Source organism: Micromonospora sp. LHW51205 (genome assembly GCF_003315815.1).
In the GTDB taxonomy this organism is placed as follows: Bacteria; Actinomycetota; Actinomycetes; order Mycobacteriales; family Micromonosporaceae; genus Micromonospora; species Micromonospora chalcea.
The window spans coordinates 1,132,706-1,356,081 of record NZ_QMEZ01000001.1 but is presented as its reverse complement, the minus strand read 5'-3'; the positions used below and the strand labels follow the sequence as shown (position 1 = coordinate 1,356,081).

Annotated in this window: 219 protein-coding genes, 1 tRNA gene, 1 pseudogene and 1 riboswitch (1 of these 222 cut by a window edge); of the genes and pseudogenes, 132 read left to right on the top strand and 89 right to left on the bottom strand. The window is 72.8% G+C overall.

Going from position 1 to position 223,376, the window contains the following annotated elements; translation table 11 throughout:
• The first annotated feature begins 43 nt into the window (after window positions 1-43).
• The 17 genes from DQE82_RS06370 (at window position 44) to DQE82_RS06290 (ending at window position 19,202) form a co-directional block, all read left to right on the top strand.
• Window positions 44-262, top strand: a complete 219-nt coding sequence (locus DQE82_RS06370; protein WP_030500769.1) for a hypothetical protein — start codon at window positions 44-46, stop codon at window positions 260-262.
• A 134-nt stretch (window positions 263-396) separates the two neighbouring features.
• A complete protein-coding gene (locus DQE82_RS06365; protein WP_043330724.1) occupies window positions 397-1,671 on the top strand; it encodes a geranylgeranyl reductase family protein in 1,275 nt (424 codons plus the stop codon).
• Window positions 1,672-1,790: 119 nt separating this feature from the next.
• Window positions 1,791-2,156, top strand: a complete 366-nt coding sequence (locus DQE82_RS06360; RefSeq protein WP_013283601.1) for an NADH-quinone oxidoreductase subunit A — start codon at window positions 1,791-1,793, stop codon at window positions 2,154-2,156.
• A gap of 11 nt (window positions 2,157-2,167) precedes the next feature.
• The gene (locus DQE82_RS06355) at window positions 2,168-2,848 is read left to right on the top strand and encodes an NADH-quinone oxidoreductase subunit B family protein (RefSeq protein ID WP_013283602.1); all 681 of its coding nucleotides are present in this window, start codon (window positions 2,168-2,170) and stop codon (window positions 2,846-2,848) included.
• Window positions 2,845-3,573: an NADH-quinone oxidoreductase subunit C gene (locus tag DQE82_RS06350; protein ID WP_043327315.1), complete on the top strand. Its 729-nt coding sequence runs from the start codon at window positions 2,845-2,847 to the stop codon at window positions 3,571-3,573. Before DQE82_RS06355 ends, DQE82_RS06350 begins: the two co-directional genes overlap by 4 nt.
• Window positions 3,570-4,895 (top strand): NADH-quinone oxidoreductase subunit D, encoded by a 1,326-nt coding sequence (locus DQE82_RS06345; RefSeq protein WP_043327313.1) that lies wholly within the window; start codon window positions 3,570-3,572, stop codon window positions 4,893-4,895. The genes DQE82_RS06350 and DQE82_RS06345 overlap by 4 nt, the downstream gene beginning before the upstream one ends.
• Window positions 4,892-6,007, top strand: a complete 1,116-nt coding sequence (nuoE, locus tag DQE82_RS06340) for an NADH-quinone oxidoreductase subunit NuoE (protein WP_113972196.1) — start codon at window positions 4,892-4,894, stop codon at window positions 6,005-6,007. Before DQE82_RS06345 ends, nuoE begins: the two co-directional genes overlap by 4 nt.
• On the top strand, window positions 6,004-7,320 hold the full coding sequence (gene nuoF / locus DQE82_RS06335; protein ID WP_043327309.1) for an NADH-quinone oxidoreductase subunit NuoF: 1,317 nt from the start codon (window positions 6,004-6,006) through the stop codon (window positions 7,318-7,320). Before nuoE ends, nuoF begins: the two co-directional genes overlap by 4 nt.
• Window positions 7,320-9,830, top strand: a complete 2,511-nt coding sequence (locus DQE82_RS06330; RefSeq protein WP_043327307.1) for an NADH-quinone oxidoreductase subunit G — start codon at window positions 7,320-7,322, stop codon at window positions 9,828-9,830. The genes nuoF and DQE82_RS06330 overlap by 1 nt, the downstream gene beginning before the upstream one ends.
• Window positions 9,831-9,891: 61 nt before the next feature.
• A complete protein-coding gene (gene nuoH, locus DQE82_RS06325) occupies window positions 9,892-11,244 on the top strand; it encodes an NADH-quinone oxidoreductase subunit NuoH (RefSeq protein ID WP_043327305.1) in 1,353 nt (450 codons plus the stop codon).
• A 1-nt stretch (window position 11,245) separates the two neighbouring features.
• Window positions 11,246-11,893, top strand: coding sequence for an NADH-quinone oxidoreductase subunit NuoI (gene nuoI / locus DQE82_RS06320; RefSeq protein ID WP_030500778.1), 648 nt, complete (start codon window positions 11,246-11,248; stop codon window positions 11,891-11,893).
• Entirely contained in the window at window positions 11,890-12,660 is a 771-nt protein-coding gene (locus DQE82_RS06315; protein ID WP_113972195.1) for an NADH-quinone oxidoreductase subunit J, read from the top strand. The genes nuoI and DQE82_RS06315 overlap by 4 nt, the downstream gene beginning before the upstream one ends.
• The gene (nuoK, locus tag DQE82_RS06310) at window positions 12,657-12,956 is read left to right on the top strand and encodes an NADH-quinone oxidoreductase subunit NuoK (RefSeq protein WP_013283611.1); all 300 of its coding nucleotides are present in this window, start codon (window positions 12,657-12,659) and stop codon (window positions 12,954-12,956) included. The genes DQE82_RS06315 and nuoK overlap by 4 nt, the downstream gene beginning before the upstream one ends.
• 7 nt (window positions 12,957-12,963) lie before the next feature.
• The gene (gene nuoL, locus DQE82_RS06305; protein WP_064448433.1) at window positions 12,964-14,925 is read left to right on the top strand and encodes an NADH-quinone oxidoreductase subunit L; all 1,962 of its coding nucleotides are present in this window, start codon (window positions 12,964-12,966) and stop codon (window positions 14,923-14,925) included.
• A 64-nt stretch (window positions 14,926-14,989) separates the two neighbouring features.
• The gene (locus DQE82_RS06300) at window positions 14,990-16,522 is read left to right on the top strand and encodes an NADH-quinone oxidoreductase subunit M (protein ID WP_064448434.1); all 1,533 of its coding nucleotides are present in this window, start codon (window positions 14,990-14,992) and stop codon (window positions 16,520-16,522) included.
• The gene (gene nuoN, locus DQE82_RS06295) at window positions 16,519-18,072 is read left to right on the top strand and encodes an NADH-quinone oxidoreductase subunit NuoN (protein ID WP_043327299.1); all 1,554 of its coding nucleotides are present in this window, start codon (window positions 16,519-16,521) and stop codon (window positions 18,070-18,072) included. The genes DQE82_RS06300 and nuoN overlap by 4 nt, the downstream gene beginning before the upstream one ends.
• A gap of 89 nt (window positions 18,073-18,161) precedes the next feature.
• Entirely contained in the window at window positions 18,162-19,202 is a 1,041-nt protein-coding gene (locus DQE82_RS06290) for a polyprenyl synthetase family protein (protein ID WP_043327297.1), read from the top strand.
• A gap of 24 nt (window positions 19,203-19,226) precedes the next feature.
• Here DQE82_RS06290 and DQE82_RS06285 read toward each other — a convergent pair whose 3' ends face one another.
• Window positions 19,227-20,417 (bottom strand): MFS transporter, encoded by a 1,191-nt coding sequence (locus DQE82_RS06285; protein WP_064448435.1) that lies wholly within the window; start codon window positions 20,415-20,417, stop codon window positions 19,227-19,229.
• Between the two features lie 153 nt (window positions 20,418-20,570).
• Here DQE82_RS06285 and DQE82_RS06280 point away from each other — a divergent pair, with 153 nt between their 5' ends.
• A complete protein-coding gene (locus tag DQE82_RS06280; protein ID WP_030503712.1) occupies window positions 20,571-21,353 on the top strand; it encodes an IclR family transcriptional regulator in 783 nt (260 codons plus the stop codon).
• 73 nt (window positions 21,354-21,426) lie between these two features.
• Here the strand turns inward: DQE82_RS06280 and DQE82_RS06275 are convergent, their stop codons facing one another.
• Window positions 21,427-23,550, bottom strand: coding sequence for a PhoX family phosphatase (locus DQE82_RS06275; RefSeq protein WP_113972194.1), 2,124 nt, complete (start codon window positions 23,548-23,550; stop codon window positions 21,427-21,429).
• A 169-nt stretch (window positions 23,551-23,719) separates the two neighbouring features.
• Here DQE82_RS06275 and DQE82_RS06270 point away from each other — a divergent pair, with 169 nt between their 5' ends.
• Together DQE82_RS06270 and DQE82_RS06265 are read left to right on the top strand one after the other, a co-directional pair.
• Entirely contained in the window at window positions 23,720-24,289 is a 570-nt protein-coding gene (locus DQE82_RS06270) for a sigma-70 family RNA polymerase sigma factor (protein WP_036343884.1), read from the top strand.
• Window positions 24,286-24,975, top strand: a complete 690-nt coding sequence (locus DQE82_RS06265; protein ID WP_069088820.1) for an anti-sigma factor — start codon at window positions 24,286-24,288, stop codon at window positions 24,973-24,975. Before DQE82_RS06270 ends, DQE82_RS06265 begins: the two co-directional genes overlap by 4 nt.
• An 84-nt stretch (window positions 24,976-25,059) precedes the next feature.
• Here the strand turns inward: DQE82_RS06265 and rarD are convergent, their stop codons facing one another.
• From rarD to eccE, 4 genes are all read right to left on the bottom strand, one after another.
• Window positions 25,060-25,989: an EamA family transporter RarD gene (rarD, locus tag DQE82_RS06260; protein WP_113972193.1), complete on the bottom strand. Its 930-nt coding sequence runs from the start codon at window positions 25,987-25,989 to the stop codon at window positions 25,060-25,062.
• Entirely contained in the window at window positions 25,986-26,474 is a 489-nt protein-coding gene (locus DQE82_RS06255; RefSeq protein WP_113972192.1) for a GNAT family N-acetyltransferase, read from the bottom strand. Before DQE82_RS06255 ends, rarD begins: the two co-directional genes overlap by 4 nt.
• A gap of 97 nt (window positions 26,475-26,571) precedes the next feature.
• Complete coding sequence (locus DQE82_RS06250) at window positions 26,572-26,958, bottom strand: phage holin family protein (RefSeq protein WP_030503717.1); 387 nt, start codon at window positions 26,956-26,958, stop codon at window positions 26,572-26,574.
• 59 nt (window positions 26,959-27,017) lie between these two features.
• The gene (gene eccE, locus DQE82_RS06245; RefSeq protein ID WP_113972191.1) at window positions 27,018-28,799 is read right to left on the bottom strand and encodes a type VII secretion protein EccE; all 1,782 of its coding nucleotides are present in this window, start codon (window positions 28,797-28,799) and stop codon (window positions 27,018-27,020) included.
• A gap of 246 nt (window positions 28,800-29,045) precedes the next feature.
• On the opposite strand from eccE, the gene DQE82_RS06240 reads away from it, so the two are divergent.
• Together DQE82_RS06240 and DQE82_RS06235 are read left to right on the top strand one after the other, a co-directional pair.
• On the top strand, window positions 29,046-29,363 hold the full coding sequence (locus tag DQE82_RS06240) for a WXG100 family type VII secretion target (RefSeq protein ID WP_113972376.1): 318 nt from the start codon (window positions 29,046-29,048) through the stop codon (window positions 29,361-29,363).
• A gap of 20 nt (window positions 29,364-29,383) precedes the next feature.
• Window positions 29,384-29,677 (top strand): WXG100 family type VII secretion target, encoded by a 294-nt coding sequence (locus DQE82_RS06235; protein WP_043327280.1) that lies wholly within the window; start codon window positions 29,384-29,386, stop codon window positions 29,675-29,677.
• A gap of 46 nt (window positions 29,678-29,723) precedes the next feature.
• Here DQE82_RS06235 and mycP (DQE82_RS06230) read toward each other — a convergent pair whose 3' ends face one another.
• Window positions 29,724-30,929, bottom strand: a complete 1,206-nt coding sequence (gene mycP, locus DQE82_RS06230; RefSeq protein WP_043327278.1) for a type VII secretion-associated serine protease mycosin — start codon at window positions 30,927-30,929, stop codon at window positions 29,724-29,726.
• Between the two features lie 152 nt (window positions 30,930-31,081).
• Here mycP (DQE82_RS06230) and DQE82_RS06225 point away from each other — a divergent pair, with 152 nt between their 5' ends.
• Together DQE82_RS06225 and DQE82_RS06220 are read left to right on the top strand one after the other, a co-directional pair.
• Complete coding sequence (locus tag DQE82_RS06225; protein WP_233514598.1) at window positions 31,082-33,985, top strand: SseB family protein; 2,904 nt, start codon at window positions 31,082-31,084, stop codon at window positions 33,983-33,985.
• Window positions 33,982-34,347 (top strand): hypothetical protein, encoded by a 366-nt coding sequence (locus DQE82_RS06220; RefSeq protein ID WP_064448441.1) that lies wholly within the window; start codon window positions 33,982-33,984, stop codon window positions 34,345-34,347. Before DQE82_RS06225 ends, DQE82_RS06220 begins: the two co-directional genes overlap by 4 nt.
• A 1-nt stretch (window position 34,348) precedes the next feature.
• Here the strand turns inward: DQE82_RS06220 and DQE82_RS06215 are convergent, their stop codons facing one another.
• From DQE82_RS06215 to acs, 5 genes are all read right to left on the bottom strand, one after another.
• Entirely contained in the window at window positions 34,349-35,281 is a 933-nt protein-coding gene (locus DQE82_RS06215) for an alpha/beta fold hydrolase (RefSeq protein WP_043327273.1), read from the bottom strand.
• Between the two features lie 104 nt (window positions 35,282-35,385).
• Entirely contained in the window at window positions 35,386-35,724 is a 339-nt protein-coding gene (locus tag DQE82_RS06210) for a hypothetical protein (RefSeq protein WP_064448442.1), read from the bottom strand.
• Between the two features lie 169 nt (window positions 35,725-35,893).
• Window positions 35,894-38,296, bottom strand: a complete 2,403-nt coding sequence (locus DQE82_RS06205; protein ID WP_043327268.1) for an immune inhibitor A domain-containing protein — start codon at window positions 38,294-38,296, stop codon at window positions 35,894-35,896.
• Between the two features lie 357 nt (window positions 38,297-38,653).
• A complete protein-coding gene (locus DQE82_RS06200; RefSeq protein ID WP_231915639.1) occupies window positions 38,654-41,437 on the bottom strand; it encodes an immune inhibitor A domain-containing protein in 2,784 nt (927 codons plus the stop codon).
• A gap of 231 nt (window positions 41,438-41,668) precedes the next feature.
• Window positions 41,669-43,657, bottom strand: a complete 1,989-nt coding sequence (gene acs / locus DQE82_RS06195) for an acetate--CoA ligase (protein WP_043327265.1) — start codon at window positions 43,655-43,657, stop codon at window positions 41,669-41,671.
• A 222-nt stretch (window positions 43,658-43,879) separates the two neighbouring features.
• On the opposite strand from acs, the gene DQE82_RS06190 reads away from it, so the two are divergent.
• Window positions 43,880-44,626, top strand: coding sequence for an oxidoreductase (locus DQE82_RS06190; protein WP_043327263.1), 747 nt, complete (start codon window positions 43,880-43,882; stop codon window positions 44,624-44,626).
• 11 nt (window positions 44,627-44,637) lie between these two features.
• Here DQE82_RS06190 and DQE82_RS06185 read toward each other — a convergent pair whose 3' ends face one another.
• The gene (locus DQE82_RS06185; protein ID WP_043327262.1) at window positions 44,638-45,444 is read right to left on the bottom strand and encodes an HAD family phosphatase; all 807 of its coding nucleotides are present in this window, start codon (window positions 45,442-45,444) and stop codon (window positions 44,638-44,640) included.
• Between the two features lie 512 nt (window positions 45,445-45,956).
• On the opposite strand from DQE82_RS06185, the gene DQE82_RS06180 reads away from it, so the two are divergent.
• Entirely contained in the window at window positions 45,957-46,688 is a 732-nt protein-coding gene (locus tag DQE82_RS06180) for a hypothetical protein (protein WP_043327259.1), read from the top strand.
• 35 nt (window positions 46,689-46,723) lie between these two features.
• On the opposite strand, the gene DQE82_RS06175 is transcribed toward DQE82_RS06180, so the two are convergent.
• From DQE82_RS06175 to DQE82_RS06165, 3 genes are all read right to left on the bottom strand, one after another.
• Window positions 46,724-47,134, bottom strand: coding sequence for a hypothetical protein (locus DQE82_RS06175; protein ID WP_140946281.1), 411 nt, complete (start codon window positions 47,132-47,134; stop codon window positions 46,724-46,726).
• Between the two features lie 115 nt (window positions 47,135-47,249).
• Window positions 47,250-48,215 (bottom strand): phosphotransferase enzyme family protein, encoded by a 966-nt coding sequence (locus DQE82_RS06170; protein WP_113972190.1) that lies wholly within the window; start codon window positions 48,213-48,215, stop codon window positions 47,250-47,252.
• A gap of 51 nt (window positions 48,216-48,266) precedes the next feature.
• Window positions 48,267-48,962 (bottom strand): hypothetical protein, encoded by a 696-nt coding sequence (locus DQE82_RS06165; RefSeq protein WP_113972189.1) that lies wholly within the window; start codon window positions 48,960-48,962, stop codon window positions 48,267-48,269.
• A gap of 257 nt (window positions 48,963-49,219) precedes the next feature.
• Here DQE82_RS06165 and ssd point away from each other — a divergent pair, with 257 nt between their 5' ends.
• The 7 genes from ssd (at window position 49,220) to DQE82_RS06130 (ending at window position 54,333) form a co-directional block, all read left to right on the top strand.
• Window positions 49,220-50,323 (top strand): septum site-determining protein Ssd, encoded by a 1,104-nt coding sequence (gene ssd, locus DQE82_RS06160; protein WP_113972188.1) that lies wholly within the window; start codon window positions 49,220-49,222, stop codon window positions 50,321-50,323.
• Window positions 50,320-51,522, top strand: a complete 1,203-nt coding sequence (locus tag DQE82_RS06155; protein ID WP_113972187.1) for a TadA family conjugal transfer-associated ATPase — start codon at window positions 50,320-50,322, stop codon at window positions 51,520-51,522. Before ssd ends, DQE82_RS06155 begins: the two co-directional genes overlap by 4 nt.
• Window positions 51,519-52,532 (top strand): hypothetical protein, encoded by a 1,014-nt coding sequence (locus DQE82_RS31045; RefSeq protein WP_233514597.1) that lies wholly within the window; start codon window positions 51,519-51,521, stop codon window positions 52,530-52,532. The genes DQE82_RS06155 and DQE82_RS31045 overlap by 4 nt, the downstream gene beginning before the upstream one ends.
• Complete coding sequence (locus tag DQE82_RS06145) at window positions 52,532-53,260, top strand: type II secretion system F family protein (RefSeq protein WP_113972185.1); 729 nt, start codon at window positions 52,532-52,534, stop codon at window positions 53,258-53,260. Before DQE82_RS31045 ends, DQE82_RS06145 begins: the two co-directional genes overlap by 1 nt.
• Before the next feature lie 22 nt (window positions 53,261-53,282).
• Window positions 53,283-53,450: a DUF4244 domain-containing protein gene (locus DQE82_RS06140; RefSeq protein WP_013283643.1), complete on the top strand. Its 168-nt coding sequence runs from the start codon at window positions 53,283-53,285 to the stop codon at window positions 53,448-53,450.
• 92 nt (window positions 53,451-53,542) lie between these two features.
• Window positions 53,543-53,953: a TadE family type IV pilus minor pilin gene (locus tag DQE82_RS06135; RefSeq protein WP_370446784.1), complete on the top strand. Its 411-nt coding sequence runs from the start codon at window positions 53,543-53,545 to the stop codon at window positions 53,951-53,953.
• Complete coding sequence (locus DQE82_RS06130) at window positions 53,950-54,333, top strand: Rv3654c family TadE-like protein (RefSeq protein ID WP_113972184.1); 384 nt, start codon at window positions 53,950-53,952, stop codon at window positions 54,331-54,333. The genes DQE82_RS06135 and DQE82_RS06130 overlap by 4 nt, the downstream gene beginning before the upstream one ends.
• A gap of 71 nt (window positions 54,334-54,404) precedes the next feature.
• Here DQE82_RS06130 and DQE82_RS06125 read toward each other — a convergent pair whose 3' ends face one another.
• The 3 genes from DQE82_RS06125 to DQE82_RS06115 form a co-directional block, all read right to left on the bottom strand.
• Complete coding sequence (locus DQE82_RS06125) at window positions 54,405-54,983, bottom strand: hypothetical protein (RefSeq protein ID WP_030503750.1); 579 nt, start codon at window positions 54,981-54,983, stop codon at window positions 54,405-54,407.
• Window positions 54,984-55,124: 141 nt separating this feature from the next.
• A complete protein-coding gene (locus DQE82_RS06120) occupies window positions 55,125-55,331 on the bottom strand; it encodes a hypothetical protein (protein WP_043327245.1) in 207 nt (68 codons plus the stop codon).
• 244 nt (window positions 55,332-55,575) lie between these two features.
• Window positions 55,576-58,071, bottom strand: coding sequence for a DEAD/DEAH box helicase (locus DQE82_RS06115; protein WP_113972373.1), 2,496 nt, complete (start codon window positions 58,069-58,071; stop codon window positions 55,576-55,578).
• Between the two features lie 133 nt (window positions 58,072-58,204).
• Here DQE82_RS06115 and DQE82_RS06110 point away from each other — a divergent pair, with 133 nt between their 5' ends.
• The 7 genes from DQE82_RS06110 (at window position 58,205) to DQE82_RS06080 (ending at window position 67,046) form a co-directional block, all read left to right on the top strand.
• Window positions 58,205-58,555: an STAS domain-containing protein gene (locus tag DQE82_RS06110; protein WP_013283649.1), complete on the top strand. Its 351-nt coding sequence runs from the start codon at window positions 58,205-58,207 to the stop codon at window positions 58,553-58,555.
• Window positions 58,555-58,992 carry an ATP-binding protein gene (locus tag DQE82_RS06105; protein WP_043327241.1) on the top strand — a complete coding sequence of 146 codons (438 nt, stop codon included), beginning with the start codon at window positions 58,555-58,557 and terminating at the stop codon, window positions 58,990-58,992. The genes DQE82_RS06110 and DQE82_RS06105 overlap by 1 nt, the downstream gene beginning before the upstream one ends.
• A 306-nt stretch (window positions 58,993-59,298) precedes the next feature.
• Window positions 59,299-61,647 (top strand): sodium-translocating pyrophosphatase, encoded by a 2,349-nt coding sequence (locus tag DQE82_RS06100; RefSeq protein WP_043327240.1) that lies wholly within the window; start codon window positions 59,299-59,301, stop codon window positions 61,645-61,647.
• A 102-nt stretch (window positions 61,648-61,749) separates the two neighbouring features.
• Window positions 61,750-62,292, top strand: a complete 543-nt coding sequence (locus DQE82_RS06095) for a hypothetical protein (protein ID WP_043327238.1) — start codon at window positions 61,750-61,752, stop codon at window positions 62,290-62,292.
• A complete protein-coding gene (locus DQE82_RS06090) occupies window positions 62,283-62,891 on the top strand; it encodes a hypothetical protein (protein WP_113972183.1) in 609 nt (202 codons plus the stop codon). Before DQE82_RS06095 ends, DQE82_RS06090 begins: the two co-directional genes overlap by 10 nt.
• A 269-nt stretch (window positions 62,892-63,160) precedes the next feature.
• A complete protein-coding gene (gene topA, locus DQE82_RS06085) occupies window positions 63,161-65,986 on the top strand; it encodes a type I DNA topoisomerase (RefSeq protein WP_113972182.1) in 2,826 nt (941 codons plus the stop codon).
• 100 nt (window positions 65,987-66,086) lie between these two features.
• Entirely contained in the window at window positions 66,087-67,046 is a 960-nt protein-coding gene (locus DQE82_RS06080; RefSeq protein ID WP_231915640.1) for a DUF559 domain-containing protein, read from the top strand.
• A 54-nt stretch (window positions 67,047-67,100) separates the two neighbouring features.
• On the opposite strand, the gene DQE82_RS06075 is transcribed toward DQE82_RS06080, so the two are convergent.
• Window positions 67,101-68,417 (bottom strand): D-arabinono-1,4-lactone oxidase, encoded by a 1,317-nt coding sequence (locus DQE82_RS06075; RefSeq protein WP_199495943.1) that lies wholly within the window; start codon window positions 68,415-68,417, stop codon window positions 67,101-67,103.
• A 219-nt stretch (window positions 68,418-68,636) separates the two neighbouring features.
• Here DQE82_RS06075 and DQE82_RS06070 point away from each other — a divergent pair, with 219 nt between their 5' ends.
• A complete protein-coding gene (locus DQE82_RS06070; protein ID WP_073826205.1) occupies window positions 68,637-69,212 on the top strand; it encodes a TetR family transcriptional regulator in 576 nt (191 codons plus the stop codon).
• A 64-nt stretch (window positions 69,213-69,276) separates the two neighbouring features.
• Here DQE82_RS06070 and DQE82_RS06065 read toward each other — a convergent pair whose 3' ends face one another.
• Entirely contained in the window at window positions 69,277-70,485 is a 1,209-nt protein-coding gene (locus DQE82_RS06065) for an amino acid deaminase/aldolase (protein WP_043327230.1), read from the bottom strand.
• A 217-nt stretch (window positions 70,486-70,702) separates the two neighbouring features.
• On the opposite strand from DQE82_RS06065, the gene tmk reads away from it, so the two are divergent.
• The 6 genes from tmk to DQE82_RS06035 all read left to right on the top strand — a co-directional run bounded on the left by tmk (window position 70,703) and on the right by DQE82_RS06035 (window position 76,696).
• Complete coding sequence (gene tmk, locus DQE82_RS06060) at window positions 70,703-72,859, top strand: dTMP kinase (RefSeq protein WP_233514596.1); 2,157 nt, start codon at window positions 70,703-70,705, stop codon at window positions 72,857-72,859.
• Window positions 72,856-74,154: a DNA polymerase III subunit delta' gene (locus DQE82_RS06055; RefSeq protein WP_113972180.1), complete on the top strand. Its 1,299-nt coding sequence runs from the start codon at window positions 72,856-72,858 to the stop codon at window positions 74,152-74,154. The genes tmk and DQE82_RS06055 overlap by 4 nt, the downstream gene beginning before the upstream one ends.
• Window positions 74,155-74,289: 135 nt before the next feature.
• Window positions 74,290-74,619 carry a YbaB/EbfC family nucleoid-associated protein gene (locus DQE82_RS06050; protein WP_013473591.1) on the top strand — a complete coding sequence of 110 codons (330 nt, stop codon included), beginning with the start codon at window positions 74,290-74,292 and terminating at the stop codon, window positions 74,617-74,619.
• 1 nt (window position 74,620) lies between these two features.
• Window positions 74,621-74,926: a hypothetical protein gene (locus DQE82_RS06045; RefSeq protein WP_113972179.1), complete on the top strand. Its 306-nt coding sequence runs from the start codon at window positions 74,621-74,623 to the stop codon at window positions 74,924-74,926.
• Window positions 74,926-75,594: a hypothetical protein gene (locus DQE82_RS06040; protein WP_064448457.1), complete on the top strand. Its 669-nt coding sequence runs from the start codon at window positions 74,926-74,928 to the stop codon at window positions 75,592-75,594. The genes DQE82_RS06045 and DQE82_RS06040 overlap by 1 nt, the downstream gene beginning before the upstream one ends.
• A 259-nt stretch (window positions 75,595-75,853) precedes the next feature.
• A complete protein-coding gene (locus DQE82_RS06035) occupies window positions 75,854-76,696 on the top strand; it encodes a regulatory iron-sulfur-containing complex subunit RicT (RefSeq protein ID WP_043327224.1) in 843 nt (280 codons plus the stop codon).
• 30 nt (window positions 76,697-76,726) lie between these two features.
• Here the strand turns inward: DQE82_RS06035 and DQE82_RS06030 are convergent, their stop codons facing one another.
• Complete coding sequence (locus tag DQE82_RS06030; RefSeq protein WP_113972178.1) at window positions 76,727-78,457, bottom strand: metallophosphoesterase; 1,731 nt, start codon at window positions 78,455-78,457, stop codon at window positions 76,727-76,729.
• A gap of 134 nt (window positions 78,458-78,591) precedes the next feature.
• Here DQE82_RS06030 and DQE82_RS06025 point away from each other — a divergent pair.
• Both DQE82_RS06025 and DQE82_RS06020 read left to right on the top strand, forming a co-directional pair.
• A tRNA-Thr gene (locus DQE82_RS06025) sits at window positions 78,592-78,665 on the top strand.
• A gap of 124 nt (window positions 78,666-78,789) precedes the next feature.
• Entirely contained in the window at window positions 78,790-79,110 is a 321-nt protein-coding gene (locus DQE82_RS06020) for a hypothetical protein (RefSeq protein ID WP_030503768.1), read from the top strand.
• Window positions 79,111-79,154: 44 nt separating this feature from the next.
• On the opposite strand, the gene DQE82_RS06015 is transcribed toward DQE82_RS06020, so the two are convergent.
• The 6 genes from DQE82_RS06015 to DQE82_RS05990 all read right to left on the bottom strand — a co-directional run bounded on the left by DQE82_RS06015 (window position 79,155) and on the right by DQE82_RS05990 (window position 84,174).
• Window positions 79,155-79,937: a hypothetical protein gene (locus DQE82_RS06015; RefSeq protein WP_069088066.1), complete on the bottom strand. Its 783-nt coding sequence runs from the start codon at window positions 79,935-79,937 to the stop codon at window positions 79,155-79,157.
• Window positions 79,934-80,503: an RNA polymerase sigma factor gene (locus DQE82_RS06010; RefSeq protein ID WP_233514595.1), complete on the bottom strand. Its 570-nt coding sequence runs from the start codon at window positions 80,501-80,503 to the stop codon at window positions 79,934-79,936. The genes DQE82_RS06015 and DQE82_RS06010 overlap by 4 nt, the downstream gene beginning before the upstream one ends.
• A 35-nt stretch (window positions 80,504-80,538) precedes the next feature.
• The gene (locus DQE82_RS06005; RefSeq protein WP_113972176.1) at window positions 80,539-81,654 is read right to left on the bottom strand and encodes an acyltransferase; all 1,116 of its coding nucleotides are present in this window, start codon (window positions 81,652-81,654) and stop codon (window positions 80,539-80,541) included.
• Window positions 81,655-81,771: 117 nt separating this feature from the next.
• Window positions 81,772-82,176, bottom strand: coding sequence for a hypothetical protein (locus DQE82_RS06000; RefSeq protein ID WP_030503772.1), 405 nt, complete (start codon window positions 82,174-82,176; stop codon window positions 81,772-81,774).
• Between the two features lie 342 nt (window positions 82,177-82,518).
• On the bottom strand, window positions 82,519-83,190 hold the full coding sequence (locus DQE82_RS05995) for a hypothetical protein (RefSeq protein ID WP_113972175.1): 672 nt from the start codon (window positions 83,188-83,190) through the stop codon (window positions 82,519-82,521).
• Window positions 83,191-83,292: 102 nt separating this feature from the next.
• The gene (locus DQE82_RS05990) at window positions 83,293-84,174 is read right to left on the bottom strand and encodes an NAD(P)-dependent oxidoreductase (RefSeq protein WP_113972174.1); all 882 of its coding nucleotides are present in this window, start codon (window positions 84,172-84,174) and stop codon (window positions 83,293-83,295) included.
• Window positions 84,175-84,271: 97 nt separating this feature from the next.
• Here DQE82_RS05990 and DQE82_RS05985 point away from each other — a divergent pair, with 97 nt between their 5' ends.
• Window positions 84,272-84,634, top strand: a complete 363-nt coding sequence (locus DQE82_RS05985) for a helix-turn-helix domain-containing protein (protein ID WP_113972173.1) — start codon at window positions 84,272-84,274, stop codon at window positions 84,632-84,634.
• A gap of 15 nt (window positions 84,635-84,649) precedes the next feature.
• Here DQE82_RS05985 and DQE82_RS05980 read toward each other — a convergent pair whose 3' ends face one another.
• A complete protein-coding gene (locus DQE82_RS05980; RefSeq protein WP_064448863.1) occupies window positions 84,650-85,474 on the bottom strand; it encodes a TrmH family RNA methyltransferase in 825 nt (274 codons plus the stop codon).
• A gap of 63 nt (window positions 85,475-85,537) precedes the next feature.
• Here DQE82_RS05980 and DQE82_RS05975 point away from each other — a divergent pair, with 63 nt between their 5' ends.
• Entirely contained in the window at window positions 85,538-86,092 is a 555-nt protein-coding gene (locus DQE82_RS05975) for a DUF3592 domain-containing protein (protein WP_233514594.1), read from the top strand.
• Between the two features lie 9 nt (window positions 86,093-86,101).
• On the opposite strand, the gene DQE82_RS05970 is transcribed toward DQE82_RS05975, so the two are convergent.
• Window positions 86,102-86,722: a pyridoxamine 5'-phosphate oxidase family protein gene (locus DQE82_RS05970; protein ID WP_030503779.1), complete on the bottom strand. Its 621-nt coding sequence runs from the start codon at window positions 86,720-86,722 to the stop codon at window positions 86,102-86,104.
• A gap of 167 nt (window positions 86,723-86,889) precedes the next feature.
• Between DQE82_RS05970 and DQE82_RS05965 the strand changes: the two genes are divergently transcribed.
• The 3 genes from DQE82_RS05965 to DQE82_RS05955 are packed head-to-tail and all read left to right on the top strand — an operon-like array spanning window position 86,890 to window position 89,097.
• Window positions 86,890-87,396, top strand: a complete 507-nt coding sequence (locus tag DQE82_RS05965) for a DUF2231 domain-containing protein (protein WP_030503780.1) — start codon at window positions 86,890-86,892, stop codon at window positions 87,394-87,396.
• Window positions 87,393-87,929 carry an Hsp20/alpha crystallin family protein gene (locus tag DQE82_RS05960; protein WP_043327210.1) on the top strand — a complete coding sequence of 179 codons (537 nt, stop codon included), beginning with the start codon at window positions 87,393-87,395 and terminating at the stop codon, window positions 87,927-87,929. The genes DQE82_RS05965 and DQE82_RS05960 overlap by 4 nt, the downstream gene beginning before the upstream one ends.
• Window positions 87,930-87,936: 7 nt before the next feature.
• Window positions 87,937-89,097: a glycosyltransferase family 9 protein gene (locus DQE82_RS05955; RefSeq protein ID WP_113972172.1), complete on the top strand. Its 1,161-nt coding sequence runs from the start codon at window positions 87,937-87,939 to the stop codon at window positions 89,095-89,097.
• Here the strand turns inward: DQE82_RS05955 and DQE82_RS05950 are convergent.
• Complete coding sequence (locus tag DQE82_RS05950; RefSeq protein WP_113972171.1) at window positions 89,072-89,944, bottom strand: glycosyltransferase family 2 protein; 873 nt, start codon at window positions 89,942-89,944, stop codon at window positions 89,072-89,074. The genes DQE82_RS05955 and DQE82_RS05950 overlap by 26 nt on opposite strands.
• Window positions 89,941-91,806 (bottom strand): D-glycero-beta-D-manno-heptose 1-phosphate adenylyltransferase, encoded by a 1,866-nt coding sequence (rfaE2, locus tag DQE82_RS05945; protein ID WP_233514593.1) that lies wholly within the window; start codon window positions 91,804-91,806, stop codon window positions 89,941-89,943. Before rfaE2 ends, DQE82_RS05950 begins: the two co-directional genes overlap by 4 nt.
• A 119-nt stretch (window positions 91,807-91,925) precedes the next feature.
• Between rfaE2 and DQE82_RS05940 the strand changes: the two genes are divergently transcribed.
• Window positions 91,926-92,480 (top strand): type 1 glutamine amidotransferase domain-containing protein, encoded by a 555-nt coding sequence (locus DQE82_RS05940; RefSeq protein WP_043327208.1) that lies wholly within the window; start codon window positions 91,926-91,928, stop codon window positions 92,478-92,480.
• A gap of 56 nt (window positions 92,481-92,536) precedes the next feature.
• A complete protein-coding gene (locus tag DQE82_RS05935) occupies window positions 92,537-94,204 on the top strand; it encodes an MDR family MFS transporter (RefSeq protein ID WP_064448866.1) in 1,668 nt (555 codons plus the stop codon).
• 7 nt (window positions 94,205-94,211) lie between these two features.
• On the opposite strand, the gene DQE82_RS05930 is transcribed toward DQE82_RS05935, so the two are convergent.
• On the bottom strand, window positions 94,212-94,703 hold the full coding sequence (locus tag DQE82_RS05930; RefSeq protein ID WP_030503787.1) for an NUDIX domain-containing protein: 492 nt from the start codon (window positions 94,701-94,703) through the stop codon (window positions 94,212-94,214).
• A gap of 100 nt (window positions 94,704-94,803) precedes the next feature.
• Here DQE82_RS05930 and DQE82_RS05925 point away from each other — a divergent pair, with 100 nt between their 5' ends.
• Window positions 94,804-96,438 carry a fatty acid--CoA ligase gene (locus tag DQE82_RS05925; RefSeq protein WP_176722787.1) on the top strand — a complete coding sequence of 545 codons (1,635 nt, stop codon included), beginning with the start codon at window positions 94,804-94,806 and terminating at the stop codon, window positions 96,436-96,438.
• A 180-nt stretch (window positions 96,439-96,618) separates the two neighbouring features.
• Here the strand turns inward: DQE82_RS05925 and DQE82_RS05920 are convergent, their stop codons facing one another.
• From DQE82_RS05920 to DQE82_RS05900, 5 genes are all read right to left on the bottom strand, one after another.
• Complete coding sequence (locus DQE82_RS05920; protein WP_113972170.1) at window positions 96,619-97,632, bottom strand: NADPH:quinone reductase; 1,014 nt, start codon at window positions 97,630-97,632, stop codon at window positions 96,619-96,621.
• A 91-nt stretch (window positions 97,633-97,723) separates the two neighbouring features.
• Window positions 97,724-98,860: a glutathione-independent formaldehyde dehydrogenase gene (locus DQE82_RS05915; RefSeq protein WP_113972169.1), complete on the bottom strand. Its 1,137-nt coding sequence runs from the start codon at window positions 98,858-98,860 to the stop codon at window positions 97,724-97,726.
• A gap of 41 nt (window positions 98,861-98,901) precedes the next feature.
• The gene (locus DQE82_RS05910; protein ID WP_113972168.1) at window positions 98,902-99,555 is read right to left on the bottom strand and encodes an HAD family phosphatase; all 654 of its coding nucleotides are present in this window, start codon (window positions 99,553-99,555) and stop codon (window positions 98,902-98,904) included.
• Between the two features lie 31 nt (window positions 99,556-99,586).
• On the bottom strand, window positions 99,587-100,435 hold the full coding sequence (locus tag DQE82_RS05905; RefSeq protein ID WP_199495966.1) for a hypothetical protein: 849 nt from the start codon (window positions 100,433-100,435) through the stop codon (window positions 99,587-99,589).
• A 139-nt stretch (window positions 100,436-100,574) separates the two neighbouring features.
• Complete coding sequence (locus DQE82_RS05900; RefSeq protein WP_043327194.1) at window positions 100,575-101,330, bottom strand: FKBP-type peptidyl-prolyl cis-trans isomerase; 756 nt, start codon at window positions 101,328-101,330, stop codon at window positions 100,575-100,577.
• A gap of 63 nt (window positions 101,331-101,393) precedes the next feature.
• Between DQE82_RS05900 and DQE82_RS05895 the strand changes: the two genes are divergently transcribed.
• Window positions 101,394-101,786 carry a PPOX class F420-dependent oxidoreductase gene (locus tag DQE82_RS05895; protein ID WP_043327192.1) on the top strand — a complete coding sequence of 131 codons (393 nt, stop codon included), beginning with the start codon at window positions 101,394-101,396 and terminating at the stop codon, window positions 101,784-101,786.
• 50 nt (window positions 101,787-101,836) lie between these two features.
• On the opposite strand, the gene DQE82_RS05890 is transcribed toward DQE82_RS05895, so the two are convergent.
• On the bottom strand, window positions 101,837-102,856 hold the full coding sequence (locus DQE82_RS05890; protein ID WP_113972166.1) for a Ku protein: 1,020 nt from the start codon (window positions 102,854-102,856) through the stop codon (window positions 101,837-101,839).
• 86 nt (window positions 102,857-102,942) lie between these two features.
• Between DQE82_RS05890 and ligD (DQE82_RS05885) the strand changes: the two genes are divergently transcribed.
• From ligD (DQE82_RS05885) to DQE82_RS05860, 6 genes are all read left to right on the top strand, one after another.
• Window positions 102,943-103,881 carry a non-homologous end-joining DNA ligase gene (gene ligD / locus DQE82_RS05885; RefSeq protein WP_113972165.1) on the top strand — a complete coding sequence of 313 codons (939 nt, stop codon included), beginning with the start codon at window positions 102,943-102,945 and terminating at the stop codon, window positions 103,879-103,881.
• Window positions 103,871-104,785: a non-homologous end-joining DNA ligase gene (ligD, locus tag DQE82_RS05880; protein WP_043327186.1), complete on the top strand. Its 915-nt coding sequence runs from the start codon at window positions 103,871-103,873 to the stop codon at window positions 104,783-104,785. Before ligD (DQE82_RS05885) ends, ligD (DQE82_RS05880) begins: the two co-directional genes overlap by 11 nt.
• 77 nt (window positions 104,786-104,862) lie before the next feature.
• Entirely contained in the window at window positions 104,863-105,582 is a 720-nt protein-coding gene (locus DQE82_RS05875; protein ID WP_113972164.1) for a TIGR03089 family protein, read from the top strand.
• Window positions 105,583-106,015: 433 nt separating this feature from the next.
• Window positions 106,016-106,873, top strand: a complete 858-nt coding sequence (locus tag DQE82_RS05870; RefSeq protein WP_113972371.1) for a GNAT family N-acetyltransferase — start codon at window positions 106,016-106,018, stop codon at window positions 106,871-106,873.
• 45 nt (window positions 106,874-106,918) lie between these two features.
• The gene (locus DQE82_RS31310; protein ID WP_255423634.1) at window positions 106,919-107,053 is read left to right on the top strand and encodes a toxin-antitoxin system HicB family antitoxin; all 135 of its coding nucleotides are present in this window, start codon (window positions 106,919-106,921) and stop codon (window positions 107,051-107,053) included.
• Between the two features lie 139 nt (window positions 107,054-107,192).
• Entirely contained in the window at window positions 107,193-108,140 is a 948-nt protein-coding gene (locus DQE82_RS05860; RefSeq protein ID WP_113972163.1) for a zinc metalloprotease, read from the top strand.
• 51 nt (window positions 108,141-108,191) lie between these two features.
• Here the strand turns inward: DQE82_RS05860 and DQE82_RS05855 are convergent, their stop codons facing one another.
• Window positions 108,192-109,871, bottom strand: coding sequence for a DNA repair helicase XPB (locus tag DQE82_RS05855; protein ID WP_043327178.1), 1,680 nt, complete (start codon window positions 109,869-109,871; stop codon window positions 108,192-108,194).
• Window positions 109,872-110,057: 186 nt separating this feature from the next.
• Here DQE82_RS05855 and DQE82_RS05850 point away from each other — a divergent pair, with 186 nt between their 5' ends.
• Window positions 110,058-110,933, top strand: coding sequence for a L,D-transpeptidase family protein (locus DQE82_RS05850; protein WP_064448815.1), 876 nt, complete (start codon window positions 110,058-110,060; stop codon window positions 110,931-110,933).
• Window positions 110,934-111,058: 125 nt separating this feature from the next.
• Window positions 111,059-111,295: a hypothetical protein gene (locus tag DQE82_RS05845; RefSeq protein ID WP_030503577.1), complete on the top strand. Its 237-nt coding sequence runs from the start codon at window positions 111,059-111,061 to the stop codon at window positions 111,293-111,295.
• A gap of 4 nt (window positions 111,296-111,299) precedes the next feature.
• Here the strand turns inward: DQE82_RS05845 and DQE82_RS05840 are convergent, their stop codons facing one another.
• Window positions 111,300-113,762, bottom strand: a complete 2,463-nt coding sequence (locus tag DQE82_RS05840; RefSeq protein WP_113972162.1) for a helicase-associated domain-containing protein — start codon at window positions 113,760-113,762, stop codon at window positions 111,300-111,302.
• Window positions 113,763-113,799: 37 nt separating this feature from the next.
• Here DQE82_RS05840 and DQE82_RS05835 point away from each other — a divergent pair, with 37 nt between their 5' ends.
• Window positions 113,800-114,423, top strand: coding sequence for an HAD family hydrolase (locus tag DQE82_RS05835; protein WP_113972161.1), 624 nt, complete (start codon window positions 113,800-113,802; stop codon window positions 114,421-114,423).
• Between the two features lie 28 nt (window positions 114,424-114,451).
• Window positions 114,452-114,838 (top strand): cold-shock protein, encoded by a 387-nt coding sequence (locus tag DQE82_RS05830; RefSeq protein ID WP_030503574.1) that lies wholly within the window; start codon window positions 114,452-114,454, stop codon window positions 114,836-114,838.
• Here DQE82_RS05830 and DQE82_RS05825 read toward each other — a convergent pair.
• Together DQE82_RS05825 and DQE82_RS05820 are read right to left on the bottom strand one after the other, a co-directional pair.
• Window positions 114,799-115,629, bottom strand: coding sequence for a 1,4-dihydroxy-6-naphthoate synthase (locus DQE82_RS05825; RefSeq protein WP_113972160.1), 831 nt, complete (start codon window positions 115,627-115,629; stop codon window positions 114,799-114,801). The two genes, DQE82_RS05830 and DQE82_RS05825, sit on opposite strands and share 40 nt — an antisense overlap.
• Before the next feature lie 34 nt (window positions 115,630-115,663).
• Entirely contained in the window at window positions 115,664-116,374 is a 711-nt protein-coding gene (locus tag DQE82_RS05820; RefSeq protein WP_104115467.1) for a TetR/AcrR family transcriptional regulator, read from the bottom strand.
• Between the two features lie 117 nt (window positions 116,375-116,491).
• Between DQE82_RS05820 and DQE82_RS05815 the strand changes: the two genes are divergently transcribed.
• Window positions 116,492-117,475 (top strand): NAD(P)-dependent alcohol dehydrogenase, encoded by a 984-nt coding sequence (locus tag DQE82_RS05815; RefSeq protein WP_113972159.1) that lies wholly within the window; start codon window positions 116,492-116,494, stop codon window positions 117,473-117,475.
• Between the two features lie 56 nt (window positions 117,476-117,531).
• On the opposite strand, the gene DQE82_RS05810 is transcribed toward DQE82_RS05815, so the two are convergent.
• Both DQE82_RS05810 and DQE82_RS05805 read right to left on the bottom strand, forming a co-directional pair.
• Window positions 117,532-118,209, bottom strand: a complete 678-nt coding sequence (locus DQE82_RS05810) for a futalosine hydrolase (RefSeq protein WP_113972158.1) — start codon at window positions 118,207-118,209, stop codon at window positions 117,532-117,534.
• Window positions 118,206-119,816: an MFS transporter gene (locus tag DQE82_RS05805; protein WP_113972157.1), complete on the bottom strand. Its 1,611-nt coding sequence runs from the start codon at window positions 119,814-119,816 to the stop codon at window positions 118,206-118,208. The genes DQE82_RS05810 and DQE82_RS05805 overlap by 4 nt, the downstream gene beginning before the upstream one ends.
• A gap of 87 nt (window positions 119,817-119,903) precedes the next feature.
• On the opposite strand from DQE82_RS05805, the gene DQE82_RS05800 reads away from it, so the two are divergent.
• A complete protein-coding gene (locus DQE82_RS05800) occupies window positions 119,904-120,743 on the top strand; it encodes a DUF3027 domain-containing protein (protein WP_043327164.1) in 840 nt (279 codons plus the stop codon).
• 4 nt (window positions 120,744-120,747) lie between these two features.
• On the opposite strand, the gene DQE82_RS05795 is transcribed toward DQE82_RS05800, so the two are convergent.
• Entirely contained in the window at window positions 120,748-121,011 is a 264-nt protein-coding gene (locus DQE82_RS05795; RefSeq protein WP_030503567.1) for a DUF2530 domain-containing protein, read from the bottom strand.
• A 92-nt stretch (window positions 121,012-121,103) separates the two neighbouring features.
• Between DQE82_RS05795 and DQE82_RS05790 the strand changes: the two genes are divergently transcribed.
• The 5 genes from DQE82_RS05790 to thpR all read left to right on the top strand — a co-directional run bounded on the left by DQE82_RS05790 (window position 121,104) and on the right by thpR (window position 125,604).
• Window positions 121,104-122,585, top strand: coding sequence for an NCS2 family permease (locus tag DQE82_RS05790; RefSeq protein ID WP_043327162.1), 1,482 nt, complete (start codon window positions 121,104-121,106; stop codon window positions 122,583-122,585).
• 61 nt (window positions 122,586-122,646) lie between these two features.
• A complete protein-coding gene (locus DQE82_RS05785) occupies window positions 122,647-123,096 on the top strand; it encodes a MarR family winged helix-turn-helix transcriptional regulator (protein WP_030503565.1) in 450 nt (149 codons plus the stop codon).
• A gap of 68 nt (window positions 123,097-123,164) precedes the next feature.
• A complete protein-coding gene (locus DQE82_RS05780; RefSeq protein ID WP_064448807.1) occupies window positions 123,165-124,451 on the top strand; it encodes an MFS transporter in 1,287 nt (428 codons plus the stop codon).
• A 75-nt stretch (window positions 124,452-124,526) separates the two neighbouring features.
• Window positions 124,527-125,036, top strand: coding sequence for a hypothetical protein (locus DQE82_RS05775; protein WP_030503563.1), 510 nt, complete (start codon window positions 124,527-124,529; stop codon window positions 125,034-125,036).
• Window positions 125,037-125,040: 4 nt separating this feature from the next.
• Window positions 125,041-125,604, top strand: coding sequence for an RNA 2',3'-cyclic phosphodiesterase (gene thpR / locus DQE82_RS05770; protein ID WP_113972156.1), 564 nt, complete (start codon window positions 125,041-125,043; stop codon window positions 125,602-125,604).
• An 80-nt stretch (window positions 125,605-125,684) separates the two neighbouring features.
• Here the strand turns inward: thpR and DQE82_RS05765 are convergent, their stop codons facing one another.
• The 4 genes from DQE82_RS05765 to DQE82_RS05750 all read right to left on the bottom strand — a co-directional run bounded on the left by DQE82_RS05765 (window position 125,685) and on the right by DQE82_RS05750 (window position 130,492).
• Window positions 125,685-126,671, bottom strand: coding sequence for an aldo/keto reductase (locus DQE82_RS05765; RefSeq protein WP_113972155.1), 987 nt, complete (start codon window positions 126,669-126,671; stop codon window positions 125,685-125,687).
• A gap of 64 nt (window positions 126,672-126,735) precedes the next feature.
• The gene (gene sepH, locus DQE82_RS05760) at window positions 126,736-127,815 is read right to left on the bottom strand and encodes a septation protein SepH (RefSeq protein ID WP_043327153.1); all 1,080 of its coding nucleotides are present in this window, start codon (window positions 127,813-127,815) and stop codon (window positions 126,736-126,738) included.
• 191 nt (window positions 127,816-128,006) lie between these two features.
• Window positions 128,007-129,134 carry a phosphoserine transaminase gene (serC, locus tag DQE82_RS05755; protein WP_113972154.1) on the bottom strand — a complete coding sequence of 376 codons (1,128 nt, stop codon included), beginning with the start codon at window positions 129,132-129,134 and terminating at the stop codon, window positions 128,007-128,009.
• Window positions 129,135-129,385: 251 nt separating this feature from the next.
• A complete protein-coding gene (locus DQE82_RS05750) occupies window positions 129,386-130,492 on the bottom strand; it encodes a citrate synthase 2 (protein ID WP_043327149.1) in 1,107 nt (368 codons plus the stop codon).
• A 273-nt stretch (window positions 130,493-130,765) separates the two neighbouring features.
• On the opposite strand from DQE82_RS05750, the gene pdxH reads away from it, so the two are divergent.
• From pdxH to DQE82_RS05715, 7 genes are all read left to right on the top strand, one after another.
• Window positions 130,766-131,395, top strand: coding sequence for a pyridoxamine 5'-phosphate oxidase (gene pdxH / locus DQE82_RS05745; RefSeq protein WP_069089568.1), 630 nt, complete (start codon window positions 130,766-130,768; stop codon window positions 131,393-131,395).
• A complete protein-coding gene (locus DQE82_RS05740; protein ID WP_069089567.1) occupies window positions 131,392-132,684 on the top strand; it encodes an MFS transporter in 1,293 nt (430 codons plus the stop codon). The genes pdxH and DQE82_RS05740 overlap by 4 nt, the downstream gene beginning before the upstream one ends.
• 16 nt (window positions 132,685-132,700) lie before the next feature.
• Complete coding sequence (locus DQE82_RS05735; protein ID WP_043327144.1) at window positions 132,701-133,627, top strand: aldose 1-epimerase family protein; 927 nt, start codon at window positions 132,701-132,703, stop codon at window positions 133,625-133,627.
• A 2-nt stretch (window positions 133,628-133,629) separates the two neighbouring features.
• On the top strand, window positions 133,630-134,232 hold the full coding sequence (locus DQE82_RS05730) for a nitroreductase family protein (RefSeq protein ID WP_043327142.1): 603 nt from the start codon (window positions 133,630-133,632) through the stop codon (window positions 134,230-134,232).
• A 54-nt stretch (window positions 134,233-134,286) separates the two neighbouring features.
• Window positions 134,287-134,592, top strand: a complete 306-nt coding sequence (locus tag DQE82_RS05725) for a type II toxin-antitoxin system VapB family antitoxin (RefSeq protein WP_013283726.1) — start codon at window positions 134,287-134,289, stop codon at window positions 134,590-134,592.
• Window positions 134,593-134,623: 31 nt separating this feature from the next.
• Entirely contained in the window at window positions 134,624-135,784 is a 1,161-nt protein-coding gene (locus DQE82_RS05720; protein ID WP_113972153.1) for an acyl-CoA dehydrogenase family protein, read from the top strand.
• Between the two features lie 99 nt (window positions 135,785-135,883).
• Complete coding sequence (locus tag DQE82_RS05715) at window positions 135,884-136,672, top strand: DUF4230 domain-containing protein (RefSeq protein WP_113972152.1); 789 nt, start codon at window positions 135,884-135,886, stop codon at window positions 136,670-136,672.
• A gap of 86 nt (window positions 136,673-136,758) precedes the next feature.
• On the opposite strand, the gene DQE82_RS05710 is transcribed toward DQE82_RS05715, so the two are convergent.
• On the bottom strand, window positions 136,759-136,962 hold the full coding sequence (locus tag DQE82_RS05710; protein ID WP_043327136.1) for a PspC domain-containing protein: 204 nt from the start codon (window positions 136,960-136,962) through the stop codon (window positions 136,759-136,761).
• A gap of 929 nt (window positions 136,963-137,891) precedes the next feature.
• On the opposite strand from DQE82_RS05710, the gene DQE82_RS05705 reads away from it, so the two are divergent.
• From DQE82_RS05705 to DQE82_RS05680, 6 genes are all read left to right on the top strand, one after another.
• A complete protein-coding gene (locus DQE82_RS05705; protein WP_113972151.1) occupies window positions 137,892-139,262 on the top strand; it encodes an L-serine ammonia-lyase in 1,371 nt (456 codons plus the stop codon).
• Between the two features lie 65 nt (window positions 139,263-139,327).
• On the top strand, window positions 139,328-140,155 hold the full coding sequence (locus DQE82_RS05700; RefSeq protein WP_113972150.1) for an ABC transporter permease: 828 nt from the start codon (window positions 139,328-139,330) through the stop codon (window positions 140,153-140,155).
• Window positions 140,156-140,899 (top strand): ABC transporter ATP-binding protein, encoded by a 744-nt coding sequence (locus DQE82_RS05695; RefSeq protein ID WP_030503547.1) that lies wholly within the window; start codon window positions 140,156-140,158, stop codon window positions 140,897-140,899.
• Entirely contained in the window at window positions 140,896-142,899 is a 2,004-nt protein-coding gene (locus tag DQE82_RS05690; protein ID WP_113972149.1) for a DUF5941 domain-containing protein, read from the top strand. The genes DQE82_RS05695 and DQE82_RS05690 overlap by 4 nt, the downstream gene beginning before the upstream one ends.
• Window positions 142,900-142,915: 16 nt before the next feature.
• Window positions 142,916-145,099 (top strand): bifunctional glycosyltransferase family 2 protein/CDP-glycerol:glycerophosphate glycerophosphotransferase, encoded by a 2,184-nt coding sequence (locus DQE82_RS05685; protein ID WP_113972148.1) that lies wholly within the window; start codon window positions 142,916-142,918, stop codon window positions 145,097-145,099.
• Window positions 145,100-145,257: 158 nt separating this feature from the next.
• A complete protein-coding gene (locus tag DQE82_RS05680) occupies window positions 145,258-146,571 on the top strand; it encodes an ABC transporter ATP-binding protein (RefSeq protein ID WP_043330711.1) in 1,314 nt (437 codons plus the stop codon).
• 47 nt (window positions 146,572-146,618) lie between these two features.
• On the opposite strand, the gene DQE82_RS05675 is transcribed toward DQE82_RS05680, so the two are convergent.
• Entirely contained in the window at window positions 146,619-146,966 is a 348-nt protein-coding gene (locus DQE82_RS05675) for a hypothetical protein (protein WP_043327125.1), read from the bottom strand.
• The gene (locus tag DQE82_RS05670; RefSeq protein ID WP_043327123.1) at window positions 146,963-147,208 is read right to left on the bottom strand and encodes a hypothetical protein; all 246 of its coding nucleotides are present in this window, start codon (window positions 147,206-147,208) and stop codon (window positions 146,963-146,965) included. The genes DQE82_RS05675 and DQE82_RS05670 overlap by 4 nt, the downstream gene beginning before the upstream one ends.
• Before the next feature lie 157 nt (window positions 147,209-147,365).
• On the opposite strand from DQE82_RS05670, the gene DQE82_RS05665 reads away from it, so the two are divergent.
• From DQE82_RS05665 to DQE82_RS05650, 3 genes are all read left to right on the top strand, one after another.
• On the top strand, window positions 147,366-148,166 hold the full coding sequence (locus DQE82_RS05665; protein WP_113972370.1) for a helix-turn-helix transcriptional regulator: 801 nt from the start codon (window positions 147,366-147,368) through the stop codon (window positions 148,164-148,166).
• Window positions 148,157-148,345, top strand: coding sequence for a DUF397 domain-containing protein (locus DQE82_RS05660; RefSeq protein WP_113972147.1), 189 nt, complete (start codon window positions 148,157-148,159; stop codon window positions 148,343-148,345). Before DQE82_RS05665 ends, DQE82_RS05660 begins: the two co-directional genes overlap by 10 nt.
• Before the next feature lie 156 nt (window positions 148,346-148,501).
• A complete protein-coding gene (locus DQE82_RS05650) occupies window positions 148,502-148,690 on the top strand; it encodes a DUF397 domain-containing protein (RefSeq protein ID WP_113972146.1) in 189 nt (62 codons plus the stop codon).
• Window positions 148,691-148,706: 16 nt separating this feature from the next.
• Here DQE82_RS05650 and DQE82_RS31035 read toward each other — a convergent pair whose 3' ends face one another.
• The gene (locus DQE82_RS31035; RefSeq protein WP_043327117.1) at window positions 148,707-149,090 is read right to left on the bottom strand and encodes a nuclear transport factor 2 family protein; all 384 of its coding nucleotides are present in this window, start codon (window positions 149,088-149,090) and stop codon (window positions 148,707-148,709) included.
• Window positions 149,091-149,117: 27 nt separating this feature from the next.
• Window positions 149,118-149,819, bottom strand: a pseudogene (locus DQE82_RS31030) (hypothetical protein); the annotation flags it as partial.
• On the opposite strand from DQE82_RS31030, the gene DQE82_RS05640 reads away from it, so the two are divergent.
• On the top strand, window positions 149,818-150,774 hold the full coding sequence (locus tag DQE82_RS05640) for a sulfotransferase (protein ID WP_233514592.1): 957 nt from the start codon (window positions 149,818-149,820) through the stop codon (window positions 150,772-150,774). The pseudogene DQE82_RS31030 and the gene DQE82_RS05640 sit on opposite strands and share 2 nt — an antisense overlap.
• 70 nt (window positions 150,775-150,844) lie before the next feature.
• On the opposite strand, the gene DQE82_RS05635 is transcribed toward DQE82_RS05640, so the two are convergent.
• Window positions 150,845-151,369: a hypothetical protein gene (locus tag DQE82_RS05635; RefSeq protein ID WP_069087827.1), complete on the bottom strand. Its 525-nt coding sequence runs from the start codon at window positions 151,367-151,369 to the stop codon at window positions 150,845-150,847.
• A 67-nt stretch (window positions 151,370-151,436) separates the two neighbouring features.
• Entirely contained in the window at window positions 151,437-152,615 is a 1,179-nt protein-coding gene (locus tag DQE82_RS05630; protein ID WP_030503535.1) for a Fic family protein, read from the bottom strand.
• 131 nt (window positions 152,616-152,746) lie between these two features.
• Here DQE82_RS05630 and DQE82_RS05625 point away from each other — a divergent pair, with 131 nt between their 5' ends.
• From DQE82_RS05625 to DQE82_RS05615, 3 genes are read left to right on the top strand one after another with little or no spacing between them, the layout of a single operon-like run.
• The gene (locus DQE82_RS05625) at window positions 152,747-153,214 is read left to right on the top strand and encodes a DUF4442 domain-containing protein (RefSeq protein WP_091414765.1); all 468 of its coding nucleotides are present in this window, start codon (window positions 152,747-152,749) and stop codon (window positions 153,212-153,214) included.
• 46 nt (window positions 153,215-153,260) lie between these two features.
• Window positions 153,261-154,013: an HAD family phosphatase gene (locus DQE82_RS05620; protein ID WP_104115972.1), complete on the top strand. Its 753-nt coding sequence runs from the start codon at window positions 153,261-153,263 to the stop codon at window positions 154,011-154,013.
• Window positions 154,010-156,379, top strand: coding sequence for a glycoside hydrolase family 65 protein (locus DQE82_RS05615; RefSeq protein ID WP_043327109.1), 2,370 nt, complete (start codon window positions 154,010-154,012; stop codon window positions 156,377-156,379). Before DQE82_RS05620 ends, DQE82_RS05615 begins: the two co-directional genes overlap by 4 nt.
• Before the next feature lie 43 nt (window positions 156,380-156,422).
• Here DQE82_RS05615 and DQE82_RS05610 read toward each other — a convergent pair whose 3' ends face one another.
• The 3 genes from DQE82_RS05610 to DQE82_RS05600 all read right to left on the bottom strand — a co-directional run bounded on the left by DQE82_RS05610 (window position 156,423) and on the right by DQE82_RS05600 (window position 157,373).
• Complete coding sequence (locus DQE82_RS05610; protein ID WP_030503531.1) at window positions 156,423-156,602, bottom strand: hypothetical protein; 180 nt, start codon at window positions 156,600-156,602, stop codon at window positions 156,423-156,425.
• A 61-nt stretch (window positions 156,603-156,663) separates the two neighbouring features.
• Window positions 156,664-157,011 (bottom strand): co-chaperone YbbN, encoded by a 348-nt coding sequence (locus tag DQE82_RS05605; protein ID WP_043327107.1) that lies wholly within the window; start codon window positions 157,009-157,011, stop codon window positions 156,664-156,666.
• Window positions 156,981-157,373, bottom strand: a complete 393-nt coding sequence (locus DQE82_RS05600; protein ID WP_030503529.1) for a MerR family transcriptional regulator — start codon at window positions 157,371-157,373, stop codon at window positions 156,981-156,983. Before DQE82_RS05600 ends, DQE82_RS05605 begins: the two co-directional genes overlap by 31 nt.
• A 421-nt stretch (window positions 157,374-157,794) precedes the next feature.
• Between DQE82_RS05600 and DQE82_RS05595 the strand changes: the two genes are divergently transcribed.
• Window positions 157,795-158,448, top strand: a complete 654-nt coding sequence (locus tag DQE82_RS05595; protein WP_043327103.1) for a dienelactone hydrolase family protein — start codon at window positions 157,795-157,797, stop codon at window positions 158,446-158,448.
• 11 nt (window positions 158,449-158,459) lie between these two features.
• Here DQE82_RS05595 and DQE82_RS05590 read toward each other — a convergent pair whose 3' ends face one another.
• Complete coding sequence (locus DQE82_RS05590; protein ID WP_113972143.1) at window positions 158,460-159,593, bottom strand: AI-2E family transporter; 1,134 nt, start codon at window positions 159,591-159,593, stop codon at window positions 158,460-158,462.
• 129 nt (window positions 159,594-159,722) lie between these two features.
• Between DQE82_RS05590 and DQE82_RS05585 the strand changes: the two genes are divergently transcribed.
• Window positions 159,723-159,905 (top strand): antitoxin, encoded by a 183-nt coding sequence (locus tag DQE82_RS05585; protein ID WP_113972142.1) that lies wholly within the window; start codon window positions 159,723-159,725, stop codon window positions 159,903-159,905.
• Between the two features lie 77 nt (window positions 159,906-159,982).
• Here DQE82_RS05585 and DQE82_RS05580 read toward each other — a convergent pair whose 3' ends face one another.
• The 8 genes from DQE82_RS05580 to eccB form a co-directional block, all read right to left on the bottom strand.
• Window positions 159,983-160,591 carry a C39 family peptidase gene (locus DQE82_RS05580; RefSeq protein WP_064448614.1) on the bottom strand — a complete coding sequence of 203 codons (609 nt, stop codon included), beginning with the start codon at window positions 160,589-160,591 and terminating at the stop codon, window positions 159,983-159,985.
• Between the two features lie 146 nt (window positions 160,592-160,737).
• Window positions 160,738-161,151 (bottom strand): pyridoxamine 5'-phosphate oxidase family protein, encoded by a 414-nt coding sequence (locus tag DQE82_RS05575; RefSeq protein WP_069087830.1) that lies wholly within the window; start codon window positions 161,149-161,151, stop codon window positions 160,738-160,740.
• Between the two features lie 22 nt (window positions 161,152-161,173).
• On the bottom strand, window positions 161,174-161,512 hold the full coding sequence (locus DQE82_RS05570) for a YkvA family protein (RefSeq protein WP_043327093.1): 339 nt from the start codon (window positions 161,510-161,512) through the stop codon (window positions 161,174-161,176).
• Window positions 161,513-161,589: 77 nt separating this feature from the next.
• Complete coding sequence (locus tag DQE82_RS05565) at window positions 161,590-162,423, bottom strand: hypothetical protein (RefSeq protein ID WP_064448627.1); 834 nt, start codon at window positions 162,421-162,423, stop codon at window positions 161,590-161,592.
• Window positions 162,424-162,569: 146 nt separating this feature from the next.
• Window positions 162,570-162,965, bottom strand: coding sequence for a hypothetical protein (locus DQE82_RS05560; RefSeq protein WP_064448612.1), 396 nt, complete (start codon window positions 162,963-162,965; stop codon window positions 162,570-162,572).
• 107 nt (window positions 162,966-163,072) lie between these two features.
• Window positions 163,073-164,350, bottom strand: a complete 1,278-nt coding sequence (locus DQE82_RS05555; protein ID WP_113972141.1) for a WXG100 family type VII secretion target — start codon at window positions 164,348-164,350, stop codon at window positions 163,073-163,075.
• Window positions 164,343-164,714 (bottom strand): hypothetical protein, encoded by a 372-nt coding sequence (locus tag DQE82_RS05550; RefSeq protein ID WP_030503518.1) that lies wholly within the window; start codon window positions 164,712-164,714, stop codon window positions 164,343-164,345. Before DQE82_RS05550 ends, DQE82_RS05555 begins: the two co-directional genes overlap by 8 nt.
• Window positions 164,715-164,829: 115 nt before the next feature.
• Window positions 164,830-166,299, bottom strand: a complete 1,470-nt coding sequence (eccB, locus tag DQE82_RS05545; protein ID WP_069087832.1) for a type VII secretion protein EccB — start codon at window positions 166,297-166,299, stop codon at window positions 164,830-164,832.
• Between the two features lie 161 nt (window positions 166,300-166,460).
• On the opposite strand from eccB, the gene DQE82_RS05540 reads away from it, so the two are divergent.
• Entirely contained in the window at window positions 166,461-167,633 is a 1,173-nt protein-coding gene (locus tag DQE82_RS05540) for a type VII secretion protein EccE (RefSeq protein ID WP_064448609.1), read from the top strand.
• Here the strand turns inward: DQE82_RS05540 and eccD are convergent.
• Entirely contained in the window at window positions 167,617-169,014 is a 1,398-nt protein-coding gene (gene eccD / locus DQE82_RS05535; protein ID WP_064448608.1) for a type VII secretion integral membrane protein EccD, read from the bottom strand. The two genes, DQE82_RS05540 and eccD, sit on opposite strands and share 17 nt — an antisense overlap.
• Before the next feature lie 170 nt (window positions 169,015-169,184).
• Between eccD and eccCa the strand changes: the two genes are divergently transcribed.
• The 7 genes from eccCa to DQE82_RS05500 all read left to right on the top strand — a co-directional run bounded on the left by eccCa (window position 169,185) and on the right by DQE82_RS05500 (window position 175,817).
• Window positions 169,185-173,150, top strand: coding sequence for a type VII secretion protein EccCa (gene eccCa, locus DQE82_RS05530; protein WP_064448607.1), 3,966 nt, complete (start codon window positions 169,185-169,187; stop codon window positions 173,148-173,150).
• A gap of 73 nt (window positions 173,151-173,223) precedes the next feature.
• Entirely contained in the window at window positions 173,224-173,634 is a 411-nt protein-coding gene (locus tag DQE82_RS05525; RefSeq protein ID WP_113972140.1) for a YbaB/EbfC family nucleoid-associated protein, read from the top strand.
• A gap of 16 nt (window positions 173,635-173,650) precedes the next feature.
• Entirely contained in the window at window positions 173,651-173,944 is a 294-nt protein-coding gene (locus tag DQE82_RS05520) for a hypothetical protein (protein WP_043327083.1), read from the top strand.
• Window positions 173,945-173,975: 31 nt separating this feature from the next.
• Window positions 173,976-174,704, top strand: a complete 729-nt coding sequence (locus DQE82_RS05515) for a hypothetical protein (protein ID WP_043327081.1) — start codon at window positions 173,976-173,978, stop codon at window positions 174,702-174,704.
• Between the two features lie 12 nt (window positions 174,705-174,716).
• Window positions 174,717-174,986, top strand: coding sequence for a hypothetical protein (locus DQE82_RS05510; protein ID WP_043327079.1), 270 nt, complete (start codon window positions 174,717-174,719; stop codon window positions 174,984-174,986).
• A 212-nt stretch (window positions 174,987-175,198) separates the two neighbouring features.
• The gene (locus tag DQE82_RS05505; RefSeq protein WP_043327078.1) at window positions 175,199-175,507 is read left to right on the top strand and encodes a WXG100 family type VII secretion target; all 309 of its coding nucleotides are present in this window, start codon (window positions 175,199-175,201) and stop codon (window positions 175,505-175,507) included.
• Between the two features lie 28 nt (window positions 175,508-175,535).
• Complete coding sequence (locus DQE82_RS05500) at window positions 175,536-175,817, top strand: WXG100 family type VII secretion target (protein WP_043327076.1); 282 nt, start codon at window positions 175,536-175,538, stop codon at window positions 175,815-175,817.
• A 112-nt stretch (window positions 175,818-175,929) separates the two neighbouring features.
• Here the strand turns inward: DQE82_RS05500 and mycP (DQE82_RS05495) are convergent, their stop codons facing one another.
• On the bottom strand, window positions 175,930-177,168 hold the full coding sequence (gene mycP, locus DQE82_RS05495; RefSeq protein ID WP_233514591.1) for a type VII secretion-associated serine protease mycosin: 1,239 nt from the start codon (window positions 177,166-177,168) through the stop codon (window positions 175,930-175,932).
• Window positions 177,169-177,224: 56 nt separating this feature from the next.
• Window positions 177,225-177,566, bottom strand: coding sequence for a MarR family winged helix-turn-helix transcriptional regulator (locus tag DQE82_RS05490; protein WP_043327074.1), 342 nt, complete (start codon window positions 177,564-177,566; stop codon window positions 177,225-177,227).
• Window positions 177,567-177,725: 159 nt separating this feature from the next.
• Between DQE82_RS05490 and DQE82_RS05485 the strand changes: the two genes are divergently transcribed.
• Complete coding sequence (locus DQE82_RS05485; RefSeq protein WP_113972139.1) at window positions 177,726-178,385, top strand: carbonic anhydrase; 660 nt, start codon at window positions 177,726-177,728, stop codon at window positions 178,383-178,385.
• Window positions 178,386-178,446: 61 nt separating this feature from the next.
• Here the strand turns inward: DQE82_RS05485 and DQE82_RS05480 are convergent, their stop codons facing one another.
• The 4 genes from DQE82_RS05480 to DQE82_RS05465 form a co-directional block, all read right to left on the bottom strand.
• Window positions 178,447-179,472: a hypothetical protein gene (locus tag DQE82_RS05480; protein ID WP_043327069.1), complete on the bottom strand. Its 1,026-nt coding sequence runs from the start codon at window positions 179,470-179,472 to the stop codon at window positions 178,447-178,449.
• Between the two features lie 3 nt (window positions 179,473-179,475).
• Window positions 179,476-179,607: riboswitch (cyclic di-AMP (ydaO/yuaA leader) on the bottom strand.
• Window positions 179,608-179,761: 154 nt separating this feature from the next.
• Complete coding sequence (locus DQE82_RS05475; RefSeq protein ID WP_113972138.1) at window positions 179,762-181,045, bottom strand: YibE/F family protein; 1,284 nt, start codon at window positions 181,043-181,045, stop codon at window positions 179,762-179,764.
• 164 nt (window positions 181,046-181,209) lie between these two features.
• Window positions 181,210-181,419 (bottom strand): SHOCT domain-containing protein, encoded by a 210-nt coding sequence (locus tag DQE82_RS05470; protein ID WP_043327065.1) that lies wholly within the window; start codon window positions 181,417-181,419, stop codon window positions 181,210-181,212.
• Between the two features lie 125 nt (window positions 181,420-181,544).
• Window positions 181,545-181,844 carry a metal-sensitive transcriptional regulator gene (locus DQE82_RS05465; RefSeq protein ID WP_013283780.1) on the bottom strand — a complete coding sequence of 100 codons (300 nt, stop codon included), beginning with the start codon at window positions 181,842-181,844 and terminating at the stop codon, window positions 181,545-181,547.
• Between the two features lie 80 nt (window positions 181,845-181,924).
• On the opposite strand from DQE82_RS05465, the gene DQE82_RS05460 reads away from it, so the two are divergent.
• The 4 genes from DQE82_RS05460 to DQE82_RS05445 all read left to right on the top strand — a co-directional run bounded on the left by DQE82_RS05460 (window position 181,925) and on the right by DQE82_RS05445 (window position 185,634).
• The gene (locus tag DQE82_RS05460; protein WP_064448625.1) at window positions 181,925-182,131 is read left to right on the top strand and encodes a heavy-metal-associated domain-containing protein; all 207 of its coding nucleotides are present in this window, start codon (window positions 181,925-181,927) and stop codon (window positions 182,129-182,131) included.
• Window positions 182,132-182,166: 35 nt separating this feature from the next.
• Window positions 182,167-183,123 (top strand): hypothetical protein, encoded by a 957-nt coding sequence (locus tag DQE82_RS05455; protein ID WP_113972137.1) that lies wholly within the window; start codon window positions 182,167-182,169, stop codon window positions 183,121-183,123.
• 17 nt (window positions 183,124-183,140) lie between these two features.
• Window positions 183,141-185,393: a cation-translocating P-type ATPase gene (locus DQE82_RS05450; protein ID WP_113972136.1), complete on the top strand. Its 2,253-nt coding sequence runs from the start codon at window positions 183,141-183,143 to the stop codon at window positions 185,391-185,393.
• Between the two features lie 67 nt (window positions 185,394-185,460).
• The gene (locus tag DQE82_RS05445; protein ID WP_043330702.1) at window positions 185,461-185,634 is read left to right on the top strand and encodes a CsbD family protein; all 174 of its coding nucleotides are present in this window, start codon (window positions 185,461-185,463) and stop codon (window positions 185,632-185,634) included.
• A gap of 64 nt (window positions 185,635-185,698) precedes the next feature.
• Here DQE82_RS05445 and DQE82_RS05440 read toward each other — a convergent pair whose 3' ends face one another.
• The 3 genes from DQE82_RS05440 to DQE82_RS05430 form a co-directional block, all read right to left on the bottom strand.
• Window positions 185,699-186,946, bottom strand: coding sequence for an RNA polymerase sigma factor (locus tag DQE82_RS05440; protein ID WP_113972135.1), 1,248 nt, complete (start codon window positions 186,944-186,946; stop codon window positions 185,699-185,701).
• Window positions 186,943-187,305 (bottom strand): YciI family protein, encoded by a 363-nt coding sequence (locus DQE82_RS05435; RefSeq protein ID WP_205796229.1) that lies wholly within the window; start codon window positions 187,303-187,305, stop codon window positions 186,943-186,945. Before DQE82_RS05435 ends, DQE82_RS05440 begins: the two co-directional genes overlap by 4 nt.
• 99 nt (window positions 187,306-187,404) lie before the next feature.
• Entirely contained in the window at window positions 187,405-188,595 is a 1,191-nt protein-coding gene (locus tag DQE82_RS05430) for a DUF2786 domain-containing protein (RefSeq protein WP_113972134.1), read from the bottom strand.
• A 138-nt stretch (window positions 188,596-188,733) separates the two neighbouring features.
• Here DQE82_RS05430 and DQE82_RS05425 point away from each other — a divergent pair, with 138 nt between their 5' ends.
• Window positions 188,734-189,576 (top strand): DUF3152 domain-containing protein, encoded by an 843-nt coding sequence (locus tag DQE82_RS05425; RefSeq protein ID WP_113972133.1) that lies wholly within the window; start codon window positions 188,734-188,736, stop codon window positions 189,574-189,576.
• A gap of 15 nt (window positions 189,577-189,591) precedes the next feature.
• On the opposite strand, the gene DQE82_RS05420 is transcribed toward DQE82_RS05425, so the two are convergent.
• On the bottom strand, window positions 189,592-190,017 hold the full coding sequence (locus tag DQE82_RS05420) for an ATP-binding protein (protein ID WP_043327055.1): 426 nt from the start codon (window positions 190,015-190,017) through the stop codon (window positions 189,592-189,594).
• Between the two features lie 38 nt (window positions 190,018-190,055).
• Entirely contained in the window at window positions 190,056-190,811 is a 756-nt protein-coding gene (locus DQE82_RS05415) for a cyclopropane-fatty-acyl-phospholipid synthase family protein (protein ID WP_113972132.1), read from the bottom strand.
• An 84-nt stretch (window positions 190,812-190,895) separates the two neighbouring features.
• On the opposite strand from DQE82_RS05415, the gene DQE82_RS05410 reads away from it, so the two are divergent.
• The 3 genes from DQE82_RS05410 (at window position 190,896) to DQE82_RS05400 (ending at window position 192,973) form a co-directional block, all read left to right on the top strand.
• Complete coding sequence (locus DQE82_RS05410; protein ID WP_030503492.1) at window positions 190,896-191,114, top strand: hypothetical protein; 219 nt, start codon at window positions 190,896-190,898, stop codon at window positions 191,112-191,114.
• A 108-nt stretch (window positions 191,115-191,222) separates the two neighbouring features.
• Window positions 191,223-192,182 carry an ATP-binding cassette domain-containing protein gene (locus tag DQE82_RS05405; RefSeq protein ID WP_113972131.1) on the top strand — a complete coding sequence of 320 codons (960 nt, stop codon included), beginning with the start codon at window positions 191,223-191,225 and terminating at the stop codon, window positions 192,180-192,182.
• Window positions 192,179-192,973, top strand: coding sequence for an ABC transporter permease (locus tag DQE82_RS05400; protein ID WP_104115864.1), 795 nt, complete (start codon window positions 192,179-192,181; stop codon window positions 192,971-192,973). Before DQE82_RS05405 ends, DQE82_RS05400 begins: the two co-directional genes overlap by 4 nt.
• Here the strand turns inward: DQE82_RS05400 and DQE82_RS05395 are convergent.
• Window positions 192,928-196,143, bottom strand: coding sequence for a BTAD domain-containing putative transcriptional regulator (locus DQE82_RS05395; protein ID WP_199495942.1), 3,216 nt, complete (start codon window positions 196,141-196,143; stop codon window positions 192,928-192,930). The genes DQE82_RS05400 and DQE82_RS05395 overlap by 46 nt on opposite strands.
• Window positions 196,144-196,315: 172 nt before the next feature.
• Here DQE82_RS05395 and DQE82_RS31025 point away from each other — a divergent pair, with 172 nt between their 5' ends.
• The 10 genes from DQE82_RS31025 to DQE82_RS05345 all read left to right on the top strand — a co-directional run bounded on the left by DQE82_RS31025 (window position 196,316) and on the right by DQE82_RS05345 (window position 207,648).
• On the top strand, window positions 196,316-196,735 hold the full coding sequence (locus DQE82_RS31025) for a hypothetical protein (protein ID WP_233514590.1): 420 nt from the start codon (window positions 196,316-196,318) through the stop codon (window positions 196,733-196,735).
• A 184-nt stretch (window positions 196,736-196,919) separates the two neighbouring features.
• A complete protein-coding gene (kdpF, locus tag DQE82_RS05385; protein ID WP_113972130.1) occupies window positions 196,920-197,009 on the top strand; it encodes a K(+)-transporting ATPase subunit F in 90 nt (29 codons plus the stop codon).
• Entirely contained in the window at window positions 197,009-198,664 is a 1,656-nt protein-coding gene (gene kdpA / locus DQE82_RS05380) for a potassium-transporting ATPase subunit KdpA (RefSeq protein WP_064448599.1), read from the top strand. The genes kdpF and kdpA overlap by 1 nt, the downstream gene beginning before the upstream one ends.
• A gap of 20 nt (window positions 198,665-198,684) precedes the next feature.
• Window positions 198,685-200,859, top strand: coding sequence for a potassium-transporting ATPase subunit KdpB (gene kdpB, locus DQE82_RS05375; RefSeq protein ID WP_113972129.1), 2,175 nt, complete (start codon window positions 198,685-198,687; stop codon window positions 200,857-200,859).
• Window positions 200,859-201,740, top strand: coding sequence for a potassium-transporting ATPase subunit C (locus tag DQE82_RS05370; RefSeq protein ID WP_113972128.1), 882 nt, complete (start codon window positions 200,859-200,861; stop codon window positions 201,738-201,740). The genes kdpB and DQE82_RS05370 overlap by 1 nt, the downstream gene beginning before the upstream one ends.
• Window positions 201,741-201,820: 80 nt before the next feature.
• Complete coding sequence (locus DQE82_RS05365; protein ID WP_113972127.1) at window positions 201,821-204,367, top strand: DUF4118 domain-containing protein; 2,547 nt, start codon at window positions 201,821-201,823, stop codon at window positions 204,365-204,367.
• Window positions 204,364-205,044 (top strand): response regulator, encoded by a 681-nt coding sequence (locus tag DQE82_RS05360; protein WP_043327043.1) that lies wholly within the window; start codon window positions 204,364-204,366, stop codon window positions 205,042-205,044. Before DQE82_RS05365 ends, DQE82_RS05360 begins: the two co-directional genes overlap by 4 nt.
• 58 nt (window positions 205,045-205,102) lie before the next feature.
• On the top strand, window positions 205,103-206,209 hold the full coding sequence (locus DQE82_RS05355; protein ID WP_043327041.1) for a magnesium and cobalt transport protein CorA: 1,107 nt from the start codon (window positions 205,103-205,105) through the stop codon (window positions 206,207-206,209).
• A gap of 132 nt (window positions 206,210-206,341) precedes the next feature.
• The gene (locus tag DQE82_RS05350; RefSeq protein WP_255423587.1) at window positions 206,342-207,268 is read left to right on the top strand and encodes an ion transporter; all 927 of its coding nucleotides are present in this window, start codon (window positions 206,342-206,344) and stop codon (window positions 207,266-207,268) included.
• A 110-nt stretch (window positions 207,269-207,378) separates the two neighbouring features.
• Window positions 207,379-207,648 (top strand): GlsB/YeaQ/YmgE family stress response membrane protein, encoded by a 270-nt coding sequence (locus tag DQE82_RS05345; RefSeq protein ID WP_043327037.1) that lies wholly within the window; start codon window positions 207,379-207,381, stop codon window positions 207,646-207,648.
• Window positions 207,649-207,720: 72 nt separating this feature from the next.
• Here DQE82_RS05345 and DQE82_RS05340 read toward each other — a convergent pair whose 3' ends face one another.
• The 4 genes from DQE82_RS05340 to DQE82_RS05325 all read right to left on the bottom strand — a co-directional run bounded on the left by DQE82_RS05340 (window position 207,721) and on the right by DQE82_RS05325 (window position 212,201).
• Entirely contained in the window at window positions 207,721-209,313 is a 1,593-nt protein-coding gene (locus DQE82_RS05340) for a DUF4139 domain-containing protein (protein WP_113972125.1), read from the bottom strand.
• Between the two features lie 36 nt (window positions 209,314-209,349).
• Window positions 209,350-210,189, bottom strand: a complete 840-nt coding sequence (locus DQE82_RS05335; protein ID WP_064448593.1) for a hypothetical protein — start codon at window positions 210,187-210,189, stop codon at window positions 209,350-209,352.
• On the bottom strand, window positions 210,186-210,695 hold the full coding sequence (locus DQE82_RS05330; RefSeq protein WP_043327033.1) for a SigE family RNA polymerase sigma factor: 510 nt from the start codon (window positions 210,693-210,695) through the stop codon (window positions 210,186-210,188). The genes DQE82_RS05335 and DQE82_RS05330 overlap by 4 nt, the downstream gene beginning before the upstream one ends.
• Window positions 210,696-210,782: 87 nt before the next feature.
• Window positions 210,783-212,201, bottom strand: a complete 1,419-nt coding sequence (locus DQE82_RS05325) for a PLP-dependent aminotransferase family protein (protein ID WP_113972124.1) — start codon at window positions 212,199-212,201, stop codon at window positions 210,783-210,785.
• Window positions 212,202-212,309: 108 nt separating this feature from the next.
• Between DQE82_RS05325 and DQE82_RS05320 the strand changes: the two genes are divergently transcribed.
• Both DQE82_RS05320 and DQE82_RS05315 read left to right on the top strand, forming a co-directional pair.
• Window positions 212,310-213,590, top strand: coding sequence for an MFS transporter (locus tag DQE82_RS05320; protein ID WP_113972123.1), 1,281 nt, complete (start codon window positions 212,310-212,312; stop codon window positions 213,588-213,590).
• Window positions 213,591-213,694: 104 nt separating this feature from the next.
• Window positions 213,695-214,036, top strand: coding sequence for an STAS domain-containing protein (locus tag DQE82_RS05315; RefSeq protein ID WP_231915651.1), 342 nt, complete (start codon window positions 213,695-213,697; stop codon window positions 214,034-214,036).
• On the opposite strand, the gene DQE82_RS05310 is transcribed toward DQE82_RS05315, so the two are convergent.
• Entirely contained in the window at window positions 214,016-215,284 is a 1,269-nt protein-coding gene (locus tag DQE82_RS05310; protein ID WP_199495941.1) for a PP2C family protein-serine/threonine phosphatase, read from the bottom strand. The genes DQE82_RS05315 and DQE82_RS05310 overlap by 21 nt on opposite strands.
• Window positions 215,285-215,489: 205 nt before the next feature.
• Here DQE82_RS05310 and DQE82_RS05305 point away from each other — a divergent pair, with 205 nt between their 5' ends.
• The 5 genes from DQE82_RS05305 to DQE82_RS05285 are packed head-to-tail and all read left to right on the top strand — an operon-like array spanning window position 215,490 to window position 220,608.
• The gene (locus tag DQE82_RS05305; RefSeq protein WP_113972367.1) at window positions 215,490-217,088 is read left to right on the top strand and encodes an ABC transporter substrate-binding protein; all 1,599 of its coding nucleotides are present in this window, start codon (window positions 215,490-215,492) and stop codon (window positions 217,086-217,088) included.
• Window positions 217,085-218,077, top strand: coding sequence for an ABC transporter permease (locus DQE82_RS05300; protein ID WP_043327026.1), 993 nt, complete (start codon window positions 217,085-217,087; stop codon window positions 218,075-218,077). The genes DQE82_RS05305 and DQE82_RS05300 overlap by 4 nt, the downstream gene beginning before the upstream one ends.
• The gene (locus tag DQE82_RS05295; RefSeq protein WP_113972122.1) at window positions 218,070-218,936 is read left to right on the top strand and encodes an ABC transporter permease; all 867 of its coding nucleotides are present in this window, start codon (window positions 218,070-218,072) and stop codon (window positions 218,934-218,936) included. The genes DQE82_RS05300 and DQE82_RS05295 overlap by 8 nt, the downstream gene beginning before the upstream one ends.
• Entirely contained in the window at window positions 218,933-219,901 is a 969-nt protein-coding gene (locus DQE82_RS05290; RefSeq protein ID WP_064448589.1) for an ABC transporter ATP-binding protein, read from the top strand. The genes DQE82_RS05295 and DQE82_RS05290 overlap by 4 nt, the downstream gene beginning before the upstream one ends.
• Window positions 219,898-220,608: an ABC transporter ATP-binding protein gene (locus DQE82_RS05285; RefSeq protein ID WP_064448588.1), complete on the top strand. Its 711-nt coding sequence runs from the start codon at window positions 219,898-219,900 to the stop codon at window positions 220,606-220,608. Before DQE82_RS05290 ends, DQE82_RS05285 begins: the two co-directional genes overlap by 4 nt.
• 7 nt (window positions 220,609-220,615) lie before the next feature.
• Here DQE82_RS05285 and DQE82_RS05280 read toward each other — a convergent pair whose 3' ends face one another.
• Together DQE82_RS05280 and DQE82_RS05275 are read right to left on the bottom strand one after the other, a co-directional pair.
• Window positions 220,616-221,056: a hypothetical protein gene (locus DQE82_RS05280; protein ID WP_113972121.1), complete on the bottom strand. Its 441-nt coding sequence runs from the start codon at window positions 221,054-221,056 to the stop codon at window positions 220,616-220,618.
• A 39-nt stretch (window positions 221,057-221,095) separates the two neighbouring features.
• Window positions 221,096-222,256: a peptidoglycan DD-metalloendopeptidase family protein gene (locus DQE82_RS05275; RefSeq protein ID WP_113972120.1), complete on the bottom strand. Its 1,161-nt coding sequence runs from the start codon at window positions 222,254-222,256 to the stop codon at window positions 221,096-221,098.
• Between the two features lie 493 nt (window positions 222,257-222,749).
• Between DQE82_RS05275 and DQE82_RS31365 the strand changes: the two genes are divergently transcribed.
• On the top strand, window positions 222,750-223,376 hold the 5' end (the start) of the coding sequence (locus DQE82_RS31365) for a LuxR family transcriptional regulator (protein WP_113972119.1). Its footprint extends 2,238 nt past the window's final position; 627 of the gene's 2,865 nt are visible here — the first part of the coding sequence; the start codon lies at window positions 222,750-222,752; the stop codon falls past the right edge of the window.

Here is a 223,376-nt window from a genome sequence, read left to right as displayed (position 1 = left end):
AATATCCGGTTCTGGTCTACTTTGTCCCCGTAGGCTCGCCTGCATGACGGGACCAGACCAGGCCGCCACCGACGACGACGCCGCCGAGCTGATCGCCCAGCTCCGCGAGTTGGCCGGCGCGGATCCCGCTGATGTCCGGCAGGTCGTCGCCGAGGTGCTGGCGGCGCTCGACCGTGCGGCAGGTGGCGCGTTGCGTGACCACCTGCCCGAGGCGATCCGGCTCGACGCCGGGCTCGGACCGGCCGCGCCGGCTCGCCCCTGACCGGTTTCGGCCCGCCTACCGGCCCGTTTCCGCGAAGTTAGGCCCCCCTCAACGCGTCCTGGTGTAACAGCGGTCATAGACTCCATCCGGATGGGCTTGTGAAGCATTTCACGAGCATGCGGGAGGAGGCGCGGATGACCGCGGTGGAGAACGACGCCGACGTCATCGTCGTGGGCGCCGGTCCCGGAGGATCGGCCACGGCGTACCACCTGGCGCGGCACGGCGTACGCGTGCTGCTGCTGGAGAAGACGGAGTTTCCCCGGGAGAAGGTCTGCGGCGACGGGCTCACGCCCCGGGCCGTGCGCCAGCTCATCCGGATGGGCGTGGACACCTCGCCCGAGGCTGGCTGGCTGCACAACAAGGGCCTGCGGGTGATCGGCGGCGGGGTGCGCCTGGAGCTGGACTGGCCCGACCTGGCGAGCTTCCCCAACTACGGCCTCGTGCGGACCCGGCTCGACTTCGACGACCTGCTCGCGCAGCGGGCCGTCGCCGCCGGGGCGAAGTTGCGCACCAGCGTCAACGTCCTCGGCCCGGTGCTCGGCGCCGACGACCGGGTGATCGGCGTGCAGGCCGAGGTCGGCCCGGACAAGGAGCCCGCCACCTTCCACGCGCCGCTCGTGGTCGCCGCCGACGGCGTCTCCGGCCGCTTCCCGCTCGCCCTCGGGCTGGCCAAGCGGGAGGACCGCCCGATCGGCGTGGCGGTCCGCCGCTACTACCGCTCGCCCGCCAAGCACGACGACGACTACCTGGAGTCGTGGCTGGAGCTGCGGGCCAAGGGCAGCGACGCGCTGCTGCCCGGCTACGGCTGGATCTTCGGCCTCGGCGACGGCCGGGTGAACGTCGGCCTCGGCGTGCTGAACTCGTCCTCCGCGTTCGGCAAGACGAACTACCGCAAGCTGCTCACCGACTGGCTCGCGAACACCCCCGAGGAGTGGGGGATGACCGACGAGTCCAACGCGGAGGGTCCGACCCTCGGGGCCGCGCTGCCGATGGGCTTCAACCGGGTCCCGCACTACACCCGCGGGGTCCTGCTGGTCGGCGACTCCGGCGGCATGGTCAACCCGTTCAACGGCGAGGGCATCGCGTACGCGATGGAGTCCGGCGAGATGGCCGCGGAGGTCATGGTGCAGGCGCTGGCCCGCCCGGCCGGCGCGGAACGGGAGCGGGCGCTGATGGCGTACCCGCAGGAGCTGAAGGCCCGCTTCGGCGGCTACTACCGGCTCGGCGGCGTGTTCGTGAAGCTCATCGGCCGCCCCGAGATCATGCGGATGGCGACCAAGCACGGCATGCCGCACCCGATGCTCATGCGCTTCGTGCTCAAGCTGCTGGCCAACCTGACCGACCCGCGCGGCGGGGACGCGATGGACCGGGTCATCAACGCGATGACGAAGGTGGCTCCGGCCGTGTAGAAGACGACCGACCACGAGCCGGACAGAGATCGACCCCCCGACGACCGAGGTCTCAGGGACGTGAATAGTGTGATTTTGGCCAACCACCGAGGTCAGGGAAGGACGAGCAGGGGACAACGATGACGCTCTCTCCTTACGCACCCATCATCGGGCTGTTCGCCCTCGCTGCGGCGTTCGCGCTGTTCTCCGTGGCCGCTGCCCGACTCGCCGGCCCGCGGCGTCTGAACAAGGCCAAGCTCGAGGCGTACGAGTGTGGCATCGAGCCGAGCCCGCAGCCCGTCGGCGGCGGCCGGTTCCCGATCAAGTTCTACCTGACGGCGATGCTCTTCATCGTCTTCGACATCGAGATCATCTTCCTCTACCCCTGGGCGGTCTCCTTCGACGCTCTGCCGATCTTCGGCTTCGTGGAGATGGTCCTGTTCATCGTCGCGGTCTTCGTCGCCTACGCCTATGTCTGGCGTCGCGGCGGCCTGGACTGGGACTGAGGAGGTAGCAGATGGGCATCGAGGAGAAACTCCCCTCCGGCGTCCTGCTCACCAGCGTCGAGAAGCTGGTCAACTGGACGCGGAAGACCTCGGTCTGGGGCGCGACGTTCGGTCTGGCCTGCTGCGCCATCGAGATGATGGCGGCGGGCGGCCCGCACTACGACATGGGCCGCTGGGGCATGGAGGTCTTCCGGGCCTCGCCCCGCCAGGCGGACCTGATGATCGTGGCCGGCCGGGTGAGCCAGAAGATGGCCCCGGTGCTGCGCCAGATCTACGACCAGATGGCCGAGCCCCGCTGGGTCATCTCGATGGGCGTCTGCGCCAGCAGCGGCGGCATGTTCAACAACTACGCCATCGTGCAGGGCGTCGACCACGTCGTCCCGGTCGACATGTACCTGCCCGGCTGCCCGCCCCGGCCCGAGATGCTCATCGACGCCGTGCTCAAGCTGCGCGAGAAGATCATGCACGAGCCGCTGGGCCCGAACGGCCGCAAGATGCTGGAGGCCCGCCAGGCGCGCGGTGACGTGCCGGTCGTGCCGTACGGCTCGATGCCCTCGTCGTACCGCAGTGACAAGGCCCGCCGTGCCGAGTGGACGAAGGCCGTCCGCGAGGGGCGCGAGGAGCAGCTGCGGATCGAGAACTGGATGAAGGCGCAGAACCACCTTCAGGCGTCGCATAGGGGCCCGAAATGAGCAACGACAAGACCAACGACGGCGGGGTGCCGGTGCCGACCACCCCGGTCGGGGCCAGCTCCACCGCTCCGGCCGAGTACCCGCCGGCCAGCCCGGCCGGCCGGGGGATGTTCGGCAACCAGGGCACCGGTGACGTCTCCGGCTACGGCGGGCTGGTCCGCCAGCGCAAGCCGATCGAGGAGGCGACCCGCCCGTACGGGAGCTACTTCGACGAGGTGCGGGACGCGCTGGAGGAGGCGTACCCGGACTTCAACGACGCGATCGAGAAGGTCGTGGTCGACCGGGGCGAACTGACGCTGCACGTACGCCCGGAGCGCATCGCCGAGGTCTGCCAGGTGATGCGCGACGACCTGTCGCTGCGCTTCGAGCTGCTCTCGTCGCTGTCCGGCGTGGACTACCTGGGCGCGGAACGGCGCCTGCACGTGGTCTACCAGCTGACCTCGATGACCTACCGCCGCATCGTCCGGCTGGAGGTGGCGGTCTCCGCCGAGCAGCCGCACGTACCGAGCGTCACCGCCGTCTACCCGACCGCCGACTGGCAGGAGCGGGAGACGTACGACATGTTCGGCGTCGTCTTCGACGGCCACCCCGCCCTGACCCGGATCCTCATGCCGGACGACTGGGAGGGTCACCCGCAGCGTAAGGACTACCCGCTCGGCGGCGTACCGGTCGAGTACAAGGGTGCGGAAATCCCGCCGCCGGACCGTAGGAGGTCGTACCAGTGACCACGTCTAACTACGCGACCGAGCGCGAGACCACCGAGGGTAAGGTCTTCACCGTCACCGGCGGGGACTGGGACGAGGTCGTCTCCGGCACGGACCCGATCAACGACGAGCGGATCGTCGTCAACATGGGCCCGCAGCACCCGTCCACCCACGGCGTGCTCCGGCTGGTCCTGGAGCTGGAGGGCGAGACGGTCCGCGAGGCCCGCTCGGTCGTCGGCTACCTGCACACCGGCATCGAGAAGAACCTGGAGTACCGCAACTGGGTCCAGGGCTCGACGTTTGTGACCCGGATGGACTACCTCTCCCCGCTGTTCAACGAGACGGCGTACGCGCTCGCGGTGGAGAAGCTGCTCGGGATCACCGACGACATCACCGAGCGCGCGAACACCATCCGCGTGCTGATGATGGAGCTGAACCGGATCTCGTCGCACCTGGTCTGGCTGGCGACCACCGCCATGGAGCTGGGCGCGATCAACATGATGCTGTACGGCTTCCGCGAGCGGGAGTACGTCCTCGACATCTTCGAGACCATCACCGGCCTGCGGATGAACCACGCGTACGTGCGGCCGGGCGGCGTGGCGCAGGACGTGCCGGACGACGCGATCCGCAAGATCCGCGACTTCCTCCAGCTGATGCCGAAGCGGCTCAAGGAGTACGAGAACCTGCTCTCCGGTCAGCCGATCTGGCTGGAGCGGACGCAGAACGTGGCGGTGCTCGACGTGACCGGCTGCATGGCGCTCGGCGTCACCGGCCCGGTGCTGCGCTCCGCCGGCCTCGCCTGGGACCTGCGCAAGACCATGCCGTACTGCGGCTACGAGACGTACGAGTTCGACGTGCCGACCCACACCGACGGTGACGTGTGGGGCCGCTACCTGGTCCGGGTCGCGGAGATCCGGGAGTCGCTGAAGCTCGTCGAGCAGGCGCTGGACCGCTTGAAGCCGGGCCCGGTGATGGTCTCCGACAAGAAGATCGCCTGGCCGGCGCAGCTCGCCATCGGCGTCGACGGCATGGGCAACTCCCTGGAGCACGTCGCGAAGATCATGGGTCAGTCGATGGAGTCGCTGATCCACCACTTCAAGCTCGTCACCGAGGGCTTCCGGGTCCCGCCGGGCCAGGTGTACGTCGCCGTCGAGTCGCCCCGTGGCGAACTCGGCGTGCACGCGGTGTCCGACGGCGGCACCCGGCCCTACCGGGTGCACTACCGGGAGCCGAGCTTCGTCAACCTCCAGGCCCTCCCGGCGATGGCCGAGGGCGGCCTGATCGCCGACGTGATCGCCGGCGGCGCCTCGCTGGACCCCGTGATGGGTGGTTGTGACCGATGAGCACGTTCACTGAAGAGACCCGGCTCCGGGCGCGGGAGATCATCGCCCGGTACCCGGCCGACCGGTCCCGCTCGGCGCTGCTGCCGCTGCTGCACCTGGTCCAGTCCGAGGAGGGGTACGTCTCCCCGGCCGGTGTCGAGTTCTGCGCCGAGGTTCTCGGGCTGAACAAGGCCCAGGTCGGCGCCGTCGCCACCTTCTACACCATGTACAAGCGCAAGCCCACCGGTGAATACCTGGTCAGCGTCTGCACCAACACCATGTGCGACGTGCTCGGCGGGCAGAAGGTCTACGACGCCCTGGCCGAGCACCTCGGCGTCGGGCACGAGGAGACCACCGCCGACGGGAAGATCACCCTGGAGCACGCCGAGTGCCTGGCGGCGTGCGACTACGGCCCGGTCATGACCGTGAACTACGACTTTTTTGACAACGTGGAGCCGCAGGGCGCGCTCGACGTGGTCGAGGAGCTGCGGGCCGGCGGCCAGCCGATGCCGACCCGGGGCGCGCGCCTGTGCACGCTCAAGGAGATGGCGGTCCAGCTCGCCGGTTTCGCCGACGAGCGCGACGGCGCGGTGGCCGACGGCGGGCCGGGCGAGCCCAGTCTGCGCGGCCTGCGCCTGGCCGAGCAGCACGGCGTCTCGGTGCCGGGCTTCGACCCGAAGACCCCGATCCGCAGCAAGGCCGAGGCCGACCGGGCCGCCGCCGAGGCGAAGGCGAAGGCCGAGGCCGCGAAGCCGGCCCCCGCGCCCGAGCCGGCCAAGGCCGCCGAGCAGGCCTTGCCGGAGGCGGCCACCGGCAGCACCGCGCCGGACGTGAAGGCGCCGGACGCCAAGTCGCCGCAGGTGCGTACCGCCGAGACCCGGCAGCCGGACGCGGCCACCGCCGTACCGGACGCGCCGGGCACCAAGATCCCGGTGGACGGCCCGCCGCCGGTGCCGCGCGACGCGCAGGCGGCGGAGGCGGCCGGCACGGCGGCGAACCCGCCGGCCGGCGACGGCAAGCCCGCCGGCGACGCGGCCGGCGCGCAGGAGCGCAACCTCAAGGAAGCGGAGGCCGGTACGGGCGCGGACGGCGCCGACCCGGCGGACGCCAACGGATCGGGGGTCCGCAAGTGACCACGCCTCGGCCGGAGACGCTGGCCAAGCTCACGCCGGTGCTCACCAAGCGCTGGCTGTCGCCGGACGCCTGGCGGATCGGCACCTACGAGAACCTGGACGGCTACGCCGCCCTGCGCAAGGCGCTCAAGGCGCACCCGGACGACCTGATCCAGCTGGTCAAGGACTCCGGGCTGCGCGGCCGTGGCGGCGCGGGCTTCCCGACCGGCCTGAAGTGGGGCTTCATCCCGCAGGGCGACGGCAAGCCGCACTACCTGGTGGTGAACGCCGACGAGGGCGAGCCGGGCACCTGCAAGGACCTGCCGCTGATGACCTACGACCCGCACTCGCTGGTCGAGGGCGTCATCATCGCCTCGTACGCGATCCGGGCCAACCGGGCGTACATCTACATCCGCGGTGAGGCCGTGCACGCCGCGCGGCGGCTGCGCAGCGCGGTCGCCGAGGCGTACGCCAAGGGCTACCTCGGCCGGAACATCCTCGGCTCCGGGTTCGACCTGGACCTGGTGGTGCACTCCGGCGCCGGGGCGTACATCTGCGGTGAGGAGACCGCGCTGCTGGACTCGCTGGAGGGCTTCCGCGGCCAGCCCCGGCTGCGCCCGCCGTTCCCGGCGACCCACGGCCTGTACGCCAGCCCGACCGTGGTCAACAACGTCGGCACCATCGCCAGCGTGCCGTACATCGTGCTCGGTGGCGCGGACTGGTGGAAGACGATGGGCACGGAGAAGTCGTCCGGCCCGATGATCTACTCGCTGTCCGGCCGGATCGCGAACCCGGGCCAGTACGAGTGCTCGATGGGCATCACGCTGCGCGAGCTGATCGAGCTGGCCGGCGGGATGAAGCCGGGGCACAACCTGAAGTTCTGGACCCCGGGTGGCTCGTCGACGCCGCTGCTGACCGCCGAGCACCTGGACGTGCCGCTGGACTTCGAGGGGGTGGCGGGGGCCGGCTCGATCCTGGGCACCACCGCCACGCAGATCTTCTCCGACCAGGACTGCCCGGTGTACGCGACCTACCGGTGGCTGGAGTTCTACCACCACGAGTCGTGCGGCAAGTGCACCCCGTGCCGGGAGGGCAACTACTGGATGGTCCGGGTCTACCGGCGCATCCTGTCCGGCCAGGGCACCCACGAGGACCTGGACACCCTGCTCGACACCTGCGACAACATCCTCGGCCGCTCGTTCTGCGGTCTGGGTGACGGCGCGACCAGCTCGGTCACCTCGTCGCTGAAGTACTTCAAGCAGGACTACCTCGACTACATCGAGGGACGTACCGCTCCGAAGCTGTCGGAGAAGACCCTGGTAGGGGCGCACTGATGACCGACGTAGCCAAGCAGACCGAGACCGTCACGCTGACCATCGACGGCGTCGAGGTCACCGCCCCCAAGGGGGCGCTGCTGATCCGGGTCGCCGAGCAGCTGGGCACCGAGATCCCCCGCTTCTGCGACCACCCGCTGCTGGCCCCGGCCGGCGCCTGCCGGCAGTGCCTGGTGGAGGTGGAGGGCCAGCGCAAGCCGGTCGCCTCCTGCACCCAGACCGTCGCCGACGGCATGGTGGTGCGGACCCAGCTCACCTCCCCGGTCGCCAAGAAGGCCCAGGAGGGGGTGATGGAGCTGCTGCTCCTCAACCACCCCCTGGACTGCCCGATGTGTGACAAGGGCGGCGAGTGCCCGCTGCAGAACCAGGCGATGTCCACCGGCCGGACGGACTCGCGGTTCCACGAGCACAAGCGGGAGTACCCGAAGCCGCTGCCGATCAGCACCCAGGTGCTGCTCGACCGCGAGCGCTGCGTGCTCTGCCAGCGGTGCACCCGGTTCTCCGAGGAGATCGCCGGGGACAAGTTCATCGACCTGATGGGCCGCTCCTCGCACGAGGAGATCAACATCTACCGGGACGAGGAGTACGGCGAGGAGGGCGACGAGGGGGACGTCCCGTTCAACTCGTACTTCTCCGGCAACACCGTGCAGATCTGCCCGGTGGGCGCGCTGACCGGCGCGCAGTACCGGTTCCGGGCCCGCCCGTTCGACCTGGTCTCCACGCCGAGCGTCTGCGAGCACTGCTCGGCCGGTTGCGCCCAGCGCACCGACTGGCGGCGCGGCAAGGTGCTGCGCCGGCTGGCCGGCGACGACCCGGCGGTGAACGAGGAGTGGAACTGCGACAAGGGCCGCTGGGGCTTCCAGTACACCCGCGCGTTCGACCGGATCAGCACCCCGATGGTGCGCGACGAGAAGACCGGTGAGCTGCGCGAGGCGTCCTGGAGCGAGGCGCTGACCCGGGCCGCCGAGGGGCTGCGCGAGGCCCGTGACGGCGCGACCGGCACGGCGGTGCTGACCGGCGGCCGGCTCACCGTCGAGGACGCCTACGCGTACGCGAAGTTCGCCCGGATCGCACTGCACACGAACGACATCGACTTCCGGGCCCGCCCGGTCTCCCGCGAGGAGGCCGACTTCCTGGCCAGCAGCGTCGCCGGGGTCACCGACGTGACCTACACGGACGTGGAGAACGCGCCCGCCGTGGTGCTGGTCGGCTTGGAGCCGGAGGAGGAGTGCCCGATCCTCTTCCTGCGGCTGCGCAAGGCGTACCTGAAGAAGAAGCTCACGGTGTACGCGATCGCGCCGTTCGCGACGCGCGGCCTGGAGAAGCTCGGGGCGAAGCTCGCCCGGGTGGTGCCGGGCGAGGAGGCCGGCGTGCTGGCCGAGCACGCCACCGTGGCGGAGGCGCTGGGTAAGCCCGGCGCGATCCTGATCGTCGGCGAGCGGCTGGCCGAGGTGCCGGGCGGGCTGTCGGCGGCGGCGGACGTCGCCCGGCGTACCGGTGCCCGGCTGGTCTGGGTGCCGCGGCGCGCGGGTGACCGCGGCGCTGTCGACGCGGGCTGCCTGCCCAACCTGCTCCCCGGCGGCCGTGTGGTCACCGAGCCGGCCGCCCGCGCGGAGCTCGGCGAGGCGTGGGACATCCCGGCCGGGGTGATCCCGAGCCAGGCCGGCCGCGACACCGACGGCATCCTCACCGCCGCCGCGAACGGTCAGCTCGGTGCCCTGGTGGTGGCCGGTGTCGACCCGGCCGACCTGGCCGACCCGCGCCTGGCCGAGAAGGCCCTGGACGCGGTGCCGTTCCTGGTCAGCCTGGAACTGCGGATGAGCGCTGTGTCGCGCCGGGCCGACGTGGTCCTGCCGGTCGCGCCGGTGGTCGAGAAGGCCGGCAGCTTCCTGGACTGGGAGGGCCGGCTGCGCACGTTCGAGAAGGTGCTGGACACCGGCGCGATGACCGACGCCCGGATCCTGGACGCGATCGCCGCGCAGCTCGACGTGCGGCTGGGCACCGGCGACGTGCCGAGCATCCGCCGCGAGCTTGGCACGCTGCCGCGTACCCGGGTCGAGCGGCCGTCGGCGCCCTCGGTCGAGCCGGCCGCCGTCCGGCAGCCGGGCGCGGGCGAGGCCGTGCTGTCCACCTGGCACCAGCTCATCGACCTGGGCAGCCTCACCGACGGCGACGAGCACCTCGCCGGCACCGCCCGCCCGCCGGTGGTCCGGCTGGGCAAGGGCACCGCCGAGTCCCTCGGCGTGGCCGACGGCGACGCGGTCACCGTCGGCACCGACCGGGGCGCGGTCACGCTGCCGGCGGCGATCACCGAGATGCCGGACGGCGTCGTCTGGCTGCCGACCAACTCGCCCGGCTCCACCGTGCGGCGCAGCCTCGGCGCGACGTCCGGTTCGCTGGTGAAGGTCTCCGTCGGCGCCGCCGGCGGTTCGGCCGTCCCGGCGGGGCGGGTCGCGGCGGACGCCGCGGACCGGCCGGGCCCGCTGCTGAACACCGGGAGTGCACAGTGAGCGCGCGCAGGCAACGAGCGGAGCGAGTACGCCTCGCGGTCGCGAACGAAAGGTCGGTGCAGTGAATCTCTACCTCGCGGCGCAGGACCCGACGCTTGCCGACTTCGGCAAGGACCCGTGGTGGCTGGTCCTCGGCAAGATCCTCTTCGCGTTCGTCGTCGCCGTGGCGGCCACGCTGCTGGGCGTCTGGTTCGAGCGCCGGGTCGTGGGCCGGATGGCGGTGCGGCCCGGCCCCAACCAGGCCGGACCGTTCGGTCTGCTCCAGACGCTCGCCGACGGCGTGAAGCTGGCCTTCAAGGAGGACATCCTCCCGCGCAAGGCCGACAAGGTGGTCTACTTCTTCGCCCCGGTGATCTCCGTGGTCTGCGCGGTCACCGCGCTGTCGGTGATCCCGTTCGGGCCGATGGTGAGCATCTTCGGGCACCGCACGCCGCTGCAGGTCACCGACGTGTCGGTGGCGGTGCTGGTGGTGCTGGCCTTCTCCTCGCTGGCCGTGTACGGCATCGTGCTCGGCGGCTGGGCCAGCGGCTCCACCTACCCGCTGCTCGGTGGTCTGCGCTCCGCCGCCCAGTTGGTGTCCTACGAGGTCACCATGGGCCTGAGCGTGGTCGCGGTCTTCATGACCGCCGGCACCATGTCGACCAGCGGGATCGTCGCCGCGCAGGGCGACGGCACCCGGCTGAGCATCGGCGGCTTCGACCTCGCCGCGCCCGGCTGGTACGCGATCCTGCTGCTGCCCAGCTTCATCATGTTCTTCATCGCCATCGTCGGTGAGACCAACCGGGCGCCGTTCGACCTGCCCGAGGCGGAGTCGGAGCTGGTGGCCGGCTTCCAGACCGAGTACAGCTCGCTGAAGTTCGCGCTGTTCATGCTCAGCGAGTACGTCGCGATGGTCACCATGTCGGCGTTCACCGTGACGCTGTTCCTCGGCGGCTGGCACGCGCCGTGGCCGATCACGATCTGGTCGGGCGCCAACGAGGGCTGGTGGCCGATGCTGTGGTTCTTCGGCAAGGTCATCCTGCTGGTGTTCGTCTTCGTCTGGCTGCGCGGCACGCTGCCCCGGCTCCGCTACGACCAGTTCATGCGCTTCGGCTGGAAGGTGCTGCTGCCGCTGAACCTGGTCTGGATCATGGTGCTCGCCGGGCTGCGCTCGATCGAGGACTGGCAGGCCCGGGACCGGCTGCTCGTCACCGCCGTCGGCGCGGGCGTGCTGCTGCTGGTCACGCTCTTCTGGCCGAGCCGGAAGAAGGAGCTGAAGCAGTCGCCCCAGGAGCAGGCGGACAGCCGGCCGTACGGCAGCTTCCCGCTGCCGCCGATGGATCTTCAGGTTCCGCCGAGCCCGCGTACCAAGCGCGTGCTCGCCGAGCGGGAGCCGGCCAACGTGGTCGCCGGCCCGGACTCCAGGGAGGTGTGACGTGGGCGCGATCACCGGAACGTTCAAGGGCTTCGGTGTCACCTTCTCGCACATGTTCAAGAAGGTCGTCACCACCGACTACCCGTTCAAGCCGCCGGTCTCGGCGCCGCGCTACCACGGGCGGCACATCCTCAACCGGCACCCGGACGGGCTGGAGAAGTGCATCGGCTGCGAGCTGTGCGCCTGGGCCTGCCCGGCCGACGCGATCTACGTGGAGGGTGGCGACAACACCGAGGAGCAGCGCTTCTCCCCGGGTGAGCGGTACGCCAGCATCTACCAGATCAACTACGCCCGGTGCATCTTCTGCGGGCTCTGCATCGAGGCCTGCCCGACCCGTTCGCTCACCATGAGCAACGAGTACGAGCTGGCCCGGGACAACCGGCAGGACCTGATCTTCACCAAGGAGCAGCTGCTCGCGCCGCTGCTCGAAGGCATGGAGCAGCCGCCGCACCCGATGCGGCTGGGCGACAGCGAGAAGGACTACTACGTCGGCGCGCTGACCAACCCGGGCACCTCGGCCGGTGCCGAGCGCTCGCCGATGGGCCCCGGCCGGTACCAGGTGGAGGAGCACCCCGGCGTGACCTTCCCCGGCGCCGAGCAGGCCGAGCAGCGGTCCGCCGCCGCGGCGGGCAAGGGAGGCAAGGCATGACCTCGGCAACGGTGCTCGCCGCTGCGGGCCAGGTGTCCGGGGGTGAGGAGGTCACCTTCTGGATCCTCGCCCCGCTGGCCCTGCTCGGGGCGGTCGGCATGGTGTGGGCCCGCAACGCGGTGCACTCCGCGCTCTGGCTCGTGCTGACCATGCTCTGCCTGGGCGTGTTCTACGTGCTCCAGGCGGGGCCGTTCATCGGCATGGTGCAGATCATCGTCTACACCGGCGCGATCATGATGCTGTTCCTGTTCGTGCTGATGCTCGTCGGCCGGGACGCCTCCGACTCGCTCATCGAGACGCTGCGCGGCCAGCGGGTCGCCGCCGTCGTCCTCGGGCTCGGCTTCGCCGGCCTGGTGGGCAGCGGCCTGTACCGCGCGCTCGACGGCGTGCCGGTGGCCGGGCTCGACGAGGCGAACGCCGAGGGCAACGTGCAGGGCATCGCCCGGCTGCTGTTCACCAAGTACGTCTTCGCCTTCGAGCTGACCTCGGCGCTGCTGATCACCGCCGCGGTGGGCGCGATGGTGCTGGCGCACGTCGAGCGGCGCAAGGCGGACCGGATGGACCAGATCGCCACCATGAAGGCGCGGTTCCGCCCCGGCAACTACCCCGGCCCGAAGCCCGGCCCGGGTGTCTACGCCACCTCCTCCTCGGTGGCCACCCCGGCCCGCCTGCCCGACGGCCGGCTGACCGACCGCAGCATCCCGGAGATCCTGCCGGTGCGCGAGCTGACGGCCGAGGAGACCGCACCGAAGGGGACGGACAAATGACCCCGGACTACTACCTGATCCTCGCGGCGGTGCTGTTCACCATCGGCGCCGTCGGCGTGCTGGTCCGGCGCAACGCGATCGTGCTGTTCATGTGCATCGAGCTGATGCTCAACGCGGCCAACCTGACCCTGGTCACGTTCAGCCGGATCAACGGCGACCTGAACGGCCAGATCATGGCGTTCTTCGTGATGGTGGTCGCGGCGGCCGAGGTCGTGGTCGGTCTCGCGATCATCATGGCGATCTTCCGTACCCGGCGCTCGGCGAGCGTCGACGACGCCAACCTGCTGAAGTACTGAGGGGCTCGTGGTGGAACAGATTCTGACGATCGCCCAGTCTGAGCCAGCCGAGGCCGTCACCTTCGCCACGGCGGACGGGATGCTGGGCTCGGTCTGGCTGCTGGTGGCGATCCCGCTGGTCAGCGCGGCGATCCTGCTGCTGCTCGGCAAGCGGGCCGACCGCTGGGGCCACTGGCTCGGCGTGGGCGCCATCGGCGCCGCCTTCCTGCTCGGTCTCACCTACTTCTTCCAGCTTCGCGGCCTGGAGAACAAGCAGGTCGAGCTGAGCCTCTGGGACTTCATGGCGGTCGGCAACCTGAGGGTGGACTTCGGTCTGCTCTTCGACCCGCTGGCCGCGGTCTTCGTCCTGCTGATCACCGGGGTGGGTTTCCTGATCCACCTCTACGCCGTGGAGTACATGGCGCACGACGCGGGCCGGCGACTGTTCTTCGCGTACTTCAACCTGTTCGTCGCCGCGATGTTGCTGCTGGTGCTCGGCAACAACTACGTGATGCTCTACTTCGGCTGGGAGGGCGTCGGTCTGGCGTCGTACCTGCTGATCTCCTTCTGGTACGGCCGGCCGAGCGCGGCCACCGCCGGCAAGAAGGCGTTCCTGATGAACCGGGTCGGCGACGCCGGCCTGGCCATCGGCATCTTCATCATGTTCGCCATGCTCGGCACCACCCAGTACGACGAGGTGTTCAACGGGGTCGGCTCGATGACCTCGACCACCGTGCTGGTGCTCGGTCTGCTCCTGCTGCTCGGCGCGGCCGGCAAGTCCGGCCAGTTCCCGCTTCAGGCGTGGTTGCCGGACGCGATGGAGGGCCCGACCCCGGTGTCCGCGCTCATCCACGCGGCCACCATGGTCACCGCGGGCGTCTACCTGATCGCCCGCTCCAACGCGATCTTCTCGGCCAACGAGACGCTCCAGCTCGTGGTGGTCAGCGTCGGCGCGCTCACGCTGCTGATGGGCTGCATCATCGGCGCGGCCAAGGACGACATCAAGCGGGTGCTGGCCTGGTCGACGGTCAGCCAGATCGGCTACATGTTCCTCGGCGTCGGGCTCGGCGGCGGCGCGTACGCGCTGGCCATCGTGCACCTGCTGGCGCACGGCTTCTTCAAGGCCAACATGTTCCTCGGCGCCGGCTCGGTCATGCACGGCATGAACGACCAGGTGGACATCCGCCGCTTCGGCGGGCTGTCGAAGTACATGAAGGTCACCTGGCTGACGTTCATGATGGGCTGGCTCGCCATCATCGGCATGTTCCCGTTCTCCGGCTACTTCTCCAAGGAGCCGATCATCGTGGCCGCGTTCGAGCGGGAGGGCTGGACGGCCTGGCTGTTCGGCATGGCCGCGCTGCTCGGCGCCGGGCTCACCGCGTTCTACATGACGCGGCTGTTCGTGCTCACGTTCCACGGCCCGAAGCGCTGGACCGAGGACATCGAGCACCCGCACGAGTCGCCGAAGCTGATGACGATCCCGCTGATCCTGCTGGCGATCGGCTCGGTCGGCGCGGGCTTCCTGCTCGCCACCTCCGTGCCGGACTGGCTCACCGCCACCAACGGGCTCGGCGGCGAGAGCGGGGAGCACGCGCCGGTGCTGGCGCACTGGCTGCTCACCGCGCTGTCGCTGCTGGTCACCGTGCTGGGCGCCGGGCTGGCCTGGTTCCTGTTCCGGGGCGGTACGGCCACCGAGCCGCAGCCGGCCGGCGTGGTGGTCACCGCCGCGCGCCGGAACCTCTACACGGACGCCTTCAACGAGGCGGTCTTCGAGAAGCCGGGCATCTTCCTCACCCGGGCGCTGGTGTTCCTCGACAACCGGGGCGTGGACGGGCTGGTCAACGGCCTGGCCGCCGCCGTGGGCGGGGGCTCGGGCCGGCTCCGGCGGCTGCAGACCGGCTTCGTGCGGTCGTACGCGACCTCGATCCTGACCGGCGCGCTCCTCGTGGTCGCGGCGTTCCTGGCGGTGCAGGCGGGGTGGCTGGCGTGATCGACCTCAACGCGGCCGCCCCCGCCGGCGGGCCACGCAGTCACGACGGAGGTAAGGCCGAATAATGTCCAACTTCCCGTTCCTCTCGGTGCTGACCGTGGCGCCGCTGGTCGGCGCCCTGGTGGTGGCGCTGCTGCCACGCAGCCGTCCGGACCTGGCCAAGCTGGTGGCGTTCGGCTGGTCGCTGCTGGTGCTGGTGCTCTCGGTGGTGATGTGGTTCGCCTTCTCCGCCGGTGGTGACCGGTTCCAGTTCCGCGAGTCGTACCCGTGGATCCCGAACTGGGGCGTGAGCTTCACCTTCGAGGTGGACGGCATCGCGCTGGTCATGCTGATGCTGATCGCGATCCTGGTGCCGCTGGTGATCCTGGCGTCCTGGCACGACGCCGAGGCGTCGAAGCGCTCGGTGCCCGCCTACTTCGCGCTGCTGCTCGTCCTCGAGTGCACGATGATCGGCGTCTTCGCCGCCGCCGACGTCTTCCTGTTCTACGTGTTCTTCGAGGTCATGCTGGTGCCGATGTACTTCCTGATCGGCAGCTACGGCGGCCACCAGCGGCAGTACGCGGCGGTGAAGTTCTTCCTCTACTCGCTGGTCGGCGGTCTGTTCATGCTGGCCGCGGTGATCGGCCTCTGGGTGGTCGGCGGGAAGACCTTCGACTGGCAGGCGCTGAGCCAGGCGGAGTTCGCCACCGACACGGCCCGCTGGCTGTTCCTCGGCTTCTTCGTCGCCTTCGCGATCAAGGCGCCGTTCTTCCCGTTCCACACCTGGCTGCCGGACGCCGGTGGCGCGGCCCCGGCCGGTGCCGCCGCGCTGCTGGTCGGCGTGCTGGACAAGGTCGGAACGTTCGGCATCCTGCGCTACTGCCTCCCGCTGTTCCCGGAGGCGTCGCGGTGGTTCGCGCCGTGGGCGCTGGCGCTGGGTGTCATCGGCATCATCTACGCCGCGCTGCTGGCGGTCGGCCAGAACGACCTGAAGCGGCTGGTGTCGTACACCTCGATCGCGCACTTCGGGTTCATCGGCATCGGCATCTTCGCCTTCACCACCCAGGCCGGCACCGGCGCGGTGCTCTACATGCTCAACCACGGCCTGGCCACCGGCCTGCTGTTCCTGGTGGTCGGCATGCTGATCGCCCGGCGCGGCTCGGCCCTGATCAGCGACTTCGGCGGCGCGGGCAAGCTCGTGCCGGTGCTGGCCGGCGTGCTGTTCTTCGCCGGTCTGGCCTCGCTGGCGCTGCCCGGCACGGCGCCGTTCGTCTCCGAGTTCCTGGTGCTGATCGGCACGTTCACCGTCAACAAGCCGGTCGCGGTGATCGCCACGCTCGGCATCATCCTGGCGGCGGCGTACGTGCTGTGGATGGTGCAGCGCACCACGCAGGGCACGCTGAACCCGGCGCTGACCGAGGTCGAGGGCATGCGCCGGGACCTCACGCTGCGCGAGAAGGTCGTCGTCGCGCCGCTGATCGCGCTGATCGTGCTGCTCGGCTTCTACCCGAAGCCGGTCACCGATGTCATCAACCCCGCCGTCCAGGCGACCATGCAGGACGTCGGCAAGTCCGATCCCGCCCCTGAGGTCGGCAGCGTCCAGGAGGCCGCGAAGTGAGTGAACTGAAGCTGCCGTCGATCGACTACGCGGCGCTCGCTCCGATCCTGATCATGCTGGGCGCGGCCCTGGTCGGGATCCTGGTCGAGGCGTTCGTGCCGCGTCGGCTGCGCAACGCGGTGCAGCTCGGGCTCGCCCTGGTGGCGATGCTCGCGGCGATCGTGATGGTGATCCTGAACGCGGACGCCCGGCTGATCACCATCGGCGGGGCCATCGCGGTCGACGGGCCCACGCTGTTCCTCCAGGGCGCGATCCTGGTCCTGGCCGTCATGGCGCTGCTGCTCGTCGGCGAGCGCACGGTGGAGCGGGGCGGCGCGTTCGTGGCGCACGCCGCGGTCACCGCCGAGTCGGCCGAGGACCGCCGGCAGGCCGAGGGCGTCGGTGGCGCCACCGAGGTCTACCCGCTGATGTCGTTCGCGATCGCCGGCATGCTGATCTTCGTGGCGGCGAACGACCTGCTGACCATGTTCATCGCGCTCGAGGTCTTCTCGCTGCCGCTCTACCTGCTCTGCGCGCTGGCCCGCCGCCGGCGTCTGCTGAGCCAGGAGGCGGCGTTGAAGTACTTCATGCTCGGCGCGTACGCCTCGGCGTTCTTCCTGTTCGGTGTCGCCCTGATCTACGGCTTCACCTCCGGCATCCCGGGCCGTGGGGCCGGCGTCGACTTCGCCACCGTGCACGCGGCGGTCACCGACTCCTCGTCCAGCCCGGTGCTGCTCTTCGCCGGCATGGCGCTGCTCGCCATCGGCCTGCTGTTCAAGGCCGCCGCCGCGCCGTTCCACGTCTGGACGCCGGACGTCTACCAGGGCGCGCCGACCCCGGTCACCGGCTTCATGGCCGCCTGCACCAAGGTCGCCGCGTTCGGCGCGCTGCTGCGCGTCTTCCACGTGGCGTTCGCCGGGGCGTCCTGGGACTTCACCCCGGTGCTCGGCGCGATCGCGGTGCTGACCATGCTGGTCGGCGCGGTGCTCGCGGTCACCCAGACCGACATCAAGCGCCTGCTGGCGTACTCGTCCATCGCGAACGCCGGCTACCTGCTGGTCGGTGTGCTGGCGCCGAGCCGCGAAGGGCTCTCCGGCACGATGTTCTACCTGGCCGCGTACGGCTTCTCGGTGCTCGCCGCGTTCGCCGTGGTGACGCTGGTGCGCGACGCCGACGGGGAGGCCACCCACCTGTCCCGCTGGGCCGGGCTGGGCCGCCGCTCGCCGTTCTTCGCGGCGATCTTCACGTTCATCCTGCTGGCCTTCGCCGGCATCCCGCTGACCAGCGGCTTCACCAGCAAGTTCGCGGTCTTCGGCCCGGCCCTGGAGGCGAACCAGGCGTGGCTGGTGATCGCCGGTGTGCTGACCAGCATGGTGCTGGCCTTCCCGTACCTGCGGGTCGTGGTGATGATGTGGCTGTCCGAGCCGGGCGAGTCCACCCCGACGGTGACCGTGCCGGGCGCGCTCACCTCGGCGGCGCTGGTCATCGGCGTGGTGGCCACGCTGGCGCTGGGTGTGGTCCCCGGTCCGCTGCTCGACCTGACCACCGGTGCTGCCGAATTCGTCAGATGACCGACGTGATCCCACCGGGGGCCGGTACGCCGTGGCGTGCCGGCCCCCGGCCCGTATCCCCCTCGACGAGCAGGTCGAACGGGTGTGGCATGGTTGAGGACGTGGCGAATCCGGCTGGCGAGCGTTCAGGTCAGTTCGGCGCGCTCGGCCTGCACCTCGCGGACCCGCGCGTCGAAGCCTCGGTGCTGGGCGTGCTCGACCGGGTCGAGACGAGCCTGCGGGCGAGCGTGGCGAGCGCTGACCCGCTGGTGACCGAGGCGTCCCGGCACCTGGTCGAGGCCGGCGGCAAGCGGTTCCGCCCGCTGCTGGTGGCGCTGAGCGCCCAGTTCGGCGACCCGGAGGCCGCGCAGGTCGTCCCGGCCGCCGTGGTGATGGAACTCACCCACCTGGCGACGCTCTACCACGACGACGTGATGGACGAGGCCGCCGTGCGGCGGGGCGCGCCGAGCGCCAACTCCCGCTGGACCAACTCGGTGGCCATCCTGGTCGGCGACTACCTCTTCGCCCGGGCCGCGGACATCGCCGCCGAACTGGGCACGGAGGCGGTACGCCTGCAGGCGCGCACGTTCGCTCGGCTGGTGCACGGCCAGATCGCCGAGACGGTCGGCCCGCGCGACGACGACCCGGTCGCGCACTACCTGCACGTGATCGCCGAGAAGACCGGTTCGCTGATCGCCACGTCGGCCCGCTTCGGCGGCATGTTCGGCGGCGCGTCGCCCGAGCACATCGAGGCGCTCGCCGGGTACGGCGAGATCATCGGCGTCGCGTTCCAGCTCTCCGACGACCTGCTGGACATCTCCAGCGAGTCGATCCAGTCCGGCAAGACGCCCGGCACCGACCTGCGCGAGGGCGTGCCCACCCTGCCGGTGCTCTACGCGCTGGCCTCGGACGACGCGGACGCGGCGAGCGTACGGCTGCGGGAGATCCTGGCCACCGGCCCGCTGGTGGACGACGCGCTGCACGCCGAGGCGCTCGGCCTGCTGCGGGAGTCCCCGGCGCTCAAGCGGGCCCGGGAGACGGTACGCAGCTACGCCGAGGACGCGCGGGCCCGGCTGGCCCCGCTGCCCGAGAGCCCGGCGCGCCGCGCGCTGGAGTCCCTCTGCGACTACATCGCCGACCGCACCAGCTGACCCCCGCACCCAGGGCGAGGGCGGTCAGCCGAGCGCGGGGGCGCGGCGGAGCAGGCGGGCGCCGAGCAGCATCAGTACGGCGGCCACGAGCATGGCTGCCGCCGCCGTCAGCCACATCGCCGGGTAGCCGGCCGCGCCGGCCAGCGCGCCCAGGCCGAGCGGGCCCAGGCAGCCGCCCGCGTACACGCCGGTCTGGGTGATCGAGGTGGCGGCGGCCGGGGCCTGCGGGTGCAGCCGGACCACCGCGAAGTTCATCAGCCCGGGCCAGGCCCAGCCGAGCCCGAAGCCGAGCACCACGCCCGCGACCAGCGGCGCGGAGCCGGCCACCGCGAGCAGGATCAGGCCGACCGACCCGGTCAGCAGCATCCCGGCGATCAGCCCGACGTGCCCGTCGGCCCGCCGGTCGGCGAGCCAGCCGACGCCCACCCGGGCCAGCACGCACACCGCGCTGCCGAGCGTGAGCGTCAGGCCGGCCAGGCCGGGGGAGAGACCCCGCGTCGCCGCCGAGTCGACCAGGAACGTGCCCAGCGCGTTCGCCGCGGCTGCCGCCAGCGTCGCGGCCAGCCCGATGACCACGAGCGGGGCGGTGCCGCCGTAGCGGCCCCCGGAGGCGGCCCGGGCGTGCCGGTCCCGTCCGGTCCGGGGTACGGCCGGCAGCGCGGCCAGCGCCGCCCCGGCGGCGACCACGAAGGCCCAGCGCCAGCCGGCGGTGAGCGCGACGGTGGGGACCGCCACGCCGGCCAGCAGCGTCGCGACCGGGATGGCGGCCTGCTTCACGCCGAACGAGAGCCCCTGCCGGTGGGCGGGCACGTGCTCGGCGAGCGCGGCGTTGCTGGCGAGCTGTCCGAGGGCGTTGGCGGCGGCGCTGAGCGCCAGCAGCGTCACCAGCATCGGGTACGACCGGGCCAGCCCGGCCACGGCCAGCAGGGAGGCGGCGGAGAGCAGGATGCCGGCGCGGGCGACGGTGGCCGGGCCGTACCGCTCGACCAGGGCCCCGGATGGCACCGAGGCGAGCGCGCTCACGCCGAAGTAGATCGAGACGGCCAGGCCCAGGCCGGCCGGGCTGAACCGGAGTTCGTCGCCGAGCTGCACGGCGAGCCCGCCGACGAGGAAGACGGGCAGGACGCACACGATCGTGGTGACGGTGGCGCCGGCGCCCGCCCGGACCGCCCGCCGGGCCGACGCGGGCGCGTCTTGCGAAACTGTTTCAGTCATTGCGAGCACACCCTACGCCCGCACGTTTTGGCTGCTCATCGTGTCCGTAGACCTACCGTCTGTGTCCGGTGATCTGGCATCCTCCATCCGAACAGGCATTTCGCACTCGGCCGGTTTTTCATATGGTGTAAGTCCCCGGCGGCGGAGGTGGTTGTGCGCGACCCCTTGGCGGAACCCTCGGACCTGATCCGCAGCGTGTCCCGCGCGCTTCGAGTGCTCGAGTCGGTCGGCCGTGCGCCGAGAGGGCTCACCGTGAAGCAGATCGCCCGGCGTTGCGAGTTGACAGTCGCCACGACCTACCACCTGGTGCGCACGCTCGCGTACGAGGGCTACGTGATCCGGCGCGAGGACGGGACGTACATCGTGGGGTTGGAGGTCGCCGACCGCTACCGCGAGCTGGTCACCGCGTTCCGCGGGCCGCCCGCGGTCGGCGAGGCGCTGCGCCGCGCGGCGTCGGACACCGGCTGGAGCCACTACCTCGGCCGTTTCATCGGCGGGCAGGTGGCGGTGACCGCCTCCGCCGAGGGGCCGCGCTCGCCCTTCCTGGAAGACCTGGTGCCGGGCTTCGACGAGGGCGCCCACGCCACCGCGCTCGGCAAGAGCCTGCTCGCCACGCTCACCACCGAACAGCGCTTCCGCTACCTGCGCGAGTACGGCATGCGCCCGTTCACCACCGCCACCCTCACCACCGTGGAGGCGTTCGAGGCCGACCTGGCCGCCGGTGACCGGCGCGGCATGCAACTGGAACTCGGGCAGTTCCGGCAGGGCGTGGCGTGCGCGGCGGTGCTCGTCGCCCCGGACAAGGACATCGAGCGCCGGGTGGTGCTGGCGTGCGCGCTGCCGGCCGGCGAGATGATGACGTCGGCCCGGGTGGTCCGCGCGAAGCTGCTCACCGCCGCCAGGTCGATCGCCGACGGCATCGCCTCCGAGAACTGACGAAGGGCCGCCGACCTGGTGGGTCGACGGCCCCTCGCGGAGCGGACCAGCGCCGGACCGCTCCCGGGGTGGGTCAGCTGCCGACCGGGCCGCCGTCGAGGCGCCAGGTGACCACCACGCCGGGCTTGGCGAAGTCGCCGTCCGGCCAGGTGGAGGCCGGGTTCTCCACCGACGCGCCGGTCACCTCGCCCGGGTGCTGCACCGCCACGAAGACCGAGCGGTTGTCACCGGTGATGAACGGGCCGCAGGTCTCCGCGCCGAGCGGCACGGTGAGGAACTGCTTCAGGTGACCCCGCTCCGGGCCCTCCACGGCGGTGGCGAACAGGCCGTCGTTGCTGCCCAGCGCGTTGCCGTCGGTCGAGATCCACAGGTTGCCGGTGGTGTCGAAGGCGACGTTGTCCGGGCAGGAGATCGGCGAGACCCTGGTCTTGTCGTACCCGGCGAAGTACGTCGAGGCGTCGGCCGGGTCGCCGCAGACGATCGGCAGCGACCAGGCGAAGGTCTCGGCCGTGTTGTCGCCGCGGTCCTCGACCAGCTCCAGGATCTGCCCGTGCCGGTTGCTGTTGCGCGGGTTCGCCTCGTCAGCCGGGGCCTTGCCCGCCTTGCCGCGGTCGCTGTTGTTCGTCAGCGCCACGTACACCTTGCCGGTGAGCAGGCTCGGCTCGACGTCCTCGGGGCGGTCCATCTTCGTCGCGCCGACCTTGTCCCCGGCCAGCCGGGTGAACGTGAGCACGTCGGCGGCGGTCATGCCGTCGACGTACGAGCGGTTGCCGCTGACCAGCTTGATCCAGCGCCCCCGGCCGCCGAAACCGCCGTCGGCCGGGAGCTTGCCGGAACCGTCGATCTCGGCGGCCGGGCTGTCCCCCTCGATCCTGGCGACGTAGAGCGTGCCCGACTCCAGCAGCGTCAGGTTGTGCCGCCGGGCCACCGAGGACTTGCCCGGCATGAACTTCTTGTCCGACACGAACTTGTAGAGGTAGTCGAAGCGCTCGTCGTCGCCCATGTACGCGACCACGCGGCCGTCGCGCGCCACGATGACGTTCGCGCCCTCGTGCTTGAACCGGCCCAGCGCGGTGTGCTTGCGCGGCTTGGACTGCGGGTCGAACGGGTCGATCTCGACGACCCAGCCGAACCGGTTCGCCTCGTTGGGGTGCCGGGCCAGGTCGAAGCGCTCGTCCGCCCGGTCCCACTTGCGGCTGCCGCTCGGGTAGCGCACGTCGGTCGGGATGCCGTAGCGGGTCAACTTCGCCTTCTGCTCCTCGGCCACCGCGTCGCCGCCGACGAAGTACTGGTTGAAGTTCTCCTCGCCGGAGAGCACAGTGCCCCACGGGGTGACGCCGCCGGCGCAGTTGTTGAGCGTGCCGACGACGGTCCGGCCCTTCGGGTCGGCGGCGGTACGCAGCCACGCCGACCCGGCCGCCGGGCCGGTCATCTCGAACTTCGTCGCCAGCGCCGTGACCCGGCGGTTGTACTCGCGCCGACCGCGCCGGACCGGCTGCCACTGCCCGGTGTTCTCCACCCGCTCCAGCTCGACCACTGACATGCCGTGCGCGGCCATCGCCACCCGCACCTGCTCCACGGTCAGCGCGTCCTGGCTGGTGAAGCCGGGGAACATGAGGTCCTCGTTTGTGTACTCGTGGTTCACCACGAGCAGCGCGCGCCGACGGTCGATCGGCAGCACGCCGACGAAGTCGTTGTTGTAGCCGAACTGCTTAGACTGGGCGGCGGCGGTCTGCCGGCCCAGGTTGAACGCGGGCGCGCCGGGCACGACCTCGTCACCCCAGCGGATCACCACCGAGTGGTCGTACCCGTTCGGCACGACGAGCGTGTCGAGCTTGTTCGGCGGGATCGGCTTGAACGTCAGCGCGCCGCTGCCGGGACGACCCGCGCCGGTGGCGGCCACCCCGCCCTCGCCGGGCACCGGCGGAGCGGCGGGGGCGGCGGCCGCCGGGGACCCGGCCAGCGCGCCCGCCGCGGCGCCGCCGAAGCCGAGCACCAGCGCGCCGACCGCGCCGGCCCGGACCACGTCGCGCCGGGAGATCTCGGTGTCGACCACGTCCCCGAAGTACGGGTTGTCGGTCGGGTTGGGCACCGGGTGGTCGCAGGCGTTGCCGCACCGGTACAGACAGGTCATCGCGGCGCGGCTGCCGTGGCGGGTGCCACCGAGCAGCGGAAGCAGGCGAGGCCGGTCGCTCATGAGGTGGAGCCTCCAGATCGGACGAGGGGGAAGGCGCACGGGCGAGGGAGCCCGCGCTCACCCGCCGGACGCTGCCAGGGCGCCGTGAGCGGCGGTCGGCCCGCAGCTGAACCGGACGTGAACAGCTCCGTCGTGACCTGCGGCTGAACCGTTCGGCGACACGGCACGTATGGAAGGGCGTACACATCGCCGGTCTCCCCGCCGCCGGAAGCGAGGTACCGCCATCAGCGACCACGACGCCCAACTGCTGCGCGCGCTGCACGACGAGCATGCCGACGCGCTGTACGCGCACGCCCTGCGGCTGGTCAACGGCGATCGGCCCCGCGCCGAGGACCTGGTGCAGGAGACGCTGCTGCGCGCCTGGCGGCACCCCGAGTCGCTGGACCCGCGACGCGGCTCGGTACGCGCCTGGCTGTTCACCACGGCGCGGAACCTGGCCATCGACGCCTGGCGGCGGCGTTCGGCCCGGGTCGGCGAGGTGTACACGGACGAACTGCCGGAGACCGCCGAGACGGTCGACGAGACGGAGCGCGCGGTGGAGGCGTGGACCGTGGCCGAGGCGCTCAACCGGCTCAGCCCGACCCATCGGGAAGTGCTCGTCGAGTGCTTCTACCAGGGGCGTTCGGTGGCGGAGGCGGCGGCGCGGCTGGGCGTACCGCCCGGCACGGTGAAGTCGCGTACCCACTACGCGCTGCGCTCACTACGGTTGGCGCTGGCCGAGATGGGGGTGACCGGATGACACGCTGCGAGTTCGCGCACGACGACGGGGCGTACGTGCTTGGTGCCCTCGCCCCGGCGGACCGGGTCGCCTACGAGCGGCACCTGGCCGGCTGCGCCCAGTGCCGGGAGGCGGTGGCCGAGATCGCCGTGCTGCCCGGCCTGCTGGGCCGGCTCGACCCGGCCGGCCTGGAGCAGTTCCTGGAGGTCGGGCCGGAGACGTCGCGGGTGCCCGCGCTGCTCGACGCCGCGCGGGAGCGCAAGCGCCGCGAGCGGTCCCGCTCCCGCCGCCGGTACGCGCTGACCGCGCTCGCCGCCGCCGCGCTCGCGGTGCTGGCCGGCGTCGGGGTGGCGCTGGTCCAGCCGCCGGCCGAGCCGTCCACGCCGCAGGTGGCGTTGACCTCCATGCGGCCGGTGGCCGGGACGGTGCCGGTGCACGCCGAGGTGGGGCTGACCGAGACGCCGTGGGGCACCGAGGTCACCATGCACTGCGGCTACGACAGGCGGGCCGGGCACCGGGAGGCGTACACGTTCCGGCTGGTGGCGCACGGCCCGGACGGCGCGACGGAGCAAATCGGCTCCTGGCTCGCCGCCCCCGGCGACGACCTGCGGTTCTCCGGGGTAACCCGGTTCACCAGGGGTGAACTGGTCCGCCTGGAACTCCTCCGAGGCGCCAATTCCCCAGTCCTGGCTTACGACTTCCGCTGACCGCCGTCCCCTCCCCGTTGATCTTGCAGTTGCGGCCCTCGGCGCGGGTGATTGGTCCCTTTCGCCGGGGCGGTAAGTGCAAGATCAACGGGACGGGGTGGGTGCGGCGGCCGGGGTGGGGGTGCGGGTGGCCTGGCGGGTGCGGTGGGAGTGGCGCAGGGCGTCGGCGGTGAAGACCATCAGGGCCAGCCACACCAGCGCGAAGCCGGCCAGCCGGACCGCGGGCATCGGCTCGTGGAAGATCAGCACGCCGCAGCCGAGCTGGAGGATCGGGGCCAGATATTGCAGCATGCCGACAGTGGACAGCGGCAGCCGGTTCGCCGCCCCGGCGAACAGCAGCAGCGGGATCGCGGTGGCGGCGCCGGCCAGCACCAGCAGCGCGGTGTGCCCGGCCGAGACGTGCCCGAACGTCGAGTCGCCGCGCGCCGACAGCCAGCCCAGGTACGCCAGCGCGGGCAGCGCCAGCACCGCCGACTCCACGAACAGCCCCTCCGTGGCGGGCAGCGCGAGGCGCTTCTTGACCAGGCCGTACCCGGCGAAGCTGAACGCCAGCGTGAGCGCCAGCCAGGGCAGCCGGCCGTAGTCGATGGCGAGCACCGCCACCGCGAGCCCGCCGACGCCGAGCGCCGCCCACTGCGCCGGTCGCAGCCGTTCGCGCAGCAGGAAGACGCCGAACAGCACCGACACCAGCGGGTTGATGAAGTACCCGAGCGCCGTCTCCACCACCCGGTCGGAGTTCACGCCGTAGATGTACGTGCCCCAGTTGACGGCGATCAGCGCGGCGGCGAGCCCGATGCCGGCGAGCGCCCGCGGCCGCCCGGCCAGCCTGCGCAGAAAACCGGCGTGCCGCGTGGCGGCCAGCAGCAACGCCACGAACGCCACCGACCAGAGGATCCGGTGCGCGAGGATCTCCATCGGCCCGGCCGGGCGCAGCAGCTTCAGGTAGATCGGGAAGAAACCCCAGATCAGGTACGCGCCGACGCCGTACAGGTAGCCGAGCCGGAGCTGGTTCACCGCTCCACCGTAAGTGGTGGATCTGTCTGCTGATCCTTATCGGTGACCGGCGTCACCCGCTGATCCAGCTCCATCCACCGATCCGGCGCGACCGGGCGGAAGCCGAGCTTCGCGTAGACCCCGTGCGCGTCGAGCGTCGCCAGCAGGATCCGGCGTACGCCCAGCTCGGCCAGGTGGTCGCGGACCGCGCCGGCCAGCCAGGTGCCCAGTCCGCGACCACGCTCGGCCGGGTCGACGTAGACGTCGCAGAGCCAGGCGAACGTGGCCCGGTCGGTGACCACCCGGGCGACAGCGACCTGCCGCCCGTCACTGGCGCGGTAGACGCCGAAGCCGATCGAGCCGGCGAACGAGCGCGCGACCGTCTCCCGCTCCCGCCCCCGCGCCCAGTAGGCGTCGCCGGCGAGCCAGGCGTGCACCCGGTCCAGGTCGATCCGGTCCGGGTCGGTACTGATCTGGTAGCCGTCCGCGCGGGTCACAGTGAACACCCGCCGACGCTAGCGCCGACACAGGGGCCGCTCGCCAGCCAATTCCCTCCTGGTGGACCCGGCCGGTCGCCGTCGCGCCCGGCCGGGACCGGGGGTGTCAGTCGCGGTCGAGGACGGCGCCCAGGATCCAGGTGACGATGCCGACGAACAGCGCGCCCAGCACCGCCTCCGGCCAGAACCCGTCCACGTGGAAGGGCAACCCGGCCTCACCGGCGATCCAACTGGTGAGCAGGAAGAGCAGGCCGTTCACCACGAGCGCGATCAAACCGAGGGTGAGCAGGTAGAAGCCGCAACCCACGGTCTTGATGATCGGCTGGAGCACCGCGTTGACCACTCCGAAGATCACCGCGACGAGAACCAGCGTGATCACCGTCTCGGTGGCCGACCCGGAGTCCAGCGAGATGCCGGGGATGAGCAGCGTGGCGAGCCAGAACGCCACTGCCGTCGAGCCCACACGAATCAGAAGACCCTTCAGGAAATCCATGGCCGGGATCGTGCCACGGACGTACCACCAGGGAAAGCAGCATGACGCCCCCGCGCGCCTCAGCGTCGCGGGTGACCGACCAGTTGCGACTCCACAGGCGTCGGTGAGAGCAGCGCCCACCGCAGGGCCCGCCGGTTGACCACCGCCACCATGTCGTCGCGGATGCGGGTCAACCAGTCGGCGGATCCGCCGAGCCCGAGTGCCGCTCCGGCCAGCGCCGCCTCGTCCGGGTCGAGTGGCTGAAGGATCGCCAGGTCGGCGCGGGCCAGCGTCGCCGTGTCGGCCGCGGTCAGCTCGTCGCGGACCACGAGCACGGACTGCCAGGCCGCGTCCGGCCCGGCCTCCGGCGGCACCGGGCCGACGTCGACCACCACCAGCAGCGGGCACAGCGGTGAGGCGGGCGCGCCGCCGGGCGGACGCCCCGGCGGAAGCAGCGGTACGCCGCCACCGAGCGTCCCGACGCCGCGGACGAACGGCTCCCAGGCCCGGGGACGGCCGGTCTGCACCGCCACCCGGGCGCCCAGCGCCAGCGCCCGCAGCACGAGCAGTTGAGCGGCCGGCACACCGCCGATCAGCAGCACCCGTGTCGGGGCGGGCCGGAACAGGCGCACGGTGAGCGCGGCGCCGTGGCGGTTGGCGCCCACCATCAGGCCGGCGGTGGCCGGGGGCAGTTCCAGTGCGGGCGGCGGCGACCCGGACCCACCGGTCACCCCGAGCGGCAGCGTGGCGGCGAGCCCGGCCAGGTGCTCCCCGTCGAGCCGGCGCAGCTCCCCGCCGACGTCACCGGCGACGCGCCGAAGCGTCCGATCCACCGCCGACAACTCGTCCGCGCTGCCGGCGGCGACCCGCACCGCCAACTCGGCCGGGGCCGGATTCGTCCCGGCGCGGGGTCCGACCGTCAGCGCGACGGTGGTGGCGGTGGCGGGCACCGCGAGCAGCCGGGTGACCAGCCCCGGGGAGGGCTCGCCCCGCGGATCGGGCCACCGGCGCAGTCGCCAGGTGGCCTGCGCCAGCCCGCCCACGGTGAGCAGCGGCCACGTCTCCCGGACCGGGGCGCCGGGCTCGTGATGGGCCAGCTCGGCGATCACCCGCAGCGCCGCGTCCCCGCCGAGCGGCCGGGCGGTGAGCGGCCCGAGCCGGCGGACGATCCGCCGCAGCGTGCCGGAGAGCGCCCGCAGCAACTCCTCGTCCGGCCAGCCGTCCGCCCGCAACACCTGGACGGCCAGGACCGCGCGCGTCCGCCCCGGCACCCGGCCGTCGGTGAGCTGCCGGTAGGACGTCCCGGCGGGACCGCCCGCGACGGCCGGCACGGGCGCGGGGGAGGACGAGAAGACGAGCTGCAACCGGACCGCTGGGGCGTCCGGGCCGCTCGGCGGGAGCAGGTCGGACGGTACGGGCAGCCGGCGCGCGTGGTCACCGAGCAGGTCGTCCGGGTCGCCGAGTTCCAGCAGCGCGGTCAGGCCGGCGGCGTCGTGCAGCACGGCGGCCGGACCGCCGGCCAGCTCGGTGGAGCCGGCCACCGCCCCCGGCCGGACCAGTTCCAGCAGCGCCGCCGGATCGGCGGCCGACGGCAGGGCGCGGCGCCGGGTCAGGTACGCGACGGCGGTGACGAGCCATTCGTGCAGCCAGCGGCCGCGTACCCGGATCCACGCGGCCGGCAGCATCAGCGCGGCGGTGAGCAGCGCGGCGGCGGTCGCCACGAAACCCCGCCCGGCGGCGGCCACCAGCACGGCCGCCGCGACCTGTGTCGCCACGACCTGACCGGCCCGCTGCCGCGCGCCCGGCCGCCGTGTCCACAGTGGGGCGGACGCGGCCGGCCGGGTCGTTGTCGTCGCGGCCACCGCACCTCCTCGCCCGGGTCCCGCTGTGACGTCACCGTGGCACATCGTAGTGGCCGAGTTGTCCACAGGGGAGCCCGAGGGGGTAGCAGAACCGGAGTGGGGCGGCTACCGTCAGCGACGAAATCGTCGAGTCGCGTGTCCGCCGCCGCCTGGTCTTCCCCTCCACCGGCCCCGGGCGCCCCCGGCGAGTCCACGGTGGTCACCGGGGTGACCAGCCACGACCGAGGAGACGAGGTGACGTCCGGGATGTCCCAGACCCATGCAGAAGCCGCGGTGATGCAGCAGACCGCCGCGAAGTTCGAGCAGGTCGACCAGTCGCTGCAGACCATGCTCAGCGGCCTGATGGCCGAGCTGGAGGTGCTGCAGCAGGCCTGGCGGGGCGCCGGAGGGCGCTCGTTCGCGCAGGTCAAGCAGCAGTGGGCGCAGGACCAGGCGGCCCTGCAGCGGGCGCTGCGGGAGACCGCCACCGCGATCCGCACCGCCGGCCGGCAGTACGACCTGTCCGACACCGAGGCCGCCGGCCGGGTGGCGGGCACCAACCGCGGCATCCAGCTGCCGCTCTGACAACCGGAAGGATCGAACTCATGGAGCACGGTGTGCTGGTCGTCAACTTCGCCGCCCTGCAACAGGCCGGCGCCGACATCCAACGGGCGCTGTCCACCCTGGAGAGCCAGCTCGGCCAGTTGGAACGCGACGCCGCCCCGCTGGTGGCGAGCTGGAACGGCGCCGCCCGCGAGGCGTACGAGGTGCGGCAGTCCCGGTGGCGGGCCGCCTCGCAGGACCTGCAGGCGATGCTGCGCGACATCAAGCTCGCGGTGGAGGATTCCGCGGCCGACTACCTCGACACCGAGAAGCGCAACACCAACCTGTTCCAGTGAAGCGTCCCGTGCGGCCCGGGTCTGCCGATCCGGGCCGCACGGCGGTTCAGGCCGGGTCGGCCGCCCGCCAGCGGCGCCGTGCTCCGCGCGGCAGCACCAGGGCGAGCGCCGCCACGAGTGCCACGGTCCCGCCCACGACGGCGGCGGTCAGCAGCGCCCGGTCCCGGGCCGTCCCGCGGCGAGCCTCGCGGGCCAGCGCGGCCGGATCCGGCCGGTCGGCGGGCAGCGCGGCGCCCGGCCGGGGCCGGGAGTCCACCACGCCCGCCGACTCGGTCACCGCCCGGTACGGGTTGAGCACCCCCGCGCCGTAGCCGGTCTCCCGTCCCGGGGCCGGGTCGGCGGCGGCCACGATCCGGGCGGCCACCTCGTCCGCGCTCAGCCGGGGCCGGTACTGACGCAGCAGCGCCGCGGTGCCGGCCACGAACGGAGTGGCGTAGCTGGTGCCCTCCGCCCGGTGGTGTCCCTGGCGGGGCGCCGCCATCAGCACCTCGCTGCCCGGGGCGACCACGTCGACGTACGGGCCGGTCTGGGAGAACGCCGAGCGGGTGCCGTCCGGGCCGATCGCGCCCACCCCCAGCACGCCGTCGTACGCGGCCGGGTAGGGCCGGGGATCGCCGTTGTCGTGCAGGTTCCCGGCGGCGGCCACCACCACCACGTCCTGTCGCAGCGCGTACGCGACGGCGGCGCGCACGTCGGGGTCGTCCGCGTACAGCACGACCGACAGGTTGAGCACGTCGGCGTCGTGGTCCACCGCCCACCGGATCGCCCGGGCGAAACCGGCCGCGTCGACGGTACGCCCCGACTCCCGCCCCTCGACCACCTGCTGCTCGCTCACCCGTACCGGGAGGATGCGCGCGTCCGGCGCGAGGCCGCGGAACGCGACGCCGGGCTGCGGGGCGGCGGCGACGATGCTCGCGACACCGGTGCCGTGCCCGGCGCAGTCCCGGGTGCCGTCCCCGCCCGGGTCGAGGAAGTCGGCGCCGGACAGGACGCGCCCGGCGAGCTGCGGATGGGACCGGTCCACGCCCGAGTCGATCACCGCGACCACGACTCCGGCGCCGGTGGCGAGCGGGGCGAGCCGGTCCGGGGCGTACCGTTGCTGCGGCCACGGCTGTTGCGCGACCGGCCGCGCCGGGGCGGGTGGCGAGGCACAGCCGGCCGGCGCGCGAGCCGCCGCGGGGGCGACCGGAGACCCGACGGCGAGGAGCGTCGCCAGGGCGGCCACGGCCGGGTGCGCGACAGGCCGATACATCGACGACCTCCGTAACGTGTCGGCTCCGGGACGGGATGTTATCGCCTCGTGGACATCGGGGCGGACCGTCGATGGCCAGAAGTCCTGATCTTGCTGCCACCTTGTAGGTTGTAGGCGATGCCTGTGGCCTGTTCGCGGAAGGAGAGGTGGCCGTGACCGGATGGGAGCCGGCCACCGAGGCCGAGGTGGCGATGCGGGACGCGCTGCGCGCCCAGGACCAGCAGCAGTACTTTCGGGTGCTGACGCGCGTCGATCTGTTCCTGCCGGTCACGGGCGGCCCGGCCGGCGGATGGGGCACCTGGACCTCCGGCGGCCGCACGCACGTGCTCGCCTTCACCTCCGCCGCCGCGCTGCGGGCCAGCCTGGGGGAGAACGCCGGCACGGCCCGCCGTGTCCCCTACCCGGACCTGGCGGACGGCTGGCCCAACCCGGAGTGGTGGCTGGCGGTCAACCCCGGGCTGCCGATCGAGGGCTACCTGCCCGCCTGGTACGTCGCTCAGCTCTCCCGGGGCGACGTCCGGCTGCCCGGGCGGACCATGGGCGCTCGGGCCCGGCTGGAGCGGGTGGAGGGCGCGGCCCGGAGCGCGCGCAACGGCGTACCCGATTCCGCGCCCCGCCCGTCCGCCGTACCCGTCCCGCCGGCCGCCGTCCCGCCCCCTGTCGTTCCGGCTCCCGCGGTTCCACCCGCAGCCGTTCCGCCTCCCGCGGTGCCGCCTCCGGCGGTGCCGGGCGACCGGGGCGGACGGCGGACTGCGGACGACGAGCCGCCGACGGTGCCGGTACGCGGCGGTTCGGTGCTGGGGCGGCGGCTGCCGACCGTGCCGCCCCGCCGCCGGGAGCCGGACCGGGACAGCCCGGGCCGCGCCGACCCGGGCGACGAACCGGGTACGGACGCCCTGGACGGCTGGCTCACCGACCTGCGCCGCCGCCCCGACGAGCCGGACCCCTTCGCCGCCGAGCCCGCGTCGACCGACGAGCCGCCGCCGACCCCCACGCCACCGCCACCGTCGCGGTCCTTCTTCGAGCCCGCCTCCGGTCGCTCGGCCCGGCGCCCGTCACCGCTGGACGCGCCACGGCGGGCCGCCGACCGGGCCACCCCGCCGACCCGGTTCGCCGGTGGCCAGCCGTTTCCGCGTCGCCGTCCGCTGAACGAGCCGGTACGGGAGGACCCCACCCAGGCGTTCGCGGCGCAGGCGGACGAGCCGCCTCCGGCGCTCCGGACCGACGAGGCGACCCAGGCGTTCCGGCCGAGCCGCCCACCCGAGGACGCCATCGGGACGCTGCCCCGGCGTCACTCCGGCCCTGCCACCCCCGCGACGGACACGTGGGCCGACCCGGTCGGCCCCGACCGGGAGGCCCCGCCCTGGAACGCTGCCGAGGACCCGACGGAGGCGCTGTCGCCCTCGATGGCCGAGCCGGTGTCGAGCCCGCCCGCGCCGCGCCGGGACTTCACCCCCATCGTCATCGAGGGCACGGTCATCGAGGCCCGCGACCTGACCGAGCCCGATCAGCCCTGGTCCGCGCAGTACGCCGACCCGGTGCGTGCCGTGCCGGCCGATCACGCGGCGGCACCCTGGGCCGGTGACCCGACCGCGCCGCTCCCGGCCGACCCGCTGCTGACGACCGGCGACGAGACGATGAACCTCACCGAGGCCGCCCACACCGTTGCGCCGGCCGAGACGGCGCCGTTCGACCGGGCCGGGCGGCTCGACGATCCGACGGTGTCGTTCACCTCGACGGCCGAACCCACGGTTTCCCTGTTCGAGGCGCACACGCCGGCTGCCGAGCCGACCACCTCGCTGTTCGCGCCGACGCCGCCCGAGCAGACGGCGGCCCTGTTCGCGCCGGCCACCGCCGGGGAACAGGCCACCGTGTCGCTCTTCGAGCCGGCCGCCGACGCCGAGCCGGCCACGCAGCCGGCCACCGAGGCCGAACCGGCGGCCTTCGACGACTCCGTCACCACGTCGCTGTTCGCGCCGGGTGAGCCGACCGTCGCGCTGTCCACCCCGCACGAGACGCCGGACACCTCGGCGCCGCCCGCGCCCGTGGCGGAGCCGGCGCCGATCGACGGCGACCCGGTGAGCGCCGCCGCTCCGGCCGACTTCGTGCCGGCGAACAACGTGGAGGAGGAGTTGCTGGCCGCCGCGGGCAGCGGGAGCACCGACGGCTTCCTCACCACCCTGCTGCTGGCCCGGGTGCTGCTGCCGGCCGCGCCCGACTCGGCCGCGGGCAGCCGGCCGGGTGAGCCGGGGTTCGTCTGGCACACCGAGTCGGTGGACGGCGAGACGTCCGTCTCGGTCTACACCTCCCCGGAACGCCTCGCCGAGCACGCCGGAGACGCGGTCGAGACGGTACGGGTCAAGTTCGTCCAGCTCATTCGCAAGTGGCCGGACGTGTCCTGGTCGTTCCGGGTGAACCCGGACAGCCCGGTCGGCGCGACGTACCCGGGGGAGCAGGTTCTCGCGCTCGCCAACTGGGCGGCCGAGGTGGGCCTCGGCGACGACCCGGAGCCGGCCGCCGCGCAGCAGCCGGCGGAACGACAGCGCCCGGAGGCGCCGACGATCGCCGCGAACCAGCCGGTGACCATGCAGAAGGCGATCGCGCCGAGCCAGCTCGCGTACTACCTGGAGCGTGGCTACGACCGGGTCTCCGGCTTCGTGCACCGGGCCGGGGAACTGGCGCACCTGAACAGCCCGGCGGAGCTGTACCGGGCGCTCGGGCTCGGCCACCCGGGTTCGCCGTTCTCCCCGGACGACGAGGAGATCTACCTGCTGCGCTGGCCGGCCTACCGGCCGAGCCTCTACCGGATCCCCTACGGCGGGCCGAACGAGGCCGCGATGCGGGCGATGGAGGGCTGGGTGATCGAGCGGCCGCCGTTCCGCGGCAACGGCTTCGCTCCCGGGGAGAGCAGCGACGTGATCGCCGAGTTCAAGGTGGACAGCGCCCGCCTGCCGCACGGCGCCGAGCTGTGGCGGCTCGGCGCGGACGGCGCCACGCGGCTGGTCGCGGTCCTGGACACCGACGCGCTGGTCTGGCGGAAGGCGGACGAGGCGTGACCCGCGACGGCTACGTGGCCCGCTGGCGGGGGCGGGAGTACCAGGCCAGCCCCGACTGCGACGACATCCGCCTCTACCAGCCCGGCCCGGAGGAGGGGTTCACCGAGGTACGCCCCGGCCGGTACGTCCGGGTGGTGCCGGCGGCCGAGGTCGACGATCTCGCGTACGTGCGGACCACCTGCACCTGGCAGGGACAGCCGTTCATCGTGCTGGCCGAGCACGAGGGCTGGCTGCGGCTGGAGTACACGGGTGGGCGCTGGCCGGTGGCCGAGGCGATGGGGCTGGAGGCGTTCGACTTCGGCGTCTACCAGGGCTGGGCGCCCGCGACCGAGGTGGCCGACCTGGGCGAGCAGCGGGTCTGAGTCAGGACTTCGCCCAGCGCAGGACCTCGCCGAGCACCAGGTCACGGGCCTCCACGTGGGGGAAGTGCCCCACGTCGTCGAGCAGCCGCCACTCGTACGGCGCGCTGACGTAGCGGCCGGAGCCCTGGGCGGTACGGGGAAGCGACGCGCGGTCCAGCGCGCCGTGCAGTTGCAGGGTCGGCGTGACGAGCGGCTTCTGCATCAGCTTCACGAAGCGGTAGCCGTGCAGCCGCAGCACCGAGCGGAACGCCCAGCGGTAGCCCTCCATCGCGCAGAACGCGGCCTGCGGGATCTGCATCGCGACCCGGCAGCAGTGGGCGTAGGCGGCGAAGTCGGGGCTGTCCGCCCAGCGCGGGCCGCCCCACCGGCGCAGGATCTCCTCCACCTCGGCGGCGTCGTCCCGGGTCAGGACGTGCTCGTAGCGGGGAAGCTGGAACTTCAGCGTGGCGGTGGCCGAGGCGAACTGGCCGCGCGGGTCGGCGAAGATGGCGGCCCGCAGCCGCAGCGGGTGCGGCGCGCCGAGCACCACGAGCCGCCGGACCAGGGTCGGGTGGAAGGAGGCGGCGGTCCAGGCGATGAGCCCGCCCGCGCCGGTGCCGACCACCGTGGCCGATCGCTCGCCGAGTGCGCGGATCAGGCCGGCGACGTCGGCGGCGAGCGTGTAGCCGTCGTACCCCCGGGGTGGTTTGTCGCTCGCGCCGTAGCCGCGCAGGTCGACGGCGACCGCCCGGAAGCCCGCGTCCGCGACCGCCGGCAGCATCTCGTGCCAGGCGTACCAGTACTCGGGGAAGCCGTGGAGGAAGAGCACCATCGGACCGGCGCCCGCCTCGACGACGTGGAACCGGCTGCCGTTGGCACCGACGAACCGGTGCGTCCACGGCCCCTCGGGCAGGACGCAGGACTCGTCGACGGGTCCGCCGCGCTGGTCGGTCATGGGGCACAGCCTAGGGCCGCCGATCGCGCATCGGGCTCGCAGGTGACCAGGATCAGGGATTTCTCCGGGAGGTGACCCATGTGGCCCGGCGACCGCTTGCGGGGTCAGGATTCGGCGACGCGCATGGGGATGCCGGGCCCGCAGTCCACCGAGCGGTCCCGCGCGGTGAGCCGCAGTGAGACGAAGTCGCCCTTGCGCAACTCCCCGGCGTCCGGGCCGTACACGGCGTACTCCGTGCCGTTTTCGTCCATCAGGCCGTAGCAGGGTCCGGCGCCGCCCCGGGTGATCCATCCGGCGACGACGCCGGCCGGGCGGTTGTCGGTCGGCTTCCTCGGCGGGCCGGCGGGACGCCGCAGCGTCGGCAGTTCGGTGGCGGACAGTGGCGTGGGCCGGTCGGCGGGCGTGCCGGCGCCGCTCGCGGCCGGCTGGTGGTCGTCGGACACGGATCCTCCGTCTCGGCCGCGCCGTCGATCAGCGCCATCGTGGGGCGGCCGGCAGCGTGGGGCGGGTGTCGAACGGATGGGACGCGGGCGGGGTACGCCGGGTTCCCGGAAAGGGCGATGCCCGGGCGGTGAGCCCGCCCGGGCATCGCGTGGCGCGTCGATCAGTGGATCAGGAGAAGCGGACCTTCAGCGAGGTGCCGTTCTGCTCCAGGACCTTGATCTTGGTGCCGGTGGCCGGGAGCTTGACGCCGTGGTTCGGCAGCTCCGGGTACCAGTACTGCTTGGTGTCGTCGAACAGCGGCTGCGCGTCCTGACCGCGGATGTACTGCGGCTGGCTGTTGATGTGCAGCGTGAACGAGTCGGCCTTCTTCAGGCTGAACGGCGCGTCGTAGACCTGGACACGGGCCCGCCAGGGCTGGCCGGTCAGGTTGTAGATCGGCCGCGGGTGCGCGTCGATGATCATGTTCCGACCCTCACCCGGGTGCGCGAACGTGTCGTTGTCCGCGAACCGCAGGTTCCAGTAGGAGATCAGCAGACCCTCCTGGTACGCGTAGTGGTCCACGTAGTCCGGGCGGGTGTTCGCGTAGCCGAAGAAGTACGGGCCGGTCTTGAGGTACTTGTCGTACGAGACGTACGACCGGTGACCGGCGATGTAGTAGTTGTCGAACTTACGGGTGTAGGTCTCCTCGACGATGCTGAAGCCGCTGAGGGTCCAGCCGTTGGCACCGGCCTCGGCGCCGTCGGTGAGGAGGGTCTGACCGTCGGCGGTCACGGTGATCGCGTCACCGTAGAAGCCGCCCTCGGACACACCGCCGTCCGTCTGGTAGCGGAGCCGGAACTGCACGACCTTGCCGGCGACCGCGTCCATCGGGATGTTGACGTCGACCCACTGGTCGTTGCTGGAGCCGTCCAGGGCGTAGCGCCCGGGGGAGATCTCCTTCAGCGGGGTGCCGTTGGCCGTACCGGGCAGCGAGGTCCAGGTCTGGCCACCGTCGGTGGACGCCTCGAAGAACAGGTAGTCGTAGTCCGCCTCGATGCTGTAGCGACCCTTCATCGACAGCGCGGCGCTGGTCTTCCCGGTGAGGTCGACAGTGCGCGTCATCGTGTTGTTCAGGTCGTCGTCGTTGCCCGAGAAGAACTGCTTCGTACCCTCGAACGGCTTGCCGTTCTGGAAGGTGTACTCCCGCTGCGGCAGCACCACCACGGCGCCCTGGGCCTTGTTGGAGTTGTACTCCTGCGGCCCGAGTTCCAGGGTGCGCTTCTGGCCGGCCACGATCACCTCGTAGTCGAGCCAGCCGAGCTGGAGCTTGTTCCAGGCGCCGAGGTCGCCACCGCGCTCGCCGATGCCGCCGTCGTTCTTGGCGCCGAGCCGGCTCTGGGCCATCAGGGTCCAGTGCTCGTTGTTGTTGTCCCCACCGCTGACCACGTTGTAGTCGTCCGGCAGACCGAGGTCGTGGCCGTACTCGTGGTAGAAGACGCTCCGGCCACCGTTCTCCGGCTGGATCGTGTAGTCACCGATCCAGACGCCGGTGTTGCCGATCTGGGTGCCGCCGGCCGGGAAGTTCTCCGGGCCGGTGTTGCCCTGGTCGCTGGCGAAGGCGTACCACCGGTGGCTCCAGATGGCGTCCTCACCCTGGTACGGGTCACCGTCGGCCTCGTCGCCGCCGGCGTGGACGATCTGGAAGTGGTCGATGTAGCCGTCCGGCTCGTTGAAGTCGCCGTCGCCGTCGAAGTCGTACCGGTCCCACTGGTCCATCGCCTTGACGTCCGCGGCGATCTCCGCGTCGGAGCGGCCCTGCGCCTTCTGGTCGGCGACCCACTGGTTGGCGGCGTCGCGGACCAGGGCCCAGGTGTTGGTGCAGACGTTCGAGGCACACGGGTAGCCGCCGGAGCGGCCGTAGCGAGCCTCGTTGTACCGCACCTTCACCCAGTTGGTGACCTCGCCGTCGACGCTGTACCGACCCGAGGACTGGGCCTCGTAGTACTGCTTCAGCGACTCGTCGCCCGGGTTGGTGCCGAAGTACAGCTGCCGGTAGTAGTCGGCGCTGTAGTCCGCCTGCCAGACCGTGGAGTTGTCCACCGCGCGGTTGGGCTGGGGGATCTGGTTGCGGAGCGGACCGTCGAACCGGGTCGGGCCCGGGGTGTCCGGGTCGGTGTCCTGGTCCGGGTAGTTCGGGTGCCGCTCGTCGCCGAACTCCGCGAGGATGACGAAGATCCTGTCGGTCCGCTCGCGGGAGAGTTCGACGTACTGGTCCTTGGTCGGGCCCTTGCCGGCCTTGGTGCTCTTGGCTGCCTTGCCCGCCGCGGGACCGGCGGCGGCCCGCTCGCCGACCTTGACGACCGTGCTGCCGTTGATCTTCTGGGCCTTCGCCCTGCCGGACAGGACCTCGCTGAGGCCTTCCTGGCGCAGCGCGCGCCGCTTCTCCTCGAGCGGGTTGGGCAGGTCGTGCTCAGCCTGCGCAGGCTCGGCCACCGACGGAGCGGCGGCCGGCAGCTTCGGCGTCGGCGCGGCGCTGGCGGCCGTGCCTGCCACCAGCCCCGTCGCGGTCAGCGAAAGCCCGAGCAGACCCACTGCGACTTTGCGCACGTGGTACCTCCGGTGTGAGGGAACCGGCCCAACTGGGGGTACGGGCCGGTGGAACGGTCCACTGGTGGGACCAAGGGTGAACATAGACACTGCTGCGACTGGTGGGAAGACGCGTGCGTCGATTTGTTGCAACTTTTTGTTGAGAACGCTTTTCACCGTCACACACCTGCCCGTCACCGAGTCGTTGACCAGCGACGATGCGCGGAGCCGCGATTGCAGAGACATGCATGGATTAATGGGTTAGCGGAAGGGCCGGGAGCGCTCACGCTCCCGGCCCTTCCCCCATCGAGCTAGATCAGATCATTTTTCGGTCATTCCGGTTCCGCTTTGACCGCGCCCGTTTCAGGGACGCGGCGGGACCACGTACACCTGGGCGTACGAGTTGTCCTTGGCGGCCCGCTTGATGATGATCGAGACGCCGTACTGGACGCCCGCGTCACCCGGGTTGCCGGTGCCGAGCACGATCGCCCCGCCACCCAGCGTCGAACCGTAGTAGTCGGTGGCCGGAGTGCCGTCCGGGTTCACCACCCGGGTCGTGTACTGCTGGTTGCCCCGCGACGGGACGACCACCGATGCGTCGTTGTCCCGCGCGTACGCGGCGCCGTCACGGATCTCGATGCCCGGGTACCAGCCCTTGGCGTCGGTGAAGCCCTTCACCGGCGCCTGCGGGCCGAACTTCGTGCAGTACTCGCTGTACGGCTCGTCCGCCGCCTCCAGGCACTCCTTGAACGGGTACGTGGGCTTGAGGCCGAACGCGGCGTTGGAGGACTGCGGCCGGCTGGGCAGGTTCTTCAGCACCGACGGGTCCTTCTCGGCCGCGGTGCCCTTGCGGCGCAGCGGGTCGTTGTGCGAGTCGACGATCAGCAGACCGCCCTTGGCGCCGTAGCTGGGCAGCGCGGTCATCTGCGCGGTGACGTGGTTGACGTCGCCGAGCTGGGTGTCCCGGTACCAGACCAGCATGCCCGGCGCGTTGTACGCGATCCGGTCGACCTTCCACGCCTCGTGCGAGTAGACGGTGTCGTAGGTGTACTTCAGGCCGTTGTCGAAGCCGTCGAAGTTACGCCACTCGGCCAGGTAGTAGTGCGACTTGACCTGGGTGCCCGAGTCGATGTACCAACCCGCGCCGCTGGTGTCGGTGAAGGTGCCGCCGGTCTGGGTCCAGCCCGCCGCGCCGCTCTCCACGTCGTCGCTCCAGGTGGTGGCGCCGCCGCCGGTCACCGAGAAGTCGTCGGCGAACCAGCCGCGCTCGACGAACGCCTCGTCGGTGGCGTACCGCAGCCGCACCTGCACGGTCTGCCCGGCGAACGACGACAGGTCGACGTAGTCGTGCCGCCAGCCGCCGGTGCTGCCGCTCAGGCCGTACTTCTTGTTGCCGAAGTCGACCATCCGGCCGTTCGGGTCGGCGTAGCCGTCGTTTGTGGAGACCAGCGCGCCGCCCTCGGCGTACACCTTCTGCTCGTTCCAGGTGGCGCCGCCGTCGGTGGAGACCTCGACGAAGCCGAAGTCCCAGTCCGCCTCGATGACGTAGTTGTTCCACATCCAGAACTTCGCGTCGGCGGCGTTCGGGACGGTCACCGTGCGGCTGAGCTTGACGTCGGCCCAGTTCTGGTCCGCGCCGGAGTACCACATGTTGCCGCCGCTGTGCGGCGTCGCCAGTGAGATCACCTTGTCCGGCAGGTCGATCTTGATGCCGTCCTCGGTGCCGACCGGCGTACGCGACGTCTGCCCGAGCTTGACCAGTTTGGACCGGTCACCCGGCCCGAACGTCTTCGGCTCGGCCCAGCCCAGCACCCACTTGTCCCACAGGCCCATGTGGGTGGGCAGCGCCTGGAAGATCTCGCCGGAGTGCGAGCCGGACGCCATCAGGTCCCAGAAGTCCACGTCCGAGTCGGCGTTGCCGGAGGTGTCGTAGAGGTCCGGCAGGCCCAGGTCGTGGCCGAACTCGTGGGCGAAGACGCCGACGCCGGCGTCCTCCGGCTGCACGATGTAGTTCGACACCTTCAGGTTGGTGCCGGGGATCGTGTAGCCGCCGGCCACCGTCGAGGAGTGCGCCCAGACCGAGTAGATGCCGATGTCGCCGCCGCCACGGGACTTGCCCTGGTTGGCGTGCACCAGCACCAGGTGGTCGATCACGCCGTCCGGCTCGTGGTAGTTGCCGTCGCCGTCGCGGTCGCTCTGGTCCTCGATGTCGTAGTCGGCCCAGGGGAAGTTCGGGTCGGCCGCGGCCAGCGCGTCGATCGCGTCGGTGGCGAGGCGGCCGGCGCCCTGCGGGTTGTCCGGGTGGCCGTTCATCGACTGCTCACGCCCGGCGACCCAGTTGCCGTTCTCGTCCTGGAAACAGCGCGACGCGGCGTACCAGCCCTCCGAGTGCGGCACCGTGATCCACGGGGTGGCCTGCCCGTCCACCGTGTACGCGCCCTTGGACATCTCCAGGTACATGTTGTGCATGGTCCGCCCGGCGAGGCTGATGCCCGGCTTGCCGTCCGGCCCCTTGAGGTCCTTGCGGACCCGCTCGGTGATGCCCTTCTTGCTGTAGAGCATCTTGTCGTAGTGGGCCGGCGAGAAGTCCGGCACCCACATCGAGTTGTTGTCCTTGTGCGGCAGCGTGGCCGGGTTCGGGATGGTGTTGTGCCGCGGCCCGTTCTGCACCGTGCCGGGAACGCAGGTGCGGTCCTCGAACACCGTCTTCGGGACCATCACGCCTGTGAAGTCGTCGTTGGCGTTGTCGTTGAACTCGACGAGCAGCGTCAGCAGCTTGGCGGTCTGCGTACTCTTTGCCTGCTTGATCTTGCGAGGGCTCTTGCCGGTCCGGATGGACTTGGCCTCCAGCTTGGCCAGCTCACGGGCCGCGATCGGGTTGCCCCCGGCGTACTTGCGGTCGTAGGCGCGGGCCTCGTCCGCGGGCGAGGTGAAGACGCCGTCACGGCCCTTGATCTCCTTGCCGCCGGTGTCCGGCTGCACCTCGGGCTCGGCGTAGTTGATGTAGTGCTCGTCCGCCCCGATCGTGACCGGTGCGGACCGGGACGGCTGGGCCGCCGCGCTGCCCGTCACGGTCAGCGACGTGGCCGCGAGCGCGATGACGGGCAGCGCGACGAGTAAGCGTCGCCGTGCCCTGTGCTGCGACATGGGGAGCATGCCACTCCGTTCGTAGGGAATGGTGGGGAACCGGCCGTCTCACTGACGCTCGTCGAAATCCGCCGGTGCGGCTGAACGTAACCGACAACAAGCGACATCGACAGTGGTGGAAAAGTGCTCTGGCCGATCAGGTCAGATCGGGTCCCCCGATCGACCGGCGCGGATCCCGGATACGACGAAGGGGGCGGACCGCGCCGCGGTCCGCCCCCTGGTCGGCTGTCGTCAGTCCTCGTCGGACTTGCCGCCACTCATCCCCGACGAGATCAACTCCATCACCGAGGAGTCCTGGAGCGTGGTCACGTCGCCGAGCGACCGGTTCTCCGCCACGTCCCGCAGCAACCGGCGCATGATCTTGCCGGAGCGGGTCTTCGGCAGCTCCGGCACCAGCATGATCTGCCGCGGCTTCGCGATCGGGCCGAGCGTCTTCGCCACGTGGTTGCGCAGCTCGGCGATGAGCTGCTCGCCCGCGTCGCCGGCGGTCTCCGCGGTGCCGCGCGGGATGGCGAACGCGACGATCGCCTGCCCGGTGGTCGGGTCGGTCGCGCCGACCACCGCCGCCTCCGCCACCGACGGGTGGCTGACCAGCGCCGACTCCACCTCCGTGGTGGAGATGTTGTGGCCGGACACCAGCATCACGTCGTCCACCCGGCCGAGCAGCCAGATGTGCCCGTCGTCGTCCTTCTTCGCGCCGTCACCGGCGAAGTAGACCCACTCGTCGCCGATGTTGGCGCCCGCGCCGAACCGCGACCAGTACGTCTCCAGGAAGCGGTTGTCGTCGCCCCACACCGTCCGCAGCATCGACGGCCACGGCTCCTTCAGCACCAGGTAACCGCCGCCGCCGTTCGGCACCGACTCACCCTGGTCGTCCACCACGTCGGCGACGATGCCGGGCAGCGGGCCCATCGCCGAGCCGGGCTTCGCCTCGGTCACACCGGGCAGCGGCGAGATCATGATGGCGCCGGTCTCGGTCTGCCACCAGGTGTCCACCACCGGCAGTTCGCCGCGGCCGACGTGCTGCCGGTACCAGATCCACGCCTCCGGGTTGATCGGCTCGCCGACGCTGCCGAGCAGACGCAGCGACGACAGGTCGTACCCGGCCGGGATGTCCTCGCCCCACTTCATCATGGTGCGGATCAGCGTCGGCGCCGTGTACAGGATGGTCACCTTGTACTTGTCGACGATCTCCCAGAACCGGCCCTTGTGCGGGGTGTCCGGCGTGCCCTCGTACATGACCTGGGTGGCGCCGTTGGAGAGCGGGCCGTACACGATGTAGGAGTGCCCGGTCACCCAGCCGATGTCGGCCGTGCACCAGTAGACGTCCGACTCCGGCTTCAGGTCGAACACCGCGTGCGTGGTGTACGACGCCTGGGTCAGGTAGCCGCCGGTGGTGTGCAGGATGCCCTTCGGCCGGGCCGTCGTGCCGCTGGTGTAGAGGATGAACAGCGGGTGCTCGGCGTCGAACGGCTGCGCCTCGTGCTCCGGCGCCGCCGTCTCCACCGTCTCGTGCCACCAGTGGTCCCTGCCCGACCAGGCGACCTCCTCACCGGTACGCCGCACCACCAGCACGTGCTCCACCGACGGGCACTTCGCCACCGCCTCGTCCACGGTCGGCTTGAGCGCCGACGGCTTGCCCCGCCGGTACCCGCCGTCCGCGGTGATCACCACCTTGGCGCTGGCGTCCTGGATCCGGTTGGTGAGCGCGTCCGCGGAGAAGCCGCCGAACACCACGCTGTGCGTGGCGCCGATCCGGGCGCAGGCGAGCATCGCCACCGCGGCCTCCGGGATCATCGGCATGTAGATCGCCACCCGGTCACCGGCGGTCACGCCCAGCTCGGTCAGCGCGTTCGCCGCCTGGCAGGTGAGCCGGTGCAGGTCGGCGTAGGTGACGGTGCGGGTGTCGCCGGGCTCGCCCTCCCAGTGGATCGCCACCTTGTCGCCGAGGCCCGCCTCGACGTGCCGGTCCAGGCAGTTGTACGCCACGTTCAGCGTGCCCCCGGTGAACCACTTCGCGAACGGGGCGTTCGACCAGTCGAGCACCTGCTCCCACGGCTGGGCCCAGGCCAGCCGGCCGGCCTGACGCGCCCAGAAGGCCAGCCGGTCACCGGCCGCCTCCTCGTACGCCTCGGCGGTCACGTTGGCGTTCGCGGCGAGTTCAGCCGGCGGCGGGAACTGGCGCGTCTCGTTCAGCAAGTTGGCCAATGCCTCGCTCATGCGGTGACTCCTTCGTCGCGTGACCTGCGTCTCCTACTCCGGGGAAGGTTAGTCCCGCCGTACCCCGGTCGCGACCGCCCGGCCCCGCACCGCGCGCCCAGCGGCCCTCCCCTCGCGCCGAGGTGTAAGGAAGGGCCCCTTGTTAACGCCTCCGGTAGAGGAAGGGACCCTTATTAACAACCCCGGGCATGGGGGGAGCCCGGCGGTCGCTAGCGTGACGGGGTGACCACCGATCCGCTCGCCCCGCTGCTCGCGCTCGCCGACGTCGCCCCCGCCGTCGAGCAGGCCCGCGAGCGGGTCGACCTGGCCCACCGGCACCGCGCGCTGCGCCGCCAGGGCGGCCAGGTCGCCGCCGAGGTCAGCCTCCGCTCCGCCGTGGCCAGCGCCGCGCTGGAGGGCCGCGTCCACGACCGCGAGGAGGTACGCGCCGGCACCGTCACCGACCCGGTGATGCAGGGCGCGCTACGGGTGGCCGGAGCGCTGCCCGGGCTCAGCGACCTCTGGCCCAAGGCGCCCCGGCAGGTGCTGGCCCGGCTGCACGTGCTCGCCGCCCGCGACGTGGTGACCGAGGAGGAGCTGGGCCGGCCGGTCGCCGACCCGGTGGTCGCGGCCCGCCTCGACGGCCTGGCCGCCCTGGTCGCCGGCGGCACCAAGGTGCCACCGCTGGTGCTGGCCGCCGTCGTACACGGCGAGCTGCTGAACCTGCGCCCGTTCCCCGGCCCGTCCGGGGTGGTGGCCCGCGCCGCCGCCCGGCTGGTGCTGATCTCCACCGGGTTCGACCCCCGTGGGCTGGTCGCTGTCGACGTCGGTCACCGCGAGCGCGAACCGGAGTACGTGGGCGCGGCCGGCGCGTTCGCCACCGGCACGCCCGACGGCCTGCGCTCCTGGCTGCGGCACTACATGACGGCTGTCGAGGTCGGCGCCGACCAGATCACGCTCATCGGCGACGAGATCCTCGCCGCGTCCTGAGGTCGCGGGTGTCAGGCGGTCGGCGCGGCGGCGCGGGTGCGGCGGTGCCGGCCGTACCAGGCGATGCCGATGGCCACGCCGACTCCGACACCGAGCGCCGCGGCCGCGACCGGCACGGCCGGCCGCTCACGCAGGCGGCGGCCCAGCGGAATCGGGTGCCGGAACTCCAGCACCGGCCACGAGTTCTCCACCGCCAGCTTGCGCAGCGCCCGGTCCGGGTTGACCACCGTCGGGTGCCCCACGCACTCCAGCAGCGGCCGATCCGAGTACGAGTCGGAGTACGCGTACGAGTCGCTGAGGTCGTAGTCGCGTTCCAGAGCCAGCTCGCTGACCGCCTCGACCTTGCTCGGACCGGCGGCGTAGAACTCGACCTCACCGCTGTAGCGGCCGTCCACCACACCCATCCGGGTGGCGATCACGTCGGTGATCCCGAGCAGCTCACCGATCGGCCGGACCATCTCGTCACCCGACGCGGAAACCAGCACCACATCCCGGCCGGCGGCCTGGTGCTCCTCGATGAGGGCGGCCGCCTCGGCGTACACATAGGGGTTGATCAGCTCGTGCAGCGTCTCCGCGACGATCTGGCGGACCTGTTCCACCGGCCAGCCCTTGCAGAGGGTGGCCAGGTAGTCCCGCGTGCGGGCCATGGTCTGCTCGTCGGTGCCGCCCAGCCGGAACATCAACTGCGCGTACGCCGACTTGACCACGTCACGCCGAGTGATCAGCCCGTCCCGGTAGAACGGCCGACCGAATGCCAGTGCGCTTGACTTGGCGATGACGGTCTTGTCGAGATCGAAGAAAGCGGCGCTGCGGCCCACGGCGCGAAAGTCTAGCCCGACAGCGGCGCGGAGGCGTCCGCCCAGGGTCATGGAAGTGGATGAGCACCCGCAGGAGTGACGGCGGTCACATCTGATGTGCAAGAAATTAGCTTTGCGTGGACTGAACACCACTCGACGTATAAGGGTCGGCTGCGGCATGCTTGTCCTCGCGACGGGAGTTCACATTCCCGACGCCGCAGGCCTCGGCGGTTGCACCCCCCGTAACCGCTGAGTCGGTTCGGCTCGACCCCCCCGGAGCCGAACCACAAGACGACCCCCGTCTCCCCCCGACGGGGGTCGTCCCTTTGCGCCGTGAGCGTTCCGCCGCAGGTCACAGCCCCTCCCCGTCGCCTACGGGTGGCGTCCCCGGCATCGGGCGGGCTGAAACCGTACGGCTTCCCGCGATGCCCGGACTCCGGCCTGGTTGCAGATCGGTCTCAAGGCCCTGTCGCAGAACCAGCAGGCCGACATGATCGTCCGAGGTGGCTTTCTGCGGTACGGGGAGGAACGGCGTGGGCGCGAAGACGGCACTGCTGGCGTTTACTGACGGCGACATTCGTCCGGCGCTGCGTGGCGCCGGGCGATCGGCGCGAGCCGAAGTCGAGGCGTTGATACGTCGAGTCCACCCCGGCCACGTCGTCGAACCAGCCGACGACGACACCCTGCTCGACGGCGTCTACCCGCCGGACGGTGTCACGTACGCCACCGTGCTGGCCGGGGCGGAGCTGTACTGCGACCGACGGGTCATGCTCGACCGCCCGTCCGAGCTGCCGGAGCACCTTCGCCTGGCCGGAGCAGGCCGGCGAATCATCATGCACGGGATGCACTCTGCCGTGGACTGGCTCGGCTTCGCGGAGTGGGAGGACGGCGTACTGGTCAGATCGCTGAGCCTGTCGCCCGGCGGCAGCATCCAGGAGAACATCGGCGAGCCGTACGACTTCGAGCTGCCGTACTGGGCCGGTGAGCATCGCGTCGAGCCGGGCCCGTACCCGTTGCCGTTTCATCCCCTCGACCTCGGCGAGGAAGCGTTGCGTGCGCTGTTCGGCTTCGTCGTCGAGGGCCGTCCGTCCCCCGACGACATCGACCCCGACGATGTTCATCTGCACGGCTTCCGCGTGAGCGACCCGTCCGGCGAGGAACAGGCCGCCCGTCAGGCCGCATATGCGGAGGCACTGCGAGCCATGGGACCGCCGCGGAGGTACCGCATGGGACCGGACGGAACGATGCACGAGATCAGCTCCTGACCCGCCGACGGGCGGACCAGCAGGCGCGTGCCCGGTCAGGTGGGGCCGAGCGCCGTGAGGAGTTGCGTGAACCTGGGCGCCACCAGCCGCCAGGAGCATCGGGTGGGGTCGGTCCAGAAGTCACTGGCGACGACCCTCGGGTCGGCGACGTCGGTGCGGTAGTCGAGCGCGAGGGCTACATCGTCTCCAGGGTCCCGGTTGACCGCGATGAACACCGCGCGATCGGCATCGAGCCACGGCAGGGCGACCGGACGATTCATGCGGCTGCCGCGGGTCACTCGAAACAGCTGCGACAACGGGGCGTCGTCGGCGAAGAGGTCCAGGGCATTGTTCTCGAACCGCATTCCGTCAAGACTGGTGGGGAACATCAGTGGGTATTCGAACCACGGCATGACGCTCCGGAGCACGTGGTCTCCGGGGTGCCGCCAACGGTCCTGTTCCAGCAAGGTGGCCAGCGTGGTGGGCAGGGGGAGACCTCGGACCGTCCAATCCTGTGGACGAGGGCTCTTGTGCACGTCACCTCGCAACGTCAGATGTCGGCAGGGCGGCCAGAGTAGCTGTTCACGGCGCGTAGGCGGGGTCGGCGACGGCCTCGGCGATGCGGGTGAGCCAATGCAGGTCGTTGGCCCGGGACTCCGGACTGGCCCCGGGCCTCAGGATGCTGCGAAGGAACTCGGCGGCATCGTCGAGGTGTCGCTCGCCGCGGTAGTAACTCAGCAACCTCTGATCCGGCTCGACCGGGCCGTAGCCCCGCCGGAAGAGCTCGGCCCGGCGCGCGTCGGCCGGGTGGTCGCCGAAGTCCCGGCTGTAGACGAACATCAGGTCCCGCTCGCGCGGCGCGAGCATCGGCGCGTCCCAGTCCACGACGTGTAGCGGACCGTCGCCGTCGGCGATCAGGTTGCCCGGGTGGATGTCGGCGTGGGCGATGACGTGCCGAGCGCGCGTGACACCGGACGCAAGCTCATCCACCGTGTCCGCCAATCGGTGCAGCGCGGTGCCGTACCGTTTCCAGAACGCGCCGAGGGCGTCGCTCGCCGCGGCCTGATCGCCGAGCGTTCGCAGCCGGTCGCCCGCGGTCGACCGGTAGGTCTCCACCGGCAGGACGGCGGCGAGTTCGGCGCTCGGCGTGACCTGGTGCAGCCGGCCCAGGAACTCGCCGTACCCGATCCACTGGCGGTCGGTTAGACCGCGAGCCCACAGACTGCCGCCCTCATGGAACGGGTAGAGCAGCAGCCGGTAGCCCTCGAAGCCGTGTACGGCGCCGCCGTCCGGCAGGTCGATCGGCGCGACGACCTGCCGGAGGCCTCGCGCGCGGAGGAATCCTGGCAGCGCGACGGCGGCCCCTGTGAACTCGCCGCGGCGCAGCTTCAGGAAGTACCGCGCACCGCCGGTCGTGTCCACCCGGTACGCCCAGGCGTTCCCGTCGAGCCCCACCGGCAGGAACACGAGGTCGGCGACGCTCAGGGCCCAGGCGGCGGCCACCTCGGCGGCCAGCAGCGGCTCGTCGACGCCAGGTCTGTCGATCACGGCCGGAGCGTCGCAGCCGGGGTCCCGGCCGGCAAGCGAGTTGTGGTCGGGTCAGCGAATCACCGCGCGCGAGGTGTGCCTGGCCGGCTCGAAACACACCAGCGCTCCGCCGCGCTCGTCGGTGACCACCCAGGGATGACCGACGTACGTCTGCTGCCGGTAGGACTGCCCAGGCTCGAGCAGCGCGTACCGCTGACGCCGCCCCTCGTAGTTGAGCCAGTAGACGGCTACGCGCTCCCGCCGGGCGTTGACGAAGTCGATGAACGTCTCCGGTCCGCCGCCGTGTGAACGCAGCCTCCGTTCGCGTGACGGCGACAGCGGTCTGAGCTCGTCGGGCCCGATGACAGGCGGCTTCGGCCGGGAACGCGAGGGCTTCGGCGACGCCGGCCGGCTGGTCGGAGCGGCGGACCGGCTCGGCTCGGCCGTCCGGGTGGGCAGGACGGAGCGGCTGGAGAGCGACACCGGCGGCGGCGACCAGGACGCCTCCGGTGGTTCCGCGGCCCCCTTGGACAGCGCCGGGGATGCCAGGATCGCCTGCCCCTCGATCGGCGGTGGAAGGTCGGGGCGGCGGGGCGTCGCGAAGGCGCTGACGATGCTGGCGAGCACCACTACCACGAGCCCGACCGCGATCGCGGCGAGCGCTGCCGGTGACGGATCGCGCAGCCAGGCCTCGCCGCCGGTCGGTCCGTCGGGCAGCGCGTGGCGCGGAGGTGGGGGAATCGCGAGGGGATGCGATGAATCGGTCATGGCCTCGAATCCGCAAAGCCGGTGCCGTCCATGGAGCGGCGAGGGGTCCCCGATTATCCGTTACTGATCATCCCCGTAGTCAATGGCTGACCGTGCGTTCGCTGCTCAACCCTCGCGCCACATAGCAGATCCACTCCTCCGCCGAGGTCTGTCCACATCGCATTCCGCCGTCCACAGGGGAGTCCACATCTCCCGCATTCGGCTCATCGGCCGGGCAGGCTGCCGGGCACGTCCGAGTCCGACCGAGGGAGACAGCCATGCCGCCCCGCACTCCGCTCCCGCCGTACCGTCGCCTGCCTCTGCTCGTCACCTCCGACGGCGACCTTCTCGACGAGCTGTTGCGACTCGCGGCCGCCGGTGGCACCGAGGTCGAACTGGCCGCCGACCCGGCGGCCGCCCGGGCCCGCTGGGCGCCGGCGCCGCTGGTCCTCGTCGGCGCCGACCAGGCGGCGGCCTGCCTGCGGGCACGCCTTCCCCGCCGCGCCCGCACGGTCCTGGTCGGTCGCTCCGGAGAACTCGATCCGGGTACGGAGTTGGCCGAGCTGATCGGCGCTGAGCACGTCGCGACACTGCCGGCGGCCGAGCCCTGGCTGATCGACCGGTTCGCCGAATGCGGGGCCGGCCCGGCGGGTCCGCCGTCGGGGCGGGTGGTGGCGGTGCTCGGCGGGCGGGGCGGCGCCGGGGCCAGCGTGCTCGCCGGCGGGCTCGCCGTCACCGCGGCCCGGTCACGCCTGCGCACCCTGCTTGTGGACGCCGACCCGCTCGGCGGAGGCCTCGATCTCGTACTCGGGTGGGAGCAGCTCGACGGGTTGCGCTGGCCCGAGTTGGCCGGCACGGACGGGCGCGTCGACCCGCCGTCGCTGGTCCGCGCGCTGCCCAGCCGAGGCGACCTGGTGGTGCTCTCCTGGGATCGCGGGGACCTGCGGCACCTGCCGGCCGAGGCGATGGCCGCCACTGTCGACGCCGGCCGTCGCGGGCGGGACCTGGTCGTGCTAGACCTGCCTCGGCACCTCGACGACGCGGCGGTGATCGCGCTCCAGGCCGCCGACCGCGCGCTGCTCGTCGTACCGGCCGAGCTGCGGGCGGCAGCCGCGGCGGCCCGGGTCGCCGCCCTCGCCGCGCCGCACTGCATCGACCTGTCGGTGATCGTGCGCGGCCCGGCGCCCGGCCGGCTCCGCGCGGCCGAGGTGTCCCGGGCGCTGGGCCTGCCGCTCGCCGGCACGCTGCGGCCCGAGCCGGGGCTGTGCCGAGGACTAGAGCGGGGCGAGGCGCCGGGCGCGAGCGGCAAGGGCCCACTCGCCGTCCTGTGTCAGCGGCTCGTGGACGAGCTGGTCGGGTCGTCGGCGGCGGGTGCGGCATGACCGGGCCGGCCGACCCCGGGGAACTGGCCGTCCGGGTCCGGCACCGGTTCGCCGCCGAGGCGACGCCGGTCACCCCGGCGGCGATCGTCTCGGCCGTACGCGCCGAACCGGCGACCGCGGTGCTCGGCGACACCACGTTGCTGCGGATCGCCGACCGGGTCCACGACGACCTGATCGGCGCCGGTCCACTCGCGCCGCTGCTCGCCGACCCGCAGGTCACCGACGTGCTGGTGAACGGGGTACGGGTCTGGGTCGACAGGGGGCAGGGGCTGCGTCAGGTGGCGGTGCCGCTGGGCACGCTCGACGACGTACGCCGGTTGGCGCAGCGCCTCACCGCCGCTGCCGGACGCAGGCTGGACGACGCCGCGCCGTACGCCGACGCGCGGCTGCCCGACGGCACCCGGTTGCACGCCGTGCTGCCGCCGGTGGCGACCGACGGGCCGTACCTGTCGCTGCGTACCTTCCGGCAGCGGCCGTTCACCCTCGACGAGCTGGTGGATCGGGGCACGGTTGCCCGGCCGGTCGCGCCGCTGCTCGCCGCAGTGGTGGCCGGCCGCCTCGCGTACCTGGTCAGCGGCGGCACCGGCTCCGGCAAGACGACGCTGCTCAACACGCTGCTCGGGCTGGTGCCCGGCACCGAGCGGATCGTGCTGGTGGAGGACGCCGCCGAGCTGCGCCCGGTGCACCCGCACGTGATCGGGTTGCAGGCGCGCACCGCGAACGTCGAGGGCGCCGGGGCGGTAGGGCTCGGTGACCTGGTCCGGCAGGCACTGCGGATGCGGCCGGACCGGCTGGTCGTGGGCGAGTGCCGGGGCGCCGAGGTGATGGACCTGCTCGCCGCGTTGAACACCGGCCACGACGGCGGGGCGGGGACGCTGCACGCGAACGCTCCGGCCGACGTCCCGGCCCGGCTGGAAGCGCTCGGGATGCTCGGCGGTCTGCCGCGCCTCGCACTGCACGCGCAGGTCGCCGCCGCGCTGCAGGTCGTCCTCCAGCTCCGCCGGACCGGCGAGGGACGGGTGCTGGACTCCATCGGCCTGCTGCTGCCCGACGGCCCCGACCGCGTGGTGACAGTGGTTCCGGCCTGGGTACGAGGACGGGGTCCCGGTCCGGCGGCCCGTGCGCTCGGCGCCCTGCTGCGGCAGCGGGGTGTGCCGGTGCCGCCGGTCCTCCAGGTGCCCGGGGCGGAACCGTCGTGACCGCGCAGCTCGGGCTGGTGGCGCTGCTTCTCGCGGTCGCGGCAGCGGCCGTCGCCTGGCCGGTACGCGCGGGTCGCGCCCGGCGACTGGCGGTCCTGGGCGGCGGTCCGGCCCAGCGGGCAGGCGGTTCGCGCCGTCCGCTCGACGCCGGGCCGCAGTCGTCCGGCCAGCCACCGGGCCGCGCTCGGGAACCACGTCGGCCCGGAGCCGGGCACCCGGCACATCAGTGGATCAGCCCCGGCCCTGCCGCCGACCGGGCAGGGCAGTGGACCGGCGTCGGGCCTGCTCCCGAGCCGGCGCAACGGGCAGGGAAGCGGGCCGGCCTCGGGCCTGCGTCCGCGCTGGCGCATCGGGCACGGCGGTGGGTCGGCCTCGGCCCGGGGACGCTCGCGGCGGACGGCGACCGGGCCGCCGGTCCGCCGGTCCTGTTCACGCCTCGACGCGCGCTACCCGTGGCGGCGCTGCTCGGCGCCGTGTCCGGGGCGCTGCTCGGCGGTCCGGTGGCGGCCCTGGCGCTGGCCACCTACGGCGTCCTCGCGGCCCGGGCGGTGCTGCGTCGGCGTACCCGAAGGGCGGCCGCGCTCGCGCATCGCCGCGACCTCGACCGGCTCGCCGCCGTCGCCGCCGACCTGCGGGCCGGGCTGCCGGCCGACCTGGACGACGGGCCGGGCCGGGTCGCGCGCCTGGCCCGGGCCGCCGGGAAGCTGGCCGACCGCACCGGAGCGCCCCTGGCCGACCTGCTGGAACGGATCGAGGCCGACGCCCGCGCCGCCGACCGGGGGCTCGCCGCTGCCGCCGCCCAGGCCGCCGGGGCCCGGGCGACCGCCTGGCTGCTTGCCGCGCTGCCCCTGGGCGGGATCGGCCTGGGCTACGGCATCGGGGTGGACCCGGTGACGGTGCTCCTGCACACGCCGGTAGGTGGCGGCAGCGCGCTGGCGGCCGTCGCGTTGCAGGTCGGCGGGCTGCTCTGGGCGGAGCGGCTCGGCGTCACACCCGGGCGGGCCGTCTGATGTCCCGCCAGGTGCTGGCCGCCGTGTGCCTCGGTGGCGCCGCGTCGCTCCTGGTCGTCGCCGTTCCGGCGGCCCGCCCGGCCCGGCGGTTGCGCCGGCTCGCCCCGGCTCCCCGGCGGCCCCGCCCGGCGTGGTGGCCGGATCGGGTACGGCTGGGCGCGGCGCTGGCCGGGCTGGCCGTGCCGGTGGTGGTCGGCGGCTGGACCGGTCTGTTCCTCGGGCTGCTGGCCGGTGTCGCCGCCGATCGCCTGCTCCGGCGGATCGAGCCGCGCGCCGTCCGGGACCGACGGCTGCGGGAGACGGCCGATCTGCCGCTGGCCGCGGACCTGCTGGCCGCCGCGCTGCGGGCGGGCGCGCCGGTCGACCGTTCGGCGCTGGCGGTCGCCGAGGCGCTCGGCGGTCCGCTCGCTGACCGGCTCGGCCGGGTGGGCCGCACGCTGGGCCTGGGCGGTACGGCAACCGAGGCATGGGCGCACCTGAGCTGCGTGGCCGGGGCCGAACCCGTGGTCGCGGCGGCGGTCCGGTCGTCGAACAGTGGTGCCGCGTTGGCTCGCGCGTTGACCCGGCTCGCCGACGACCTCCGCGCCGAACGGTCGACCGCCGCGGAGGCGGCCGCCCGGCGCGCGGGTGTGCTCATCGTGCTGCCGCTCGGGCTCTGCTTCCTGCCCGCCTTCATTCTCGCCGGTCTGGTGCCGGTGATCGTCGCTGTTCTCGGCGACGTGCTGTGAACCATCGAGAAGGGACTACGACATGCGCAAACTCCTCACCCGCCTGCGGGGTGACGCCGGCATGAACACCGCCGAGTACGCCGTGGGCACGCTCGCCGCGGTCGCCTTCGCCGGCATCCTGTTGAAGGTGCTGACCTCCGGCAACGTGCAGTCCGCGCTGACCGCCGTCATCGACCGGGCCCTGAAGTGATCCGGCGCCGGTGGGCCGGCCGCTGGTTTCCCGCTCCGGCGCACCCGCTGGGCGTCCCGGCCGAAGCGGGCCCGATCCGCGGCGCTGCCGGCATCCGGGCCGGGGCGGTCGGGCGTGCCCTCGTCCGCCTGCTCCGCCGGGGACGTTCGTGGGCAGCGTGCGAGCGGGGCTCCTTCACCGCCGAACTGGCGGCCGGCCTGCCGGCGCTCATGCTGCTGCTCGTCGCGGGGCTGACGGCGGTGAACGCGGTCGGTACCCGGGTCGGCTGCGTCGACGCAGCCCGGGAGGCGGCGCTCGCTGCGGCCCGGGGCGAGTCCGGCGAGGTCGCCGGCCAGCGGTACGCCCCCGAGGGCGCCGAGGTGTCGGTGTCTGTGGCAGGCGACCGGGTCACGGCGACGGTTCGGGCGCCGGTCCGGACGTTCGGCGCGCTGCTGCCGCGACTGAGCGTGTCGGGGCAGGCGGCAGCGGCTGTGGAACCCGGCGCGCCGGGGCCGGTGCCGTGACGGCCGTCCGGGCGTCGCGCCGAACCGCCGCCGAGCGGGGCGGTGCCACTGTGTGCCTGCTCGCGATCGGGCTGGTGTTCGTGCTGGTCGGGATGTTCGGCGCGGCGCTCGGGGCCGCCCGCTGTGCTCGGCACCAGGCCCGCAACGCGGCGGACTTCGGGGCGCTCGCCGGTGCCGGGCGGGTGCTCGACGGCGTCGAGGGCGCGTGCGCTCGCGCGGCCGAGCTGGTGGCGGCCAACGGCGGCCGGATGACCGGCTGCCGGATCGACGGGCTCGATCTGATCGTCACGGCGCGGGTACGTGTCGAGCCGCTGCCCGGGCTGACCCGGGACGCCACCGCGACGTCCCGGGCCGGGCCGGCCCGAGACACCGACGGTTGAGGCGGCCGAGCCGGGGGCGTCGATCGCTGGCGCTCCGGGCTCGGCCGGCGGGTGGAAAAGGTGGCGCGGGGTCAGCGGGACTGGAGCGCGTCCAACCCGACGGCCATCGCGATGACCAGGCGACGGTCGATCTGCGGGTGGTGGATGTCGACGACGTACCGGTCGCGCAGGCCCCACTTCTTGTCGACCGAGAACACCGGCTGGCCACCGGCCACGAAGTCGAAGTGGTACGGCAGCCAGGAGAGCGAGTCGACGAACCGGCGCAGCAGCGCGACCGGCAGGCTGCGCTCCTGCCCGGTGGCCGGCGGCAGCCCGGGCTGCTCGACGTGCCACGTCGAGCGCAGCAGCGACTGCGCGAAGTCCTTGCGGAACAGCCCGATCGGGTTGCCGGCGTGGTCGGTCACGTCGTATGTGGCGCCGAGGTCGAGCCGCTGCCGGGCCTTGAACCCGAGAAGGGGGTACTGCTTGGAGTCGTCGGTGTAGATGGTCACCTGCTCCTTGAAGGCGAGCCGCTTCTGCTGCGCGAACGCGAGCAGCCCGGCCTCGGAGCCGTCGGGTGCCGCGGCGTGCACCTCGTACTGGTTGACCATCATCCGGATCCGCTGTCGGACGATGAACCGGTTATGGGCCTGCAGGTTGTCGAGCGACATCAGATCTCCTTCGAGGGGTCGCCGGAGTCTCGCACAGCAGGCCCGCCGCCGCTTGCCCCCGCTCGCGCCAGGATCACCGCTCGCGAGGGCCTCCGGCTTCCGGGCACCCACCCACCCCACAAGGCGAACGACGACGAAAGGTCAACGGCCGCCGTCGACCGTGGCCTTCATCGCCCAACTGTTCAGCACCTGGTGAATGCCGCGCAGGCGCTCGTTGATCTGCTCCAGCCGCTCCGCCTGGGCGAGCGTGGCCAGCGCGGTGCCCAGCGCGATCTGCTGGTCGGGGGTTAGGTTTTCCTGGTCGATGGTGTAGAGCAACTCGACGGTCTCGGCGATCGTGTCGGCCACGGCGGCACCTCCGGCGGGACGGGTCTGGGGTCACCTGCGCTACCGGAAATGATGCATGGAAGCGCTCCCATACATCAATGCCCCGAGGGCCCTGCCCTCATGCACCCGTCCCACCAACCAGACTCCCGGGGCCACGGCCCACCTTGATCGACACCAGTTCGGCGAAGTGGCGGGGTCCAGCACCCGCCGATACAGCAACCTCCCCGAACTGGCGGGAGGCCCCACCCGACGGGCGCGGACCAGGTCAGGCGGGTGGGCCACCGGCCGTCTGAGCTGGGCGGGCCACCCGGTCGCCTTGCCGGGGCAACACCTCGCCGCTCCCCGGGCCGCCCGCCTCCGGGCCGGCACCCGCCTCCGGGCCGTCCGCCTCCGGGCCAGAGGTGGGCGGGTCCGGGTCAGACACCGCGTCCGGGCCGCCGACCGTGGCGAGATTCGCCAGCACCACGTCGAGGACCTTCACCGCCTCTGCCTTCGCCAGCGGATTGTTGCCGTTTCCGCACTTCGGGGACTGGACGCAGGACGGGCACCCGGTCTCGCACCCGCACTCGGCGATCGCGTCCCGGGTGGCGCGCAGCCAGGCGGCGGCGGTGCCGTACGCCCGCTCGGCGAAACCCGCCCCGCCGGGATGCCCGTCGTAGACGAAGACCGTGGGCGCCTCGGTGTCCGGGTGCAGGGCGGTGGACAGCCCACCGATGTCCCAGCGATCGCAGGTCGCCATCAGCGGCAGCAGGCCGATGGCGGCGTGCTCGGCGGCGTGCAGCGCGCCCGGCACGTCGGCCGCCTCGACACCGGCGGCGGTCAGCGACTCGGGGGAGAGCGTGAACCACACCGCGACGGTGCGCAGCTCCCGGGCCGGCAGGTCGAGCGGGCGGGTGTCGATCACCTCGCCGGTGGCGATGCGCCGCCGCTGGTACGACACCACCTGGCTGGTCACGTCCACCTCGCCGAGGAAGAGACCGACCGGGCCGGCGTCCACGTACGAGCGGACCGACACCACCGACAGTGAGGTGACGTCGCGGGCGTGGGTGGACCAGTCCGGCTCCTCGGCGTGCACGAGCGCGCACCCGTCGGCCAGGTCGAGTGAGTCGACCACGTACGAGACGCCCTGGTGCAGGTAGACCGCGCCGGTGTGCAGCAGGAAGTGCGACGATCCGCCGTCGACGGTGCCGAGCAGCCGGCCGGTGGACTCCTCCACCACGCAGACCGGGGCGCCGCCCTCGCCGCGCAGGTCGACCTCGGGGCGTTCCCGGTGCCGCCAGTACCAGCCGGTGGGCCGCTGCCGCAGCGCCCCCGCCTCGACCAGCGAGTCCACCGCTTCCTTCGCGCCCTCACCGAACAGGTCAAGGTCGGCGGGGGTGAGCGGGGACTCGTGGGCGGCGCAGGCGAGCTGCGGCGCGAGGACGTACGGGTTGGCGGGGTCGAGCACCGTCGCCTCGACCGGCCGCCCGAACAGCGCCTCCGGGTGGTGCACCAGGTAGGTGTCGAGCGGGTCGTCCCGGGCCACCAGCACGGCGAGCGCCTCGTCGCCGGAACGCCCGGCCCGCCCGGCCTGCTGCCACAGCGACGCGCGGGTGCCGGGCCAGCCGCAGATCAGCACCGCGTCCAGCCCGACCAGGTCGACGCCGAGTTCGAGCGCGTTCGTGGAGGCGAGCCCGAGCAGGTCGCCGTGCAGCAGCGCCCGTTCCAGCTCGCGGCGTTCCTCGCGCAGGTAGCCGGCCCGGTAGGCGGCCACCCGCTCGCCCAGCCCTGGTACCGCCTCGTCCAGCGACCGCCGGGCGTTTGCGGCGACCACCTCGGCGCCCCGGCGGGACCGCACGAACGCGAGCGTGCGTACCCCCTCGACGACGCTGTCGGCGAGCAGGTCGGCGGTCTCCCGCAGCGCGGAGCGCCGGACCTGGACGAGGTCGGCGTCGGGAGCCGAGTCGGAGGGCGGCAGCAGCGGCGGCTCCCAGAGCGCGAACGTCACGCCGCCGCGCGGCGACGTGTCCTCGGTGACGGCGGTGACTGCTAGACCGGTGAGCCGCCCGGCCGCCGTCGCCGGGTCACCCGACGTGGCCGAGGCCAGCAGAAACACGGGGGTACGCCCGAAGCGCGCGCACTGCCGCCGCAACCGCCGCAGTACGTGCGCGACGTGTGAGCCGAAGACGCCCCGGTAGGTGTGGCACTCGTCGACCACCACGTACGCGAGGCGGCGCAGGAACCCGGACCAGTGGGCGTGGCCGGGCAGGATGCCGTGGTGCAGCATGTCCGGGTTGGTCAGCACGAACCGGGAGTGCCGCCGGATCCACTCCCGTTCGGCGCGCGGAGTGTCCCCGTCGTAGGTGGCGGGGCGTACCCCGTCGAGGTCGAGACCGGCGACGGCGCGGAGCTGGTCGGCGGCGAGCGCCTTGGTCGGCGCCAGGTAGAGCACAGTGGCGCGCGGGTCGGCGAGCAGCGTGCTCAGCGCGGGCAGCTGGTACGCCAGGGACTTGCCGGACGCCGTGCCGGTGGCCACCACGACGTGATTGCCGGCGTACGCCAGCTCGGCGGCCTCGGCCTGGTGCCGCCACGGGGCGGTGACGCCGCGCCGCGCGAACGCCGCCCGCAGTTCCTCCGGCGCCCAGCCGGGCCACCCGACCGGCTCGCCGGCCCGCGCCGGGACGCGCTCGACGTGGGTGACCGGGTCGGTGGGGTGCCGCAGCCGCAGCCGGCGCAGCAGCTCACCCGGAGCACGCCGCGGGCCGGGGCTGTGGTCGGTCACGTCCTGCACTCTCGCACTGGTGTTCGGAATTGGGAACCGCAGGGTGGGGGTAAGGGAGGGGCGTGGCCGGTGATCCGAGAGGGCCGCACGGGGGATGGTTAGATGCCCTGGAGAGTTTACCGAGGAGGGGCCGATGGAGCTGTCGCTGGCGACCCGCGCCGTGGGGGAGCACACGGTGCTCGAGGTCGGTGGTGAGGTGGACGTCTACACCGCCCCCCGCCTGCGGGAACGGCTTCTTGAGCTGATCGACGGCGGGGCCCGCCACGTGGTGGTCGACCTGGGCCGGGTGGACTTCCTCGACTCGACCGGACTGGGCGTGCTGGTCGGCGCGCTCAAGCGGCTGCGCTCGGCCGGCGGCTCGTTCGCCCTGGTCTGCGACAAGGAGCCGCTGCTCAAGATTTTCCGGATCACCGCCCTGGACCAGGTCTTCCCGCTGCATCCGACGGTCGACGCGGCCATCGCCGCCGACTCCACCGGCGCGTGATGGCCACCGTCAAGCTTTCCTTCTCTCCGGCCCCGGTGCACGTGCGTACCGCACGCCTGGTCGGCGTCGCGGTGGCCCGGCGGGCCGGCGTACGCGAGGACCTGCTGGACGAGGTGCGCCTGGCCATCGGTGAGGCGTGCACGCGGGCGGTCGCGCTGCACCGGCAGTACGGCCTGGCGGATCCGGTGTACGTGGAGATGTCCGACACCGGTGGCTACACGGTCCGGGTGGTGGACCGGGCGCCGATCGAGGCGGGCCTCGGCCTGGCCGCGCTCGGGCCGGACGAGCTGGCCAAGGAGTCGCTGAGCGAGGACGCGCTCACCACCGGGGTGGGCTTCGCGCTGCTCGCCGGTTTCGTGGAGGACCTCCAGGTCCGCCCGGTCGACGAGGGCGTCGGCACCGAGGTCCGGATGACCTGGCCGGCTGGACGCGCCTGACCTTCCCGTTCACGTAGGCCGCGTTCCCCGCACGGGGAGCGCGGCCTCGTCGTGTTGACCGGGCCATATATCAGATTTCTTCGTATAACACAGTTACGAAGATCATCGAGACACGGTGCCCCCTGCCTGTGACCCTCGCCACGCCGGAGGGCTACAGTACCCGGGTTGTCAGCAAGTGATCCCGTCCCGTAGCCAGCGGGAACGGTCCGCCGGAGTGGGTTGGCGCGCGCTTGCGAGTCCGCATCCAGGCGTCGGCCCGTGCGTCTCCACCGGCCGGCGCGAGTTGTTCGGTACAGGAGGACATAGATGTCCGGGACCTTGGCCGCTGACGGCGGCGCACTGTCCCTTACCGGAGCCAACGTGACGTACGTCGTCATCGCCGCGGTCATCGCGCTGGTGGCGCTCGTCTTCGCGGCCGCCCTCACCAGGGCGGTCCTGGCGGCCGGTAAGGGAACCACAAACATGCAGGAGATCTCCGGCGCGGTGCAGGAGGGCGCGTCGGCGTACCTGCTGCGGCAGTTCCGCACGCTGGCGATCTTCGTCGTGATCGCCGTCGTGCTGCTGTTCCTGCTGCCGGTGCACGACACCGACGGCAACGAAACGCTGGTGAAGCTCGGCCGCTCGGCGTTCTTCGTGGTGGGTGCGCTGTTCAGCGCGTTCATCGGCGGCGCCGGCATGTGGCTGGCCACCCGCGCCAACCTGCGGGTGGCAGCGGCCGCGCGGGAGCGCGAAGGCGGACGCGAAGGCGCCATGAAGATCGCCTTCCGCACCGGCGGCGTGGTCGGCTTCCTCACCGTCGGCCTCGGTCTGTTCGGCGCGGCGCTCGTCGTGCTGATCTACCGGGGTGACGCCCCGACCGTGCTGGAGGGCTTCGGTTTCGGCGCCGCGCTGCTCGCCATGTTCATGCGGGTCGGCGGCGGCATCTTCACCAAGGCCGCCGACGTCGGCGCCGACCTGGTCGGCAAGGTCGAGCAGGGCATCCCGGAGGACGACCCGCGCAACGCCGCCACCATCGCCGACAACGTGGGCGACAACGTCGGCGACTGCGCCGGCATGGCCGCGGACCTGTTCGAGTCGTACGCGGTCACGCTCGTCGCGGCGCTGATCCTGGGCCGGGCCGCGTTCGGTGAGACCGGCCTGGTCTTCCCGCTGATCATCTCCACCATCGGCGTGCTCGTCGCGATCGTCGGCGTCTTCATCACCCGGCTGCGCGCCAGCGACCGCAACGGCCTGACCGCCATCAACCGGGCCTTCTACCTCTCCGCGCTCATCGCCGCGGTGCTCGTCGCGATCGCCGCGTTCGCGTACCTGCCGGCCACGTTCGCCGAGCTGGAGGGCGGGCTGACCGACGTCGACCGCAACCCGCGGCTGGTGGCCATCGGCGCGGTCGTGATCGGTATCGTGCTGGCCGCCGCGATCCAGGCGCTGACCGGCTACTTCACCGAGACCAACAGGCGCCCGGTGCAGGACATCGGCAAGAGCTCGCAGACCGGCCCGGCCACCGTCATCCTCGCCGGCATCAGCGTCGGCCTGGAGTCGGCCGTCTACTCGGCGCTGCTGATCGGCGCCGGCGTGTTCGGCGCGTTCCTGCTCGGCGGCAGCTCGATCACGCTGTCGCTGTTCGCCGTCGCGCTGGCCGGCACCGGCCTGCTCACCACCGTCGGCGTCATCGTCGCCATGGACACGTTCGGCCCGATCTCCGACAACGCGCAGGGCGTGGCCGAGATGTCCGGCGACATCGACGAGCACGGCGCGCGGACGCTCACCGAGCTGGACGCCGTCGGCAACACCACCAAGGCGATCACCAAGGGCATCGCGATCGCCACCGCCGTGCTGGCCGCCACCGCGCTGTTCGGCTCGTACACCGACACGCTGCGCTCCTCGTACGAGGACGCGGGCGTGAACGACGTCGGCAACGAGATCCTCAACTCGCTCAACGTCGCCAACCCCCGCAACCTGGTCGGCCTCATCATCGGCGCCGCGGTGGTCTTCCTCTTCTCCGGCCTGGCCATCAACGCGGTGTCCCGCTCGGCCGGCGCCGTGGTGATGGAGGTACGCCGCCAGTTCCGTGAGCTGCCCGGCATCATGGACCGCACCCAGCGGCCCGAGTACGGCAAGGTCGTGGACATCTGCACCCGGGACGCGCAGCGTGAGCTGCTGACCCCCGGCCTGCTGGCCATCCTGGCCCCGATCGCTGTCGGCTTCGGCCTCGGCCCGGGCGCGCTGGCCGCGTACCTGGCCGGCGCGATCGGCGCGGGCACGCTGATGGCGGTGTTCCTGGCCAACTCCGGTGGCGCCTGGGACAACGCCAAGAAGCTGGTGGAGGACGGCGCGTACGGCGGCAAGGGCTCCGACGCGCACGCCGCCACCGTCATCGGCGACACCGTCGGCGACCCGTTCAAGGACACCGCCGGCCCGGCGATCAACCCGCTGATCAAGGTGATGAACCTGGTCTCGCTGCTGATCGCGCCCGCCGTGGTGGCCTGGAGCGTGGGCAACGACCAGAACAACCCGCTGCGCATCACGATCGCAGTGGTCGCCGCGCTGATCATCGCGGGGGCCGTGGTGTTCAGCAAGCGCAAGGGCGTGGCGATGACCGACTCGGACAGCGACGCCGGCAAGCCGGACCAGCGCCCGGAGACGGTCAACGCCTGAGGTCCACGCGACGGCTCCCGGCCGGTCCCGGCCGGCCGGGAGCCCCGTGCCCGGCAAACCTGAGCGGTGGCGGTTCCGCCCGGAGGTCGTACGCTGCAACGCATGCGTACGCGCCGGGCGGCAACCGCCGGAAAGCTCACGGTGGTCCTGGCCACGCTGGTCCTCGTCGTCGCCGGGTGCGGCGGCGGCCCGAGCCCCCGGGTCTGGGCCGCGTCGGTGTGCCAGGCGCTCACCCCGTGGCGCGCGGAGATCTCCAAGCTGACCAGCAGCACCCAGCAGCAGATGACCGCGCAGACCACTCCGGCGCAGGCCAAGGAGAACCTGGTCCGGCTCTTCGCCGGCGCCGAGCAGGCCAGCGAGACGGCCCGGCGCAAGGTCGAGGAGGCGGGCGTGCCCGAGGCCGAGCGCGGCGCCGAGGTGTCCGCCGGGTTCCTGGGGTCGCTGAGCAAGATGCGCGACGCGTACGGCCGGGCCCGGTCCGCCATCGACGGGCTCGACACCGCCCAGGCCGGCCCGTTCTACGACGGCGTGCGCGCCGCCGTGGACACGCTCAACAAGGAGTACGACGCGAGCGCGCTGGACACCAGCAAGCTCAACTCGACCGAGCTGAAAGAGGCCTTCGACGAGGTCCCGGAGTGTCGCTGACCCCTCCCACCCCGAACCCGGCCCGCCAGCCCTCGCTGTTCTCCACCGAGGCGGCCGATCCCGTGCTGGCGGATCTCGCCGGCCTGCTCGCCGGGCCGGGTGAGGTGGGGCGGATGGGCGGCACGGCCCGGATCTCCGTGGTGGTGGACGCCGCCTGGCGGGTGCACGTGCTGGTGGCGGAGCTGGGTGCCCGGGGCGTGCCGGCGAGCTGGGAGCCGACCGAGGACGGGCGGCACCGGGTGCGTACCGCGTACACGAGCATGCTGGCGCCGCTCGCGCGGGCCTGGCTGCGCGGGGCGGTGAAGCGGCCACCGGCCCGATTCCACCTGGACGGGCGGCGGCTGCGGCTCTGGGTGGCCGCGGCCGGCACGGCCGAGCCGGCCGGGTTCCGGCTGCGGCTCGGACCGGCCGACGAGCCGTGCTGGCCGGTGGTGCGCGCCGCGCTGGCGGCGGTCGGCCTGCCGGCCGCGTTCGTCGAGCCGGACGAGGGCGGGCCCGCGTTCCGGATCGGCGGGCGGCGCATGTCGCGGCTGGCCGAGTTGGTGGGGGAACGGCCGGTCACGGCGCCGGCGGCGGAGTGGCCGGGCGCGCCCGGCTGACCGTCCGGTGTCCGAACCCGGACACCCGGCGACGGCTCCGCCGGGTGTACGCGATCGTCACAGTGACACGCCTGCCGCCCTACCCACGGTGTACCGTGACGCCGTCCGGCAGGGTGCGGCCGGCGGTGGCCGGGAGAGCGGCCCGTTTGCCGCCCACGAAACCCGGAACGCGGACGGCGCGTTACGTTGGACATCCGGACCGCCCGTGGTCCGGGTGGCGCAACACGGCCCGAAGCGGGCATGGCGTAGGAGTGAGGTCGGGGAGAGACGTGCCGAGCAACGCTGGAACCACCCGTCTGGTCATCGTCGAGTCTCCGGCGAAGGCCAAGACGATCTCGGGCTACCTCGGCCCGGGGTACGTCGTGGAGGCCAGCTTCGGCCACGTCCGGGACCTGCCCCGCAACGCCGCCGACGTCCCGGCGAAGTACAAGGGTGAGCCCTGGGCGCGTCTCGGCGTCGACGTCGACAACGGCTTCCACGCGCTCTACGTGGTCTCGCCCGACCGTAAGCAGCAGATCAGCAAGCTGGTGAAGCTGGCCAAGGAGGTCGACGAGATCTTCCTGGCGACGGATGAGGACCGCGAGGGCGAGGCCATCGCCTGGCACCTGGTGGAGACGCTCAAGCCCAAGGTGCCGGTCAAGCGGATGGTCTTCCACGAGATCACCAAGCCGGCCATCCAGGCCGCGGTGGCCAACCCCCGGGAGATCGACCGCGACCTGGTCGACGCCCAGGAGGCGCGGCGCATCCTCGACCGGCTCTACGGGTACGAGGTATCGCCGGTGCTGTGGAAGAAGGTCATGCCGAAGCTGTCGGCGGGCCGGGTGCAGTCAGTGGCGACCCGGATCGTGGTCGAGCGGGAGCGCCAGCGGATGGCGTTCCGCACCGCCGAGTACTGGGACATCCTGGCCACGCTCGCGGTGGCGAAGCCGGGCGAGGGCCCGCGTACGTTCAACGCCACGCTCGTCGCGCTGAACGGTGACCGGATCGCCACCGGCAAGGACTTCGAGCCGACCACGGGTCGTGTTCGCGCCGGAGCGGGTGTCGTCCACCTCGACGAGGGCGGGGCCCGGGGGCTCGCCGCCCGCCTGGCCGACCGGCCGTTCACCGTCACCCGGGTCGAGGAGAAGCCCTACCGCCGCCGCCCGTACGCGCCGTTCATCACCTCCACGCTCCAGCAGGAGGCGGCCCGCAAGCTGCGGTTCTCGTCGCAGCAGACGATGCGCACCGCGCAGCGCCTGTACGAGAACGGCTACATCACCTACATGCGTACCGACTCCGTGAACCTGTCCGAGACGGCCATCGCGGCGGCCCGCCGGCAGATCGTCGAGCTGTACGGCGAGCGCAGCGTGCCGCCGGAGCCGCGCCGCTACACCGGCAAGGTGAAGAACGCGCAGGAGGCGCACGAGGCGATCCGCCCGGCGGGCGACAACTTCCGCACCCCGGGCGAGGTGGCCAAGGAGCTGTCCGCCGAGGAGTACAAGCTCTACGAGCTGATCTGGCGGCGCACCATCGCCTCGCAGATGACCGACGCGGTCGGCTCCAGCGTGTCGGTGCGCATCCGTGCCGTCTCCTCCGCCCAGGAGGAGGCCGACTTCGGGGCGACCGGCAAGACCATCACCGACCCGGGCTTCCTGCGCGCGTACGTCGAGTCCAGCGACGACGAGAACGCCGAGGCCGAGGACGCCGAGCGGCGGCTGCCCACGCTGGTCAAGGATCAGCCGCTGACCGCCGACGAGCTGGCCGCGCAGGGCCACCACACCCAGCCGCCGTCGCGCTACACCGAGGCGTCGCTGGTGAAGGCCCTGGAGGAGCTGGGCATCGGCCGCCCCTCCACGTACGCCTCGATCATGCAGACGATCCAGGACCGCGGGTACGTGACCAAGCGCGGCCAGGCCATGATCCCCACGTTCCTGGCGTTCGCGGTGATCGGGCTGATGGAGCGGCACTACCCGCGCCTGATCGACTACGACTTCACGGCCAGCATGGAGAACGAGCTGGACGAGATCGCCGGTGGCGACCACGCAGCCGTCGACTTCCTCACCTCCTTCTACTTCGGCAGCACCAACGGCGCCGGCGACCAGGCCATCGCGCACGCCGGTGGCCTGAAGAAGCTGGTCACCGAGAACCTCAGCGAGATCGACGCGCGCAGCGTCAACTCGATCCCGCTGTTCACCGACGACGAGGGCCGCGAGGTCGTCGTCCGGGTCGGCCGGTACGGGCCGTACCTGCAGCGGGCGCTCCCCGGCTCGGTTTCGGGCACGGCCTCGGTTTCGGGCTCGGCCTCGGGTGAGGGCGAGGGCGAGGAGGGCGGCTCGCAGGGTGACCGGGCGCCGATCCCGGAGGGCCTCGCGCCGGACGAGCTGACCCCGGAGAAGGTGCACGAGCTGTTCCTCGGCGGCGGCGGTGAGCGCAAGCTCGGCGACGACCCGTCGACCGGCGAGCCGATCCTGCTCAAGTCCGGCCGGTTCGGCCCGTACGTGGCCAGCGGTGAGCGCAAGTCGTCGCTGCTGCGCTCGCAGTCGCCGGACAGCCTCACCCTGGAGCAGGCGTTGCAGCTGCTGCGCCTGCCCCGGCTCATCGGCGTGGCACCGGACGGCACCGAGGTGTTCGCCAACAACGGCCGCTACGGCCCGTACGTCAAGCGCGGTGACGAGTTCCGCTCGCTGGACTCGGAAGACAAGATGTTCACCGTCACGCTGGACGAGGCGCTGGCGCTGCTGGCCGCCCCGAAGACGCGCCAGCGCCGGGCCGCCGCGCCACCGCTGCGGGAGATGGGCAACGACCCGCTCACCGAGAAGCCGCTGGTGATCAAGGACGGGCGCTTCGGGCCGTACGTCACGGACGGCGAGTTCAACGCGTCGCTGCGGCGCGGGCAGACGCCGGAGGAGCTGACGCTGGAGCAGGCGTCGGAGATGCTCGCCGAGAAGCGCGCGAAGGGCCCGGCCCCGAAGAAGAAGGCCGCGAAGAAGGCTGCCCCGGCCAAGAAGACGACGGCCGCCAAGAAGACAACGGCCGCCAAGAAGACGACCGCGGCGAAGAAGGCCCCCGCGAAGAAGGCGGCCCCCAAGAAGGCGACCTCAACCCCGAACGAGTGATCTTGGAAGGAAAGGGCCCCTAGGACGGCCCTTTCCTTCCAAGATCTCGTGGTTGTCCACAAGGGCGGCGAAGCAGCCGCGTTGGGGCCACCGTGGGTGGGTGGGGAAATCGTGGGCGGGGATGCGGCGGGCGCTGCCGTCGGATGATGCGGACGAGCTGACCTGGCTGCTCTTCCGGCAGGAGGACGTGCTCAGCCTCCAGCAGGCACGGGCGCATCTCACCCGTGGGGCGATCCGCCATCGGGTGGCGACCGGCCGGTGGCGGCAGGCGCACCGGGCGGTTCTCGTCGCGCACAACGGACCGGTCGGTGCCGCTCAGCGACGGTGGATCGCGGTGCTGGCGGCCGGGCCCACCGCACTGCTGGGTGGCGTGACCGCTGCTCAGGCAGGCGGGCTGCGGGGGTTCCCGGACCGGGTGGTCCACCTGCTCCTGCCCGCCACGACCCGTCGGTCACCGCTGCCGGCCGGCGTGCTCGCGCACCGGACGACCCATCTGCCCGACTCCGACGTGGTGCCGGTCGCGGCGCCGCCCCGGACTACGGTGGCCCGGTCGATCGTCGACGCCGCGCAGTGGGCACCGACCGACATGCAGGCCCGGGCGATCGTCGCGGCTGCCTTCCAGCAGCGGCTCGTGGGCGGTGACGACCTGCACGAGGTGGCGGAGCGGATGCCCCGTATCCGCAGAAGGCGGCTGATCCTGTCCACTGCCACCGATGCGGCGGGCGGCGCGCACTCCCTGGGCGAACTCGACCTGCTCGGTCTCGCCCGCCGCGCCGGTCTGCCCGAACCGACCCGGCAGGTGGTCCGCCGGGACTCCGCCGGCCGGCGGCGATACCTCGACGCCTACTTCGAGCAGTGGCGGGTGCACGTCGAGGTGGACGGCGGACAGCATCACGACCCGGCGCACGCCTGGGCGGACATGCGCCGACAGAACGACCTGTGGGTCGAGGGCGACCGTGTTCTCCGGTTCCCCGCCTGGGTCCTGCGCGCCCATCCGGAAGAGGTGATCGCGCAGCTTCGCGCCGCCCTGCGAGCGGCGGGCTGGCGAGGCGGAGCGTGAGCCGAGATCTTGGAAGGAAACGGCACCTATGACGGCCCATTTCTTCCAAGATCTTCAGGAGCCTAGGACCTGGGTCAAGTACGGGTTCTGGAAAAGGTTGTGGGGGTCCAGGCGGGTGCGGACGGATCGGAAGTCTTCGAATCTCGGGTAGGCGGTGGCCAGCGACTCCGCATCGCGCCAGTGCAGCTTGCCCCAGTGCGGGCGACCACCCAGCTCCGTCGCCACCTGCTCGAACGCGCGAAAATAAGGCTCGTACGGCATGCCCACGTACTGGTGCACGGCGATGTACGCGGAGTCCCGCCCGTACGAGTGGGACAGCCAGATGTCGTCGGCGGCGGTGAACCGCACCTCGACCGGGAACAGCACCTTGAACGGCAGCCGCTCCACGATCCGGCGCAGCTCGGTGAGCGCCGTGGGCAGCGTCTCGCGCGGCAGGCCGTACTCCATCTCCACGAAGCGGACCCGGCGTGGTGTGCAGAAGACCTGGTCGGAACGGCCGGTGTAGGTGCGTTCGGTGAGCGCGCGGGCGGAGACGGCACTGATCGTGGGGGCGAGGGCGGGTACGGCGCGGCCGAGGCGGCAGGCGCCGGCGAAGACGGTGTTGGAGAGGAACTCGTCGTCGAGCCAGCCGCGCCAGCCGGGCAGCGGCCGGTCGTCGGCGGGTACCCGGTCGTTGGTCTTGACCTGCACCCGGTCGGTGTACGGGAACCAGTAGAACTCGGCGTGGTCGTGCGCCTCGTACAGGCCGGGCAGGTCGCCGAGCACCTCGGCGAGCGGGGCGGGGCGTTCGTGCGCGCGCAGCACGAAGGCGTCGACGCAGCGCAGCGTGACCTCGACCAGTACGCCGACCGCGCCGAGCCCGACCCGGGCGGCGTCGAAGACGTCGCGGTTCTCCTCGGCCGAGCAGCGCAGCACCTCGCCGGTGCCGGTGACGAGCGTCAGCCCGGCCACGAAGGTGGACAGGCAGCCCAGTTTCGCCCCGGTGCCGTGGGTGCCGGTGGAGAGCGCACCGGCGATGGTCTGGGCGTCGATGTCGCCGAGGTTCGGCATCGCCAGGCCGTGCCCGGCGAGCAGTTCGTTGAGCGTGTGCAACGTCATTCCAGCCGGTACGGTGACCAGGCGGCGCGCCACATCGACGGTGACGTCTGTCTCCAGTTCGGCGAGGTCGATGCGGTGCCCGTCGGCCACAGCCGTGGCGGTGAAGGAGTGGCCGCTGCCGGTGGCCCGGACGGTCCGGCCGGCCGCGGCGGCCTGACGGACCGCCTCGACGACGTCGGAGACGCTACGCGGGCGCACGGTGAGGAGCGCGGAGCTGTGCTGGTTGCCGGCCCAGTTGGACCAGGTGGCGGTGGTACCGGTCATCGCGGCCACTCCTCGACATGAATATGAACTGAATTCATATCAGGAACGTTGTGCCTGGTAAATACCGCAATCGAGCCCGGCTCGTTGTACCGGTAGTCACAGACTCGTGACGTGCAGATATGTTCATCCGTCGAAGGGGGGTGGCGCCGAGTGTCCACACCAGCCGCCACGACCGGGCCGCTGCGTCGGGTACCGGTGCAGGGTCGAAGTGTCGCGCGGGTCCAGCGGATGCTGGACGCCTGCGCCGAGCTCGTCGACGAGGTGGGGTACGAAGGGCTGACCACGACCCTGCTCGCCGAGCGCGCCGAGGTGGCGATCGGGTCGGTGTACCAGTTCTTTCCGGACAAGCGGGCCATCGTGCAGGCGCTGACGCTGCGGACCATGGAGTCCTACCTCCAGCGGCTCGACGAGCGGTTCGCGTCGGACGATCTGACGCACTGGTGGGACGGCGTCGACGCGGCGATCGACGAGTACATCTCGATGCACCGCACCGTCCCCGGTTTCCGTACCCTGCACTTCGGCGACGTGGTCGACCTGCATCTGCTGGACGACCAGCGGGACAACAACGGTGTCATCGCGGAGCAGCTCGCCCGCGTACTCACCGAGCGTTTCGGCCTGGCCGGGGTGCCCGACCTGCGGTTCCACCTGGAGGTCGCGGTCGAGGCGGCCGACGCCCTGATCAAGCTGGCCTTCCGCCGCCGCACCGACGGCGACGAGCGGGTGCTGGTCGAGGCGAAGGCCCTCATCCGGGAGTACCTGCACCGGCAGGTCAACGCCCCGGCCGAGGCCGTGTCCCAGGGCTGAGCGGCACGCCGAGCGGCGGGTTCCCGGGTGCGCCGGGGCCCGCCGTCGTCACGCCGGCGGCGGGTCAGAGGAAGGCGTGGCCCTCGCCCCGGTAGGTGGGCACCGTCGCGACCACCGCGTCCCCGTCGACCAGGTGCACCTCGTTGACGTGCTCGCACATCTCGCCGGCCTTGGCGTGGCGGAACCACACCCGGTCACCGACGCGCAGGCCGTCCGCGGCGTCCCCGGCGAGCGGCGTCTGCACCTCACCGGCGCCCTCCGCGCCGAGCAGCTTCAGGCCGTCCGGCAGCCAGGGCCGGGGCAGCCGGCTGCTCGCCGCCTGGCCGGAGGCGATCCAGCCGCCGCCGAGCACCGTCGCCAGCCCGGGCGCCGGGCGGCGGACCACCGCGCAGGCGAAGAACGCCGCCGGGGTCGGCCGCCAGGCACGGTACGCGTCGAACAGCGTCGGCCCGTACAGGCCGGAGCCCGCGGTGACCTCGGTGACCGCGGGGTCGGCGCTGGTGGCGGCCACGCTGCCGGTGCCGCCGCCGTTGACGAACTCCAGGTCGGCGTGTTCGCGTACCGCGGCGACCGCGTCCGAGCGGCGGGCCAGCAGTTCCCGGTACGACCCGCGCTGCGCGACCCGGATCGCCGAGCCGAGCACCGCCTGCCCGGGTGGCGCGTCGCCCAGACCGGCGATCTGCGCCTCGTACGACATCAGGCCGACCAGCCGGAAGCCCGGCCGGGCGGCGACGGCGGCGGCGAGCGCGCCGGCCGCCGTGGCGCTGTGCACCGGGGAGCGGCGCACGCCGACGTGCACCCGGCCCCGCAGCGGCCGCCAGGAGGCGTCCAGGTCGAGGCAGACCCGCAGCGCGGGGCGGCGCGCGGGCGGGCAGACCTGGTCGATCAGGTCGAGCTGGGCGGGGTCGTCGACCATCAGCGTCACCGCGTCGGCGAGCGCCGGGTCGGCGGCCAGTTCGGCGAGGCCGGCCCGGTGCGCCGTCGGGTACGCCACCAGCACGTCGTCGCTGACGCCGGAGCGGGCGAGCCAGACCGCCTCGGGCAGGGTGAAGGCCATCACGCCCTGCCAGCCGGGGCGGCCGAGCACGCGGGTCAGCAGCTCGCGGACCCGTACCGACTTGCTCGCCACGCGCAGCGGCTTGCCGTCGGCCCGGCCGGTCAGCGCGCCGGCGTTGGCGTCGAACGCGGAGAGGTCGACCACCGCGTACGGCGGGTCGAGGTGAGCGGTCGCCCGGTCGAGACGCTCGCGAAGTTTGTCACGGTCGATGGCCACGTCTGCACGCTAACTGTCTGGGCGAGAATGCGAAATACCCTCGCGTCTGTCCGGGCTGCGGGCGGTGGTCCCGGCGGCCTAGGCTCAGCGAGCAGGTGAATGTCGCGCAGGCCTGCTCCTCCCGCGCGACTAGAGTGTTCCACCGGGGATGCCCAAACCTGGGCCGGCACGTGGAGGTACGGCCATCGAAAGCCAGAACAACGGCGAGTCGCCCGGCGTGTCGTCGCCCGGGACAGCCGCCGACCACTCCGGCGTCGCCGCCATCCGCTCGGTGCTGCGCATCCGGCCGTTCCGCAGGCTGTGGATCGTCCTCAGCGCCGCCTCCTTCGGCGACTGGCTCGGTCTGCTCGCCACCGCGCTGTTCGCCGCCTCCCAGGTCTCCGGCAGCACCGCCCAGGGCGCCGCGTTCGGCGGTGTGACAGCGATCCGGCTGCTCCCGGCGCTGGTGCTCGGCCCGGTGGCGGGCGTGTTCGCCGACCGGTTCGACCGCCGGTGGACGATGGTCATCTGCGACCTGCTGCGCTTCGTGCTGTTCGCCTCGATCCCGCTCTACGCGCTGACCGGTGCCGCCGGCGGGCTGGTGGTCGGCTGGGCGCTGATCGCCACGTTCCTGATCGAGTCGATCACGCTGATGTGGATCCCGGCCAAGGAAGCGGCGGTTCCCAACCTCATCCCGCGTACCCGGCTGGAAGCGGCGAACCAGCTCACGCTGATCACCACGTACGGCCTCACGCCGGTGGCCGCGGCCATCGCGCTGGCCGTGCTGGACCGCGGCGTCCGCGGCGCGGTCGGCGGCGACCTGCCGAACTGGGCCGAGCCGGCCCAGCTCGCGCTCTGGTTCAACGCGTTCTCCCGGCTGGCCACCGCGCTCGTGGTGGCGTTCGGGATCAAGGAGATCAGCCACGCCCAGCGCGGCGAGGCCGAGCGCTCCGAGCAGAGCATGTTCCGGCAGTTCTCCGAGGGCTGGAAGTACATCGGCCAGACCCCGCTCGTCCGCGGCCTGGTGCTGGGCATCTTCGGCGCGTTCGCCGGCGGCGGCATCGTGGTCGGCACGGCCAAGTTCTTCGCCAACTCGCTCGGCGCCGGTGACGCCGCGTTCTCGCTGCTCTTCGGCGCGATCTTCGTCGGCCTGGCGCTCGGCATCGGCCTCGGTCCGATGATCGTGCGGGACATGTCCCGCCGCCGCTGGTTCGGCATGAGCATCGTGCTCGCCAGCGCCTCGGTGCTGGTGCTCGCGTTCGCCATCCACCTGTCGATGGCCATCCTCGGCGCGATCCTGGTCGGCGCGGGCGCCGGCATGGCGTTCCTGGCCGGCACCACGCTGCTCGGCGGCGAGGTCGCCGACGAGGTACGCGGCCGGGTCTTCGCGGTGGTGCAGATCGGCACCCGGCTGGTGCTGATCCTCGCCATCGCGCTCAGCAGCCTCCTGGTCGGCGTCGGCGGCTCCCGCCAGCTCACCATCGCCGACCTGGGCATCTCCATCTCCTCGACGCGCCTGCTGCTGCTCGCCGCCGGCGCGGCCGGCATCATCGCCGGCATCAGCGCGTTCGGCCAGATGGACGACAAGAAGGGCGTGCCGGTCCTCGCCGACCTGTGGGGCTCGATCCGGGGCCGCCCGCTGATGCCGGCCGAGCCGTTCGTCTCCAGCGGTCTCTTCGTGGTCTTCGAGGGCGGCGAGGGCGCCGGCAAGTCCACCCAGCTCGCCGTGCTCGCCGAGCGCCTGCGCGCGCAGGGGCGGGACGTGGTGGTCACCCGCGAGCCGGGCGCCACACCGGTCGGTGAGCGGATCCGCTCGCTGGTGCTGGACACCGGCACGGACGAGGCGCCGTCGCCGCGCGCCGAGGCGCTGCTCTACGCCGCCGACCGGGCGCACCACGTCGCGACCGTCGTCCGCCCGGCGCTCGTGCGTGGCGCGGTGGTGATCAGCGACAGGTACGTCGACTCGTCGCTCGCCTACCAGGGCGCCGGCCGGACGCTTCCGGTGGACGAGGTCTCCTGGCTCTCGTCCTGGGCCACCGGTGGGCTCAAGCCCGATCTGGTGGTGCTGCTCGACGTCGAGCCGCGTACCGGCCTGAGCCGGGTGGAGACGCGCAACGAGGGGGCCGACCGGCTGGAGGCCGAGTCGCTGACGTTCCACGAGCGCGTCCGGTACGCCTTCCTCGACCTGGCCGCCGGTGACCCGAAGCGTTACCTCGTGCTCGACGCGTCCCGGCCGGTGGACGAGATCGCCGACGCGGTGGCCCGCCGGGTGGGTGAGCTCCTCGCCGACCCGGGCGGGATCGTGCACCCGCGTCCGGCGCAGGGCCCGGACACCTCGGTCCAGCCTGAGTTATCCGACGCGGAGCTGGTGACGATGGAGCAACCCCGAAGATGACCGACGTCTTCGGCGATCTGGTCGGGCAGGACGAGGCGGTGGACACGCTGCGGCGGGCCGCCGCCTCGGCCGCCGCGCTGCTGCGCGCCGCCGTGCCCGTCGCGGCCGGCGCGCCGGCGGGCGGGTACGACGACCTCGACGCGCTCGCCGAGGAGCTCGACGGCACCGACGCCGACTCAGGTCCGGCACCCGCCGCTGAAGCCGATCCCGGCGCCGGGATGACCCACGCCTGGATCTTCACCGGGCCGCCCGGATCCGGCCGGTCGGTGGCCGCCCGCGCGTTCGCCGCCGCCCTGCAGTGCGTGCACGGCACCGGATGCGGCAGCTGCCCCGGCTGCCACACCACGCTCACCGGCACGCACGCCGACGTGCGCCTCGTCGTTCCGGACGGGCTCTCCATCGGTGTCGGCGAGATGCGCGCGCTGGTGCTCAGGGCGGCGAGCACGCCGTCCGGTGGCCGGTGGCAGGTAGTGATCATCGAGGACGCCGACCGGCTCACCGAGGCCGCCGGCAACGCGCTGCTCAAGGCGATCGAGGAGCCGCCGCCGCGTACCGTCTTCCTGCTCTGCGCCCCGTCCACCCACCCCGACGACATCTCCGTGACCATCCGGTCGCGCTGCCGCGTCGTACCGTTGCGCCAGCCGCCGCCGGCCGCGGTGGCCGAGGTGCTGGTCCGCCGGGACGGCATCGCGCCGGACGTGGCCGAGTGGGCCGCGGCGGCCGCGCAGGGGCACGTGGGCCGGGCTCGGCGGCTGGCCCGCGACCCGGAGGCCCGGCAGCGGCGCGACGCGGTGCTGGCCGTGCCGCGCCGGCTGACCGGCGTGGGCGCGGCGTTCGACGCCGCCTCGGCGCTGATCGAGGCCGCCGAGGCGGAGGCCGCCGCCTCGGTCGTCGAGATCGACGAGGCGGAGCGTACGGCGTTGCAGACCGCGCTCGGTGCGGGCGGCACCGGCCGGGGCGCGGCCGGCGCCATGCGCGGCGCGGCCGGCCAGCTCAAAGACCTGGAAAAACGGCAGAAGTCGCGGGCCACCCGTGCCCAGCGGGACGCGCTCGACCGGGCGCTTGTCGACCTGGCCGGGTTCTACCGCGATGCGCTCACCATGGCGTTGCGGGCGCCGGTCGCCCCGGTGCACACCGACACCGCGGCGCTGGCCGGCGCGGGCGCGCAGAAGTGGGACGCCGAGGGCTCGCTGCGCCGCCTGGAGGCGGTGCTGGAGTGCCGGGCGGCGATCGAGGCGAACGTCAAGCCGCGAATCGCGGTGGAGGCGATGATGCTCGCCCTCTGGCGCGGCTGACCCACGCCCGCTCCACGCTGTCCACAGGGCATCGACACGCGCGATTGGCGTGCGGTACGGTCCCCGGTGATGCCGCCGTGATCGAGGCGGCACGCTCAGTGATGTTGGGGCCGACCGGCCGGGAGGAGTCCGCCGATGCCGCGGGGCGAGATCGACGAGGCCTGGATCGAGGAGGCGGTGCGGCGCTACCGCCGCATCGAGAACCTGCAGGCCGAGTTCGACCAGGCGGTGGCCACTGTCGAGGTCACCGTCCGCTCGCCCGACGGCCTTGTCGAGGTGGTGGTGACAGCCGGTGGGCGCATCACCGACGTGCGTTTCCTCGGGCCGCTGCACCACCGCAGCCCACGTGACGTGGCCGGGTCGGTGCAGGCGGCGGTCACCGCCGCCGCCGACGCGGCGCAGTGGGCGCGGGAGAAGCTGCACAACGAGACGTTCGCGGCCTACCGGCCGCTGGCGGGAGCCTGACATGGAGACGCTGCGCGCCCTGGCCGCCCGCCTCGACGAGACCGGCGCGACCCTCGCCACGCTGGCCCGCACGGTCACCGCCACCGACCCGCCGCACCCCGCGTTCGGCGCGCACGCCGCCGGCCGGCCCGGTGAGGTGGGCCGCGCGCTGCACCGGCAGTGGACCGCCGCCACCGCCGACCGGGCGCGCGAGGCACAGGCTGCCGCCGTCCGGCTGGCCGCCGCCGCGGCCGCGCTGCGCAGCGCCGCCGACCGCTATGCCGCCGCCGACGACGGCGTGGCCCGGCGGCTGGCCCGGGAGGCCTGATGGACGCGCTCGACCGCCTCGCGGAGCCGGGGCTCGACCTGCTCGCCCGCGTCGACACGCTGCTCGCCGCCGGCGCACCCGAGGGCCACCGCCTCTGGCCGCTGCTGCGCCGCATGCAGGTGCTCCCCGGCGCGGCCGTGCGCGAGTTCCTCGACCTGCACCCCGCGCCGCTGACCGACGCCGGCCACGCCGTGCGCCGGCTCGTCCGGGGGTACGACGACACCTGCGCCCTGCTCGGCGACCAGGTCGCCTGGTCCGGCGCCGCCGCGTCGGCGTACGACGAGGCGCGCGCAACGCTGCTCCGGCACCTGGACGAGGGGCCGGAGAGCCTGGTCGGGCGGCTGGAGTCGACGGCGAGTTACGCGGACGCGCTGGCCGGCTGGGTGGAGGGCAGCCGGGTCGCGCTGGCCCGCGCGCTGGCCGAGGTGCTGGGTTCGTCCGAAGCGGTCGCCGTGCACGCGGCGACCCGGCCCGGCGTCCACGCCGGACCGGCCGGGGCGTCGGCCGCGGCCGAGATCGCCACCCGGATCCTGGGCGTGCTCGGAGTCGCCTACGACGGCGCCGAGACGCTGCTGCGTCAGTGGGGGCCGAGCCTCGCGGAGACGGTCTGGCGGGATCGGCCGGCGGTCGCGCCGCACTACGGCGGCACCACCCGAATCGGCTACTGACGGTCCACGGCGCCGCGCGCCGGACCGGCCGTGGCCGGGCAACGGCGGCGACGCCGTGGACTTCCCCTGCACCCCCCGCAGGTATGTCTTCACTCAACGCTGTCGGCAGACGCTTGTCCCGGCGGCGGGCGAGGTTTCAGCCGTCCGGGCGAGGCGAAGGGGCGATTCGGCCGGGTCGACGGAGCCGATCGCCGCTGTCGGTGACCGTACGGCGACCGCCCGCCGTACGGCGGGCCCCGATCCGCGTAGGGTGGGGCGCATGGGCATGCTCTGCGCGGTCAGTTTCAACCGGTACGGGCGCCTCTACTACCTCGACCCGGGCGAGCTGCGCCCGCAGGTGGGCGACCGGGTGCTGGTGCCCACCGACGAGGGGCCCGAGGTGGCCGAGTGCGTCTGGGCGGCCCAGTGGGTCACCGAGGACACCGACGGATTCCCGAAACTCGCCGGGCTCGCCGAGGACGACGATCTGCGCCGCGACGAGATGCTGCGCCGGCGCAAGGCCGAGGCGAAGGTGGCCGCCAAGCGGCTGATCCGCGAACACGGCCTGCCGATGAAGGTGGTAGCCGTCGACCACGTCCTGGCCACGCCGGAGAACGGCAGCGACCGCACCACCATCTACTTCACCGCGCCGCACCGGGTCGACTTCCGTTCCCTGGTCCGGGACCTGGGCGCCACCCTGCACTGCCGGGTCGAGCTGCGGCAGCTGTCCGCCCGCGACTCGGCACGGGTGCAGGGCGGCATCGGCTCCTGCGGGCGTGACCTGTGCTGCGCAACGTTCCTGACCGACTTCGAGCCGGTGACCATCCGGATGGCGAAGGACCAGGACCTGCCGCTCAACCCGCTGCGCATCTCCGGCGCGTGCGGGCGGCTGATGTGCTGCCTGAAGTACGAGCACCCGCTGTACCAGAAGTTCCAGGAGACGGCCCCCGCGGTCGGCAGCCGGGTGTCCACGCCGCAGGGTGAGGGCAAGGTGGTCGGCCACAGCGTCCCGCGCGACGCGGTGACGGTCCGCCTGGACGCCGACGGCTCCCGCTCGATGTGCTCGCGGGCGTCGGTCTGCGGCCCCAGACAGGCCCACGACCAGCACTACCCCCAGCCCTGACCCTCCCGCCCCTTCGGCGGCGATCAGGGGTCAGCGGATGACGATGGGGGGTTCGGCCAGGCGGGGGGTCAGCCGGGTCTTCGGGGTCAGCCAGGAGGCGGTGGGGGACTGGTCGGGGTTGAGCTGCCAGTCGTGGGACACCTTGTCCACGGCGATCGGGTAGATCGTCAACGTGCCGTCCGGGTCGATCCGGAACCGCAGGAACGCCTTCGAGTCCTCGATGCCCTGGGCGGCGAACAACTCGTTCAGGTTGACCCCGAACGCGCCGGCCACCAGCAGGTACAGCGCGACGAGCTGGCTGGCGACCAGACCGCTCACCGGCCCGTAGAGCACCGCCGCGGCGACCGCCGGCAGCGGCCACGGCCAGTCGTAGAACGGCAGCTGCAACCAGACCCACGTGCCGCCGGCGGCGAGAGCTATCTGGGCCAGTCCGTGCGCCACCCCGAGGATCCAGTGCCGGGCGTGCCGCTTCCCGCCGGCCGTGGGCGGCTTGGCGAAGAACACAGCGCCCATCATCGCCACCACCAGCATGATCGCCAGCGGCACGCTGAACAGCCGCTGCTCGGTGGTGCCCACCCGCTGCACCGCCACGCCGGCCATGGCCAGCATCAGCAGCGTGTGCAGGGTGCCGAGCAGCGTGGTGAAGCCCGGATTGCGGAACGGCAGCCGGGCGAAGATGCCCCAGCCGTACCGGCGGGAGCGCGCCTTGTCCGGGTAGCGCGCGGCCAGGTCGTACTCCTGGGTGTTGCTGGCCCGCCGGGTCAGCGTGTCACGCGGCGGGACCTCCAGCTTCTCCGGCAGCCGGTGCGTGGGGTAGAGGTAGGCGCCGCCACCTCCGCACGTGACGAGCTGCCGGTCCGCCCCGGCGTAGCGGGCGTAGTGGTGCAGGTCGCCGGAGACCAGCACCCGCACCTGCGCGCCGGTCGGCGCGACGAGGGTACGGATGAAGTAGTCGATCGAGTCGTACGCGTTGGGGTGGTCCACGGCCTTGACCCACGTCGGCGCCGGCACCGCCAGGATCACCTTGGATTCCGGGGTGAGCTTGCGGGCCACCTCGTCGAAGTAGGTGAGCTGCGGGTCGTCCAGGTACGAGCCGGACTGGTCGTCGAGGCCGAGCAGCCACCAGCCGGCCGGCAGCTCGACCGCGAAGTACGAGCGGGACTGGCCGGTGCCCCAGCCGCCGAAGTGCCGGTCCCGGGTCCGCACGAACAGCCGCAGGAACGCGGTCAGCCCGTCGTACCAGTCGTGGTTGCCCGGCACCGCGAACAGCGTCGGCTGCTCCGGCGGAGCGACCGGCAGCGCGGACTGGTACGGGCCCTTGCAGCGGTCCTCGTACGCCTCGTAGCCCGCCGCCGGGTAGACCTGGTCACCACCCATCACCAGCGTCTGCGCCCGCGGAAGGCGATGCCCGTCCACCGTCAGCTCCGGCTGGGCGAGCAGGTACGCCACCGAGTACGTGGCGTCGAAGCCGTCACCCAGGTCGGCCACGTAGTCGAGCCAGAGCCCGCCGTCCGGCCCGACCTGCCGGAACGTGCCGTCGCCGAACGCGTTCTGCAGCTCGCGCTTGTCCAGGTACGCCCCGAACAGCATCGCCAGCAGCGTACGCAGGCCGGTGCTGATCAACAGCAGCGGCGCGAGCCAGGGCACCGGCCGGCGCGGGGTGAAGCCCAACTCCTGCGGGTCGATCTTGCGGGGGCGGCGGGTGGCGCGCTCGCCGGGATGCGCCTCGGGGGCCGCTGGCCGCGGCGGTTCGTCGGTCACCCGCCGCAGGGTAGTCGGGACGCGGCGCGAAGTCTCTCCCGTGACGGGGCGGATGTGGCTCGGTGTCCGGGGTTCGGAGGCGGGGGGATCCGGTTCGGCTTCGGCCGGGGAGTGCCGTACACTTTACGATCGTTGCCGCCTTAGCTCAGTCGGCTAGAGCGACGCACTCGTAATGCGTAGGTCGACGGTTCGATTCCGTCAGGCGGCTCGGTACAGAATCCCAGGTCATCGGCCTGGGATTCGCCGTTTCCGGGGCGGACAACAGCGCCCTTCGACGGAGATGGGCTTCCGGAAGAGGAGTGGTTGGCGGCAGCGCGGCCTACGCTGCCGGAATGAAGGTGGGCAGGGTCTGGCGGGTGCACCACCGCAGCGAGTTGGTCGGTGAGGTCGATGAGCGGGAGCTCGACTTCCCCTGGATCCGCGGCCGCTTTCGGCCAGAGCCTGCTTTCCGACCACTGCGACCGATTTTCGCGGCATGGATCGAGGCCGTGAACTCCGGGGATGTTGAGGCATTGCGCCAGGCGCACGAGGCCATCTATCCGGCCGTGACGATGACTGACCCGACCGGGCGCGAGGTGCCATGGTTCATCTTGGTCATCGAAGGGGACGAGGCGCGCTTCCGGTGGCGTGATGAGCCCGTCACTGATCGGTAGCAAACCGGCCAGCACGTGGGCGGGCGGGGCCTGCCGAGCCACCCTCAGTCCAGCTTCGGTTGTTCGTACAGTTCGCGGGCGGACAGGATCACCGCGCTGCCGTCTGCGAGGCGGACGGTCAGTGTGGTGGTGTTGCTGCTCGACTCATCGAGGCCTTCGGGGTACCAGGCGCCGAAGTAACCGTCGCGAACGGTTGCGCGCGCCGTCCGTGACGAATCGCCATCCTCGGTCCGCAAGTTGATCTCCACGCTCGTCACCTGTGAGCCGACGTGTCCCGCCATGATCCGGACGTAGCCTTCGTCGGTGCGTAGCTGACCCCACGAGTACAGCTCGACACCCCCGGCGCCGAGCCGCTCGGTGCTGGTCAGCACGGTCAGGATGCTGGTATTCGTCACGTCCCCGTTGCGATCGCGGAAGCATGTCTGGCTTCCAGCCGGCGACACGGCGTTCACGTATGCGTACTCGCCGCGTTTTTCACCGATGACCACCCTTGCGACGCTCGCGTCCTGGGCAGGCAGGCATTTGCCGGCGATGTCGCGTGCCTCGGTATCCGAGATCGGACTCGGCTCGGGCGTCCACGACGCAAACGCGGGACCAGCGTTGAGAAATGTCAGGGTGAAGGCGACAGCGGCGGCGAGCGCTCCGGCCGCGCCGGCGATCGCCAGGCGAGGCCGACGGTGCGGTGTGCGCGCTGGTGCCGGGCGCGGTCGCCGATCAGTGGCGACGATCCGCTCGAGCAATTCTCGCGCGGGTTCCTGCGCGACGCGTGCGGGCACCGGGACGGCGGCAGAGCGGATTGTCCGGGCGAGGACGTCGTCGTGGGTCATGCGGAGCCTCCGCGTCGTGAAGGGCCGGCCGGTGCAGGGACGTTTGTGGGTTCGCTGATCGGCCGCTGACCAAGATGCTGACGCAGGCGGCGACGGGCGCGCAGCAGGCGCAAACTGAACGCGGGCCGGGAAATGCCCAGTACGTGTGCTGCCTGCGGCCCGGTGAGGTCTTCGATCGCGGTCAGCGTCAGCACTTCCTGATCGGCCGATGACAGGCGCTGCCAAGCCTTCACCAGGTCGACGCGGGTAGCCGCGAGGTCGGCCTCGGCGCTGCTCGGAGCATCGGATTCCTGGAGGACGCGAAGCGCGAGGCTCTGCTGCCGCTGGTCGCTGCGCTGCCGATTGTGCAGAACGTTGCGGGCGACGGTGAACAGCCAGGCGCGGGCCTCGCCGAGTGACTTCGGTACTTCGTCCAAGCGGCGCCACGCTATCAAGAACGTCTCGGCGACCACGTCTTCGGCAACGGCGAGGTGTGCACGGCGTTCGACGAAGAGCAGCAAATCGTCATACGCGGCCTCGAACAGCTCGCGGAAGGCGGAATCGGCCTCCGCGGTCGTCGGATCCACACCCTTCCTCGTGTTCGGCGCGTGGCGTCTGGTGCTCATAGTCGTCGCCGGTCCAATACGAAGCCGCGGATCAAGGGTGCGAGTGGGCGCTCGACGAAGCGATGGACAAGCCAGGCTGCCGCCAGCAGCCCAAGCACGGTGCCGCCGATCAGTATCGACGCGGGAAGGTTGGTTTCCTCGTACACGTTGCGGATCACGCTGTATCCAATGCGCGGGTGCAAGAGGTAGAAGGGGTAGCTGATGGCACCCGCAATGGCCAGCCAGCGCATTCTCACCCGGTCGGTGTAGCCGAGCGCGATGACGAGCATCAGAAGGTACACCCCGGTGAGCAGTACCGGTGCCGGCCAGACGGGCACCTCGAAGCCGGGCTTCAACTCCAGGGTCCGCCCGTACACGCGCTGCAGGCTGACCAGCCACGTGGCGAGTAGCAGCACCCACAGCCATGGATCGGATCGGTTGCGGCGAAGCAGGAACAGGGTGATTCCGGCGATGAAGTACGGCGCGAAGTCGGACATCACGACCTCGTCCAGGGCGGCGCCCCGGAAGACGGGCATGACCACGGCGACTGCCAGCCACACGGCAGCGAATATTTTTACTCCCCGCTCGGTCGGCTTGGCCGCAAGAATGCACGCCGCGATCAGATAGAACCGGAGCTCGATCCAGAGGGTCCAGTACACGGTGTCGACAAGCGGCGTGTTGAGGGGCTCCGCCAACATGGTCAGGTTGACCAGCACGCCCCACCCGTCCGGCAGAGGTGGGAAAGGCAGCCCGCCGCTGATCGGCAGCACTGCCGCCACGGCTGTCGTGGTCAGCACGCACACCCAGAACGCCGGATAGAGTCGCGCGACGCGGGAGGCAGCGAACTCGCGAACGGTACGCCCCCAGCCGCTCATGAGGATCACAAATCCGCTGATCAGAAAGAACGTCTCGACTCCGAGGAAGCCATAGATCAGCACCGGTGCCGCGTCCGGCAGGAAGTATGCCGGCGGGCGCACGCCGTCCAACCTCCATGAGTCGCCGAAGTGGTATCCGGCCACCGCAAGAGCACAGATCAGCCGCAACCCGTCCAGCACGTACAACCGGGGCGCCCGCCCGGGAGGGCTGCTGACGGGCGGCGGCGTCGGCGCGCGGTCGAGCACCGCGGTCGTCATACTCTGCTCCTGTCCTGGATACACGACTGCATCCAGGACAGACATGTGCAGCACCGCGTCAAGTGCTACAGGTGATCACCGTCACGGGTGGTTCGACCGGATCTGGCGCCTCTGGCCTCAGCCGATGCGTAGCAGCAACACCTGGTCGTCGCGGAGTTCGGAGATGCTGTCGCGCAACAGCCTCAGCCCATCCAAACCGGCCGTGCCGCTCTCCTCGAAGTCCAGTCCCATTTCCTCGAAGTGGGCGGCCAACTCCGCCTCGCGGTGCCCGGCGGGGTCGAGCTGATCCAGGAACCGCTTGTGTGCGGGAGTGATGAGCACGGTCAGGTCGTGCACCTTGTTGATGGCCGCCGACTCGGCATCGAACTCCGACTGCTCCAGGTCTACGTCGCGCTCCTCCAGATAGCTCAAGACGTGCAGCATGCAGTACCCGGACCAGTCGTACTCCTCCCGCGGCTCGCGTCCGTGTTCGGCGAGGTAGGAGCCGAGTGACGACGACGATGTGCGGGCGAGGCGGGCCAACTCGGGGATGCTTCTCCTGGGAACCAGGGTCAGTGACGCGACAGCAGACAACGCACCCTCCGTCGTACGGACTCTGCCGGGCAGGCTACGGGGAGGGAGCGACAACGTGTCAGCGGATCGTTGCGGCGGCCGATGGCTCCCTAGCCATCTGTACAGCTAAGGAAAGCCGCAGGCGCTGACGGCACCCGACCCATGTCGTAACCGCCTGTTACGGTGCGCCGCAGTTGGCCGGTCAGAGCAACCCCACGCAGACCCACGAGCCCGAGGTGAGCGGCCCGCATCCAATCCGCATCTCGCGTTGCGACCGCCTTGCCCAGCCGGTTGGCGACGGCGTCCAGGTCGTCACCGAACAGAGCCACGTACACCTCCAAGTGATGGTGCGGGGGAGCCGGACAAGACGGCGGCAGCGGCCCAGGCCAGCAGCAAGCCCATGGTCAGGCCGGGCGGCAGGTACCAGAACGTGAGGAAGCCGGCTGGTGGCGTCAACGGCAGTGCCGCGACGAGCGCCCATGCGACGCGGCGCGACAGCACGCCGCGACGCAGCCCCTGCAGCCCGCACCAGACGGTGCCCACCAGCGCCGTCAACAGGGCCACGAGGTCGAACAACCACCCGTACCCGGGGCTGCTGTATTCCAGGCCGATAGCGATGGCCGCGGCGAGGAGCCCGTACCTCGTGAGGCGGCGGGGCGTCGCGGTGGTGCGGCCGGTCACCGTCCAGACGAGCGGCAGCGCCAGCAGCACGGACACGAAGAAGGGCCCGCGCCAGATCCACGCCGGCTCCCCACCGTCGAACAACGGCAGGTTCTCGGCCATCCATCGCGACGGAGCGGGTAGGGAGCTGACGGCGCGGCCGCCGCCGACCTCCCACTGCGTGGCCATCGCGGCGCCGAGCACCGCCGCGATCACCGGCGCGAGAACCGCCAGGACGCGCCGCCAGCGGGCGACCGGCACCTTGCCCTCGACGCCGGTCGGGCCGGCACGATCGGGTACGCGCTGCGGATGCTTCTGTCGCATCGGACGATCGTCATTGCGTCGCTGGGAATTCTCATCAGGGGAACAGCCGGGATCACCATCGGCGTATCGGCGGTCCACGTGGGTTGTCTCGGTCCGCGGCGGTCAGCGCACCAGCAGGTCGATGACGCCCGTCAGGTCCTCCTCGCCGCTGCCCTCGGCCAGGCGGCGGCGCATCAGCTCGAAGTAGGGGCTGAGCAGTTCCGGGCTGACCCCCTGCTCTGCCGCGGTGCGCAGGAACGTCGGTGTGCCGGCCACCTGCATGGCGAGATTGGAGACGACGCCCTTCGTGTAGTCGCCGCTGCGCAGCTGGTCGGCGGTCTGGTGAACGGTCGGGGCCATCGCGACGAGCCAGTCGACGAGCAGCGGGGCCAGCGACGCGGGGTCGATGTCCTCCCGGCGGATCAGGGCGAAAGCGTGCGCTGCCCCGGCGAACATGCCGTACATGGCGCTGAGCAGGGCGACGTCGTGCAGGGCGGCGAAGCCTGCGTCCGGGCCGACGTAGGTGGTGCCGGCCGGGACGGCGAGCGTCTCCCGGTGCCGTTCGAACAGCTCGCGGGAGCCGCTGTAGAAGACGTAGCCGCCGGCGTCCGGGACGCCGATCATCGGAGGGACGGCCATGATTCCGCCGTCCAGGTAGCGGGCGCCGCGCTCGCGGGCCCAGTCGGCTCGGGCGCGGGCCTGGGCGGGCGTACCCGTGGTCAGGTTGACCAGGTCCCTGCCGGCCAGGTCGGCGTCGGCCAGCACCTCCTCGACCGAGGCGTCGTCCAGCAGGCAGACGACGACAAGGGTGTTCGCGGCGACGGCCTCGGCGGCGCTGTCGGCGACCGTCGCTCCCTCGGCGGATATCGCCGCGGCGCGGGCCGGGGTGCGGTTCCAGACGGTGAGCGGGTGGCCGGCGGCGAGCCAGGCGCGGGCCAGCGCGGCGCCCATCGCGCCGAGGCCCAGCAGCGTCACGGGCGTCTTCTCCACAGTGTCGGGTGCCATGCCGTTCAGGCTGGTCGCAGGCCCGCAGGCGATCAAGTACGCACTTCGGAGTAGGTGGTTACCCTGTGGTGAGCGAGCAGGTCGGAAGGGCGGGGGCATGACGACGTTGAACCGGCCGGGCGCACCGGACGGCCATGTCTGCGGGATCGACGCCGCGATGGAGGTGATCGGGGGCAAGTGGAAGGTGCTGATCCTCTGGGCACTCCACGAGCACCCGTACCGCCGCTTCGGCGAGTTGCGCCGGCTGCTGCCGGGGATCACCGAGAAGGTGCTAGCCGCGCACCTGCGCGAGATGGAGGCGGACGGCGTCGTGCGCCGCGTCTCCTACGACGAGGTGCCGCCCCGCGTCGAGTACTCGCTGACCGAGGACGGCGTACGCCTCAACGACGCGCTCGAGCCGCTGGCCGCCTGGGGACGCGAGCGGCCGTCGAGGACCGCAACCGGCACGGTCGCCTCGTAGCGGCGGGCCCAGGCGTCACCGCTGCTTCGCGCGCTGGCGGGCGGCCTCGTACAGCGCCACCGTCCCGGCCGCCGCCGCGTTCAGCGAACTGGCCGCCCCGACGATCGGGATGCGTACCATCCGGTCGGCCGCCTCCTGCCAGCCCTTGCTGAGTCCGTGCGTCTCGTTGCCGACGAGCAGAAGAGTGGGCCCGGTCAGGTCGTGCTCCGCGACGTCCACGTCGCCGTGTTCGTCCGTACCAATGATCTGGATCTGTGGTCCCTGCTTTCGCATCGCGGCGACCCAGTCGAGGACGGCGTGGTGGCTGGGGACGCGTACGGCCGGTACGGCGAACAGCGACCCGGTGCTGGCCCGTACCGCCTTCGGGTCGTACGGGTCGGCGGCGTGGCCGGTGATCACCACGCCGGACGCGCCGAAGGCGTCGGCGGACCGGATCAGCGTGCCGATGTTGCCCGGGGTCTTGGGGCGGTCGAAGACCACCACGAGCATGTCGGGCCCGACCGGGACGCGGGCCAGGTCGTCATCGGGCTGCGCCACCACGGCCAGCAGTTCGGGGGACTCCTCCTCCTTGCCGCTGAGTTCCCGCATCAGCTCGGGCGCGAGCGCGACCCGCCGGGCGTCGGCGCGGTCGAGCAGTTCCCGGCACCAGCGGGACAACTGTTGCCGGTCCGGGTACAGCAGCGCCCGGATCTCCCAGCCCTGCTCCAGGGCGACGGTGATCGGGCGTACCCCCTGAACCAGGAACTCCCCGGAACGCTGGCGCTTGTTGCGGTTGGTCAGCAGCGCCTGCCACTGCTGGAAGCTCGCGTTCCGGGTGGTGATCGTCAAGGTCTTCGCCACGCAGCCGATTCAACCCCATCGGGGGTCGGCCCCGGGGTTGCGGGCCCCGGCGACGATGGCGCGGTGATCAACCGTCGGTCGTTCCTGATCCGCCTCGCATGCGTACTGCTGGTGGCCGGCGGCGGCGCGTTGCTGTGGCTGCCGTTCCACACCCAGATGGAGCTGGACGACTGGGCGGTGACGCTGCGCGAGCGGGGTACGCCCGCGCGGGCGGTCGTCGTCGACCAGGTGACGGAGAGCGGCGGCAACCGGAGTCCCTCGTCGAGCACCATGTACTTCAGCTACGAGGTGGACGGCCGGACGCACGCGCAGGAGGTGGCCTGCTTCGAGGTGTGCCGGGCCGCCGGAGCGGAGGTGTCGATCTGGGTGAACCCGGCGGACCCGGGTGACTTCGTCACCGACTTCGGTCAGCTCAGCGGCCACCGCGGCCGGGTGCAGGGCGTCCTCGGCGTGGTCGGGCTGGCCGCCCTGGGCGTCGGGGTGGTGCTGGCCCTGTCCGGTATCAGGCGTCGGCGTGTCACCCCGCCGCGCCGCGACCGGCCGCGCCGGGTGGAGCCGGCGACGGGCGGTCGCGGGTACGTGGGCCGGGGCAAGCGCAAGCGCAACGTCCGGCCCTGACCACGGGACTCAGCGGTACAGGGTCTCCAGGTACGCCGGGCCGTAGTGGCGTTCCAGGTCGGCCAGGCTCTCCGCCGGGGCCTCCACCTCTTTGATCAGCCGGGCCCGCGTCGGCAGCACGTCCGGCTGCCAGGTCTCCGGCTGCCACAGCTCGGAGCGCAGGAACGCCTTCGCGCAGTGGTAGAAGATCTGCTCGATCGCGACCTCGACGGCCAGCACCGGCCGGTGGCCCTTGACCTCCATGTCGGCGAACCACGGCGCGTCGGCGATCAGCCGGGCGCGCCCGTTGATCCGCAGCGTGTCGGTGCGGCCGGGAATCAGGAAGATCAACCCGACGTGCGGGTTGGCCAGGATGTTGCGGTAGCCGTCGGCCCGCCGGTTGCCGGGCCGCTCCGGAATCGCGATCGTGGTGTCGTCGAGCACCAGCGCGAAGCCGGGCGGGTCACCCTTGGGGGAGACGTCGCAGGTGCCGTCCGCGCCGGCGGTGGCGATCAGGCAGAACGGTGACGCGGCGAGCCACTCCCGGTCGCGTTCGTGCAGCGTACGGCGGTCCTTGGCGGCAGCGCGCGGCATCGGCGTGCCGATCAGCTCGCGTAGTTCGGCCTCGCTGGTGATCTCCCGGGTCGTCACGTCTTCCTCCCCCGTCCGTTGATCGTCACGACGGTTCCGGCCCGCGACGGGCCGCGTTCCGCCATGGTCAGCCTAGGAGAGCGCGTCGAGTGTCGGGTTTGCCCCCGGGGCCGGCGGGTAGGGACCGGTTCGCAGCGTGCGGCCGGACGTGACGGATGGAGGCCGAGATGGAGAGCCGGCTCAAGGTGCTCGGCCATCCCGTGCACCCGATGCTCGTGATGTTTCCGGTGGCGCTCTTCGTGACCGCCGTGATCTTCGACGTGGTGGACACCGTGGGCGGGCCCGGCTTCCTGGCCGAAGTCGCGTACTGGAACATCACCGTCGGTCTGATCGGCGGCCTGCTGGCCGCGGCGGCCGGGGCGTTCGACCTGCTCGCCCTGCCGGCCGGCACCCGCGCCAAGCGGGTCGGTGTCACCCACGCCGCCGCCAACGTGGCGGTGATTCTGCTGTTCGCCGCGGTCTGGGTGGTCCGGCTCAACGCCGACTCGCGGGCGGCCGGGGGCGCGCTCGTCGCCATCGAGGTGGTCGCCCTGGCGATCCTCGGCGTCAGCGCGTGGCTCGGTGGTGAACTGGTGGACCGCCTCGGCGTCGGCGTCGACCCGGAGCACGATCTCAACGCGCCCAGCTCGCTGCGACCCCCCTCGGCGACCCAGCGGATCGGAGACGCGCGATGACGGAACAGGGCAGCGGACGGGGCTGGCGTGGCCGCCAGCAGGGCTGGGACCCGATGGGCGAGCTCCAGTCGCTGCGCTCCGAGCTGAGCCGGCTGGTCGGCGGACGCTCCGGCAGCCAGGACGTGGATCTGGCCGAGACGGCGGACGGCTGGGAGGTGGTCGTCCGGCTCCCCGGTGTGGCGCCGGAGGAGGTGGCCGTCGAGCTGGACGACCGGGAGCTGTGCGTACGCGCCCGGTCGGAAGCCGAGGTGAACGCCGACCACGGCATCCCGGGCGGGTTCACCACGCGTGGCTTCGAGTACCGCGTCGACCTGCCGTCCCGGGTGGACCCGGACCGGATCGACGCGGTGATGGACCACGGCCTGCTCCGGGTGCGGTTGCCCCGGGCGGCCCGGCCCGCGCCGCGCACCATCACCGTCGGCCGCACCGGCCCGCGCGCGGGCGTCGACCGTACGCCGATGCCGGCCGACCCGGCCGCGGACCGGGAGCTGCACCACCCGGACACCGCGCTCGACGAGATCGACAGGCCGTAGGGGCCGCGTGACCAGCCCGTCGGGTGACTCCGACCCGCCGCGCCGCGACCCGGAGCCGTCGCTGCTCGGCCCGGTCGGCGAGCGTGTGCCCGACGTCGAGCGGATCGCCGTGCTGCGCGCCAACGCGCTCGGCGACTTCATCTTCGTGCTGCCGGCGCTGGACGCGCTGCGGTCGGCGTACCCGTCGGCGGAGATCGTGCTGCTCGGCGCGCCGTGGCACGCGGCGCTCTGGCGCGACCGGCCCGGCCCGGTGGACCGGGTGCTGGTGGTGCCGGCAGCGCCCGGCATCCGCGATCCGGGCCCGGGCGAGTCGCCGGGCGACGTGCCGGGCTTCCTGGCCGCGGCCCGCGCCGAGCGGTTCGACCTGGCGTTGCAGGTGCACGGCGGTGGCGCGAACTCCAACCCGCTGGTGGCGGGCCTCGGCGCGCGGGTCACCGCCGGCCTGCGGGCCGAGGGCGCGCCGCCGCTCGACCGCTGGCTGCGCTACGTCTACTACCAGCACGAGGTGATCCGCTACCTGGAGGTCGCCGCGCTGGTCGGCGCGCCCGCCACCACGATCACCCCGTCGCTGGCGGTCACCGCCGCCGACCGGGCCGAGGCCGCCGCCGTGCTCGGCCCGCCCACCCGGCCCCGGGTGGCGCTGCACCCCGGCGCCACCGACACGCGGCGGCGCTGGCCGCCGGAATGCTTCGCCGAGGTCGCCCGCGCGCTCGCCGGAGACGGGTACGAGGTGCTTGTCACCGGCACCCCCGCCGAGCAGGAGACGGTGGACGCTGTGGTGGCGGCGGCCGGCGTGCCGGTGCGTCCGCAGGTCGGCACGCTCAGCCTCGGCGCGCTGGCCGCCGCGTACGCGGACTGCGCGCTCGTGGTCTCCAACGACACCGGCCCGCTGCACCTGGCCGCCGCCGTGGGCGCGCCGACCGTCGGGGTGTTCTGGGTCGGCAACCTGATCAACGGGGCGTCGCCGCTGCGTGGGCGGCACCGCCCGATCGCCGCCTGGACCACCCACTGCCCGGTCTGCGGCGTCGACTGCACACCCGGGATCTACCCGCACCGGCCCGGCGACGGGGAGTGCCCGCACCGGGTGTCGTTCGTGGCCGACGTGCCGGCGGCCGAGGTGATCGAGGCGGCCCGCGAGCTGCTCACACCTCCGCCGTCGACTCGCTGAGCACCACTTCCCACGCCTCCACGTCCCGCTCGGTGACTGTGGTCGGCGACTCCAGGTGGTAGGCCCCGCTGGGCAGCACACCGGCGCCGCCGTGGCGCTCCAGCACGGCGAGCTGGGCGGCGACGTCCTCGCCCTGGTGCCGGTCGGGCAGCCGCTCCCAGAAGTCGAAGCCACCGGCCTCGACCAGCTTCGCCCGGTCGTAGAGCACGCAGCCGCCGATCCAGGAGACCTTGTACGCCCGCCACTGCCCGGGCGGCAGGTTCAGCTTCTCGGTGACGTGCAGCAGGTTCGCGGCCGGGTGGATCGACGCCCGATGCCACTCCGGCGTGCCCGGCATGATCCGTTCCGGTACCGGCCGTCCGGCCCACTCCTCGTAGTGCTGGTGCGTCTCCGGGCGGACGTCGTCGGCGTAGGAGAGCCCGTGCACCGCGTTGCCGACGAACCCGCAGCCCAGCTCGTCCAGCGCGGTCATCAGCCGGGACAGCGTGCCCGGCTCCAGCCACACGTCGTCGTCGAGGCAGAGCACCGCGTCGGCGGCCGACTGGGCCAGCAGGTAGCACCGGTGTTCGGCCAGGCCGCGACGGGGCAGCCGCCGGGTCAGCAGCACCGGATGCCCCCGGTGCCGCAGCGCCCGGACCATGGTGGCGGCGGCCGGGTGCGCGTACGCGGGCTCGCCGTCGGACTGGTCGCTGACCACCACCCCGAACCCGGGTACGCCCTCCTGCGCGGCCAGCCCGGACAGCGTGACAGCCAGTTCGGCGGGCCGATTGCGGGTGGGAATGAGCACGTCGAGGCGGCGGCGCTGCCGGAACTGCCCGGGCGTGCCCGGGTCGAGCGGTCGGGTCACGCCGGCCTGCCTTCGCCCACGGGGCTGTCCTCGCTCCGCTCGGTGCGTTCGCTCATGAGCGACTGGGCGCGGATCCGGTCGATGATCGCCGAGGTGGAGCGGTCCGGCACGTACCCGAGCGTGCGTACCTGCCCGCCCAGCCGCCGCACCAGCGGCGCCTCCGGCACCATCTCCGGCGGGTAGTCGCCGCCCTTGACGTAGACGTCCGGCCGGACCGCCTCGATCAGCCGGGCCGGGGAGTCCTCCTCAAAGACCACCACGTGGTCGACGCAGGCCAGCGCCGCCAGCAGCGCGATCCGGTCCTCGACCGGGTTGACCGGCCGGTCCGCGCCCTTGAGCCGGCGGACGCTGCCGTCCGAGTTGACCGCCACGATCAGCAGGTCACCGAGCGCGCGGGCCTGAGTCAGGTAGCGGACGTGCCCCGGGTGCAGCACGTCGAAGCAGCCGTTTGTGAACACCACCGACCGCCCGGCCTGCCGGTGCTCGTCCACCAGCGCGGCCAGTTCGTCGGCGCCGACCAGCGCCGGGTGCCCGCCGTCGTCCGGGCCGGTGCCGAGCGCGGCGAGGAGGTCCTCGCGGCGGCACACGCAGGTGCCGGTGTCGGCGACCGTGATGGTGGCGGCGAGCTGCGCGAGCTGGGCGGCGGTGGGCAGGCCGGCGTCGGCGGCGAGCGCCAGCGTCATGGCCGCCAGGTACGCGTCCCCGGCGCCCACCGCGTGACTGGCCGGGACCGGGGTGCTGTGGCTGCGCCGGGGCTCGCCCTCGGCGCCGCCGACCACCGCGCCCTCGGTGTCCAGGGTCACCGCCACCACGTCCGCGCCGGTGTGCTCGCGCAGCTCGGGCAGGCGCGACTCGGCCAGCACAGCCCGGTCTACGCCGGTGCCGGCGGTCGCGCTCACCGTCACGCCGGTGCCGGTGACGCTCAGCCCGTCCCCGGTGAGCGCCACCCGCTCCTCGCCGGGCGTCGGCTCGCCGGTCGGGCCGGTCGAGCCGCCGGACGTCGCTGCGGCGGGCGCGCCCGAGGTCGGGTGCGGGCTGCCCGGCGCGCGGTCGCCGGACCCGCCGGGCGCCGCGCCGACCATCAGCTCGGACGGGCCGTCGGCCTCCGCCGGGTGGTCCAGGTGCAGGTCACCCCCATTGGGTACGGCGTTGCGCTCGCCGTGTGCGAAACCGGCGGCGGCGCGGGCCAGCAGCCGGGTGGCCTCGGCGAAGCTCGGCGTCACCACAGTCGGGTTCAGTCCACGCCAGTCGGCCAGGTCGTGCGCGTCCAGCGCCACGGTGCCGTAGCGGTCCCGGTTGGCGACCAGCCAGGCGCGTACCGCCGAGGGCAGGGCGCCCAGGCCGTAGTCGCAGACCACGAGCGTGAGCGGCTGTCCCGGGGCCACCGCGCGCAGCTCCTCGGTGGCGCAGTGCAGGGCGGTCAGCAGCCGTGCCACCCCGTCGTCGTCCAGCGCGTCCTCCGGGCCGCCGGAGTCCTCCCGGAGCAGGATCTGGTTGCCGGCGAGCATCCGCCGCTTCACCGGCGTGGGCCGGCCGGGCTGGCTCACCGTACGGTCCCAGACCGCGGCGCGGTCCAGGCAGTCGTGCAGCTCGTCACCGGCCACGTCGGCGCCGACCGGGGCGACGAGCGCCGCCCGTCCACCGAGCGCCGCCACGTTGACCGCCGTGTTGGCGGCGCCCCCGGCCGCGGAGATCCGCCGCCGCAGGGTGAGGACCGGCGCGGGCGCCTCGCGGCAGAGCCGCTCCGACTCGGCGAACCGCCACTCGTCCAGCATGGCGTCCCCGACGACCAGCACGGGACGCTGCTGCCAGCTCGCCACCACGGTGGCCAGCCGGCGCTCTTCCGCTGCTGCTCCTGCCATGCCTCTGCGGATCCCCCCGCGCCGTCGGGCCAAACGCGACGCGGGCCACCCGGTGCGCCCGGTTTCGCCGCATCGGCCGGGGGAACGGTGCAGACATACCCCGGAGAGGAGAGAAGAGCATGGCAGCGACACTTCAGGGCAAGCGCATCGCCTTCCTGGCCGCCGACGGCGTCGAGGAGGTCGAGTACACCCAGCCCCGGGAGGCGGTGGAGAACGCCGGCGCGCAGGTTGAGCTGGTCTCCCTCGACTCCGGCTCGATCCAGGCCTTCAACCACCTGGACCACGGCAAGCAGTACCGGGTCGACGTCACCGTCAAGGAGGCGGACGCCGGCGCGTACGACGGTCTGGTCCTGCCCGGTGGCGTGGCGAACCCGGACTTCCTGCGCGCGGACCCGGACGCGGTCCGGTTCGTGAAGTCGTTCTTCGACGCCGGCAAGCCGGTCGGCGTGATCTGCCACGGCCCGTGGACGCTGGTCGAGGCGGACGTGGTGCGGGGCCGCACCATCACCTCCTGGCCGAGCCTGCGCACCGACCTCACAAACGCCGGCGCGAACTGGGTCGACAAGGAGGTCGTCACCGACAACGGGCTGGTCAGCAGCCGCAAGCCGGACGACCTGCCGGCGTTCTGCGCCAAGATCGTGGAGGAGTTCGCCGAGGGTCGGCACGCCGCCTGAGGAAAGTCACAGGCCCACCGGGGGCATGATCCGCCCCCGGTGGGATAGGAAGCGGGATGACCGCCCAGACCGCCCCGCCCGCGCTGCCCGCCCGCCAGATCCGCCTGCTGATGTTCGGTCTGATGACCGGGATGCTGCTGGCGGCGCTCGACCAGACCATCGTCGGCACCGCCCTGCCGACGATCGTGGGGGAGTTGGGCGGCATCAACCACTACTCGTGGGTGGTCACCGCGTACCTGCTGGCGTCGACCGCCTCGACGCCGCTGTACGGCAAGATGGCCGACCTGTACGGACGCCGGCCGGTCTTCCTGTTCTCGATCGGCATGTTCCTGCTCGGCTCGCTGCTGGCCGGGCTGTCGCAGGACATGACCCAGCTGATCGTCACGCGCGGCGTGCAGGGTCTCGGCGCGGGTGGGCTGATGACGCTGGCGTTCACCATCATCTCGGACGTGGTCTCGCCCCGGGAGCGCGGCCGCTACCAGGGGTTGTTCGGCGCGGTGTTCGGCGTCTCGTCGGTGGCCGGGCCGCTCGTCGGCGGTTACTTCGCGGAGACCAACTGGCGGTGGATCTTCTACATCAACGTGCCGCTGGCGATCCTCGCCATCGTGGTCTGCTGGCACGTGATGCGGCTGGTGCCGTTCGAGCGGCGGGAGCACACGGTCGACTGGATCGGCGCGGCGCTGCTGGTGGCCGGCGTGAGCTGCCTGCTGCTGGCGCTGAGCTGGGGCGGCGCCGAGTACGCCTGGGGCTCCGGCGTGATCGTCGGCCTGTTCGCCGCGGGCGCGGTGCTGGGCGTGCTGTTCGTCGTCCAGGAGGCGCGGACCAAGGAGCCGATCCTGCCGCTGCGGCTGTTCCGCAGCGCCACGTTCGCGCTGGCGAACGCGGCGGGTTTCGTCCTCGGTCTGGTGATGTTCGGGTCGATCATCTTCATCCCGCTCTACCTCCAGATCGTCAAGGGCGCCTCGCCGACGCGCAGCGGTCTGCTGATGCTGCCGATGATGGCCGGCGTCATCATCACCTCGATCGTCACCGGCCGGGCGATGAGCCGGATCGGCAGGTACAAGTGGTTCCCGGTGGCGGGCGCGGCCGTGCTGGTGGTCGGCATGCTGCTGTTCCAGCAGCTGCGGGTGGCCACCTCGCTCTGGGCCGCGTTCGGCTACATGGTGGTGATCGGGATCGGGCTGGGCCTGTGCATGCAGTCGCTGATCCTCGCCGTGCAGAACGCGGTGAGCGTGCGCGACCTGGGCGCGGGCACGTCCTCGGCCACGTTCTTCCGGTCGCTCGGCGGCTCGTTCGGCGTGGCCATCCTGGGCGCGGTGCTGTCGTCCCGGCTCACCACCGAGCTGGCCGGCCGGCTGCCGGGCGCGCTCGCGCAGCTTCCGCCGGAGCAGCGGGCCGCGGTGTCTGCAGGCGGGAACTTCTCGATCAATGACCCGGCGGCCATCCTGGCCCTGCCCGCCCCGGTACGCGCCGCCGTCCAGGCCTCGTTCGTCGAGTCGCTGCACCTGGTCTTCCTGACCACCGGGCTGATCGCGATCGTCGCGGTGCTGGTCACGCTGGCCATGCCGAACCACCAGTTGCGCGGCACCGGTCCGCAGGGCGCCACCGGCGGCGCCGACCCGATCGGCGGCAAGGCCCCGGCGCCCGGCGGCAAGCCGCTGACGAAGGAGTCGAAGGAGGAGGCCGCCGCCGACATGGAGGCGAAGTCGCAGACGATGCTGTGACCGGCGGCTACTTGAGGATCAGCCGGTTGGTCTGCTCGAACACGTCCAGGTCGGCGAGCGTCTCGTGGACGCTCGACGAGAGCGGGTGCGGGAAGTCCGCCGGACGGAAGAAGGCGGCGTCGGTGGTCTCGTCGGTGAACCGGTCCAGCTCGCCGTCCCACTCGTCGACCCGGAACGCGGTGGTGAAGACCTGGTACGTGTGTCCGTACATGTTGGTGTGGGTGCGGTCCGGGCCGGTGTAGAGCGCGAACGCGCTGACCCGCAGCGCCCGCAGGCCGGTCTCCTCCCGCACCTCGCGAACCGCGCAGTCGGCGATCGACTCGCCCAGTTCCATGGCGCCGGCCGGCAGCGCCCACTGGCCGTTGTCGGAGCGCTGGATCAGCAGCACCCGGGCGGCGTTGTCGCGCACCACGGCGCGGGCGCCGACGAACATCAGGGTGCGGTCACCGGCCAGGGCGCGGAGCTGCCCCACGTACGAGTCGGCCCACGAGATGCTCACCCGGACAATCTACGCATCATCCGTGATCACCTCGGTGGTTCCGGGGGGTTCCGTAGATGTGACCGCCGCCACTACGTTGTTACCCATGCGTAGCACGATGATGGACGCCCCCCTCCAGGTCGCCCGGATCCTCGAACACGGCTCCACCGTGCACGGCGCGGCGGAGGTGGTCACCTGGACCGGCGCCGAACCGCGCCGGATGACGTACGCGGAGGTCGGCCGTGCCGCCGCCCGGCTGGCCCACGCGCTGCGCGACGAGTGCGGCGTGACCGGCGACGAGCGGGTCGCGACGTTCATGTGGAACAACAACGAGCACCTGGTGGCGTACTTCGCCGTGCCGAGCATGGGGGCGGTGCTGCACACGCTCAACATCCGGCTCTTCCCCGACCAGGTCGCCTACATCGCCAACCACGCCGAGGACCGCGTGGTGCTCGTCGACACCACGCTCATCCCGCTGCTCGCCCGGGTGATCGGCGAGATGACCACCGTGGCGCACGTGGTGGTGGTCGGCGGCGGCGACCCGGCCCCGCTGCTGGCCGCCGCCGGTGACCGGATCACCGTGCACCACTGGGACGCGCTGCTGGCCGACCGCCCCGACCACTTCGACTGGCCGGAGGTGGACGAGCGGGACGCGGCCGCGCTCTGCTACACCTCGGGCACCACCGGCCACCCCAAGGGCGTCGCCTACTCGCACCGCTCGATCTACCTGCACTCGCTCCAGGTCTGCATGCCGGAGGGCTTCGGGCTCGGGCCGAACGACCGCGAGCTGGCCATCGTGCCGATGTTCCACGCCATGTCCTGGGGCCTGCCGTACGCGGCCTTCCTCTCCGGCGCCTCGCTGATCATGCCGGACCGGTTCCTCCAGGCCGAGCCGATCGCCGCGATGATCGCCGCCGAGCGCCCCACGCTGGCCGGGGCGGTGCCGACCATCTGGACCGACCTGCTTGCCTACCTGGACGCGCACGAGGTGGACCTCTCCTCACTGAAGGAGGTCATCGTGGGCGGGTCGGCGTGCCCGCCGGCGCTGATGCACGCCTTCCACGACCGCTACGGCATCGACGTCATCCACGCCTGGGGCATGACCGAGATGTCGCCGCTGGGCTCGGTGTCCCGGGCGCCGGCCGGCGCGACCGGCGACGACGCCTGGCGCTACCGCTACACGCAGGGCCGCGTACCGGCGGGCGTGACCGCGCGGATCGTCGGCCCTGCCGGTGAGCCGCTGCCCGCCGACGGGACGTCGGTGGGCGAGCTGGAGGTGCGCGGGCCGTGGGTGACCGCCCGGTACATCGGCGACGACGTGCCGGAGGAGGAGAAGTTCCGGGATGGCTGGCTGCGGACCGGTGACGTCGGCACGCTCTCGCCGGACGGCTACATCACGCTCACCGACCGCGCCAAGGACGTGATCAAGTCGGGCGGGGAGTGGATCTCCTCGGTCGAGCTGGAGAACGCCCTGATGGCGCACCCGGCGGTGCTGGAGGCGTGCGTGGTGGGCGTACCGGACGAGCGCTGGGACGAGCGTCCGCTGGCCACCGTCGTGGTTCGCGAGGGCGCCTCGGTGACCGCCGAGGAACTGCGGGACTTCCTGGCCGGCTCGGTGGCCCGCTGGCAGTTGCCGGAACGCTGGGCGTTCATCGACGCCGTGCCCAAGACCAGCGTCGGCAAGTTCGACAAGAAGGTGGTGCGCTCGCGGTACGCCGACGGCGGGCTCGACGTACGGGAACTGACCGCGTCGTAACGTTTCGGGGCGTACCGTCGCCTACACGGGCAGGAACACGTTTCCAACGGGCATTCCTCCCAGAGGGCGGCCCCGGCGTTCGCACCGCGCCGGGGCCGCCCGTCCGTTACGGGCTGACCCGCACCGTCATTGTTGCGAAACTTGTTCGCGTCTGTCCGGCTGTCGGGGAAATCCGGTCACCTACTCGTCCGCGGTGGTGACCAGCACCTTGCCCACCACGCTGTCCTGCACCGCCTGCTGGGCGGCAGCGGCGTCCGCCAGCGGATACCGGTGCAGCGGCAGCCCGGCGTCCTCACCGACCCGGATCGCGCCCTGCGCCACCGCCGCCGCGATGTCGGTGACCGCCTGCGCCTTGGCGACCTTCGGCGCGGTGTAGATCAGCACGAACTGCCAGCGCGCGTTCGGAACCATCAGCGGCCGGATCGGCAACGTGATCTCGTCGCCGCCGTCGTCGGCGTACACGCAGACCGCCCCGCCGGTACGCAGCATCCGCACGTCGGCGGCGGCGTTGCGGGCGGCGGAGACCTCGACGATCGTGTGCACCCCGTCGGGCGCGACCTTGCGGACCTCCTCGACCACGTCCTGCTCGCGATAGTTGATCACGAAGTCGGCCCCGGCCGCCGCCGCGAGCTGTGCCTTCTCCGGGCTGCTCACAGTCGCGATGACGCACGCGTCGGCCCAGCTCGCGAGCTGGATCGCCGCGTTGCCCACCGCGCCCGCGCCGCCCTGCACCAGCACCACATGGTCGCTCAGCGCGCCCGCGTGCAGCTTGTCCGGCATGTACTCGCCCGCGGTCAGGCAGCGGTGCGCGGTCATGAACGGGATGCCGAGCGCCGCCCCCAGATCGAACGACGCCGGACCGAGCGGCACCGCGTGCCGGACCGGAACCAGCGTGTACTCCGCGGCGGTGCCCCACGGCCGCTGCCACGCCGCCTCCCACACCCAGACCCGCTCGCCGATCAGCGTCCGGTCCACGCCCTCACCGACCGCCTCGACCACCCCGGCGCCGTCCTGGTGCGGAATCTGCCAGCCGCTCGGCAGCGGCCACGCCTGGCGGGCCTTCCAGTCGGTCGGGTTCACCCCCGACACGGCCATCCGCACCAGCACCTCGCCCGGCCCGGGTTCCGGCACGGGCCGCTCGACCACCTGGAGCACCGAGGCGTTCCCGCTGCGCTCGTACACGATCGCCTTCATCGCCGTCCCTCCGCCGTCCTTCCGGGTGCGCTACCCGGCAGCCGCCCGAACATGCGGCCCAGGGCGCACCCGGCCACCGTACGACGGCTCGTCAGGCGGCCGGCTTGAGCACGACCTTCGAGTAGCCCGGCTCGCGGCGGTCGAAGCGCTGGTACGCCTCCGGCGCCGCGTCCAGCGGCAACTCCTTGCTCACCACGAAGCTCGGGGTCGCCCGCCCCGCCATGATCAGGTTTCGCAGGTACGCATTGTAGGTCTTCACGTTCGCCTGCCCGGTGCCGATCCGCAGGCCCTTCTCGAACAGCTTGCCCACCTTGAACAGCAGCTCACCCCGGGCGGAGTGCTCGTCCGGGGCGCCCGGGTCCGCCGCGAGGTAGAGCCCGACCACGCCGATCGCCCCGGTCGCGCGCACCACCTCCACGAGCGTGTTCAGCACCAGCGCCGGCTGCTCCTCGCCGCTGGGCGCGGACGCCTGGTATCCCACCGCGTCCACGCCGTGATCGGTCCCCACCCCGTCGGTCCGGTCCCGGATCTGCTCGACCGGGTCGCCCGCGCTGAAGTCGATCGGGGTGGCGCCGATCGACTCGGCCAGCCGCAGCCGGTCCGGCACCCGGTCCACCACGAACACCTCGGACGCCCCGATCAGCACCGCCGAGTACGCCGCCATCAGCCCGACCGGCCCGCCGCCCATCACGGTCAGGTTCTCGCCCGGCCGCAGCCCGGTCATCGCCACCCCGTGGTAGCCGGTCGGAAAGATGTCGGCGAGCATCGCGTAGTCGTTCTCGTGTTCGGCGCCGGGCGGCAGCTTCAGGCAGTTGAAGTCGGCGAACGGCACCCGCAGGTACTCCGCCTGCCCACCCCGGTACGGCCCCATCGACACATAGCCGTACGCGCCGCCGGCGAAGCCCGGGTTCACCGTCAGGCAGAACCCGGTGCGCTGCTCCCGGCAGTTGCGGCAGAACCCGCACGCCACATTGAACGGCATCGAGACCCGGTCACCCACGCGCAGGCTCGTCACGCCCGGCCCGGTCTCGACGATCACGCCCATGTTCTCGTGGCCGAACACGATGCCCGGTTCGGCGGCCGTCCGTCCCTCGTACATGTGCAGGTCCGAACCGCAGATCGCGGTCGTCGTGACCTGGACGACCACGTCGTTCGGATCCTCGATCCGCGGGTCGTCGACCTCGTTGACGGCCACCTCGTGCGGCCCCTCGTACACCACAGCCCTCATGTCACCGACCGTAGGCCGGGTGGTGGCGGCGGGTGGGTGGTTCAGTCGATCCCCGCCACCACAGCGGGCGTGAGCGCGCCGATCGAGGGGAGCAGCACGGTCGCGAGCGCCTCGGCGTCCGGATCGAGCGGGTACGACCCGTGCGGCACCGCCACCACCCGGCACCCGGCGGCAGCTGCCGAACGGACCCCGTTCGACGAGTCCTCCACGGCCACGCAGCGGGCCGGGTCGACTCCCAGCCGCCCGGCCACTGCGAGCCACACGTCCGGCGCGGGCTTGCCCCGGGCGGTCTCCTCCGTCGACAGCGTCGCGCCGAACGAGCCGGCCAGGCCCGTCGCGTCCAGCGCCGCCGCGATCAGCCGGGTCGGGGAGGAGCTGGCCAGCCCGAGCGGCCACCGCGCGGCGATGCGGCGCACGACCTCCTCCGCCCCGTCGATCACGGGTACGCGCTGCGCGTACCGGCGGGCCATCTCGGTCACCACCTCGGTGGCGACCTGCTCGGCCGACCTGCCGACGCCCAGCTCACCGCTGAGGTACTCGGCCCACTCGCCGGTGCTCATGCCCATCAGCCGGCGCTGCGTGTCCGGCTGCCAGACGCCGCCGTGCTGCGCCACGTACGCGCGCCGGACCTCCTCCCAGACCGGCTCGGAGTCCACGATCACGCCGTCCAGGTCGAAGAGCACCGCGTCCACCATGCCGCCATCCTGCCCCAGCCGGCGGCCCGGCTCACCGTGGCAGCGCGGCTCCGACCGACCGCTGCGCCGGCAGGCCGATCGGCGCCTTGGCCGGGATGATCGTGCGGCAGCGGGTAGCGATCGGCTCCAGCAGGTCCCGCAGCCGGGCGGTACGTTCCGCGCCCAGCGCCCGCCACGGCCCGGCAGCGGCCCGGTCGGTGGCCTCCTCGACCACGCGGAACGTCTCCGTGGCGTACGGCGTGGCCGTCCGGTCGGGGGTCAGCCAGCCCTTCTCCACCAGCCGCTCCTCGGCCGCGGTCCACTGCTCGTCGGTCCAGCCCCGGGCGGGCTGGTGGAACTCGCGGGACTGGTCGACCCGGCACCGCCAGGCCACCACCTCGGCCGGTTCCAGCCCGGTCGTCACCAGCGCCGCCACGTGGCCGTCGCCGCGGTGCTCGCGCAGCGTGGTGGCGGCCTGCCAGAGCCGGGCCAGCGGGTACTCGCCCCGGGGCAGTGCGGCGTTCACCGCGCCGAGCACCCGGCCGGCGACGTCCACCCGCGCGGCCGCCTCCTCCAGCAGGTCGGCGGCCTCGACCAGATGCGACTCGGGCAGCTCGTAGGTGAACTCGGCGAGCGCCTGCACACCACCGGTGAGCCGCGCCCGCAGCGCCTCCTCCGGGGTGGCCAGACGCCACACCGACGGCAGCGCGCGGGCCACCATGGCCGGCGCGAAGCTGAAGAACGCCGCGGTCACGGCGGGCGCGTCGACCGCGCCGAGCGGCGCGGCCCGCCCCGCGAAGTAGCCGCGCCAGTAGCCGCGCAGCCCGACCGCCTCGAACGCGGCGCGGGCCCGCGGATGGAAGTAGGTCACCGCGTGGACCGGCTCGTACAGCGTCCACATCTGCCGGGTCGCCCCGGCCCCGTCCAGCGCCGCCACGTGCACCTCCGCGTCGGTGAGCAGATCACCGCGGACGGACGTGCCGCCCGCGGTGACCATGAACCTACTGCCGCAGGGTGACCGGACGGAAGCCTGGAGTGAGCTACTGCGCAGCCAGCACGTCGACGACGAAGCGCAGCGGCCCGGCCGGGCGGCCACCGGCGGCGTCGTTGCCGTACGCCAGATCGGCCGGCAGGTCCAGCTGCACCCGGCTGCCCACCGGCACGCCGACCAGGCCCTGGTCCCAGCCCTTGATGACCTGGCCCACGCCGATCTGGAAGGTGGCCGGCTGGCCGTTGTCCCAGGACGCGTCGAACTGCTTGCCGTCGGAGTAGAACACGCCCACGTAGTTGGTGGTGATGTTCTGCCCGGCCTTCACCGCCGGCCCGGTGCCCTTCACCAGCGTGGTGACGGTGAGCTTGGTCAGCTCGCCGGTGCCGGCCTGCACTGTCGGCTTGGTCTTCAGCGCCGGGTCGATGCCGGCGGGCAGCTCCGGAGCGGGCATCTCGGTGGGCTCGACCGGGGCGGTGGGGCTGGCCGAGGAGCCGGCGGTGGCCGCCTTGTCGTCGTCCCCGCTGTTCAGCCAGACCAGGCCACCGACCAGGGCCACCACGGCGAGCACGCCGACAGCCGCGCCGAGCATCGACTGCCGGCGGCGACGCGCCTCGGCGGCCTTCTTCTCGGCCAGCTGGGCGGCCAGCCGCCGCCCTGCCTTGGTGGCCGGGGCGGCCTGGCCCTCCGACCGGTTCTCCACACGCTCGCTCACGTCGACTCCCTGCAGGGTGGGTGGGTGCGCCCCCGGCGGGCCGCCGCCGAGGCCAGCGCACACGGTACCCGCCCGGAGCCCCAGCGTGCCCATACGCCCGCACCGATCAGGACACGGAGACCGATACGGGGGCACCGCACAGGGTACGTTTCGGGCATGGCGATCCTCAGCGAAGAAGACCTGGCCCTGCTCGGCGAGCCGCAGCTCGCGCACGTGGCGACGATCGAGGCCGACGGCACCCCGCACGTCACCCCGGTCTGGGTCGACACCGACGGCGAGCACATCGTGTTCAACACGGCCAAGGGGCGGCAGAAGTACCTGAACATGGCCCGCAACCCGGTGGTCGCGGTGTCGGTGGCGGACAAGGCCGACGACTTCCGCACGCTCTGGATCAAGGGCACCGTCGAGTTCGTCACCGAGGGCGCCGACGAGCACATCGACCGGCTGGCGAAGAAGTACCTCGGCCAGGACACGTACCCGTGGCGGCGCCCCGGCGAGGAGCGCGTCATCGTCCGGGTCACCCCGACCGAGAAGCTCGGGCGAGGCTGAGCGGCCCGGCCCCGCCCTCCACCGAGGGCGGGGCCCCGGCCGTACGCGCGTCAGGCGCTCTTCTTCGCGGCGGCCTTCTTCGCCGTCGTCTTCTTGGCGGCGGTCTTCTTGGCCGGTTCGGTCTTCTTCTCCGCCGTCTTCTTCGCGGGGGTCTTCTCGGCGGCCGTCTTCTTCGCCGGCTCGGCCTTCTTCTCGGCCGGCTTCCGGGCCGGGGCCTTCTTCGCGGCCTTCTTCGCCGATCGGGCCGACGAGATCGGCGTCGGCTCGGCCCCACCGCCGGACGGCGCCTCGCCCCGGGCCGCCCGGGCCCGCTCCACGGATGCCTTCAGCGCGGCCATCAGGTCCACCGCGGCGGCCGGCGCGGCCTCTTCCTCCTCCGGCTGCACCACCTCGCGGCCCTCGACCTTCGCGTCGATGACCTCCTGCAACGCCGCCCGGTAGTCGTCGGTGAAGGCGTCCGGCTCGAACTCGCCGGCCATCGAGTCGATCAGTGAACTGGCCATCGCCAGCTCCGGCGGGCGTACCTTCAGGTCCTCGTCCAGGAAACCGAAGTCGGGCCGGCGGATCTCGTCCGGCCACAGCATGGTGTTGAGCAGCAGCACGCCCTCGCGGACCCGCAGCGTCGCGAGCTGCTCCCGCTGGCGCAGCGCCACCTTGACGATCGCCACCCGCTCCGAGTCGGACAGCGCGTCGCGCAGCAGCACGTACGGCTTCGTCGCCGAGCCCTCCGGCTCCAGGAAGTACGCCTTGTTGTAGAGGATCGGATCGACCTGCTCGGCCGGTACGAACTCCAGCACGTCGATCGCGTGCGACGTGCTCAACGGCAGGTCGGCGAAATCCTCGTCGGTGAGGATGACCATCTCGCCACCACCGATGTCGTACCCCTTGGCGATGTCGTCGTAGGTGACCTCCTCGCCGCAGACCGAGCAGGTGCGCTTGTAGCGGATCCGGCCGCCGTCCTCACGGTGCACCTGGTGGAAACGGATGTCCTTCTCCTCGGTGGCCGAGTAGACCTTCACCCCGATCGACACCAGGCCGAACGACACCGCTCCTTTCCAGATCGCCCGCATTTCGCGCTCCTCTCCCCGGTTGACCACCAGAATCGCAAACGATCGAACGGGACGCACGCGCTTCCGCACCCAACTACAGTCGGAACGTGCCCGGCGCGCCGTTGAAGCCGATGCTCGCGACGACCGGGCAGCTCCCGGTCGGCGCCGCCTGGTCGTACGAGTTCAAGTGGGACGGCGTCCGCGCGCTCGCCGACATCTCCCGCGGCGACCGGCACTTCTACGCCCGCTCCGGCGTCGAGATCACCACCGCGTACCCGGAACTGCTCAACCTGGCCGAGCAGGTAGGTGACGCGCTGCTCGACGGCGAGGTGGTCCTCTTCACCGACGGGCAGCCCTCGTTCACCGCGCTCGCCGAACGAATGCACGTGCGCAACCCGGCCAAGGCGGCTCGGCTGGCGGCGACCGTACCCGTCACGTACATGATCTTCGACCTGTTGCGGCTCGACGGCGAGGACCTGACCGCCCGGCCGTGGCGGGAGCGGCGGGCGGCGCTGGAGTCGCTCGGGCTCGGCGCCGCCCGGTGGGCGGTGCCGCCGGTCTTCGGCGACGGCCCGGCCACCTACGCGGCGGCCGGCGAGCACGGGCTGGAGGGGGTGATGGCCAAGCGGGTCGACTCGCTCTACCGGCCCGGCGTGCGCTCCCCGGACTGGGTGAAGGTCAAGCTGGAGGTCACCGGCGACTTCGTGGTCGGCGGCTGGCGGCCCGGCGCGCGGCGCGTCGGCGGTCTGCTCGTCGGCGTGCCCGGCCCGGACGGGCGGTTGATCTACCGGGGGCGGGTCGGCGGCGGGATCGGCGCGGCCATCGAACGGGAACTGCTGCGTGAGCTGGAACCGCTGCGGGCCACCGCGTCGCCGTTCGCCGCCGGGGTGCCGCGCGAGGATGCCCGCGGCGCGATCTGGGTAACTCCCCGGATCGTGGTGGAGGTCAAGTACGGCCAGCGCACGCCGGACGGGAGGCTGCGCTTCCCGCGCATCCTGCGCCTGCGCCCGGACAAGCCGCCCGAGGAGGTCGACGATGCCGGCTGACCGGCTCAAGGTCGAGGTCGAGGGGCGCTCGCTGGAGCTGTCCAACCTGGACAAGGTGCTCTTCCCGCAGGCCGGCTTCACCAAGGGCGAGGTGATCGACTACTACACCCGGATCGCCCCGGTGCTGCTGCCGCACCTGCACGACCGCGCGCTGACCCGGATCCGGTTTCCCAACGGCGTCGACGGCGGCTCGTTCTTCGAGAAGAACGCGCCCGCCGCGACCCCCGGCTGGGTACGCACCGAGAACCTGCCCGCCCCCGGCTCCACGAAGGGGCGGGAAACCATCGACTACGTGGTCTGCGACGAGCTGCCCACGCTGGTGTGGCTGGCGAATCTCGCCGCGTTGGAGCTGCACACTCCGCAGTGGAAGATCGGCGCGCACCCGGACATGATGGTGGTCGACCTGGATCCGGGCGCTCCGGCCGCGCTCAAGCAGTGCTGCCAGGTGGCGCTGCTGATGCGCGACCGGCTGGCTTCCGACGGGATCTCCTCGTTCCCGAAGACGTCCGGGAAGAAGGGCATGCAGCTGTGCTGCCCGATTGCCGGTACGCAGGACGCCGAGATCGTCTCCGACTACGCCAAGCGGATCGCGCAGGAACTGGAGCAGGCGCACCCGAAGCTGGTCGTGTCGAAGATGGCGAAGAACCTTCGGCCCGGCAAGGTCTTCATCGACTGGAGCCAGAACAACGCGGCGAAGACGACAGTGGCGCCGTACTCGCTGCGGGCCCAGCCGGTGCCGGCCGTGTCGACGCCGCTGACCTGGGACGAGGTGGAGGCCGGGGCGGCCGGGAAGCGGCCGTCGACGCGGCCGTACACCGCCGGGGAGGTGCTCAAGCGGGTGGAGAAGCAGGGCGACCTGCTGGCGCCGCTGCTCGACGGCGGTCCCGAGCTGCCCGTGCGCTGATCCGGGCCGCTTCGGTTGCTCCGGACCGGCGGCTCGGACGGTTAGGGTGAGCGGACCGGCAGACAGGAGTTTCGCGCATGGCCCACCAGGCAGCCGTCGCCGTCGCGCCCGACGCGGTCGGGTACCCGCTGCTCAGCTACCACGACGACGGGACGGGCGAACGCACCGACCTGACCGCCGCGCAGCTCGGCGAGTGGACGGCCCGCAGCGCCGGGCTGCTCCGCGACGGTTGCGGGCTGCGCCCCGGTGACCGGGTGGCGGTGCTGCTGCCGCCGCACTGGCGTACCGCGGCGGTGCTGCTCGGGGCCTGGTCGGTCGGGTTGACGGTGTCGTTCCGTCCCCGCGCGCTGGCCGGCCTGCCGGTGCTGGAACCGGGCGCGGACCGGCCGTACGACGCGGTGTTCGTGACGCCGGAGCGCCTCGACGACTGGCTGGAGGACGTGCCCGAGGGGACGCACTGCTACCTGGTGGGCACCGGTCCGGGGCCGCTCGGCGAGGTGCCGCCGGGCTGGCTGGACTGGTCGGCCGAGGTGCTGCGGCACCCCACCGACCCGCCGGACTACACGGCAGTCGACCCGTCCGGCCCGGCCACCGCGGACGGCACCAGCTTCGGCGCGTGGCGTCGCCTGGCCGCCGAGATCGCCACCCAGCTCGATCTGCACCCCGGCGACCGCCTCCGGGTGGACCCGACCGAGGACGAGCAGCCCCTGAAGTGGCTCTTGGCCCCCCTCTCCGCGAGTGCCACGGTCCTGATCCACGCCAACTCCGCCTCCGCATCCGCCTCCTCGCCTCGCTGATCTTGCAGTCGCGGCCCCTCGGGTGCCGGGTTTGTGGCTTGAGTCCGGGCCGCAACTGCATGATCAACGGCACTCCTGGCGTTTCGCGTCGATCCACGAAGAGATCTTGGAAGGAAGCGGTCGTCATGAGGGCCCTCTCCTTCCAAGATCTCCGCGAGTCCCAGTGAGCGAAACGCTCGTCTCATGTTGCGGGCGCGCGGGGTAGTCGCGCACGGCCCTCTTCTGCGCTGCCCACGCGCTCGCGCCGATCTTGGAGTTGTGGTGCCTCGCGTAAGCCGTGAAGCGGGCATCTGAGGCGCCACAACTCCAAGATCGACGCGGGGGTGGGTGGGTGGGTGGGTGGGTGGGGAATCCGGTTGACCGTGAGGGACGGGGTTTGGCCTACTGCGTCGGGGTGCCGGGCCGTGGGGTCGGGCGGGGGACGGGAGTGGGCGTGGGCGGGACGGGTGCGCTTGTGTGGCGGGAGGTCGGCGAGGACGACCTGCCCGCGTTGACCGGCCTGGCGCAGGCGTGCCTCGCCACTGACGGCGGGCTGTCGCTGTTCGGGCGTACCCCGCTGGTGCGGGCGCGGCTGCTTCAAGCGCGTACCCACGGGGCGTGGTCCGGCGGCGACCTGGTCGCGGCCGTCGGGGTCGGCGCCGGGCGGACGCCGGCCACCGCCACCGGCCTCGTGCACCCCGCGTGGCGCGGGCGCGGGCTCGGCGGCGCGCTGCTCGACTGGGCGGAGAAGCACGCCGGCGACGCTGGACTGCTGGTCACCACGGAGACGTGGAACGTAGGCGCGGAGGAGTTGTTCGCCAAGCGCGGCTACACGCGGACGTTTCTGGAGTGGGTGCTGCGGCACGACCTCGACGCGCTGCCCGAGGTCACCGCGCCGGACGGCGTCACGGTGGAGCCCGCCACGCTGGGGCCGGAGCTGTTCGCCACCTACCGCGCGTCGTTCGCCGACCGGCCCGGATTCGTGGAGCCGGAGGCCGACGAGTGGCTGGGCGACCTGCGCGACGACGAGGACTTCCGGCCGGAGTTGACGCTGCTCGCGCGCGGCCCGGACGGCGTGGCGGCCGGATTCGTCACCGTGCTCGACAACTGGATCGACCAGGTCGGCGTCGTGCCGGACTGGCGCGGGCGGCGGGTCGGCGCGTACCTGGTGGCGCGCGTGCTGCGCGGCCTCGCCGACGCGGGCGCGGACGCCGCGTGGCTCTGCGTCAACGACGACAACCCGGCCGCCGGGCTGTACCGGCGGCTCGGCTTCCGCGACTTCGGCCGCCGCGCCCGCTACCTGCGTGGCTGACCCGGCGCGGGAGGCGATCCTGCGCGGGCTGGCGGCGCTGAGCCGCTGTCCGAGCGCAGGTACTCGGGCAAGTTCAACCTGCGGGTCGGCGAGAGCCTGCACCGAGAGTTGGCCATCCACGCCGTCGAGGAAGGCATGAGCCTGAACCAGTACCTGCTGAGGAAGCTGAGCGCCGCCTGACCCGTCCGGAGCGGTCCCTGCCGGGGACTGTTGCCGAGGCCCATTGACGTGGTCTTATGGCGGGACGACGACGTCATCGATCCGCAGCTTTGACAACCCCGCGTCGGTACTCCTTTCATGCCTTCCGAAAGGTGCAACGATGCACAGGAAACCGACGATTCACCTGGCAGTGCTCGTCGCTGCCGCCGCCACCTTCCTGACCGCCGGCGGAGCCCCCGTCGCGGCCACGGCCGCCTCTCCCGCCGCCGCCGAGTGCGAGCCGGGCGCGGACAGCCACAGCGCCGCCCGGGTACGCGAGGGCGCCATCGCAAAGGAGCCCGCGCTCTACTCGACGAACGAGGCCAAGGCGTACGGCGTCATCAAGGACTCGCCGCGCCTCGCCAACGGCAGCGTCACCGTGCCGACGGTCTTCCACATGATCTCCGACCACGAGCTGAGCGCGGCCGAGAAGGCCCGCTGGAACACGCTCATCTCGGCGCAGATGACGGTGCTCAACGACTCGTTCGCGGGTCGTACCGCGGCCGACGCGTCGGACACGCCGTTCCGCTTCTCGCTGGTCGACACCACGTGGACCGTCAACAGCACCTGGTACACGGTGGTGCCGGGCAAGAACGAGCGGGACATGAAGAAGGCGCTCTACACCGGTGACTCCCGCACCCTGAACGTCTACGCGGCGAACATCGGTGACGGGCTGCTCGGCTGGGCGTACTTCCCGAAGGGCTACAACAACGGCCGCGACTACATCGACGGCGTGGTGATGCTGGACGAGTCGATGCCGGGCGGTACGGCCGGCAAGTACGCGCTCGGTGACACGCTCACGCACGAGGTGGGGCACTGGCTGATGCTGGAGCACACGTTCGCGCACGGCTGCTCCGCGTCCGGCGACTTCGTGGCGGACACGCCGCGTGAGGCGGCGCCGCAGTTCAACTGCCCGATCGGGGCGGACACCTGCACCGCGCCGGGGCTGGACCCGATCCACAACTTCATGGACTACACGCAGGACTCCTGCATGAACATGTTCACCCCGGGCCAGGCCGACCGGATGAGCGACGCCTGGGTCGCGTTCCGCGCCAGCGGCAAGGGCTGACCGCGAGACCGGGCGGGCCGCACCACGGCGGCCCGCCCGGCCGCGCGCCGGTCAGTCGACAGTCGGCAGCGTCGGCCCGAGCACGTCGTCGGCGTCCACGATGGTGTACGCGTACCCCTGCTCGGCCAGGAAGCGCTGCCGGTGCGCGGCGTACTCGGTGTCGATGGTGTCCCGGGAGACCACCGTGTAGAAGTGCGCCTGCCGCCCGTCGGCCTTCGGGCGCAGCACCCGCCCGAGCCGCTGCGCCTCCTCCTGCCGGGAGCCGAACGTGCCGGACACCTGGATCGCCACCGCCGCCTCGGGCAGGTCGATGGAGAAGTTGCCGACCTTCGAGAGCACCAGCGTCCGCAACGAGCCGGAGCGGAACGCGTCGAACAGCCGCTCGCGTTCCTTGTTCGTGGTGGAGCCCTGCACGATCGGCGCGTCCAGGTATTCGCCCAACTGGTGCAGCTGGTCGAGGAACCCACCGATGACGAGGACCTGCTCGTCCGGGTGCCGGTCCACCAGCGCGCGGACCACCGGCAGCTTCGTGCGGGCGGTGGCCGCCATCCGGTAGCGCTCCTCGGCCTCCGCCGTCGCGTACGCCATGCGCTCGGCGTCGGTGAGCGTCACCCGTACCTCGGTGCACTCCGCCGGGGCGATCCAGCCCTGCTGCTCGATGTCCTTCCACGGCGCGTCGTACCGCTTCGGGCCGATCAGGCTGAACACGTCGCCCTCGCGGCCGTCCTCGCGTACCAGAGTCGCGGTGAGGCCGAGCCGGCGGCGGGCCTGGAGGTCCGCCGTGAAGCGGAAGATCGGCGCGGGCAGCAGGTGCACCTCGTCGTAGACGACCAGGCCCCAGTCGCGGGCGCCGAACAGGTCCAGGTGGGTGAACGCGCCGCCGCGCCGCGAGGTGAGCACCTGGTACGTGGCGATGGTGACCGGGCGGATCTCCTTGCGCTCGCCCGAGTACTCGCCGATCTCCTCCTCGGTCAGCGACGTGCGGGCGATCAGCTCCCGCTTCCACTGCCGTCCCGCCACCGTGTTGGTGACCAGGATCAGCGTGGTCGCCTTCGCCTCGGCCATGGCCGCCGCGCCGACCAGCGTCTTGCCGGCGCCACAGGGCAGCACCACGACGCCGGAGCCGCCGGCCCAGAACGCCTCGACGGCTTCCCGCTGGTACGACCGCAGCGTCCACGGCTTGCCGCCGTCCTTGCCGGCCTCGGCCAGCTCGATCGGGTGCGCCTCGCCGTCCACGTACCCGGCCAGGTCCTCGGCCGGCCAGCCCAGCTTGAGCAGCGCCTGCTTGAGTCGGCCCCGCTCGGACGGGTGCACCGCGATGGTGTCGTCGTCGAGCTTCGCGCCGAGCATGCCGGCGAGCTTCTTGCTCTTGGCGACCTCGATCAGCACCACCCGGTCCAGCGCGCGCAGCACCAGGCCGTGCACCGGGTCGTTGGCGAGCTGGAGCCGGCCGTACCGGTCCATCGTCTCGGCCACGTCGACCAGCAGCGCGTGCGGCACCGGGTAGCGGGAGTACTTGATCAGCGAGTCGACCACGCCCTCGGCGTCGTGGCCGGCGGCCCGCGCGTTCCACAGGCCCAGCGGCGTCAGCCGGTACGTGTGCACGTGCTCGGGGGAGCGTTCCAGCTCGGCGAAGGGCGCGATGGCCATCCGGCACGCCTGCGCGTCGGGGTGGTCGATCTCCAGTAGGAGCGTCTTGTCCGACTGCACGATCAGTGGTCCACCGCTCACGCCAGCGTCCTCTCGCATCGCCCGGAACCCCGCTGCCCGGAACCCCGCCGCACCCCGGCTGACCTGCCGGAGGCCGACCAACCAGTGTTGCACGCCGGAGGGCTGCGCAAAAAAGTCCGGCTGGACAGGCAACGTCATACTCGTCCCACACGTCTAGCAAGCGGGACGACTGTCCAGGGAGGGCCCATGCAGCGTGTCCGGTTTCTCGCCCGGGTCACCGCCCTGGCGGTGGTCGTGCTGGTCGGTGTCGGCGCCTGCGCGCTCGATCCGCAGGCGGACGGCGCCGGGGGGAGCACCCCCGGCCCGGTCGGGCTGACGGAGGGAGCATCGGGGGCGAGCGCGTCGCCCACGCCGGAGCAGCCGGTCACGTCCCCGTCGGCGCAGCCGAGCCGGACGGCCTCGCCGAAACCCTCCCGATCGCCGGAGGCGACGAAGACGACGAAACCCGGGCCGAAGCCGAGCGCGTCCGCCGGGTGCCCGCAGGGCGAGCACCAGCGGGCCGTGGAGACGTACCTGACCCGGCTGGGCGGCTTCGGGACGCTGACCGTGGACGGCGAGCAGTCCGCCGCCGACTGCGCCGCGATCAAGAAGTTCCAGGTCCGGTACGGCATCAGCCCGTCCTCGGGTCGCGCCGGCCCCACCACGTACGACGTGGCGAAGCGGCTGGCCGCCACCGACACCGCGCGGTGCAAGGCCGGTTCCCGGCTGACGTTCTGCGTCGACCTGACCCGGCAGACGGTCTGGGCGATGCGCGGCGGCGAGGTGGTGATGGGCCCGACAGTGACCCGCACCGGCATGTCCGGCTACGCCACCCCGGCCGGCACGTACTCGGTGGGGCGGAAGAACCCGCGCGAGTGGTCCAACCCGTACGAGGTGTGGCTGCCGTACTGGCAGCAGTTCAACGGCGGGATCGGCTTCCACGAGACCACGACATACCTGCACAACGGCGCGATCGGCTCGCACGGCTGCGTGAACCTGCTGCACCGCGACGCGGTACGCCTGTGGGAGCTGGGTTCGGTCGGCACCCGCGTGGTGGTGATCGGCCGCCGCCCCGGCACCTGAACCGGCCCGGAACCCGCCCTCACCCGTGACCGGACGGCCCGGATCAGGGTTTTAACCCCTGTCCGCCCGGTCCGGCAGGTGCCACTCTGGAAGCCGGGTCCAAGCCGGGACGGGGAGGGACTGCCATGACCGTTGACCAGGACGTGCTTCCCGACGAGGAGCGGACGCAGCAGCAGGAGGTGCCCACGGCGGTCCTGTTCGGCTACGCGGCCGCCGCCGTCGGGGTGTTCGGCTGGTTCCTGTTCGGGCTGTTGGTGCAGCAGCAGGGCTTCGTGGACTCGGTCGGCGAGTCGGCCGGCGCGGCGTTCGCGTTGCTGCTGGCCGTGTCGGTGGTGGGCACGTTGCGCCGCAACGGGGAGTGACGCCTCACTCCTCCAGCACGGCCGCGGTGATCCGGTGCAGCGCGAACGTGTGCAGCATCTCCGTCCGGTCGTCCTCGGCGCGCAGGTAGCCGGCGCCGATAGACACCGGCCGGACCAGCCGGGACGCGGTCGCCCCGTGCGCGTCGACGTAGCCGACCCAGACCAGCGCCTTGTCCCGTACCGCCTGCTGGAGCACCGCCAGCGCGTCACCGTGACCGGGCACCGGGGCGGGACCGCCCGCCGCCGCGCCGCCCCGGACCACCGCCGGGGCCCGCCGCGCGGCCCGGGCCGCCGCGTCGCCCCGGCGGATCTGCTCCACCACGCCGAGCAGACGGGGCATCGGCAGCTTCGGCGTGGCGAGCGGGTCCACCGCGCGGCCGATCCCGGTACGGGCCGGCGCCCGCCGGGTCTTCGGCCGGGCCAGCACCGTCGCTCCGCTGGCGTCCTCGGGCACCGGGGCGTACCCGGCGTCGCGCAACGCGGTGAGCATCCGGTTGACCTGGTACGGCGTGACCAGCACGGTGGGTGCGAGCCGGCGGAACGCCAGCGGCTCCAGGCGCCGGTCGGCCTGCACCTCGGTGAGCAGCGCCTCGTCGTCGCTGCGCACGTATGCGCCGGACGACCCGACGCGCAGCCCGCCGTGCTTGCGGGCCACGTCGTCGACCAGATAGGTCAGGCCCTGCGGCACCGGGGTACGGGACCGGCGGCGGAACAGCGCGTGCAGGTCCTCCGCGGTGTAGCCGGCGTCCAGCGCCCGCCGGATGCTTCCCGTGGTGACCCGGTGCACGCTCGCCCCGCCCGCCGACTCGTGCTCGGCCACCACGTCCAGTTCGGCGGCGAGCGCCGGGTCGGGCGGGCCGGGCACCACCACTGTCAGGTCGGCCTGCACCAGCACGTGGTCGACCGGGGCGGGCAGCAGCCCGTCCAGCGCGCGGACGGTGGTCGACGGGTCGCCCGACTCGGCGTCGGAGCGCAGCCCGAGCGGGTCGTCGCCGCGTTCGTCGGCGTCGGTCAGCTCGGCGAGCAGCAGCCGCCCGTACGTGGTGAGCGCGCCGAGCCCGGTCACGCCCAGCGAGGCCGCCTCGGCCAGCACCTCCCGGTGCGCCGTCTCCCGCCCCCGGGCCCGCCGGGGCGCGCGCCAGTCCAGCAGTTCCAGCACCTCGTCCGGGGTGGGCGCGGTGCCGGCCGGCAGGTCGGCGAGCACGGCGAGCACCGCACGCCGGGCGGCGGGCGCGCCGGCTCGTTCCGCCTCGGCGGAGAGCACCGAGATGGGCCGGTCCCGGTCGTCGCGCTGCCCGATCAGGCCGGCCTGGCGGGGCATCGACATCCAGGCGCGGGCGAGCTGCTCCCAGCGCTGGGCCAGCGACGCCGCGCGCCACACCTCGTACCCGCCGGTGGGCAGGATCTGCTGGTCGCCGCCGTAGCGGGTGGTGGCCGCGCCGGTCAGCTCCATCTCACCGGTCAGCCCGGCCGCATACGCGACCTCGAACAGCAGCGCGGTGGTCGTCTCGTCCAGCCCGAGTCCACGGGCGAGCCGGCGCAGGTCGCGGACGCCGACGCCGCCGGAGCGCAGCACCGGGGCCGGCTCCACGATCAGCGCCTCCAGCAGCGCCTCGGTGTGCCGGACCACCTCCATGGTCTGCCCGGCCCCGGCCGAGTCGACGGACTTGACCTCGCGGGGCGGGCCGGACACCGCGGGTGGGCTGGTGCGCAGCGGGCCGAGCGGGCCGGAGTCGCGGCGCAGCACCAGCCCCACCTCGCGGGGCAGCTCGACGGTGCCGTTGCGGCCGCCGGACATCCGCACCAGCAGCCGGTGCTCGACCAGCCAGCGGATCGGGGAGCCGGTCGGCGCGCCGCCGTTCACCAGGTCCGGCGGGAGCACGTCCTCGGCGCCGGTGGCGGGGGCCTCCAACGCGCCCGGCGCGACGGTGCCGACCGGCGGTCCGGCGGCGAGCCGGTCCAGGACGGCGCGGGCCGAGGGCGGGGCGGACAGCAGCGTCCGCCGCAGCTTCGCCGGGTCCGCGCAGAGGGCCGCCACGCGCGGGTCCAGCTCCGCCGCCGGCCGGCCCAGCCCCGCCGGGTACGGGGACACCTCGTCGATGCCCCCGGCCACGCACAGGTCGTGCTCGGGGCCGTACAGCAGGAACCGGGCCCGGAGCCGGTCGACGGCGGCGCGGACCGCGGTGGGCGCGGGGGGTCGTGGCCCGGCGGTGGCCATGGCCAGGATCTGGTCGGTGGAGGTGGCGCCCTCGGGGCCGCGGGTGAGGCGGGCGGCGTCGAGGATCTGGAGGGTGAACTGGTCCAGCCCGTCGAGCGCCCGGGCCACGGAGACCCGGGACTGGGCGCGCAGGGCGAGGGCGGACACGTCGGCCGGCACCGGTACGACGAGGTCCGGCCGCAGCTGGAGCAGCGCGGCGAGGGACTCGTCGGGGAGGGCCCGCAGGTGGTCGGCGAGTGAGGTGGTCATCGTCGTACCACGCTAGCCCGCTGGGTAGGTTCTCGGCATGCCTCCGCTGATGGTCGGCTTCGACCTCGACATGACACTGGTCGACTCCCGCCCCGGGATCGCCGCTGCGTTCCGGGCGCTCACCGCGCGGACCGGCGTGCACGTGGACGGGGATCTGGCGGTGTCGCGGCTGGGCCCGCCGCTGCGCACCGAGCTGGCGCACTGGTTCCCGCCGGAGCGCATCGAGGAGGCGGTGACGCTCTACCGGGAGCTGTATCCGGCGTACGCGATCACTCCGACGGTGCCGATGCCGGGCGCGGATGCCGCGCTGCGCGCGGTGCAGGCGCGCGGCGGCCGGACGATGGTGGTGACCGCGAAGATCGGCCGGCTGGCGAAGCTGCACCTGGACCACCTCGGGCTACCGGTGGACGAGCTGGCCGGGGACGTGTTCGCCGAGCAGAAGGCGGTCGCGTTGCGCGAGCACGGCGCGACGCTCTACGTGGGTGACCACGTGGCCGACATGGCCGCCGCGCGAGCTGCGGGAATCCCAGGCGTGGCAGTGGCGACCGGTCCCTGCTCGGTCGACGAACTGACCGAGGCCGGGGCGTACCTGGTGCTTGATGATCTCGTCGAATTCCCGAGGGCGCTGGACCGGATCATCGGGCTAGCCTTGGAGGGGTAGACGGTTCGAGTGGAGCGGGGTTCAACAGGTGCCGACGGGTCGAGTGAAGTGGTACGACGCCGCCAAGGGGTACGGGTTCGTCACCAGTGACGAGGGTGGCGACGTGTTCCTGCCGAAGGGCGCGCTACCGGCGGGTGTCGCCGACCTGAAGGGTGGCCAGCGGGTCGATTTCAGCGTCGTGGACAGCCGGCGGGGCGCCCAGGCGATGGGGGTCAAGCTGCTGGAGGCGCCGCCTTCGGTGGCGGAGCTGCGCCGCCGGCCGGCCGAGGAGCTGCACGGCCTGGTCGAAGACATGATCAAGGTGCTGGAGGCGAAGGTCCAGCCGGACCTGCGCCGGGGTCGCTTCCCGGATCGGAAGACCTCCCAGAAGATCGCTCAGCTGGTCCACGCGGTGGCGCGCGAGCTGGAGGTCTGAGGGACGAGCCCGGCGTCGGCGGCCCGGTCCAGCAGCGCCTCCACGGCGGCGAAGCCGGCCTCACCCAGGTCGGCGGTGAACTCGTTGACGTAGAGGCCGATGTGCCGGTCCACCACGTCGGGCTCCATCTCCTGCGCGTGCGCGAGGACGTACTCGCGGCTCGCAGCCGGGTCGGCCCACGCCTGGCGTACCGACTCGCGGATCCAGGCGGCGGCCTCGGCCGGGTCGACAGCGCCCCGGCGGGCCAGGATCGCGCCCAGCGGGATCGGCAGCCCGGTGTCGCCCTCCCACCACTCGCCCAGGTCGACGAGCGCGGTCAGCCCGTGCCGCGGGTAGGTGAAGCGCGCCTCGTGGATCACCAGGCCGGCGTCGTACCGGCCGGCGGCCACGCCCGGCATGATCTCGTGGAACGGCACCACCTCGATGCGCGCCGGCGCCTGGTCGGCCGCCCAGAGCCGGAACAGCAGGTACGCGGTGGTCCGCTCGCCGGGCACCGCCACCGTCGCGCCGGACAGGTCGGTCCGGTCGCCGCGGGTCAGCACCAGCGGGCCGCAGCCCCGGCCGAGCGCGCCGCCGCAGGGCAGCAGGTGGTAGTCGTCCAGCAGCCAGGGCAGCGCCGCGTAGCTGACCTTCACCAGGTCGAACGCGCCCCGCTCGGCGGCCGTGTTGGTCACGTCGACGTCCGCGTAGGTCACCTCGACCGGCGGCGCGCCGGGCACCCGGCCGTGCACCAGGGCGTCGAAGACGAACGTGTCGTTGGGGCAGGGGGAGATCGCCAGGGAGAGCGCCACGTCCCCACCGTAACCCCGGGGACCGGGCCGCCCGTCACAGCGTCCGGTGTGACGTCCAGCCGTTCCGGTGCAGCCGTTCGATGCCGTCGAGCAGCAGGTCCAGCGCGAACTCGAACTCGAACTGGTCGTCGCAGCCCGGCCCGACGACCGAGTCGCCGTCGTGCGACGCCGCGGTGGCGATCGCCGCGAGGTTGGGGAACCGGGCGGCCATCTCCGGCGGCAGGTCGGCCGGCGGCTCGGGCACTGTCGCGCCGGACCGGCCGGCCTGCCGGGTGGCGTCGAACAGTTCCTGGCTGAAGCCCAGCACCCGGCTGCCCATCGCGTGCATCACGTGGTGGGCGAGGTCGGTGGAGAACCCTCCGGCGCGCAGCGCCCCGACGGTGGAGTCGAGGTACGCCAGCACGGCCGGCGTCGCCGTGCTGCGGGACTCGATCGCCAGCGGCGCCCAGGGGTGGCGCAGCAGCACCTGTCGCGCCGAGAGGATGCGCCGCCGGATCGCCTGCTTCCAGTCGCCGGGCTCCGGCGGATCGATCTCCGCGACCACGACGTCGATCATGCCGTCGACCAGTTCGTCCTTGTTCGCCACGTGCTTGTAGAGCGCCATCGGCACGACGCCCAGGTCTTGGGCGAGGTTGCGCATGCTGAGCGACTCGATGCCGGTCCCGTCGGCGAGCGCGACGGCGGCACGCAGGATCCGGTCCCTGCTCAGCGGTGCCCGGCGCACCTTCTCCGCCTGCTTCGGCATGTGGTTCCTCGCCTTCCCGGGGGCGGTTGTCACAGTATCCGCCTTGACTGGTGTACGGCGTACACCTAGCCTGGTCCCATCGAGGTGTACGCCGTACACCTGGGAGGGAGCGGGACCGTGAGAGCGATCGTCCAGGACCGGTACGGCCCACCCGAGACACTCGCGCTGGCCGACGTCGACACGCCCGTACCCGCCGCCGACGAGGTGCTGGTCCGGGTCGAGGCGGCCGCGCTCAACGCGTACGACTGGCACGTCATGCGCGGCGATCCCCGGCTGTCGCGGCTGGCGCTCGGCCTCACGCGGCCCCGGGCGCGCATCCGTGGCCGCGACGTGGCCGGGCGGGTCGAGGCCGTCGGCGCCGGGGTACGGCAGATACGTCCCGGCGACGCCGTCTTCGCCGACCTCGGCGAGGCCGACGGCGCGTTCGCCGAGTACGTGTGCGTACCCGAACGCCTGGTCGCGCCCCAGCCGGCGAACCTGTCCCCGGAGCAGGCCGCCGCCCTGCCGCTCGCGGGCGTCACCGCGCTCCAGGGGCTGCGCGACGCCGGGCAGGTCCGGCCCGGCCACCGGGTCCTGATCAACGGGGCGTCCGGCGGCGTCGGCACGCTCGCCGTCCAGCTGGCCAAGGCGCTCGGCGCGACGGTGACGGGCGTGTGCCGCACCCGCAACATCGACCTGGTCCGTTCGCTCGGCGCCGACCACGTGGTCGACTACACCCGCGACGACTTCACCCGCGCCGGGCGCCGGTACGACGTGGTGTTCGACCTGGTCGGCAACCGTTCGCTGCGCGCGCTGCGGCGCGCGTTGACGCCGACCGGGACGCTCGTGCTCTCCGGCGGCGGCGTCTACCGCGGCGGCAGCCTCATCGGACCGGTCGGGCTGCTCGCCCGCGGACGGCTGACGGCGCCCTTCGTCCGGCAGCGCATCGTCGCGCTCGCCACCTCACCCGGCCGGGCGCACCTGGACGCGCTCCGCGAGCACGCCGAGGCCGGCCGGCTCACCGTGGCCATCGACCGTACCTATTCGCTCCACGAGGTGCCCGACGCCATCCGCTACCTCGAAACCGAGCACGCGCGGGCGAAGGTCGTCGTCACCATCTGAGGCCGTCGTCCCCAGCCCGGCGAGTTGTCCACAGGGTTGTCCACAGGTGGACAAGATCAGTGGAGGGCGGCTGCGGCGCTGGTCAGCGTGGCGAACGCCTCGCGCATCCGCCACGCGCTCCGGTCGCGCGGACCGATCGGGTTGGAGACCGTACGCAGCTCGGCGAAGGGCACACCGGCCTGGGCGGCGGCGACCGCCACGCCGTACCCCTCCATGGCCTCGGCCACCGCGTCCGGGTGCCGTTGCGCGAGCGCCGCCGTGCTCGCGGCGGTGCCGGTCACCGTGCTCACGGTGAGTACCGTGCCGACAGTCGCCCCCGGCAGGGCGGCCCGCAGCCCGGCCAGCAGGCCCGGGTCGGCGGGCACGATCCGGCCGCCGCCCAGCAGCTCGGGGGGCATCCCCAGGTCCTCGACCGGGATGAACCCGCCGGGTGACTCGGCGCCCAGGTCGGCGGCGACACTGCGGTCGGCGAGCACCGTGCCGCCCACCGCGACCCGGCCGACGAAGCCACCGGCGATGCCGGCGCTGACCACCGCCCGGTACGGCCGCCCGGCCGCCTCGGCCAGCGCCAGCAGCCGTGCCGTGGCGGCAGCGGCGACAGCCGGGCCGACACCGACCGGCAGCACCGTCACGTCCGGCGGTGCCGTCCCGTCCGGCGCGGCGGATGCGGTCAGGCCTGCGCGGATCGCCTCGGCCTCGGCGGGTACCGCCGTGACCACGAGCAGCCCGGTCACGCCACCGGCCCCCGGGGGTCGCGCCGCTCGGTGTCCTCGACGCCGGAACCGCCCACCGATGAGGAGGGCCGGTAGATGTGGAAGCCGGGCGGCGCGAGCCCGTCGTCGTCGGGCGGGCCGGCACGCTGGGGCGCCGGTGACGTGGGCGCCGGGTCGTCGAACGAGGTGGTGGCCGGTTCCGCGGCCCGGGTGGCCTGCTCCGCCGCCAGTTCCTCGTCGCCGAGCGGCCGGCCGACCAGGTGCTCACCCCGCAGCTTGCCGGCGACCAGCACGCCGCGTACGGCCACCAGCGCGGCCACCACGGCGGCGACGGTCACCCCGATCAGCCCGGTGAACGGCACCAGCCCGAGCCCGCCCCCGGCTACGAACGCGAGCATCAGCGCGGTCTCCGAGTGCGCGAACGAACTGGCCCGCAGCCGCTCCGGGATGCGTTCCTGGATCGAGGCGTCCACCGTCAGCTTGGCGATCCCGCTCATCATCGCCGCCACCAGGCAGAGCAGCGCCACCATGGGCAGGGAGAACTTCAGCGCGGCGAGCACCGCCACGCCGGCCACCACTATCGTGCCGCTGGACTGGAGCGCGGTCGGCCGGTGGATGCGCAGCCGGGTGCCGATCGCGGTGGCCAGGAACGTGCCGACGGCCAACGCGCCGCCGACCAGGCCCAGCGCGCCCTGGGCGCCGAGGTTACGGCCGAAGAAGTCGGTGGTCAGGTCACCGGCCTTGATGGCGAAGGCCAGGAAGAGCAGCAGGAAGCCGTAGAGCCCGCGCAGCGCCGCCGCGCCGATCAGCGTGGCGATCACCAGGCGGCCGGCCGGGCGGCCCCGGCCCAGCGGGCGCTCGCCGTCACGGCGGCGCATCGCGCGCAGCGGGTGCGGCATCCGCTCCGGCGGCTCGGAGTCGGCCTTCGGCGGCAGCCGCAGGGAGATCACCATGCCGACCAGGAAGATCACCGACGCGACCCGCAGCGGCCACTGCGGCCCGAACCAGAACGCGGCCAGCCCGATCGGCGCGACGAGCGCGCCCGCCACCGTGCCGTAGACGCTCGCCCGCGCCCCGACCTGGGACAGTCCCAGGCCCTCGGGCAGCAGCCGGGGGACCGCTGCCGAGCGGGCCACGCCGTACGCCCGGGAGAGCGCGAGCACGCCGAACGCCGCCGGGTAGAGCCCGAAGCCGCCGATGTAGTCGGAGATCAGCCAGGCCAGGAACGCGCGGCCGAGCATGGTGGTGGCCAGCGCGTACCGCCGGCCGTGGCGGAAGTGGTCGAGCAGCGGGCCGACCACCGGGGCGAGCATGGCGAACGGGACCATGGTCACCAGCAGGTAGAGGGCGACCTTGTTGCGTGCCTCGCCCAGCGGCACGTCGAAGAAGATCGTCCCGGCCAGGCCGATGGCGATGAGCGTGTCGCCGGCGCAGGAGAGGGCGTGCAGGTCGAACAGCCGGACCATGCCCACCTCGTTGCCGGCGCTGCGGGCCCGGGCGGTGCCGGCGCGGCGGGTCATCCAGCGCCCGCCGTGCAGAGACCCGCGCAACAGCAGCCGGGTGGCGCGGATGCCGGTGCCGACGGTCCGCCCCAGAAAGGAGCGGCCGGAGCGGGAGGACAGCGCCATGCGTCCCATCCTCGCCCATTCGATCCACGCGCGCCGCATCACCCGCGGAGAACGACTCCGGGGAGTGCCTGTCACCCGTGGACCGGCATGGGGAACAATGGTCCGGTGACCAGGCCCGCCTCCGCCCGCGCTCCCCGGCTCGACCAGGTCTGCGCCGCCGCCGTCGAGGTGGCCCGCGACGCCATCACCGAGGTGGAGCCGACAGACATCGGCGACCATCTCCAGGCCGTCGCCGAGGGCGACCGGGTCGTCACCCACTACTTCGAATGCCGGATGGCCGGTTACCGCGGCTGGCGCTGGGCCGTCACGGTGACCCGGGTGCCGCGCAGCCGGCACGTCACCATCTGCGAGACGGTGCTGCTGCCCGGCCCGGACGCGCTGCTCGCCCCGGGCTGGTTGCCCTGGCAGGAGCGGCTCAAGCCGGGCGACCTGGGCCCGGGCGACCTGCTGCCCACCCCGGCCGACGACGAGCGGCTCGCCCCCGGCTACCTGCTCTCCGACGACCCGGCGGTCGAGGAGACCGCCTGGGAGCTGGGGCTGGGCCGGGCCCGGGTGCTGTCCCGGGAGGGGCGCGCCGAGACCGCCCAGCGCTGGTACGACGGTGACCACGGCCCGGACGCCGCGATCTCGACGGCCGCGCCGGCCGCCGCCCGCTGCGGCACCTGCGGTTTCTACCTGCCGCTGGCCGGGGCGCTGCGACTGGCCTTCGGCGCGTGCGGCAACTTCTACGCGCCCGACGACGGCCGGGTGGTCAGCGCCGACCACGGGTGCGGCGCGCACTCGGAGACGCTTGTGGAGACGCCCGAGACGCCCGTCGAGGAGCTGCCCACCGTCTACGACGACAGCGCGGTCGAGGCCATGACGGTCAGCCGGGCCCCCGGGTCGGTCGAGGCGTCCGAGCCGGCGGAGCCGTACGGCCACCCCTGACCGGTCAGCGCGGCCGCTGCGCGGCGGCCGCGCGTCGGCGACGCCGGTTGGCGTCGTGCCGCATCATCACCGCCAGGCCGGGAAAGCCCCACAGAAAACCGGCCAGGCAGGTCCAGAGCCAGTTCTGACGCCCGGACTCGGTGAGCCAGTCCCGGAAGAAGATCAGTAGCACCAGACCGGCCACCGCCCAGGCGATCAGCCCGGCGACGGCGAACGGCACCATCGGCGGGTCGAGCGGCTCCGGCCGCGGCTGTTGCTCCTGTGACACCGGCCCAGCCTACGTGATCGTTCTTCCCTGCCCGCCAGGTGATCTGGGACGATGCGCGCGACAAAACCCGGCCGATGACCAGATGAGGAACCATGTCCATTGCTCCACCGCCGGATCACGGCACTCCGCCCGATCCCGCGCATCCACGTAACGGCTTCGACCGCTTCTTCCTGATCTCGGCACGCGGGTCCACGCTGAGCCGGGAGCTTCGGGGCGGTTTCGCCACGTTCTTCACGATGGCGTACATCGTGGTGTTGAACCCGCTGATCCTGGGCAGCGGGAAGGACGGCGACGGCCGTTCGCTGGCGATTCCGGCGCTCGCCGCGGCGACCGCGCTGGTCGCCGGCCTGATGACCATCCTGATGGGCGTGGTGGCCCGGTTCCCGATCGCGCTCGCGGCCGGCCTGGGTGTGAACGCGCTCGTCGCGTACGAGATCGCGCCCCAGATGACCTGGGCGGACGCGATGGGCCTGGTGGTCATCGAGGGTGTGCTGATCGGCATCCTGGTGCTCACCGGACTGCGTACCGCGGTGTTCCGGTCGGTGCCGACGCAGCTCAAGACCGCGATCGGCGTCGGCATCGGTCTGTTCCTGACCATCATCGGCCTGGTCGACGCCGGGTTCGTCCGGCGTGTGCCGGACGCGGCGAACTCCACCGTGCCGGTCGGGCTGGGCATCAACGGCAAGATCGTCAGCTGGCCGATGCTGGTCTTCGTGGTCGGCCTGCTGATCACGCTGGTCCTGGTGGTACGCCGGGTCCGGGGCGCGATCCTGATCGGCATCCTCGCCTCCACCGTGCTGGCCATCGTGGTCGAGGCGATCGCCAACGTCGGCCCGTCCTTCGTCGACGGCAAGCCGAACCCGAAGGGCTGGGCGCTGAACGTGCCCGAGCTGCCGAAGCAGATCGTGGACGTGCCCGACCTGTCGTTGCTGGGCCAGTTCAACGTGCTGAACTCGTGGAGCCGGGTCGGCTGGCTGGTGCCGCTGATGTTCATCTTCACGCTGCTGATCACGGACTTCTTCGACACCATGGGCACGATGGTCGCGATCGGCCAGGAAGGGGACATGCTCGACGAGACGGGCACCCCGCCGAAGGCCAAGGAGATCCTGCTCGTCGACTCGATCGCCGCCGCGGCCGGTGGCGCCGCCTCGGTGTCCAGCAACACGTCGTACATCGAGAGCGCCGCAGGTGTCGCGGAGGGCGCCCGGACCGGCGTGGCCAACCTGGTCACCGGCAGCCTGTTCCTGCTGGCCATGTTCCTCGCGCCGCTGTCGTTGATCGTGCCGTTCGAGGCCGCGTCGACGGCCCTGGTGGTGGTCGGCTTCCTGATGATGACGGCGGTCCGCACGATCGACTGGACCGACTACGAGATCGCCATCCCGGCGTTCCTCACCATCGCGCTGATGCCGTTCACCTATTCGATCTCCAACGGCATCGGGGCCGGCGTGATCAGCTTCGTGCTGCTGAAGGTGGCGAAGGGTAAGGCCCGGGAGGTCCACCCGCTCCTGTACGGGGTCGCCGCGCTGTTCATCGTGTACTTCCTGCGCGGGCCGGTCGAGTCCGTGTTGCTCTGACGCTGGTGAGCCTGGTCATAACGCGTGTCGTTAGCCAGGCTCATTAGTTAAGCTAACTACCGTGACGGAGCGGACGGTGACGGCGAAACGCGTGCCACCGGCGCAGCTGGCCCCTCAGCTGCGAGATGCGATCACCCGGCTCAACCGGCGGGTCCGACAGGCCCGGCCGGTCGGCGACCTCACAGTCACCCAGCTGTCGGCGCTCACCAGCCTCAACCTGGCGGGCGCCCTCACACCACGGGAACTCGCTGATGTCGAACGGGTGCAGCCGCCCACGATGACGAAGATCGTCGCGAAGCTGGAGGAGCGGGGCCTCGTGCAACGCACCCCCCACCCGACCGACGGACGGCAGGTCATCCTGGCGGCTACCGAAGGGGGACGGGCCGTACTCGACCAGTTCGAGCGGGCCCGCAACGAGTGGCTGGCCACCCGGCTGGCCGAGCTCACCGAGGACGAACGCGAAACGCTACGGCGCGCCGCGGACATCCTCCAGGGCATCGCTCGCGCCTGACACCGCCGCCCGCGGTTCGCTTCGTCAGCTGTGGATGAAGCGTACCGACGCAAGGAGGCGCACCTAGAGTGCAGGCCAAATTGAGCACGATGTTCCAGTCCCTACGGGTCCGTAACTACCGACTCTTCGCCACCGGGCAGCTGATCAAACTGATCGGCGTCTGGATGATGTTCATCGCCCAGGACTGGCTCGTGCTCGAGCTCAGCGACAACTCGGCGACCGCGCTCGGCGTGGTCACCGCGTTGCAGTTCACGCCCGTACTCCTGCTCACGCTGCTCTCCGGACGGCTCGCCGACCGCTACGACAAGCGGATGCTGCTCTTCGTCGCCAACGCGTTCTGGACCGTGCTCGCGCTGGCCATGAGCGTCCTGGTCCTGACCGGCCTGGTGCAGCTCTGGCACGTCTTCACGTTCGCCGCCCTGCTCGGCGTCTCCAACGCGGTCGAGACACCGGTCCGTCAGGCGTTCGTCTCCGAGCTGGTCGGCATGCCGCTGCTGCCGAACGCGCTCTCGCTCAACGCGGCAGTGTTCAACTCCGCCCGGATCGTCGGCCCCGCCGTCGCCGGCCTGGCCATCGCCGCCGTCGACGTCGGCCCGGTCTTCCTGGTCACCGCGCTCAGCTCGATCGCCCCGCTGGTCAACGTGGTCCGGATGCGTACCGAGGAACTGCACCGCAAGGACCTGCCGCCGGTCGGCGAGCGGGACCAGGCCCGGGTGGTCGACGGCCTCCGGTACGTGGCACGCCGCCCCGACATCCTGCTGCCGATGGTCCTCATGTCGGTGATCGGGATGAGCCTGTTCAACTTCCAGCTCACCCTCGCCGCGCTCGCGAAGACCGTGTTCAACACCGGCGCCGCCTCGTTCGGCCTGTTCAGCACCGCGCTCGCGGCCGGTGCGCTGGTCGGGGCGTTGGCCGGCACCGGACGGCGCAGCCGGCCCTCGGTCTGGCTCGTGCTCGGTGCCGCGATCGGCTGCGCGGTCTTCGGCACGCTCGTCGGGCTCGCCCCGGCGTACTGGCTGGTCGTGGCGCTGCTGCTGCCCGCCGGGTTCTTCATGATCTACTTCGCTCAGGCCGCCAACCAGCGCGTCCAGCTCGGTGTCGACGCCTCCTTCCGGGGACGGGTGATGGCGCTGTGGGTGCTGGTGTTCCTGGGCACCAACCCGGTCGGCGCGCCGCTGATCGGCTGGGTCGCCGAGCACTACGGCGCGGGCGCGAGCATCTGGGCCGGCGGCCTGATCTCGCTGACCGCCGCGCTGCTGGCGCTCACCTGGCAGCTGCGCCGCTCCGGCGCCCGGCTGCGGATGCGGGTGCTCCCGATGCCCCGCTTCTACGTCGTGTCGCCCGGAGCCAAGTAGCCCCGATAGCCGGTCGTACCGGCCCGATTACCCAAACGGGTGGCGGGCCGGTGCGGCAGGGCTTAGCGTCGATGTGTGGAAGTGGGGCAGGGACTGCTGCTGGCGCTGGCGATCCTCGCCGTCTGCTGCCTGCCCGCCCTGTTCGCGCTGCTGTTCTGCGCTGACGAGATCATCGACCGGGTCGCGTGCGGGTGGGCCGAGTGGCGGGAGCAGCGCCGGGAACGCCGTACCATCGCGCGGCTCGACCGGGCCATCGAGGCCGAGGCGCTGACCCGCGACATCGACCTCACCGAGTTCGACCGGGACGGCCGACGGCCGCTGGACCAGCTCGCCACCGACCTGCGCCGCCTCGGCGGCCACCGGCTCGCCGCCAACGACCGCAGCGTGGTGTGGCACGGCGCGGTCATCGAGGCGTACGACGAACGGCTGCGCGCCGCCTGCCGGGCGCTCGGCATCGACGAGCACCTGGCCGAACTGGACGGCGTCGACCGGGAGATCGAACGGGTACGCGTCGAAGGGCTGCTGCACGCCGCCGGGCTGACGTTGCCGGCCGCCCGCGCCGCGCACCACCAGCGGCACCGCTGACCTGGTGCGTCTCTTCGCGGCGATCTACCCACCTGCCGTGGCGGTCGAGGACCTGACCGCCCGGGTCAAGGGCCTGCGGGTCGCGGCCGCCCGCCACGCCCGGCTGGCCGATCCGGCGGACCTGCACCTCACGCTGGCCTTCCTCGGCGAGGTGCCGGACGTCCGGCTCCCCGACGTGAAGCACGCGCTCGCCTCGGCCGCCCGGACAGCTCGTACCCCACTGCTGCGCCTCGCGGGCGGCGGCAGCTTCGGTCAGGGCCGGTCCACTGTGCTCTGGGTCGACGTACGCGGCGACGTCGAGGCGCTCGACGCGCTCGCCCGCTCGATCCGCGGCGGGCTGCGCGAGGCCGGGCTGCCCTGCGACGACAAGCCGTTCCGGGCGCACCTGACCATCGCCCGCCCCGGTGACCGGGTGCCCGAGGCCGACCTCCACGCCGACCGGGACACCCTCAACGGGTACGCCGGCCCACAGTGGTCGGCCGGTGAGGTGATGCTGACCCGCAGCCACCCGGGCAGTACGCCCCGCCACACGCGCATCGCCGCGTGGGCGCTCGCGCCGGCGCGTTGATGCGGGCGGCGTGCTAATTCGGCGGCGTGTTAAGAAGGGGCCCCTTCTCTACCTGAGGCGTTAAGAAGGGGCCCTTCCTTTCACCAGGCCCAGGCCTCGGGGCCGGGGCCGCCGTTGCCTACGGGCGGGAACAGCTCGTCCAGGCGGGTCAGCGTGGGCTCGTCCAGGTGGACGTCGAGCGCGCCGAGGTTGCGGTCGAGCTGGTCCATGGTGCGCGGGCCGACGATCGGGGCGGTCACACCCGGACGGGACAGCAGCCACGCCAGCGCCACGTCAGCCGGGTCGTGGCCCAGGTCGGCGCAGAGCTTCTCGTACGCCTCGATCGTGCCGCGGTGCTCGGCCAGCGCGTCGGCCGAGCGGCCGGTGGTGCCGCGCGCCGCACTGCCCTCGGCCATCTTGCGGATGATGCCGGAGAGCAGCCCGCCGTGCAGCGGCGACCACGGGATGATGCCCAGCCCGTAGTGCTGGGCGGCCGGCACGACCTCCAGCTCGACGTACCGGGTCAGCAGGTTGTAGATGCACTGCTCGGAGACGAGGCCGAGGAAGTTGCGCTTACCGGCTGCGGCCTGCGCCTGCGCGATGTGCCAGCCGGCGAAGTTGGACGAGCCGACGTAGAGCACCTTGCCCTGCGCGACGAGCGTCTCCATCGCCTGCCAGATCTCCTCCCACGGCGTGGCCCGGGAGATGTGGTGCATCTGGTAGAGGTCGATCGTGTCGGTCTGGAGGCGGCGCAGCGAGTCCTCGCAGGCCCGGATGATGTGCCGGGCGCTCAGGCCCTGCTCGTTGGGCCACTCGCCCATCTTGCCGTACACCTTGGTGGCGAGGACGACCTTGTCGCGGCGCCCGCCGCCCTGCGCGAACCAGCGGCCGACGATGTGCTCGGTGACGCCCTCACCGAGCTTCCAGCCGTAGACGTTTGCGGTGTCGAAGAAGTTGATCCCGTGTTCGAGCGCCCGGTCCATGATGGCGAAGCTGTCCGGCTCGTCGGTCTGCGGACCGAAGTTCATCGTGCCGAGGCAGAGTCGGCTCACGGACAGGCCGGTGCGTCCCAGGTTCGTGTACTCCATGACTCCACCCTGGCACGCCGGCACTTGGAGTGCCCTCTCAACGAGCCAGGGTGGAGCTTGCGGATCAGGAGGATTCGCGGGCCGCCGGGCCGGTGCCGAAGAGCACGTCGTCCCAGCTCGGCAGCCGCTTGCGCGGCTTGCCACCGGCCTCGGTGGACTCGCCGCCCGCGCCGCCGGTCGCCGCCGCGGCACCGGTGCGCCGCGGCCGCAGCACTGCCAGCGAGGGTACGGCCGGGATCTCCTTCGGCGCGTCCGAGTCGTCGTCGAAGGCCGAGCCCTGCCCGCCCCCGAGCAGCGCGGCGGCGCCACCGGCGACGGCCCGCTGGCGGGGCGCCTCCTGCGCGGCGGGGGAGCGGGTGTCGAGACCGCGCCCGGACGTGCCGCCGAGCGGCCGGTCCAGCGAGGCGAGCAGCGCGTCCCGGCCGGCGCGGATCGGGTCACGCCCCGGACGGGCGTGCTCGGAGGCGGCCGGCAGGCCGTGCCCGCCCCGGCTCGGCTCGCCGCGCGACGGACCGGGCAGCGCGTGACCGCCCCGCTCCGGTGCCGGCTCCTGGCCGAGGATCGGCGTGGGCCGCTCGGCGCAGAGGTATTGCGCCATGTCGTCGTGCGGGGCGACGTTCTGCCGGGTCTTGTCCAGGTCCCACACCGCCTGCGCGGTGGCCTTGCCGGACGGCCAGGTCGCGATGATCCGCCAGGTGCCGTCGTCGCGGCGGTAGGCGTCCCACGAGATCTTCTCGGTGTCGATGCCGTGCTGGGCCAGCCGGCCGTTGACGACCTCGGCCAGCGGGGTCGGCTTCTCCGCGCCCTTCAGGCGGGTGCGGCGGGCGTGCTGGGCGAGCATGGCCCGCTCCTGGAGCACCGGACCGGCGTAGCGCAGCACCCGGTCGACCGGCACACCGGCGATGCGGGCGACGTCCTCCGCGGACTCGCCGGACCGGATCCGGGCCTGGATGTCCCGTGGGGACAGCGACGGCGTCGGGTCGGTGGCGCTCGGCACCACCGCGAGCGGCGGGGCGCCCGGCTCGGCGTGCAGCGCCGACGCGATCCGCTCGTCGATGGGCAGCGCCAGCAGGCGCCCCACCTCGTCGGCGAGCACCAGGGCCTGGCCGTCCTCGGAGAGGGCGACGAAGCGTACTGGGCGCATGGGCTTGCCTCCGTCCCGCTTCGCTGGCCGTCACGCCACGGGAGCCGGCCACCCGGGCGTCTCGCACCACCGTACGCTCATCTACCCGCCGATGGGGACTGCGACACCCCGGCATGTCGTGACTGAGCTGCGGTAATGATCACGGTGGGTGGCCGCCGGAGCCCTGACGGCCACGCACCGTGACGGCGTGATCAGAGTCGCTCGACCACGTAGTCGATCGACGCGGTGAGCGCCTCGACGTCGGCCGGCTCGACGGCCGGGAACAGCGCCACCCGCAGCTGGTTGCGGCCCAGCTTGCGGTACGGCTCGGTGTCGACGATGCCGTTCGCGCGCAGCACCTTGGCGATCGCCGTGGCGTCCACCCCGTCGGCGAAGTCGACGGTGGCGACCACGTTGGACCGCAGCGCAGGGTCCGCCACGAACGGGGTGGCGAACGACGAGCGCTCGGCCCAGCCGTACACGATGCCGGCGCTCTCGGCGGTGCGCTTGGCCGCCCAGCCCAGCCCGCCCTGGGAGTTCATCCAGTCGGTCTGCTCGGCGGCCAGGAAGATGGTCGCCAGCGCCGGGGTGTTGTACGTCTGCTCCAGCCGCGAGTTGTCGATCGCGGTGACCAGGTCGAGGAAGGCCGGGATGTAGCGGCCCGACTCCTTGATCTCGGTGGCCCGGGCCAGCGCGGCCGGCGACATCAGGGCCAGCCAGAGGCCGCCGTCGGAGCCGAAGCACTTCTGCGGGGCGAAGTAGTAGACGTCGGTCTGGGCGACGTCCACGTCCAGCCCGCCCGCGCCGGAGGTGGCGTCGACCAGCAGCAGCGAGCCCTCGTCGGCGCCCGCGACCCGGCTGATCGGCACCGCGACGCCGGTGGAGGTCTCGTTGTGCGGGGTGGCGTAGACGTCCACGCCCGCCTCGGCGACCAGCGTCGGGGCGCTGCCCGCGTCGGACTTGCGCACCGTCGGCTCGCCCAGGAACGGCGCATCCTTCACCGACTTGGCGAACTTGGCGCCGAACTCGCCGAAGCTGGCGAACTGGGCCCGGTCACGGATCAGGCCGAACGTGGCGACCTCCCAGAACGCGGTGGTGCCGCCGTTGCCGAGCACCACCTCGTACCCCTCGGGGAGGGAGTAGAACTCGGCCAGGCCGCGGCGCAGCCGGGCGACCTGGTCGCGGACCGTCTTCTGCCGGTGCGACGTGCCCAGGTAGCTGGTGGCGACGTCGGCGAGGGCGGAGACCGCGGCCGGACGGACCTTGGACGGGCCGCAGCCGAATCGTCCGTCGGCGGGCCTGATCTCGTCGGGAATCCGGATGGTCGGTGCGTCAGCCACGGTCTTCAAGATCCTTCCGCATGGGCGAGAGGTGAGCTGGCAGGGCGCGGACGAGGTGCTGCCGCGTGGCGGCGGGCGTCCGAGCCCGTTCCGGCGACACTGCCACGGCAATCCTCGCACCTGCTCCGGGCCGTCCGGCGGCCAGTCCCACGCCGGTCGGTGAGGCGTCCGCCACACGGGCCGCGAGCCGGTCCCGGACGTGCCGGAGCCCCGCTCCACCGGCGGGTGGAAGCGGGGCCCCGGGCGAGACGTCAGACGCCGTGCGGGATGGCGTCCCAGCCCTCGACCTCCTGCGGCTTGCGCGAGCCGTGGCCGACGTACGTCGCCGACGGGCGCACCAGCCGCTGGAGCTTCTTCTGCTCCAGGATGTGCGCCGACCAGCCGCCCATCCGCGCGCAGGTGAACATCGAGGTGAACATGTGCGCCGGCACCTCGGCGAAGTCCAGCACCACCGCCGACCAGAACTCGACGTTCGTGGCGAGGACGCGGTCCGGGCGGCGGGCCTGCAGCTCGGCCAGCGCGGCCTTCTCCAGCGCCTCGGCGACCTCGAAGCGGGGCGCGCCCAGCTCCTTGGCGGTGCGCCGCAGCACGCGGGCGCGCGGGTCCTCGGCCCGGTAGACCCGGTGGCCGAAGCCCATCAGCCGCTCGCCCCGGTCGAGCACGCCCTTGACGTACCCGTCGGCGTCGCCGCTGCGCTCGACCGCCTCCAGCATGCTGAGCACCCGGGACGGGGCGCCGCCGTGCAGCGGGCCGGAGAGCGCGCCGATGCCGGAGGAGATGCAGGCCGCGGCGTCCGCGCCGGTGGAGGCGACGATCCGGGCGGTGAAGGTGGAGGCGTTCAGGCCGTGCTCGGCGGCCGAGATGAAGTACGCGTCGACGGCCTTGACGTGCCGCGGGTCGGGCTCACCCCGCCAGCGCTTCATGAACCGCTCGACGATGGTCTCCGCCTTGTCGATCTCCTTCTGCGGCACGGCCGGCAGGCCCAGGCCGCGCGCCGACTGGGCGACGAAGGACAGCGCGGTGACCGACACCCGGGCCAGGTCCTCGCGGGCCTGCTCGTCGGAGATGTCGAGAAGCTGGCTGAGCCCCCAGTACGGCGCCAGCATGGCGACCGCGGACTGCACGTCGACGCGGATGTCACCGGAGTGCACCGGCACCGGGAACGGCTCGGCCGGCGGCAGGCCGGGGCCGAACCGGCCGTCCACCAGCAGCGCCCAGACGTTGCCGAACGAGACCTGGCCGATCAGGTCCTCGATGTCCACGCCCCGGTAGCGCAGTGAACCCCCCGCGCGGTCGGGTTCGGCGATCTCGGTCTCGAAGGCTACGACGCCCTCCAGGCCCGGTTTGAAATCGGACATGTCGTCTCCTGGCTTCGGCTCGGCGCGCCCGGGCGGGCTGATCGAGCCCCGCAGCTCAGGCGACCCTTCAGGGATGTGGTTCGGAACATCTTGCCCGGTGGGTAACAGACTGCGCGACCCACAGCCACTGTGCGCCACACGACATCCCCGCCGCTGGCCGTCGGCGAGAGAGGGAGAAGACTGGGTACCGGGGCCTGGCCAGCGTCGGGGGACGCCGGCACGCCCGGGAGAGGGACGAGCACAGTGACAGGCGACACACCCGCACCGGCCGGTATGCGTAACGAGTACGCCGCCGACCTGGGCCTGACCGAGGCGGACCTGGCGCCGGACTGGCACACCCAGTTCGCCCGCTGGTTCGCCGACGCGGTGGCACATCCGCTGCCCGAGCCGAACGCGATGGTGCTCGGCACCGCCGACGCCCGGGGCCGGCCCAGCGGGCGCACCGTGCTGCTCAAGGGGTACGACCCGGAGGGCTTCGTCTTCTACACCAACCACGGCTCGCGCAAGGGCACCGAGGTGACCGGGAACCCGTGGGCCAGCCTGGTGTTCCCCTGGTTCCCGATGCAGCGGCAGGTGACGGTGACCGGCCGGGTCGAGCCGGTGGACCGGGCCGAGACCGAGGCGTACTTCGCCAGCCGGCCGCGCGGCTCGCAGCTCGGGGCGTGGGCCAGCGCCCAGTCGACGGTGGTGCCGGACCGCGCCGCGCTCGACGAGGCGTACCGGGCGGCGGCGGAACGGTTCGCCGACGTGGACCCGATCCCCGCGCCGCCGCACTGGGGCGGGTTCCGGGTCCGGCCCGAGACGGTCGAGTTCTGGCAGGGCCGGGCCAGCCGGCTGCACGACCGGCTGCGCTTCCGGCGTACCGGGAACGGGGTTTTCGTCGTCGAGCGGCTCGCGCCGTGACCGACGTCACGCAGGCCCGGCGGCGGGGTGCGCGCCGCTGGGCGATCGACCTGCGCCCGCTGCGCGTGCCCGCGTACCGGCGGGTCTGGACCGGCAACGCGATCGCGATGTTCGGCTTCCAGTTCACCGCCGTGGCGGTGCCGGTGGAGATGTTCGACCTGACCGGCGGCTCGCTCTGGGTCGGCCTGCTGGGCATCGCCGGTTTCGTGCCGCTGCTGCTGTTCGGGTTGTGGGGCGGCGCGATCGCCGACGCCCGGGACCGCCGCCGGGTGCTGCTCGTCGGCGGTTGCGTGCTCTGGGCGTCGACGCTGGGGCTGCTGGTGCAGTCGCTGGCCGGCGTGCGCAGCCCGCTGCTGCTCCTGCTGCTCGTCGGCCTCCAGTCGACGGCTTTCGCGATCACCTCACCGGCCCGCAGCGCGATCCTGCCCCGGCTCGTGCCGGCCGAGCTGGTCCCGGCCGCGACCACGCTGAACTTCACCACGTTCACCGCCGCCGCCGTCTTCGGCCCGCTCGCCGCCGGCCTGATCTTCGCCGGGTGGGAGGTGGGGACGGCGCTGCCCATCGCGTACGCGGCGGACGCGCTGCTGTACACGGCGGCGCTCTGGGCCACGCTGCGGCTGCCCGCGATGCCGCCCGCGCCGGACCCGGACGGCGGCGTCCGCAAGGCCGGGCTGGCCAGCATCGTCGACGGTTTCCGCTACCTGGCCACCACGCGGGTGCTGCTGCTGTCCTTCGCCATCGACCTGATCGCGATGATCCTGGCCATGCCGCGGGCGCTCTTCCCCGAGCTGGCGCAGGAACGCTTCGGCGGCGCCTCGGCGGTGGGCTGGCTCTACAGCTCGATCGCCATCGGCGCGATGCTGGGCGGCCTGACCTCCGGGTGGATCGGCCGGGTCCGCCGGCAGGGCCTCGCGCTCACCGTGGCGGTGGTCGGCTGGGGCGTCGCGATCGCGCTCGCCGGGCTGGCCGGGCAGTTGTGGGTGGCGGTGGTGCTGCTCGGCGTCGCCGGCGCCGCCGACCTGGTCAGCGCCACGCTGCGCCAGTCGATGCTGCTGGTCTACGCGCCGGACCGGATGCGGGGCCGCCTCCAGGGCGTGAACACCGTCGTGGTGGCCGGTGGCCCGCGTCTGGGCGATCTGCGGGCCGGCGCGACGGCCGCCGGGTTCGGCACCGGCGTCGCCATGGTCGGTGGTGGCCTGGCCGCCGCCGTACTCGCGGTGTTGCTGGTGGTGGCGTTCCCGGCGCTGCTGCGCTATCGCTCGACCACCCCCGCCGAGGAGCGCCACTGACGGTAGGGTCGCCGACATGGGGATCGACGTGCAGCCACCGTCCGGTACACAGTGGACCATTTCCGCCGACGGCCACGAGGCCGTCGTGGTCGAGGTGGGCGGCGGGCTGCGGGCCTACCGGCACGACGGCGTGGACTACCTCGACGGGTACGCCGAGGACGAGGTCTGCCCCGGCTCGGCCGGTCAGGTGCTCGCGCCCTGGCCGAACCGGATCCGGGACGGCGTCTACTCGTTCGGGGAGCGGTCGTTCCAGCTCGACCTCACCGAGCCGGAGCGGCACAACGCGCTGCACGGCCTGGTGAACTGGGCGCGGTGGCAACTGATCGAGCAGTCGGCCCAGAGCGTGACGATCGGCTACGACCTGCCGCCCAGCCCCGGCTACCCGTGGGCGCTGCGGCTGCGGGCCCGGTGGAGCGTCGGCCCGGACGGGCTGCGGGCCGAGCACGAGGCGACGAACCTGTCCGGCGAGCCGGCGCCGTTCGGCTTCTCCGTGCACCCCTACCTGCAACTGCCGAAGGCCGGCGTGGACGGGATTCGGCTGCACCTGCCGGCCCGGCGGCGGGTGCTGGTGGACGGCCGCCTGCTTCCGGTCGGTGCGACCGAGGTGACCGGCTCCGAGTTCGACTTCACCAGCCCGCGCCCGATCGGCGACCTGGTCCTCGACACCGCCTTCGGTGACGTCGAGCGGGACGCCGACGGCGGCTCGGCGGTGACGCTCGGCTCGCCGGACGGCTCGTCCGGGCTGCGGATCTGGGCGGACCGCGAGTTCGGCTGGTGGCAGGTGTTCACCGGCGACACGCTCGGCGGGGAACGGCACCGCCGGTCGGTGGCGGTCGAGCCGATGACCTGCCCGCCGGATGCGTTCCGCTCCGGCAGGGACGTCATCACGCTGGAGCCGGGGCAGACCTGGCGGGGCGCCTGGGGCGTCCGGCCGGAGGTCTGAGCGTGGAGTTCGCCGAGGTAGTCCGCCGCCGCCGGATGGTGCGCAACTACGACCCCGACCGCCCGGTGCCGCCGGAGGTGGTGGACCGCCTGCTGGACCACGCGGTCCGCGCGCCGTCGGCCGGGTTCGCCCAGGGCTGGGGCTTCCTGGTGCTGGAGGAACCCGAGGACCGGGAACGGTTCTGGGCGGCGACCACGCCCGGTGGCGGCGGCCGGGAACGCTGGCTGGCCGGGATGCGCCGGGCGCCGCTGATCGTGGTGCCGCACGCCAACCGTGACGCCTACCTGGACCGCTACGCCGAGCCGGACAAGGGCTGGGCGGACCGCGCCGAGGACCGCTGGCCGGTGCCCTACTGGTACGTGGACACCGGCTTCGCGGCGCTGCTGATGCTGCTCACCGCCGTGGACGAAGGGCTGGGCGCCTGCTTCTTCGGCATTCCGCCGCAGCGGATCGAGGCGTACCGGGAGGCGTTCGGGGTACCGCCGGAACTCAGCCCCGTCGGAGCCATCACAGTGGGTTATCGGGCTGTTGACCATCGGTCACCGTCGCTGCGTAGAGGGCGGCGTCCGGTGCAGGATGTGGTGCGGCGGGGACGGTGGACCTGAGCGGTTAGGCTGACATCCACATCGTCAGCCGGGCCTGGGGGAGGAGAGCACGCCGTGATCTTCAGGGCGGTCCGGGACGGGCGTCCCTACCCGGAGCACAACCTCACGCTGAAGCAGTGGGCCGAGATCCCGCCGCGCCCGCTGCGGCTGGACCAGCTCATCACCACCAAGCGCGAACTGGCGCTGGACAAGCTGCTCGCGGAGGACTCCACCTTCTACGGCGACCTCTTCCCGCACGTGGTCCAGTGGAACGGCGGCCTCTACCTGGAGGACGGCCTGCACCGGGCGCTGCGCGCGGCGCTGCAGCAGCGCAACCAGATCCACGCGCGCGTGCTGGTCCTCGGCGACCAGGGCGAGTGACGCCCGGCTGAGCCTTGGTTAAGGTGACGCCATGACTCCTCTGGACCTGCTCGACATCGATGCGTCGCTCAGCGAGGAGGAGCGGCAGATCCGCGCCGTCGTGCGCCAGCTCGTGACCGACCGGGTACGCCCGCACGTCGCCGGCTGGTACGAGGACGGCCAGGTGCCGGCCCGTGAGCTGGCCCGCGAGTTCGGCAAGCTCGGCCTGCTCGGCATGCACCTGACCGGCTACGGCTGCGCCGGCGCGTCCGCCGTCGCGTACGGGCTGGCCTGCCTGGAGCTGGAGGCCGGCGACTCCGGTGTCCGCTCGCTGGTGTCGGTGCAGGGATCGCTGGCCATGTACGCCATCTGGCGCTTCGGCAGCGAGGAGCAGAAGCAGCGCTGGCTGCCCGCCATGGCGGCCGGCGAGGCGATCGGCTGTTTCGGGCTCACCGAACCCGACCACGGCTCCGACCCCGGCTCGATGGCCACCCGGGCCCGCCGCGACGGCGACGACTGGATCCTCAACGGCAGCAAACTGTGGATCACCAACGCGCCGATCGCCGACGTGGGCGTGATCTGGGCGCGCACCGACGAAGGGGTGCGCGGCTTCGCCGTACCCATGGACACGCCGGGGGTGACGGCGCGCGAGATCCGGCACAAGATGTCGCTGCGCGCGTCAGTGACCGGCGAGATCGCGCTCGACGACGTCCGGCTGCCGGCCGACGCGCGACTGCCCGAAGCGATCGGGCTGAAGGCGCCGCTGGGGTGCCTGACCGAGGCCCGGCACGGCATCGTCTGGGGCGCGCTCGGCGCGGCCCGCGACTGCCTGGAAACCGCATTGGAGTACGCGACCACGCGCACCCAGTTCGGCCGCCCGCTCGCCGGTTTCCAGCTCACCCAGGCCAAGCTCGCCGACATGGCGGTGGAGTGGAACAAGGGGATGCTGCTCGCGCTGCACCTGGGCCGCCTCGCCGACGCCGGCACACTGCAGCCCCACCAGGTGAGCGTGGGCAAGCTGAACAACGTGCGCGAGGCGCTCGCCATCGCCCGGCAGTGCCGCACGATCCTCGGCGCGAACGGCGTCTCCGGCGAGTACCCGGTGATGCGGCACGCCAACAACCTGGAGAGCGTGCTCACCTACGAGGGCACCTCCGAGATCCACCAGCTCGTCATCGGCCAGCGGCTGACGGGCCTGTCCGCGTTCGCCTGACCTGCGGTTTCACCCGATCGGGACGCTCGGCGAGCGACTGTCGCACGGTGGCCGTACCGTCTTTGTCAGTCGATGTGTCGGACGAGGACGGTGAGGGCGATGGCCCGCGACGGTGACATCAACGAGCCCACCCGGGAGTTCCCGGACTACCCCACCAGCGAGTCCCTTCGCGACCGGGCGGAGGGCTCGCCCGACCTGGACCGCGACCCCGATCGCGAGCCCGGTCCGGGCACCCCGGCGTCGGGCGGCGGCGCGGCGCGCGGCCTGCTCTGGGTGCTCGGCGCGGCGGCGCTGGCGGTGGTGGTGCTGCTCGGCGTGCAGGCCACCGGCCTGCTGCCCGACTTCCGCAACCCGTTCGCCAAGGAACAGACCGACCGCAGCCAGCCGCCGCTGCTCAAGTCGATCCGTGACCTGAGCCGCTACGTCGCCGCCGAGGGCAACTTCCAGGTCGTGGTGGACGTGCAGAACGACCGGCGCAACGTGCCCGACTTCCTGCTCAACGAGCGCACGCTGTTCGTCGGGGCGGGCCGCGTCGAGGCGTACGTCGACTTCGCGAAGATCGCCGACGGCGCGGTGACGGTCTCCGAGGACGGCAAGTCCGCCGAGATCAAGCTGCCCGCGCCGCAGCTCGGCGAGACCGACCTGGACATGGACAAGAGCTACGTCTTCGCCCAGCAGCGGGGCCTGATCAACCGGCTCAACGACCTGGTGGCCGGCGACCCCAACCGGCAGCAGCAGATCTACAAGCTCGCCGAGGACCGGATCACCGCGGCGGCCCGCGACAGTGGGCTCGCCGCCCGCGCCGAGGAGAACACCCGCAAGATGCTGGAAGGGCTGCTGCGCTCGCTCGGCTACGAGAAGGTGACTGTCACCTACACCGCGCCCTGATCTTCGTGCGCTGACGCCGCGCGCCCGCCCCGATGGTCCGGGGCGGGCGCGTCGCGTGTGTGCCGGTGTCCCGGCTTCGTGTCGCGTCAGCGGGTGGCGAGGTAGCGGTCCTCGTTCGGCATCAGAACCCACAGGATCAGATAGATGATCACCTGCGTGCCGGGCAGCAGCAGCGACAGCAGGAACAGCAGCCGGACCAGGCCGGCCGACATGCCGAACCGCTGTCCCAGGCCGGCGCAGACACCGGCGATCATGCGCCCCTGGCGGGGCCGGACCAGTTTGCGACTCATCGTCGTCTCCCACTTCTGCGGCGATCCGCCGCGCTGATTCCACGGTAGAGAGGGGTGCGCGCCGCGCCCTCGGCCCCGAGGATGATCGGCGACCCGGGCACCCGTAGGTGCATACCCCGGACCGTCCCCACCGACTCACCGCGGAGACTCCCGGGTCGCCGCCGCGGTTTCCGGTCCGAGGTGGTCCCGCAATCACGGGTCGGGGAACTGCGGTTCCTGCTCAGCGCTTCCGCACTGCTGGCCACACCATCAGCCCTACCTCCCGCCCCCTCCCGCTCCCCCTCCCGTCTCCCGCCTTCCGCCTTCCGTCTCCCGCCTTCCGCGATCTTGCACTTGAGGCCCTCGACGTGCCCTATTTGCTCTGGATTGACGGGGCGGGAAGTGCAAGATCGCGGCAGTTGACGGGGTGGCGTGCGGTGGGAGCCGCGTTCGGTCGCGTGTTGCGGCGAGTGCGTTCCGTAGTGCGGGACTGGCGTTCCGTTGAGTGGGATTCGTGGAGATCTTGGAAGGAAAGGGTCCCTATGGGGGCCGTTTGGTTCCAAGATCTGCCGGGAGCCGGGAGCCGGGAGCCGGGAGCCGGGAGCCGGGAGCCGGGAGCCGGGAGCCGGGAGCCGGGAGCCGGGAGCCGGGAGCCGCTCTCCCGCCGCGCTGTGCGGCGATCTTGGAGTTGTGGCGGTTCACGAAGGTCGTAAATGCCGCCATCCGGGCGCCACAACTCCAAGATCGACGGGGGGAGTGGGGGCCGGAGGGGACAGCGCTTCCTCGCGGGCGGGCATGGGGCGGAGTGGGGGCGGGTATCACGAGGGCGGGGTAGGCTCGCGGGTCGGGCGCCCCCACCCTGGGCGCCGGCCGTCCCGCCTGGCGGGGGCGGCAACCCCACGCACCGGCTCGGATCCGCACAACGGGGACGACGGCGAGGAAAGCAGCAAATGATCAGTGTTTTCGATCTTTTCAGTGTCGGTATCGGGCCGTCCAGCTCGCACACGGTCGGGCCGATGCGGGCGGCCCGTACGTTCGTGGCGGGTTTGAAGGCTGACGGGCAGCTCGCCGATGTGGCGCGGGTGCGGGCGGAGCTGTTCGGCTCGCTCGGCGCGACCGGTCACGGGCACGGCAGTGACCGGGCGGTGCTGCTGGGGCTGGAGGGTGAGGTCCCGGAGACCGTCGACACCGACTCGGTGGGGCCTCGGGTGGAGCGGATCCGTAGTCAGCGGCGGCTCGACCTGTTCGGCAGTCAGGGGGTCGACTTCGACCCGGACACGGATCTGGTGCTGCACCGCCGGCGGTCGTTGCCGTACCACCCGAACGGGATGACGTTCGCGGCGTACGACGTGGCCGGGAACGAGGTACGGACGCGCACGTACTACTCGGTCGGTGGCGGGTTCGTGGTGGACGAGGCGGCCGCCGGGGCGGACCGGATCAAGGCGGACAGCACCCGTGTGAAGCACCCCTTCCTCACCGGCGCGGAACTGCTGACCGTCACCTCCGAGACGGGTCTGTCGATCAGTGAGGTGATGCTCGCCAACGAGCTGTCCTGGCGTAGCGAGGCGGACGTGCGGGCGGGGTTGCTGGAGATCTGGCGGGTGATGCGCGAGTGCGTGGAGAGCGGCTGCACCCGTGACGGCGTACTGCCGGGTGGGTTGAAGGTCCGGCGGCGCGCGGCGGAGATGCGGCGCAGCCTGGAGGCGGAGACCGGCGCCCAGGACCCGCTGCGCGCGATGGACTGGGTGACGTTGTTCGCGCTGGCGGTCAACGAGGAGAACGCGGCGGGCGGGCGGGTGGTCACCGCGCCGACGAACGGGGCTGCCGGGATCATTCCGGCCGTGCTGCACTACTACACCCGGTTCGTGCCGGGCGCGTCCGAGGAGGGCGTGGTGCGGTTCCTGCTGGCGGCGGGCGCGATCGGTGTGTTGTTCAAGGAGAACGCGTCGATCTCGGGTGCGGAGGTGGGCTGTCAGGGTGAGGTGGGTTCGGCGTGCTCGATGGCGGCGGCCGGGCTGGCCGAGGCGCTGGGCGGGACGCCGGAGCAGGTGGAGAACGCCGCCGAGATCGGCATGGAGCACAACCTGGGGCTGACCTGCGACCCGGTGGGTGGCCTGGTGCAGATCCCGTGCATCGAGCGCAACGCGGTGGCGAGCATCAAGGCGATCACGGCGGCCCGGCTGGCGTTGCGCGGGGACGGGGTGCACCACGTGTCGCTGGACAAGGTCATCAAGACCATGCGGGAGACCGGCGCGGACATGAAGGTCAAGTACAAGGAGACCGCGCGCGGCGGACTCGCCGTCAACGTCATCGAGTGCTGACCCCGTTGGGGTGATCCGGCGCGTGCCCGAGCCGCGACCGCGACGGACGGGGCGACGATGGTGCGGTGACGTCAGGCGTCGCGGCGCTCTGGTCCGCCCGCACCTCGCTGCGCATCCTGGTCCGGCGGGACCTCGCGGTGAAGTACCAGCAGTCGGTGCTGGGCTACTTCTGGTCGCTGATCGAACCGCTCGGCATGGGCCTGATCTACTGGTTCGTCTTCGGCGTGCTCTACTCCGGCGCGACCCGGCGGCATCTGGGCGAGGCGGCCGGGTCGTACCCGCTGTTCCTGATCACCGGGATCTTCGCCTGGATGTGGGCGAGTTCGGCGCTGACCGAGGCCGCGAACGCGCTCACCGGGCAGGCCCGGCTGATCACCACGATGAACCTGCCCCGGCCGATCTTCCCGATCGGGCGGGTCACCGGGCGCTTCGCCGAGTACCTGGCCGGGCTGCCGATCCTGGTCGCCGTCGCGGCGATCTACGCGAGCCAGGGGAAGATCCGCCCCGGCTGGAGCCTGCTCGCGCTGCCGCTGGCGGTGGCGGTGCAGTTCGTGCTGCTGGTGGGCCTGGCGCTGCTGCTGTCGGCGGGCAACGTGCTGATGCGCGACATCGAGCGCACCATGCGGCTGATCATCCGGCTGCTGTTCTACGCGACGCCGATCATCTATCCGCTCGACCTGGTGCGGGAGTCGGGCATGCCGGGCTGGCTCAAGATCGGGTACGAGCTGAATCCGCTGGTCGGGATCTTCCAGCTGCACCACGCGGTCTGGTACCCGGACGAGTTCCCGGACGCCCGGCTGCTCGTCATCACGGTGACCGGCAGCGTGGCAGTTCTGGCGCTCGGCTGGTGGGCGTTCCACCGCCTCGAACCGGCAGTGCTGAAGGAACTCTGAATGGCCCCGATCATCGAGGCGGACGGGCTCGGCATCCGGTTCGTCCGCAACCGGCGCCGCCAGCTGCGGCTGCGGGAGCTGATCGTGCACCGGGGCGCCCGGGACCCGGACGCGGGCCGGTTCTGGCCGCTGCGTGACCTGTCGTTCCGGATCGAACCGGGCGAGACGGTGGGCGTGGTGGGGCGCAACGGCACCGGTAAGAGCACGCTGCTGCGGCTGATCGCCGGTGTGCTCATCCCGGACGAGGGCTCGATCCGGGTGCACGGCCGGGTGGCGCCGCTGCTCGAACTGTCCGCCGGGTTCTCCGGGGACCTGACCGGGCGGGAGAACCTGTACCTGGTGGGCGGGCTGCACGGACTGTCGTCGGCGTACCTGCGGGAACACTTCGACGAGATCGTCTCGTTCGCCGGTGAGCAGGTGGAACGCGCCATCGACACGTCGGTGCGGCACTACTCGTCGGGGATGAAGGTGCGGCTGGGCTTCGCGGTGATCGCGCACCTGCCGCACCCGGTGCTGCTTGTGGACGAGGTGACAGCGGTCGGGGACGCGGAGTTCCGCGCGAAGTGCTATGCGACCATCGAGCGACTTCTCGCGGAAGGGCGCACGCTGGTGCTGGTGTCACACAACGACAAGGACCTCACCCGGTTCTGCCGTCGGGGGCTGTACCTCGACGCCGGACGGCTGATCGTCGACGGGACGATCGACGAGGCGCTGGCGGCCTACGCCGACGCGGCGAAGCGGTGACGCTCGCGATCGTGCTCGCCGCCGACCCGGCGGCGGGCCACCTCACCGAGCCCGGCCGGCCCGCCGGGGAACCGCTCACCGAGCGCCTGGCCGCGCAGTGGTGCCGGGCCGGGGCGGACGACGTGCGTATCGCCGCCGACCTGACCGAGCTGGCCGACCTGGTGGCCGCCGCGACCGGCCCGGTGCTGGTGAGCGGCGCGGACCTGGTGGCGCACACCGCCGTACTCAAGCATCTCGCGACCAGCCCGGTGGGGCCGACGGTGGCGCTGGTGCTCACCGATCCGCCCGCTCCCGGGCAGGCCACCGTGCGCGAGGAGCGCGGCCAGGTGGTCGAGGTCGACGCCGCCGACGCGAGCGGCGTGTTCGGCGGCGCGCTGCGGGTGGGCCCGGCCGACCTGCCGGCGCTCGCCGACGCCGCCCGCCGCGCCGCAGGCGCCGCGCCGGATGCGCCGGACGCGCGCCTGACCGACCCGGCGTCCGCGCCGGGCGTCGGCGCAACGGACGGCGGGCCGCGGAACGCGGTGGACCGGCTCGTGGCCGACCTCGCCGCCCGGGGCACGCTGATCTTCGCCCAGAGGGTACGTCTGCTCGTGGCGCACCGGGTCGGCGACGAGGCGCAGCGGGATGCGGCCGAGGCGGCGGTGGCCGCTGTCGACGAGGACCGGGCCGAGTTGAAGCTGTCGGTGAAGGAGCGGGACGACTTCTTCACCACGTTCTTCGTCAGCACCTGGTCCCCGTACGTCACGAAGGCGGCGGCGCGCATCGGGATCGGCCCGACCGGGGTCACCATGGTCTCGGTGGCGTTCGCGGTGGCCGCGGCGGTGCTGTTCGGCGTCGGTGGACGGCCCGCGCTGGTGGCCGGGGCGGTCCTGCTCTACCTGGGGTTCGTGCTCGACTGCGTGGACGGGCAACTGGCCCGCTACACCCGGCACTTCAGCGCCTGGGGCGGCTGGCTGGACACGATGGCCGACCGCTTCAAGGAGTACGTGGTCTACGCCGGGCTCGGCTTCGGGGCCACGCATGCCGGGTTCCGGTACGGCTGGGCGCTGGCGCTGGCCGCGATGACGTTGCAGACCGTGCGGCACATGACCGACACCTGGTACGGGGCGTTGCACGACGAGGCGGCCCGGCGGCCGAAGGTGGTGACCGCCGACGCGGGCGGCATCGGCGGGAAGCTGAACGCCGCGTCGACGCGGGTGCAGGCGGACACCGGCTCGGTGTCGTACTGGCTGAAGCGCACTGTGGTGTTCCCGATCGGGGAGCGGTGGGCGCTGATCGCGATCGCCGCCGCGCTGTTCGGGCCGCTGGTGGCGCTGGTCGCGGTGCTGGTCTGGGGGACGCTGGCGTTCGCGTACACCGGGGGGTTGCGGACCTTGCGGGCGCGGTGGATGCGGGTGCCGGTGATGGCCACTGTGGACGCGGGTCTGCACCGTGACGACGGCGTGCTGGCGCGGACGCTGCCGACCACGCGGCGGCCGCTGCTGCTGGCGGTGCTCGGCGCGCTCGGCTCGGCGGGGACGCTGGTGTGGGCGCTGCTCGCGGTGCACGGCGGCGGCGACCTGCCGGTCTGGGTGCCGGTGCTCGCGCTGGTGCTGCTGCTGGGTGCCGCGCAGGCTTCGCGGGCGCCGCACGAGGGGTCGCTGGACTGGCTGGTGCCGGCTGCGTTGCGGGCCGCCGAGTATCTGTTCGCCATCGCGGTCGGGGTGGCGGGCCGGGCACCGGCCTGGCTGATCTTCGGGTACGTGCTGGTGCTGACGCTGCACCACTACGACCTGACCGCCCGGCTGGAGAAGCGGCAGTCGGCTCCGCCGCTGCACGCCGCCACGCTGGGCTGGCCAGGGCGTTCCCTGCTGCTGGCAATCGGGCTGATCGCCGGATATGCGAGTATCGCTCTGGCTACACTCGGTGCGTACCTTCTCGTGGTTTTTGTCGCGAGCGTGGTCCTCGCCTGGGTGGTCCTGCCGGCCCGCGCCCGTGGGGGTGTGCGCTCGCCGGGCTGACGGAGGGCGGGCCGGGGTGACCTTGATCAGCTTCGTCGTGCCGGCCTTCAAGGTGCAGGGCTACCTGCGGGAATGTCTCGACTCGATCCTCGACCAGCCGTTCGCCGACATCGAGGTGATCGGCGTCGACGACGCCTCCCCCGACGACAGCGGCGAGATCCTGGCCGAGTACGCGCTGCGCGACCCCCGGGTCCGCCCGGTGCGCCTCGCCGAGAACGTGGGGCTCGGTCCGGCCCGCAACATCGGGCTGGACCGGGCCGTCGGCGAGTACGTGTGGTTCGTCGACGGGGACGACTGGCTGGTGCCCGGCTGCCTGCCGCACGTCGCGGACCGGCTCCGCGACACCGCGCCGGACGTGCTGATCGTGGACCACGTCCGGGCGCACTGGAACAACATCGGCACCCGCAGCGCGATGCGCGAGGTGTTCCCGGTGCCGCCCGGCGCGACGACGTTCACGCTGCGGGACCGGCCGGAGACGCTGAAGCTGCTGCACACCGCGTGGAACCGGGTGGTACGGCGGGAGTTCCTGATCGAGCACGGGCTGCGCTTCGAACCGGGCTGGTACGAGGACGTCTCGTTCAGCTATCCGGCGCTGATGGCCGCCGGGCGGATCGGCGTACTCGACCGGATCTGCCTGAACTACCGGCAGCGCCGCACCGGCGCGATCACGAAGACCCGGGGGGACCGGCACTTCGAGGTCTTCGCCCAGTGGCACCGGGTGTTCGGGCTGATGGACCGCTGGCGGGTGACGGGGCTGCGACCGGCGGTCTTCGAGCGGATGATCTGGCACTACCTGACGGTGCTCGGCAACGGCGACCGGATCGCGCCCGAGCTGCGGGCGCCGTTCTTCGCCCAGATGCACGCCGACTACGTGCGGTTCCTGCCGCCCGAGGGCTATCCGGTCCCGCCCGGCCCGGAAGGGCTCAAGCACCGGCTGGTGGCGGCCGGCCGATGGCGGACGTTCAGCGCGTTGCGCGAGGCGCACCAGGCGACGGAGACGGCCCGGCGGACCGCGCGGCGGGCCCGGCGACGGGTCACGCCGGTGGTGCGGCGTACCGCCCGGCGGGCCCGTGACCTGGCGCTGGGCGAGTACTACCGGGCCGAGCTGCACCGGCCGGTCGACCCGACGCTCGCCGTGTACGCGGCCTACTGGTATCGGGGCTACTCGTGCAACCCGGCGGCGATCTACGAGGCGGCCCGCCGGCTCGCGCCGCAGGTGCGCGGCGTGTGGATCGTCCGCCGCGACCGGGTGGCCGCGCTGCCGCCCGGTGTCGAGTACGTGGTGGCCGGCACCCGCGAGTACCACCGCGTGCTGGCGCGTGCCCGCTGGCTGGTCAACAACGTCAACTTCCCGGACTTCGTCCGCAAGCGGCCGGGCTCGGTGCACGTGCAGACCCACCACGGCACGCCGGTCAAGGTGATGGGGCTGGACCAGCAGCGCTACCCGGTGGGCGCGATGGGGATGGACTTCGCCGGGCTGCTGCGCCGGGTCGACCGCTGGGACTACAGCATCACCTCGAACAGCTTCTCCACGCAGATGTGGGAGCGGGCGTACCCGGCGGACTACACCACGCTCGAGGTCGGCTACCCGCGCAACGACCGGCTGGCGCTGGCCACCGCCGAGGACCGCGGCCAGGTCCGCGCCGCGCTGGGCATCGCACCCGACGAGTACGTGGTGCTCTACGCGCCGACGCACCGCGAGCACCTGCCCGGGTGGCGGCCACCGTTCGACCCGGACCGGATGCTCGACGTGCTCGGGCCCCGGGGCCGGCTGCTGATGCGCAGCCACTACTTCCACGACCGGGAGCGGCATCCCCGGGGACCGGCGGCGGACGGCGTGCTGGACGTGAGCGCGTACGACCGGGTGGAGGACCTCTACCTGGCGGCGGACGTACTGATCACCGACTATTCCTCGGCGATGTTCGACTACGCGGTGCTGGACCGGCCGATAGTGGTCTACGCGCCGGACTGGGACGCCTACCGGGTGGCCCGGGGCGTCTACTTCGACCTGCTGGCCGAGCCGCCGGGCACCGTCGCGCTGGACTTCCCCGGGCTGCTCGACGTGTTCCGGTCCGGCGCGGTCGACGACGAGGCGGCCGAGCGCGCCCGGGCGGCGTTCCGGTCGCGGTTCTGCGCGCTGGACGACGGGCACGCCGCCGAGCGCGTGGTACGCCGCGTGTTCCTCGGCGAAACGCCGTAAAAGTGGTTACCGGCAGGTCACTTAACTGCGGAGCCCGGCGAATACCGCTTAATAGGACTGTCACGAGCCGAACATGGCACGTTTACCCGATGTGCGAATCAGATGATCCTGGTCACAGTCATTCCCGGGTTTGGGGAGAGAAAACTGGGGAGGTGGCGGTGGCGACCGTCGCGCTCAAGGATGTCACCAAGGTGTTCCCGGATGGAACAGTCGCGGTCGACACCATCAATCTGGACGTCAACGACGGCGAGTTCATGGTGCTGCTCGGCCCGTCGGGCTGCGGGAAGTCGACGGTGCTGCGCATGGTCGCCGGGCTGGAGGACCCGTCCTCCGGCGCGATCCTGCTCGGCGGTGAGCTGGCCAACGACCTGCCGCCACGCGACCGGAAGATCGCCATGGTCTTCCAGGACTTCGCGCTCTATCCGCACATGACGGTCGGCGACAACATCGGCTTCCCGCTGCGGCTCTCCGGCATCGAGCCCGGCCCGCGCGGCGAGCGGATCCAGGACGTGGCGAGCGCGCTCGGCATCGGCGACGTACTCGCGCGCAAGCCCAGCCAGCTCTCCGGCGGCCAGCGGCAGCGGGTCGCCATGGGGCGGGCGATAGTGCGCCGGCCCGGCCTGTTCCTCATGGACGAGCCGCTGTCGAACCTGGACAGCGGGCTGCGCGCCGAACTGCGGGCGGAGATCTCCGGCCTCACCCGCGAACTCGGCGTCACCACCATCTACGTCACCCACGACCAGGCCGAGGCGCTGACCATGGCCGACCGCGTCGCGATCATGCGCAAGGGCGTGCTCCAGGACGTGGGCACCCCCACCCAGGTGTACGGGCGGCCGGCCACGCTCTACGTCGCCGCGTTCCTGGGCAGCCCCCGGATGAACCTGCTGGAGGCGTCGGTCTACGTGCACCTCGACCGGTACGTCGCGCTGAACCTCGGCGAGCAGTCGCTCTACCTGCCCTGGGACGACATCCGCAGCCGGGCGGTGGCGCACTACCACGGCGAGCGGATCGTGGTCGGCATGCGGGCCGAGGCGCTCACCCCGGTCGCCCCGGACACCGCCGGTGACGTGCTGCACGGGCGCATCCGCTACCTGGAGCACCACGGCCACGAGTCACTCGCGTTCCTCGACATCGGCGCCACCGCGATCGTGGTCGACGAGATGGGCACCCAGGTGGAGCAGGCCGCACCGGGCCAGCGCGGCCTGCGCCGGTTCAACCAGGTGATGCAGCGGCTCACCGGCCGCGCGACGGAGGCGTCAGCCCCGGCGCCGGAGGCCGGCGGGGGTGGCGGCAACCGCACCAGCGTGCTGCCCGACCCGGGCCGCCACCACCGTCGTCCGGCGGAACTGGCGGTACGGCTCGCGCCGTACCCGCAGGTGTCGCCCGGGCACCCGCTCGCCGTGCAGGTGCGGATGGACGCGCTGCACTTCTTCGACGAGCGAGGCGACCGCATCGACGTCGGCTGGCGGTGAAAGGAAGGGCACCCTGTTAACGCCTCCGGTAGAGGAAGGGCCCCTTATTAACAGCCGCCGCCCGGAGGGACGGGCGGGTGACGGCGGTACGGGCCCCAGCCGACGAAGCGGGCGAACATGTCGGCCGGGGCGGGCGCGTCGTTCGGGTTCAGCCGGTAGAGGTCGCGCGTCGCCTCGTACAGCAGCCCGCACAGGTAGATGGACAGCCCGATCCGGTTGTCCTCGTACTCGCTGCGCAGCAGCAGACGGGCCGTCGGGCACGGCCACGGCTGGCCGCAGGCCCGGCAGCACCACATCGGACGCAGCGGCGTGTGCGGGGTGGCGTGCAACGGGTACGGCCGGGGTCGATCCGGCTTGGGTCCGTCCGGCGGCTGCCCGAGCTGGTGGCTGATCACCGAGGCTCCTCGTGGCCGTCGCGCCGGTTGCCGGCGTCGCCGCCGCGCTGCTCCGGGACCGGCCAGCGACCGCCGTTCGCCCGCCACTGCTGGGCCGGGGTGAGGTTGCCGACCCGGCCGGGACCCATCGTCGGGAGTGGACGGGTGGGTTGCCGCATCCAGTCCGGCAGATTGTCGCCCCGTACCCGCTGGGGCAGTGTCGGTGCCGACGCACCCCGGCAGCGGAACCAGCGCAGTCGCACGGCGCAACTCCTCTCGGTAGCGGGAATCGGACGAATTCGATTCCACTGCGTGACAGTCTCGTCACCGCGCCGCTAGGGTCGGAAGGCGTTCCACCCCCACCTTCCCGGCCGTCCGACCGGCCGATTTCCGTGTGCAGCCGTGTGCAGAGGTGTGCAGATGATCCGTGTGCCGTTGTGGGAACTGTTCGCCGGTGAGCTACGTCGGTTACGTACCGATGCGGGGCTTACCCAGGAGGCGCTGGGCGAGCGGGTGAGCTATTCGGCGTCGCTGGTGGCGGCCGTCGAGCAGTGCCGCCGCGCGCCGCGCGCCGAGTTCACCGAGCGCTGCGACGAGGTGCTGAACGGCGGCGGCCTGCTGGTGCGGATCCGGGACGCGCTGATGCAGGAGGCGCTGATGCCGTGGTTCCGCGAGTGGGTGAGCATCGAGCAGGAAGCTGCCTCACTGCGTAGCTTTCAACCGCTGGTGGTGCCCGGCCTGTTGCAGACTGAGGAGTACGCCCGCGCACTGCACGAGGGCGCTAGCCCACTTGTCGGTGATGCTATGGAGCAGCAGGTGGCCGCACGGATGGCGCGGCAGGTGGTGCTGGACCGTCCGGCTCCACCGCAGTTCGTGGCAGTGATCGACCATTCGGTGCTCACTCGCGCCGTCGGCGGTCCCAAGGTGATGCGGGAGCAGCTGGCGCATCTGGTCGAGGTGGGTCGTCGGCCTCGCGTGCACCTCCACCTGGTGCCGGAAACGGTCGGTGCCTATCCGGGGCTCAACGGTGCTTTCGTGCTCGCGACCCCGGCTGACGGTGACGACGTGGGCTACTTGGACAACCAGTTGCACGGCACGATTGTGGAGCGGCACGCGGACGTAAAATCACTTCGGCAAACCTGGGAGTCGGTGCGCGCGGAAGCTATGCCGCACGGGGCGACTCTGGCGGCGATCTCGGAGGCGGCGAAGCGATGGAGTTGACCGGCGCGATCTGGCGCAAGAGCACCCGCAGCAGCGGCAATTCCGGCGATTGTGTCGAGGTGGCGGACAATCTGCCCGGCGTGGTGGGGGTGCGGGACAGCAAGGACCGGCAGGGGCCGGCGCTGACGTTCACGTCGTCGAGCTGGGCGGCGTTCGTCGCGTACGCCAAGCGCGCCTGACCCGTAGCGGTCAACCGGCAGCCGGGTCGCGAACGCTGGTCCGACGATCAGCGTTCGTGCTCGGCTCATCAATGAGTGGCAGAGCTGGACGTCGTGCCGTGCGGAGGCGATGCCGCACGGGGAGACTCTGGCGGCGATCTCGGAGGCGGCGAAGCGATGGAGTTGACCGGCGCGATCTGGCGCAAGAGCACCCGCAGCAGCGGTAATGGCGGCGACTGCGTGGAGGTGGCGGACAATCTGCCCGGCGTGGTGGGGGTGCGGGACAGCAAGGACCGGCAGGGGCCGGCGCTGACGTTCACGTCGTCGAGCTGGGCGGCGTTCGTCGCGTACGCGAAGCGGGGTTAGGCAGCGACCGCCGTCGTCACCCGGCGGCGGTGGTCCGCCGTTCCGGCGCGAACGGCCACTCCTCGAACGACTGGCAGCGGCCGTCCTCGGCGAACCGCATGATCCAGAGGTCGCGCCACTCCTGGTGGACCGGGTCGCCGTACCGGACCTGCACCCGGGCCACAGCGGTGTCGCCGTCGACCGCGACGACCTCCGAGGTCATCTGGAAGACCTCGTCGGGTCCGTCGCGTTCGCTGTCCCACATGCGGACGATGGCGGGCAGGCCGACCACCGGATCCCGGTACGGCCCCTGCTGGTAGGTCGCGTCGGGCGTGAACATCGTGCCGAGCGCCGCAGTGCCCGGTGTGCGCCACGCCTGCTCGTACGCCGCGATCCAGGCGGCCACCCGATTCCTGTCCATGGCTGCCAGCCTGCCATCCAAGGCCGCCCGGATCGCCCACATCGGCCGCCCGGGGTCGTCGTTGTGCACCACGACGTCGGCGTGCTCGGCCGGGCGGGCAGTGGCGAAGTAGAGCCGCTGGGCGGGAAGGTAACGCTCGTGCCAGCGCCGCTCGACGTCGGCTCTCGTCGACACGCGGCTCTCGCGGATCACGGCCCGGTCCACCGTCTTGTCGAGCGCGGTGGACACGAAGACGCGCAGCTCCCACCGGTCGACCAGTTCCGGGCGCAGGAGGAAGACACCGTCGAACACCAGCACGGCGTCCGCCGGAGCGGTCGTGGGCGGCGGAGACAGCACCGTATCCGTCGCGTGGTCGTAGACCGTGTGCCGGAAGCGTCGATCTCCGCCCGGGCCGAGCGGATCGAGCAGCACCCGGTTCAGCGACCCGTGATCGTGGGTGTCGACGTAGCAGCCCTCGGCCGAGAACTCGCCGCGCCGGTAACGCCGGGCGCGGGGGAAGAGGAAGTCGTCCACCGTCGCGCGGATGACGTACCGGCCCCGGGCGCGCAGGACGGCGGCCAGCTCGTCGGCGAGCGTGGTCTTGCCGGCAGCGGGCGGCCCGTCGACCGCGACCCGGGTCGGGTGCGGCACGGTGACGGACCCGACCGCGTCGGCCAGGAGGCCGATCAGCTCCCGGCGGGGATAAATGGATTGCCCCTGCGCCCGGCCGGGAGTTTCACTGCCGTCCATGCCGTCCCCCTCACCGGTCTTCGTCGCGGGCACAGGTCGTTCGGGCACCTCGCGGATCGCCGACGTCATCGGCCAGCACCCGCTGATCCACCGGATCCCGATGGAAACCAAGTTCATCGTCGAACCCGGCGGCCTGCGGGACCTGGCCGACGCGCTCACCGAACGGTACGACCCCATCGTCGGCGAGGACGCCCTGCAGCGGCTCAGCGACTTCCTGACCGTACGGGTGCCCGGACGGCGTGACGACCGAGGCAAGACCGTGCCCGAGCTGGTCGGCGAACGGCGCTACCGGGACGCCGTACACCAGCTCTGGCCGCTGTTGATCGCGGACGCCTTCGAGGAGCCCGCGCCCGCGGCGGGCTTCGGCGACGGCGACCGGCCCACCGGGCCGTTCGGGCCGACGGGCCGACGACGGGTCGTGCCGAGGTACTTCCGCGACCGGGCCGAGCTGATCGCCGTCCTGCGCGGCCTGGTCGAGACGCTGTTCGGCGGCGCGGCGGCCGACGCGGGCAAGCCGACGTGGTGCGAGAAGACGCCGTTCAACCTCTTCGCCATGGACTTCCTCTGGGAGCTGTTTCCCGAGGCGACGATCGTGCACATCACACGGCACCCGGTCTCGGTGCTCGCCTCCCACCTGGCCCAGCCGTGGGCGCCGTCCACCGTCGACGGGGCGCTGGCCTACCTCGTGCCGGTCTATCAACGATGGCTGGCCTGGAGGAACGCGGCCGACCTGACGACCCGGCGGTACGTCGAGGTGAAGGCGGAAGACCTCGCGGCCGACTGGGCCGGGCAGCGGCGCGCCCTGTTCGCACGGCTCGGCGTCGAGGACGCCGTCACCGCGTCGACGTTCCAGGCGGGCAGGCTCGCGCACCGCGACGACCAGTTCGACGCCGGCACCCGCGCGTACGTCGAGCGGGAACTGGGCGAGATCATCCCCGCCATGGGCTACGAGTGACGGCCGAGCTGTCGAGGGCCGGCCCCGCTGTGCGGAGCTGACCGGCCCGATCAGGTGATGCGGCTCCGGATCACGCCTTGCGGCGCAGTTCGCGGAGCACGCCGTGCCGGCGGAGCGCCCACGCCAGTCGCCGCGCGCTCGGGTGCCGGACGAACAGCACCGCCGCCCGGCGGACCAGCCCGAACCGGTTGTCGCTCACCTGGTCGTCGGCCGCCCGCCAGATCAGCTCGCGGACGCCGGGGCTGTCCAGCATCGCCCTTACCTCGTGGCGTACCCGGGGGTCCTCGGCCGCGGACGTGACGGCGGTGACCAGGCCGGGACGGTCGGCGAGCGGCTCCACCGCCGCGGCGACGAGCGGCCGGCGTACGGTGTCCCGCTCCAGCAGCAGCAACACCGCCTCCCGGACCTCGGTGCTGTCGAGCCCGGACCGCAGCAGGCCCAGCGCGCTGCGCTCGACCTCGCGGTCGCGGTCCGGAAGGGACAGTGCGGCCAGCAGCACTGTCACCTCGTCGAGGTCGACGAGGTGACGCAGCCCGTCGCGGAACTCCGGGAGCGCCCACGCCACCGTCAGCCCGCGCGCGAGATCGCGGTTCATGGGCCATTCGCTACCCGGAGTCGACAGCCGCCGAAACGCCGCGACAGCGCCGTGAAATAAGCCGTGGTTACAAGCGTTCACCTGAGCCGGTCGTATTGGCAGCCTCGGTTGCGAGAACGACCGGCATGGCCGGATAGGGGTCGCTGATCGGTTTGCGCTGAGCATGGACTCTTTCCCGCACCGTCACCAGCGTGGGGCCGGCGACGTAATGCCTGCCCCGCCGCTCACCTCGTGCTTCCAGAAGGCCCTGCTCGACAAGGCTGGCCAGATCCCGAGATGCGGTCCTGTCCTCGACATCGGCAAGTTTGACGTACCCGGAGCGACGGATGCGATAGCCCAGGACTGCCTCGTAGAGGAGATCGGTCACCCGCTCAGGGAGCCTGTTCTCGGCAACGATCGCGTCCAACTCCGACCAGATGCCGGACGCCTCCTCGAAGCGGCGAGCGACGGTCTGCGCCTGCATGTGATGGGCGCGCAGGTTGAACGACACCCAGAGGTGCGCCGAACCTTCGGGGTTCCAGCGGCCACGTCCGGTAACCGCCAACACCCGGTAGTAGTCCTCGGTGTTGCTGCCCAGCCATTCCTCGATGCTGGAGAAAGCAGGCTCGACGATCGCGCGTCGGGAGAGCACCAACGTCTGAAGGGCGCGTGCCATTCGCCCGTTGCCATCACGGAACGGATGGATCATCACCAGGTTCAGATGCGCCATGGCTGCTTTGACGAGCGGAGAGGCGGTGACATCCGACCGTAGATCTTCGGTTAGCTCCTCCATGAGGTGAGGCACGTGGTCGGCGTCCGCGCCCTCGTACACCCGCTCATCGGTTCGCTCATCGTGGACGTAGATCGGGCCCTTGCGATATTGCCCCGGGCTCTTGCCCAGATCGTGCGAGAGCATCATGTAGTGCATGCTGCGGATCACCGACGTGTCGAACCGGAAGTGCGGATCCCCGGCGGTTTGCAGCACGTATCCCAGAGCCTGCCGATAGCCCCGGATCTCGGCGAAGGTCCGGTCGTCGGCGCTCAGCGGCTCCTCGCCGTCTAGCGCGGCGGCGGCGTCGTCCTCGGCGACCACGTAGCCCTCGATGCTGTTGGAGCCGAGAATCGCGCGGGCCAACATCGTGCGCCGGAGGCCGCCGGTCCACCGGCGAGGAGTGCGCAGGACATCGGCGAGCATGCGGCGCATGTCATGCACCTCGGCCAGGACGGTCTCGTCGCGATCGTTGAGTTCTGGGGTGGCGTAGATCATCTCATGTCCCAATGTCTCTTAATAAGAGACAAGGCTAGCGTCAGGCGACGTGGATGTCACTTATTTAGTGACATTCGGCCAACGTGTTCCGGTGTCTTGCCGGGGAAGTTACCGGCGAGTAGCGTTCGGGCATGAGCATCGACTCTCGCCAGGTCGCGGCCGGTCTCCTCGACGCCGTGCCGTTCGCCCGCACGCTCGGGATCGAGTTCGTCGAGGTGGCGCCCGAGGCCGAGGGCGGGGTCCGGGCCGTGGTCCGGCTCCCCGACGACCCGGCGCACCACAACCACGTGGGCGGCCCGCACGCCGGAGCCATGTTCACGCTGGGGGAGACCGCCTCGGGCGCGGTTGTCCTGGCCGCGTTCGGGCAGGTGCTCGACCGGGCCGTACCCCTGGCCGTGACCGCGACCATCCGCTACCTCAAGGTGGCGGTGGGGCCGGTGCTGGCGACGGCGCGGCTCGGCGGTGTCCCCGCCGAGGTGCTGGCCGAGCTGGACGCCGGGCGACGGCCCGAGTTCCCGGTCGAGGTGGAGGTCCGCACCGAGGACGGCACGCTCACCTCCTCGCTCACCGTGATCTGGACGCTGCGCCCGAACCGCTGAGCCCTGAACGGGTTTGCCCGGGGCGAGCGCCGGATAGATTCAAGCGATGCTGGGCCTCCCCGCGCACGTGAGCGCGTGTCTCTTCGATCTGGACGGTGTGCTGACGCAGACCGCCAAGGTGCACAACGCCGCCTGGGCGGAGACGTTCGACGCCTACCTGCGGCGACGGTCCGTCGAAACCGGCGAGCCGTTCCAACCGTTCGACCCCGGACCGGACTACAACCGTTACGTGGACGGCAGACCGCGCGCCGACGGGGTGCGCACATTCCTGGCCTCGCGCGGCATCACCCTGCCCGAGGGCTCACCCGACGACCCACCCGAGGCGGACACGGTCAACGGCCTCGGCAACCGCAAGAACGTCGTCCTGCTCCAGCGGATCGAGCAGCACGGCGTCGAGGCGTACGAAGGTTCGGTTCGCTACCTGGAGGCCGCCACCGCGGCCGGGCTGCGGCGGGCGGTCGTCTCGGCCAGCGCCAACTGCGCCGCCGTGGTGCACGCCGCTGGGCTGGACCACTGGCTGGAGGCGCGGGTCGACGGCGTGGTCGCCCGCGCGAACGGGCTGCGCGGCAAACCGGCCCCGGACACGTTCCTGGAAGGCGCGCGGCTGCTCGGCGTCGAACCGGCGCAGGCCGCCGTCTTCGAGGACGCCCTCGCCGGCGTGGCCGCCGGACGGGCCGGCGGATTCGGGTACGTGATCGGCGTCGACCGGGTCGGCCAGGCCGACGAGCTGCTGGCGCACGGCGCCGACGTGGTGGTCACCGACCTCGCCGAACTGCTCGCGGCGGAGCCGGCCGCGTGATCCGGGAACGGGCGTATCCGGTCGAGCCCTGGCATGTCCGGGAGGTACGCCTCGACATGGACGTGCTGGCCCAGTCCGAGTCGGTGTTCGCGCTCTCCAACGGGCACATCGGGCTGCGCGGCAACCTCGACGAGGGCGAGCCGCACGGCCTACCCGGCACCTACCTGAACTCCTTCTACGAACTGCGCCCGCTGCCGTACGCGGAAGCCGGCTTCGGCTTCCCCGAGTCGGGGCAGACCATCGTCAACGTCACCAACGGCAAACTGATCCGGCTGCTCGTGGACGACGAACCGCTCGACGTCCGCTACGGCGAGGTGCTCGCCCACGAGCGGGTCCTCGACATGCGCGCCGGAACGCTCCAACGCGACCTGCACTGGCGTTCCCCGGCCGGGCGCGAGGTCAAGGTCCGCACCACCCGGCTGGTGTCGTTCACCCAGCGCTCGGTCGCCGCCATCCACTACGAGGTGGAGCCGGTCGACGGGCCGCTGCGGCTGATCCTCCAGTCCGAGCTGGTGGCCAACGAGACGCTGCCGCCGCAGAGCCGCGACCCCCGGGTGGCCGCCGTGCTGGAGTCACCGCTGCAGGCCGAGGAAGAACTCACCACCGACGACGGCGGCCTGCTCATCCACCGGACCAAGGTCAGCGGCCTGCGGGTCGCCGCCGCCATGGGCCACGACGTGCACGGCCCCGAACGCACCACGATCGAGAGCGAAGGGTACGAGGACTGGGTCCGCACCACCATCGGCTGCGTGCTCAAGCCCGGCGAGAAGCTGCACGTGATCAAGTACCTCACGTACGGCTGGTCCAGCCGCCGGTCGCTGCCGGCGCTGCGCGACCAGGTCGGCGCGGCGCTCGCCGCGGCCCGGCTCGACGGCTGGGACGGGCTGCGCCGGGCGCAGCGGGAATACCTCGACGCGTTCTGGGACGCCGCCGACGTGCGCGTCGAAGGCGACCCGGAGGTCCAGCAGGCCGTCCGCTTCGGCCTCTTCCACGTGCTCCAGGCCGGCGCCCGCGGGGAACGGCGGCCGATCTCCGCCAAGGGCCTCACCGGCCCCGGGTACGACGGCCACGCATTCTGGGACACCGAGATGTTCGTGCTGCCGGTGCTCACGTACACCCAGCCCGGCGCGGTCCGCGACGCGCTGCAGTGGCGGCACGCCACGCTCGCCCAGGCCCAGGAGCGGGCCCGCACGCTGAACCTCGAAGGCGCCGCCTTCCCGTGGCGCACCATCGAAGGACCCGAGTCGTCGGCGTACTGGCCGGCCGGAACCGCCGCGTTCCACATCGCCGCCGACGTCGCCGACGCGCTGCGCCGCTACGTGCTGGTCACCGGCGACGAGACACTGGAACGCGAGATCGGACTGGAACTGCTTGTCGAGACCGCCCGGCTGTGGCGATCCCTCGGCCACCACGACCGGGCCGGGCAGTTCCACATCGACGGCGTGACCGGCCCCGACGAGTACACAGCCGTGAAGAACGACAACGTCTACACCAACCTGATGGCGCAGCGGAACCTGCGTACCGCCGCGGACTGCGCGATGCGCTACCGGGACCAGGCCCTCGACCTCGGCGTCACCGAGGAGGAAGCCGCCGCGTGGCGGGACGCCGCGAACGACATGCACGTCCCGTACGACGCCGAGACCGAGGTGCACGAGCAGGTCGAGGGGTTCACCCGGTTCCAGGAGTGGGACTTCGAGCACACGCCACCGGAGAAGTACCCGCTGCTGCTGCACTACCCGTACTTCGACCTCTACCGGAAGCAGGTCGTCAAGCAGGCCGACCTGGTGCTCGCCATGCACTGGCGGGGCGACGCGTTCAGCGCCGCCGAGAAACTGCGCAACTTCGTCTACTACGAGCGGCGCACCGTACGCGACTCGTCGTTGAGCGCCTGCACCCAGGCGGTGCTCGCGGCCGAGGTCGGCTTCCTCGAACTGGCCCACCGCTACCTGCGCGAGGCCGCGCTGATGGATTTGCACGACCTGAACGAGAACACCCGCGACGGCGTGCACATGGCGTCCCTGGCCGGCGCCTGGATCGCGCTCGTCGCCGGATTCGGCGGCCTGCGGGACCACGACGGGACGCTCTCCTTCGCGCCCCGGCTCTCCAGCCGCCTCAGCCGACTGGAGTTCTCGCTCCAGTGGCGCGGGATGCGACTGCGCGTCGACGTGCGGCCGCACCAGACCACGTACTCGCTGCGCAACGGCGGCCCGGACACGGTGGTGGAGCTGCGGCACCACGGCGAGCCGCTGCGGGTCACCTCGGCGCAGCCGGTCACCGTGCCGATCCCGCCCGAGCACCCGACCGAGCCGCAGCCGGAGCAGCCGCAGGGCCGCGCGCCGCTGATGCACCTGCCGGAACGCATGTAGCGGTCCCGCCCCGAAGAGGCGGGACCGCTCGGTACGCGTACCCTCAGAACTGGCGGCCGTTGGACGGGCGCCCGCCGGCGTCGCGCGGCGCCGTGGCCCGCGGATCGTCGGATGTCCGCGCCGTCGAGGCGCGGTCGGCCCAGTCCGGCGAGCCCTCAAGCTCCCGCTTGCGACGCTCCTGGTCGGTGAGTTCCTGTTCCCGGGACCTGTCCTGTTTCGCCATGACGATCCTCGCGATCCGTCGGGGTCCGTGGTCACCCCGCGCGTTCCCGCCCGGCGGCGGCTCAACCGTCCAGGTGGCGGGCGAAGCTGCGCCGCAGGTGGTCCTTGGGGCGGGAGCCGACGATCGAGCCGACCACCTCGCCGTCCCGGAACACCAGCATGGTCGGCGCGGACATGATCCGGTGGGCGCGGGTGGTGGCCGGGTTCTCGTCGGTGTTGAGGGTGACGAAGCGCAGCGCGTCGCCGAACTCCTCGGCCAGCTCGGCCAGGTGCTTCGACACCACCCGGCACGGCGGGCACCACTCGGCCCAGAAGTCGACCACCACGGGCCGGTCGGCGGCCAGCACGGTGGCCGCGAAAGTGTCGTCGGTGACCGGGGTCAGCCGGCCGGTCCCCGTGTCCTGAGGCATGTTTCCTCCCGTTGGGCGATCGCGTGGGCGAGCTGGTCGTGCAGGCGGCGGCGGACGTCGCCCAGCCGGTCGAGGTAGTCGTCCACCTCGGCGAGCTTGCGCCGCAGCACCGCCACCGAATCGGGGCAGACGTCACCGGAGTCGTTCCCCGCGCGCAGGCAGGCGACGAACGGGCGGATGTCGTCCAGGCCGAAACCGATCGCCAGCAGGGAGCGGATCTCGCGGACGACGCGCAGTTCCGCCTCGTCGTAGACCCGGTACCCGTTGGCGGACCGGCCCGGCCGGACCAGGCCGTGGGTCTCGTAGTAGCGCAGGGTGCGGGTGCTCGTACCGGCCCGCCGCGCCAGCTCCCCGATCCGCATCCGCCGCCCCCGTCCCTGCCTGGTGAATCGACGCTAAACCTTGCCGCCGACGTCAACGCAACCCCGCACGCGCGGCCTCCCCGCGCGGCGTTCCCCGCGCGGCGTCCCCGCGCGGCGTTCCCCGCCGGGATCCCCGCTGGCTGTCCCCGTCGATCATGAGGTTGACGGCGTTGTGGATCTCCAAATCTGCCGCCAACTTCATGATCGACCCCGTCGGGGCGGGGTCCGGTGGGGCTGGGGTGGCGTCCCCGTGGATCTTGGTACGAAACGGCCCCTCCAGGGGCCGTTTCGTACCAAGATCTCCCGTGGTCTTGCCCGGATGGGCGTGATCATGAAGTTGGCGGGGAGGGGGCGCTTTCTGGGCCGTCAACTTCATGATCGTGCGGTTGGGGGGTATCGGGTGGGCGGGGGGTGGAGGGATATGCGTGAGGTTTCGGTGCCTGTTGTCGACGGAGGGCTCGTCGGGGATGTCAGTGTGCCCGGCGGGGCCGGTGGGGTGGTGCTGTTCGCGCACGGGAGCGGCAGCTCGCGGCACAGCCCGCGCAACACGGCCGTCGGACGCGCGCTCAACGACCGTGGGCTGGCCACCGTGCTGGTCGACCTGCTGACCGCCGACGAGGAGGCGCGGGACGAGGTCACCGCCGAACTGCGCTTCGACATCGGGATGCTGGCCGAGCGCCTGGCCGGGATCGTCGACTGGATGGGCGCCGACCCGGAGCTGGGGCGGCTCCCGATCGGGCTGTTCGGGGCCAGCACCGGCGCCGCCGCCGCCCTGGTCGCCGCGGCGGCCCGGCCGGACCGGGTGGCCGCGGTGGTCTCCCGGGGTGGCCGGCCCGACCTGGCCGGAAGCTCACTGACCGCGGTACGCGCACCGACGCTGCTGCTCGTCGGCGGCCTGGACGAGCAGGTGATCGTGCTCAACGAGCAGGCCCGGGACGCGCTCGGCGAGGTGGCGGAGCTGCGGATCGTGCCCGGCGCCACCCACCTGTTCGAGGAGCCCGGCACGCTGGAGCAGGTGGCCGACCAGGCAGGTACCTGGTTCACCACCCACCTGCGCCAGCCGCACCCCGCCTGAGCGGCAGCCCGTCAGCCCGCGGCTTCGACGGCCGGGTCCGGCCCGGCGGCGCGGCCGGTTTCGGCGCGGTGCCGCTGCACGGTGTCCAGCACCCGCCAGAGCACCGCCGCGATCGGCACCGACACGAACGCGCCGGCCACCCCGGCGACCAGCGTGCCGGCGGTGACCACCACCAGGATGACCGCCGGATGCAGTTGCACCTGCCGCCGCATCACCAGTGGCTCCAGCAGGTTGCCCTCGATCTGCTGGACGGCGATCACCGCGGCGAGCGTGAGCAGAGCCGTGGTGGGACCGTTCGCGGCGAGCGCGACAAGCACCGCCACCGCGCCGGCCACCGTGGCACCGATGATCGGCACGAAGCCGCCGAGGAACGTGATCAGGGCGAGCGGCAGGGCCAGCGGGACCCGCAACACGACAAGCGCCAGTCCGATGCCGATGGCGTCGATGGCCGCGATGATCATCGTGCCCCGGCTGTACGCGCCGAGCGTGCGCCAGCCGGCCCGGCCCGCCTCGGCGGTCAGCTCCCGGCGCGGACCGGTCAGCCGGCGCAACACCCAGTGCCACATCGAACGGCCGTCCTTGAGCAGGAAGAACAGCAGCACCAGCGCGAGCAGGATCGCGCCGGCCACCTCGGCTGCCTTGCGCGCCCCGGCCACCGGGTCGGGCGTCCCGCTGCTCAGGCCCTGCCGGATCTGCTCCACCAGCCGGTCGAGCTGCTGATCGGTGACCGGCAGGCTGGAGGTGACGAAGTCGCGGGTGCGTTGCAGCCCCTCGTCGAGTTGCTGGCTCAGCTCGCCGAACTGGCTCGCGGTGAGGTTCCAGACCAGTACGCCGGCACCACCGAGGACGCCGAGCAGCAGCAGGACGGTGAGCAGCGCGGCGAGCCCGGCCGGCACCCGCAGCCGGCGCAGGCGTACCAGGACCGGATCGAGCAGCGCGGTGAGGAAGAGCGTGCCGGCCAGCGCCACCGCCAGCGGCGCGAGCAGCACCGCGATCTGCCCCAGCAGCCACAACCCGGCCGTCACCACGAGGAGACAGGCGCTCCAGGTGACAGCGGTCCGTACCGGCCAGGGCAGCCCCGCCCAGGTCTGCCGGGGGCCGGTCGTCGGTGCCGGCCGCGTCGGCTCGGATCCATCAGCGTCCACGTCGCCTCCTCGATCGTGGCCGTTGGTACCCGACGCACGTCGATCCGACACCCCGGCGGGAATCGCCCACCCGGTGTTTGTGCCCCCAGCCCCAGGGAAGGCTTCCAACGTATCGAAGGGAGATCCGACATGAGCGACTTCATGGACAAGGCCAAGGACTTCGCCGACAAGCATGACAAGCAGGTCGACCAGGGCATCGAGAAGGCGGGTGGCGCGGCCGACAAGCGCACCGGCGGCAAGTACGACGCCCAGATCGACAAGGGCGTCGACATGGCGCAGCAGCGGACCGGCGAGGGTGACACCGGGCGCTGACCCCGTACACCCGCACCGGCTCCGGACACGACGGCGGCCACGCCCCCTCAGGGAGCGTGGCCGCCGTGGCGTCGGGGTCAGGAGCTGTAGCCGCGTCCGGCGATCCAGTTGGCCAGCTCGGTCACGTCCATCCAGTACGTCGGCGTGTCCGGCCGGGCCGGGTCGGCGATGAGGACGGTGTCGGCGTCGCCCTCGTACCGCACCACGGTCAGGTAGTGGCCGGGGTAGCTGTGCTCCACCCCGTCGATGTCCCGGGCGCCGCCCAGGATGTTCGCCACCACCGGCCGGTCGTCGTCCACGGCGGTCCGGATGTCCGCGCGCAGGCGGGCCACCTGCTCCGGGGTGGCCACGTCGTCGCGGATTTCGGTGGTCCGGTACTTGCCGCCGGTGTACTCGTTGAGCACGCGGGTGATGTCGATGGCAGAGTCGGTGCCGTTCTGGGTGGTGCCCAGCTTCGCCGCCAGCTCGTCCTGGCTCACGTCCTTGCCCTCGGCCGAGAGCGCGATGCGGGCCGAGGCGGGACCACAGTAGAAGAAGTTCGGCTGAGCCTGGTACTCGTAGTCGGCGGTGCGGTCACCCTTGCCCTTGACCGGGGCCGCGTGGGCGGCAGCCGGGCCGGCGACGGCACCGCCGGCAGCGGCGAGACCGGCGACGGAGAGCAGGCACTTGCGGATGATCGGGTTCATGTCGAGGCTCCATTCGGGGGTCGACGGCTCCGTGCGGGAGACGCGGCACCAGGAGTGGCGCTCGGCGTACGGAGAGTTCAACCGCCCTGCTTCCGGGCCTCATTTCCAGGCGTGACCGGGGCCACCGCGAAACCGGACAGAGCGCCTCAATCGGGCAGGCTGCCCAGGAGCCGGGTCACCGCGATCTCGATGACCACCCGCTCCGGATTCGGACGCGGGGTGCGATAACGCTCGGCGTACCGCCGTTCGGCCTCGGCCACCGAAGCCGGGTCGCGGCGCAGCGCCGCCCGGCCCTCCACGGTCAGCCACCAGCGGCCGTCGACCTGGCACACCGCCACCGGAGTGCCGTCCGGTCCGGCCGCGGCGACGTGCCGCGCCTTGGCCGACCCCGCCGAGGTGATCACCCGGGCCAGGCCGGCCTCCGGGTCGAAGGTCACCCCCACCGGTACGACGTGCGGGGTGCCGTCGGCGCGCAGCGTGGTCAGCGTGGCGAGATGCCGGTCCGCGAAGAAGCGGGCCACCCGCCCGTCGTGCGGATCCAACCGGTGCCGTCCCGCCATGCCGTCTCCTCGTTCGCGTGTCTCATCGGCGGGGCGCCGCGCCGGGCGGCAGCGCCGGGGACTTCCCGGTGGCCCGCTGTTCCACCTGGGCGGCACGATGCTTGACGGCCAGCCGGCCCAGGTAGAACAGCGCGCCGGCCAGCACGCCCATGTCGTCCAGGTAGATCGGGTCGGGCAGCAGGTCCACCGGCAGGATCGTGTAGATCAGCGCGCCGTAGAACGCGACCTTGCCGCCGGCGCCGAGCGCGCCGAGCATGCGGCGGGTGCGGACCAGCCGGACGGCGAGCACGACCGCCCCGGCCAGCATGGCCGCCGCGACGACGGCGGCGAGTACGACGAGCACCCAGGCTTCACGGGACACGCCCTCACGCTAGCCGAGCCGGGTCGATGCCGCCCGCGGGTCGTGGCCGTGACGCCCCGGGTCGTGGCCCGGGGCGCTCAGGCCGCCACGGCCGCCCGTCCCCGGGCAACCGGGGTCAGCTCGCGGGTGATGTCGACGGCGGCCGAACCGGTCGGCAGTTCCCGGGTGGTCTCCGGCCCGGCGAACCCGACGATGGACAGCTCCGCCTGCGGCTCAGGGGCCGGGTGCAGCGCCGCGAACGCCTCGTCGCGCAGGCTCTGCGCCGCCGCCGCGGCCCGCTCGGCGGCCTGCCAGGCGGCCTGTTCCCGCTGCGTGGCGGCCCGGTGCCGGGCGGCGAGGTTGTCCCGAACCAGCCGGCGCAGCAGCAGCTCCTGCTCCACCGGGTGCCGGCTCGGGTCCCAGCCGTTCCCGCCGAGGATGTCGCTGAGCTGCCGCACCGTGATCTCGTTGCGCCACTGGGCGTCCATCGCCGCCCGGTGCAGCCAGCGCTCCCGGTCCGCGTACTCGGCCGGGGTCCGGGCGGTCCGGGGCAGCGGCAGCGCCGCGGCGGCGGCCAGGCGCCGCACGTCGTCCTCCGCCGCCTGGTACGCCTGCCAGGCCGCCTCGGCCTCCTCCTGGGCGGTCAGCCACTCCGTCCGGCTCCGCTCGGCGGTCGCCGCCGCGCGGGCGGCGGCCACCGCCACCTCGTCGGCGTACCGGTCCCGCTCCCGATCCTGTACGCGGGCCCGCTCGGCCTGATCGATGCTGCTCGGCCGGGCGGCGTCACTGATCCGGTCGACAAGCTCCGAGCGGAACCGGGACGGGCGGACGATCAGGGCGGCGACCACTGTGGCGGCCACGGCGAGCAGAGCCAGCCAGATCACGGCGGCAGCGGGGACGTCGGGCAGGACGGTGGAGAAGACGGTCTGCATCACCAGCACCTCAAGGTGGAACGACTGACGAACAACGGTTTGTGGCCCGGTCATCCGGGTGGGGTGCGTCTCGCTACGGAGACGCGGCAGGGCGCGCGGGTGCGGCAGGTGTGGCCGCGCCGGGGCGTACCGGAAAGGTGGCCCGGTCAGGCGCGCGGCGGACCGCGGCGGGCGATGGCTGCCCGAGCCGGGTCGGCGACGGCGACGGCCTCGACGCCGGGCACCCGCCCGGCGGCTGTGGATTCGGTGCCGGCCGCGTCGGCGGCGGGACCGGAGGTGGACCGCGGCGCGCCGTCGGCCGTCGTGCCGCCCGCCGCGACCGTCGTCAGGCCGACCTCGGCCGGAACCGGAGACGCGATCACGCTCGGCGCGGCGGCGGAGGCGACAGTGACCGCGACGGACTGCTCGGTCACGGCGGCATGGGCGGGTGCGGCGGCGATGCCCTGGAGGCCGACGATCAGCACCAGGCCGGCCACGGCCGTGCGGGCGATCCGGCGCAGCGTCGCCGTCCAGGTGGACGGGGCGAACGCTACGGGCAGCACCAATTCAACCTATCGGTCAGCGGACGATTTCGCAGCTCAAAGATCTTGCTGGTTACGTGAGCCGTCCCACGGGTCGCTGTGGACGGACCGCTGCCTCGATGCCGCTGTCAGTTGCCGCCGAGCACCGGCGGCGGAGCGCCGTCGCCGTCGCCCCAGACCATCTCGTCCTCGGTGAGCCAGGTCAGCCGGCCGTCGGACTCGTCGTCGCCGTGGCTGCCGCGACCACCGAGCACGCCGCCGCGGCCGGCCATCGCGGGCCGCCCGGTGCCGCCGGCCCGCTCGCCGGACCTGCCCCCGGCCTCGACCACCAGGCCGCGACCGGAGGTGAGCCGGCCGGTGCCGGCCGCCGCGCGGTTCTCCGCGCCGGGCGCGCCGCCGAACCGGGCCGAGGACGCAGAGTTGGGACCGGTGCCCGCGAGCGACCCGGTGCTGAGCACGCCGGGGGCGCCGTAGAGCCCGCCGCCCCCGCCGGCCGTCATCGTGGCGGGGCCGCCGCCGGAGCCGAAGCCCGCGCCGCCGCCGATCGTCGGGCCGCCGGTGGTGCCGGTCAACGGGCCGGCGCCGGCCAGCGAGGTGCCGCCCGGGTCGACGGTGCCGCCGGTGGTGACCGAGCCCGGAGCGCCCGCGCCGGGGTTGCCGCCCGGTGTGCCCGCGCCCGGGGCGCCCGCACCGGGCGTGCCGCTGGTCGGCGCCGTGTGGTGCACGCCCGACGTGGTGGCGGTGGCGCTCGCTCCCGGGCCGAAACTGCCCAGGCTAGGGCCGGACGACGGCGTCTTGACCGAGGGGCCGTTCTGCAGCGTCGGGTCGCCGTTGCTGGTGTTGCCGGGCAGCTCGACCTCGGGCGGGTCCGGCACGACGATCCGGCCGTACGCCGAGAAGTCGTAGCCCTCGGCGAGCTTCGCCACGACCTGCACCATCCGCTGGTGCGCCTTCTCCTGCTCGGCCTTGTCCTGCTGGTGGCCGACGATCCCGCCGATCACCGCGCCGGGGGCGCCGCCGAGCAGGAAGCCCTTGCCGGCGCCGGAGAGCAGCTTGTCGTTGTCGTCGGTCTTCTCCGGGCTCTCCGCCTTGGACTGCGCGGCCCGCAGCTCGCTGGACATCATGTCGAGGCCCTGCCGGATGCCCGTCATGCCCTCGGCGAGGTTGCCGGAGTAGCGCACGACCATGTCCAGCCGCCTGGTGAACTCGCGCGCGGCGTCGCCGGTCCAGCTCTTGGACAGCGCCTCCAGGTCGGCGGTGAGGTCGCGGCCGAGGTCGTCGAGCGTGCTCTTGAGGGAGGTCCACTGGGCGCTGAGCGCCTCGATCTGCTTCGGGTCGCCGGCGTTGACGCCCTGGTAGAGCTCCTCGTGGCTGACGTGCTCGTAGCGCCGGGTGTACTCAGACACGCGGGTCCTCCTTCGGCTGCTTCATCGCCTCGTTCAGCCCCGAGAGGGCGGCGGCGATGTCGGCCGCGGCGGCGGCGTTGCGGGCCTCGGCGGTCTTGTAGTTCGTCATGATCTTGTGGGTCGCCTCGCGGGCGGCCAGGATCGCCCGGCGCAGCCGGTCGACGTGGTTGACGTAGCTCTGGTGCGTCTCGGAGTAGCGACGTGCGTTGTCGGTCGCGTCGGTGAACGTGCCGAGCGCGGGCGGGCGGCACTGCATCTGGGTGTTCAGCTTGCGCAACACCGACTCCGCCTCGTCCAGCCGCCGCTCAAGTCGCTGGTGGAAGTCCTCCAGGGACAGTACGTCTACTGTCGTGCGCCCCGTCATGGCTGCATCCCCGTAGTCATCGTCGATAACCTTCGCCGCACTCAGGTTAGTCGAAACGCGCCAACCCGGGCGACCCGTGACAGGCCCCATCCACATCGGACCCGGGCGGGGCCGGTCAACCGCCCTGGACCTGGGCCGCGGCGCCGCCGGTGGAGGGGGTCGCGGTGGGCGCCGCCGGGGTCGAGGCATCGAAGTACGCCATCGCGTCCTGGCGCGACAGCGTCGGGCCGGTCGGCACCAGCGCCAGCAGCGAGGCGGGTACGGCCAGCGGGGTCACGTCGCCGTACCCGAGGGCGCTCTTCGCGTCGCCCCCGGCGGTGCCGAGCGGAAAGCGGATGCCCTGGGCGGTGATCAGGTAGACCGTCGACCCGGCCGCCGGCTTGCCGCTCTCTCCGGCCGTGGCCTGCGCCAGCACGCCCTTGCCGCCGGGCAGCAGCACGTTCTCGGCGGTGCGTACCGCGTCCCGGCCGCCCTGCCGCGACGGCATCGCGGTCGCCTCGGTCAGCTCGGCCGGCGGGGAGTCGAAGACCTCAAGCGTGGTGGTCGGCGGCTGGCCGGCCGGGCCGGGCCGGTAGGTGGCGCAGAGCACCGTGCGCCCCGGGCGGACCTCGTGCGGCGTCGGCAGCCGGGCGGGCAGGCCGTCCGGCTCCAGCCGCTGGTCGGTGAGGAGCCGGCCCGCCTCGTCCGGCGTGATCTGCGCCACCTCGCCACCCCGGCCGAGCAGCAGCAGCGCGGTCACCTCCCGGACCGTGGCCAGGCCCTGCCGGGTGAGCACGTAGTACTGGCCGGCCGCCTGGTAGACCTGGCCGATCCGGGCCGGCCGGCCGCCCACCGTGAGCCCGCTCGCGCCGCCGTCCCCGTCGATCGTGGGCTTGCGCAGCACCGGCCCCACCGGCACCGCGTTCAGCAGCTGCTGCCCGACGGTGAGGTTCGTGACGCCGGCCATCTTCAACGCCACCAGCGCCTGGTCGTCGCCGGCGACACGCAGCCGCGAGCCGCCGGTGAGCAGGTAGCGGGCGTCGCCGGTGCGCACCACGACGGCCCGGTCGGTGAGCGCGGTGCCGCCGGGCAGCGTCCGGTCGATCACCAGGTGCGTGGTGGAGCGCTGCGTGTCGTTCGGGTCGGGCACGTCGCACACCGACCAGGGGAGCCCGACCAGGGACTTGCGGTCCGGCAAGTCGTCGGGGGCGCCCACGATGCCGACCAGCCGGCCGCGCGGCCGGTCCTTGATGGACGCCTGGGACATGGTGCGGGGCTTCGCCGCCGCGTCGTTGACGATCAGCCGCGCCGAGGCGTAGTTGAGCGTCGGGCGCAGCACCCGGTCCTCGCCGAAGTAGTACGTCGCGCCGGTCTCCCGCTCGATCACCAGCGTGTTCGGCTCCAGCGGCGCCGAGTTGCTGGTGAGCTGCCCGTACGCGCCCACCCCGCCGAGCACCACGGCGGCCGCGATCACGCTGCCGAACACCGCCATGCCGAGGCGGCGCATCGGCAGTTCGTTGGTCTCCGGGTCGCCCGACAGCAGCGCCGAGACGATGCGGCGGGTGACGAAGCGGTACGCCTGGACCTGATCGCGGCGGGTCCGCATGACTAACCTCCGGCGGGGTGGGTCCAACGACGACAGGGCCGAGCGGCGTCGCGGGCTTCCCTACGATAAGGGGCCACCGGGGGTGCGCCGGACCCCGTCCGCCGCCCGAACGCCGCACCCCGCCGGCGGATGTCCAGGATGTCCAGAAGGGACGCTCACCGATGACGCAGCTGCAGGCGCCACCCGGTCGTACGGCCACCGCCCCCGCCGTACCGGTGGACCGGCCGGTCACCCCGGCCGACAAGCGCCGCCGGGGCCGGCTCGGCCCGGTCGTGGTCGGGCAGCTCGTCGTGGTGGAGTGCGCCGCGCTGGCGGTCTGGTTCGCCACCGCCGGCCCGCCCTGGCTGCTCGGGGTGGTGGGCGGGCTGGCGCTGCTGGCAGTGGTCGCCGCGTTCGCGCGCCGGGGCGGCCGATGGTGGTACGAGGACCTGATGCTCCGCCGCCGGCTGCGCCGCCGCCGCGACCGGGCCCGGGGCGCGACGCCGGGCGGCGACCCCCGGCTGGCCGCGCTCGCCCCGGAACTGACAGTGGTGGAGCTGACCGAGCGCGGCACCCGCCTCGGCATCGGGCAGGACGACCGGGGCTGGTTCGCCGCGCTGGCGCTCACCGGCCGGCCCGGCGCGCCCGCGGGCTCGATCGAGGCCGCCGTGGTGGACCGCGCGCTCGCCGTGCTCGCCGACTTCTCCGGCCCGGTCACCCAGACCCAGGTCGTCTCGCACACGCTGGTCTGGTACCCGGCCCCCGGCGCGCCGCCGTCGGCGTACCGGACCGTGTGGGTGGCGCTGCGACTGTCGGTGGCCGACGCGCGGGCCGAAACGGTGAGCCGGGGCGGCGGCCTGCGCGGCGTGCACCGGACGGTGGCGGCCGGGGTGGGCCGGCTCGGCAAGGCGCTCAACGCCGCCGGTCTCGGCCACCGCGTGCTCGGGCGGGACGAGCTGCACGCGGCGGTGGTGTCCGGCGCCGGGCTCGACCTGGCGCCGGAGGCGCCGGTGGAGACGTGGACCAGCGTGCGCGGGGGCGGCTGGACGCAGCGCTGCCTGGCCCTGCGGGTACGCCCCAACGGCTCGCTCGGCGCGCTCGTGGACGCGGTCACCGCCACCTCGGCGCCGTCGCACACGGTCGCCGCCGTGGTGCTCCCGGGCGGCCGGCGGGTTCCGCCGCTGCTGCGGGTGGCGGCAATGGACGGGCACGCCGAGGCGCTGGTGAAGGCGGTCCGGGACATGGCCGGGCGCGCGGGTGTGCCGGCCCGCCCGCTGGACGGCCAGCACGGTCCCGGCGTCTACGCCACCGCGCCGGTCGGCACCGCGATGGGGACCGTCACGGTCGAAGGTTGACGATCCAGCCGTACATGCCGCACACCCACACGGCGAGCGGCACCAGCGCGATGATCAGCAGGATCTCGACGATGTCCAGGGTCCGGCCCCAGACCGGCGAGATCCGCTTGCCGGCCACGGTCAGGCCGTAGACCAGGCTGATCACGGCCACCACGGCCAGGCCGCCGAGGACCAGCCCGAGCCGGACCGCCAGCGAGCCGGCGGCGAACGTGGCGGCGGCGACCAGTCCCAGGCCGACGGTGCCGGACAGCAGCACCGGCGTACGCTGCCCGCGGCCGAGGAACGGGCGCGCCCGCAGCAGCGACAGCAGCGCCAGGACCAGGCAGAGCAGGACCGCCGGCAGGCGGCCGTCCTCGGCCAGCACCACCTCGCCGCCGAGCACCAGCAGCGAGACGGTCCAGAGCAGGCCGGTGAGGAAACCGTCGGCGCGCTCGCTGTTGCGCAGCACCGACGGCCCGTCCACCGACTCGGTGTCGGTCTTCAGGTCGTCCGGCCCGGTGGGGATGGACGGCACCGGCAGCCGGGCGAGGCGGTAGGCGAGCATCGGCAGCGCCGGCAGCGCGCCGAAGGCGACTGTCGCCACCACTGCCGCCGACGCCGCCGCGCCGATGCCGAAGGCCAGGCTGAGCACCGCGCCGAGCCCGACCGCCGCCCCCACGCCGACCGCGCCGAGGAACAGCGGCAGGCGGTCGCCGACGGCGAGCGCGGCGATCGCGCCGAACACCACCACGGCGGTGCCGGCGAGCAGGACGTGCGGGGCGGCCAGCTCGCCGAGCGTCCGCTCACCGGCGAGCACCAGCAGGCCGCCGACGCCCGCGTAGCCGATCCCGACCAGGGCCAGCACCGCGCCGGTGCGACTGTCTCCGGCCGCCCGGGACAGCACCGCGGCGCCGACCAGCAGCGCCACCGCGACCACGAAGGCGGCCGCCGCGCCGGGCAGGTGCGGCGGGCCGGTGAACAGCGCCGCCACCGCGCCGCCGGCAAGCGCGGAGGCGGCCAGGAGGACCGCGAACGCCCGCGTGGTGCCCACCTGCCAGGCGCCCGCCCGCTGGGTGGTGGAGGTGGCGACCGCGTCCACCACGTCGTCGAAGACGATCTCCGGGGCGGTCGCGGCACGGGGGTTGAAGTAGAGCACCTCGCCGTCGCGGACCCCGAGCTGCGCGGCGGTACGGCCACCGTCGAGCGGCTGGCCGCCGAGCCGGGACAGGGCCCAGCCGCCGTGCCGCACACCCTCGTCGGCCAGGTCCTCGCCCGCGTAGCGCAGCAGCGTGGGCAGCAGGTCGGCGAGCGGCACGTCGGACGGCAGCGCCAGATCCATCCTGGTACGTGGCGCCACGATGGTGATCCGGCTCAGCCCACCGGTCGCCGTCTTCGTCGCCACAGTGGCCTCCTCGTTGCTCGCAAACGATCCGCTCGGCCCACGGCGTCGCCCCCACGGGTCCACGACGCCTCCGGGAGATTACCTACGATGGCGGTCGCACAGGTTGCCCACCCGACGCTCACCGGCGGTGGCAGACCACGATCAGGGCCGCTTCTGGGGAGGGGAGAGCCGTGAGTACGGTGGTGTTCCGCCGGCTTCCGCGTCAACCGGGGCCCGCGCTGCCGCGCGGCGAGGTGCTGCTGGAGTCCCCGCCCGAGCTGCCGGAGCCGAAGGCCAAGGGCATGGGGCAGGTGCTGATGATCCTGCCGATGCTCTGCGGTGTCGGAGCGATGGCCTTCCTCTACGCCGGCCGCGGCGGCGGCATGATGACGTACGTCGCGGGTGGCCTGTTCGGTGTGTCCATGTTGGGCATGGCGATCGGCACGCTCGGCAACGGCGGCAACGACAAGGCCGAGCTGAACGCGCAGCGGCGCGACTACATGCGCTACCTGGCGCAGATGCGCAAGCGCACCCGCCGGGCCGCCGAGCAGCAGCGCGCCGCGATGACCTGGCGGCACCCGGAGCCGGACGCGCTCTGGTCGATCGCCGCCTCCCGCCGGCTGTGGGAGCGGCGGATCACCGAGGACGACTTCGGCGAGGTGCGGATCGCGCTCGGCCCGCAGCGGCTGGCGGTGGAGATCGTGCCGCCGGAGACCAAGCCGGTGGAGGACCTGGAGCCGATGAGCGCGATCGCGCTGCGCCGGTTCGTCCGGGCCCACTCCAGCGTGCCGGACCTGCCGACCGCGTTGTCGCTGCGCGCGTTCAGCCGGATCGCGTTGCGCGGCGACCGGGAGCCGGTGCTCGACCTGGCCCGGGCCGCGCTGGGGCAGCTCGTCACGTTCCACGCCCCGGAGGACCTGCTGGTCGTCGTCGTGGCCGCGCCGGACCGGCAGCCGGTCTGGGACTGGGTGAAGTGGCTGCCGCACGCCCAGCACCCGGGGCGTACCGACGCGGCGGGCGCGCGCCGGATGGTGTTCGCCGCGCTGGACGAGGCGGAGACCGCGCTGGCCCAGGAGCTGGGCGGGCGGCCCCGGTTCGCGCCGGAGGCGAAGCCGCTGACCACCGCGCCGCACGTGGTGGTGGTGCTGGACGGCGGCGAGGTCTCGGCGACCTGCGCGCTGACCGGGCCGGGCCTGCTCGGCACCACAGTGGTCGACCTGTCCGGCACGGTGCCCCGCGACGCCGGGCGCTGGCTGCTCTGCCTGGACGCCGGCGACGGCACCGGCCTGGACCTGGTCCGCGGCACCGCCACGTCCCGGCTCGGCAGCCCGGACCGGCTGTCCCTGTCCGCCGCCGAGGGGCTGGCCCGGCAGATCGCCCCGTTCCGGCTCTCCCAGCAGCAGGGCGCGAGCACCGAGGAGCCGCTGGCCCGCAGCATGGAGCTGCCTGACCTGCTCGGTGTCGGCGACGCGGCCACCGTGGACGTCCGGCAGACCTGGCGGCCGCGCAGCCACCGCGACCGGCTGCGCATCCCGCTCGGCCTGGGCCCGGACGGCAACGTGGTCGAGCTGGACTTCAAGGAGTCCGCGCACGAGGGCATGGGCCCGCACGGTCTGGTGATCGGCGCGACCGGCTCCGGCAAGAGCGAACTGCTGCGTACGGTGGTCGCCGCGCTGGCCGTGACGCACTCCTCGGAGGAGCTGAACTTCGTCCTGGTCGACTTCAAGGGCGGCGCCACGTTCGCCTCGCTGGACGCGCTGCCGCACACCAGCGCGGTGATCACCAACCTCTCGGACGAGCTGCCGCTGGTGGACCGCATGCGGGACGCGCTGGCCGGTGAGATGAACCGCCGGCAGGAGGTGCTGCGGGCGGCCGGCAACTACGTCTCCCGTTACGACTACGAGAAGGCGCGGGCGGCCGGGGAGCCACTGGAGCCGATGCCGAGCCTGCTGATCATCTGTGACGAGTTCTCCGAGCTGCTGGCCGCCAAGCCGGACTTCATCGACCTGTTCGTGATGATCGGCCGCCTCGGCCGGTCGCTCGGCGTGCACCTGCTGCTCGCCTCGCAGCGGCTGGAGGAGGGCAAGCTGCGCGGCCTGGACACGCACCTGTCGTACCGGATCGGTCTGCGCACGTTCTCGGCGGTGGAGAGCCGGATCGTGCTCGGCGTGCCTGATGCGTACGAGCTGCCCAGCGCGCCGGGTCACGGTTACCTGAAGACCGACACCGCCACGATGCTGCGGTTCCGTGCGGCGTACGTGTCCGGCCCGTACCAGGCGCCGGGGCAGGCGCAGCGCTCCACCCGGGCGCAGGTGCAGCGGCGGATCGTCCCGTACGGCATCGACTACGTACCGGCGCCGGCGCTGCCGAGTCCGGCGGAGGCCACGCCGGAGCCGGAGCAGTCGGGCGACGGCAAGGCGGTGGCCATGCTGGACGTGCTGATCGACCAGCTCAAGGGCCGCGGCAAGCCGGCACACCAGGTCTGGCTGCCGCCGCTGGCCGAGCCGTCCGGGCTGGCCGAGCTGCTGCCGAAGCTGAGCGTGCACCCGACGTACGGCCTGACCACCGCCGACTGGCCGGGCCGCGGCCGGCTCGCCGTGCCGGTCGGCATCGTGGACCGCCCGTACGAGCAGCGCCGCGACCCGATGATGGTCGACCTGGCCGGGGCCGGCGGCAACGTGGTGATCGTCGGCGCGTCGCTGAGCGGCAAGAGCACGATGTTGCGCTCGATGCTGGCCTCGCTGGCGCTCACCCACACGCCGCGCGAGGTGCAGTTCTTCTGCCTCGACTTCGGTGGTGGCGCGCTGCGCAGCCTGGACGGGCTGCCGCACACCTCGGGCGTGGCGGGGCGGCGGGACACCGAGGCGGTCCGGCGGACGGTCGCCGAGGTGGTCGCGGTGATCGACGAGCGGGAGAACCGGTTCACCCAGCACGGCATCGACTCGGTGGCCAGCTACCGGCGCCGCCGCGCGGCCGGTGAGTTCGCCGACGACCCGTTCGGTGACGTCTTCCTCGTGGTGGACGGCTGGAACACGCTGCGCCAGGAGTACGAGGAGCTGGAGCAGACCATCACCAACCTGGCCAACCGGGGCCTCGGCTTCGGCGTCCACGTGGTGATCACGGCGGTGCGCTGGGCGGAGATCCGGATCAACATGCGGGACCTGCTCGGCACCAAGCTGGAGCTGCGGCTCGGTGACCCGTCGGAGTCGGAGATCGACCGGCGGGCCGCGCAGAACGTGCCGGTCGGCGCGCCGGGTCGCGGCCTGACCCGGGACAAGCTGCACTTCCTGACCGCGATCTCGCGGATCGACGGCAAGCGCGACATCGAGGACCTGACCGAGGCGTCGGTGGCGCTGGCCGGGCACGTCGCGGCGAACTGGCCGGGCCGTCCGGCGCCGAAGGTCCGGCTGCTGCCGCGCAAGCTGGCGGTCACCGAGCTGGCGAAGGTGGTCGACCGGTCCGTCCGGGGCATCCCGATCGGCGTCAACGAGTCGGCGCTCGCCCCGGTCTACCTGGACCTGGCGAGCGAGCCGCACCTGACCGTGTTCGGCGACGCCGAGTGCGGCAAGACGAACCTGCTGCGGCTGATCGCCCGGGGGATCGCCGAGCGGTACACCCCGGCCCAGGCGCGGCTGGTCATCGCCGACTACCGGCGCGGCCTGCTCGGCGCGGTCGAGGGGGACCACCTGCTCGACTACGCGCCGTCGAACCAGGTGTTCAGCCAGGGTCTCGGCTCGATCCGCAGCGCGTTGCAGAACCGGCTGCCCGGCCCGGACGTGACCACCGCGCAGCTGCGCGACCGGAGCTGGTGGAAGGGGCCGGACCTCTACATCCTGGTGGACGACTACGACCTGGTCGCCTCCGGCGGCAGCAATCCGCTCAGCGCGCTGCACGAGCTGCTGCCGCAGGCGCGGGACATCGGCCTGCACCTGATCGTCACGCGGCGGGTCGGTGGTGTGGCCCGGGCGCTGTACGAGCCGGTGCTGCAACGCCTGCGTGAGCTGGACTCACCGGGACTGCTCATGTCCGGCAGCCGGGAGGAGGGCGCGGTCTTCGGCAACCTGCGGCCGACCCCGCAGCCGCCGGGCCGGGGCACGCTGGTGCGCCGCCGCGACGGCCAGCAGCTGATCCAGACCGCCTGGACGGAACCGGTCTGACGGGACGGACGGCAGGCGTCACTTCCGGTAGCGTCGGCCCGATCGATCGTCGCGATTACGGGGAGAGCCGGAGTTGAGCAGCCCGTCGGGTATCGGTGGTGCCCTGGAGGGCCTGTTGCGGCAGGCGCAGGAGCAGCAGCGGCGGCTGGCCGAGCTCCAGCGGCAGCGTGCGGAGCTGCGGGTCACCGGGGAGAGCCCGGACGGGCTGGTGCGGGTGACCGTGGACGGCGACATGAAGGTCGGCGGCATCGAGCTGAACGCGCGGGCCATGCGGCTGGACAGCTTCTCCCTGGCCGAGTCGATCCAGGCCGCGATCGACGCGGCCTACGCCGCCTTCGAGGAGCGGCAGCGGGAGATGCTGGGCGAGATGCTCGGCGACTCCGAGACGGTCCGCCGGGCGCAGGACGGCACGCTGACCCCGGAGGACTGGTTCCGTCAGTTCGGGGTGGATCTGTCCGACCCGACCCGCAATCTGCGGCGCTGAGCGAGAGGGGACGACGATGCCGAACACCGTCGACGTCGACGCGATCCGGAAGGCGAGCCGGATGCTCGACGCCCCGGACGGGCCGATCCAGTACCTGCGCAACGTCGAGGCGCTGCTGGCCGAGGTCAAGCTGCCCGGCGGCGCGCTGAGCTGGTTCGGCACCGGGGCGGTGGAGCGGCACAACGCGGCCGTGGACGGGCACCTCGACAACGTCCGCACCGGCGCGGAGCATCTGCGCAAGGCCGCCGCGCAGCTCGAACAGAGCGCGCAGAACTGGGAGAAGTCGGATCAGCCCTGGGTGGTCAAGTGACCGGCCGGGCCCGCCAGGGGAAGGACGCCTGATGCCACCGGAGATCCTCATCGCCAACGCCTCGGGGACGGTGACCGGCTCGGTGTCGGTCGCCCAGACCACGGCGCCGGTACGGTCGGCCGCGGCCATCGCCCGGGGCAACCTGGTCTGGATCGCCGCCTCGGCGGCGCTGATCGGCACCATCCTCTACCTGGAGTCCTTCGACAACCAGCAGGTGAACGAGTCCATCAAGAAGTGGGACGAGGCGGCCCGCCTGCTCGGCGCGGACCAGTTCGGCGCGGCGATGGCGGCGGTCCCGCCGGAGGCGTCGGAGTGGGACTTCGACGACCGGGACGCGTTCGACCAGTTCATGCGCAAGCTCGGCGCGGAGATCAACTCGCTGGCCGAGGCGTTCGCCGCCAACCGCGACACGCTCACCGCGGCCCGGGACGCGTACAACGACGCGGTGTCCGGCCTGGCGCAGGCGCTCATGCCGATCCTGGTCGCGGTGATCGCCTCGATCGCGCTCCAGTTCTTCCCCGCGACCACCGCGCTGGCCCAGGCCATCGGCATCGCCGGCCTGGCCGCCACCGCCGCGATCCTGGTCCTGGTCTTCGGCGAGATCAGCGCGTTGCTGCACGCGCTGATGGCCGCGTTCCACACGGACAGCCGGTTCACGTTCACCGCGGACTCCCGGCCCGGCTGGGCGCCCGCCGGCTCCGACCCGGACATCAAGGACATCAAGATCGACTGGGTTCGGGACTCCGCGTTCTACAGGTGACGGGAGCGGGGCATGGACACTCTGATCTTCGTACTGTTCCTGTACGTCCTGCTGACCATCCCGGTCTTCGTGCTCCTGATGCTGTTCGCCGTGCTGACCCGCTCGGCGCGGCTGCGGCGGGCCGCCGAGGTGGTCTCGCTGAGCGCCTGCGCGGCGCTGCTGGTGCTGACGTTCGAGCGCGCGTTCGAGAAGCCGCTGCTGTGGATCGTGGTGGTACTGCTGGTCGCGGTGCTGGCCTTCGGTGTGTCGACGATCGTCAAAGCCGCACGTGAGCGGCCCTGACCTCGGGACGGACCGTCCAACTCGTACGGACAGCGCCGGATCGCCTTGCCGATTCCGGGCTGTCGGAGTACGTCGATGGGCCGGCAGGGCTGCGCGGGTTGGACATCGTCCGCTACGGTTCGGATGAAGTGTCCGTCGGTGGGGTGTGTTCGCCTTGCCGCGGGGGAGGGCGCGGCGGAACCGCCGCCACAAAAGACGGAAGGGTGTGAAGCATGGCGTTCGAGGTCAGTGCAGCGACTCTGCACACCGCCGCGAGTGACGTGCGGTCCACGCGCAGCGAGGTTGACGGTGAGCTCAAGAAGCTGTGGAACGTGGTCGACGACCTCGCGATGGCCTGGAAGGGCCAGGCGTCCACGGGCTTCCAGAGCCTGATGACTCGCTGGACCGAGGACACGAACAAGCTGCTGACCGCGATGGACAACATCGCGGACCTGCTCGACAAGTCGGGCACCACGCACCAGGTCAACGACGAAGAGCAGCAGCAGATGCTGGACAAGTTCCACGCTGCTCTCAACCCGTGATCCGCGAAGACAGGCAGAGGAGGAATCGATGAGCATCAAGGTTGACTACGCTGTTCTGGAGAGCAGCAACCAGCAGATGCAGGCCATCTCGCGGATCATCGACGAGAAGCTGGACACGCTGCGGGCGATGCTGACCAAGCTCGAGTGGGAGGGCCAGGACCGGGCCGCCTACCAGCAGCACCAGGCCCAGTGGGACGCCGCCGTGCGGGACATCAACAAGGTCCTGAACGAGATCGGCGGCGCGGTGGGCATCGCGCGCGAGAACTACATGACCACGGAGATGAGCAACTCCAAGGTCTGGGGCAGCTGACCCCCGACCGGTCCACGACGGCTCCGCTCCGGCTCGTGCCGGGCGGAGCCGTCGTGTATTCCGGCCCTGTCTCGTGTATTTCCGGCCCGGCCGTGCGGCGCGAGGCGACCGGTCAGGCGTCCTGCGGGACGTCCCGCCGGCCGGGGCGCCATCCGCGTCGCCGGCCGCGGGTCAGGATCGGCCGCAGCGTCAGCAGGACCCCGGCGAGCAGCCCGCCGACGACGGCGACCCAGATCGCGACGGTGCGCTGCCAGGCCAGCGGATCGGTGGGCGGCGCCGGCGGCGGCATGGCGCCCAGCGGCGGGTCCGTGCGGGTGCCGAGCAGGCTGGTCACCGCTCGGTAGGGGTTGACCATCCCGTAGCCGACGTCGGCGTTGTGCCCGTCGGGCGGGTTGTCGGCGGTGCGGGTCAGCCGGTAGGCGACCTCGTCGGCGCTGATGTCGGGGTGCGCGGCCCGCACCAGCGCGGCGACACCGGAGACGTACGCGGTGGCGAAGCTCGTGCCGCCCTGCGGCTCGGCCCGGTAGCCGGACCCCTGCGGCGCGGGCCCGAGGATGTTCAGCCCGGGGCCGGCGATGTCCACATAGTCCCCGCTGACCGAGCTGCCGACGTGGCCGCCCTGCTCGTCCACACCGGCGACGGCGATGACCCCCGGGTACGCGGCCGGATAGGCCGGCCGGTCCTCCCGGTTCTCCTGCCGGTTGCCGGCGGAGGCGACGACCACCACGTCCTTGCCGAGCGCGTACTGCACCGCCGATTTCAGCTGCGGGTCGTCGAGCGTGACCAGGGACAGGTTGATCACGTCGGCGTCGTTGTCGACCGCCCAGCGGATCGCCTTGCCGATCTCGCCCGGCACGTCCGGGTCGAAATTCTCCTTGTTCTCGGCCAGCACGCGCAGCGGCAGGATGCGGGCCTCCGGCGCGATGCCGGTGTACGGCGAGCCGGTGCCCTCCCGCCCGGCGATGATGCCGGCCACCAGGGTGCCGTGCCCGACCAGGTCACACTGGCCCTGAAGCCGGACGAGCTGGTTGAAGTCCTCGCCGGGGAGCACCCGCCCGCGCAGCAGGGGATGCGACGGTGAGACCCCGGAGTCGATCACGGCGACGGTGATCCCCGCGCCCTTGCCGACCCGCCACGCGGAGGCCGGGTCGAGGCGGCTCAGCGCCCACGGCGTCTCGGTGGGCGCGGGGCCGCCGGTCGGCCCGCACTTCGGGGCGGCCACGGCGGGCGCGGGCACCGCCAGCGCGCCGCCGAGCAGGGCGGCTGCCGCCGCTGCCGAGAGGACGGTCCGGATCGGGTGTCCGGCCCGGGCGCGCCTCTTTGTCGCGCCCGGCCGCAAGCTGTCGCGCACGCGGTGAGATTACCGTCGCGCCGGCCCGCGCGGGCGCACGCGGTCGCGGGAACCGGTCACCGGTCGGCGGTGACGTCCCCGGCCGGCTCGGCGGCGAAGAGGGCCAGCAGGGCGCCGACCTGCTGGTCGGCCTCCGCCGGGTGCCGGAAGCGTCCCTTCGGGTTGATCGTGTACTCGTTGCGCCGCCCCACGCGGGTGCGCCGCAGGTAACCCCCGGCTTCCAGGTCGGCGACGATGGCCTGGGCCGCCCGCTCGGTGACGCCCACCTCGTCGGCCACGTCCCGCAGCCGCGCCGTGGGGTTGCGCGCGATCGCCAGCAGCACATGTCCGTGATTGGTGAGGAAGGTCCAGTTGCGGCGGCTCCCGTCCTCACCTGGTGTCGTCGCCATGGTGGCCATGCTATGGCCATCGACGCTGCCGACCCGAATCGGACGCGGGCCGGCACGGGAAAGTATGAAATGCGTATCACGAATCTTGACGTGCCCCTGACGCCGTGTGACCGTGAAGTCGCGAGGCCGTCCGGCCTGGTCGTTCCGCAGGTAGACGAGGTGAGGCAGATGACGCCGAGAAGCCCGGAGCAGGCGCTCGCCGAGCTGCGTGCCGGCAACCACCGGTTCGTCACCGGTGTGCCGCAGCATCCGAATCAGGACGCCAGGCACCGGGCGGCGGTGGCCGACGGCCAGCACCCCTTCGCGGTGATCGTCGGCTGCTCCGACTCGCGGCTCGCCGCGGAGATCATCTTCGATCGAGGTCTCGGTGACCTCTTCGTGGTGCGTACCGCCGGGCACACCGCCGGGCCCGAGGTGCTCGGCAGCGTCGAGTACGCGGTCACCGTGCTGGGCACGCCGCTCGTGGTGGTGCTCGGGCACGACTCCTGCGGCGCGGTCCAGGCCGCCCGGGAGGGGGTCCGGACCGGCGCCGCTCCGGCCGGGCACCTGGGAGCGGTGGTGGACGCGGTCTCGCCCAGCCTGCTGCGCGCCGCCCGGCAGGGCATCGACGACCTCGACGGCATCATCGACGTCCACATCGCGCAGACCGTGGAGACGCTGCTGGCCCGGTCCTCCGTGCTGGCCGAGCGGGTCGCGGCGGGCCGGTGCACGGTGGCGGGGATGTCGTACCGGCTCTCCGGCGGCGAGGTGCGGACAGTGGCGCAGGTCCCGGCGTCACTGCCCGCTCCCTCGTCGCCGGCGGACGCGGACGCGGCGCTGGCCGGCTGACCGGAGCGCCGGACGACGAAGGGGCCGCCCACGGGGGCGGCCCCTTCTTGCTGCGTCCAGGTCAGAGCATCGACATGTGGACGTGGTCGGTGTGGTTCGACGGCCCGCTGTACGACCTCCAGCCGGTGGCCGGGAACCAGATCTGCCGGTTCCAGATCACGTAGTAGATGCCCAGCCGGTCGGCGTTGCGGATGAGGAAGGCGGCCACGTCGTTGCCGTACTTGCGGGTGTCGTTGTTGTGCCAGGGTGAGAAGCCGCTGTTCTGCAGCGACCAGTCGCACGCCTTGCCCTTGGGGTGCTCCCACGGCCCGCCCGGCCGGTAACAGCCCACGAAGCGCGTGTAGCCGGCGCGCCGGACCTCCTTGTAGGCGTGCAGCGTCCGCGGCGTGATGCAGCCCGAGGTGGTCGGGTCGTTCTCGCTGCACGACTCGGCCTTCCAGCCGCCGTCGGCGGTGCGGCCGGGGCCGATCTTGGCGACCGGTGAGGTGGCGTCGACCAGGCCGCCGGTGAAGCCGAGGCCGCCGACGAGCTTGAGGGCGCGTTCGGCCTGCACCTTCTCGCGCTCCATCGCGTTCTTCTGCTTCTCCTGCTCGCGCACCTCGGCGTCGAGCGCGATCTTGGCCGTCTCGGCGCGGTTCTTGACCGCGTTGATGGCGGCCAGGCGCTGCGCGTTGAGGAGGTTCAGCTCGTCCAGGGCGTTGACGCGGCGGACGAACGAGTCGGGCGAGTTGCTCTCCAGCAGCATCGCCATCGCGCCCATCCGGCCGGTCCGGTAGGACTGGGCGGCGAGCTGGTTGACCTGCGGGCTGAGCGCCTCGAGTTCGGCCTGTGCCGCCTGTACCTCGGCGGCCAGCCGCCGCTGGCGGTCCTGCGACTTGGCCAGCTTCGCCTTCGCCTGGAGGAAGTTCCGGTTGGCGCTGTCGATCGCCTCGGTGATGAGCGGTGGTTCGCCGTCCTCCTCGTGCCCGGACGGCTTCGGGGCCGCCGCGGCGGGGGCCGCCGTCGCCGAGTTCGGCCCGGCCAGCACTGCCAGCGAGGCCAGCACGGCCACCAGGGGTGTCAGCCAGCGGCGCAGGGGTGGCGTCACAGTGTTCCCTTCCGTCGGCCGCCGACCGGGTTAGCTGACGGGTTCGGGACGGAAGTGGCCCCTACCGCTCGCGCGGATTCACCCCATGTACCTGGTTCCCCGGCTCGCCCGCAGGCGATTGGGCGGCGGCACCGCTGGCGCCGGTGCGCGCCTTCGGCGGTGACCGGCAGCGAGGTTACCCGACAGCACTCCTGCGGATCTACGTCCGGAAGCCGACCAATAGCGAGATTTCGCCGTGGCGCACCGTGACCAGCGTCGCGTTTGAAATCGATGGTCACCGTGCGGAGTGTCACCATGTCGCCTCCGTACTCTTTCCGCCGCCGAGCGCCTCCAGCGCGTCGTCGCGTCCGGCCGGCGGACGGGGCGGCGGGGGCACGGGCGACGCCGGCTCCGGACCGGGCGCGCGCCGTCCGGCGGTGGTCACGATCGCGGCCAGTGCGGTCGTCAGCGGTACGGCGGCGATCAGGCCGAGCGTGGCCACCGCGCTGCGGACGATCTCCTGGGCGAGGAACTCGCTGGTGAGGATCTGGCTCACCGGGCGGGAGTCGGCGACCAGCAGGAGCAGCAGTGGCAGCGACGCGCCCGCGTACGCCAGCACGATGGTGTTGACGGTGGACGCGATGTGGGCCCGGCCGACGCGGGTCGCCGCCCGGTAGAGCTGCCGCCGGGACAGCCCCGGGTTGGCGTGCGCGAGTTCGGTGACGGTGGCCGCCTGGGTGACGGTGACGTCGTCCAGCACGCCCAGCGAGCCGATGATGATGCCCGCCAGCAGCAGTCCGTGCAGGTCCACGTCGCCCTGGAACATGGACAGGGTGGTGGCGTCCTCGCTGCCGAAGCCGGTCAGGTGGGTGGCGGACGTGGCGAGCAGGCCGAGCACGCCGGTGATCACCAGGCTGCCGAGCGTGCCGAGCACCGCCACCGACGTCTGCGCGGTGATCCCGTGCGTCAGGTAGAGCACCACGAACATGATCAACGCGGCGCCCACGATCGCCACCAGCAGCGGCGGCTGGCCGCCACCGATGCCGGGCAGCACGAAGCCGAGCAGGATGGCGAAGCTGGCCGCCAGGCCGCCGAGCGCGGCGAGCCCGCGCCAGCGGCCGAACGCCACGATCGCGGCGGCGAAGAGCACCAGCAGCCAGATCAGCGGTGTGCCGCGCTGGTGCTCGGCGATGTTGTAGGACTTCACCGAAGGGTCGGCCGGGTCGATCAGCTCGACCAGGACGATCTTGTCGCCGACCTCGACCCGGGGCGCGCCCGGTCCGGCCGGGAGCGGCGTCTCGACCTGCCGTCCCGCGTCCGGGCCCTGCTCGGCGGCGACGGTCGCGGTGCCGCAGGGGCCGCCCGCGCCCTCCGGGGCCTCCGGCGTCGGCGGGCAGGGTTCGGTGACCACCCGGGTCACGGTGCCGTGGTAGCGGGGGACGTCCGCGCCGCCGACCGGCTCCCGGTCCTGCCGGGGCCAGAGCACCAGCGCGGCGATCACGGTGAGCGCGAACAGCGGCACCACCACGGCGACGAGCAGCCGCCGTACGCCCGGTGGCGTGGGCGGTGCGGGGCGGGTGTGGTCGGCACCCAAGTCGTCTCTCCCAACGGTCGCGGCGACGCCTGGTCCGCCGGACCGGTCTGGTCACCGGGCCGGCGCGGACGTGTCGACCACGTCCGGGTCGTCGCCCCGACATGGTAGGCAGCCCGGCTGGGTGCTCCCGGACACCGTGACCGGTGACGCGCGCCCCGCGCGGGTCAGGCCAGTCCGGCCCGGCGTCGCCGGTACTCGTCCTCGTCGATCTCGCCGCGGGCGTACCGCTCGTCGAGGATGCGCCGGGCCGCCGTCGGCCCGGACCGCTGCGGGCCGGTCCACCGCACGGCCAGCCAGAGGAGCCCTGCCAGCACCGCCAGCACCGCCAGGGACCAGATCCACATCCAGCCCATCATCGGGCTCTGCCACATCATCGGGCCGCCCTCCGTCCGTCACCGCGGGTCCGCCGGGGCCGGCCTGCCCGCCACTTCGACGGTACGGCCGCACGGACGCGTCGGCGCGGGTCGATGTGCCCTGCTCGGAGAGGCGGAGGTCCCGTTCAGCCGCGCTTCATCAGGCGGCCGACGGCGGCCATCATCTCGGTCGCCATCTCGTCGGCCCGGCCCTCGGCGGCGCCCTCGTGCATGCAGTGCCGCGCGTGCCCGTCGAGCAGGCCGAGGCCGACCTTGTCCAGCGCCGCCTGGATGGCCGAGATCTGGGTCAGCACGTCGATGCAGTAACGGTCGTCCTCGACCATCTTCTCGATGCCACGGACCTGACCCTCGATCCGGCGGAGCCGGGCGAGGAGCTGGTCCTTGCTGGCGGTGTAGCCCCGGGTCGGGCTGGACGGAGCGGTCATGAGAACGAGGATAGCGTACCCCTCGGGGGTATGCTAACGTTCCGGCTGTACCCCCAGGGGGTATGAGATCGGAGGGCGACATGGAGAGCACCTACCAGGTGAGCGGCATGACCTGCGGCCACTGCGTCAACTCGGTGAGCACCGAGCTGAGCGCGCTTCCGGGCGTCACCGGCGTCCAGGTCGACCTGGCCACCGGCCGGGTCACCGTCACCAGTCAGAACCCGCTGGACACGGACGCCGTCCGCGCGGCGGTCGACGAGGCCGGCTACGACCTCGTCGGTGCGTGACGGGTCCACGGGACCCGCAGAACCGAGGAGAAACCATGAACACGGCGACGAAGCTCAGCGGCTTCGCGCTCGGCCTCGTGGCGGTCTTCGGCGCGGCGTACGGGATCGGCAACCTGGCCGATCCCGTCGCCCCGGCCGCCGAGACCCGCCACGACGACAGCGGCAGCGACCACGGGACCGGCGGCACCGGTCACGGTGACGAGAACGGCGCCGACGCGCACCTGCCCGGCGGGCTGCTCGTCTCCGAAGACGGCTACACGCTCCAGCCCGCCACCGCGCCGGCCGGGCAGTTCGCCTTCCGGATCACCGGCCCGGACGGCACGCCGGTCACCCGCTTCGAGGTGGCCCACGACAAGCGCATGCACCTGATCGTCGCGCGCCGGGACCTGTCCGGCTTCCGGCACGTCCACCCGGAGATGGCCGGCGACGGCACCTGGCGGGTCGCCTCCCCGCTCGACGGCCCCGGGGTGTGGCGGGCGTTCGCCGACTTCACGCCCGAAGGCGGCGAGCCGCTGACCCTCGGCCTGGACGTCACGGTCCCCGGCGAGCTGGCCGCCCGGCCGCTGCCGGCGCCGGTGACCAGCACCACCGTCGACGGCTACACAGTCACGCTGACCGGCACGCCGGAGCCGGGCCGGACCAGCCGGCTCACGCTCTCCGTCAGCCGCGACGGGCGACCGGTCACCGACCTTCAGCCCTACCTCGGCGCGTACGGGCACCTGGTGGCGCTGCGGCAGGGCGACCTGGCGTACCTGCACGTGCACCCGGAGGGCACACCCGGCGACGGGCGCACCCCCGCCGGTCCGGCGATCACGTTCGCCGCCGAGGTGCCCTCGGCCGGGGCGTACCGTCTCTACCTGGACTTCCGGCACGGCGACGCGGTGCACACCGCCGAATTCACCGTCCTGGCCGGCGACCCGGCCGCGCCGGTATCCACCACCGCACCGACCCCGGACGCCGGACACGGCACGCCGGGGCACGGGCACAGTTGAGCGCCGGAGGTGCCGCGATGACTGCCACAGGAAAGACGCTGCCCACCGCGCCGAACCTGATCGAACTGGCGATCGGCGGGATGACCTGCGCGTCCTGTGCCGCCCGGATCGAGAAGAAGCTCAACCGGATGGACGGCGTCGAGGCGACAGTGAACTACGCCACCGAGAAGGCCACCGTCCGGTACGCCGACGACATCGCGCCGGCCGACCTGATCGCCACCGTCGAGAAGACCGGTTACACCGCCGTGGTGCCGCCCCCGCCCGAGCAGGCGGCCGCAGCGGCCGGGGAGCCGGCGGACGAGCTGCGCGTCGCGCGTACCCGGCTCTGGGTCTCCGCCGTGCTCACGCTGCCGGTGATCGTGCTCGCCATGGTCCCGGCCTGGCAGTTCGACTACTGGCAGTGGGCCTCGCTCACGCTGGCCGCCCCCGTGGTGGTCTGGGGCGGGCTGCCGTTCCACCGCGCCGCGCTGGTCAACCTGCGGCACGGCGCGGCGACCATGGACACGCTCGTCTCGCTGGGCACGCTCGCCGCGTTCGGCTGGTCGCTCTGGGCGCTGTTCCTCGGCGACGCCGGCATGCCCGGGATGAAGCACCCGTTCAGCCTCGACATCACCCGGGGCGACGGCGCCGGCAACATCTACCTGGAGGCCGCCGCCGGGGTGACGGTGTTCATCCTGGCCGGGCGGTACTTCGAGGCCCGCTCCAAGCGCACCGCCGGGGCGGCGCTGCGCGCCCTGCTCGAACTCGGGGCCAAGGACGTCGCGGTGCTGCGCGGCGGCCAGGAGGTCCGGGTCCCGGTCGACCGGCTCGCGGTCGGCGACCGGTTCGTGGTCCGGCCCGGCGAGAAGATCGCCACCGACGGCGTGGTCGAGGAGGGCACCTCGGCCGTCGACGCCAGCATGCTCACCGGCGAGTCGGTGCCGGTCGAGGTGGGGACGGGCGACACCGTGACCGGCGCGACCGTGAACGCCGGTGGCCGGCTGGTCGTCCGGGCCGCCCGGGTCGGCGGCGACACCCAGCTCGCCCAGATGGCACGGCTCGTGGAGCAGGCGCAGACCGGCAAGGCGGCGGTGCAGCGGCTCGCCGACCGGATCTCCGGCGTCTTCGTGCCGATCGTGATCGCGCTGGCCGCCGGCACGCTCGGCTGGTGGCTCGGCACCGGCTCCGGTGCGACCGCCGCGTTCACCGCCGCGGTGGCCGTGCTGATCATCGCCTGCCCGTGCGCGCTCGGCCTGGCCACGCCGACCGCGCTGCTCGTCGGCACCGGACGCGGCGCGCAGCTCGGGGTGCTGATCAAGGGGCCGGAGATGTTGGAGTCCACCCGCCGGGTCGACACCGTGGTGCTGGACAAGACCGGCACCGTCACCACCGGCCGGATGGCGCTGGCCGAGGTGCTGCCCGCCGACGGCGAGGACGCCGACGAACTGCTCCGGGTGGCCGGCGCGCTGGAGGCCGCCTCCGAGCACCCGATCGCGCGGGCCGTCGCCGAGGCCGCGGCCGAAGCCGGACCGCTGCCGCCGGTCGGCGGGTTCGCCAACGCCGAAGGGCTGGGCGTGACCGGCACCGTGGACGGCCGGACCGTGGTGGTCGGCCGGGCACGGCTGCTGCGCGAGCGGGGTCTCGACGTACCCGAGGAGATCGCGCGGGCCGCGACCGGCGCGGAGGCCGCCGGCCGGACGGCGATCCTGGCCGGCTGGGACGGGCGGGCCCGGGGCGTGCTCGCGGTGGCCGACGCGGTGAAGCCGACCAGCCGGACGGCGGTCGCGCGGCTGCGCGAACTGGGGCTCACCCCGGTGCTGCTCACCGGCGACAACGCCACGGTGGCGAAGGCGGTGGCCGCCGAGGTCGGCATCGACGAGGTGATCGCGGAGGTGCTGCCCGCCGAGAAGGTCGCGGTGGTCGAGCGGCTGCAGGGCGAGGGCCGGGTGGTCGCGATGGTCGGCGACGGGGTCAACGACGCCGCCGCGCTGGCCCGGGCCGACCTCGGGCTGGCCATGGGCACCGGCACCGACGCGGCCATCGAGGCCGCCGACCTGACGCTGGTCCGGGGTGACCTGACCGCCGCCGCGGACGCCATCCGGCTCTCCCGGCGCACGCTGGCGATCATCAAGGGAAACCTGTTCTGGGCGTTCGCCTACAACGTCGCGGCGTTGCCGCTGGCGGCCGCCGGGCTGCTCAACCCGATGCTCGCCGGGGCGGCGATGGCCTTCTCGTCGGTCTTCGTGGTGGGTAACAGCCTGCGGCTGCGGCGCTTCCGCCCGATCGGGTGAGGGGATTGGGCGGGCGGTCGACGGGGTAACCAGTTGTCGTCAGGCAATCGCATCAGTGGAGGTCATCATGGGTCTCGACGACAAGATCGACAACACGTCGCAGGACGTCTCCGGCAAGGTCAAGGAGGGCGTCGGCCGCGCCACGGACAACGAGCGCCTGGAGGCCGAGGGCCGCAACGACCAGGCCGGCGCCAAGCTCAAGCAGGCCGCCGAGAAGATCAAGGACGCCTTCAAGAGCTGACGTACGCGACGCACACCCACCGGGTCGGCCCACGGGCCGGCCCGGCGTGCTGTCCGGGCGCGGATCAGCGCGGCCCGTCACCGGCCAGGCGGGCGCGGGCCTGCAGGTACCGCCGTTCCGGCAGGCTCGTGGTGGCCCGGGCGGCGGCCAGGTACGCGGCCCGCGCGTCCGCCCGGTCCCCGGCCAGGTCGAGCAGATGCGCGCGGACAGCGGTGAGCCGGTGGTGGCCGGCGGTCCGGCCGTCGGCGTCGAGCGGCTCCAGCAGCGCGAGCCCGGCGCGCGGGCCGTCCACCATGGCCACCGCGACCGCCTGGTTCAGCGTGACCATCGGGTTCGGCGCGAGGTGGGCCAGCACCCGGTAGAGCGAGACGATCTGCGGCCAGTCGGTGGTCCCGGCGGTGGGCGCCTCCGCGTGCACCGCCGCGATGGCCGCCTGCACCTGGTATGGGCCCGGCGACGACCAGGTCAGCGCCTCGGTCACCAGCGCCACCCCCTCCTCGATCGCAGCCCGGTCCCACCGGCCGCGGTCCTGCTCGGCCAGCGGCACCAGCTCGCCGTCCGGCCCGGTACGCGCCGCCCGGTGCGCGTCGGTGAGCAGCATCAGCGCCAGCAGCCCGGCCACCTCGCCGTCGTCCGGGAGCAGCCGGCGCAGCTCCCGGGCCAGCCGGATCGCCTCGGCGGTCAGCTCCGCCCGGTGCAGCGCCTCGCCGCTCGACGCCGCGTACCCCTCGTTGAAGACCAGGTAGAGCACGCGCAGCACCGCGCCCAGCCGCTCGTCCCGGTCGGCCGGCGAGGGCAGCGTGAAACGCGCGCCGGCCGCCTCGATCCGCTGCTTCGCGCGCCGGATCCGCTGGCTCATGGTCGCCTCCGGCACCAGGTACGCGCGGGCGATCTCGGCGGTGCTCAACCCGCCCACCGCACGCAGCGTGAGCGCCACCTGCGCGCTGACCGGCAGCGCCGGATGACAGCAGAGGAACAGCAGCTTCAGCGTGTCGTCCCCGCCGGGCGGCTCCTCGTCGGCGGGCGGCGCGACAGTCGCGTACGCGGGCTGCCGGACCGCCACCGCGACCTCGCGTGCCCGGCGGGCGTGCTCACCGCGCCACTCGTCGGTGAGCCGGCGGGTGGCGACGGTGACCAGCCACGCTCGGGGATGGTCCGGCAGGCCCTGCTCCGGCCACTGGACGGCGGCAGCCAGCAGCGCCTCCTGGACCGCGTCCTCGCAGGCGTAGAACTGGCCGTGCCGGCGCACGAGCACGCCGAGGACCTGCGGCGCGAGCGTGCGCAGCAGGTCCTCGACCGCAGGTGAGGTCACATCTCCGTCCCGGCCTGCTCCATCACCGCGCGCACCTCCAGCACGCCGAAACCGTGCCGCACGTCCGGCCAGCGCGCGGCGATCTCGGCAGCCCGCTCCGGTGTCTCGCAGTCGACGGTCAGGTAGCCCGCGAACTGCTCCTTGCTCTCCACGAACGGCCCGTCGGTGATCTCGGTGCCGCCACCGGCGGCCGGACGGGCCGTACGGGCCTGCGACGGGTGCGCCAGCGCCTCACCGCCGACCAGCTCACCGGACTCGGACAGCTCCTTCATGATCTCGTCGACCTCGCCGAAGATCGCGTTGCGTTCCGCCTCGGACAGCTCCTCCACGAAGCCGGGCCGGTTCCAGATCAGCAGCATGTACTTCACCGTGCACTCCTCGGGTTCGGGCCACCGTCGGTGGCGCCTCGCAGACGGGTCGGAGCCGGTCCGCCCGAACCGACATCATCGGCCAGGAAGTCAGCGAGAACCGCGCACCGGGCGGCGTGCCGGGCGGCCCGGATCGAGCGAGGCGCGGTCGGCGGCGCTGGTGCCGGAGACCCAGCCCTGTTCGTCGCGCACCTGGAGCCGGTGCCGCGTGGTGCCGGGAAAGAGCTGGTCGACCCGCTCCCGGACGGCGTCCGAGCGGGCCGCGAGCACCGGCAGCAGGCGGTCGTCGTCGCTCTGTCCGGCCGCCGCCGCGCTGGCCTCCCGCAGCCGGTCGCCGATCCGCAGCGCGAACGCGTTGAGGAACGACTCGTCGTAGCCCTTGGTGCGCCGCCCGCCTGCCTTTCCGCGCTCGCGCCGGCCGCGCAGCATCGCGGCGGTGGCCTGCACCAGCAGCGAGGTGTGCAGCAACTCCACCGCCGCCAGGTCGGCCGGGAAGCCGAGCACGGTGGCGAAGCCCAGGTCGTCGGACCAGACCGACTCACACCGGTTCGCCGCCGCCACCTCCTGGACCAGCAGCGCCTTCGCCGCCGCGTACGGGGCGTCGACCCCGATCCGGACGCCGCCCGGACCGCCGGAGCGCTCGGCGGCGGCGTCGAGCAGCGCCGCGTCGATGCTGTGCCGGGCCATCAACTCCTGCGCCTTGGCGGTGAACGCCTCCGCCTCGGCCGGGTAGGCGGTCGACTCGGCCTTGGCGAGCAGCGCGCGTACCCGGTCGAGCATCCGGGAACCGCTCGGCGTCGCGGCGGCGCGGGGGGCGGCGGCCGAGCCCGGCGGGGGGCGCAGCGCCGCGATCGGCGGCAGCCCCGCCACCAGGACGAGCGCGTCGACCGCGTCCCGCAACGTGGTGATCCGGTCGCCGTCGGCGCGCCGGTCCAGCCAGCCCGCGTCGTCGTCCCAGCGGGCGCCGGCCTCGGTGAGCTGCGCGTCGAACCAGTCCGGGACCGGGACCGGGAGGGTGAGTCGCTGCGCGGCCATGGCGTCGCGCAGCAGCCGGGCACCGCGCGGGGTCAGCCGCCGGACGGCGAGCCGATCCAGGTCGGCGGGCTGCCAGCCACGCGGCCAGAGCCGGCCCACGTCCCGCGTGAGCCGGGCGAGCAGCGCCGCGTCCACCGCCGCGCCGTCGGCCACCACCAGCCCGTCGAGGGCCCGCTCGGCGGCGCGTACATCGGTGCCGCGCGCCGTCGCGACGGCGTCGTCGAGCAGTCGGTCGGCTGGTGACACGGGTGGCTCTCCCTGAACTCCGGCAGGCGGCCTCTCGCTCACCCCGGCACCGACGGTACCCGGCCGGCCCGTTCAACCGTCCGGGCCTGCCGTCCGTACTCCTGCCCGAGCGCGTGGGGGCGACGGACGGAGATCGACGTGGGCGGGTACGACCGAGGGCTGCACCGGCGACGGCGGAGGCCGCGATCACTGCGCATCCTGGCGGTGGTACTGGTCGGGGCCGCGCTCGCCGCCGGCGGGTACGCCGCCCGGCACCCGGACCTGCTGGACCGCGTGGACGTGCGGCGGACCGTGCAGGCGGCGGCACCGACCCCGCCGGACGCGCGTCCCGCGCCGACGACGGTGCCGACGCCGGTCCCGGCGGCCGGGCGGGTGGTACCCGGCATCGTCTACCCGACCCGGGGCGGCGGCACCTTCCGCACCGCCGACACCGTCGGCGCTGTGGCCGGGCGCTCCGGCGAACTGCTGCGCTACCGGGTCGCCGTCGAGGACGGCATCCGCAACGTGGACGTGGAACGCTTCGCCAGTGAGGTGGCGGCGACGCTCGCCGACCGGCGGGGCTGGACCGGCGACGGCCGGTGGCGGCTGCAACGGGTGGGCCGCGACGACCCGGCCGACTTCACGGTGCTGCTCACCACGCCGGTGACCCGGGGGCGGCTCTGCGGCGACCCGAACGACACCTACACGTCCTGCCGCAACGGCGACCGGGTGGTGATCAACGTGGCCCGCTGGGTGTACGGGGTGCCGCACGTGGCCGACCTCTCCCGCTACCGGGAGTATCTGCTCAACCACGAGGTCGGCCACCGGCTGGGCCGGGGACACGAGCTGTGCCCCCGGGCCGGCGGTCCGGCGCCGGTGATGGTGCAGCAGACGCTCGGGCTGCACGGGTGCACGCCGAACCCGTGGCCGATCGTGGGCGCCGAACCGTTGACCGGACCGCCCGGCCAGTACGACGACCCCGTCCCGGCCGGCGACCGCTGAACCGGCGGCGGGCCGTCAGCGGGAGAACGCGGCCCAGATGTTCTTGGTGGCGTCGGTGGCGTACCAGCCGACGTCGAGCGAGACCGACTGGGCCAGGAACAGTCCGCGCCCGCCCGAGTCGGTCGGGCTGATGTCGGTCAGCTCCGGCACCGAGCTGACGTCGTGGTCGGCGACGTCCAGCAGGAACCGGTCGTCGGTGGCGAGCAGCGTGACGATGGTCGGCGGCCGTCCGTGCCGCAGCGCGTTGCTGGCCAGCTCGGTGGCGACCAGCACGACCAGGTGCGGGACCTCGTCCAGGTCCTCGCCCTGCACCAGCCCGTGCCGGTTCAGCGCGTCCCGCAGCGAGGCGCGCAGACCGCGCAGATCCTCGGGACTGTCCAGCACCCATTGCTCCAGCTCAGTGGCCTCCGGCGGCGGAGGCGAGGTGCGCAACTGTCCCATGATCTGTCTTTACCCTGCGTAGCCGTTCGTTAAGCAGCTCACCGGCGCAGCAGCGCGAACACTCCCCACCCCAGGTACTCGCGCTGGAAACGGACGTATCGCAGCGGGTCCTCGGTCAGCTCCCGGCGCAGCTCCGGGGCCAGTTCGTCGTCCGGATTGGCGTCCAGCCAGCGACGCAGGTTCAGCCAGTGCGCGGCGGCGTACCGGTCCCAGCTGTCCTGGTCGGCGAGGACCATCTCGACCAGGTCCCAGCCGCACTCGCCGAAGAGCCGGACCAGACCGGGCAGATCCTGAAACTCGTCCCGGGACCGGGCGTGCGACCCGGTGACGGCCTCCTCGTCCGGCGGGTCACGCCGCCAGTAGGGCTCCCCGACGAGCGCCATGCCGCCCGGCCGCAGCGCCCGGCCGAGCAGCTCCAGCGTGCCCGGCACCCCGTCGCCGATCCAGGTGGCGCCGACGCAGGCGGCCACGTCGACCGGCCGCTCCGGCGAGTACGCAGCCGCGTCGCCGTGCACGAAACGTACCCGATCGGTGACGCCGAGTCCGGCGGCGCGTTCCCGGGCGGCGGCGGTGAAGGCGCTGCTGATGTCGACGCCGGTGCCGGTGATCCCGTGGTCGCGGGCCCAGGTGCAGAGCAGCTCGCCCTTGCCGCTGCACAGATCGAGCAGCTCGTCACCGGGGCGCAGCCGGATCGCGCGGCCCAGCGTGGCCAGCTTGACGTCGTCGAACGGGTTGAGGATCCGCAGGTCGCCCTCGCGGATGGTGAACTGGCGCGGCAGGTCCGGTGCTGTCATCCGGGGAGCGTCCCGCCGTACGGCCGGCGGTGGCAACCAATTTGCGTCTGTGCTGCTCCGGGTCTCCTGCGGTACGGTCACGGCATGGTGGTCGAGGAACACTGGTGGAACGGCGTCAGCAACCCTCGCGGACGGCGCGACGTCTACATCCGCACCGACGGAAGCCAGTGGCAGGTCCAGGCGCAGATCGGTGGGGCCAGCGGCCGGTCCCGCATCCAGCAGTGCCCGAGCCGCGGCTCGGCGAGCATCCTCGCCGGGGCGTGGCGGGCGAGCGGCTCCGGCTGGCGGGCGATGCCCCGCTGACCGCGCGCTCAGTCACGAGGCCCGTGCACCGTGCGATCGACGGGTGACCCGGCGGCGTGAAACCGTCGTGAAACCGCGCTGATCCCGCCGGCCGCGACGGTTGCGGGCATGACGACGACGAATTTTCCCGGCGCGATGGTCGAGGTGTCCGGGCTGCGCAAGGCGTACCGGAGACAGGTCGTGCTCGACGGTGTCGACCTGCGCGTACCCGAGGCCACCGTGTTCGCCCTGCTCGGCCCGAACGGCGCCGGCAAGACCACCACCGTGCAGATCCTCTCCACACTGATCCGCGCCGACGCCGGCACCGTCCGGGTCGCCGGCCACGACGTGACCGCCGAACCGGATCGGGTACGCGCCGCGATCGGCGTGACCGGCCAGTTCTCCGCCGTCGACGCGCTGCTCACCGGCGCGGAGAACCTGCGGCTGATGACCGACCTGCGGCACCTCGGCCGGGTCGAGGGACGGCGGGTGGTGGACGACCTGCTGGCCCGCTTCGACCTGACCGAGGCGGCGGGCAAGCCGGTGGCGGCGTACTCGGGCGGGATGAAGCGCCGGCTGGACCTGGCGATGACGCTCGTCGGCCGCCCCCGGCTGATCTTCCTGGACGAGCCGACGGCCGGCCTGGACCCGCGTAGCCGCCGGGCCATGTGGCAGATCGTCCGGGAACTGGTGGCCGAGGGCGCCACCGTCTTCCTCACCACCCAGTACCTGGAGGAGGCCGACCACCTGGCCGACCGGGTCGCGCTGCTCGACGGCGGTCGCCTGGTCGCCGAGGGCAGCCCGGCCGAGCTGAAGCGGCTGGTGCCCGGCGGCCACGTACGCCTGCACTTCACCGACGCGGCGCACCTGGCCGCGGCGGCCGGGCTGTTCCCGGCGGCCACCCGGCACGACGACGACCTCACCCTGCGGGTGCCGGGCGACGGGAGCGTCAGCGGGGTACGGGCGCTGCTCGACCGGCTCGACGCCGCCGGTGTCGCTGTCGATTCGCTGAGCCTGCACACCCCCGATCTGGACGACGTCTTCCTGGCCCTCACCGGTCACCCCACCGAGGAGAAGGTGACCGCATGAGCACGCTCGCCCACACTGTTGGGGACTCGGCGACCATGCTGCGCCGCAACCTCAAGCACGCGGTGCGCTACCCATCCTTGACCGTCATGGTGATCGCCCTTCCGGTGATCTTTCTGCTGCTGTTCGTCTACGTCTTCGGCGGCACGCTCGGCAACGGACTCGGTGGTGTGGCCGGGGGCCGGTCCGCGTACGCCGACTACGTGACCCCCGGCATCCTGCTGCTCGCCATGGCCGGTGCGGCACAGGGCACCGCGATCGCCGTGGCCATGGACATGACCGAGGGCATCGTGGCCCGGTTCCGCACCATGTCCATCGCCCGCGCGGCGGTCCTCACCGGCCACGTCGTCGGCGCGGTGGCGCAGACGCTGCTCGGGCTGGCGGTGGTGGTCGGTGTGGCGCTGCTGGTCGGCTTCCGGCCGGACGCCGGTCCGGCGCAGTGGCTCGCCGCAGTCGGGCTGCTCACCCTCACCGCGTTCGCGATCACCTGGCTGTCGGTGGCGCTGGGCATGGTGCCCAAGAGCGTGGAAAGCGCCAGCAACCTGCCCATGCCGTTGCTGCTGCTGCCGTTCCTGGGCAGTGGGTTCGTGCCGACCGACTCGATGCCCGCGTGGCTCGGCTGGTTCGCCGAGCACCAGCCGTTCACCCCGATCATGGAGACGTTGCGCGGCCTGCTCCTGGCCGGCCAGGTCGACGGCGGCGACGCGGTCGCGGCGGTGGCCTGGTGCGCCGGGATCAGCCTGCTCGGCTACCTGTGGGCGCGCCGGCTGTACGACCGGGATCCGTCCCGCTGAGTTCTGCCACGGCGGCGAGCCGCAGCTCGTCGTGGTCGAGGGCGGCGTACGACGTGCGGGCCGCGTCGTACGCCGCCGCGTCCGCGTCGCGCGCCGCCCGGCGGGCCGCCGCCGAGGACATGGTGGGCTGGAAGTTGCGCAGGTAGCCGAAGCGTTCGGGCGAGCGCGACCAGCCGGCCGCCGGCCGCCCGGTCGCCGCCCGACCGGCCCAGTTCCACCAGGCCGAGGGCCAGCAGCAGTGACCCGTGAATCGGTAGCTGCACGAGAAAGCCGGGCGGTTCGGCGATCGGGTCGGCCAGCAGCGCCACGCTCCGGCGGCGCAGCGAGTCGGCGAGCCCCGGCACCAGGTCCAGCCGGCCGTGCCGGGCGTGTGCGGCCAGGGCCGCCGCCCGGATCTCCAGGTGCCACGGCGCGTCGCCGGGCGGGCCGGACCAGATGAGCGGGTTCGACGGCCGCCGCAACCCGTCCAGCGCCTCCCGCCAACCGGTTAGCCCGGCCTCGACATCGCCCCGGGCCAGCGCGAACTCGGCCCTGATGCCGCGCTCGTACGCCCGCATGCCGTACTGGTCGTCCGGCACCGGCGGTGCGTCGTACCGGCTGTCGCAGGCGTCGGTGGTGGCCAGCCGCAGCCAGCGTTCCGCCTCGTCGACCTCGCCCAGCGCCAGGTTGACCAGCACCAGGCTCCAGCGGATCTGGAGGCGGTCCCACCACGGGCCGGAGTCGGCCAGCAGGTCCAGCGCGGCGGTGAGGTGATCCCGGGCCTCCGCCGAGCGTTCGGCCTGCATGCAGAGTTCACCGACCCGGGAGTGGGCGAGCACCAGCAGCCACCGCAGCGGCCGGTGCGCCAGCGTGTCGAGCATCCGCCCAGCGGCGTCGAGCGCGTCGTCAGGCCGCCCGGCCTGCTCCAGCAGATAGCTGGCCAGGGCGTTCGCCATCGCGGCGACAAGCGGTTCGCGGTGCGCACGCAGCGCGGTGAGCACGGCCGGGTCGGCGTCGATCTCGGGGAGCGCGCCCAGCACCACCGCCATCGCACCGGCGACCGTGTCCGGCGGTGGCGGCGGAAGGCGGCGCAGCACGACCAGCGAGCGGGTCGAGCGGCGCCCGGCGATCATCAGGGTGTGCGCCACGCCGAGCACGGCAACGGTGCGGACCGGTGCCACGAACTCCGGCGGCGGACGGTAGTGAGAGAGCAGGAAATCGGTGTCGGCTACCAGCGCGAGCATCCGGGTGTAGCTGGTGTCGAGCGTCCACACCGCGGCCAGTGCGGCGGCGACACCCGCTACTGTCGGTGCGTCGGACCGGGCCACTGCCAGGCGCAGCGCGGCGACCAGGTTGTCCTGCTCGGCGCGGACCGTCACGACGGCGGTGAACGGTTCGGCGCCGAGCAGCGCCTCGTGGTGCCCGAGGCCGAACTCGCGGGCCCAGGCGAGGTACGCCGCCAGCACCCGCTCGTCCTCGCCGGCCTCGGCGCGGCGGGCGGCGCCGAACTCCCGCACCGTCTCCAGCATCCGGAACCGGATCGCGTCCGCCGTCTCCTCCACCCGCAGCAGTGACTGGTCGACCAGGTGTTCCAGCACCGGCAGCGCGTCCCCGCCGAGTACCCGGTCCGCCGCAGCGGCGCTGAACCCGGCCGGGAACACCGACAGCGCCCGCAACGCCGCCCGGCCCTCCGGCCGCAGCAGGTTCCAGCTCCAGTCGACCACCGCGTGCAGCGTGTGGTGGCGCGCCGGCGCGTCCCGTGGGCCGCCGCGCAGCAGCCCGAACCGGTCGTCGAGCCGGCGGGCCAGCTCCGGCACGCTCATCGCCCGCACCCGGGCGGCGGCCAGCTCGATCGCCAGCGGCATCCCGTCCAGGTGCCGGCACACCTCGGCCACCTGGTCGGCGGGCAGCACCACGCCCGGCCGGGCGGCGCGGGCCCGCTGCGTGAACAGCTGCACCGCCGTGTCCAGCGGCAGTTCGGGCAGCGCGTGCACCGCCTCCGAGGTCAACCCCAGCGGGGTGCGGCTGGTCGTCAGCACCCGCAGCTCCCGGGTCGCCGCCAGCAGCGCCGCCACCAGCTCGGCGACGCCCCGGACCACCTGCTCGCAGTTGTCCAGCACCAGCAGCACCGACCCCGGTCCGAGCGCCGCCACGATCGCGGCGACCGGGTCGGCGGGCACCGGCAGTGCGCCGACCGGCCCGGCGACCGGCTCGCCGACCCCCAGCGCCGCCGCGAGGGCCTCGGGCACGTCGCCGTCGGTGGTGACCGCGCCGAGCGCCACCAGGCGTACGCTGCGCTGCGGCGCGCGCCGGGCCACCGCGTACGCGAGCCGGGTCTTGCCCAGCCCGCCCGGTCCGACGACGGAGACCACACGGGAGCCGGCGAGCAGGGACTCCACCGAGGCCAGGTCGCCGTCGCGGCCCAGCAGTGGGTTCGGCTCGTACGGGATGCCGGGCCGGGACACCCGGCTCTCGCCGTCGAGCAGTTCCCGGTGCAGCTCGCGCAGCGCGGCTCCCGGCTCGGCGCCCAGCTCGTCGCGGAGCGAGCGGCGGTAGTCCTCGTACCGCGTCAGCGCCGCCGACCGGCTCGTCACCGCTGCCTCGCACCGGAGCAGTTCGGCCAGCACCTCCTCGTCCTGCGGACCTCCGGCGGCCAGCGCGTCGAGACCGGCCAGTGCCTCCGCGGGCCGTCCGAGCCGGGACAACGCGAGCGCCCGCGCCCGGGACAGTTCCCGGTACGTGGCGGCCCGGTCCGCGCGCAACGCGGTGAGCGGATCGTGCTCGCCCGGGTCATCGCCGGGCGGACCGGCCCAGTACGCGAGTCCCGCCTCCGCCTCGGCGAGTGCGGGGGCGTGCGCACCCGCGCGGGCGTGCCGGGCCGCCGCCGCCGCGTGCCGCAGCACCGCCGCCGCGTCCACCTGCGCGTCGGTGAGCGCCAGCCGGTAACCGGTGGCGGTCCGGACGATCAGGTCGGCGCCCAGCTCGGCGCGGGCCCGGGAGACCAGGATCTGCAACGCCTTCACCGGATGCCGGGGCGGATCGTCCGGCCAGAGCGCGTCGACGAGCGCGCCGGTGCTGCAGCCGGACCCGAGCCGGCCGGCCAGCAGGGCCAGCAGCGCGCGCAGCCGGGCGCCGCCCACCGGCACACCTCGGCAGACCACGTCCGACAGCATGGTCAGTTCGGTGGTCACCGGGCCAGCGTAGGCGGCGGACCGGCCCGTCACGGTCCCCGCGCCGGGCGGTCCGTGAAGGCGGCGTGAAAAGTCCCGGCCCGCCCGTACCGGATCCGTCAAAGCCGTCGACCGTGCCCACCCGGCCCGGCTGGTATGGCCCGCGAGGGACGTACCGACGCGGGAGGCGGACATGGGACGAGAACAGGCGGACGGGTGCACCGGATTCCGGGTGGCCGCCGGCGCCGTCGTGGTGGTCGGCGCGGCGCTGGTGGCGGCCGGGGTGTTCACACCCGACGAGCGACCCGGGCGGGTCCTGGTGATGGCGGGCGTCGTCGGGGCGTACGCCGCTGTGGTGGCCGATCTGCGCGCGGTCGCGGCGGTGGCCGCGCTGGGTGCGGCGGTCTTCGTCGGGTTCCTCGCCCACCGCTACGGCGAGCTGACCGGCCCGGGTGACGCCTGGTCCCAGGCCGTGCCGATCGGGTTCGCCGCGGTGCTCGGCACCGGCTACCGGCACCTCCGGTCGATCGGGGCCGAGGCCCGTCCGGTGACCCGGATCACCGCCCACGGAGGCGGCGTGAAAAGCGCGTCAAGAAACCGCCGTCGCGCGTGATGGTCGCGTCAAGACCCCTGTCGGTCCGGCGGATACGGCGTTGTGATTGCCCGGCGCGGCCGGGAGGCGGTCGCGAGGACATCTTCCGCTAGGAGAGATCAGCCGTGTCTGACGTGCTGTTCGTGTTGCTGACGGTGGGGCTGTTCGCGGCTCTCGCCCTCGTGGTGAGGGGCGTGGAGAAGCTGTGAGCGCCGTCAACGCCGTCGGCCTGGTGCTGGCGACCGGGTTGGGCGTGTTCCTGGTCGTCGCCCTGCTGTTCCCGGAGCGCTTCTGATGAGCATGACCACAGCCGGCGTGCTCTTCGTCCTGTCGCTGGTGGTGGCGCTGGTCGCCGTGCACCGGCCGTTCGGCGACCACATGTACCGCGTGGTGGCCGGAACCCGGTCGTCCCGGGTCGAGCGGGGGATCTACCGCCTGGTCGGGGTCGACCCGGCCGCCGAGCAGACCTGGGGCGTGTACGCCCGCTCGGTGCTGGCCTTCTCGGCCGTCTCCCTGCTGTTCCTGTACGCGTTCCAGCGGCTGCAGAACCACCTGTGGCTCTCGCTGGGCTTCGACCCGGTGGTGCCGCACGGCGCCTGGAACACCGCTGTGTCGTTCGTGACCAACACGAACTGGCAGTGGTACTCGGGCGAGTCGACGATGGGCCACCTGGTCCAGATGGCCGGGCTGGCGGTGCAGAACTTCGTCTCGGCCGCCGTCGGCATCGCCGTGGCGGTGGCGCTGGTCCGGGGCTTCGCCCGTAGCCGCACCGGCGAGCTGGGCAACTTCTGGGTCGACCTGACCCGGGTCACGCTGCGGATCCTGCTGCCGATCGCGGTGCTCGGCGCGCTCGCGCTGATGCTCGGCGGCGTGGTGCAGAACCTCTCCGGCGGCACCGACGTGACCACGCTGACCGGCGGCGCCCAGACCGTCACCGGCGGACCGGTGGCGAGCCAGGAGGTCATCAAGGAGCTGGGCACCAACGGCGGCGGCTTCTACAACGTCAACAGCTCCCACCCGTTCGAGAACCCGACCGCGTGGACGAACTGGCTGGAGATCTTCCTGATCCTGGTGATCCCGTTCAGCCTGCCCCGGGTCTTCGGCCGGATGGTGGGGCAGAAGCGGCAGGGCTACGCGATCGTCGCCGTGATGGCGATCCTGGCGCTCGCCAGCATCACCCTCACCAACGTCTTCGAGCTGACCGGCGACGGCACGGTGCCGCAGGCGGTCGGCGCGGCGATGGAGGGCAAGGAGGTGCGCTTCGACGTGTCGAATTCGGCCACCTTCGCGGCGGCCACCACGCTCACCTCGACCGGCGCCGTCAACTCGTTCCACGACTCGTACACCGCGCTGGGCGGCATGATGACGCTGGGCAACATGATGCTCGGCGAAGTCGCGCCCGGCGGCGTCGGCGCGGGCCTGTACGGGCTGCTGATCCTCGCGGTGATCACGGTTTTCGTGGCCGGCCTGATGGTCGGGCGCACCCCGGAGTACCTGGGCAAGAAAATCGGCTCGCGCGAGATCAAGTTCGCCTCGATGTACTTCCTGATCACCCCGGCGCTGGTGCTCACCGGCACCGCCGCAGCGTTCGCCACCGGCAACGCCTCGACAGCGCTGAACGTCGGGCCGCACGGGCTGTCCGAAGTGCTCTACGCGTTCACCTCGGCCAGCAACAACAACGGCTCCGCGTTCGCCGGCATCACCGTGAACACGCCGTGGTGGAACACCGCGCTCGGGCTCTGCATGCTGCTCGGCCGGTTCCTGCCGATCATCTTCGTGCTCGCGCTGGCCGGCTCGCTGGCCCGCCAGCAACCCACACCCGCCTCCGAGGGCACCCTGCCGACCCACCGGCCGCTGTTCGTCGGCATGGTCGTCGGCGTCACGGTGGTCCTCGTCGCGCTCACCTTCCTTCCCGCGCTCGCGCTCGGCCCGCTGGCCGAAGGGCTGTGACCACCATGAGAGACAAGGACATGACAGCACCTGTGCAGACCGCCGACGCGCCGGTGGCAGGTACGCCGGGGCGCCGCGACGACCGGGTCGGCGGCGGGCTGCTCGACCCTCGCCAGCTGATCGCGTCGCTGCCGGACGCGCTGCGCAAGCTCGACCCGCGCACGCTGTGGCGCAACCCGGTGATGCTGATCGTGGAGATCGGCGCGCTGTTCACCACTGTGCTCGCGGTGACCGACCCGTCGTTGTTCGCCGTGGCGATCACGGTCTGGCTCTGGCTCACGGTGATCTTCGCGAACCTGGCCGAGGCGGTCGCCGAGGGGCGCGGCAAGGCGCAGGCCGACACGCTGCGCCGGGCCAAGCAGGACACCGTCGCCACCCGACTGGTCGGCTGGACACCGGGCGCCGCCGCGAACGCGTACCGGGACGAGGCGGTGCCCGCGCCGCAACTGCGCCAGGGTGACGTCGTCCTGGTCGAGGCCGGGCAGGTCATTCCCGGTGACGGCGACGTGGTGGAGGGCATCGCCAGCGTCGACGAGTCGGCGATCACCGGCGAGTCCGCCCCGGTGATCCGGGAGTCCGGCGGCGACCGCAGCGCGGTCACCGGCGGCACCCGGGTGCTCTCCGACCGGATCGTCGTGCGGATCACCCAGAAGCCGGGCGAGAGCTTCATCGACCGGATGATCGCGCTGGTCGAGGGCGCCAACCGGCAGAAGACGCCGAACGAGATCGCGCTGAACATCCTGCTGGCCGCGCTGACGATCGTCTTCCTGCTCGCCGTCGTCACGCTCCAGCCCATGGCGATCTTCGCGAAGGGCTACCAGGCCGCCGCGCCGGACACCGCGGCGATCACCGACTCCGGCGTCACCGGCGTCGTACTCGTGTCGCTGCTGGTCTGTCTCATTCCGACCACCATCGGCGCGCTGCTGTCCGCTATCGGCATCGCCGGCATGGACCGGCTCGTGCAGCGCAACGTGCTGGCGATGAGCGGCCGGGCGGTCGAGGCGGCGGGCGACGTCAACACGCTGCTGCTGGACAAGACCGGCACGATCACGCTCGGCAACCGGCAGGCCGCCGAGTTCCTGCCGGTGACCGGGGTCGACGCGGCCACGCTCGCCGACGCGGCGCAGCTGTCCAGCCTGGCCGACGAGACCCCCGAGGGCCGCTCGGTGGTGGTGCTCGCGAAGAACGGGTACGGGCTGCGCGAGCGCGAGCCCGGCCTCATCCCGCACGCCACGTTCGTGCCGTTCACCGCGCAGACCCGGATGAGCGGCGTCGACCTCGACGCCGGCGGCGGCGTCCGGCACGTCCGCAAGGGCGCCGCCGCCGCGGTGATGAAGTGGGTACGCGACAACGGCGGTCACCCGACCGAACAGGTCGGTGAGCTGGTCGACGCGATCAGCGGCACCGGCGGTACGCCGCTGGTGGTGGCCGAGCACGTGGCGGGCGAACCGGCCCGGGCGCTCGGCGTCATCCACCTCAAGGACGTGGTGAAGGCCGGCATGCGGGAGCGCTTCGACGAGATGCGCCGGATGGGCATCCGCACCGTGATGATCACCGGCGACAACCCGCGTACCGCGAAGGCGATCGCCGACGAGGCGGGCGTGGACGACTTCCTCGCCGAGGCCACGCCGGAGGACAAGCTCGCCCTGATCAAGAAGGAGCAGGAGGGCGGCCGGCTGGTCGCGATGACCGGCGACGGCACGAACGACGCGCCCGCGCTGGCCCAGGCGGACGTCGGCGTGGCCATGAACACCGGCACGTCGGAGGCGAAGGAGGCCGGCAACATGGTCGACCTCGACTCCGACCCGACCAAGCTGATCGAGATCGTGGAGATCGGCAAGCAGTTGCTGATCACCCGGGGCGCGCTGACGACGTTCAGCATCGCCAACGACATCGCGAAGTACTTCGCGATCATCCCGGCCATGTTCGCCGGCATCTACCCGTCGCTGGACCGGCTGAACATCATGCGCCTGGCCAGCCCCGAGTCGGCGATCCTCTCCGCCGTCGTCTTCAACGCGATAGTCATCGTGGCGTTGATCCCGCTGGCCCTGCGCGGTGTGCGGTACCGCCCGGCCAGCGCGTCCGCGCTGCTGCGCCGCAACCTGTGGCTCTACGGCCTCGGCGGCATCGTGGTGCCGTTCGTCGGCATCAAGCTCATCGACCTGCTCGTCCAGTTCGTCCCGGGGATCTCGTGATGCGCCTTCCCAGTTGGCTCTCCCAGCACCTGGCCGCCCTGCGCGCGGTGCTCGTCTTCACCGTGCTGCTCGGCCTGCTCTACCCGCTCGCCCTGGTCGCCGCCGGCCGGCTCCCAGGCCTCGACGGCAGGGCCGACGGCTCACTGCTCACCGTCGACGGCCGTACCGTCGGCAGCTCGCTGATCGGCCAGTCGTTCACCGACGCGGACGGCAACCCGGTCCCGCGCTACTTCCAGTCCCGCCCGTCGGCCGCCGGGGACGGCTACGACCCGACCGCCACCGCGGCGAGCAACCTCGGCCCGGAGAGCGTGGTGGACACGCTCTCCGCCGACCCCGCCGGCTCCACGTCGAGCCTGCTCACCCAGGTCTGCGCCCGCAGCAAGGCGATCGGCGAACTGGACGGCGTGGACGGGCGGCGCCCGTACTGCACGCCGGACGGGGTGGGTGCGGTGCTCGCCGTGTTCCGCGCCGACGGGCTCACCGGCCGGATCACCCGCGTGGTGAGCGTCAACCAGGCCGCGCCCGCAACGCCGTTCGTCGCCACCTGGCAGGGCGTACCGGTGGAGGCGGCGCGGCCCGGTCACGACTACGTGGCCGAGGGCGGCATCGTCACCCCGGTCCGCGGGGACGCCCCGGCCCGGCCCGCCGTACCGGCCGACGCGGTCACCGCCAGCGGCAGCGGCCTCGACCCGCACATCTCCCCGGCGTACGCCCGGCTCCAGGTGGCCCGGGTGGCGCGGGAGCGCGGTGCGGACCCGGCGGCGGTACGGCGGCTGGTCGCCGAGCACACCACCGGCCGGGCGCTGGGCTTCATGGGCGAGCCGGGGGTGAACGTGCTGGAACTCAACCTCGCGCTGGACGAGGCGTTCCCGGCGCGCTGACGGAAGTGTTAAGAAGGGCCCCCTTCACCTCGCGAGGCGTTAACAGGGGGCCCTTCCTTGCACTCAGGGAGGATGGGGGCGTGGGCAGGGGTGAACTGCGGATCTATCTCGGGGCCGCCCCGGGCGTCGGCAAGACGTACGCGATGCTGGAGGAGGCCCAGCGCCGGGCCGAGCGCGGCACCGACGTGGTGATCGGCCTGGTCGAGACGCACGGGCGCCGGCACACCGCCGAGATGATCGGCGCCCTGGAGGTGGTGCCGCGCCGCCCGATGACGTACCGGGGCGTCGAGTTCACCGAGATGGACCTGGACGCCGTGCTGGCCCGGCGGCCCGAGGTCGTCGTGGTGGACGAGCTGGCCCACACCAACGTGCCCGGCTCCCGGCACGAGAAGCGCTGGCAGGACGTGCAGGAGCTGCTCGACGCCGGCATCAGCGTGCTGTCCACGGTCAACGTGCAGCACCTGGAGTCGCTCAACGACGTGGTCGCGCAGATCACCGGCACCACCCAGCGGGAGACCGTGCCGGACCAGGTGGTCCGCGCCGCCGAGCAGGTCGAGCTGGTGGACATGACGCCGGAGGCACTACGCCGCCGGATGGCGCACGGCAACATCTACCGGCCCGACAAGATCGACGCCGCGCTCGGCAACTACTTCCGGGTCGGCAACCTCACCGCGCTGCGCGAACTGGCGCTGCTCTGGCTGGCCGACAAGGTCGACGAGCAGCTCGACGCGTACCGGGCCCAGCAGGGCATCTCCGACACCTGGGAGGCGCGGGAACGGGTGGTCGTCGCGCTGACCGGCGGCCCGGAGGGTGAGACGCTGATCCGCCGGGCGGCCCGGATCGCCGCCCGCAGCAAGGGCGCCGACCTGCTCGCCGTGCACGTCGCCCGCAGCGACGGGCTGGCCGGCGCCGACCCGGCCCAGCTGGCCCGGCAGCGGGTGCTGGTGGAGAGCCTCGGCGGCACGTACCACCAGGTGCTCGGCACCGACATCCCGGCGTCACTGCTGGACTTCGCCCGGGGCGTCAACGCCACCCAGCTCGTGCTCGGCGCGAGCCGCCGGGGCCGGTTCGCGCAGGTGTTCGCCCGGGGCGTCGGGGTGACCACCACCGCGCTGTCCGGCCCGATCGACGTGCACCTGGTCACCCACCCCGAGGCGGGCCGCGGGCGCCGGGGCACGTCGGTGCCCGCCGCGCTGTCGCGACGCCGGCGACTGATCGGGTACGCGCTCGCGGTGCTCGGCATGCCCCTGCTCACGCTGCTGCTGCGGACGCTGCCCGACCTCACGCTCACAAACGACATCCTGCTGTTCCTCGCCGGTGTGGTGGGCGTGGCGCTGGTCGGCGGGCTCTGGCCGGCGCTGGTCGCCGCGCTCGGCGGCTCGCTGCTGCTCAACTGGTTCTTCACCCCGCCGTACCGGACGCTGACCATCGCCGAGGCGGACAACCTGCTCGCCCTCGGCGTGTTCGTCGGTGTCGCCATCGCGGTGAGCTGGGTGGTCGACGTGGCGGCCCGGCGTACCCGGGAGGCGGCCCGGGCCTCCGCCGACGCGCAGACCCTGGCCACCGTCGCGGGCAGCGTGCTGCGCGGCGAGCGGCCGCTGCCCGCCCTGCTGGACCGGCTGCGGGAGACGTTCGGGTTGCGCGCGGTGAGCGTGCTGGAGCTGACCGACGAGGCCGGCGGACGCCCGGCGCGCGCCCGGGACGCGGACGCCTGGCGGGTGGTGGCGAGCGTCGGCGAGCGGCCGCCCGGTAGCCCGGGCGCGGGCGAGACGGTGGTGCCGGTCGACGACCGGCTCAGCGTGGTGCTCGCCGGCCGGCGGCTGGAGGCGGCCGACCGCCGGGTGGTGGAGGCGTTCGCCGCGCAGGCCGCCGTCGCGCTGCGCCAGGAACGGCTGGCCGAGGAGGCCGCCACCGCCCGCCCGCTGGCCGCCGCCGACCGGATGCGCACCGCGCTGCTCGCGGCGGTCAGCCACGACCTGCGTACGCCGCTGGCGTCGGCCAAGGCCGCGGTGAGCAGCCTGCGCAGCCACGACGTCGAGTTCGACCCGGACGACCGGGAGGAACTGCTGGCCACCGCCGACGAGTCGCTGGACCGGCTGGGCCGGCTGGTGGCGAACCTGCTCGACATGAGCCGCCTGCAGGCCGGCGCGCTGGGCGTCACCACCACCGCGATCGGGCTGGAGGACGCCGTACCCCGGGCCCTCGACGAACTGGGCCCGGCGGCGGCCGAGGTGACCACGGACATCCCGGCCGACCTGCCGGCGGCGCTGGCCGACCCGGGCCTGCTGGAGCGCGTGCTGGTAAACGTGGTGTCGAACGCGCTGCGGCACAGCCCGCCCGGCCGCCCGCCGACGATCACCGGCAGCGCGCACGCCGGGCAGGTCGAGCTGCGGGTGATCGACACCGGGCCGGGCATCCCGGAGGACCAGTGGGAGCACGTCTTCCTGCCGTTCCAGCGCCTCGGCGACCGGGACAACCAGACCGGCGTCGGCCTCGGGCTGGCGCTGTCCCGGGGCCTCGCCGAGGCGATGGGTGGCAGCATCACCCCGGAGACCACGCCCGGCGGCGGACTCACCATGGTGTTGCGGCTGCCGGCCGCCCCGCACGCGGAAGGGCCGCAGGAATGACCCGGATCCTGGTCGTCGACGACGAGCCGCAGATCCTGCGCGCCCTGCGGATCAACCTGCGCGCCCGGGGCTACGACGTGGAGGTCGCAGGCAGCGGCGCCGCCGCGCTCAAGGCCGCCGCCGGGCACCCGCCGGACCTGGTGGTGCTCGACCTGGGCCTGCCGGATCTGGACGGCACCGAGGTGATCCGGGGCCTGCGCGGCTGGACCGCCGTGCCGATCATCGTGCTCTCCGGCCGGGCCGGCAGCGAGGACAAGGTGGCCGCGCTCGACGCGGGCGCCGACGACTACGTCACCAAGCCGTTCGGGGTCGACGAGCTGCTGGCCCGCATCAGGGCGGTGACCCGGCGGCTCGCCCCGGCCACGCCCGCCGTGCCAGCGCTGCGGATCGGCCGCAACACCGTCGACCTGGCCGACCGGACCGTCACCCGGGACGACGGCGTCGAGGTCAAGCTGACCCCCACCCAGTGGGCGATGCTGGAAAAGCTGCTGCGCAACCCGGGCAAGCTGGTCAGCCAGCGCCAGCTGCTGCACGACGTGTGGGGGCCGGAGTACCACCAGGAGACGAACTACCTGCGGCAGTACATGGCCCAGTTGCGGCGCAAGCTGGAGGACGACCCGGCCCGGCCCCGGCACCTGATCACCGAGCCGGGGATGGGCTACCGCTACCGCCCCTGACGTTTGCGACCGCCTCGGCGGGGGACTCGGCGAGCCGGTCGGGCTGCGGGGGAGGGGCATGGCGGGCAACCGGTCCTCGGAGGGGTTCGGCCGGCAACTGGACGAACACGCCATCGACGCCGGCGCGGCGGAGCCGGAGCGCCCCGACGGGCTGGTCGACAGCGGCGTCTACGTCGGCGGGGTACGGCGGGCGTCGCCGGTCAGCCTCGCCGACACGTACCGCTGCCTGCAGCAGCTCGACGACGCGATGGCCTGGATCGGGCTGCTCCGGCCGGGCCGCGAGCAGATCGCCTCGCTCGCCGCCGAGTTCCAGCTCCCCGACCTGGCCGTCGAGGACGCGATCAACGCCCATCAGCGCCCCAAGCTGGAACGCTACGGCGACACCCTGTTCGTGGTGCTGCGCGCCGCCCGCTACCTGGACGAGCGGGACGCGGTCGAGTTCGCCGAGCTGCACCTGTTCCTGGGGCCCGGATTCGTGATCACCGTGCGGCACGGTGGCACGCCCGACCTGGCCGGCGTACGACGGCGGCTGGAGGCCGAGCCGAACGTGCTCGCGCTCGGCCCGGAAGCGGTTCTCTACGCCGTGCTCGACCGGGTGGTGGACGGCTACGCGCCGGTGGTGGCCGGGCTGGAGAACGACATCGACGAGGTCGAGACCGAGGTGTTCGGCGGCGACCCGAACGCCAGCCGCCGCATCTACGAGCTGAGCCGCGAGGTGATCCAGTTCCAGCGGGCCGCCCGCCCGCTGCTGAAGGTGGTGGACGAGCTGGCACACGGGTTCGACAAGTACGGCACGGACGAGGAGCTGCGCCGTCGGCTGCGCGACGTGGCCGACCACCTCACCCAGGTGGTGGAGCGGGTGGACGGGTTCCGGCACCTGCTCCAGAACATCCTCACCGTCAACGCCACACTGGTCTCACAGGCGCAGAACGAGGAGATGCGCAGCCTGACCGCCGCCAGCTTCGAGCAGAACGAGGAGATCAAGCGGGTCTCCGCCTGGGCCGCCATCCTGTTCGCGCCGACCCTGATCGGCACCGTGTACGGGATGAACTTCGGGCACATGCCGGAGCTGGGCTGGCGGTACGGCTATCTGTTCGCGCTCGCCCTGATGCTCGCCGTCTGCGGCGCGCTCTATCTGCTGTTCAAGCGCCGCGGCTGGCTGTGAGCCGGGCCGGCCGGGCCTCGGCCGTGACCGCGCGCCGTCGGTGATCCACTAAAGTGTCCGGGTGACTACCCCCCGTCGTCCGTACGTTGCCCGGACCTCGTGTCGTGGAGGTAGGCGCTGATCGGGGACACGGTGCCGACCCCGCGCGGCGGTCGCCGGACGAGCACGGGGAGGCGAGGGCTGGCGGGCCACTGTGCCCGGCTCGTCGCGTCCCGGCCGTTCGAGGTGGCCATCGTGGTGCTCATCATGGCCAACGGAGTGGTGCTGGGTATCGAGACGTACCCGAACCTGGGCGCCGCCGGGCCGGTGCTGCGGTGGACGGAGCTGATGTTCCGGGCCGCCTTCGTCCTGGAGATCACCATCCGGATCCTCGCGTACGGCCGCCGCCCGCAGGACTTCTTCCGGCACGGCTGGAACGTCTTCGACCTGCTGGTCACCGCGGCCATCTTCATCCCGGGACTGCACGGCGACTCGGGCGTGCTGCGGTTCATCCGGGTCGCCCGGGTGCTGCGGCTGGTCCGCTTCTCGCCCGGCCTGCGGACCATCGTCACGGCGCTGTGGCGCAGCCTGCCCGGCGTCGCCGGGTTCCTCGCGCTCGCCGCCGTCACGCTCTACGTGTACGGCATGGCCGGCTGGCTGATCTTCGGCGACCGTTACCCCGAGCAGTACGGCGACATCGGCCGTTCCCTCGTCACGCTGTTCGTGCTGCTGTCCCTGGAGACGTTGCCGGACCTGCTGGAACAGGGCCTTGAGGTGTCACCGTGGACGCTTCTCTACTACGTCAGCTTCGTGATGATCGCGGTCAACCTGCTGCTGAATATCCTCATCGCGGTCATCGTCAACTCGATGGAGGAGGCGCGCCGGCTGGAGATGACCGAGGGGCTGGCGCCGGACTACGACGAAGACGGCGACGGGATACCGGACGAGGTGGACCGGATCGCGATCAGTCAGCGCCTGGACGACCTGCGCATGGTCATCGCCGAGTTGGAGCGGGAACTGCGCATCGACCGGGACGAGCCGCCCGGCGCGCCGCGCCGCCGCCAGTACTCGGAGCACTGACCGGCCCGGTCATGACAGTTCTGTGACGAAATCGGACCGTACGTTTGGCCGGACGGTTGATCGGGGCAACCAGCGAGGCGCCAACACATCCGAGGGAAGGGACGCCTCTCGTGGAGATCACGGGCTTCTTCACCGCGCTCATCATCGGCCTGGTCATCGGTGCGCTCGGGCGCCTGGTGGTGCCGGGCAAGCAGAACATCCCGATCTGGCTGACCCTGCTCATCGGTGTGGTCGCCGCGCTCGTCGGCACCCTGGTGGCCGGCGCGTTCGGCGTCGCCGACACTCCCGGCATCGACTGGATCGAGCTGGCGCTCCAGGTCGGCTTCGCGGCCATCGGCGTCGCGATCTTCGCCGGCCTGTACGGTCGTCGCCGCGTCTGACCGGACCGAAGGAAGGGCCCCTTCTTAACGCATTCTGCATAAGAAGGGGCCCTTCCTAACGCCTGCGTGCGGCTACTCCCGCCAGCCGGTCAGCTCGACGCCCTTGGCCAGCTCCACCCGGAAGCCCAGCGCGATCTCGCCGCTCTCGCCCGGCGCGAGCGACAGCCGCCAGGTCAGCTCGCCCAGCTCCGTACGCTCGGCGGGCGGCGGCGTCAGCATCGTCTCGCGTACCACCACCGACTCGTCCCGGGACACCGGCAACTGGTCGCGCACCTCGACAGTGGCCGGGCGGGGCGTGTGGTTCGCGACAGTGATCCGGTACTCCACCTCCCGCCGCCGCGTCGACCCGAGCGTCGCCCTGCTCTCGGTGCGCCGGTGCAGCTTCCGCTCCACCCGTACCCGGTCGTCGACCCCCAGCGCCAGCTCGGTCTCCTCGCCCGGCGCCCACATGGTCAACCGCGTCGCCGCGACGAAGTCCGCGCCGTGGAACACCGACGCCGGGCCGGGCAGCAGCGTGTGGTCGGACGTGTTGCGTACCGTCGCCCGCAGGTGCGCCTCGGCGGCACGTACCGGCACGCTGACGTGGTCCAGCCGGGCCGGCAGCTCCAGCGCCGCGACCGTCACCCGGTGCGCGCTGCCGTCGGCCGGCACCACCACCGGCCGGGCGGGCCGGTAGGTCGCCGCCGTGACGCCCTGCTCGACCTCGGCCACGTTCTCCCGCACGGCCGGCCGGACCGCCGCCGACCGGGCCGCGCCGGCCCGGCCCGGCGGCGGCGCCGCGCCGGGCGCCGGGGGCGGCACCATGCCGTCGAACGACGCGGCTGACACGGCCATCGGCGGCTGCGGGCGGAGCCGGTCGAGATACCAGGGCGACAGTTCGGGTACGCCGCTCGCCGCCGCCGGGCGGGCGGTGGAGAGCAGGAGTTCGCACTCCGGCCAGTCCTCCCCGGTGTCCTGGCTGACCAGCCCGAACCAGGTGACGGTCATGGTGTCGCCGACCAGCCGCAGGTCGTAGGAGGGGGTCCAGCGGGCGCCGTCCACCAGGTAGGTCAGCTCCAGCTCCACCTCGGCGTCGTCGGCGTCCACCGAGACCGACACCTCGGCGGCCAGCCGGTCCGGCGTCCGCTTGCCGCGCGCCGCCGCCAGCTCGCGGTCGACGGCGGCCAGCTCCTCCGCCAGGTCGGTGCGCCGCCGGGCCAGCCCGCGCCGCCGGGCCCGGGACTCGGCGAGCTGACCGGACACCGACTCGGTGAAGGCCGCGACGTCGGCCGGGGCCGCGTCGCCGGCGGCCAGGGCCCGGGCGTACGTGCCACCGGCGCGCTCGGCCAGCCGGGTGAGGAACTCGCCGCGCTGGGCCTCGATCGCGTCCGTGTCCTCGACCTCGGCCACCTCGTCGGCGAGTTCCCGCCGCCGCCGTTCCAGCTCGACGACCTGCGCGTCGGTGCTGCGGGCCTGCCGGTGGGCGGTCACGTCGACACCGAGCACGGTGGCCGGGCCGTGACCGCCCACCCGGATCGAGTCCCGCCGCAGGCCCAGCGGGAGCGGCGCGACGCGTACCCGATGTTCCCCTGCGGCGAGCCGGAGGCCACCCCGGCGGGTGACCCGCGCGCGGTCCGGGTAGACGGTCACACCGACGACTGGCGCATCGATCTCCACAGTGTTCACGGGCGCGAGGGTAGTTCAGCCGCGCCCACCTCGGGGCTACCCAAGGTGCAGCCGCTGGTCGACGGCGAGCGTCGCCAGTTCGCGCGCGGTGAACGGCAGCGGGGACGCGGATGTCTGCCTGTCGTACGCGCCCTGCGCCACGAAGACCACCATGCCGTCGGGGTGCCGGTAGGCCGCCCACTGGTCGAACCGGTCGTCCGCGCCGGGACGAACCACCACACCCACAGTCGCGTCGCCGACGGTCATCGGCTGGCACTCGCCCCCCATGCCCCCCATGCCCCAGAACGCGCGCGCCAGGCCACACGGTTCGGTCGGCAGCGGGTTCCCCGGTGTGTGCACCTCGGTGAGCAGGCGTCCCCTCCACGTCCCCTTCGCCACGTCGACCGAGGCCGTGTAGCTCCACAGCTCGGCGCCGTCGGCCCGTCCGATGAAGTTGGCCTCGTGCGTGCCCAGCGTCTCCTTCCCGGTCTTGCTGGAGACGGTCTTCTCAGCGGTGTAGCCGGCGGGCACCACTGTGACGAGCTGGTCGAGCAGCAGGACGGCCTTGTGGTACCGGGTGCCCGCCCGCGCGGTGCGGTCCTCCTGGGGCAGGCCGTCGGGCCCGGTCGGCATCGGCTCGGCGCTGTCGTCCGGCGACGGGGCGGTCTGCGGCAGCGCGGCGGGCGGGCGTCGGTCGCCGCCGTCCGGGGTGGCGAGGGCCACGACACCCGCGACGGCGAGTACCGCCGTCGCCGATCCGGCACACGCCCGGATGACCCGGCGCCGGTTGCGTGCCCGGCGGGCGGAGCGCAGCATGCCGTCCGTGCTCGGTCGCGGCGGCGCGGCGACGCCGAGCATCTCGTCGCGAAGCGCCTCGCGCAGCTGGTCTCCGTTCATCGTTGCCCCTTCTCGCTCGATGAGTGCATGGGTGACAGGAGGCCGCGCAACGTGTCCAGGCCCCGGGCGGACTGGCTCTTCACCGTTCCCGGCGAGCAGTTCAGCAGCGCCGCCACCTCGTCGACCGGCAGGTCCTCCCAGTAGCGGAGGACCAGGACGGCGCGCTGCCGGGGCGGTACGGCGGCGAGCGCCTGGAGCACCACGAGCCGGTCCTCGGACGGACTCGCGGGCGCCGGTGGATCGGCGTCGGGCGTGCCCACCCGTTCCCGCCGCCACCAGCCCCGCCGCCGTTCGTCGAGGAAGGACCGGACGATGATCTGGCGCACGTAGGAGTCGAGCGCGTCGTGCCGGTCGACCCGGTTCCAGACCAGGTACAGCTTGGTGAACCCGGTCTGGACCAGGTCCTCCGCGCGGTGCCAGTCACCGCAGAGCAGATACGCGGTGGCGCGCATGGCGCGGTGCCTCGCCGAGAAGTACTCCGCGAACGCCGTGTCGCGATCACTCATCCGGACCTCCGATCAGATTCGGGATAGTCACGCCAGGTGAGGCTCCCGGGGTTGCTCGAAGCCCGGAGGAATCCGCGTCGCCGACGGTCAGCCGCGGAAGCTGCGCGCGAGCAACCGGAGCCCGTCGGGCACGTCGGCGGTGCCGACGGCGCCGTAGCCGAGCACCAGACCGGTCGGGCCGGGCGGGCCCGCCCGGTAACCGGCGATCTCGCGTACCGTGACGCCGGCCTCCGCCGCCCGGGCGACGACTTCCGGCAGGTCGACGCCGGTCTCCGGGCGCAGCCGCGCGCACAGGTGCAGGCCCGCCGTCGACGGCACCGGGTCGAGCCAGTCGGCGAGGTCGGATCGCAACGCGGCGTCGATCAGGTCGCGCCGCTCGGCGTACACCCGGGTCGCCTTGCGGATGTGCCGGGCCAGTTCGCCGGAGTCGATGAACCGGGCCAGCGCGGCCTGAGTGGTGTGGTCGCCGTGCCAGTCGGTGAGCTGCCGGGCGGCCAGCAGCGCCGGGCGAAGCGACGCCGGGGCGACCAGGAAACCGAGGCGCAGCATGGGCAGCAGGGTCTTGGAGAACGTGCCGACGTAGACGACCTTCCCGGCCCGGTCCAGCGTCTGCAACGGGTCCAGCGGGCGGGCCGAGAAGCGGAACTCGGTGTCGTAGTCGTCCTCCACGACCACCGCGTCCCGGGCCGCCGCCCAGTCCAGCAGCGCCGCCCGGCGGGCCGGGGACATCCGGACGCCCAGCGGGAACTGGTGGGACGGGGTGACGTAGACCAGCCGCGCGTCGCCTGGTAGCGCGCGAACGTCGAGGCCCTGGTCGTCGACGGGCACCGGCACGACCCGCGCGCCGTGGCCGGCGAACAGCCGCCGGGCGGGGGGATAGCCGGGCTCCTCCACCGCCACCCGGTCGCCCGGTTCGAGCACCACCCGGGCGATCAGGTCCAACGCCTGCTGGGCGCCGTGGGTGACGACGACGTCCTCGGGCGCGGCCCGTACCGCGCGGGCGAGTCCCACGTAACGGGCGACGGCGGTACGCAGGCCCTGGTGCCCGGCCGGGTCGGCGTATCCGCCCCGGATCGTCGCGGTGCGCAGTTCCCCGGCGACCAGCCGCCGCCAGGTGGCCAGCGGGAACAGCCCGGTGTCAGGGGTGCCGGCCCGGAAGTCGTGGCCCGGTCGGGGCGCGGCGGTGGGGGCCGGCGCGGCGGACGCCCAGAACCCGCGCGGGCGTACGCCACCGGCCGGTGCCGGACGGGTCCGGGCGCGGGCGACCGGCTCGCCGGCGACGAACGTGCCCGCGCCGACCCGGGCGGTGAGCAGGCCCTCGGCGGTCAGCCGCTCGTAGGCGACGGCGACCGTGTTGCGGGAGACGTCGAGCCGCCGGGCCAGCTCGCGGGTCGGTGGCAACCGTTCGCCGGGCCGCAGCCGGCCGTCCAGGATCGCCTCCAGCAACTGCCTGTGGATCCGGGTGGCGCGGTCGCCGGGGCCGGCCAGGCTCACGTGTACGTCCACCGCGACGACCCTACATTGGCCCAATCGAATCGCCTGGAATCGGCGCTTCTGTGAGCCAATCCGCAGGTCTTGGATGGAGGAAGGAGCACGGCGAACGGGGGACGAGCAATGACCGATGTCGACACCGGCCGCCGGGTCCGGGTGCTGGCCCTGGCCCAGCTCGCCAACTCGGTGGGTGACGGCGCGTTCTACGCCTGCTCGGCGCTGTTCTTCATCCGGGTGGTCGGGTTGTCCCCGGCGCAGGTCGGGATCGCCCTCACCGTGGGATGGTCGACGGGCATCCTCGCCGGAGTGCCCGCCGGCCAGCTGGCAGACCGCTACGGCGCGCGGCGGATGACAGTCGTCTTCGCCGTCGCCACCGCCGCCGCACTCAGCGGCTTCCTCGTGATCCGTTCCTTCCCGCTGTTCGTGCTGCTCGCATGTTGCTACGCCGCCTGTCAGGCCGGGCTCACCGCCAGCCGGCAGGCGCTGCTGGTCGGGCTGATCGAGCCCGCGCGGCGCACCGCGGTACGGGCCCGGTTGCAGTCGGTCTCGAACGCCGGCCTGGCCGCCGGGGCCGGGCTGGGCGCGCTCGTGCTCTGGGCGGACAGCCGCCCGGCGTACCTGTCCGCCTTCGCGCTCGACGCGGCGAGCTTCCTGGCCGCGGCCCTTCTGGTGCGCCGGCTGCCCGAGGCGGCGGCGCCGGTCCCGGCCGGATCCGAGCCGGGCCGGTTGGCCGTGCTGCGCGACCGCCCGTACGCGCTGATCACCCTGCTGAACGCGGTGATGTGCCTGAACATGCCGCTGCTGAGCCTGGCGTTGCCACTGTGGATCGCGGAACGGACCGACGCCCCGGCGCCGATGGGCGCGATCGTGCTCACCGTGAACATGCTGTGCGTGGTGCTGTGGCAGGTCCGGGTGGCCCGCCGGGTGACCGATCCGGGCACGGCGGCGCGGGCCAGCGGGCACGCCGGTTGGGTGCTGCTTGTCGCTTGCGGCGCGTACGCGGTCTCCGGGATGGTCGGCGGCGCGTGGGTGGCCTCGGCGGTGCTGCTGGGCGCGGCACTGGTGCAGGTGTTCGGCGAGATGGTGCAGGCGGCCAGCGGCTGGGAGGTCGGCTTCACCCTGGCCCGACCCGACCGGCAGGGGCAGTACCAGGGCTTCTTCGGCATGGCGCCGCAGCTCGCCCGGATGCTCGGCCCGGTGCTGCTGACCTCGTTGCTGCTCGGCTGGGGCACCCCGGGCTGGCTGGTGCTCGGCGGGCTGTTCGTGCTCGCCGGCCTGGCGATGCGGCCGGCGGTACGCCTCGCCGAGCGCCGCCGGGCCGCCGCCGAGGTGTGGATCCCCGCTCCGGTACCGGGCTCGACCGGCACTGAGGGGTCCTCCACCACGTTGCGGCGAGGCCGCTGAGCCGTCGCGCACCTACGGGAGGCGATCAGGGCGGATATCTGGCACGGTGGGTAGAAGTGTGGTGCCGTCGGCGGCGCGGTAGAGGGGGCGTGGTGGAGTTCTCGGTGACGACCCGGCAGGGGCGCGTCGGCCCGGTGATCGAGGTCGTCGGCGATCTGGACATGGCCAGCGCGCCTCAGTTGCGTGACCGGCTGCTCGAGGTGGTGGAGACCGGTGCGCGGACGGTGGTCGTCGACCTGACCCAGGTCGGATTCGTGGATTCCAGCGGCTTGGGCGCGCTGGTGCTCGTCTACAAGAACCTGCGGGAGCGCGACGGCTGGCTCGGTCTGGCCGTCGTACGCCAGTCGATCCGCAACGTCTTCTCGATCACCTCGGTGGACCGCGTCATCCCGCTCTTCGGCACGGTCCGCGAGGCCGAGGACGGCTCACCGACGGCGGTGCGCTGAGCGCTCCTCGTCCGGGCTGACGCGGGCGCTGTCCGCGCCGGCGGTGCTGCGGCGTGGCCCGTGGCCGCCGTACCAGTCGACGACGAGCAGTGTGGCGTCGTCGGCCAGAGCCGGCCCGGCGATCTCCAGCATCGCGTCGGACAGTGCCCGGACCGCCTCGCGGGGATGCAGGTGGGCGAGGCGGAGCAGGGCGGCGGCCAGGTCGAGGTCCGCGGCGTTGCGTTCGCGCATGCCGTCGGTGACCACCACCAGCCGGTCGCCGGGCAGCAGCGGTAGCTCCGCGCTGCGGTAGCTCTCGCCGGGGAACATCCCGAACGGGAAGTTGCCCGGCAGTTCCACGGGTACGACCCGGCCGTCCCGGACCAGCAGCGGCGGGACGTGCCCCGCGTTCAGCAGCTCGCAGCGCCCGGTGGTCAGGTCGATACGGCCCAGCACGGCGGTGACGTACGCGCCGCGTACGTTGGCGTGCTCCGCGACCGCCCGGTTGGCCTCCTCGGCCTGCGCGACGAGACCGAGGCCGCGCCGGCGGGTGTTGCGCAGGCTGCCCACGCCGAGGGTGGCGGTGAGCGCGCTCGCCACGCCGTGGCCCATCGCGTCGGTGACGCTGAGGTGCAGCAGGTCCCGGGCCAGGCTGTAGTCGAAGGTGTCGCCGCCGACGCTCGCGGCGGGTTCCAGCCAGCCGGAGAGAGCGAAGGCGCCGGCCTCGCAGGTGAACGAGGCGGGCAGCAGGCGGCGCTGGATCTCGGCGGAGAGGGTGAACGGGGTGGTGCGCTGTCCCCACTCGAACAGGTCGGTGTGCCTGCGGTTGGCGATGACCACGAACGCCAGCGCGTGCGCGGTACGGGCGACCCAGTTCACCACGTCGCCGTCCGGCTCGTCGGGCAGGTCGATCTCCAGCAGGCCGATCGCCTCACCGCGGTCGGTGACCGGCGCCAGCACGGTCCACGTGCCGTCGCCGGGGACGACCTCGGGGGCCTGCTGACGGAGGGTGCGTTCGTAGGGCCCGCCGTCGAACGGGAGGACCTCGGCCTCCTCCTCGCCGTGGCGTCGCCCGGCGCCGCCGCCGTCCGGCTGGTGGGTCAGCCGGACCAGCGCGCGACCGCTGAGGTCGGCGATCAGCAGCGAGACGCCGCGCGCGTTCAGCGCCGTGGCGATGACGCCGGTGACGGCCTCGACCGCCTGCACCGGGGCGGCGTCCTCCGCCGACTGCAACATCCCGGTCAGCACCGCCTGCTCGCTGTCCTCCACCCCTTGAGCATATTCAGCGGGCAGCACGGCCGCCTTGTGAGCGAGACCGGGGGCCGGCGGGTCACCGCCATCGACCGGCCGGTATTGCATATAGTTGGCAACTACAGAAGAGTGGCGGTAGCGGGCGCTCGGGCACGCGATGATCGATCCTCGCCGGAGCGCCCGCCCGGCTGCCATCCGCAGACGAGTGTTCGAGGGGTTGCCGGTGGCGATCAGACCCAAGCCCGTACGCGTGGCAGCGGTGCTCGCCGCCGCCCTGCTCGTCGCCGCCGGCTGCTCGTCACCCACGGCGTCGACCGGCGGCCCGGGCAACTCCGGCACGCTCGTGGTCGCCACCGCGGGCGAGCCGGACACGCTCAACCCGGTGCTCAACTACGGCGTCGACGGCGCGTCGCTGATCTTCGACGGGCTGGTCGCCCGGGACGCCCGCAACGACCTGGTGCCCGCCCTGGCCCGCGAGCTGCCCACCGTCTCGGCGGACGGGAAGACAGTCACCGCGAAGCTGCGCGAAGGCGTGCTGTTCCACGACGGCAGCCCGCTGACCGCACAGGACGTGGTGTTCACCTACCAGGCGGTGCTCGACCCGGCCGTCGACTCCACGCTGCGGTCCGATCTGGACATGCTCGCCTCCGTCACCGCGCCCGGCCCGGCGACGGTCGTGTTCACGCTGAAGTACGCGTACGCGCCGTTCCTGCAACGGCTGGCGCTGGGGATCGTCCCGGCGAAGGCGTTCGCCGGGCAGGACATCAACAAGGCGGCCTTCAACCGCAAGCCGGTCGGCACCGGCCCGTACCGGTTCACCTCCTGGACCCCGGGTGACCGGCTCGTGCTCGCGGCGAACGAGACGTACTGGGACGGCAAACCGGCGAACTCGGGCGTGGTGGTGGCGTTCGTCGCCGACGACAACGTCCGCGCCCAGCGGATGCGGGCCGGCGAGTTCGACGCGGCGGAGCTTGCGCCGAAGCTCGCCTCCGGCTTCGAGAGCCGCGACGGCTACCGGGTGCACAAGGTGCCGACCGCCGACTACCGGGGCGTCATGCTGCCGATGGGCAACCCGGTCACCGGCGACCCCGCGATCCGGAAGGCGCTGAACGTCGCGGTGGACCGGCAGGCCATGGTGACCGGCGTGCTCGGCGGCGCGGGGGAGCCCGCGTTCGGGCCGGTGCCGCCCACGTCGGAGTACGCCGAGCCGACGATCGCCGGCAAGCCTGGCGCCGACGTCGCCGCCGCCACGGCGGAGCTGGACGCCGCCGGGTGGAAGCCCGGCCCGGACGGCATCCGGGTCAAGGACGGGCGGCAGGCCGCGTTCACGATCCTGTACCCGGCCACCGACAGCCTGCGCAAGGAACTCGCACTGGCCGTCACCGCCGACGCGAAGAAGGTCGGCATCACTGTCACCCCGGAGGGCCTGACCTGGGACGCGATCACGCCGCGGATGAAGCGCGACGCGCTGATCATGGGCTACGGCACGCCGTACGATCCGGACTTCGTCACCTACAAGCTGTTCAGCTCGGCCTTCGCCGGGCAGGGCTTCTTCAACCCCGGCTCGTACCGCTCGGCGGTCACCGACGCCGCGTTGCAGGCCGGCCGGGACAACGCCGACCCGGCCGCCCGTAAGGCCGCGTACGCCACGTTCCAGAAGCAGCTCGCCGCCGACGTGCCGTGGGTGTTCCTCACCTACCTCCAGCACACCTACGTGCTGAAGGACGCCGTGACCGGGGTGACGCCGCGGGTCGAGCCGCACGAGCACGACGTCGCCAACAGCATCTGGTGGAACGTGCACACCTGGACGAGAGAATCGTGACCGGACGGCGGCGGCTGGCCGGGGCGGGCACTGTGGTCCGGCGGCGGCTGCTGGTCGCCGTGCCGGTGCTGGCCGCCACCAGCATGGGCATGTTCGCCCTGGGCGCCGCCTCCCCGATCGACCCGGCCCAGCAGTACGCGGGCGCGGCGGCGTTCACCACCAGCGAGGAGAACCTGGCGCAGATCCGCGCCAACTGGGGTGTCGACGACCCGCTGCCGGTGCAGTACGCCCGCTGGGTCGGCAACCTGCTGCGGGGCGACCTGGGCTGGTCCACGAGCCGGCACGAGCCGGTCACCTCGGTGCTGGCCTCCCGGGCCGGATGGACGCTGCTGCTCGTCGGCACCGCGCTGGCCCTGGTGCTGGTGGCGAGCGTGCTGCTGGGCACGCTGGCCGCGTACCGCCGTGGCGGCTGGTTCGACCGGGCGCTGCGCGCCGTCGCGTACGCCGTGCAGTCCATGCCGGTGTTCTGGATCGGCCTCGCGGCGATCGCCGTGTTCGCGCTCAGCCTCGGCTGGCTGCCCGCCGGCGGGCTCACCGACATCACCGCCACGAGCACCGACCCGGCCGACGTGGCCCGGCACCTGGTGCTGCCGGTGACGGTGCTGGCGATCTCCCAGGCCCCGTGGTTCGTCCTGTTCGTCCGTGACGCGGTCGCCGAGAGCCTGCGCGACGACCACGTCCTGGCCGCCCGCGCCCGGGGACTGCCCGGCCGGGTCGTCCTGTTCGGACACGCGCTGCGTACCGCGTTGCTGCCGTTCCTCACCCTGGTCGGCACGCACCTGCCCGAACTCGTCGGCGGCGCGGTCCTGGTGGAGACCGTGTTCTCGCTGCCCGGCCTCGGCGCGGTCACCGTCGAGGCGGCGCTGGGCGCCGACTTCCCGCTGCTCGCGGCCACCACCCTGGCCACCGCCGTCGTGGTGCTGACCGCGAACCTGCTCACCGACCTCGCCTACGCCGCCGCCGACCCCCGGGTACGCCTCGATGACTGACCTCGCCCTCCCCGCGCGCGTCCGGCGCCTGCGCCGCCCCGGCAGCGCGGGCACGACAGTCGCCGTCGTGGTGCTCGCCGGTGTGGTGGCCGCCGCGCTGCTCGCCCCGGTCCTGTGGCCGCTGGACCAGAGCGCCGTCGACCTCTCCCGTACCCGGCTCGCGCCGTCGGCCGACAACCTGGCCGGCACCGACGACCTCGGCCGCGACGTGGCGTTGCGCAGCCTCTACGGCCTGCGCGTCTCGCTGCTTGTCGGCGCGGTCGCGGCGCTCGTCGCCGCGGTCATCGGCGGGCTGGTCGGCGCGCTCGCCGGCAGCGTCGGCGGCTGGGTCGACCGGGCGCTCATGCGCGTCGTGGACACCGTCGCCGCGCTGCCGCACCTGCTGCTGGGCATCTTCATCGTGGCGATGCTGCGCCCCAGCCTGGGCGCGGTGATCGCGTCCATCGCGTTGACACACTGGCTGTCCACCGCCCGGATCGTCCGCTCCGAGCTGCTCAGCCTGCGCAACCGGCCGTTCGTGGACGCCGCCATCTCCGGCGGCGCGAACCGGGCCCGGGTGCTCACCCGGCACCTGCTGCCGCACGTGCTGCCGCGCCTGGCGCTGGCGACCACGCTGATGGTGCCGCACGCCGTCTGGCACGAGACCGCGCTGTCCTTCCTCGGCCTCGGCCTGCCGCCGCACCTCGCCTCGATCGGCAACATGATCAACGACGGGCAGCGGTCGCTGCTCACCGGCGCCTGGTGGGCCAGCATCGTGCCCGGCCTCCTGCTCGTGGCGGCCACGCTGGCGCTCGCCGTGCTCACCGGCCGGTGGCGCGACCGCCTCGACCCGCGCGTACGGGCGGAGCTGCAGCTGTGACCGCCCCGGCGCTGCTGACCGTCGACGGGCTGACCGTCCGCTTCCGGCTGCGTGACGCGCTCGTGCACGCCGTCACCGACCTCAGCCTCACGCTGCGGCCCGGCGAGCTGCTGGCGGTGGTCGGCGAGTCCGGGTGCGGCAAGTCCGTCCTCGCGCACGCCCTGCTCGGCCTGCTGCCGCGCAACGCCACAGTCACCGGGCACGCCCGCCTACGCGCGCCGGGACGCGACGACGTCGACCTGATCGGCGCGGGGGAGCGGCACCTCGCCCGGCACGTACGCGGCCGGGGCGTCGGGCTGGTCCCGCAGAGTCCCGCCACCGCGCTCACCCCGGTACGGACCGGGCGGAAGCTGCTGGAGGAGACGCTGCGCGCGCACGGGCACACCCGCCGCGACGCGCCGGCCGCCGCCGACCGGATTGCCGCCGACGTCGGCCTCGACCCGGCCGATCTGGACCGGTACCCGCACGAACTGTCCGGCGGCATGGCCCAGCGGCTCGCCACCGCGCTGGCGCTCGCACCCGACCCGCCGGTGCTGCTCGCCGACGAACCCACCACCGGCCTGGACCGGCCGCTCGTCGACCACACGCTGGACCTGCTGCGCCGCCGCTGCGACACCGGCGCGGCCGTCCTGCTCATCACGCACGACCTGGCCGCCGCGCGCCGCGTCGCGGACACCGTGGCCGTGATGTACGCCAGCCGGATCGTCGAGCACCGCCCCACCGGGGCGCTGTTCGACGCCCCGGCCCACCCGTACACCGCCGGGCTGCTCGACGCGCTGCCCGACCGCGCGTTCGTGCCGGTACCCGGCCACCCGCCGGCGCTCACCGACCTGCCCGGCGGCTGCGCCTTCGCCCCGCGTTGCGCCCGCGCCACCGACACCTGCGCGACAGTGCCCCGCCTCGACGCCGAGGGCGCGGGCCGGGTCGCCTGCCACCATCCGCTGCGCGAGGAGGTACCGGCATGACGGTCACGGTTCCGGACGCCACCGACGCCGTCGCCCCGGGCGCCGCGCCGGCCGCCGGGCTCGCCGCGCACCAGGTCTCCGTCGCGTACGGCCGGCAGCGCGTCCTCGACCGGGTCGACCTGCGCATCGCCCCCGGCGAGACGGTCGGGCTACGTGGACCGTCGGGTAGCGGCAAGTCCACACTCGCCCGCGTCCTCGCCCTGCTGCACGCACCGGACAGCGGGCACCTCACGCTCGACGGGAGTCCCGTCCGGGGCGCCCGGCACCGGCTGCCCGCCTCCGTCCGCACGCGTGTCGCGATCCTGTTCCAGAGCCCGCGCGCTGCCACCGACCCGCGGCTCAGCCTCGCCGACATCGTCGCCGAGCCGCTACGTGCCACCGGCACGCCGCGCGAGCAGGCCGCCGCCCGTACGGCGGAACTGGCCGACCTGGTCGGGCTGACAACCGACCTGCTGACCCGCCGCCCGCACGCGGTCAGCGACGGGCAGCTGCAGCGCGCCTGCCTCGCCCGCGCCCTGGTGCACCGGCCGGACTACCTGCTCTGCGACGAGGCCACCGCGATGCTCGACGCCTCCACCCAGGCGCACGTCGCCGCCGTCATCGGCGACTACCAGCGCCGGCAGGGCGCCGGGGTCCTGGTCATCACCCACGACCCGGCGCTCATGGCCCGCTGGGCCACCCGGGTGGTGGACCTGCCGGCGGCGTGACGTCGCGTCACTCCCGCACCGGGCGGCGTACGGTGCCCAGCGCCCCGGCGACGACGGTCCCGAATCCGACCGCCATGAGCGGCATCCCCATCTCGAACGGCAGCTCACCGACCCAGTTGATGCTGTCGCGCTCCGGCAGCGCGCCCAGGCTCACCGCGACCACCGCGCCGGCGAGGAACATCCCGGCCACCGCCGCGCCGACCGAGAGCTTGGCGCACGCCACGCTCCGCCCGGCCCAGAGGCCGGCCAGGACGGCAATCGCCAGGGCCACCACGACCAGCCAGGTCCAGCCGCCCTCGGTCTCCAGATAGGCCCAGCCCGAGTACGACCACTGGTGCATGCGGCTGGCGCGGAACCACGGGATCAGGTAGCCGAGCAGCGCGGTGGCGCTGCCGACCGTGAGCAGCAGGTCAGGGACCGGGCGGTACCAGCGAGGGGAGTCGTCCATGCGTCCGGAAGGTAGCAGTGCCATGATCCACGCGCACGATCAGCACCAGCCGTTTATCGGCCCGTTTACACCGGTGGAGAGGTAGGCGTCGGACACCCAGCTGCCGTCGCTGAGCCGGTCCCACAGCGCCGTGGTGCCGTAGCGGCCGGTGTGCGAGGTGCCGTTGGCGGAGCAGGAGACGGTGACGGTGGCGCCGTCGGCGACCGACCCGAGGACGCCGTACCCGGTGCCCGGTCCGGAGCGCCGGGTCAGCGTGCCGCCGCCGTTGGCGTCGACGACGCCCTGGTTGAAGCCGAGCGCGCCGTAGTTGTAGACGCCGCCGCCCGCGCCGACGTAGGCGGACCCGTGCCGGGCGCCGCCCTGGTACGCCGCCGCGCCGCTGACGAAGTCCCACTTGCCGATGCCGTGCCCGGCGATCGGGACGTACGCCGAGTTCTGCCGCAGTCCGAAGTGCACGTGCCGGCCGGTGGCGGAGCCGCCGCAGGTGACATCGGTGCCGGTGTTGCCCAGGAACGCGCCCTGGGCGACGCCCGCGCCGTTGACGGAGATGCTGTTCCACAGGTGGTAGTAGTCCGTCGAGTAGCCCCGGTCGTGGATGACCCGGATCCAGCCGGTGCACATCGTGTACGCGGTGCCGGCCCGCGCGGCGCGGACGACCTGGTCGCCGCCGGCGAGGTCGACCGAACTCCACGGCGCGGCGGCGCCGCCCCAGCCGTGCGGCCCGGAGGTGAGCGTCCACGTCTGCCCGACCGCGAACGGCAGCGCCATGCCGGTACGGAAGTCGCTGCCCGCGTACGTCGGTGTGACGGGCGTGGTGAAGACGGCCTTCTCGGTCTCGCTCACCAGCGGCGACGCGGCGGCCAGGTCGCCGAACGCGGCCTCCCCGTCGAACGCGACGGTCCAGCCCCTGGCGTCGGCCCGGGCGAGGAAGACCGAGCCGGTGGGGTGCGCGTCGGCGGACCGGTCCGCCGGCAGCACCGCGGTGCCGAAGGCCCACCGGCCGTTCGTGCGGGTGACGCTGATCCGGGCCTGCTGCGCGTCCGCCGTACGGGCGGCGGCGTCGGCCGAGCCGAGAAGCTTCGCGGTCACGGCGTCGGCGACGGGGCCGGGTGCCGGGCGGGGAGCGGCGGTCGCGGGTGCCGGGGCTGTTGCCCAGGCGCCGATGGCCGCCAGGGCGCAGGAGAGCATGAGCCGTCGCATGGAGCCTCCTTATCGACATGTGTCACTGAATGGAGGCTATCGACGGTGGTGAAAGTTGTCTACGACTATCGATGCAACGGTGAAGGATCTATGCATCGGGGGTACCCGGAAGTGGATCTTCCGGGTGGCGGGGTTCCGAGGCCGGCGCTGTCGCGCGCGGCTCGACGGCGCGGCATCCGTTTCCGGTCGCCATTTCTGATCCGCCTTCAAAGATTCGCGGAAGTGACAATGCCGGCCGACGGTGGAGTAGAGATTTGACCGCTTCGGGTGGTTCATGCGGCCGCACCTAATCGTAGTGATGTCGGTATCGTTCCGTCATTGTGGTGACCAGTCCCTTTCTGTGGGTTGTGGTGCGATGTCGGAAAGAATCGGCGTTCCGACATCCGGTGAAACAAAGGCCTGCCGTATTCGAGATCTTCGACATCTCCCGATGCTCCCGACGGTATAGTGCGACCATCCCCTATGGAGTGCCGGAAAGCGTCTGATCTGCGTGATGACACCTGGGCTGGAAAATGCGCCAACGGGCCCGTGCTTCGTCGGGCGGGGAGCACAGTTGGCGCGTATCGGAAAAGCCCAGGCCGCCGCGCTCGGCCACGGCCGGCAGATGGTCTGCGAAGTGGTCGGAGAGCCGGGCATCGGCAAGACCCGCTTCGTCCGCGAGGCCCTGGAACGATGCGCCCCCACGGTCCCGTGGGCCGTCGGGACGTGCGCGCCGGACGAGCGAGGAGTTCCCTTCCATGTGTTCCGGCACGCCCTCACGAAGGGCCAGCCACCCCGCCGCGGACTGCGTGCCGGGCGACCCGCACCGACCTGGGCGGAGCCCGCGGGCGCGGTGCCACCGGCGTCGGACGCCCGGCGGTTCCGGACCTACCAGGCGGCCCGCCGGCTGATCGGCCTGGCCGCCCGGGACGGACTGGTGCTGGTCCTCGACGACCTGCACTGGGCGGACGCCCCCTCCACCGGCCTGATCGCCCACCTCCTGAGGTATCCGGTGCCCGCGCCGCTGCTGCTCGTGCTCGTCTACCGCCCGCGCCAGATGGCGACCCCGATGCCGTTCGGCCCACCGGAATCCGACGAGAACGCCGATCCGGAACCGACGTCCCGTGACCGGATCGAACTC

What these genes read in the sequence shown, in the direction of transcription:
- DQE82_RS06370 (WP_030500769.1), top strand. Translation starts at nt 44, where the DNA reads ATGACGGGACCAGACCAGGCCGCCACCGACGACGACGCCGCCGAGCTG.
- DQE82_RS06365 (WP_043330724.1), top strand. Translation starts at nt 397, where the DNA reads ATGACCGCGGTGGAGAACGACGCCGACGTCATCGTCGTGGGCGCCGGT.
- DQE82_RS06360 (WP_013283601.1), top strand. Translation starts at nt 1,791, where the DNA reads ATGACGCTCTCTCCTTACGCACCCATCATCGGGCTGTTCGCCCTCGCT.
- DQE82_RS06355 (WP_013283602.1), top strand. Translation starts at nt 2,168, where the DNA reads ATGGGCATCGAGGAGAAACTCCCCTCCGGCGTCCTGCTCACCAGCGTC.
- DQE82_RS06350 (WP_043327315.1), top strand. Translation starts at nt 2,845, where the DNA reads ATGAGCAACGACAAGACCAACGACGGCGGGGTGCCGGTGCCGACCACC.
- nuoE (WP_113972196.1), top strand. Translation starts at nt 4,892, where the DNA reads ATGAGCACGTTCACTGAAGAGACCCGGCTCCGGGCGCGGGAGATCATC.
- DQE82_RS06330 (WP_043327307.1), top strand. Translation starts at nt 7,320, where the DNA reads ATGACCGACGTAGCCAAGCAGACCGAGACCGTCACGCTGACCATCGAC.
- DQE82_RS06315 (WP_113972195.1), top strand. Translation starts at nt 11,890, where the DNA reads ATGACCTCGGCAACGGTGCTCGCCGCTGCGGGCCAGGTGTCCGGGGGT.
- nuoK (WP_013283611.1), top strand. Translation starts at nt 12,657, where the DNA reads ATGACCCCGGACTACTACCTGATCCTCGCGGCGGTGCTGTTCACCATC.
- DQE82_RS06300 (WP_064448434.1), top strand. Translation starts at nt 14,990, where the DNA reads ATGTCCAACTTCCCGTTCCTCTCGGTGCTGACCGTGGCGCCGCTGGTC.
- DQE82_RS06290 (WP_043327297.1), top strand. Translation starts at nt 18,162, where the DNA reads ATGGTTGAGGACGTGGCGAATCCGGCTGGCGAGCGTTCAGGTCAGTTC.
- DQE82_RS06285 (WP_064448435.1), bottom strand. Translation starts at nt 20,417, where the DNA reads ATGACTGAAACAGTTTCGCAAGACGCGCCCGCGTCGGCCCGGCGGGCG.
- DQE82_RS06275 (WP_113972194.1), bottom strand. Translation starts at nt 23,550, where the DNA reads ATGAGCGACCGGCCTCGCCTGCTTCCGCTGCTCGGTGGCACCCGCCAC.
- DQE82_RS06270 (WP_036343884.1), top strand. Translation starts at nt 23,720, where the DNA reads ATGGAAGGGCGTACACATCGCCGGTCTCCCCGCCGCCGGAAGCGAGGT.
- DQE82_RS06265 (WP_069088820.1), top strand. Translation starts at nt 24,286, where the DNA reads ATGACACGCTGCGAGTTCGCGCACGACGACGGGGCGTACGTGCTTGGT.
- DQE82_RS06250 (WP_030503717.1), bottom strand. Translation starts at nt 26,958, where the DNA reads ATGGATTTCCTGAAGGGTCTTCTGATTCGTGTGGGCTCGACGGCAGTG.
- DQE82_RS06240 (WP_113972376.1), top strand. Translation starts at nt 29,046, where the DNA reads ATGTCCCAGACCCATGCAGAAGCCGCGGTGATGCAGCAGACCGCCGCG.
- DQE82_RS06235 (WP_043327280.1), top strand. Translation starts at nt 29,384, where the DNA reads ATGGAGCACGGTGTGCTGGTCGTCAACTTCGCCGCCCTGCAACAGGCC.
- mycP (WP_043327278.1), bottom strand. Translation starts at nt 30,929, where the DNA reads ATGTATCGGCCTGTCGCGCACCCGGCCGTGGCCGCCCTGGCGACGCTC.
- DQE82_RS06215 (WP_043327273.1), bottom strand. Translation starts at nt 35,281, where the DNA reads ATGACCGACCAGCGCGGCGGACCCGTCGACGAGTCCTGCGTCCTGCCC.
- DQE82_RS06200 (WP_231915639.1), bottom strand. Translation starts at nt 41,437, where the DNA reads ATGTCGCAGCACAGGGCACGGCGACGCTTACTCGTCGCGCTGCCCGTC.
- acs (WP_043327265.1), bottom strand. Translation starts at nt 43,657, where the DNA reads ATGAGCGAGGCATTGGCCAACTTGCTGAACGAGACGCGCCAGTTCCCG.
- DQE82_RS06165 (WP_113972189.1), bottom strand. Translation starts at nt 48,962, where the DNA reads ATGACCGATTCATCGCATCCCCTCGCGATTCCCCCACCTCCGCGCCAC.
- ssd (WP_113972188.1), top strand. Translation starts at nt 49,220, where the DNA reads ATGCCGCCCCGCACTCCGCTCCCGCCGTACCGTCGCCTGCCTCTGCTC.
- DQE82_RS06155 (WP_113972187.1), top strand. Translation starts at nt 50,320, where the DNA reads ATGACCGGGCCGGCCGACCCCGGGGAACTGGCCGTCCGGGTCCGGCAC.
- DQE82_RS06145 (WP_113972185.1), top strand. Translation starts at nt 52,532, where the DNA reads ATGTCCCGCCAGGTGCTGGCCGCCGTGTGCCTCGGTGGCGCCGCGTCG.
- DQE82_RS06140 (WP_013283643.1), top strand. Translation starts at nt 53,283, where the DNA reads ATGCGCAAACTCCTCACCCGCCTGCGGGGTGACGCCGGCATGAACACC.
- DQE82_RS06125 (WP_030503750.1), bottom strand. Translation starts at nt 54,983, where the DNA reads ATGTCGCTCGACAACCTGCAGGCCCATAACCGGTTCATCGTCCGACAG.
- DQE82_RS06110 (WP_013283649.1), top strand. Translation starts at nt 58,205, where the DNA reads ATGGAGCTGTCGCTGGCGACCCGCGCCGTGGGGGAGCACACGGTGCTC.
- DQE82_RS06105 (WP_043327241.1), top strand. Translation starts at nt 58,555, where the DNA reads ATGGCCACCGTCAAGCTTTCCTTCTCTCCGGCCCCGGTGCACGTGCGT.
- DQE82_RS06100 (WP_043327240.1), top strand. Translation starts at nt 59,299, where the DNA reads ATGTCCGGGACCTTGGCCGCTGACGGCGGCGCACTGTCCCTTACCGGA.
- DQE82_RS06095 (WP_043327238.1), top strand. Translation starts at nt 61,750, where the DNA reads ATGCGTACGCGCCGGGCGGCAACCGCCGGAAAGCTCACGGTGGTCCTG.
- DQE82_RS06070 (WP_073826205.1), top strand. Translation starts at nt 68,637, where the DNA reads ATGCTGGACGCCTGCGCCGAGCTCGTCGACGAGGTGGGGTACGAAGGG.
- DQE82_RS06055 (WP_113972180.1), top strand. Translation starts at nt 72,856, where the DNA reads ATGACCGACGTCTTCGGCGATCTGGTCGGGCAGGACGAGGCGGTGGAC.
- DQE82_RS06050 (WP_013473591.1), top strand. Translation starts at nt 74,290, where the DNA reads ATGCCGCGGGGCGAGATCGACGAGGCCTGGATCGAGGAGGCGGTGCGG.
- DQE82_RS06045 (WP_113972179.1), top strand. Translation starts at nt 74,621, where the DNA reads ATGGAGACGCTGCGCGCCCTGGCCGCCCGCCTCGACGAGACCGGCGCG.
- DQE82_RS06040 (WP_064448457.1), top strand. Translation starts at nt 74,926, where the DNA reads ATGGACGCGCTCGACCGCCTCGCGGAGCCGGGGCTCGACCTGCTCGCC.
- DQE82_RS06035 (WP_043327224.1), top strand. Translation starts at nt 75,854, where the DNA reads ATGGGCATGCTCTGCGCGGTCAGTTTCAACCGGTACGGGCGCCTCTAC.
- DQE82_RS06020 (WP_030503768.1), top strand. Translation starts at nt 78,790, where the DNA reads ATGAAGGTGGGCAGGGTCTGGCGGGTGCACCACCGCAGCGAGTTGGTC.
- DQE82_RS06015 (WP_069088066.1), bottom strand. Translation starts at nt 79,937, where the DNA reads ATGACCCACGACGACGTCCTCGCCCGGACAATCCGCTCTGCCGCCGTC.
- DQE82_RS06005 (WP_113972176.1), bottom strand. Translation starts at nt 81,654, where the DNA reads ATGACGACCGCGGTGCTCGACCGCGCGCCGACGCCGCCGCCCGTCAGC.
- DQE82_RS05995 (WP_113972175.1), bottom strand. Translation starts at nt 83,190, where the DNA reads ATGCGACAGAAGCATCCGCAGCGCGTACCCGATCGTGCCGGCCCGACC.
- DQE82_RS05990 (WP_113972174.1), bottom strand. Translation starts at nt 84,174, where the DNA reads ATGGCACCCGACACTGTGGAGAAGACGCCCGTGACGCTGCTGGGCCTC.
- DQE82_RS05985 (WP_113972173.1), top strand. Translation starts at nt 84,272, where the DNA reads ATGACGACGTTGAACCGGCCGGGCGCACCGGACGGCCATGTCTGCGGG.
- DQE82_RS05965 (WP_030503780.1), top strand. Translation starts at nt 86,890, where the DNA reads ATGGAGAGCCGGCTCAAGGTGCTCGGCCATCCCGTGCACCCGATGCTC.
- DQE82_RS05960 (WP_043327210.1), top strand. Translation starts at nt 87,393, where the DNA reads ATGACGGAACAGGGCAGCGGACGGGGCTGGCGTGGCCGCCAGCAGGGC.
- rfaE2 (WP_233514593.1), bottom strand. Translation starts at nt 91,806, where the DNA reads ATGGCAGGAGCAGCAGCGGAAGAGCGCCGGCTGGCCACCGTGGTGGCG.
- DQE82_RS05940 (WP_043327208.1), top strand. Translation starts at nt 91,926, where the DNA reads ATGGCAGCGACACTTCAGGGCAAGCGCATCGCCTTCCTGGCCGCCGAC.
- DQE82_RS05935 (WP_064448866.1), top strand. Translation starts at nt 92,537, where the DNA reads ATGACCGCCCAGACCGCCCCGCCCGCGCTGCCCGCCCGCCAGATCCGC.
- DQE82_RS05925 (WP_176722787.1), top strand. Translation starts at nt 94,804, where the DNA reads ATGGACGCCCCCCTCCAGGTCGCCCGGATCCTCGAACACGGCTCCACC.
- DQE82_RS05920 (WP_113972170.1), bottom strand. Translation starts at nt 97,632, where the DNA reads ATGAAGGCGATCGTGTACGAGCGCAGCGGGAACGCCTCGGTGCTCCAG.
- DQE82_RS05915 (WP_113972169.1), bottom strand. Translation starts at nt 98,860, where the DNA reads ATGAGGGCTGTGGTGTACGAGGGGCCGCACGAGGTGGCCGTCAACGAG.
- DQE82_RS05910 (WP_113972168.1), bottom strand. Translation starts at nt 99,555, where the DNA reads ATGGTGGACGCGGTGCTCTTCGACCTGGACGGCGTGATCGTGGACTCC.
- DQE82_RS05905 (WP_199495966.1), bottom strand. Translation starts at nt 100,435, where the DNA reads ATGTGGACGCTGTACGAGCCGGTCCACGCGGTGACCTACTTCCATCCG.
- DQE82_RS05900 (WP_043327194.1), bottom strand. Translation starts at nt 101,330, where the DNA reads ATGGGCACGCTGGGGCTCCGGGCGGGTACCGTGTGCGCTGGCCTCGGC.
- DQE82_RS05895 (WP_043327192.1), top strand. Translation starts at nt 101,394, where the DNA reads ATGGCGATCCTCAGCGAAGAAGACCTGGCCCTGCTCGGCGAGCCGCAG.
- DQE82_RS05890 (WP_113972166.1), bottom strand. Translation starts at nt 102,856, where the DNA reads ATGCGGGCGATCTGGAAAGGAGCGGTGTCGTTCGGCCTGGTGTCGATC.
- ligD (WP_043327186.1), top strand. Translation starts at nt 103,871, where the DNA reads ATGCCGGCTGACCGGCTCAAGGTCGAGGTCGAGGGGCGCTCGCTGGAG.
- DQE82_RS05875 (WP_113972164.1), top strand. Translation starts at nt 104,863, where the DNA reads ATGGCCCACCAGGCAGCCGTCGCCGTCGCGCCCGACGCGGTCGGGTAC.
- DQE82_RS05860 (WP_113972163.1), top strand. Translation starts at nt 107,193, where the DNA reads ATGCACAGGAAACCGACGATTCACCTGGCAGTGCTCGTCGCTGCCGCC.
- DQE82_RS05850 (WP_064448815.1), top strand. Translation starts at nt 110,058, where the DNA reads ATGCAGCGTGTCCGGTTTCTCGCCCGGGTCACCGCCCTGGCGGTGGTC.
- DQE82_RS05845 (WP_030503577.1), top strand. Translation starts at nt 111,059, where the DNA reads ATGACCGTTGACCAGGACGTGCTTCCCGACGAGGAGCGGACGCAGCAG.
- DQE82_RS05840 (WP_113972162.1), bottom strand. Translation starts at nt 113,762, where the DNA reads ATGACCACCTCACTCGCCGACCACCTGCGGGCCCTCCCCGACGAGTCC.
- DQE82_RS05835 (WP_113972161.1), top strand. Translation starts at nt 113,800, where the DNA reads ATGCCTCCGCTGATGGTCGGCTTCGACCTCGACATGACACTGGTCGAC.
- DQE82_RS05820 (WP_104115467.1), bottom strand. Translation starts at nt 116,374, where the DNA reads ATGCCGAAGCAGGCGGAGAAGGTGCGCCGGGCACCGCTGAGCAGGGAC.
- DQE82_RS05805 (WP_113972157.1), bottom strand. Translation starts at nt 119,816, where the DNA reads ATGGCGCTGTCCTCCCGCTCCGGCCGCTCCTTTCTGGGGCGGACCGTC.
- DQE82_RS05800 (WP_043327164.1), top strand. Translation starts at nt 119,904, where the DNA reads ATGGGGAACAATGGTCCGGTGACCAGGCCCGCCTCCGCCCGCGCTCCC.
- DQE82_RS05790 (WP_043327162.1), top strand. Translation starts at nt 121,104, where the DNA reads ATGTCCATTGCTCCACCGCCGGATCACGGCACTCCGCCCGATCCCGCG.
- DQE82_RS05765 (WP_113972155.1), bottom strand. Translation starts at nt 126,671, where the DNA reads ATGGAGTACACGAACCTGGGACGCACCGGCCTGTCCGTGAGCCGACTC.
- sepH (WP_043327153.1), bottom strand. Translation starts at nt 127,815, where the DNA reads ATGCGCCCAGTACGCTTCGTCGCCCTCTCCGAGGACGGCCAGGCCCTG.
- DQE82_RS05750 (WP_043327149.1), bottom strand. Translation starts at nt 130,492, where the DNA reads ATGTCCGATTTCAAACCGGGCCTGGAGGGCGTCGTAGCCTTCGAGACC.
- pdxH (WP_069089568.1), top strand. Translation starts at nt 130,766, where the DNA reads ATGCGTAACGAGTACGCCGCCGACCTGGGCCTGACCGAGGCGGACCTG.
- DQE82_RS05735 (WP_043327144.1), top strand. Translation starts at nt 132,701, where the DNA reads ATGGGGATCGACGTGCAGCCACCGTCCGGTACACAGTGGACCATTTCC.
- DQE82_RS05720 (WP_113972153.1), top strand. Translation starts at nt 134,624, where the DNA reads ATGACTCCTCTGGACCTGCTCGACATCGATGCGTCGCTCAGCGAGGAG.
- DQE82_RS05715 (WP_113972152.1), top strand. Translation starts at nt 135,884, where the DNA reads ATGGCCCGCGACGGTGACATCAACGAGCCCACCCGGGAGTTCCCGGAC.
- DQE82_RS05710 (WP_043327136.1), bottom strand. Translation starts at nt 136,962, where the DNA reads ATGAGTCGCAAACTGGTCCGGCCCCGCCAGGGGCGCATGATCGCCGGT.
- DQE82_RS05705 (WP_113972151.1), top strand. Translation starts at nt 137,892, where the DNA reads ATGATCAGTGTTTTCGATCTTTTCAGTGTCGGTATCGGGCCGTCCAGC.
- DQE82_RS05695 (WP_030503547.1), top strand. Translation starts at nt 140,156, where the DNA reads ATGGCCCCGATCATCGAGGCGGACGGGCTCGGCATCCGGTTCGTCCGC.
- DQE82_RS05665 (WP_113972370.1), top strand. Translation starts at nt 147,366, where the DNA reads ATGATCCGTGTGCCGTTGTGGGAACTGTTCGCCGGTGAGCTACGTCGG.
- DQE82_RS05660 (WP_113972147.1), top strand. Translation starts at nt 148,157, where the DNA reads ATGGAGTTGACCGGCGCGATCTGGCGCAAGAGCACCCGCAGCAGCGGC.
- DQE82_RS05650 (WP_113972146.1), top strand. Translation starts at nt 148,502, where the DNA reads ATGGAGTTGACCGGCGCGATCTGGCGCAAGAGCACCCGCAGCAGCGGT.
- DQE82_RS31035 (WP_043327117.1), bottom strand. Translation starts at nt 149,090, where the DNA reads ATGGACAGGAATCGGGTGGCCGCCTGGATCGCGGCGTACGAGCAGGCG.
- DQE82_RS05640 (WP_233514592.1), top strand. Translation starts at nt 149,818, where the DNA reads ATGCCGTCCCCCTCACCGGTCTTCGTCGCGGGCACAGGTCGTTCGGGC.
- DQE82_RS05635 (WP_069087827.1), bottom strand. Translation starts at nt 151,369, where the DNA reads ATGAACCGCGATCTCGCGCGCGGGCTGACGGTGGCGTGGGCGCTCCCG.
- DQE82_RS05630 (WP_030503535.1), bottom strand. Translation starts at nt 152,615, where the DNA reads ATGATCTACGCCACCCCAGAACTCAACGATCGCGACGAGACCGTCCTG.
- DQE82_RS05625 (WP_091414765.1), top strand. Translation starts at nt 152,747, where the DNA reads ATGAGCATCGACTCTCGCCAGGTCGCGGCCGGTCTCCTCGACGCCGTG.
- DQE82_RS05620 (WP_104115972.1), top strand. Translation starts at nt 153,261, where the DNA reads ATGCTGGGCCTCCCCGCGCACGTGAGCGCGTGTCTCTTCGATCTGGAC.
- DQE82_RS05610 (WP_030503531.1), bottom strand. Translation starts at nt 156,602, where the DNA reads ATGGCGAAACAGGACAGGTCCCGGGAACAGGAACTCACCGACCAGGAG.
- DQE82_RS05605 (WP_043327107.1), bottom strand. Translation starts at nt 157,011, where the DNA reads ATGCCTCAGGACACGGGGACCGGCCGGCTGACCCCGGTCACCGACGAC.
- DQE82_RS05600 (WP_030503529.1), bottom strand. Translation starts at nt 157,373, where the DNA reads ATGCGGATCGGGGAGCTGGCGCGGCGGGCCGGTACGAGCACCCGCACC.
- DQE82_RS05595 (WP_043327103.1), top strand. Translation starts at nt 157,795, where the DNA reads ATGCGTGAGGTTTCGGTGCCTGTTGTCGACGGAGGGCTCGTCGGGGAT.
- DQE82_RS05585 (WP_113972142.1), top strand. Translation starts at nt 159,723, where the DNA reads ATGAGCGACTTCATGGACAAGGCCAAGGACTTCGCCGACAAGCATGAC.
- DQE82_RS05580 (WP_064448614.1), bottom strand. Translation starts at nt 160,591, where the DNA reads ATGAACCCGATCATCCGCAAGTGCCTGCTCTCCGTCGCCGGTCTCGCC.
- DQE82_RS05575 (WP_069087830.1), bottom strand. Translation starts at nt 161,151, where the DNA reads ATGGCGGGACGGCACCGGTTGGATCCGCACGACGGGCGGGTGGCCCGC.
- DQE82_RS05565 (WP_064448627.1), bottom strand. Translation starts at nt 162,423, where the DNA reads ATGCAGACCGTCTTCTCCACCGTCCTGCCCGACGTCCCCGCTGCCGCC.
- DQE82_RS05550 (WP_030503518.1), bottom strand. Translation starts at nt 164,714, where the DNA reads ATGACGGGGCGCACGACAGTAGACGTACTGTCCCTGGAGGACTTCCAC.
- eccB (WP_069087832.1), bottom strand. Translation starts at nt 166,299, where the DNA reads ATGCGGACCCGCCGCGATCAGGTCCAGGCGTACCGCTTCGTCACCCGC.
- DQE82_RS05540 (WP_064448609.1), top strand. Translation starts at nt 166,461, where the DNA reads ATGACGCAGCTGCAGGCGCCACCCGGTCGTACGGCCACCGCCCCCGCC.
- DQE82_RS05520 (WP_043327083.1), top strand. Translation starts at nt 173,651, where the DNA reads ATGCCGAACACCGTCGACGTCGACGCGATCCGGAAGGCGAGCCGGATG.
- DQE82_RS05515 (WP_043327081.1), top strand. Translation starts at nt 173,976, where the DNA reads ATGCCACCGGAGATCCTCATCGCCAACGCCTCGGGGACGGTGACCGGC.
- DQE82_RS05510 (WP_043327079.1), top strand. Translation starts at nt 174,717, where the DNA reads ATGGACACTCTGATCTTCGTACTGTTCCTGTACGTCCTGCTGACCATC.
- DQE82_RS05505 (WP_043327078.1), top strand. Translation starts at nt 175,199, where the DNA reads ATGGCGTTCGAGGTCAGTGCAGCGACTCTGCACACCGCCGCGAGTGAC.
- DQE82_RS05500 (WP_043327076.1), top strand. Translation starts at nt 175,536, where the DNA reads ATGAGCATCAAGGTTGACTACGCTGTTCTGGAGAGCAGCAACCAGCAG.
- DQE82_RS05490 (WP_043327074.1), bottom strand. Translation starts at nt 177,566, where the DNA reads ATGGCCACCATGGCGACGACACCAGGTGAGGACGGGAGCCGCCGCAAC.
- DQE82_RS05485 (WP_113972139.1), top strand. Translation starts at nt 177,726, where the DNA reads ATGACGCCGAGAAGCCCGGAGCAGGCGCTCGCCGAGCTGCGTGCCGGC.
- DQE82_RS05470 (WP_043327065.1), bottom strand. Translation starts at nt 181,419, where the DNA reads ATGATGTGGCAGAGCCCGATGATGGGCTGGATGTGGATCTGGTCCCTG.
- DQE82_RS05465 (WP_013283780.1), bottom strand. Translation starts at nt 181,844, where the DNA reads ATGACCGCTCCGTCCAGCCCGACCCGGGGCTACACCGCCAGCAAGGAC.
- DQE82_RS05460 (WP_064448625.1), top strand. Translation starts at nt 181,925, where the DNA reads ATGGAGAGCACCTACCAGGTGAGCGGCATGACCTGCGGCCACTGCGTC.
- DQE82_RS05455 (WP_113972137.1), top strand. Translation starts at nt 182,167, where the DNA reads ATGAACACGGCGACGAAGCTCAGCGGCTTCGCGCTCGGCCTCGTGGCG.
- DQE82_RS05450 (WP_113972136.1), top strand. Translation starts at nt 183,141, where the DNA reads ATGACTGCCACAGGAAAGACGCTGCCCACCGCGCCGAACCTGATCGAA.
- DQE82_RS05445 (WP_043330702.1), top strand. Translation starts at nt 185,461, where the DNA reads ATGGGTCTCGACGACAAGATCGACAACACGTCGCAGGACGTCTCCGGC.
- DQE82_RS05435 (WP_205796229.1), bottom strand. Translation starts at nt 187,305, where the DNA reads ATGCTGCTGATCTGGAACCGGCCCGGCTTCGTGGAGGAGCTGTCCGAG.
- DQE82_RS05420 (WP_043327055.1), bottom strand. Translation starts at nt 190,017, where the DNA reads ATGGGACAGTTGCGCACCTCGCCTCCGCCGCCGGAGGCCACTGAGCTG.
- DQE82_RS05415 (WP_113972132.1), bottom strand. Translation starts at nt 190,811, where the DNA reads ATGACAGCACCGGACCTGCCGCGCCAGTTCACCATCCGCGAGGGCGAC.
- DQE82_RS05410 (WP_030503492.1), top strand. Translation starts at nt 190,896, where the DNA reads ATGGTGGTCGAGGAACACTGGTGGAACGGCGTCAGCAACCCTCGCGGA.
- DQE82_RS05405 (WP_113972131.1), top strand. Translation starts at nt 191,223, where the DNA reads ATGACGACGACGAATTTTCCCGGCGCGATGGTCGAGGTGTCCGGGCTG.
- DQE82_RS05400 (WP_104115864.1), top strand. Translation starts at nt 192,179, where the DNA reads ATGAGCACGCTCGCCCACACTGTTGGGGACTCGGCGACCATGCTGCGC.
- DQE82_RS31025 (WP_233514590.1), top strand. Translation starts at nt 196,316, where the DNA reads ATGGGACGAGAACAGGCGGACGGGTGCACCGGATTCCGGGTGGCCGCC.
- kdpA (WP_064448599.1), top strand. Translation starts at nt 197,009, where the DNA reads ATGAGCATGACCACAGCCGGCGTGCTCTTCGTCCTGTCGCTGGTGGTG.
- kdpB (WP_113972129.1), top strand. Translation starts at nt 198,685, where the DNA reads ATGACAGCACCTGTGCAGACCGCCGACGCGCCGGTGGCAGGTACGCCG.
- DQE82_RS05370 (WP_113972128.1), top strand. Translation starts at nt 200,859, where the DNA reads ATGCGCCTTCCCAGTTGGCTCTCCCAGCACCTGGCCGCCCTGCGCGCG.
- DQE82_RS05360 (WP_043327043.1), top strand. Translation starts at nt 204,364, where the DNA reads ATGACCCGGATCCTGGTCGTCGACGACGAGCCGCAGATCCTGCGCGCC.
- DQE82_RS05355 (WP_043327041.1), top strand. Translation starts at nt 205,103, where the DNA reads ATGGCGGGCAACCGGTCCTCGGAGGGGTTCGGCCGGCAACTGGACGAA.
- DQE82_RS05335 (WP_064448593.1), bottom strand. Translation starts at nt 210,189, where the DNA reads ATGAACGGAGACCAGCTGCGCGAGGCGCTTCGCGACGAGATGCTCGGC.
- DQE82_RS05330 (WP_043327033.1), bottom strand. Translation starts at nt 210,695, where the DNA reads ATGAGTGATCGCGACACGGCGTTCGCGGAGTACTTCTCGGCGAGGCAC.
- DQE82_RS05320 (WP_113972123.1), top strand. Translation starts at nt 212,310, where the DNA reads ATGACCGATGTCGACACCGGCCGCCGGGTCCGGGTGCTGGCCCTGGCC.
- DQE82_RS05295 (WP_113972122.1), top strand. Translation starts at nt 218,070, where the DNA reads ATGACTGACCTCGCCCTCCCCGCGCGCGTCCGGCGCCTGCGCCGCCCC.
- DQE82_RS05285 (WP_064448588.1), top strand. Translation starts at nt 219,898, where the DNA reads ATGACGGTCACGGTTCCGGACGCCACCGACGCCGTCGCCCCGGGCGCC.
- DQE82_RS05280 (WP_113972121.1), bottom strand. Translation starts at nt 221,056, where the DNA reads ATGGACGACTCCCCTCGCTGGTACCGCCCGGTCCCTGACCTGCTGCTC.
- DQE82_RS05275 (WP_113972120.1), bottom strand. Translation starts at nt 222,256, where the DNA reads ATGCGACGGCTCATGCTCTCCTGCGCCCTGGCGGCCATCGGCGCCTGG.